Raw genomic sequence first — 230,686 nt, 5'->3', positions numbered from 1 at the left:
GATGTTTATTTTTATGTTTTTTCAATCTGCTCTTTTTTATGGTTTTACTGCATTAGTACCATTATTTTTGGGAAGTAGAGGGATAAACCTTAACCAGATATTTGCTTTTACTTTTGTAGTTTACTCAGGATTTTTAATTGGCAGTATTTTTAATATCTTTGTAATAGACAAGATTGAAAGAAAATATGGCTTAATCATATCTATTATTGCTGTAGGGATATTTGGAGTCATGTTTGCATTCTCAGGAAATATTTATTTAGCATTGTTTATGGGCTTTCTTACAACTTTCTCTCTTTGGAATATGTCGAATTTTTATCATCAATATAATGCAGAAATTTTTCCAACCCATATTAGGGCAAGTGCTACAGGAACCTCTTATGCGTTAAGCAGATTAAGCTCTGCAATTTTACCCACATTTATTGGAACGGTTATTTATAAAGAATATGGCATAGGTGGAGCTTTTTTAGTTTTATGGTTTTTTATAATAATTCTTGTTTTAGATCTATATTTCCTTGGGCCAAAGAGTACTGGTAGAAAACTAGAGGAAATTAAATAAGCCTTTAAGTGAAAAAATATATAAAGTCCTTCAATAGATCCAAAGTAAATTTGAGATTTGAAGGGCTTTATGCTTTTATATTTCTTTATTGAGATTTTCGTATTTTTTATATTTAATCAGTTCATATAATTTTTGTCTTGTTTGCATTTTGGGAATTAGATCCTGTTGAGTGCCATCTCTAAAGATATTTTCAAATCCTTCTAAGACAGCCTTGTTTGAAAGCCTTAGGGCGGTTACTGGAAAGATTACAAATTTGTACCCAAATTCCTTAAATTTTTGAATGCTGATATAGGGTGTCCTCTTAGATTTTTCCATGTGGCTACAGAACGCAAACCTGGAATCATATCGCTTGGATGAAGAGGCTCCTCACATTAATAGTCGAAAGTTATTTATTCATTTCAGAAAAATACTTATATATTGACACATACCTGAAGACAGCATGCTGCAATTTGCTAAAGGGGAGCATTATAAAGAAGGTTATGACGATGCTTAAATGAATTATTAATAAAATAGGCATAAATATTGTAGATCTGAAAAGTAAAACTAGAAAACCAGTTAGAACGGACAGAAATAATATCGTTATAAAATTAATATCCATTGCATTTGTATTTTCGTTATAGGGTATCCTGTCCATTTTAGTTCTTAAATATAGCAGTCCAGTTAGTCCTAAAAGCAATAATGCTCCGCCAATAGTGCCAAATACTACTGGCAAGCTGGTAAAAGTATATGGTGGAGAAGTGTTTAAAATATGACTCATAAATGCAGCTATTAAAGTAGATATGAACATTATTTTGAATCCAAACAATACAAATTGGTGGTAAATCCTTCTTGAAAGGCTGTATTCTTCATTCGGATAATTGCAACCAAAGCCTCCTCCATCAAGGAATTCTAATAAAATTACGCTCTTTAATGATCTAATATGGATAAAGAGTTTAAGGAAATCACCTTTCTTTATACCAATGTAATCGCAATAGTCAATAAAGTTTTTTATGTAGATGGTTAATGATATGACGAATGGAATAAGCATTGTGATAATTAAAAAGTTTTCAGGTAAAATACTATAAAATGAAGCGTTTTGTTCAACGAGACCTATTAATCTCAATTTCTTTGTATAGATTATTGACGAAATGGTATAAAAAAGAAACGAGACTATAAAGATAGCAATACTGAAAAAATGCGGTTTTTCAATAATCTCTCTTAAGAAGCTTGAACTTTTATGTTTTTTATAGGTTTCTAATCTGAGCGTTCCAAAAATTTTTGGAATATTTATATCAAAAGTATGGGGTGGAGCGAATTGGCATGCGTAGTAGCATCCCCTACAGTCGTGACAAAGATTCGCCAGATAGATTATGTCATTGTCAGAAAAGGTTCTTCTCAATTCTATTGCTTTGAAAACAGGGCAAATGTTTTCGCAATATCTACAAGCGTTGCAAATATTTAGTGAAAATCTTGCATCCTCAAAATTTTTATCGAACATTTGCAGCCTCTCTCCCAGCTGTAATACCAAAAACAGTACCAATAGTCAAACCTGTTCCTGCCATATATCCCTTGCTCAATATATTTCCAGACATAATTTCTCCTGCAGCAAAAACGTTTTCAAAAGGCTCGCCGTTAGTTTTCAAAACCTGTGCGTTTTTGTTCACTTTAACAGAAAAATAGGTAAAGGTAATGCCAGGTTTTAATGGATATGCATAAAATGGTGGATTATCAATTGGAAGTGCCCAATGGCTCTTGGGTGGCTCTAAATTAATAGTTTTGCAATCATCCAAAATAGATGGATCGAATTTTCCTAATGATAAATGATTATTATAATTTGCTATAGTTTCTATTAATTTGTATGAATTAAGACCTAGTTTTCTAGAAAGTTCTTCTAGAGAGTGGGCACTAAATGCAGGAAAAGCGGAAGGCATAAAAAGATTTAATACTTTAGAATCAAAAATTGCATATCCAATCTGATCAGGTTGGTTAATTAATATATGTCCCCAAATTGCATATCTTTTTGGCCAAATGTCTTCTCCTTCATCGTAGAACCTTTCAGAATTTTTATTTACAACTATACCAAAGGGTATACAGTCTAACCTGGTTACTATACCACCATCAAATTTGGGTGCTCTTGCGTCCAATGCTAACATATGAGCATTTTTTGGATCTCCAATGGGCATTGCATCGTTTTCTATTAAAACTTTGAAAATATTTCCCTCATCATATGGTGTGCCTCTAATTATTATATTTTTTGCTTTGTCTCCCCAAATTTTTTTTAGTTGTTCCATATTACTCTGAAATCCGCCACATGCAAGCACCACGCTCTTTGCGGTAATTTCATGAAGGCTATGTTTGTAGTTAACCACAACAGAATAGAATTTTTCGTTTTTAAACTTCAAATCGACTACAAATGCATTGTAGATAATTTTTACACCTATTTTTTTACAATATTGATAATAATTATTGACAAGCGATTTCCCCCCACCACTAAAGAATGCAACGCTGTTTGATAAATGAAGTGCGCCTTTTATTGTTGGTTGGAATTTGCATCCGTGATTTTGCATCCAGAGAATAATATCTTGAGATTTTTCTACAAAAAATCTTGCTAATTCTTTGTTTGTTTCGCCCTTTGTTACATCGAGCAAATCATTATAAAAATTCTCTGCTGTATATGAACCAAGAGTGTATCTATTAGGTTTATCGTGTGCATATCTTATATCTCTTGTATGGCGGCTATTTCCTCCTCTATAAAATATTGGGGATCTTTCTAATAATAAAACCTTTGCGCCGTTTTCTTTTGCGCTCATTGCAGCGCAAAGGCCTGCATTTCCGCCTCCTACAACTATAACGTCGAAATCCATAACAACAAACTAATGTAATTCAATATCTTTTGTCTCCTTTGATAGTAAAGCTGAAAGCATAACAAGAACTTCTCCAAATATTATAAAAGCACTCCACATAATAGGGAAGTTAGGATATGTTATTTTAGTAAAAAATAATAGAATGGCTGTTCCCCAATTTCCGAATATAAAGCCAAAGTTAAAAGAGATGCCTACAGCGGTGCTTCTAATGTGTGTAGAAAATCTTTCAGATAAGTAAGTGGGTGTGACTCCATATAGTCCAGCAGAAAAAAAACCTAATATGCTTGCAAATACAGCACAATATGTAAAGTTAGTTGTTTTTGAGATGATTTGAGTTGCAAACAATGAAATTATGATTGCTATTAATGAAAATGTTATGACAGTTCTTCTTCTACCGATATAATCACTTACAAAACCTGAAGAAAGATATCCAATTACTGCTGCAGTTAGTGCTATTATTACAACATAAAGAGTTTGTGGAAAAACAAACTGTTTTCCTAATGCTAAAACAGTAGGGAAAAATCCAAGAGTTAGGCCATATATCCAGGACATTCCTACCATGAAAAGAATTCCTGTAAGAACTTCTTTCAATGTTGTCCCACTTTTTAAAATTTCAATTAAAGGCATTTTCTTAGTTTTGCCTTCTTCTTTTGCTTTTTCCCATCTTACTGATTCTATCATTCTGTATCTTACAACAAGAAGTGCAACTACCGTTAAGACTATAGAAGACCAAAACATCCATCTCCAGCCATAATTTGCAAAGCTCTCTTTTGGAATTGCGTAGTGTAAAAATAAAAATAATATTGCAGCAATCAAAAATCCTACCGCATATCCTGCCTGGATTGCTCCTCCCCAACGGCCTCTCTTATTTTTTTCTGCTGATTCTACTATTATAACTGCACTATTGCTGTATTCTCCGCCTGCAAATATTCCTGTAAGTATTCTTAAAAATGTCAATAAAATTGGAGCCCAAACTCCTATACTATGATAATTTGGTAAAAATCCAGTAACAAAGACAGAAATTCCTAAACCAGCTACTGCAGCAAATATTGCTTTTCTTCTGCCAATTTTGTCGCCAAGAATACCAAACAAAATGCCACCTAAAGGTCTACAAACAAGAGTAATAGTATAAATACTCCAGACCCCAATAATAGCAAATGCTGATTCCTTTGGGAAAAACTGAGGTGCAAGAATAGGTATTAACAAGAACATCATGCTTAGATCAAAACCGTCCACCATCCAACCAATAAATGCGCCTGGATAGACATCCCAAGGATTAATCTTTTTTTGATTAGCTTCCATTTACCCCTTTACCTCCCTTTAATAAAATTTTTAAAGATAATTAGATATTTATATATTTTAGGTTATATCCTTTTGATGCTCAATAGATTTTTTAAATCTTTTAATTGTGACTTTAACTTTAAATTAACTTAATAATAACATCTTTTTAACATGTAATTAATAAACTATATATCAAAGATATGACCATAATATTAATTTTAAGGATCAAGTTAATTTCTAATTTTTTAGTCAAAATTTTTAAAAATTTTAGGAGGGAAATTTTATGGAAATTAGCCGTAGAGAAGCAATTAAGGTTTTTGGTGCTACGCTTGCTACGCTTTTAATTAATCCATCAGTTTATGCTAATCAGATCGACCAAGTAGGAGAGACAATAAAATTTGAAAAAACTGATAAACCTGGAATAGTTTTTATTGTTGGTGATGGCATGCCTATATCAACTTTGACAGCTCTAAACAGTTTAAGAAGCAACGTGGGAAAAACTACTACTTTTTATAAAAAGTTTGGAGATCCAGATAATACAATCACCTATATGGGTACGGAATCACTAACAAGCGTAGTTACCGACTCTGCGCCTGCCAGTGCTGCGTGGGCGACAGGATCGAAGGGTGCAAACCATTTTCTAAGCGTTTTACCGAATGGTCAAGTGCTTAGAACAATAGGGGAACTTGCAAAAGAAAATGGTTATGAGGTTGGATTTGTTACTACAACGCGTGTTACTCATGCTACTCCAGCTGCATGGTATTCTCACAACAAAGATAGAGACGATGAGGCTAATATTGCTTTGGATGCTCTAGTTTTGAAACCTGATGTGCTTATGGGTGGTGGTTTAAAATACTTTAGCAAAGAGGTAAATCCAAAGTTGAAGAGCGACACTTTGTCTGATTTCAAAAAAGAAGGATATCAAATATTTACCACAAAAGATCAATTAAAAAATATAGACTATAGTAAGACAATTTTAGGACTTTTCAACAAATCACACATTGATTATTACCTTGATAGACTAAATGATAAAAATCTTGACAGTCAACCTTCTCTTGCTCTTATGAGCGCAGTTGCTCTCAAGAAGCTTCAACAATCAAAAAAGGGCTTTGTTTTACAGATTGAAGCTGGTAGAATTGATCATGCGAATCATGCAAATGACGCATATGGGGCTATGATGGATACAGCAGAGCTTGATCAAGTTTTAGATGTTGTTGATCAATATATTAAAAATAATCCAAAAACACTTGTTATTGTAACAAGTGATCATGGAACAGGCGGTTTTAACGTATTTGGAACTGGAGCAGATTATAATGACTCTACTGAGGCATTTTTAAAGTATAAGCAGGTAAAAGCAAGCATACCTTACATTGCTAAGAAAATTGACAATAAAAGTCCTAAAGAAGTTCAAGATATAGTTGAATATTATACAGGTTTTTATATAGATCCAGATGAAGCACAAATGATTATAGATTCAAGAAGTCCTGAATATAACGGTGTTACTGGAAATTATCTATATCGTGCTTACGAATCGTGTGCTCTTGGGGCTGTGCTTGCAAAATGTGCATATCAGGTATCAGAAGATGGAGATCAAAAAGGAAAAGCCTTGCTTCGTAGGGGTAATATTTATTTTGTTTCAACAACTCACACTGGTGAGGATCAGGTTGTGATGGCTTATGGTTATCGCTCTAGAGAACTCTTGCCATCAAGAAGGATTGAGAATACTGAACTTTATAACGTTATGTTGTCTTTTTTGAACATCAAAAGCTATAAAAACCCTACAATGTCAAAAGAAGAAGCAAGGTCTTATTTGCAAGCATACTATAAAGAATACTCATATGAAAAAATGGCAAGAAGTTTAAAACTACACGTTGTATAAATTGAAAATTAGGTGTTAAGCCTATATCTTAACTTTAATTTTCTATAACTAAGCCAGCGAAGTTTTTGCTGGCTTAGTTTTTTGAACTATTAAATTTATTAAAGAATGTCATATTTATTTAATTTTTTGATAATTTTATTGCTAAAAAATTTAAGAAAGAGGGGTTACACATGGACAGAAGAGATTTTTTTAAATTAATTGCAATCTTAGGGGCTTCGACCTTTGTGACAAAGGATTTAATATGGCCCCAAGATGAGAGCTTTGCTTCTACAAAAAGTATTAGCTTTAAAGATTGTTTGACGATGACTCCAGAAGAAATGGCTAAAAATTCAAATTTAGTTCAAAAATGCTGGAATTTTAATTTAGAACTTATTGATAAAGTTAAAGATTTAGAATTGAAAAACAAGCTAAAACAGGCATGGTTAAATCCTGTACCAACTTTTTACTATGACTACAACTCAAGCGAATTAGAAAAAATTAAAAATTTAATTATAGACAGAGGATTTGTAGAAAAAACCTGGGATTTTCCTAAGCCAATTAAAGAGTATTCCTCTTTAGCTTCTCCTGGAAGTGGGTATGAATCTCATCATTCTTATCCTGGTGGTCTTGTGGTTCATGTTGCTGAAAATTTGGGCAATGCAAAAGGGATCATAAAGAATTATGAATGGTGCTTTAAGGAAGGACTAGATAACGATGTAGTTATAGCTGCACAAGTTCTTCACGATCTTGAAAAGCCCTGGGTTTTTCAATGGTTAGATGAAGGTTCTTCCAGGCCAGAACTTCAATTCTGTAAGACTGGTGAACACCATATCTATAGTATTGCTGAAGCTATAAAGAGAGGTTTTGAGCCTAAAGTTGTAATTGCACAGGCTTGCGCTCATGAGCATCCTGGTAGTCATGAAGGAGAAAAGTTAGTGGCTACATGGATTCTTGCTGGATCAATTCTTGCAGGTATAGATCCTGTTAAGAATGGTTTTTTGGATTATGATAATGATGGTAATTTTACTCTTCCTAAACCATTTTATCCAGAATGGTTTATTACTCATCTTGGGGATCATGACTATGTTTTAACAGTATTTGCAGCCAAGTCTTCTATTAAACATCTTAGTGAAGTTGCTGTTTCTACTTATAACATTGAACCAAAAGGCAAAGAATTTAATATTTTAAGAAATTATTTATTTAGTGAAATTGGTCAAATGGGATTTTATTTTAATTATGTTAAAAGCGGCAAAGATAATATAAAAAAACTTATTACTAATATTGTGTCTGTTTGACTTCAATTAATATATCTAATTTTTAGCACTTGTAGTACAATCTAATTAAGTGAAATTGCTTTTAGATACAAATTTTTGTTAAAAGGAGGTGTAAATAATGAAACCTATTTTTTTTAGTTCGGCACAAAGCTACGAACCTCAAAAGGATTGGAAGCGCACAAGTCTTTGCAACGAAGAATCCATATCAATAGAACATTTTGTAAAGCCTCCACATCATTCTTCTCCAGAACACTTTCATCCTAGCGCTCAAATTTTAGTTGTGTTAAAGGGTAAAATGTCTGTAAAAAACCAGGATGGCGAAGTTGTACTATCGGAAAATGATTGCGTTTATATAGAACCAAACGAAATACACACTGTTGTAAACGTATTAGATGAACCTTCAATAGGCCTTGATATTTTTGTTCCTGGCAGAGATTTTAGCTTTTGGCTTAATAAATTATAGATTTTAAAAAATTATTGAAATTACAATATTCTAAGTTAACAACATAGGTTGATTATTTGTATTATTAACTTCTTTTGTGGCCCCTCCTTATTTAAGTTAATGCATACTTAAATTAGATATTTCTTAAAAATTTGTATCACAGAAAAAATTCCATCGTTTGACAAAGTGAAAATAATATTGTTACAATATTCAAACAATTCTAACAATTTAAAAGGAGGAGAAAGATGTCCACAAATCACAATGGGGAGTTTTTTTATCCTTCTGAGGAGTTAAAATCCAAATTACATGTAAAAAACTATGATGAGATTTATCAGTATGCGGCAGAACATCCTGAATCGTTTTGGTCTGTAATTGCCTCAGAATTGAGTTGGTTTAAGCCCTGGGACAAAGTTTTGGAATGGGAGTATCCATTTGCAAGATGGTTTGTAGGTGGTAAAACCAATATTGCCTATAACGCGCTTGACAGACATGTAAACACCTGGAGAAGGAACAAATTGGCTCTCATATGGGAAGGAGAAAATGCCGAAGTAAGAACTTACACTTATCTTCAATTGCAGAGAGAAGTAAATAGGTTTGCTAACGTCTTAAAGGCTATGGGAGTTCAAAAGGGAGACAGGGTAAGCATATATTTGCCCAGGATTCCAGAACAGATGATTGCAATGCTTGCTGCTGCGAAAATTGGTGCTATTCATACTCTAGTTTATGCTGGTTTTAGCGTTGAGGCTTTGAGAGATAGAATCAACGATGCGGAATCTAAGATAGTAGTTACTGCTGATGGAGGATTTTATAACGGGAAAGTAGTGCCGCTAAAAAATATTGTCGATGAAGCAGTTTCTAAATGTCCGAGCATAATCTCTGTAATTGTGGTTAAGAGGACTGGTGCTGATGTGGACATGACTCCTGGAAGGGATTTGTGGTACCATGAATTAATGGCTTTGCCCATTGCTTCTCCAAAATGTGATGCAGAAGAAATGGATGCTACCGATCCTTTGTTTATACTGTATACATCAGGAACTACAGGAAAGCCAAAAGGGGTAGTTCATTCACACGGTGGATATATGGTAGGGACGTATATAACTACCAAGTGGGTTTTTGATATGAAAGAAGAGGATACACATTGGTGCACTGCTGATTCAGGATGGGTTACGGGGCACAGCTATGTAGTATATGGTCCTCTTCTCAACGGAGCTACAACTGTAATGTATGAAGGTGCACCAACTTACCCGCTGCCTGATAGATGGTGGTCTATAGTAGAAAGACATAACGTAACTATTTTTTATACTGCTCCTACTGCTATCAGGAGCCTCATGAGATATGGCTCTTCATGGGTAAATAGAAGAGATCTATCTACTTTGAGAATATTAGGTAGTGTAGGAGAGCCAATAAATCCTGAAGCATGGCTTTGGTTTTACAAAATAATAGGTCAGGAAAGGTGTCCAATAATGGATACTTGGTGGCAAACTGAGACCGGAATGCATATTATTACTCCTTTGCCTTGCACTCCGTTAAAGCCTGGATCAGCATCTAAACCATTTCCTGGTATTGTAGTAGACGTAGTAGATGAAGAAGGGGAAAGCGTGAAACCGGGCGAAGAAGGCTTTCTTGTCATTAAAACTCCATGGCCTGCCATGCTCCAAACAGTTTACAAAGATCCGGAAAGATATAAGCAACAATATTGGAGCAGATTTCCTGGAGTTTATTTTGCTGGAGACTCAGCTAAAAAAGACGAAGATGGCTACATATGGATTATTGGTAGGGTAGACGACGTAATAAAGGTTGCGGGATACAGGTTAGGTACTGCAGAAATAGAAAGTGCTTTGGTTTCCCATCCTGCTGTAGCTGAAGCTGCAGCTATAGGAAAACCTGACCCATTGAAAGGTAATATTATAAAAGTTTTTGTTATATTAAAGTTTGGTTATGAACCCTCAGAGAAGCTTGCTCAAGAATTGAAAAATCACGTAGGACATGAATTAGGTCCTATTGCAAAGCCAGCAGAGATTCAATTTGTGGAATCGTTGCCCAAAACAAGATCGGGCAAGATTATGAGAAGAGTTCTACGTGCTCAAGAGTTAGGTCAACCAGTTGGAGATCTGTCTACGTTAGAGGAATAAATTTAAAAAATATTTAATCGTTTTATAGAAAAGAAAGTCTAAAAGGCTTTCTTTTCTTTTTCTTTTTTAGTTTTTTGATTTTTAATTGGAGTTGTATTATAATTTAAAAAAATTTTGAGAGGTGGTTTTTGAATATAAGCGAAAAATGTCCTCTTTTTGCCATAAATAGAATTGTAGAAAATGATTTTCATACTTTGTGCGTTGAAGATGTATTGTTTTCTGGTAAGTCAAAGTTTCAGAAGGTTTTTATAGTAAAAAACCCCATATTTGGCAAGATTTTAATTTTAGATGACAAAATACAAAGTGCTCAGATCGATGAATTTATTTATCATGAAGCGCTTGTCCATCCTGCTATGGTTGTGCATCCTGAACCAAAGAAAGTGGCAATACTTGGAGGTGGAGAAGGAGCTACCTTAAGGGAAGTTTTAAAACACCCTTGTGTTAAGAGGGTTGACATGATTGAGCTAGACGATCTCGTAGTTGATATTAGCAAAAAATACTTACAAGAATGGTGCAGCGATTCCTTTGAGGATCAAAGAACGAATCTGATAATACAAGATGCAAAGAAGTATATTCTTGAACTGGATAGTGGTATACACTATGACGTAATAATAGTAGACTTAACTGATCCATTAGACGATAGCCCTGCAAAATTTTTGTTTACAAAGGAATTTATGAGCGTTTTAAAAAAAAGACTTTCAGAAAAGGGCATTTTAATCTATCAAGCTGCTTCAATTACTCCTTTTTTCGATAATGCCCATATAGCAGTAAATCATACTGCTAGTGAAGTTTTTAAAATTGTGAATTCATATAGCGCTCATGTACAATCTTTTGATGAAACATGGGGTTTTGTTTGGGCATCGGATTATTTTAGTCCTTTTGACGATCTTGATAAAATTGATAAAATCTTACTTGATAGAAATGTTGAGACGAGATTTTACGATAAAGAGACACATGTACACTGCTTTTCTTTGCCGAAATACCTTAGGAATCATTTAAAGGAGAAGAAAATTATTTTAAGCGATTCTTCGCCGCTACCAAAAAAGTTGATTAGGAGTTTAATTTAATGAAAAAAAGAGCAGTAATATTGGTTCTGGGTGAAGATAAAGTCGGTATTGTTTATAATATTGCGAAAGTTTTATATGAAAATAACATAAACATTGAAGATATAACCCAAAAGGTTCTTGATACTAAAATTTTTACTATGACAATGTTGGTAGATATGTCAAAATCTGAAATTTCTATGTCAGATTTGAGAAGAGAGCTTGAAAACGTTTCAAGACAGATCGATGTAAGAATTGATCTGCACCATGAAGACTTATTTTATTCTATGCATAGGATATAAGTAATGTTTAATTCAAATTTAAGTATAGATGAAATTTTAGAAACTTCGGAAATGCTATATGATCAAATGCTTGATATTAGAACGTTGACTTTGGGGATAAGTTTGCTAAACCCGGAGTTAAATTTAAAATCTACTAGTCAAATATGTAATTTTTTATCTGATTTGGGTAAAAAATTTGTTTCTGCAGCAAAAGAAGTAGAGGAAGAACTAGGGGTCAGTATTGTAAATAAAAGAATTAGTATAACTCCGATTACAGTTGCCCTTCCTAGAAGTGAGCCTGAATTTTACGTCGAATTAGCAAAAGAGATGGATCAAGCTCTGAAGGAAATAAATATTGATTTTTTGGGTGGTTTTTCAGCTTTTATAACTAAGGGCATGTCACCTCAAGATAAGGTTCTTTTTTCAGCTCTTCCAAAGATCTTATCATCTACTGAAAGAATTTGTGCTTCATGTGAAGCTGGAAACAGTAAATATGGTATTAACGTGTCATCAATTAAAGAGGTTTCTATAATGCTTAAAGAGACTTCATTGGCAACAAGCGAAAGAGATGGTGTTGGTTGTACTAAATTTGTAGTTTTTGCAAATGCTGTAAACGATAATCCTTTTATGGCGGGGGCTTTCCATGGTATAGGAGAAATCAATCATTCTATAAATGTTGGGATTTCAGGTCCTGGTGTGATTGAAAGCGTTGTAAAAAGAAATGAGAATTCTGATCTTTTGGAATTAGCAGAACATATCAAAAGGGCATCCTTTAAAATAACGAGATTAGGAGAATTGGTGGGAAAAAAGACTGCTAAGATTTTAAACATTAGATTTGGATCTGTTGATCTCTCTCTTGCTCCTACTCCAAGAGAAAATGATAGCGTAGCAAAGGTTTTGGAAGCTATTGGAGTGCCTATTGTAGGATTTCCCGGTACAACAGGTGCCCTTGCTATGTTAACAGATGCTGTTAAAAAGGGAGGTGCTATGGCATCTTCAAGAGTGGGAGGCTTAAGTGGAGCATTTATACCTGTAAGCGAAGATCTGGGAATGATAGATGCTGTTAAAAAGGGTTCTTTGTGTATAGAAAAATTAGAAGCCATGACCGCTGTTTGTTCTGTTGGTCTTGATATGATTGCTGTTCCGGGGACTACTAGCGTAGACACAATATCTTCTATAATTTTAGATGAGCTTTCTATAGGAGTTTTCACAAATAAGACTACTGGAGTGAGAATTATTCCTGTTCCAGGCAAAAAAGAAAATGATATGGCTTATTTCGGAGGTTTACTAGGCTATACTCCTATTTTATCAATAAAGAATGCTAAAAAATCAAAGCTTATTGAGCGTGGTGGCATAATACCAGCTCCAATAACATCTTTGAGAAATTAGATGAAAAGTGGATTTGTAATTTTTGTTGGCAAAACAAATGTCGGGAAAACATCCCTAATAAATTGTTTGTTAGGTGAAAAAATTGGTATTGTTTCAGACAAACCACAAACTACAAGATTTAGGACTTCTTTTATAGAAAGTACTGAAGAGTATCAAATAATTTATGTGGATTCTCCAGGAGTTCACAATGTGAAAAATTTGCTTCATGAAAGGTTGAACAAGAAAATTTTTGATTCACTTGACTCTTTTGAGATTATAGTACACGTAGTTAATCCAACAACAGTTTTTGATGATTTTGATATTGAGATCCAAAAGAAGATATTCAATAAAAGACCGAGATATTTGGTTGTAAATAAAATAGATCTGGTTGACGTTTCAAATTTAAATTTTGATAAATCAATCACGAGCTTTTATGATCGGTTTTTTTATACTTCTACTAGAAAATTTATTGGTATAAACGATCTTAAAAATGCTATTATTAGTGACTTAAGTGATGGACCTATGTGGTACCCAAAAGACATGAGAACTGATATGTCAAAAGAGATGCTTGTTTCAGAGATAATTAGAGAAAAGGTGCTAAACCTAGTAAGACAGGAAGTTCCTCATGGCGTATACGTTTTGATTGAGAAAATAAATGAAAAACAGAATTTAATTTACATTGAAGCCAATATTATTGTAGAAAAAGAATCTCACAAGCCGATTTTGATTGGGCATAAGGGTTCTATGATTAAGAATATTGGAATAGAATCTAGATTGGAAATTGAAAAAATTTTTGGCAAAAAATGTGTATTAAAGCTTTTTGTGAGCATAGAGAAAAATTGGCGGAACAAAGACTCTTTTTTAAGAAGGGTTGGCTTATGGTAATACTACTTACAAATGACGATGGAATTCGTTCATATGGAATAAGGGATCTATCTAAAATTTTATCCAAAAGACATGAAATTTATGTGGTAGCTCCAGAAAGAGAAAGATCTGCAGCTAGTCACTCGCTTACTCTTCACAAACCTCTTAGGGCTAAAGAAGTTGAAATTTATGGTGCAAGAGGAGCATGGGAAACAAATGGAACTCCTAGTGATTGTGTAAAACTTGCTATGTATGCACTTTTACCAAGGAAACCAGATTTGTTAATTTCTGGAATTAACAGAGGTGCAAATCTAGGAACCGACGTTCTATATTCGGGAACAGTAGCTGCTGCTATGGAAGGAGCTTTTTTAGGCATTCCGTCTATAGCTGTCTCACATGTAAGCTTTGAGAGGAAAAAGGACTATATAAACTCTTCAAATTTGACTTTAAAGTTTATAAACATAATTGAAAAGATTCTTGAACCTGGGATTATCTTTAATGTCAACATTCCTGACTGTTTAGAAAATGAGATAAAGGGTTTTAAACTTGTCTCTTTACAATTAAGAAACTATAAAAACTTAATTGAAACAAGAGTAGATCCAAAAGGCGAAAAGTACTACTGGCTTTATGGAATTCCAGATGAAACTATTTCAGATCATGATTCTGATATAAGTGCCATTAAAAAGAATTATGTATCTATTACGCCACTTCATTGGGATCTTACTAATTCAATTTTATTGGAAAGGATAAAGAAAATGGGCATCTTTTAAAATCTTTAAAATTGTTATACAATTTATCTAGAATATTAAGAATAGTTTGAAAAATAAAAAAAGGGGGTGAATGTCCTGGAAGAGCTTTTGTTTAAGATTAGAAAATTTGGATATTTTCTAAATACTTCAACTTCTATCGATTTTTTTACTATTGCTGCCTTTTTATCAGAAATGCTTGAAAGTTCAATTTATATAATTAGTAAGAATGGAAGCTTGTCTGGATATGCGATATTGCCAGGTTTTGAATGTCAGGCAAGAGATGAACTTATTATTAAAGCAAATAGAATGCCCGAATATCTTAACTCGAAGATGCTTTTATCTTCCGAACCTGTTATTAATCAAATACAAAAGGGAAGTGATTGCATCTTTCTTAATGGAGTTTCGTGTATGTATTGTAATAAATTTTATACGTGGATACCTGTTGTATCTCATACTGAAAGATTAGGAACTTTGCTTGCTTCAAGGTTTGCAAAGGAATTTTCTACAGAAGATATAATTATTCTTGAGCATGCATCTGCAGTAATTGGTATGGAAAAGATAAGGCTTTCAAGCAAGGAAAGGGAAGAAGAAGTTAGGAAAAAGACGACAGTTCAAGTAGCGCTAGCTTCTCTTTCTTTATCTGAAAGAGAAGCTGTAGAATCAGTTATGTCTGAACTAAAAGATCAAAATGAAGGAGTTCTCGTAACTAGTAAAATTGCAAAAAATTCAGGCATTACGAGATCGGTTATAGTTAATGCTCTTAAGAAAATCGAGAGCGCTGGAGTTATAGACGTTCATTCGCTTGGGATGCGAGGTACCTATATAAAAGTAGTAAATAATTATCTTAGAGAGGAGTTGAACAGTGGAGTTAAGCATACTCACATTCGAGAAATACTTAAAAAAAGTTTGTTATCTTAGCTTACTTTCATTTATTTTACTTATTTTTAACGTTAATTTTGCTTTTGCACAAAGCACAAATATGCCAGATAAAGTAACTCAAATAGAAGTTGCTTTATATGGCTCTATTTCTAGTGGATCCTTAACTGATAGGATTTCTAATTTGGAATATACAATTTGGGGGCAAAGGGATTATTCAGATTCTTTGGACGACAGGTTAAACAGAATTTATAATGCTGTTTTTGAATCTACAGATCAAAAAGCTGGTATAGCCCTTGACGTGAATGCTCTTGAATACGCTTATTCAAAAGAAGTAAGTTCTGGACCTATCCTCGATAGAATTTCTAACCTTGAAAAGAAAATTTATGGCACTATATATGACTCATACAGCTTGATGGACAGATTAAACAGACTAAATAATACTTTACTGGGTGGTAAGGTAAATCAGGTTAACGTTTCTGTAGATGCAGGTAAGCTTATAAGATTTAGGATTCTAAAAACAATAAGTAGTAAAGATAGTGTAGCAGGAGATATAGTACCCTTAGCTGTAGACGAAAACGTCACCGAAAAGGGTGCGATAATTATACCGAAAGGTTCTTACGGCGAATTAAGGATTGTAGAAGCTGAAAGAGCAAAGCATTATCTTGGCTCAGATGGAAAACTCCAGATTGAGTTTAGATTTGTAACGTGCGCTGACGGAATTAATAGGCCTTTGGTTATCTCTAAGGAAGCAATAGAAAAAAATAAGAGTCTACCCTTGACTGTAGGAGTGTCTACTGCAGGACTTATCATACTTGGACCTGTGGGTTTGATTACCGGATTTTTTGTTCCTGGAAGAGATGTTGAAATTCAAAAGGATACCCTTTTTTATGCAAGCTTGAAAAACGATTCTCAAATTTGGGGATTTTTGCCAGGTAACAAAAACGTAAATGCAAATCAATAATGTTTTAAACATATTATTTAAAAAGAGGGACAAAGAAAATTTGTCCAGGGAAGAAATTAATTTCTTTATAAAATCTGTAAAGGATAATACTGTTGATGACTCTCAAATTGCTGCATTTCTTATGGCTTGTTTTATAAATGGCCTGAATGATGAAGAGACACTTTTTCTAACCCAGGCACTTGCAAGTTCTGGGAGTGTGCTGTCCTGGGGTGAGGCTTTGAGTGTAGATAAACATAGCACTGGTGGCGTCGGAGACAAAACTACTATTGCACTGTTGCCAGTACTTTGTGCTTATGGTTTTCTTGTTCCTAAAATGGCTGGTAGAAGGCTTAGCCATACTGGTGGCACAATAGAAAAAATAGAGCTGATCCCCGGTTATAATGTAAATTTGTCAATTTCGGATTTTGTTAGACAGGTTGAACGAATTGGAATAGGGTTAATTTCTCAAACTAAAGAAATAGCTCCAGCAGAGGGTGTTTTTTATAAGATTAGAAATCATACAGGCACAGTTGAATCAAGCCAATTAATTCTAAGTAGCATAGCAAGCAAAAAGTTAGCTATGGGTTCTAACTTTATAATTTTTGATATTAAGTCAGGTAATGGTTCATTATTTTCGAGTTATATTGAATCTTTGGAGTTTGCAAAAAATATTTGTGACGTGATGAGAAAATTTAACAAAAAGGTATCATATATTATCTCAGACATGAGCCAACCATTGGGTAAATGTGTAGGTAATAGGCTTGAACTCTGGGAAGCATTAAGTTTTTTACACAATAGAAAACCATATCCTCTTGACAAGCTAATATTTAATATATTTTCTAATTCATACAAGGCTTACTTTGGATTAACACCTGAAGAAAAAATTAAAAAAATTTATGACAAACTTTTTGAAGAAGGTAAAACTGTTCAAAAGGCTATTGAATGGATAAAAAATCAGGGAGGCGATCCTAAATACGTTGAAAATCCTAATTATTTGTTGAATGGCCTTGATAAGATTGAGGTTCTAGCAGCTGAAACTGGTTATGTTCAAAACATGAACGTGAAGAAAATTGGTTGGTTAGGTCATTATTTGTCTGATAATGTTGATGGAGGAATTGTTTTTAATGTTTCAATAGGTGATAGGATTGAAAAAAAAGATGTTCTGGCGAATATTTATGCAAGAGATATTAGCAAGATAAAAGACATTAGCCTTGCTAGTTATATAGATATTAAGGACTTTGTCTGTGAAAAGAAAGAGTTAATATTGGATTCAAAGATTTTATGAAAAAAGGGCTTATTTTTACTCACAACAATTCAGATTTTGATGGAATTGCTTCGGCTTTTATGTTGCAAAAGATCTTTAATGCAAAAGTAGTAATGCCTGAAAGAGTTGAATTTCAGGTTGAAGCTTTTTTACACTTATACGAGTACATATTTCCTTTTGTTAAGTTTGAAGATGTTAATTTCGAAGAAATAGATTTTTTGGTTTTTGCAGACACATCAAGTCCTCAAAGAATAGGATCCTTTTATGGATCATTGCCGAAAGATAAAGAATTAGAGGTGTATATTTTCGATCATCATACTCTTGGATATTTTCCTCCTAATTTTAGAATTATGAGATATCCAGATACTAGCGTAGGTTCATCTGTAACTCTGGTTTGGGAAGAAATAAAAAAAAGAGGCATAAAATATTCTGAGATAGAAGCTACTCTAATGCTTTTGGGCGTTTATGAAGATACAGGCAGACTATTGTATACTTCTACTACTTATAGGGATGCAAGTGCAGTTGCAGATCTGATAAAAAATGGTGCAAACTTAATGGTGGTATCTAGATTTTTGGAATCTGGAATGAACCCATATCAGAGACAATTGCTTGAGTTCTTTTTAGATAATAGTTCAAAGGATTTTTATAATGGAGTTGAATACGTTTTGACGTATGCTGAATTAGATACAGAAGTTGAAGATGCAGCTCTAGTAGTTCATAAACTTAGGGATCTAATAGAATGTGAAAACGTGTTTGCAGTCCTTAAAGTAAAGGACACAATACACTTAATAGCACGAGGATTGGGTGATTATTTAAATGTCAGAAAGGTCCTGGAAAATTTTGGTGGTGGAGGACATAATGAGGCTGCTGCTGCTACTTTTAGGCTGAAAGAAGATTTTTCTGACTTTTTAGATAGGCTTAGAAGCGCTATTCAAAAGGAATGTAAGCCTAAAGTAAGAGTTAAAGATGTGATGACTTCTCCTGTTAGGGTACTTTCTCCTGAAACATCTGTTGAAGAGGCTAGAAAGATTTTGTTAAGGTATGGTCATTCTGGCGTTCCAATTTTAAAGGGTGATGAAATAGTGGGTGTTCTCTCTAGAAAGGACATTGATAAGGCTACCCAGCACAGACTAGGACAAATAGAAGTACAAAAGATAATGTCGAGGAACGTAATTACGATTAATCAAGATGCATCTCTCGATGAGGCACAAAAGCTGATGATTGAAAAAGAAATAGGCAGACTACCTGTAGTAAATGAAAAAAATAAGTTAGTTGGTCTTATAACAAGAACAGATATTTTAAGAGTCTGGCATGGTATAAACATAAAAAAAACTAAAGAACTCTCAACTAAAAGAGTTATCTTGGATTTGAATATTAGATTGGATCAAAAGATAAGAGATTATTTAGAAATTGTTTCTGACGTTTCTGATAAACTTTCTTTGAAATCATTTTTAGTAGGCGGGTGTGTGAGAGATCTACTGTTGAACATACACTCTAATGATATGGATATAGTTGTAGAAGGGGATGCGATAAAACTTGCCCAGGAGGTTAATAAATATATTAATGGTGAATTTTTTTCTTATGAAAAGTTTAGAACAGCAACCATAAAGAATAAAGAAATAAAATTTGACTTTGCTTCTGCAAGAACAGAATTTTATAGTTGCCCTGCTGCAAAACCACTGATAGAGTATTCAGACTTACATAACGATATGTATAGAAGGGATTTTTCTATCAATACTCTTGCAATTTCTTTGAATAGCGATTCTTATGGTAAAATGATCGACTTTTTTGGTGGATATGAGGACATAAAACTTAAAAGAATTAGAGTTTTGCATCCTTTAAGTTATGTAGAAGATCCCACCAGGATTATAAGAGCTATAAGATTTGAATTTCAACTTGGATTTAAGATTGATAAAGCAGACGAGGAACTTATTAAAAATGCTATGGAATTAAAACTTTTTAATGTAATATCTTTTGATGTCTTAAAGGAAGAATTAAAATTGATGTTCTCACATGGATCTTGCCCAGGTTTAATTATAATGCGCATGAAAGAATTAAATGTTTTTAAACTGATCCATCCTAAAGTGTCTTTTAATTTTAGTCTAGATAGACTTAGAGAATATTTTGCTTGTCTTAAATCTGAGGGTTTTGGGAGCTATTTGAAGGAGTGGTGGTTTTTATGTATCTTACCAATAATATATAATATACTTAAGTCTGAGGATAGATTTTTCAAGAGAAAGTGGAAATTTACAAAAAAAGAGGTTTTGTATATTGAAAAGTTAAAGAAATTTTTATTAAAGTTTTCGAGGAAAAGGAATCAAAATATTTTTAAAGACTTTGAACTTTTTGAAACGTTAGAGGGAATTCCTGTTGAGATTATTTGCTTTTTAAAAATTTTAGAGGAAAAACCTTTAAATGACTATGTTATATGGTTTGAAAAAAATAGAGGTGTTTTCAAGCCTTTGATTACAGGAGAAGAACTTTCAAATAGGAGCGATATTAGACCAGCTTTTATTGGCGAGATACTTAGAAATTTAAAGAAAGAGAGGTTTTTGGGCAATATTAGTACATATGAAGATGAATTAAAATTTGTAAATAAATTTATATCTGAAAAGGGTTGAGGTGATCTATGTTTGATATTGTTGGGTTGGTTTTAGCTATACCCGCTGTAATCATAGCATTAACTGTTCATGAATTTGCTCATGCGTATACTGCTTATAAATATGGTGACTATACGCCAAAAGCCAATGGGAGATTGACACTCAATCCTTTAGCTCATATTGATCCGTTAGGTTTTATAGCTTTACTACTTATTAAATTTGGTTGGGCTAAACCAGTGCCTGTTAATTATATTATTTTATCGAGGAAAAAGGGCGCAATAGAGATGACTGCTTTAGCGGGTTCTTTGGCTAACTTTGGGACGGCTTTAGTTGCTGCTAGAATTTTAGTTGTTTTTTATCAATTTATTTCTGTTTACGATCCTCTTGTAGCCTTTTTTCAGTTACTTATTTTCTTAAATATAAGTTTGGGAGTTTTCAATTTGATACCAATACCCCCTCTTGACGGTTATACAGTTTTTAGGAAGTTTTTTCCATATGAGTTAAGACGTACGATTGAGATGTATGAATATTATGGACAATTTGTGCTTATAATCTTTCTTTTGCTTGGTGGAGCGAATATTTTGATACCAATAGTGCAATTTATATTTAATTTAATGGTTTTTGCATAAACTTGAAGAAGTTCTTTCTTGATGTAAGGAGATTTATTTATACCCTTTTTTGTATTTTCAAAGAACCATCTTACGATATTATCTTAGAGGAATTAAACGAGAAAGAGATTAATTTGTTTTTTTCTATGCCCAAAGAAGATAGGATTCATTCTCTTCTTTTGTTAAAGGATTATAAGCCTGATACTAATGATGAAGAATTAATTTATACCCAAAAAAGAGTTATAATTTTTCATGATATTGGAAAAAAATTTGAAAAACCTTCTCTAATAAGAAGAGTTTTTAAGTCTTTAAGCTTTACCTTTTTTAAAAAAGACAGTTCATATTTTGATCACGCTTTGATAGGCTCAAATATATTAAAAACGGAAGGATTTTCTGATGAAGTAGTAAATATGGTCAGAAAGCATCACACTAAATCAGAAGATGTAATGTTTTTAAAAAAGTTGGAAGGATAGAAGAGGAGGTTTTATTTTGAAAGAAGCAATTTTTAGTGGTATGAGACCTACAGGAAGTTTGCACATAGGTCATTATTTGGGAGTTTTAGAGAACTGGAAAATTTTGCAGGAAAATTATAAATGTTTTTTTGGTATTGTGGACTGGCATGCTTTGACTACGAAATGGCAAGATTCAGCTGATCTAAAGGCTTATATTGAAGAAATGCTTGCAGAATGGTTATCTTGTGGAATTGATCCAAAAAAGTCTACTATTATATTGCAGTCTTTGGTTCCTGAGCACGTTCATTTGCATATGGTACTTTCGATGTTAACTCCTGTTTCGTGGCTTGAGAGAAACCCTACAGTAAAAGAACAGGCAAGAGAACTGGGCATTGAGGAACAGCTTACATATGGACATCTTGGATATCCAGTTTTGATGGCGGCTGATATATTGATTTATAAATCAAAAAAGGTACCTGTTGGTATAGACCAAGTTCCGCATCTTGAGATGACAAGAGAAATTGCAAGAAGATTTAACTTTCATTATAAGGAAATATTCCCTGAACCAGAAGCCTTATTGGCTGAATTTCCAAAATTATTAGGTGTAGATGGCAGAAAGATGAGCAAATCTTACAATAATGCTATATACTTAAAAGATGATGAAAAGAGCGTAAACGAAAAAGTAGCTTCGATGATTACAGACCCAGAAAGAATCAAAAAAACTGATCCAGGGCATCCTGACGTTTGTAATGTTTTTTCTTATTATGGAGTTTTGTTTAAATCAGAACTTTTTCAAGTAAGAGAAAGATGCGAAAAGGCTCAGATTGGCTGTGTAGATTGTAAGAAACAGCTAGCAAAGAAAATAAATGAGATATTAGAACCAATAAGAAGCCAAAGAAATTATTATTTATCACATAAAGATATGCTTTGGGATATATTGAAGTCAGGATCTAACAGCGCATCTAGTTATTGCAAAAACACAATTAGAGAAGTTTACGAAGCTATGAAATTAAATTACCCAATATAAAATGCTAATTGATAGTGTTAACGTTTCATATTTAGATGAATTGCTGTGTCAAGTGGAGAGAATTAGACAAATTGTAGAAGAAAAAAATTTTGAAAATCCATACCAAATTATCAATGAGATTAGAAATATCTTTGAGGGATTGGATAACATATTCTATGAAAAGGATAGAGCGAATAATGACTTATTAAAACTTAATAATACTAAAGATAGTTGCTGGAATTGGATTTCAGGCTGGCTTTCGTCAATGAGAGCCTCTTGTCCAGTGCCAAGAAAACAAAATTCAAATGAGATTTTTTATAAGCCTGAAATTTTGAAAAGGGCTATGCTTAGATTTATTGATAAATCAAAGGGTTACAAAGTAAGAAAATATATCCCATTAAGCTTTTTTGTTGATTCTGTTAAGTTTTTGATAAATAAGGGGTTTAGCCAATTTGATCTATTTTTGCTAAAATTTGAAGATAGGGTGGGATATTTTTTGGCATTCCTTGAACTTTACAAAAATAATATAATAGAGTTAAAACAGAAAAAAAATTTTATTATTTTCAAAAGTGAAAGACTTTAAGAATATTATTGAAGCAATTATTTTTCAAAATGTAAAGCCTATTAAGTTAGAGAATATTTCAAAAACTTTGGGGATAGAACCAGAAAAGGTTAAAAATTTAATAAATCAGTTAAATGATGAATATAAAGACAGAAGTTTTAAAATATACAGTAATTCAAAGGGATATTTTTTTGGTATCAAACCGGAGTTTAAAGAGTTTGTTTTGAGTGAGAAAGACAATAAAAGATTATCAAAATCTATGTTGGAGGTTTTAGCTATAATTGCATACAACCAACCAATAAGTGCAAGTGGTGTATCGAAAATAAGAGGTTTAAGAAGTGAAAAGCAGGTGATGAAACTTTTCGAAAACGGTTTCATTAAAATTCTATCTTTTAACAATGCTCCCATCAAGCAACCTCTTTTCGGGGTAAGCACAAAGTTTTTTGACTTTTTTGGCTTGAGTTCTTTAGACGAATTACCGCCTATTGAAGATTTAAATTTGAGGAGCTAAAGATGAATAATAATTCTGAGTTTCCAAAATTGTTTAGAGAAATAAGAGAGCAAAAAGGCGTGTCCATTGAAGAGCTAGCTGAACAAACTAAGATATTTTCTTACTATTTAAAAATGTTTGAAGAGGGAAAAAAAGAAAAGTTTCCACCCTATCCTATTTCTAAAGGTTATTTAAAAGCTGTTGCTAGAGAGCTTGATGTCGATCCAAATATAATTTTAAAGTCCTTTGATGAGTTTGTTCAAGAGAAAAAAGAAATTGCTGCTCAAGAAACTGTTTCGATCTCAAAAGAAAAAAGAGAAAAAATAATAAAGGAAAGAAATATTAAATCTATTAAATACATAGTAGTATTTATTTTAATTATTGCAATTTTTTCTCTTTCAATATATTTGGTTCATCAAATGATTGCTAAGAGAAACTTTGTAGCAAATAAGGTACCAAATAATGCTGTTACCCAAGAAAAATCTAATAATATAGAGAAGGCTAACAATGTCATTAGTTCCCAAAAGACTATTTATTTGAAATTTATTGGAAAGTCTTGGGTACTTGTCAAAGATAAGGATAAGGTTTTGTTTGAAGGTATTATTAATCCAGGAGAAGAAAAGACTTTTACAACTAGTGGTATTCTTAATATAACTCTAGGCAATGCAGGAGGGGTCGAAATTTCAAAAGACGGCAAAAGTTGGGTTAAAGCTGGTAATGTAGGAGAAGTTGTAGAACTGACCGAATGATTAAAACTAGATATATATTGCCAGTTTCTTTAGGTTGTCCAAAAAATGAGGTGGATTTACAGTATTTATTGGGCAAATTTGAAACTTATAATTGTTTTTTAACTTTTGATCTGAACGTGGCTGATTATGTTCTTATAAACACTTGCTCTTTTATTAGAAAGGCAAAACAGGAAGCAATTTCGACTATATTAGATTTAATTGAAAATAAAAAAAATTTCAAATACAAAATTATAGTAGGTGGCTGTTTAGTTTCTTTATATAAGGAATCACTAATTGAACTTTTTCCAGAAGTTAATGCTTTTTTGGAACCAGGAAAATCTTTTGGTAAAGAAATATTTGAGTATTTGGATAAAAACGAGATTTACAATAATTTTGAGAATGAATTTTGTAACGATAATGAAAATAGAAGATTTTTTATAGAAAGGCCATATGAATATCTTAAAATTGCTGATGGTTGTTCTAGAAAGTGTTCTTATTGTCTTATCCCAAAAATAAGAGGTCCATATTATAGCTATGACAGAAAATTTTTGCTAGAACAGGCTAAAGATCTTGCTCTAAAAGGGAAAAGAGAGATCATACTTGTTGCTCAAGACGTTACTTATTATGGCTTGGATAGAAAGGACTCTTTATTTAAATTGTTAGAAGGACTTGAAGCTATTGAAGAAATCAAATGGATAAGGCTAATGTATCTTTATCCAGATTTGTTAAATAAAGATATAATTAAATTTGTTTCTGAATCTAGGAAAGTATTACCTTATTTTGATATCCCTATGCAACATGCAAGCGAAAAAGTTTTGAGATATATGAGAAGAAATCCTGATAGCGAAAAATTTCTGAGGCTGATAGATAGTATTAGAGAAAATATTCCTGACTCTGTAATAAGATCTACTTTTATTGTAGGGCATCCTGGAGAAGATGAGAAGGAATTTGATAAGTTAGTTAATTTTTTAGAAAAAATCAAACTTAATTGGGCCGGGTTTTTCTCATATTCAAGGGAAGAAGATACCCTTTCTTATTCTATGGATAATCAAGTTAAGTATGTGGAAAAGAAAAATAGACTAAAAATTATACAAAGTATTCAACAAAATATTACATTAAAATGGCGTCAATCATTGGTAGGAAAAAGTTTTGAAGTGTTAGTAGAAAACGATCTTAACAAGTATAATGTTGGCAGAAGTTTTATGGAAGCACCAGATATTGATTCCTTTATAAGGTTTAGAGGTAGTGAAAAAGTAGAAATTGGAGATTTTGTCAGGATATTAATTACAAAAAATAAAGGCTTCAAATTAGAAGGGGAGTTAATAGAGTGAAGGTTGCTCTCTTATGTATAGGTTCTGAATTAACTGTTGGCGCAATTTCTGAAACTAACTCTAATATTCTTTCTTCAAAACTTGAAAAATATGGGCATGAAATAGAAACCATAATTATTGTTCCAGATGATCTTGCTGTAATATCGGCTCAAATTCAATATCTTTGTGAACACTATGATTATATTTTTGTATCTGGTGGTTTAGGAAATACGTTTGACGATATTACCAGAGAAGCTGTGTCTAATTTTACAAAATTGCCTCTTAAAAAAAATCTTGATTTGCCAGAGAAGATGGCTTATACGATTTCAGATGCACAAGTTTTTTCAAATAAAGTTGGCTTAGCACCGGGCATGATAGTTGATTTTAACGATAAGAAGATAATACTTCTTCCTGGAGTCCCTGCAGAATTTGATTATTTGCTTGATGAGATTTTGGAAAAGTTGTTTTTAGAAAAAATAAGTAATTTGTATGTATATTTTTATCACTTACTTCTTAGATTTGAGAGATCTGTTGAAAAAGAACTGCCGGATGAATTACTAAATGACTATGAAGTTTTTTTGACTATATTAGGCTTAGATAGTGAAGTATTGCTTATTCTAAGAACTGACTCTGAGAAGAAAGCTAAATATTGGGACAAAAGGTTGAGGAAAATTTTTAAAGATTGCCTTTACTATGCTGGTACGACGCGGTCAAATTTTGAAACAGAGATTTGCAAAATTCTTAAAATGAAAGGTCAGACTTTAAGCGTTGCAGAATCTTGTACTGGAGGTCTGCTTTCATCAAGGTTAGCTGTAATACCTGGGGTTAGTAGTGTTTATTTGGGAACTATTGTTACTTATAGTATTGATTCAAAAAAGAAATTGTGTGGCTTTTCTGGAAATACAGTTTCGCCTGAGGCAGCCCTCTCTATCGCTAAAGCTTCAAAAGATTTTTTTGATAGCGATTGGGCTATTGGAGTAGTTTGTTATGCTGGGCCTGAGGGAGATAATGTCGGCCAATCGTATATATCAATAGTTGGAGATAAAACTTACTCTTTTGAAAAGGCTTTTAAGGGAGGTAGAAACTTTATTTTAAAAAGAGTATCTTCTTTTGCTTTGGCAAACTTTTTGGAGGTAATTAGCAAAAGGTGAGACTGTTTATTGCTTACAAGATTCACAATAAAGATGCCAAAGATATTTATCTTAACGTAATGAATTGTGAAGCGTTTAAAAAACATAAAATTGTTGACTCCAAAAACTATCACATTACTTTTAAGTTTTTAGGAGAAACAAAATTAGATATTCAATTAATTTCAGAAAGACTTTTGGAATCGCTCTATAACGTAAAAAGGTTTAGCTTTTTTTTCTCAAATGAGATTGGATATATGCCATCAAGGCATAACCCGAAGCTTGCTTATTTGAAAATATATGAAAAGGATAGTAAATTTGAAGAAGTTTTTAGAAATGTTGACCTAGGTATGAGCAATTTAGGATTTGAAATGGAGAAAAGAGAGTTTAAACCTCATCTTACATTAGTTAGATTTAGAGAAGCCTTGTTAGATGATGACATTTTCCCGATTTATTTTAAAGGAAAGAGTAGAACTGAATCAATCATGGATAAGGTTAGTTTATTTCAGAGTATTTTGATGCCTGATGGACCTATCTACAAGGAGGTGTTCTCGGTTAAGCTATGAACGAAAAAGAAATGAGCCTTATTGAACATCTCAACGATTTAAGGAAAACTCTAATAATAGGTTTAGGCTCGTGGTTTGTTGGAATAATAATAGCTTGGTTTTTTAAAGACAAAGTTTTGACCTACATTAGTTCAAGTCTTCCTAAAGGTACTCTCGTTTATTTTTCACCACTTGAAATGTTTACTACTGATTTGAAATTATCTATGATATTAGGATTTATAATTATGTCGCCCATTATTTTTTATAGCATATGGTGGTTTCTTGCACCTGGACTTTATGAAAATGAACAAAAATTTGTAAAGAGATGGATGCCTGTAATGGTCATTCTTTTCTTTATAGGAACACTCTTTTCATCTAAAATAATTTTGCCATTTGTTTTAAATTTTTTTATTTTCCATTCTACGAGTTATGCGGTTGCTAAGCTTTCAATAGCAAAGTTTATATCTTTTTATTTTTTAACAATAGTTTTTTTTGGACTTATGTTTCAATTGCCACTAGTTTTATCTTTATTGATATTGCTAAATATTGTTTCTTATCCAACATTAAAGAAATTAAGGAAGTTTTTTTATATTTTAATCTTCTTGTTTATAGGCTTTATTAGTCCTCCTGATTTATTTTCACAAGGTATTATGTTTATTCCTTTAATGCTACTCTTTGAAATTGGTATGTTTATTTCATCAAAATTGAAGCCTATGAAATTTTAGACTATGGATAGAAGAAAATATCCATTTCCTATTCTTGCTGTTAGCGGTCTATTGATAAGAGATAATAAGATACTTCTGGTAAAAAGAAAGAGCCCTCCCTCGATTGGACGTTGGTCTTTGCCAGGTGGGGTCGTAGAAAAGGGTGAAAAGTTAAACGACGCTATAAAAAGAGAATTTTTCGAAGAAACATCTCTTAGTGTTGAAGTTGTTAAATTACTGACGGTTTATGAAAAAATTGATCTTCAAGAAGATAAAATAGGTTATCATTATGTAATATTATTGTTCTTATTAAGCCTTAAAGGTGGATCTTTAAAGGCGAATGACGATGCTCAGGAAGCGTGTTTTTTCTCAAAAAATGAGATACTAAAGCTTAATTTGACTGATGGTTTAATAGATGTATTGAACAGCGCTCTTGAAAAGATTTAGTCTTCTATTTTTGGTAATATCCTGATCATAGCCTTAAAGGTATTTAGCAAGTGTTTGTCCATAGCTTTCTTTGCGGAAGATGGATCTTTTTTCTTCATAGCGTCTAATATTTCCGTATGTTCTCGCAAAACTTGTTCGTAGTCCCATGATTTTGTTAAAGCTTTTATTCCGGATAAGTTCATAACGTCTCTGATATCTTCTAAAAATCTTACTACATATCTATTTTTGGTTAGTTCTGCAATAGTGCTGTGAAATTCTCTATCTAGATCTACGAAACCTACATAATTTTTCTTGGATATTCTTTTTCTTGCATTAATTATTATTTTTTCAAGTTTGGAAAAATCTATATCTGACTTTACTCTTGCTAATTTTTCTGCTGAGAAGCTTTCTAAAAGTCTTCTTATTTCAAAAATTTCTTTCAAATCAAACCTGTTTAAACTGCCAATTAATATGCCTTCTCTAGGAATTACAGTTACCAGTCCTTCTTTTTCTAATTTCAAAATAGCTTCTCTAATAGGAGTTCTGCTCATATTAAATCTTTCAGCGAGTCCTCTTTCTGTTTCTAATTCTCCTACTTTTATTTTTCCAAGAAATATATGTTTTTTTAATTTTTCGTAAGCTTCATCGGAAAGAAGATGTTTTCTTCTTTTATAGCTCTTTGGCATACTAACTGGTCCTCCACAGGATTTTATTTTTGGTTTAAAATGATTATAACATGATTAGAAAATTTAAAAAGAAAAAAACAGTTAATTTAAAACAATTCGCAAGAGATATTTCAGACCAATTAAAAAATAAGACTGATAATCCCTTTTTGGAATCTAAAATTATTTTATCACATTTTTTAGAAATTGATATAAAAGATTTGTATTTATTTGACAACATAGAAATTGATATGGATAAGATAAATTCAATTTATGAGGCAATTGAATTAAGGTTAAAAAATAAACCACTTGAATATATAATTGGATATAAACCCTTTAGACTTTTAAAATTAAAAGTAAATGAAGATGTATTAATACCAAGAAATGAAACGGAAGAAATAATTGATATAATAAAAAAGTTCTTTCCTCGAGCGAAAACTTTTTTAGATATTGGAACTGGTTCAGGTGCAATTGCATTATCATTAGTAAGAGAAATTGAGAATTCTTTTTGCGTTGCAACTGATATATCTGAGAGAGCTCTAATGGTTGCCAAAGAAAACGCAAAGGAAAATAATTTGGAAAATAAAGTTTCTTTTGAGCTTGCTGATCTTTTTCCTTTAGAAAAGAAAATGTTTGACGTTATTGTTTCTAATCCTCCATATATTGACATTAGCAATACAAAGCTTTCATTAATTAGTAAGGAGATTTATTTTGAACCAAAAATTGCACTTTTTGCAGAAAATAAAGGTTTATACTTTTATGAAAAAATCTTATCAAAAGCTAAGGATTTTCTTCTTTTTGATGGTGGTTTAGTATTTGAAGTGGGTTTCAATCAAGCAAAGGAAGTTGTTGAAATAGGAGAAGCCAACAACTTTAGTTGCTTTAGTTTAAAAGATTTGTATGGAGTTGAGCGCTTTGTTGTATGTAGAGCTAAAATGATAAAATAGACATATGTTTACTTGTAAATTAGAGAATAGAATATTAATTCAAAAATTTTATTTAACTTTAGGGGGTTAATCCTTGTATAGAGTTGAGGTTTGGTTTAAAGAAGGAGTTTTTGATGCTGAAGCAGAAAGCGTTCTTAGACAAATTGTTTCAATTGGTGTAGAAAGTGTTCACGATGTTAAAATTGCAAGAGTTTACAATATTGAAGGAGATTTCAATCAAAATGAAATAGAAGACATTGCAAAGAATTTATTAATTGATCCAGTAGTTGAAACGTATTTTTTGGGAAAGCAAGAAAGAAAAGGAGAAGATGTAGAAATAACATTTAATCCTGGAGTTATGGACCCAGCTGAAGAACCCATAAAAAGAGGTATTAGGACTTTAGGTTACAACAGCATAAAAGCTTGTAGAACGTCTAAAAGATATATCTTCACTGGTGAGTCGATATCAAAAAAGGATATTAATAAGATCTGCGAAAAAGTCTTAATGAATAAACTAATCCAACACGTTGTAAAAGGCAAAGAAAAGATCTTATTAGATTTACCATCCTTTAAGTTTAAAAAAATTATTATTCCTATAAGGAACTTAACAGATCAAGAATTAAAACAGTTGTCTATCAAGAGAGGCTTAAGTCTTGATTTGAACGAAATGAAAATTATTAAAAATTATTTTATAAAAGAAGATAGAGATCCAACTGATGTTGAACTAGAAACTATTGCCCAAAGTTGGTCTGAGCATTGCATACATAAAACTTTTAAATCTGAGGTTGAATTTGAAGGTAAGATACTTCCTTCAATGTTTTCTTTAATTAAAGATGCTACCAATAAACTGAAAGTTAAAAAGCCATATTTGGTTTCAGTTTTTGATGACAACTCTGGCGTCATAAGTTTTAACGACGATTGGTGCTTGTGTTTTAAAGTAGAAACTCATAATCACCCTTCTGCTTTAGAACCATATGGAGGTGCCGCTACAGGTATTGGCGGTGTAGTTAGGGATATTATGGGTACGGGACTATCCGCTAAACCTATTGCAAATACTGATGTTTTTTGTTTTGGTAATATTGATGTGTCACAGGAAGAATTACCGAAGGGAACGCTGCATCCAAAAAGAATTTTGGAAGGAGTTTTTAGAGGCGTTAGGGACTACGGAAACAGAATAGGTGTTCCAACTGTAAATGGTGCAGTTTTGTTTCATGATGATTATCTAGGAAATCCTTTAGTTTTTTGTGGCTCTGTAGGAATTGTTCCAAAAAAGTTTGCTCTTAAGGGAAGACAAGAACCTGGCGATTTGATTCTTTTGGTTGGTGGCAGAACAGGTAGGGATGGAATTCATGGTGTAAATTTTGCATCGGTAGAGCTTTCGGAAGAATCTGAAGTAGTTTCTTCTGGAGCAGTACAAATTGGCGACCCTTTTACTGAAAAGAAACTTATAGATACGATACTAAAAGTACGTGATATGGGTTACATAAAAAGAATTACTGACTGTGGTGGTGGTGGACTTTCTAGTGCAGTGGGAGAAATGGGAGAGGAAACTGGAGTAGAAGTGTATTTAGATAAAGTTCCTTTGAAATATCAAGGTCTAAATTACTTTGAAATATGGATATCAGAATCTCAAGAGAGAATGGTCCTGGCTATAGCTGAAAAGGATAAGGATAAAGTATTAAAAATTTTTGAATCTGAAGACGTTGAAGCAACAGTGATTGGAAAATTTACTAATGATAAAAGGCTAAAGCTTTATTATGAAAACTTTGAGGTATCAAATATCTCTAATGATTTCTTGTTTAATGGCTGGAAAGAAGCTAGTGAGAAAATTTTGGCACAAAGACCCACTTTGGTTTCTCAGACTAATGATTATAATGAAAATATCACAGATTTTTCTGAAGCTTTACATAAAATATTATCTTCATACAACATTTGTTCTAAAGAAAAGTTTATATCTGGCTATGACTTTGAGGTTCAAGGAATGAGCGTAATAAAACCTTTAATTGGGTTATATAGAGATGGTCCTTCTGACGCTGCTGTTTTGAGGCCTTTTTGGGATGACAAAAGAGGTTTTGCAATTTCAAATGGAATTAATCCTTTTTATGGTTTGAAAGATCCTTACTGGATGAGTGCATCTGCTATAGAAGAAGCTCTTAGACAGCTTGTTTGTGTTGGAGCTGATATAACACAGGCTGCTATTTTAGATAATTTTGCCTGGGGATCACCTAAAAAACCAGAAAACGTGTGGAGTCTTTATGAATCGGTAAAAGCCTGTCATGATTTTTCTTTAGAATTTGAAGTTCCGTTTATATCAGGTAAGGATAGCCTATACAACGAGTTTACTTATCATGAAAGAGTTATATCTGTGCCCCCAACCTTGTTGATATCTGCTATTGCTATTGTTAAGGATGTAGAAAAGACTATAACGTCTGACTTTAAAGGTCCTGGCAACATGGTATATCTTTTGGGTAAAACTTATAACGAATTGGGTGGCTCACAGTTTATGAAAGTAATGTTTGGTTCTAACGATGGTAATGTTCCAAAAGTTTATGCAAAGGATTCTATGTCACTAATGAAAAGGCTTTCAAAGGCTATTGAACTTGGCTTGGTAGATTCATGTCACGATCTCTCTGATGGAGGTTTGGCAGTTTGTATTTCTGAGATGAGCTTCTCTGGCAATTTTGGTGTAAGAATTCAATTGAAGGATGTCGTTTGTGGCGAATCAATAAACAAAGATGAAATTATTTTGTTTTCTGAGTCAAATGGAAGATTTTTGGTAGAAGTTAAGCCAGAGAATCAAGAAAAATTTGAAAGGGTTATGGAAGATTCTACATATTCTATAATTGGAAAAACATGTGAAGAACCTTATCTTACAATAAAAGGTTTGTCAGGAGAGACCATAGTTAAAGAAAACATATATGCGTTAAAAGAATCCTGGAGAAGTCCTCTCTTGCCAGACTATTTAAAGAAAAAAACTCCTCACTCTTTTAGTAAAAAATCTTTTCCAATTCCAAATATAGTTTTGAACAAAAAACCAAAAGCTTTGGTGTTAAAAGCTTCTGGTGCAAACTGTGATTCAGAAACAGTTCTTGCACTTGAAAACAGTGGTGCTGAGGTTGACTCATTTCACATCAATAGAATTATTAAGAAAGAGGTAAAATTTGCTGATTATAGAATTCTGGTTTTACCAGGTGGCTTTACATATGGAGATTATATTTCAGCAGGAAAGATAATGGCTGTAGAATTTTCAAAAATTTTTAATGACGTTGTTAAAAGTAATGACAAAATGCTTATTGTTGGAATTTGTAATGGTTTTCAAGTTCTTGTAAAAACTGGGATTTTACCTGGATTAGAAGAGGGCAACTTTAAGCAAAACGTTACTTTGACTTATAATACTTCTGGAGAATTTCAATGCGAGTGGGTGAATATAAAAGTTTTAGATAATAGATGTATTTTTGTACCCAAGGAGTTTTCTGAGATTGAATTGCCAATAGCGCATGCTGAAGGAAGATTTTATGCAAAATCAGACGTTTTAGAAAAGATTTTCAAAAACAAACAGGTAGTTTTTGCTTATGATAAATACAATCCAAATGACTCAAAGGAAAATATTGCTGGTATTACCGATAAGAGTGGCAGAATATTAGGGCTTATGCCTCATCCAGAAAGAAATTTTATATTAACTCATCATCCATATAAAATTAACAGAAACTATGGCTCTTTACTTTTTAATAAGTTAGTAAGCGTGGCTAATGAAATTTAAGCTTTTTTCGTGTTGCCGTTTTTAAAGAATTTATTGTAAATATGAATGAATTCTTCGTAAGAAGGTCCAAAGATAACAATTAAGATTGCTGGTAAAAATGGAGGTATAGCCCATATCCAATATACAGGCCACAAAATTATAGTTGCTATAATAAATAATATTAAATAATACGTTATATGAGCTCTTGTTACTTTTTGCCTTCTCATCCTTTTCATATCATAAGATTATACAATAAAAATTTATTGGAGGTTAAAAATTGCTTAAAAAGGTTTTGATATTGTTTTTGCTATTAAGTTTTGCTTTTTCGACATTTAATTTGGAAATTGCCTTTTCAAAAGCTGGTGGTGGCAAAAGTTTCGGTACTACAGGAACGCATAGTTATTCAGCAGGAAATAAATATGTTTCTCCAAATTTAAATACACCTAAAACTACTCCTACTGTTAATCCGAACAGCAATCAAAGTCAACCCTCTTTTCTTAGAAATTTTTTGAGCGGTTTTGCAGGTGCTCTGGCTTCAATTGCACTGTTTTCAATTTTGGGTAGTTTGTTTGGTTTTAGTGGGCCAAATGGCTCTCTTGCTGGCTTTTTTCTGATAATAATTATTGCTTTTTTATTGATATATTTGGTTAACTCTTTTGCAAAAAGAAGATTTGAACGTGATAAAAATTATAATGTGGATTCTTTGAATAAAGAGCAATATAACACATCTAGTATTTATAATGATAGTTTTCAAGGAGTAAAGCTGGGATCTATTCAAGCAAAAATGGACGTAGATAGAGGATTAAAAGAGATAGAAAGAGCTTTCCCTTCCTTTTCTGAGGAAGATTTGAGATCTAAAATTAAAGAAATATTTGTGAATATTCAGAAAGCCTGGTCGGAGAAAAATTTTACTATGCTAAGAAATTTAACTACTAATGAGATGTTTTTAAATTTTCAGAAACAAATTGAAGAACTTAACAAGAACGGTATTACCAATTTTGTAGAAAATATATCAGTTAAAAGAATGGATTTAGTAGATGCATGGATGGAAGATGAGAAAATATATGTAACTTATAAAATTGAGGCTACAATGACGGATTATGATGTGGATGTGAACGATAACATTCTCAGAGGAAATAAAGATAAATTAATTGATTTCCAAGAACTCTGGAGTTTTGTCTCAAAAGACTCAATAAAGTGGGAACTCTCAGCTATAAATCAATTGTAATATTAATTTTATTACACTAGATTATTAAAAAACTTTATTGCATCTATTTTTAATTTATTTTATAATAAAACTTTGTCGGGGCGTAGCGCAGGGGTAGCGCACTCCTTTGGGGTGGGAGAGGTCGGTGGTTCAAGTCCACTCGCCCCGACCATATTTTAGAAAAAAAGGATCTAAGATATTTTCTAATTGTTAAATATGGATCTTTTAAAAATATTCGCATTTATAATGTTTTTGTGTTAGAATACTTAATATATTCATTAGAAAGGTGGGGTTATTTTGATAAATAGATACTTATCCTTTATAGCGTTTATAATATTAAGTGCTTTTATATTGACTGGAATTTCATATTCAAAGGGAGGAGTGCCTACTGTAGGTAATAATAATCCAGGGAAGTTTGAAATTTTTGAAAAGAATAGCAATCATGGCCAGGAAATTAAAGATATAAACATGGAAAAAAATCAAGAAAAAAAAGAAATCCAAAATGAATATAAAAACGAAATTCAGGAGAAAAACGAAATTAAAAATAGTGGTGGCTCAGAAGAAGAGACTATAAACGAGCAAAATCAGATTGAACAATTAAAGCAGGAGAAAAAGGATATTAATAAAGAATATACTAATGAACTTAAGGCAAATGGCAAAGAAAATAAACAGTAATTCTAATCATGCTTAACTATGTCAATTCATGATGCAATTTTATTTGCTCGTATTGAAAATAAAGTTAGATGTCTTGTTTGTCCAAGACTTTGTACTTTGTCGGAGGGAGAAACTGGCTACTGTGGTGTAAGAAAGAATTTATCAGGAGAATTAAAAACTCTAATTTATTCTATTGTTTCCTCTGCCGCTGTAGATCCTATTGAAAAAAAACCACTTTTTCATTTTTTCCCGGGAAGTAGGGTTTTTTCTGTTGGCACGTTTGGTTGCAACTTTAGGTGCTTAGGATGCCAAAATTGGCAGATAGCCTGTTCTGAGCCAATTGGTGGAGAAGAAATATCTCCTGAATATCTTTTGGAATTAGCAAAAAGATATTCGTGTAGAGGTGTAGCATGGACTTACAATGAGCCAACTATCTGGATAGAATACGTTTTAGATTCTGCAAAGATAATTAAAAAAAATGGTCTTTATACTGTAATGGTCACTAATGGTTATATTACGTTAAAAGCTCTTGATACTATAGCAGAGTATATTGATGCATACAGAGTTGATCTGAAAGGTATAAGGGGAAAATACTATCGAGAAGCTGCTAATGTAGAAGATATAAAGCCAATTTTACTTGCTATAAAAGCTGCCAAGTTTAAGTATAATTGTCATATAGAAATAGTTACTAACGTAGTACCTGGCTACAACGATTCTTCTGAAGAAATATTTGAGACAGCAAGTTGGATCAAGGACGAGTTAGGAGAAGATACTCCATGGCATATTACAAGATTTTTTCCTCAATATGAACTTTCAGGTTTGATACCAACCCCTGTAGAAAAATTAAATGAGGCTTATAAAATAGCTAAAAGGGTAGGATTAAATTTTGTTTATACTGGCAATCTATCTGGGGGAAAGGAAAATACATATTGTCCAACATGTGGCGAGCTATTAATTGAAAGAAAAGGATACGAAATAGTACAAAACAAGCTGAAAAATAATCTATGTCCAAAATGCGGGACAAAGATTAATATAAAGGGCATAGATTATGTTTAAAGATAGGCTTGAAGCTGCACAGCTTCTTTCTAAAAAGATTAAAGATACTTTACCCGATATTACAGACGTTATTGTTTTGGCTATACCAAGAGGTGGAATTGTAATAGGCGCTCAGGTTGCTAAATTTTTTGGGTGGGATTTAGATATCACAATACCTAGAAAACTGGGTGCACCTGGAAATCCCGAGCTAGCTATTGGGGCAATAGGCGAACATGGCGGCTTAGTGATAAACGAAAGGGCATACAAGCTCTTGGGAATTGAAAAGGATTATCTCGATAAAGTAATAGAGAGAGAAAAAAGAGAAATTGAAAGAAGAAGCAATCTTTATAGAACAAAGAGATTCGATTACAAGGGTAAAAATCTTATTATTGTTGATGATGGGATAGCTACAGGTTCCACAGTTATTGCAAGCATAAGAGGATTGAGAACTTTTGAACCAAAATCAATTATTGTTGCAGTCCCAGTTTTGCCTTATGAAACAATTGATCTAATAAAAAAAGAGGCTGATATTCTAATTTATTTAATGGCACCAAAAGAGTTTTGGGCTGTTGGTCAATTTTATGCAGATTTCGGAGAGGTAAAGGATGAAGAAGTAATAAAAATTTTAAAGGAATTTTCTAAAGATATTAAAGAACGATAGAGTTAAAATAATTGAAGAAATTAAAATGAAAAGCTTTTCTTCTTTTGATGATATTTTTGAATAAAGCGTTTTATATCTCTTAATTTTAAAATCATAAAACAAAACTCCTGCTTTATTAGCGGGTAAAATTTCCATAATATCACCATTTGAGTTAATAAATGCAGATGGCCCGGTATTTGCTGCTCTAATTATTGGTATTCCGAATTCGATGGCTCTAAATCTTGATATGTTCAGATGTTCTATGGGTTCAATTGTATTTTTAAACCATCCATCATTAGAAGCTACTACTAATAGGTTTATTTTACTATTTTTTAACCTTTTGTAAATAAGATTAGGAAGAGTGTCCTCAAAACATATTAGAAAACCTATGTAAAGATCCCTATATTCAAAGGATTTAGGATTTTTACCTTCCTTAAAGTTGCCAAGTTGAGGCAAAAATTTATCTAGAAAACTAAGACTTTTTGGTATTGGATTAAATTCTCCAAAGGGTACAAGATGTTCCTTTTCATAAACTAGTCTTTTTTCATTTTTATTGAGAAAATATATGGAATTGTAATATGAATCATCTTTGCAGTAGATAGAACCTATTAAAGAAGGCTGATTTGGTGTTATTATGCTCTCTTTATTCAAACAAGTTCTAAATATAACTTCGGGAGTTACTATTAGGCTGTTTGGGTATTGTTTTGCCTGGTCAAATAAATCTATATATTGTTTGTTAATAAGTTTTTCATAATTTTCGTTGTATAAAAAAATTGGTCTGAAATTTCCTTGTAAGATAGTAAATTCTTGATTTTTGGTGTCGTGGTAGTTTGAATATAAAAAATTAATAGCAGTTCCTGCTATGATAAGAAAACTCAATAAATAAAGTGCTTTTGAAATATTTTTTTTGCTTGAAAAAAGCATATTGATGTAAAAGATTAAAAAAGTTAGTCCTGTAACTCCAATAAGACTTGCAATGTACATAAAAGGCGTATCTACTAGAAAATATCCGGGAGTTTCTAATCCAAAGGCAAATGTACCAGAGTTTCTTAATATTTCTGAAGAAGTTAAAAAAATAGGTAATGAAATAGTGTATAATTTTCTAGGTATGTTCTTTTCAATTTTTTTCCAAACTATAATTGGTAAAAACCAAAAAAGAGATAGATATAAGGACATTAAAACAATAATATGTATTCCAAATATTGAGAACCATGTAGTACTTATTAGAAAGTATAAAAAAAAATTAAAATATAAAAGAAAAGAATTTTTCTTATTAAGTTCTAAGTTTCTTATGATATAAAAAAGAGGTGATAAAAAAAAGAAAATTAAGATATTATTATCAAAGTAATGTAAGGTTGTTGCTGCAAAAATTGTTGTCAAAATAGTTAAAAGCCAGAAATTTTTTTTTGTTATATCAACAAACAAGGAGGTGAGCCTTATGAACTTAAGGTTGCTGTGGTCAGGATTTTGTTCTCTCATATTTTTTATTATAGGGTATTCAGTTGTAAAAATGTCGCTTTTTGATTCTATTTTTCCCTGGCAAGAGAAGTCAATAGGCACTTTGTCATTTTTTTTTATTCCCCTTTTACTTGCACTTATAGGTTTTTTACTTGCTTTTGTCTTTTGGAACAAGCTCTTTAGTTATTTGAAGCTTCTTTTAAATAAAATTACTTCTTTTTCTCTTTTCGATATCTTTATACCTGTACTCGGACTCTTGTTAGGCTTAATTATCTCTTTACTTATAACTTGGCCACTTTCTTTTTTACCATTGATAGGAGTGATAAAACTTATTCCGCTCTTATTTAACCTTGTTCTAGGGTTTTTAGGAGTTTATTTGGCATTAAAGAAAAAAAGAGATATAGAAAATGCTTTTAAGCTGTTTTCTAAATTTTATCAAAAAGCTTCTTCTTTAATTCTTGGTATGAGCGACAGACAACATGTAAAAGAAGGTGTTCATCTAGATGGAAATTCTAAAATAATTGATACAAGCGTAATTATTGATGGTAGAATTCAAGACATATGGCGAACTGGTTTTTTGGAAGGGAAGATAATTATACCTTCTTTTGTAATTAAAGAGGTTCAACAGTTATCTGATTCTACTGATCCCATGAAAAGAGCGCGGGGGAAGAGGGCTTTAGAAATTTTAAATTCTTTCAAAGAGGAGGCAAAGGATTCTATTATTATAGAAGAGATCGATTATAAAGGGTTAAATGGCGTGGATGAAAAACTGATAAAGTATGCTCAGGGCGTACCAAATTCAAGTATCATTACAAACGATTATAATTTAAACCAGGTTGCATCTTTAATGAATATAAAGGTTTTAAATATTAACGATTTGGCGAATGCAGTGAAGGCAGTAGTGCTTCCTGGAGAAGAAATTTCTATTCAAATAGTTAGGGAAGGAAAGACTCCAGGTCAAGGAGTGGGATATTTGGATGATGGAACAATGGTTGTAATAGAAGATGGAAAAAATTATATAAATTCTCAAGTTAATATTACAATAACAAGTGTGTTGCAAACATCATCTGGAAGAATTGTATTTGGGAGAATTCTTTCTTGAGTATTTGGGCTGTGATAGTAGCTGCAGGTAAGGGTGAGAGATTTGGTTCTTACAAACCTTTGGTAAAGATAGGCGATAAATATATGCTTGAGTATTCTGTTGAAACTATTTCAAAAAATAGTAAAATAGAAGGAATCGTAGTTGTTTGTCTATCTAATTATATCCAGACTGTTAGAGAACTCTTAAAGAAATATGATCTGGTTAAATATGTCGTCCCTGGTGGGAAACTTAGACAAGATAGTGTGAGAAAGGGTTTATTGAAGGTCCCTGAGAGTGTTGAATTTATTTTGGTTCATGACGCTGCAAGACCGTTTGTAAGCGCTGATATTATTGAAAGATCAATAGATGCTGCCATCCAAAATGGCTCTTGTGTAGTATGTGTTGGTGTAAATGATACTGTCAAGAGAGTAGAAGATGGTTTTATAAAAGAAACTCTTGATAGAGATTCTATCTTCTTAGCACAAACTCCTCAAATCTTTAGAAGAAAAGAACTGCTTGAAGCATTTGAGAATGCTGCCTCAAAGCGTCTAATCTTTACTGATGAATCTTCTTTAATGGAATTTTATGGTATAAGGCCATTTGTTGTATTGGGAGATAAATCTAATATAAAAGTTACGTATCCTAACGATCTAGAATTGGTTAAAAATTTTATAAATAGCAACGTTGATTTTAAAAATTTATCTGAAAGAGTTTATGAAGATGAAAAGATAAGAAGGATGCAAAATTATTTTATAGGTATAGGAGAGGACATTCATCCATTTGATAAAGAGAGACCTTTGTATCTTGGAGGAGTACTTATACCCTTTGAAAAAGGCCTAAAAGGGCACTCTGATGCTGACGTATTGCTGCATGCACTAATTGACGCTCTTTTAGGAGCAGCTGGTTTGGATGATATTGGGACTTTGTTTCCCGACACCGATCCGAAATATCATGGTATTTCAAGTTTGACTTTGCTTCAGAAAGTTTCAACGCTTGTTTATGCTAGAGGCTTTAAGATTCAGAATATAGACATGATAGTGTTTGCTGAGAAGCCTAAAATCAGTCCATTTAAACATGAAATAATTTCTGTTATTTCAAATGCGCTAAATATTGATAAAATAAAAGTTAATCTCAAGGGGAAAACATCTGAAGGTTTAGGATTTTTAGGTAGAGAAGAAGGTATACTTGCTAAAGCTGTTGTTCTTTTGAAAAAAGAGGAGAATTGATGATGATAATTGTTTGCATTTTGATACTGGTTGCAATTTTGGTATTATCTTTCTTTGCAGTTCTGGAAATTAGATTCAGAAGGCTTCCAGAAACTTCTGTACAGTTAAGTTTCGATTCAACTAAAGTGGATTTTTTCAATGACGAAAAATATTATTATTTGCCATTTTCAATTGATAACGTATCGGAAATTATAGCTATCGTACACGAAGTAAGTTGTATTTTATTAGAACCGAAAACAAGAGTTTTGGATGTAGTATCGGTGGGTTATCCAGTAGAAAATTATTTTAAAACTTCTTTGCTACCTCCAAAGAGCGGAGTGCCTATATTGGTTTTGTTGCCGAAGGAATTCCTTCAAGAAGGAAAATTGCAGTTTCATATAAAATATTCTGGCAGAAGAGATATGTCAATGCATTTGTCAAAATTTCACTTTAATTTTTCTAACAATCTTTTAAGGGGAGCAGTTGTTTATGAGAAATCGTATACCAATTAAAACTCATATTTTAGGGCCAGAGGATAATATTGTTGACGTAATAAAAAAATATGCCGAAGATAAGATAGATAAAGATACAATTGTAGTAATTGCAGAAAGTCCGCTTGCTATTACTCAGGGCCGTTTTTACTATCCTGATTATATTAAAATAGGTTACTTTGCCAAGAGACTGTGCCTTTTTTTTCCACAGATAGGTAGTTTGGCATCTCCCTTTGCAATGCAGCTTCTAATTAATGAGGTAGGACTTTTTAGAGTTTTGATCTCCTTTATAATAGGTTCGCTACTTAAGGTTTTTGGCAAAAAGGGAATATTTTATAAATTGTGTGGCAAACAGTCTGCTCTAATAGATGATACTGCGGGTACTATTCAACCGTATGACAAAGTTATTGTAATGGGACCAAGGGATCCAGACAAAACTGCAGAAGAAATAAGTCAATTTCTAGGCGGTGTGAGAGTTGCTATAGTTGATGCGAACGATCTTGGGGTAGCATGGGTGGTGGGCTGTTCAAAAGGCGTTGATCCTAGGGAAATTGAGGATATGATGAAAGATAATCCTGCTGGTAATGCAGATGAACAAACACCAATAGTTCTAATAAAGTAAGAATTTATTTTATCTTTTTTGCGAAGATAAGATATCCTGTGTGGCCGATCATAATATCTTCAGGTCTAAGTCTGTTTGGATTTATTTTATATTTTCTGTGAAAGATTTCTACTATTTCATCAACCAAAAAGTTGTTTGATTCCAGTTCATTTATTGACTGATTTACTTGGTTTGTAGTTGGTACTATCAAGCCAAAATTTCCACCTCCTTTAAGAGCCTTATTTGCTTTTTCAAAATAAAACCATGGCTCTTTTAAGTCCATAAAGAAGGAATCAAAAAAATTTTCATAATTTGAGTTGATGAAATCTTCATTCACAAAGGTTATATTTTGAAGTTTGCTAAATTTCTCAATATTTTTTCTTGCATTATTTAAAAAATCTAAATTTTTTTCAAATGTTATTACTCTTCCTTTTTCTGAAACTAATTCTGAAAAAATTAGTGTCAGAGATCCAGAACCAGTGCCTGCCTCGCCCACTACTTTGCCATTCCTTATATCCAGTTTTAAGATTATATATCCAGCTTCTTTTGGGTATACTATTTGAGTTTGTCTTTTGATTCCATACATTATGTAGTCATGTATGGTAGGTTTAAAAATATGATATTTTAGTCCATCTGAAGCAGTAATAACCTCCCCTTCTTCTAAGTTGATGGTGTCTTCTGGATTAATATATCCACCTTGTAGTTGAATTTTTTGTTTGCTGTTAAACTGAAAAATCTTTTTGAACCCCTTTTTGTTTGTTGCTTCAAGTAGTTCTTCTTCGTTAATGTCCATTTTTCACCTTCTATATTTTGATTTTATCTTACACAGGAAGCACATGTCGTCATTATAAGTTTGATAGTGACAGATTTTGCATTCTTTTGGTTCTTCTATAGTTTTCTTAAAGATATTGTTCTTAATATTTTCTATGTATTGTAAATAAAAAAAGGATTTTGTACCAGGCATATATTTATCAATTTCATTTAATATATTTTTGAAAAATACAGATTTAGCTTCCTTAGAATAAGGACATCTCTCAACAACGTATTCAATTTTGGAAACTTTTGCAAAAAAGCTCATTTCTTCATCTGTTATGCGAATCAAGGGCTTCACTTTTTTAGGCATAAATTGATTGCCTTCTAATATTGGGCCTTGTTTCTTTAGATATTCAACGTGCCAATGCAATAGGTTGCCAAGTAAAAAAGCCGTCTCGTCATCAAGATTGTGGCCAGTAACAATTGTGTTGTAAGAATTCCTACTTGCATAGGTAGAAAGTATGTATCGCTTTATTTTGCCGCAAAAGGAACAAATGGGCTTTTTATATATTTTTAATGCCTTGAAAAAATCTATGTCTAAATAATTGTTTGCTTCAATATATATTGGTTTTTCGTCTAATTTTTTTGCACAACTTTTAACTATTTCTAAAGACTTTTCTGAATATTCACCAAAGGGCATTATTATGTGAAGAGCTTTTACGTTAAATCCAAGTCCTTTTAAGATAAACCAGAGCCCAAGACTGTCTTTGCCTCCTGAAACAGCAAGCAGCAAGGTATCTTCTTTTTTAAACATATTGAAATGTTTTATGACCCTTTGTGTTTGGTAAATGATATGTTCTTTGAAATGCTCTTCGCAGAGCTTAAGGTTGTGTCTAGGAAGATTTATTACTGCGTCTTTTTTACATACTGTACATTTCATGTGGTATTGTGTTTTTATAATATTTTCCTCCTTATTTATTAAAACTTATTATTGTATATTATTTTAACAATAATTTATGACGTAGTTAGTAAGCTATGGGGAATATTCTTAATTTTAGTTAACTTTTAAAAATTCTGAAAATAATATACTAATTTTCATTTTTATGAATAAAGTATGTTTTCTTTGAACTTTATAAAAAGCGATTATTTAGATAAATATTTAAATCTGTTTCTTGCTAGTTTAGATTATAATATATATTTATGTGGTTTTTTATTTATAAAAGTTTTTAAGTTCTTTCTAAATTTTTAAGGAAGGGTCTATTTTTTAAAATGTCTATTTTTGGACTCTTAAACTTATTTGTAGTTTATATTGTGTGGAGCAGTACTTATCTTGCCATAAGAATAGCTGTAACAGGTGGTTTTGAGCCTTTTACTCTTGGAGCAGTAAGATTATTTTGTGCTGCACTGATCTTGTTTTCAATTCTTTTGGTAAGAAAAATGAATCTGAGATTGAACTTCTATGAATTTAAAGTGATATTTTCTACCAGTATGTTGATGTGGGTTTTTGGAAACGGATTGATTATGTGGGCTGAACAAAATGCAGCTTCTGGTTTGACGGCTTTGATCTTAGGAGTTACACCTATATTAGCATCATTTTTGGACTCAATTTTTACAAAAAAGATGCCTTCATTAATGTCAATAATATCTTTGTTGCTCGGATTTGTTGGAGTATTTTGTTTATTTATTCCTAAAATATCTAATTTTTCTTTTATCGACATATTTTCTTACTTTTTGGTATTTCTTTCTGCTCTGTGCTGGGCGTGTGGTGCAATAATTCAGAGAAATTTTACTTTAGATATGTCTGTTTTAACAGTTAGTTTTTATCAAAATGTATTTGCATCATTAGGTTTTTTTCTTTTAAGCCTGGTTTTTCACGAAAGCTATAGTTTACCAGGTTTAAATGCAATTTTTGCATGTGCATATTTAGTAGTGTTTGGTTCTGTACTGGCATTTACTGCTTATATAAATGCCGTAAAGCTTTTGCCTATAAATATATCTATGACCTATGCATACGTTAATCCTGTCCTTGCTTTATTTTTGGGGCACGTTATCTTAAATGAGGAGATAAATAATTATACAATTATAGGTGCAATATTAATAATTCTTGGGATACTTGGAGTTTTTAAAGATCAAATTAGTAATAAAAAGTGAAAATATTGTGTTAATTAGATATTTTATAAGTTCCATGCTTTTAACGTATGTTCTATAGTGGAATAAGAGGCTAAAAGATTTTTTTCAGCGTTATAAGACAGAAAATCTATTGATGAATGGTGAGCAAAAATAGGTTCTATATCTAAGAAATCTTCCAGTGTATGAATTCTGATTGATCCATCCAGATGAGAGGTAAAGAAAGATTTTTCATCTTTAAACAATATAAAAGTAATAGAACTAGATTTGTTATCTTCTTCTTTTATAAGTTCTCCTTCAAGCGAAAATATTTGTAATGTACCATCAATATAACCTACTACAATTTTTGATGAATCCGGAGAGTAAGAGAAATATGTTATAAAGGGTTCATCTTTTTTTTCAGGAATTGTTATTTCCTTTCCCTCCTTCAAAAACCAGATGGAGAGTTGATTTTTGTCATTTAGATACAAAACTGATTCTGAATTTGGAGAGAAAGCAAAGCTTTTAAAACAAAAATTTTTGTTTGGGAAAGTTCCAAGCTTTGTACCCTCAATAGTAGACCACAGATCCGTGTCTAAACTATATTTATTTTTTGATATGAAAAATAACTTGTCATAACTAAATGTTAGCTTGCTAATTGGTTCAGAGTTATTACTTATGCACCAGAGATTTTTTTCTTCATTAAATAACCACAATTCAATGGTTCCATCTTCAAAGCCTACAAGGAGAAAACTTTCGTCTATCGACAAATTAATCGAAGATATTATTGAACCTTCATATGACTTTAATTCTTTGATAATTTGATTTTTTTCAGTATCGTAAACTTTTATCTCAGAATTAAAATGGCCAGTAACTAATTTAGAAAAATCAAAACTATTACAGAAAGTTACTATAGGTTCTAATGGCTTTATTTGAAACAAAGCGTTAAGATTTGTTAAAGATATCTTTTCTAATTGATTATTGCCCTTTAATATGAATAAAATCTCGCAATCTTTTGATATATTAAATTGCTTTGAATTAAAGTCAAAATTAAATTCTATTGTTGGTTTATTAAGTTCTGGATTTCCTAATTCTTGTGAATCAGTTCTATTATATATAGATATGTTTCTAAAATGTGAGATAAACAACTTGTTAAAATTTTTATTATATGCTAAAGGTAAGCCATCAAATCTTTTTTCAGAAACAACTTTTAGATCGGTTAAGTTAACTTGCTTTAAAAATAAGTCTAGAGAACCGGTAAGTAAAGTATTATCGTCTAATAGTTCTAACATTGTTATTTCTGAATCGTGAATTTTGTTACTATTTATTACTTTATTATTTTCTATTAAATAGAGATAACCGTCTTCAGAAGCTGTAATAAAAGCTTTTTCGGTATTTAAAAGAGCAAAGTTTGAAATCCATGAGTTGTTTAACTTCTGAATTAATTCAATTTCTTTATTGGCTAAGTCAATTCTAAATAGATTGCCATCTATTGTAGATACTAAAACAAACTTGTTGTTGTTAAAAAAGTCTAGTTTATATATGCTATTACTAAGGTTAAATTTTTCTACAACTTCCATATCCTTAATTTTTATGATCAAAATAGTTCCATCTTCTAAACCAGCAGCTATTAATTTGCTACCAGTTGAAAATTTTAAGGAATTTATCCATGAGGCATGGTCAATAATTGAACTAATTAAATATCCAGTCTTAAGCGAAAATATCTTTATTTCTCCATCATATCCTCCAGCAGCCAGCAAATTGCCGTCATCAGATATAGAAAGAGCTTTTATCCAGGAACTAGAGATATCGATCTTTATAAAATCTTGGGTTTTTGAATTGAAGATGTAAATATAGTTCGATCTTTCAGAACAAGCTATGATATCTGAGTTTTTTGAAAAATCAAAAGCAAAATCTTTATAATCTTTTAAAAATATCTTATGGCTGTAACTTTCAATATTGTTGTTGTAGTTTCTTATTCCCTTTAGAAAATTTTCAGGACTTCTCTCGTATAGCATCATATATATACTTAAGTTGTCTACAAAGTTTAAGCTTTTCTCGTTATAGGGAAATAAAGAGGCTTTGAAAGGGATTTTTTTGCTAAAGATTAATTTACTAGTTTTTGTTTCTAATATTTTTATGAATCCATCTGTGTTTGATGCATAAAAAAGCAATTCATCTTTACTGCACTTTATTGAATCTATCCAATTTTGAAATACCTTTATTACACTTGTCTGAAAATAGTTGTTCAAATTATAAATAATTATTGTTCCGTCATTGAAACCTGCAATTAGCTTTAGATTCTTGCTAGCAAAACAGATAGATGTAGGCCACAAAGGAGATGTATCAATTGTTTTTATTGGTTTTTTGGAATCAAGAGCCCAGATTTTTATAGTCGAATCGTACCCACCGGATGCAATCAAGCTATCATCTGGTGAAAATGCTAGCGAAGAAATTCTATTTTGGTGTCCTTCAAATTTAGTGATGAGTTTTCTTTCTTGAACAGACCAAAGAATAATGTTATTGTCTCTACTTCCTGAAAGAAGGTATTTTCCGTCGTGGGAGAAAGCAAGCGCAATTATCCAATCTTCATGACCACTCAAGCTATCTAAGGGTTTTTCTTTAAAAATATTCCACAAAAGAATATTAGAATTAAAACCGCCTGAAGCAAAGTGGATCCCGTCAGGAGAAAATGCAGTGATAAATATCCAATCTTTTCTTTTTCTTAGTTTGTCAATAAGATTACCTGTAAGAATTGGAAAATTTCCTTCAGTAAAGTTTGACTGAGGGATATCGATTTTTTGTTCAAAAATAAAATTTATTGTTTTTTTGTTCACCGATTTTAATTAAGTTTTTTTATAGATAATTCATTATACATTAAACTCTTATTTTAATTGAAATGTTAATATTTTTATATTTAAGGACTGTTATAATAATTATAAAATAAAATATGTAAAAATTTACTCAAAAGGGGGAAATATGCTTAGAAAAACTAAAATAATATGCACTTTGGGGCCTAGCACAGACGATCCTGAAATTTTATATAAATTTGTTGAAAACGGAATGGATGTCGCTAGGTTTAATTTTTCTCATGGAGATTATGAGGATCATTTTAGAAGAATCCAAATGGTAAGAGAGGCTTCAAAAAAGCTAAAAAAGGAAGTAGCCTTGATGCTAGATACCAAGGGTCCTGAAATCAGAGTTGGTAAGTTTAAAAGTGGATCTGTACAGCTTAGAAAAGGGCAAAAATTTACTTTAACTGCTGAAGAAATTGAGGGAAATGAAGGAATTGTTTCTGTTACTTATCCTGATCTGGTAAAAAAAGTAAAAAAGAATAACGTAATAGTTTTATCAGATGGATTGATTTCGTTACTTGTTGATGGTGCTGATGATAAAAATATCTATACTACAGTAATGAATAATGGGATTTTAAAAGACCATAAAAGAGTAGCTGTGCCCGGAATTTTTTTGGACATGAATTTTTTGTCCGAAAAGGACATAAACGATATAAAATTTGGAATTGAAAACGAAATGGACTTTATTGCTGCTTCCTTTGTCCAAAATGCGTCAAATATATTAGAGATTAGAAGAGTTTTAGAAGAAAATGATTCGAATATGGATATTATTGCAAAAATAGAGAATAGATTTGGGATTGAAAACATCGATGAAATTCTTAAAGTTGCTGATGGTATTATGGTGGCAAGAGGCGATATGGGAATTGAGATACCAAATGAAGATGTTCCATTAATTCAAAAGGAGTTAATCAAAAAAGCTAACAAGGTTGGAAAACCAGTAATAACTGCTACGCAAATGCTTGAATCAATGATAAACAATCCTCATCCTACTAGAGCCGAAGCAAGCGATGTAGCAAACGCTATTCTGGATGGTACAGATGCAGTGATGCTTAGTGGTGAAACAGCTGCTGGAAACTATCCTTTGGAAGCAATGGAAATGATGACAAGAATTGCATTAAAAACCGAAATGTCATTAGATTACAAGGCAATATTTTTGTCAAAGGGTCTGAACCAGAAGACTACTACTGATGCTATTAGCCATGCTACAGTCCAAATTTCTCATGAGCTTGATGCTGCCGCGATTGTAAGCATTACTCAAAGCGGATATACTGCTAAGATGGTTTCAAAATATAGACCAAATGCTTTTATTGTGGGCGTTTCTCCTGACATTAGGATGGTTAGAAAGATGAAGTTAGTTTGGGGGGTTTATCCTATAAAATGTGAAAAAACTAACAACATTGAAGAAATGGTTTTGGAGGCAATTAGCAAGTCTAGTGCTTCTAATTTAATTAAAGAGGGCGATTTGATAGTAATTACTGCAGGCGTACCATTGGGTACTACAGGTACTACAAATATGATAAGAGTTCATTTGGTTGGCAATATTATCCTGAGAGGAATTGGTGTTGGACATAGTTCATATACAGGGACAGTTTGTGTTGCTAGTACTTTGAAGGATTTTAAAGAAAAGATGAAAGCTGGGTGCATTGTAGTTGCAAAAAGTATTGATGAAGAGTTAGCTAAATATACTACAGAAGCTGGGGCGCTAATAGTGGAAGAAGGAGGGCTTACTTCAAATGCTGTAATACTTGGAATAAATTTTGGTATTCCTGTTGTAATCGGTGTAGAAGGAGCTGTTGAGCTTCTAAAAGATGGCCTAGTAGTTACAGTTGATGCAGAGAAGGGATTAATTTATCAAGGAGAAATAAACGTTAGATAGTTTTGACGTTTTGTGCTAAAATAATATAGAAGGTTTTGAAAATTATGTTATTAAAATAAGTTATTTTTAAATTACCCTGGTTCTGCCAGGGTATTTTTCTGAGAAAGTGGGTGTCGATATGAAAAATTATGACGTAATAATTGTAGGTGCTGGTCCTGCTGGAATATTTGCTGCATTAGAGCTTACTAAAAGGCTTGAGAACAGCTCTATTTTAATAATTGAGAAGGGACACGATATATCCAAAAGACATTGCCCTATGAGGGATAGAAAAACTCAGTGCTTGAATTGTTCACCTTGTGCGCTAATGAGCGGTTGGGGTGGTGCAGGTGCGTTTAGCGATGGAAAGCTTACCCTGTCTACTGATATTGGTGGGAATCTTGCTGATATTGTAGGTGAGGAAAAATTGAGTAGCTTAGTTTCGTATGTGGACAAAATATGGGTAGATTTTGGAGGGACACAGCAGGTTTTCTCTCCTAATCAGGAAGAAGAAATGGAGCTAAAAAAGAGATCTATACTGGCTGATTTGAAATACATCCCTTTTAGGGTGAGACACTTAGGGACTGATAAATCACCAATTATATTACAAAATATGAAAGAGGAACTTGAAAAGAAGATAGACATACTTACTTCATCTACTGTGGACGAAATAATTGTAAAAGATAATAAAGTAAAGGGCGTTAAAGTGTCTGATGGAACAGTTTATAAGAGCAAGTACGTTATTGTATCACCTGGTCGTGACGGCGCTGATTGGATTTTTAATGAGGCCAAAAGGTTGGGGATTGAAGTTCAAAACAATCCAGTTGATATCGGTGTAAGAGTAGAGGTTCCTGCTACCATTATGGAGCAACTAACAAAGATAACATATGAAATAAAATTAGTCTATTACTCAAAGTTATTTGAAGATAAGGTAAGGACCTTTTGTATGAATCCTTATGGAGAAGTAGTAAGTGAACAAAGCGACGGCGTAATTACTGTAAACGGCCACAGTTATGCAGATAGAAAGACTGAAAACACAAACTTTGCTTTGCTTGTAAGTAAATCCTTTACAGAACCATTTAAAGAACCTATTTCTTACGGTAAATATATTGCAAGACTTGCAAATCTTTTAGGTGGGGGCGTTTTGGTACAAAGGCTGGGGGATCTTTTGGAAGGTAGAAGATCTACAAAAGAAAGGCTTCTAAAATCAGTAGTTGTGCCTACTTTAAAGGGTGCTACCCCTGGAGATATAAGTTTAGTCTTGCCTTATAGGCATCTTAAAAGCATTATAGAGATGTTGCAAGCATTAGATAAACTTGCACCGGGTGTCTATTCTCGTTATACTTTACTTTATGCTGTTGAAGTTAAGTACTATTCTTCAAGGCTAAAATTGGACTCTAATTTGATGACCCCTATTGAAGGATTGTATGGAGCAGGAGACGGAGTAGGGGTAACAAGAGGGCTAATTCAAGCTTCGGCATCAGGGGTTTTAGCTGCAAATAGCATTATTAACAAGATAAAAAACTACAATTAAAGGAGGATAACGATGTCAGATAAAGCTCAAGAAAAGAGTGCAAGTATTATGGAACCTGTAATCTTGCCCAATGTAAAAAAAGTTATAGCGATATTAAGCGGTAAGGGCGGAGTAGGAAAGAGCACGGTTACTTCACTGTTAGCTTGCGAGTTTGCAAGAAGAAACTTTAAGGTGGGAATTCTTGATGCTGATGTAACTGGACCTAGTATACCAAAGCTTTTTGGAGTTAATAAAAAATTAGAGGTAAAAAACGATAAATTGCAACCAGCTACCACGAAATTGGGTATAAAAGTGGTATCACTTAATTTGCTTTTGCCCTCAGAAGACGATCCCGTAATATGGCGTGGTCCAATGCTTTCAAAGGTTATAAAGGAATTTTGGGAACAGGTTGATTGGGGAGAATTAGACTATCTATTTATAGACTTGCCACCTGGAACCTCTGATGTTGTGATTACAGTCTTTCAATCAATTCCAGTTGAAGGCGCTATTGTAGTTACTACTCCGCAAGATCTAGCATCTTTAATAGTTAAAAAGAGCATGAAGATGGTAAAAAGAGTAAAAAATGGAAAACTTTTAGGAATTGTGGAGAATATGAGCTACTTTGTTTGCCCTGATAATCAAAAAGAATATTATATATTTGGAGCTTCTAAGGTTGAGAAAATTGCTATGGAATATGGAATAGAAGTTTTGGCAAAAGTGCCAATTGACCCAATAATGGTTCAAATGGCTGATGAGGGCAAGATAGAGGAATATACAAAAAACATATTTTCACATGTAAAGTTTTAATTTTCTTTTTCAAATTTTGAAAGGAGAAAAGTTATGATAGGTTTTACCAAGCTTATTTGTGGAAAGGCTACTGTCTCAGACGTGATAAAAGAAAGAGATAAAGGGAGCTCTGCAAAGGACCCAAAGCTTCTTCAATTCACTACTGAAAATAGACCTCTTGTAGTATGGAATGTCACGAAAGCTTGCAATCTAAAGTGTAAACATTGTTATATAAATGCAGGAGAAAAGGCTTCAAATGAACTTTCCACAGAGGAAGCAAGAGCCCTAATAGATGATCTCTCAACTTTGGGTACTCCTGTACTCTTATTTTCTGGTGGAGAGCCGCTATTAAGGGAAGATATATTTGAATTGGCAGAGTATGCTTTTTCAAAAAATATTAGACCAGTTCTTTCTTCTAATGGAACTCTCATAACAGAAGATGTTGCTAAGAAACTTAAAGATAGTCACTTTCAGTATGTAGGCATTAGTTTGGATGGTTTAGAAAAGGTTCACGATGGGTTTAGAGGAGTGGAGGGTGCTTTTAGAAAATCTATTGAGGGTATAAAAAACTGTTTAAAAATTGGGCTTAAGTCAGGAGTTAGGTTTACTGTAAACAAGATGAACTTTCAAGATTTACCTGCTGTTCTTGATTTTGTGGCAGAAAATAATATTCCGAGATTTTGTATGTATCATTTGGTTTATTCTGGAAGAGGCAAAGATATGCTTGATCTTGACTTGACTAAAGAACAGAACGTAGAGCTTTTTAATATGCTTGTTAAAAAGACTATTGAGTTTGATAAAAAAGGCATGGACCTGGAGATACTTACTACAGACAACCACGCAGATGGTATTGCGCTTTATCTATACCTTACATCAAATAATCCTGACAAAGCTGACGAAATAAAAGAGCTATTGAAGATGCACGGTGGATGTTCGGCGGGAACAAAATTTGCAAATATTGATAATGAGGGCAACGTTCATCCATGCCAGTTTTGGCTTCACTATAATCTTGGAAATATAAGAGAAAGACCATTTTCACAGATCTGGACAGATGAAAATGAACCTCTTTTAAAAAAACTTCGAAACAAAGAGAGATATTTAAAAGGCATATGTGGTGAGTGTAAATATAACTATCTTTGTGGTGGTTGCAGAATTAGAGCTGAGGTGGTTCATGGCGATATTATGCAAGAAGATCCTGCATGTTATATAGATAAATTAGAATTTTGATTTTTAATTTATTTATTTGAAAGGGGAATTTTTATGTTTCCTATGTATAGGGCGAGACGAATAAGACGAGATGGCATAAGAGAAATATTGAATAATTCGTTAGTAGAACCAAAAAAACTTATGCTCCCAATATTTGTGATACCAGGATCTGGCAAGACTGAAGAGATAGTTAGTATGCCTGGAGTATACAGATACACTGTGGACAAGGTTTTAGATTTTGTAGAAGAGGTAGTACAATTCGGTATAAAATCTATAATATTTTTTGGGGTTTCTGAAATAAAAGATTCTATTGGGAGCTGGGCATTTAACAGTGAAGGAGAAGTTCAAAAAGCCATTCGACTTGTGAAAAAAGAATTTCCTGATATGGTGGTGGCTGCAGACACGTGTTTATGCGAGTATACCGATCATGGACATTGTGGTATAGTAAAGGACGGCGAAATCTTAAACGATGAAACTCTAAAAGTCCTTAACGATGTTGCAATCTCTTACGCCGAAAGCGGTGCAGATATAATTGCTCCTTCTGGTATGATGGACGGGATGGTTTTGTCCATTAGAAATGCGCTGGACAACAAGGGATTTTATAACACGATTATAATGAGCTATTCTGCTAAATACTCTTCTTGTTTTTACGGTCCTTTCAGAGACGCTGCTGACTCTGCCCCAAAATTTGGTAATAGAAAAACTCATCAAATGAGCCCGTTTTTTGGTTATAATGAAGCTATAAAGGAAGCTCTTATAGATGTAGAGGAATGTGCTGATATCTTGATGGTAAAGCCGGGCCTTGCCTATCTTGACGTATTAAAAGCTGTTAAAGATGTTGTTCTTTTGCCGGTTGCAGTGTACAACGTGAGTGGCGAATATTCTATGGTAAAGGCTGCAAGCATAAACGGCTGGTTAGATGAAATGAGTACTGTTTCAGAAATTTTCTATGCTTTTCTGAGAGCTGGAGCTGATATTATTATTTCTTATCACTCTTTGGATTACGCAAAGTGGCTAACCAAAAATGGTAAGTGATTTAATCAGCGCTTTTAAGAAGGGAGATATAAATTGAAGCCCGATAACAATCAACCTATTTTGTGTTCCTGGAATACCACACAAGAGTGCAACTTAAAGTGCGTCCACTGCTACCGAGATGCAGGTGAAAGAAAGTATAACGAGCTTGCTACTAAAGAAGGAAAATCGTTACTTGATGAGATAAAAAAAGCAGGATTTAAGATTATGGTGTTTAGCGGCGGAGAACCCCTTTTGAGGAAGGATATATTTGAATTAACAAGATATGCAAGTAGCATTGGACTGAGACCTGTTTTTGGGACTAATGGAACTCTTATTGATAAAGAAGTAGCTTTGAAACTAAAGGATGCAGGTGCTGCAAGAATTAGTATTAGTTTGGACAGTCTGAACCAATCAGAACACGATAAGTTTAGAGGCACAGAGGGAGCATGGTCTAGGGCTGTAAGCGCTATGAAGATACTCAAAGAAATTAATCTTTCGTTTCAAATAAACACTACTGTAACCAAAAGAAACATTAATGAAATTTTAGATATTACAGATTTTGCTGTTGAAATTGGCGCTGATGCGCATCATATTTTCTTTTTGGTGCCTACTGGCAGGGCTGTGGATATTGAAATAGAAAGTTTAAATGCCCAAGACTACGAAGATCTTTTGAAAAAGGTGCTTTTAAAGTCTAGGAGTGTGAATATAGAACTAAAGCCTACTTGTGCTCCGCAATACATGAGAATTGCAAAAACTTTGGGAATTGAAACCAGGTTTACAAAAGGTTGTCTTGCTGGCACTGGATATTGCTCGATAACTCCTGAGGGTGATGTGTGGCCCTGTCCGTACATGCCCATAAAGGTAGGAAACGTAAAACTTGAGAAGTTTTCTGACATTTGGAGAGATGCTCCTTTGTTTAAAGAGCTAAGAGAGGGCAATCTTAAAGGATCTTGTGGAAAATGTGTATACAAAGAAATTTGTGGAGGTTGTAGAGCAAGAGCTCTCTTTTATAACAAAGACTATTTAGGAGAAGAACCCTGGTGTCTAATGAGAAGAAAATAAAGCTAACTGAGGTGGAAGAGGCTCTTTTAGAAAAAATTCAACACAATTTTCCTATTGTAGAAAAGCCTTTTGACGAGTTGGGCGCCCAATTGGGAATTAGTCCAGAAATGACGATAGAACTACTTAAGAAGTTGAAGTCAGAAGGCATAATCAGGTTGATAGGTGGCGTATTTGATCCAAGAAAATTAGGCTTTAAAGGAACTCTAATAGGATTAAAAGTTGACAAAAATCACATTGACAGAATAGTAGAGAAGATTAATGAATGTCATGGCGTTTCTCATAACTATCTTAGAGATCATGAATATAACCTTTGGTTTACCTTGATAATGCCGTCCAAAGAAGAAATTAATGCTTTTATCGAGGAGCTAAGAAAAGAAGACGGGGTAATAAGTTTGATAGAGCTTCCTGCTAAAAGAATTTTTAAAATTGATGTAAGGTTTAAAATTAAAGATTAAAAAATAAAAAGTTATTAAGGACAAGTTTATCTATGAAGAATTTTTTTGACGAAAGTGACCTTGAGAAATTTCCTAATTCTACTGATGCTACCTATATACCTGTTGTATCGTGTGGAGACCTTTCTGGAATTGGACTAATTTCTCTAATTAAGTATTTGGTAAAAAATAAAGATAAAAAAATTATACTCTTTACTAGCAAGGCCTTTTTTGATGAACTGTGTGATTATATGGATTATGATGTTGATATTCCTATTTTTGATAGCTCTAAAGGTTATGGAATTGTAGATATTAACTGTAATTTTGGTTTAGAGGTTCTTGGCAAGCCAAATGATAAAGTCGGAAAGTTCTCATATCAGTGTTTTGTGGAATCTTTAGAGTTTGTAGAAGATAAAAGTTCAAAATTTTATTTGACTTTGCCAGTCAATAAATATTTGATATCAAAATCTACTGGCAAAAAATTTTTAGGGCATACTGCCTTTCTTGAAGAGAGGTATTCAAGAGACATTAGCATGAACTTCTTTGACGGATTATATCTTTTGAATCTTCTTTCCCATCATATACCAATTAAAGATGTTCCAGACCAGATTACCTTTGAAAGGCTAACTTGTTCTCTTCAATCTATAATATACCTTGCAAATATATTTGGTATAAAGCCATTAAAGATTGCTATTTTGGGTCTCAACCCTCATGCAGGTGAAGGTGGAAGCATTGGTAGCGAAGAAGAGCTAGTCATAAAGCCATTTATAGAATATGTGAGATCAAACTATCCATATGTTGAGTTTTTTGGCCCTCTTTCGCCTGATTCAGCATATTTTAGCTTAAAAGAACTTGATATAAAGATTGTAATATCTCTTTATCACGATCAATTCTTGTCAATCATGAAAGCTTTGTCTTTTCCAAGGATAATTGAGATAAATACAGGATTGCCATTTTTAAGATGCACTTTGGCTCACGGAGTGGGGTATTCTATTGCAAAGACTCCTCAAATGGTAGATGAGGAGGGGTTAAAGCTGGTATTTGATTTTTATGAAAAACTCATTTGTTTTACTAACAATAATTCATAAAATATTTATTAAATAATGAAAAACCTTGCGCCTCTAAAAAGATACGGTCAAAATTTTTTAGTGGATCAAAATATTTCAAAAAAGATAATTGAATCAGCGCTTATCGAGAAAGAAGACCTTATATTAGAAATTGGGCCTGGGAAGGGGGCGCTCACAAAGTATCTTGTAAAACTTCCGAATGATTATTTTGGGATAGAAGTGGACAGAGGTTTGTATGATCTTTTGTGTAAAGAATTTGAAAAAGATCTGGCTTTATGTGGGAAAAAAATTATATTAGCTGACGTTCTTGAAACTGATCTGGGATTTATAGAAAAAAAGGTAAACGTGATTTCAAACTTGCCTTACAATATTGCATCTTTAATAATTGTAAAAATGATAAAAGAGAATATATATTTGAAGAGTATGACTTTAATGATTCAAAAGGAAATGTCCCAAAGGCTTTTTGCCATGCCAGGAGCTAAAGAATATGGGAGATTGAGCGTTTTAGTTCAAAATTTTTTCGAGGGAAGCATAATTTTTGAAGTTAAAGAGAGTTGCTTTTATCCAAAACCAAAGGTAAGATCTGTAGTAATAAGATTAATTCCAAAAAGTGATTTTTACGAAAAGAGATTGTACTTTATAGACTTTGAAAATTTCTTGAAGAGGGTATTTTCTCAGCCAAGAAAAATTATAAAAAATGTATTAACTGAAAAGTATATTAGAATATTTTCAGAGACAAATACAGACCTCCTACATTTAAGACCTGAACAAATAGATCCTGAGACATACTGGAGGATTTTTAGACTCTCAAAAGAAAGAACTCTTTAGAAATTAATTTCCATAACAAGGGGGGCGTGATCGGATGGTTTTGGTGTTCTTCTTTTTCTAAGGGACAGGTCAACTTCTACATTTTTTACTTTATTTATAAGAGGTTTGGTTACCAAAATATAATCTATTCTCATGCCCTTGTTTTTCCATATGTCGCCTCCAATATAGTTAAACCATGTAAAACCCGGATCGTTGGGGTGTAGGTGTCTGTATGTGTCTATGAAACCGTAATTTAGAAGTTCTCTTAAAGCTTTCCTTTCTTCTGGCATCGTGCCGATAGTGTCCTTTAAGATTTGTGGGTCATATACATCAAAATCTGTCAAAGCTACATTAAAGTCTCCGAGCATAATTATGGGATCGTTTGGAGTAAAGTTCTCTTTGAGAAAAGCAAGTAATTTTTTATAAAAATCTAATTTATAATAAAACTTGTCTGTACCCCTAAGGTCGCCGTGAGGGAAGTATATGTTCATAAGAATAAAGTTTTCAAACTTTACAAAAAGAGATCTTTTCTGATTTACAGTGTCTTGAAATTCGTTTTCAAAATGACTTGAATCAAGTTTTGTGCAAACTGCTACTCCATTGTATGATTTTTCTCCTGATACCAGACACTTGTAATCTGGAAATGCAAGGTTTGGAAAAAGATCCGGAGTACACTTTATCTCCTGGAGAGCTATTATTTCTGGGTTGTGTTTTTCTATAAGTAAGTTTACAATATCAGTCCTACTTCTTATAGAATTTACATTAAAAGTAGTTATAATCAAATTTAGACTCCTTTTAAAGAATAGAGGATTTTATGAAAAAATATATTATAGACGTTCAATTGCCAAATATAAATAAGAGACTAAGCTATTATATCAAATCTGAGAAGGATGTTGAATCAGGGTCTCTTGTAGATGTGCCTGTAGGTGAAAAAAACTATTTAGGCATTGTTGAGTCTTCGAAAGAAGTTTTGGGAGAGGAGAATTTATCCGAATTTAAATTTGTTAACTCAATTTATGAGAAAAAATTTTTCAATGATGACCTATACAGGTTATATAAATTCGTCTGTGAATATTATTTTGTTAGTCCCAGCAATGCTCTTAGTCTTTTTCCTTCTTTTAATATAAAGTTATTATCAAAAAATAAAGTAAAAATATCAAAAAAAGGACAAGAAGTCTTAGAATGCTCTTTGTTAATTCCAGATGACCTAAAGTTTTTATTAGAGCAGTTAAATAAGAGAGAATATGACCTTTCATATATAAAAGGTAAGTACAAAGATACTTTTAGATACGCTCTATCTGAGAAACTGATAGATATAGTTAGTGAAACTACTGCGAAAAATGATAGGGCTAATCTTGATCTGTGTGAAGATGCTAATGAGATTAAAGAATGCAAAAACTTAACAATTTTAAACGATGAACAAGATAAAGCTTTTAGGTATTTCAGGAGACATCTAAATAAATACAGTGAACTTTCTTTGGTAGGAACTACAGGGAGCGGAAAAACTGAGGTTTATCTAAAGCTTATTATGGAAGTTTTGAAAAATGGGAAGAATACAGTGCTTCTTTTGCCAGAAATTACTCTTGCTACGCACTTTGTAGATATATTGGAAAAAAGATTTTCTAGCCATGTATATGTTTGGCACAGTCAATTGGGCAGGTCTGAAAGAAACAGACTTTTGAGCGTTATCCCAAATCTGACGGGGAAGATATTTATTGGGCCAAGGTCTTTGATCTTTCTTCCTATAAACGATATAGGTCTAATTGTAGTAGACGAAGAGCAAAGCGAGAACTATAAGCAAGACGACTTTATAAGATACGATGCAAGAATTCTTGCTAGAAAAAGGGCAGAGTATAATAATTGCCCAGTTTTGTACGTGAGCGCTACTCCGAGTGTAGATTTAGGAAAAAGAATTCTTAATGGAGAAGTTTTTTCTTATTTTTTGTCCAAAAGGTTTGGAGATTTTAGCTTGCCAAAAATAAATATTGTTAAAAAAAAGAGTTTTTACGGCTCATTTAGCGAAGAATTTATAAACTCTTTGAAAGAAGTAAAAGAAAAGAAGGAACAAGCTGTTGTTTTTGTGCCAAGAAGGGGGTTTTATCCGTTTGTGAGTTGTGCTGACTGCGGAGAGTTAGTAAAGTGCAAAAATTGTGATGTGCCGATGTGCGTTCATGTTATAAACGGCAAAAGAGTGTATGTATGTCACCATTGTGGATATAGGCTCACCACGGATCCTGTGTGCAAAAAGTGTTCAGGTTTGAATTTCAAACAATATGGAGCTGGCTCCCAGAGGATTGCCGAAGAGTTAAAGAATCTCTTCCCTGATGCAAATGTAGCAAGAATTGACTCTGATAGCGTAAATACCTACTCGAAGCTAAAAGCTGTTCTTAAAGATATAGCAGATGGTAAGATAGACTTCTTGGTTGGCACTCAGATAATTACAAAGGGTTTAAACTTTCCGAAAATAAACTTTGTGGGCATACCCTTTCTGGAACCTTTAACTTCTATACCAGATTTTAGGTCATTTGAAAAGCTATATCAATTGCTAGTTCAGGTAACGGGCAGGGCAGGGAGATATTCTGTGGATGGAAAGGTAGTAATTCAGGCGAGCGATGAACAGGTATCTATTATTCGTAAGTATACGACGATAAGCTATTGGGATTTTTTGCTAGAAGAATTGGAATTAAGAAAGGAAATGTTTTGTCCTCCCTTTAGCTACGAAGTTATATTTAGATGGAATGGAAAATTGACAGAGGTAAAGGACGAGGCGAAAAAATTTAGAGAAATTTTAAAAGAAATATACATCCTATTTGACAATAGGGACATAAAAGTAACTGGACCAAAGTTTTGTCCAATTTTAAGACTGCATGGAAATTATAGGATGTATTCTTTGATCAGATTCAAGGATGAGGCTACAAGAAAAGATTTTCTTGAAATATTGCTGAAGAGATATTCTCCTAAGGATAAAAAAATATTTATTGTAGACGTAGATCCACTGTATTATTTTTAGGATTAAAATGATCTATTTTGGAGTTCAAATAATTTTTTAGCTACGTCTTTATAAAGACCTTCAGATAACCTCAAATACTTAATAATATATAATTTTTATCTTAATCTAAAGCTTTTAACTTGATATACCAATGTATTAAAAAGGGAAGACTGAGATATTCTGAGTTTATAATAATTATAAGAAAGCGAAAAAAAGCGAAAAGATAAATATGATTAAGTTAGTATTATCTATTTTAAAAGTTACGAATTATATTTTTACATTAATATAGTTTATAATTAAATTTAATTTTATTTAAATAACTAAAGAGGAGGTTTTTATGAACAAGCCTACTTTTGAAGAATTGCTAGAACAGAACAAAGAACTTTTAAAAAGATTGGAAGTTCTTGAAAAAGAAAACGAAGCATACAAATTAGATAATGAAAAGTTGCATAATTATATACAAAATATAAAAAATGATTTAAATTGTTTTGATTTTCTTTCTAAAGATTTAATTAGCATAATTTCAAATTTACATCATTCACTATCATCAGCTCAAGCAAGTAATTACTTGGTTTTAAATAGATTGGAAGTGTTTAAAAAAGAATTAGAGGCCATAATTAGATCAGTGTCTGAAATGAATAGCGGTATTACAAATTTAGTTAATTCTATAGAAGATATTAATAAGATTCAATCAGAAGTTGATAAAACTTTGGATAATGGAGCTTCAAAATTGAACGAAACTTTAGATAACGTTAACTTATCGGTTAAATCAATTGAAGATGCTGTTAAGACTAGCCATGAATTAAGAGAGAATATGGGATCTATAGGTCAAATTGTAAAGGTTATTATGGATATAACAGAACAAACTAATTTGCTTGCTTTAAATGCAGCAATAGAAGCTGCTCGTGCTGGTGAATCTGGTAGAGGATTTACTGTTGTTGCTGATGAGGTTAGGAAGTTGGCAAGTAAAACTTCTAAATCTGCTGAAAGTATTAAATCGGTTGTAGATAATACTATTAAAAAAGCTGAAGATTCTACGCAAAAGATAAAGATAGCTGAAAAAGTTATAACAAAGAACATTAAATACGTTGAAGATCTAAAAGACAATTTCGATCTCATGCAAAGAAAAATTAAAGAATTATCAGATCTTATTACAACACAGAGTGCTGCAACAGAAGAACAATCTGCAATATCAGAAAATATAGTTTCAAATATCAAAAATCTATCTTTAACTATGAAAAAAATAGAAGAAACTGAAAATTCTAACCTTGAAAAACTTCCTAATTCAATAAAGATTGCTGAAAAAGCTTTTGAGGATATTAAAAATATTAAGTCGGAAGTTTATATTGATATATATGAAAGAATAATAGATCATTCGAATTTTATGCTAAATATAATCGATTTAGTTTCTGGAAAAAAAGCTTTTCATGTAATAGATCATACTCAATGTAAATTTGGAAAATGGTATTATGATTCTAAAACAAAGGATTTTATAGAAAAATGTGCACAGAGTTCTTCTCCAAATATTAAAAAAGTTTATACTAATATTGAAAAGCCACATGAAATTTATCATAAAATGGGTTTAGAAGCAGAACAGTTTTATAAAAATAATAAAGAAGAAGAGCTTTTTAGTAAGATCTCTGATCTAGTAAATTATTCTTCTGAAATAGCAAAAAAACTATCTGAATTAGCTGAAAATGCTAAAAATTGTTAAAAATTTTATTTTTAAAAATATATAATTACTTTTTTAACAAAATTTAACAAAAATTTGTTACTACTTACTAAATACAAGGAATATCAAATTTGATTCTAATAGTTAAATATTATAGAATGTTTTTATTTATTGATCTTATTGATAATTATATATGTTATCATTTCAAACTATACTCTTTAAATTTTGCTGTTTGTAGAAAAATGAAATTTTTATTTAATTAGGAGTAATTTGTATGAGTTTAGATTTTTTTGAAGCAATATTACGCTCTTCTTTATTTGGCGTTTATATAAACCAGGGAGAAGATGGTAGGATAGTTTTTGCAAATAAACGTATTGCTGAAATTTTAGGGTATGATAGCCCAGATGAACTTATAGGAAAGAGCGTTTTAGACATTGTTGGGGATATTAAGGATGAAATAAGGGTAAATTTGAAAAGACGTACAATGGGAGAAGTTTTTGCTGTAGAGCACTCTCAACACTTTCTTTTATCAAAGTCAAACACATTAGTTCCTGTATCCGCATTTGTTTACACTATTGAGTACGAAAACAAACCATCTGGGTTGGTTCTTATTTTAGATAAAAGTAAAGAAAAGTCATACGAAAAGCTTTTTTTCACTCTAAGCCAAATAAATCAACTAATAGTAAGAATAGACGATGAACAAGAGTTGCTTAAGAAAGCTTGTGATGTAATAGTCGATGAGGTAGGTTTTCTATATTCTTCGATAGGCTATATAGATGAAAATTTGCTTTTTAAACAAATTTATACGAAAGCTAAAATAAAAGAATTGGAAGAATCTGTGAGAAATCTGACAATCGGTATAGATGAACAAACTCCATATGGCAGGGGCTCAGTATCAAAAGCTTACCACACAAAGAAGGTAAGCCTAATACCAGATGCGGCAAAGCTAAAAGATACTTCATACTGGCATGATTTTTATAATGCTTATAATATATGTTCGACTTGTTCAATACCTATTCTCAGTAAAGGTGAAGTAAAATATATTTTACTAATCAATGATACAATGCCCTCTTTTGATCGAGATCATTTATATCTTTTAGAAGAGCTTCAGTTAGATTTATCTTTTGCGTTGGAAAAGATTGAATCCCAGAAAAATATGCTTGTCTTAAACCAGGCTATCTCTGTGTCTCACGAGTGGGCGGTAATCACAGATAGAAATGGCACTATAATAGACGCAAACAAAGCAGTGTCTGATATTTCAGGCTATTCAAAAGAAGAGCTCATTGGCAAAAACCCAAGAATATTTAAGTCAGGTTATCATGATAAAGCTTTTTATGAAAAACTTTGGAAAAAGATCTTGTCAGGAGAGTCTTGTACCTGTAGGTTTGTAAACAAGGCAAAAGATGGCTCAATTTTTTATCTTGATTCAATATTAATACCAGTTATGCATGACGGTGAGGTTTATCGCTTTGTTGATTTATCAATAAACGTTACAAAGCTTGTAGAGTATGAAAATCAATTAGAGCTGAGGTCAAAGATTTATAACACACTTTATAAAATTATCAGCTTATCTCTTCAGGTGAAGACTAAAGATGAGTTTTTAGAATTATTGCCACGCCTTTTAGTAGAAAATCTTGATATGCCATTGGCTTATATAATTTTAAAAAACAATGAAAACTTTGAAATTAAATATTCTTCGGCTAAAGAGACAAGATATCAGTTTTTAGATTGGGCAAAAACTGCAGTCCAACTATTTATAAACAATCAATTTATAAACAATCAAGGCGCACATTCAGACGACCCACTAATAAGGAGTCTAACTAAAAAGGGCGCATATTTATTGGATGACATTTGCTCACAAGATATTTGCCCATTTAAGAAATTTGTTTGTTCTTATGGATTTAATTCGTGTTTTGCGCTAAGCATATCCTTTAAGGAGAATATTATTGGCTCTCTTGTCTTGGTTTTTGAAAAAGGAATGCTTTTCAATGATGAGATATTTAATTTATTCGAGGTTATTCAGCAGCAAATTGAATTTATCTTGAATAAACTGGAAGATGAAAAGTTCTCAAAGATAACCATTAGCGCACTGAACTCTGGTTTTGAGTTTGTTATTGTTACAGATAGTAATTTTAATATTGTATATGTTAATAACAAGACTCTTGATATTTCTGGATATTCAAGAGAAGAGATTATAGGTAAGCATCACTCAATATTTTCCTCCAAAACCCACACAAAAGAGTTTTCAAAAAAATTTTACAAAATTCTGAAATCTGGAAATACTTATTCAGGATTAATTAAATACAGAATTAAAAATGACATATTAAAGGATTTTTACGTTAATATAACGCCCTTTTTTGAGGGTTCAAATATTACGCATTATATAGCAGTAGGCAAAGAAATTGGAAATGATGACGATCTTTTAAAAGAGTTATATAGATTGGCTAATTATGACGATATAACTGGCCTATTTAATTTAAATTCTTTCAAAAAAGAATTAGAGAAATTTTTGGAAAGGGCTAAAGCTGAAAGCCAAATAGGCGCAGTGGCCGTAATAAATCCAATAAACTTTAAAAGAATAAACGAAGCCTTTGGCTTTTCAGTTGGCGACAATGTGCTAAAACAGATAGCTCAAAGGCTAAAAGACAATCTAAAGACATACGATGTGATTGCAAGGTTGGAGTCTGACAGATTTGGCATTCTGCTAAAAGATCTGAGGGCAGAAAAAGATATACTTATAGTAGCTTCAAAGATATTGAGTAAGATTATAAAACCCTATGAGATTTTGAATCAAAATGTTTTTCTTTCATTTAACATTGGATTGAGTCTTTTTCCAAAAGATGCTAATATTCCTGAGGATTTACTAAATAAAGCTCTGATTGCACTTAGAGATGCCAAAGAAAAGGGAGAAAATCAGGTTGGCTTTTTTAGAAAAGAATTAGAAATAGAGGTCACAAAAGCTTTAATGCTAAAGTCAGATTTAGAGCTTGCAATAGCCAACAAAAAATTTGTCGCCTTCTATCAGCCATATGTAGATAAGGATAGAAAAATCGTAGGTGCAGAGGCTCTAATGCGATGGGTTAAAAATGGCAAAATAATATTGCCAATGGATTTTATAGAGCACTTAGAGAAGACGTCTTACATAATAGATGCAGAGAATCAACTCATAGAAAACGTACTTGATGACTTACAATCTTTTAAAAGAACTATTCCCGTATCGATCAATCTTTCTTCACAAAGCTTGATGCAAAGGAACTTGAGGGATGATTTGATTTCTAAGCTGGAATTTCATCATCTGCCAATGGATTTATTAAAAATAGAGATAGTTGAGAGAACTTTTATAAATAACTTTGAACATATTTCGGATCTTATTAGAGAGTTAAAAAAATATGGCATATATTTTTCTTTGGATGACTTTGGCACTGGATTTTCTTCCCTGTATTACCTGTCAATGCTTGACATTGAGACGCTAAAGATAGATATATCTTTCATAAGAGGTATAGAAAACTCTAAAACACGAAATATCATAAATTCTATTATCTTTCTTGCTCACTCACTAAATATAAAAACAATTGCAGAGGGAGTAGAAACTATAGAGCAGTTTGAGATCCTAAAATCTATGAATTGTGATTATTTTCAGGGATATTTTTTCCATAGACCTATGCCAAGAGATGATTTTGGTAAAATTTTAGGAAATATTTAAAGGTTATAAATAAATTTTTGGAGGCTTTAAGTTGGAGAATAGATTAGATTTCAAAATTGACTTGAGAAAAAAGAGTTTTTTGAGACAGCTTTTTGAGAAATCTATTAATGAGATATATATTTTCCATCCAAAGAGTTTAAAATTTTTTGCTGTAAATCAGGCTGCCAGGAAGAACTTAGGATTTTCACCTGAAGAACTTAGCAATATGACCCCAGTTGACTTGAAGCCAGAGATGAGCGTGGATCGCTTTAAGAGGCTGCTTGAACCCTTGATAAAGGGTGAAAAAGGGAGTATTTCTTTTCAAACTAAGCATCGCCGAAAAGACGGCACTCTTTATCCTGTAGAGGTGAACTTGCAGCTTATTAGCTACAGGGGCAAAAACCTATGCATTGCCTTTATCTCTGACATTACAGAAAGAGTTCTAATAGAAGATGAGATGCAAGAGGCCCAACTAAAATTTGATGTGGTCATTAACTCAGTTTGGGATGCTATTGTAATAATCGACGATCAAGATAGAGTAACTTTTTGGAATAAAGCTGCAGAAAAGCTCTTTGGCTATTCTTGGGAAGAAGTTATTTGGAAGAAATTGGATCAATTTCTCGTTCCTGGTAGTTATTATAAGCCTCATATTGAGACGATAAAGCATAACTTTTTAGAAGGAAAAGGAAATTCCTTAGATAGGGTAGTAGAAATGAAAGTAAGAAATAAGGATGGAAGAGAGGTCTTTATAGAAGTTTCCTTATCAATTTTTAATTTTAAGGATAATTGGTATAGCGTTGGAATTGCAAGAGATATTGGTGAAAGAAAAAAGTTGGAAGAAGAAAACAAGATAAAGGAAGAGAGACTCAGATTGATGCTGGAGGGCTTGCCTACCCCCGCCTGGCTGATTACAAAGGATAGAAAAATTCTTGCACAAAACAAGATGGCTGAAAAGTTATTTTATACTAAGGTTAATGGCTATTGTTGGGAAGAAATTCACAAAAATAAGTATATACAGAAAACAAATAAAGATGTATATGAAAATATAGGCGTGCCTTTGCCTGACACAAAGTGCTATTTTTGTAAAGCTGATGATGCACTTTCAAGAAATGAATCGATAAACATTGAAGTGGAGCTTGAAGACAAAATATGGGATACCTGGTGGATACCCTTAGGAGGCGATATTTACCTTCATTATGCCAATGACGTTACTAAGTATAAAAATATTGAAAAAGAACTTTATCTTCTATCAATTACGGATCCTTTGACTGGAGCATATAACCGTCGATACTTTCTTGAGAGATTAGATGAAGAAATAGAGAGGTCAAGGAGGACGGGTTCTAAATTTTCTGTAATAATGCTCGATATTGACAATTTCAAGGGCATAAACGACAAGTTTGGTCACAATGCAGGGGATTTAGTTTTAAAAAGTTTATCTGAGACGATAAAAGATAGAATAAGAAAAATTGATATATTTGCACGCTGGGGCGGCGAGGAATTTGTAATATTGCTCCCCGAAACTACTCCAGAAAGGGCTTTAATTTTAGCAGAAGAACTTAGAATTAGATTGAATAATCTAAAAATTGAGGGCATTAAGGGCTTTACTGTAAGTTTAGGTATTGCAGGATTTCGTAAAGAAGACGATATTGACTCGTTGATAGAAAGAGCCGATAATCTGATGTATGAGGCTAAAGCCGTTGGAAAAAATTGCGTACGTTATGAAGAGTCAGGTTGATTTTAGATGTAAAATTTGACAGAGGGGGTTGAGCTAATAGTTAAAAAGATTTTTCTTATTAGTTTTTTTGTGGCATTTTTAATATTTTTGCTTCCGCTTCTATTTTTCAATGGAAGTGATAGAGAGTATTTGAACGCGGCAAATTCATTTTTTGATAAGAAAGAATATTTCAAGGCTATATCTTTTTATAATTTGGCTATTGAGTCCAATCCAAAACTGGTTGACGCATATTTTAATAGGGCAAACACATACTTCAAATTGCACGAATACGACAAGGCAGTTCAAGATTTTTCAAAAGTAATTGAACTGAACCCAAAAAACGCTGAGGCATATGAGGGTAGAGGTTTGTCGTATTATAAGTTGGCAAAAATTGATCTTGCAATAAAAGATTATCTGAAAGCAATAGAACTAAACCCAAAAAATGCAAGCTATTATAATAATCTTGGGGTTAGTTATTATGATTTGCATGAATTTGATAAAGCAGTTATTCAATATACTAAAGCAATAGATATCGATCGCACAATGTCTGTAGCATATTTTAATAGGGCAAATGCATATTATGCTTTAAGCGATTATACGAGCGCTCAAAAGGATTTTGATAGGGCAAAAAATCTTGATAATAAAAATTAAATTATGCAGATTTCATTATAAACAGCCGCTAAACTTTTTCAGCGGCTGTTTATAAGTTTTTTAACCAACTTTTTTGGGAGTTAATTTTTCTTCTACAAATTTTCCGTCAATTTCAAGGGTGCCATTTTGTGCAAATAATGCTGTATCAAACATAACATCGAGCATAATAGTTTCCATTATAGCTCTTAGGCCTCTTGCACCTGTATTTCTCTTTATTGCTTCCTTTACTATATAATCAAGCGATTCTTCGGTAAAGTTCAAAGTTATGTTATCCATTTCTAAGAGTTTTTTGTACTGTTTTAGAATTGCATTTTTAGGTTCAGTGAGTATTTTCTTAAGTAATACTTCATCAAGGGGACTTAGGACTGCAATAATGGGCAACCTGCCAACAAGTTCGGGAATAAGACCAAAATGAATTAGGTCTTCTGGAAGTATATTTTCTTGCAAAATTTTCCATTTCTCTTCTTCTTCCTTAATCTCTCTATCAATTTTGCTTTTTGATATAAAACCTATGTTTTTTTTGCCAATTCTCGAATACACCTTTTCTTCAATCTTTTCGAAAGAACCGCCACAAATAAAGAGTATATTTTCGGTATTGATTTGTATAAACTCTTGTTGAGGATGTTTTCTTCCTCCTTGGGGTGGGACGTTTGCTATTGTGCCTTCAAGAATCTTTAATAATGCCTGTTGAACTCCTTCGCCTGATACATCTCTTGTTATTGACGTGTTTTCAGATTTTCTGCCAATCTTATCTATTTCATCTATGTACACAATTCCCTTTTCAGCAGCATGTATATCGTAGTTTGCCGCTTGAATTAACCTTAGGAGAACATTTTCAACGTCTTCGCCTACATAACCTGCTTCTGTTAGGGTAGTGGCATCTGCAATGGCAAATGGAACGTTTAGTATTTTTGCAAGGGTTTGTGCTAAAAGGGTTTTTCCAGTCCCAGTTGGACCAATTAACAAGACATTGCTTTTTAAAATTTCTACATCGTTATCGCTTTTGTCTTGCATTATTCTTTTATAGTGGTTATATACTGCTACCGACAGAACTTTTTTTACGTTTTCTTGTCCAATTACGTATTCTGAAAGTTTTGCAAATATCTCTTTTGGTTTTAGATTGTTTATAGTGCTATTATAATTTTCAAGAATTCTTTCTCTTTCTTCTCTTTCCAGTATCTTATTTGCAATTTTTATACAATCACTGCAAATTAAAGCTCCATTTTTTCCCGAGAAGAACTTTTCTACCTCTTTAGAACTTCTGCCGCAAAAGGAACATCTTTGTAAATTATCGTTATCCATATTATTTTTTACTCTCTCTTTTCCAGAATTTCATCAACTATGCCATACTCTTTAGCCTGCTTAGCATCCATATAGAAATCTCTTTCTGTATCGTTTTTGATTTTTGTGATATTTTTCCCAGTATGCTTAGCTAGTATTTGATTTAGAGTATCCTTGACTTTTAATATCTCTTTAGCCTGAATAGCAATGTCTGTGGCCTGTCCTTCAGCTCCGCCCAAAGGTTGGTGTATAAGTACTCTCGAGTTGGGCAAGCAATATCTTTTGCCCCTTTCACCTGCAGCAAGAATTACTGCAGCCATACTTGCAGCCTGACCAAAGCATATTGTGTTGACTGGTGATTTTACGTATTGCATAGTGTCATAGATAGCAAGCCCTGCAGTTACAATTCCTCCAGGGCTATTTATATAAAGATAGATGTCTCTATTGGGATCGTCTGCCTCTAAAAAGAGCATTTGGGCTACTACAAGATTTGCTACGTCTTCGTTTATTGCAGTTCCTAAGAATATTATTCTGTCATTTAGAAGTTTCGAATATATATCGTAAACTCTTTCTCCATGAGAAGTTCTTTCGGTAACTGTAGGTATAAGAATACCACTTGAAATGTCCATTTATTTATCCACCATCCTTTAATTTTTTTAACTATTTTTTTCGCTTTCTAAGCTTTCAGCACCTTGTTTAGTTTCCTCAGAGTTTTGTTTCGTATCATCTCTTTCTTCTCTTTCAACACACATTGTTAAAAGTGCTGAAAAAACTCTTTCTCTTCTTACATCTGCAATTAATTGCCCCCATGTTCTTTTATCATTTTTTAGATCCTGAATCCACTTATTAAGATCTGCTTCTCCTAAATCCTTTCTGTACGCTCTAAGTCTTTGTTCTATTTCTGCATCTTCAACTACTATACCCAAATCTTTAGAAATTTTTTCAATTATCAATAAATCTTCTATTGATTTCTTTACTGTCATATCTGCAAATTTAGAAAATTCATCCTTACCGCTATTTAATGCGTTTATTTCTTCCTTTGAAACCTGTCTACTTTTTATTCTCTTCTCTAAATCATTAATATATTGTTGCTTTTCTAATTGGAGGGCTGTTTCTGGAATGTAAATTTTGCTTATCTCTCTTATTTTTTCCAAAATTTCATTTTTTTGATTTTCAATTTCTTGTTGGAGTTTGTTCATAAGAAGTATACTTTTTTGCTGTTCTTTTAATTCCTCAAGGCTTTCTACTTGAAAATTTGCCTGAAGGTCTATGTCAGACCAATTTGATAACTCTTTTCTTCGTATTGAGTCTACTTTTGCTTTTACATGGGCACGTTTGGACTCTAATTCAATATCACACTCTACTTCGTCGCCAACTTTTTTCCCTAACAAGGCATCTCTAAGAGGTTTAAGTCTGTCTTTTATATCAGGATTTATAGAGATAGCTGATTTTCCAGTATATTCTTTTACTTCTTCGTTGTTTTCATCCCTTGTTTCCATAGTTATTTCTACGACATCCTTTAATTGGATTTCACCATCTTCTACATTATTCCACTTGGCGAAACTTTGAAGAATCAAGTTTAATTGATTTTCTATCTCTTCGTCAGAAACAGACACCTCATTAGCCTTAATCTTTATTGATCTATAATCTCCCAATTCTGGATCAGGCCAGTATTCAAACACCATCTTAAATCTATACTCTTTATCTTTCTGAATTTCTGATTCATCTTCTTTGAAAATGTTATAAAGATTTTCATCACCTTGTTCATCTCTTATTTTGTTGAACGTTTTTCTTAATAAAACTTCTTTTAAGTTTTCTATGATATCTTCATCGCGTATCACCTTTTCTAGTATGTTTCTTGGCACTTTTCCTCTTCTAAAGCCTGCGATGTTTGTTCTGCTAGCAATTAGATTAAATGTTTGATTCCATTCGTTTTCAATTTCTTCCTTTGGAAATATAACGTCAAATTCAACCTTTGTGGATGATTCATATGTTTTTGAATAATTCAATTTTATATCCTCCTAAAAATTAATTTTTGAAATTTTATATTTCGATTATACCTTCAAAAACCAAAGTAGCGGTTGCTGTCATGAAAACATTGTTTGTTTCATATTCTATATGAAGAATTCCACCTGGTAAATGAATGTTCACATTCCCATTCGTAAAGCCATTTAACTTTGCAGCAACAGCTGTCGCACATGCTCCAGTGCCACAAGCTAAAGTCTCTCCTACTCCTCTTTCCCAAACTCTTAACTCTATATCGCTTTTAGAAATAACTCTTGCAAATTCAACATTTGTTTTTTTTGGAAACCACGCTGAATGTTCTACTTCAGGCGCAATGCCTTCAATTGGGAAATTCTTTATATCATAATCCATAAAAATTACACAGTGAGGATTGCCCATTGAAACGCATGTTACGTTTAAAAAGGTTTTATCGTTGATCTGAATTCTTTGATTTATAACTGAATCTTTTCCTTCGAAACCTAATATTGGTATTGATTCTGGCTTTAAATTTGGAGTACCCATATTTACTCTTATTAGTGAATTTTTGTCATCGGATCTTATAATTTCTGGAACGATAATGCCTGCAAGCGTTTCTACTTCTATTTTATCTTTATTAACTATATTCATATCCTTTGCCAATTTAGCAAAGCATCTAATTCCATTTCCGCACATTTCTGCTTCGCTACCATCTGCATTAAAGATTCTCATCTTCAAATCTGCTTTCTCGGATGGTAGCATAAGAATTAAGCCGTCCGAGCCTATTCCAAAATGTCTATCACACAATTTTTTAGAAATTTCTAAAGGATTGTTTGATTCTACGTATTTAGATTCTTCTGGCAAAAGCATAACAAAATCATTGCCTGTTCCATGCATTTTGTAAAACTTCACTAATAAAGTTCCTCCTTAATTTTTTTTATCAAGTGATTTGCACTAATATTATAATCTATGTTTTCAATCCATTCTGCATTCATTTTTCTAAACCATGTCATTTGACGTTTTGCAAAATTTCTTGTGTTCTTTTTTATAAGTTCAATTGCTTCGTTTAAAGGCAAATTGTTTACTAAATAATCAATTATCTCCTTATAGCCATAAGTTTGAAACGCTTTGGTGCTAATATCATATTTATCGATAAGAAATTTTACTTCGTCAATAAGGTTGTTTTGAATCATTAGGTCGACTCTTTTATTGATTCTTTCATAAAGCAATTCTCTCTCTATACTAAGACCAAAGACTTTATATTCGTACTTGTTTTCTGAATTCTTTGCTGCTTGAGAAAAGGTCAAGCCTGAAACCTCATACACTTCTAAAGCCCTAACTATTCTTATTTTATCAGTTGGGGAAATTGTTTTTGCATAATCTGGATCTATTTCTGTAAGCCTTTGATATAGATGTTCAAAACCTTTTTCTAGTCCTATTGATATGAGCCTATTTCTTATCTTTCTATCTTTGGTTCCACATGCAAAATTGTACCCTTCTATTAAGCCTTTTAAGTATAGAGCGGTTCCTCCGACGATTAAAGGAATTTTCGACCTTTTAATAATATCTTCAATTAGCTCTAAAGCCTTTGTCTGGAAAATAAATGCGTTAAATTCTTCATCCGGATATATTATATCAATTAGATAATGGGGAACGGCTTTCATTTCTTCTTTGGTAGGTTTTGCAGTGCCGATATCCATATATTTATAAACCTGTCTCGAATCGGCAGAAATTATCTCTATTGGTAGTTTTTGTGCTATTTCAATAGAAACGTTTGTTTTTCCGGTGCAGGTTTGTCCTAGTAGAATAAAGACTTTGTTCACAATTTTTATTCTATTACTGCAAGAATGGCTTTGTTAGGTAAAATAAGGTAAGAATTGCCCTCATAATTTATTTCGAATCCCATATCTTTGGCGAATATTACTTGATCTCCTACTTTGACTTTTATTTCTGTGGAATCACCAATTGCTATTACAAGTCCTTCTTTGGGGCTTTCTTTAACCGTTTCTGGTATAAGGATTCCTGATGAAGTCCTATCGCTTGGACTCATCACTCTAACAAGTACCATATTATCTAGTGGTCTAATTGTCAATTTTGCTCAATATCCTTTCTATTTCATTAAATTCAGAATAGTATTTATTATTAAATTTTAATATTGGCAAAGTTTCAGTGCCAATTTTTTTAAAAATTTCTTTAACTTCATCTTTTTCTAAATTAGAACAATATATATTATAAATTGAAATAATCTCTATATCTAGATTCCTTTCTTTTATATATTTTTCCAATATTTGACAATACTTATTTCCGGGAAATGTGTATAATATAGGTTTATTTATCATAATTCTCACTGACAATCATAGTCCCAACTCCTTCTGGAGTAAGTACCTCAAGTAAAAGCGAATGAGGTTCTCTTCCATCAATGATGTGAACGGCTTCTACTCCAGCTTCAATGGCCTCTTTTGCAGAAAGAGTTTTTGGTATCATGCCTTTTGATAGGATTCCTTCTTCTATGAGACTATCTATCTGAGTTGTTTTGATTTTGGAAATAACTGAAGATGGATCGTCTTTGTTTAACAATATTCCTGGCACGTCTGTAAGATATAAAAGCCTTTTTGCCTTGAGGGAAATTGCAATCTTTCCGGCGACGAAATCTGCGTTTATATTCAAAGACGAGCCGTCTTCGTCATAGGCTATTGGGGACATTACAGGAACATAATTTGAATTTACAAGTGCTGTGAGTAGGGAAGGATTTATGTCTACTATTTCTCCCACAAAGCCATATTGTTCAGATTTTTTCTTTGCCACTATGGTACCTCCATCTTTACCACATATACCAACTGCCCTTCCTCCGTAACCCTGAATTTTTGCAACTATATTTTTGTTAACTTTTCCAGATAGGATCATTTCAGTTATCTCCATAGTTTTTGAATCAGTAACTCTTAGACCTTCTATAAATTTTGTTTCTATATTAAGAATTTTTTGCCATCTTGAAATCTCAGGTCCTCCACCATGAATAAGCACGATCTTTACGCCGAGGTAACTAAGAAGTACAATATCCTGAAATAGCGCATCGTTTACGTCTTCTACTTCTAAAATTGAGCCTCCATATTTAATTACAATTACCTGATTGTTAAATTGCTTAAAATAGGGCAGCGCATCAATAATTATTTTTGCTTGCAATTTTTTGTCAAACAATTTACACCTCACGTTGAATATTCTGAATTTAACTTAACATAATCAAATGTCAAATCACAACCATAGAAAGTAAAATCTTTATTGCCAACATTATTATGGATCTCTATTATAACTCTTTCACTATTTGAGATTTTTTTGCTAAGGCTTGTTTTGTCAAAATTAATGGGCTTTTTGTTATACACCTCAGTGTCAAAAATTTTAATTGAAACAGAATCTTCACTAATTAGATTAGTGTTTCCGGCAGCACAGATAATTCTACCCCAGTTGGGGTCTGAACCAAAAAAGGCACACTTAACAAGTGTTGATTTTGCAATATTTGATGCTACCTTTTTTGCATCTTCTTCGCTTGCAAAACCCGTCGCTTTAACTTCTAAGACTTTTGTAGAACCTTCTCCATCTCTTACCATATCGTTTGCTAATTTTATACAGCAGCGATTTAAAGCGCTTTCAAAATCTATAATTAGTTTGTCTTTTCTATTGATTATCTTGTTTTTGGGATAAAGCATGTCAGTCATAAAGAAGACAGAATCGTTAGTAGAGGTATCTGAGTCAACTGATATGGCGTTAAAGCTTTTGTTTACACAGTTAATAAATACCTCTTCAAGAATTTTTTCGTCAGCATTTATATTTGTAGTGATAAAAACAAGCATTGTAGCAAGATTGGGACATATCATTCCACAACCTTTTGCATATGCTCTTATGTGGATTTCATCGCCTTCTTCTGAGGATATTGTCTCAAAGTATTCCTTTTCGAATCTGTCTGTTGTCATAATAGATTCAATAAAATCTTTGTGATTGTTGTATTTTAAATTGTTTACTAGTTCAGGGATCTTACTAATAATTTTTTCCTTGTCCAATCTTACACCAATTATACCTGTGGACGCCAAAAGTACTTCATCTTCACTAACTCCAATTAGTTCTGAAAACCTTTTTGAGATTTCAATAGCATCATTATAACCGTCAATTCCTGTTGCTGCGTTTGCGTTCCCCGAATTGACAAGTATTGCTCTTATATATTTATTTTTTTTGAGTCTTTCTTTTGAAATTTTTACTGGAGCTGCTGCAATGCTGTTTTGAGTAAACACAGCAAAGGTAAGCGCCCTTTTTTTACAAAGAATAGCTCCAAGATCTTTTTTGCCTGATAATTTTAGACCGCAACTTAACCCTGCAAAATTGAAGTTTTCTGGAAAGTTTGACAATTTATATTACCTCCGGAATATTAGTCAATGATAATTCTTCAGGAAAACCAAAAATTATATTAAGATTTTGAACAGCTTGACCTGATGCGCCTTTTATTAAATTGTCAATTGCACTAAAAATTTTTATTGTATTATTTGAAGTTTTACATATATTAATTGCGCAAAGGTTACTTGATCTTACCATCGCAGTAGTTGGCAGTTCGTTTTCAAGTATTTGAACAAATTTTTCATCTTTGTATCTTTCATAATATAGCCTTTTTAGTTTTTCTTCTTCTGGTAAATCTTCTTTAAAAAAAACGTAAATTGTTGAAAGAATACCTCTTTGCATTGGAATAAGATGGGGTGTAAAAATTAATTCTGGAGCATCTTTTGAAATTAGCCTTATTTGGTCGTTCATTTCTGGCTGATGTCTGTGAAATTTTGCACCATAGGGCCTTACGCTTTCATTTACTTCGCAAAAGAGAAATTCTTTGGATAACTTTCTGCCAGCACCGCTTACGCCCGACTTTGAATCGGCGATTATGTTTTCTATACTCCCTTTAAAGCGATCTATTATTGGATAGAGTCCTAAAAGAATGCTAGTAGGATAACAGCCAGGGTTGCCTATTATTTTAGCCTTTTTGATCTTTTCTCTGTTTATTTCTGGTAAACCATAAACGGAACTTGTTAATATTTCTGGGCAATTGTGTTTGATGCCATATGTTTTCTCGTAGATTTCTTTGTCTTTGAATCTAAAATCTGCTCCAAGATCAATAATAACGATATTATTGTTATACTCTATTAGTTTTGTAACAAACTTAGATGTTTCACCAGCTGGCAAGGCGACAAAACATGCATCTAAATCCCTCGCTATTTCTGGATCTGAAGTCTTAAGCACCATATCAGTGTTAAAGGAAGGAAAGAGTTTTTTATAACTTTCACCGCTGTAAGAGTGAGAAGATAGATATTTTAAATCTACATAAGGATGATTTGATAATATTCTGAAAATATTTAATCCAGCATATCCAGTTGCACCAAATATACCAACTTTAACTTTGTTCATATATCCTCCTTGAAAAGTTATTAGAGAGAACTAATATATTCTGTTTTTATAGATGATTATAATAAATTTTCGAATGAATCAAAGTAGAAGAATTGTGAAGTTATGCTTTTTATTTCATCTTCTTCAACTTTTAACCAAACGTTTTTGATGCCAATATTTCTAGCTTGGATTAAATTTTCTTCGAGATCGTCTATAAAAACGCTCTTTTCTGGATCGAATTCAATTTGTCTTTTTAACTTTTTCCAAAAATCAATATGCTCTTTTGGATATCCTAAGTCAAAACAGGTTATTATTTTATCAATTTGTTTTTTTATGTTAACTTTTTTAAGCTTAATGTTAATTGTTTTTTTATGCGCATTGGTTAAAATAAAAATTCTTTTATTATTTTTCTTTGCATATGAAAAAAATTGATAAACGCCTTTTGATGGTTTTATTAAATCTGAAATAGATTGCGTGAGCTTTTCAATGTCAAGGTTTAACTTTGAGGACCAAAAATCTATATCAGACCAACAAAGTTGCCCCTTATAAGAGTTATATAGATAGTAGAGTCTTTCTTTAGATTCTTCTATTGTCAGGTTATTTTTAATTGAATACTGAAGAGGGACGTATTCAGCCCAAAAATATCGATCAAACTCTTTGTGAACGATCGTACCATCAAAGTCTAAAAAAATATTTTCAATGTCGTTATTAATAATCTTTTTATGCATGAATATTTTCCAAATCTTTGCTAAGAATCATCTCAGCAATTGTTTTTTTGAATTTATAATTTATAGGCTTATTTGCCTTTTTTCTAAAATCAAGTTCTATTTTGCTTAAACTTTTAAAAAAGTTTGTTCTGTCTAATACATATGGAAATTCCAAAAATTTTGAGGCTATAACTTCACAACCTTTATAAAAGTCAACTCTTCCATTGGGGAAAACGAGTTTTGACGGCACACCGTGAATTCTACATATCATTGGTCTATATTGATAGATCATACAAAGCCCATCTTTGTTAGCAGGACACATCATTTTAAATTTTCCTCTTTCATTATAATTCTCTTTCGAGAGCAAGTAACTTTTGGAATTTTCTACAATCATCAACCTTGTGCTTTCGTCAAGTTTTAACAGGCCATATTGCAACATAAACTCTTCAACAAACGTAAAGTGATAAAATAAAGTGGTGCAACAATTTGAAGTGCAGCCAAAACAGCTAAAGTTATAATATTGCCCGACTCTTTCGAATTCGTTTTCAATTTCTTTATAAAGCTTTTCTATGCTTTCTATGACACTTTTCATTTTAGTTTTTTAATTGCCTCATCGATTAAATTATCTAAATTTTTTTCTCTAAAAAAGCCGTCTATGAAATAAGGAAAATTAAAATTAATGGAATTATTTTTAAATTTTACAATATATGTTAGTGAATTTTTAAATTCGGTTTCTATTGAAGCTATAACAGCGTATCCTATAGTTTCTTTGTCTTTGGATTCAAAGATCTTAAGAAAGTTTTCTTTATGAAATTCTACGTCTTCCAGTGCTTTTTTCCCAACTTTTGCTACAGCCCAAAGAATTGGCTTTTTAAGGAGGTCTTCGTCAAGGGCGTTCATTGCTATTGAAAGATATGGATCTTTTAAAGATGGAATGTTGCTAATTATTTGTGCTATAGCTGGTGCAGAACTCCATCCTATTCCTCCTGATTCATCATTAAGTGACCATAGCAGAGTCCTTATAAACACTCTTACCTTTTCTTCGTTCTCATCCCATAAATATTTCATGTATAATCCAACGGCTTCTACGGCTCTATATCTTATTAAGATGTCTGGGTCGTACAACCTTGACTTTAAAAAAGACCAAAATCGCCTTTCTTTGTTGCACAGGAAGACGATTTCTTCATAATTTCTATTTTTTAAGAGTTCTAAAATTGTTTCCATACATATTATTGTTAATATATAAAAAATATTTTAACATAGTTAATAGAATTTGATGTTTTTTGCAGATTAAGGAGGTATTTTATGATCAGAAAGGCAGTTTTTCCTGTCGCAGGGATGGGAACAAGGTTTTTGCCAGCTACCAAAGCGTCTCCCAAGGAAATGTTACCATTAGTAGACAGACCCCTAATTCAGTATGTCGTGGAAGAAGTTCTGGAATCAGGAATAAAATATATGATATTTGTTACGGGTAGGAACAAAAGACCTATTGAAGACTATTTTGATGCTTCATGGGAACTAGAATATATATTGAAAGATAAAGATAAATCTAGTTTATTAGCTGATGTAGACAAAATTCGTGATGATGCCGAGTTTATCTATGTTAGACAGCCAAGGCCATTAGGACTAGGGCACGCAGTACTTATGTCTTCTGCAGTAATAGATAACGAACCCTTTGCTGTAGTTCTTGGCGATGACATTATAAATTCTGAAATTCCTGCTATGAAACAGCTAATTAAAGTTTATGAGAGATATCATAGTCCAGTCTTAGCCCTTGAGAGAGTACCAGAAGAGGAGGTCAGCAGTTATGGGATAGCTCTTGCAAAGCCAATTCCAGATGATGATGGAGTGCTAAAAATTACCGATCTTATTGAGAAGCCTGAGATCCATGAGTCTCCTTCAAACTATGCTGTGATTGGTAGATATATACTTGTGCCTGAGATTTTTGATATTTTGCGAGAAACAAAACCAGGTAGGGGCGGCGAGATTCAGCTAACTGATGCACTTAGGACTCTTTGTGAAAGGAGATTGGTTTTAGGAGTAGAGGTTAAAGGTAAAAGATATGACTGTGGCTCAAAGATTGGATATTTAAAAGCCACAGTCGATTTTGCACTTCAACATCCAGAGTTTAAAGATGAGATGAAAAATCATTTGTTAGAAATTTGTAAAGATTTATAAATTTTTAAGAACTTCGTTAGCAAACTCTCTTGTGCCTATCGTGTTTTTCATTTTAAGATCGGCAGTTCCTATTCCCATTTCCAAGGTTTTCTCTACAGCATTTTCAAGATCAAACGCAATATCATTTCTCTCAAAACTTAATCTTAGCATCAAAGCAATTGAGAAAATAGTAGCTATAGGATTTGCCATATTTTTACCTGCTATAGAAGGGGCAGAACCGTGGACAGGTTCGTATAAAAATGGCTTATTGTCACCTATACTTGCTGATGGCAAAAGCCCAAGCGATCCCACGAGCGCAGCTGCTTCATCGCTAAGAATATCTCCAAATAGATTTTCTGTAATTATTACATCGAATTGGTTAGGATTGTATATCATTTGAAGAGCAGCATTATCAACATATAGGTGGTCTAACTTTACTTCTGGATAAGATTTTGATAGGTTTTCTACCACTTCTCGCCATAGTCTTGAGTTTTCAAGAACGTTTGCCTTGTCAACGGAGGTCAAACTTTTCTTTCTGGACATTGCAAGATCAAATCCTATTTTTGCAAATTTTTCAATTGTAGTTGAACTGTAGCTCATGGTATTTATAGCTACCTTTGAACCATCGGGTTGGGTATAGATTCCACGAGGCTCGCCAAAATAAAGACCCTCAGTAAGCTCTCTTAAAATTATTATATCAAGACCTTTGTCTACAGTCTCACATTTTAAACATGAAAGATGTGTTAAGTGTTTAGAAAGTTTAATAGGTCTAATATTACAAAAAACGTTTAGACTCTTTCTTAATTTTAGCAATCCAGCTTCGGGTCTAAGATTTGGAGGATTATTGTCCCATTTTGGACCTCCAACAGCTATCAAAAAGACAGCATCAGATTTTTTACACTCTTTTAAAGTATCTGGCGGTAGAGGATCTCCAAAGGAATCAATTGCCTTGCCACCTATTGGTAGCTCGTTTAATTCAAAAGAAAATCCATATTTTTCTTCAATTTTATCTCTAAAAAGTTTAACTACTTCTTTTAGATCCTGGCCGATTCCATCTCCGGGCAAGAATGCAACTTTATACATCTTCTACACCTCTTTCAGACGATTTTTGGTAAAGTTAAAGAGACCACCTATTTGAACGAGATTTAATAAGAATTCTGGATATGGATCAAATTTATATGTCTTGTTTTTGGTCTTGTTTAAAAGTATTCCTTCTGAAGCGTTTATGGATAACATGTCGCCTTCTTCTATTGAACTCAAGTTCTCACTAGTTACGAAAATTGGTAGACCAACATTAATAGCGTTTCTAAAAAAGATCCTTGCAAAGGAATTGGCAATAACTGCACTAATTCCTGCACCCTTTATAGCTAAAGGGGCGTGTTCTCTTGATGAGCCACACCCAAAATTATTTCCAGCAACTATTATGTCTCCTTTGTTCATCTCGTTTACAAAGTTTGGCCTTAAATCTTTGAACAGGTTTTTTCCAAGTTCAACTTCATTAGTTTCTGCTAGATATCTTGCAGCTATTATTAGATCGGTATCTATATTGTTACCAAAAACTCTTGCAGCGCCTTCTAAAATCATATTACATTACCTCCTCTGGTGAAGTGATATATCCAGTTATTGCGGATGCTGCAGCAACAGCAGGGGATGCTAGAATTACCTTACTTTTTGGATGTCCCATTCTGCCAATAAAATTTCTGTTAGTAGTTGAAACGCAGACTTCATCTTCAGCAAGAATACCCATATGGCCGCCTAAACACGGACCACAGGTTGGGGTAGAGACTGCTGCCCCAGCTATAATAAATTTCTCTATCAAACCCTCTCTTAAAGCTTCAAGATAGACCTTTGGACTCCCTGGTAACACAATTACTCTAAGACCATCTTTTACCTTCTTGTTTGTTAAAATTTCTGCTGCAACTCTTAAATCCGAGATCCTACCGTTTGTGCAAGAACCTATAACCACCTGGTCAACATAAGTTTTTTCTAATTTGCTTACGTTGATAGTGTTATCTGGAGAGAAGGGAAGTGAAACAGTATAATCAAGGTCGCTTAAATCTATTGTGATACTCTTTTCGTAATTCGCGTCCTTGTCTGCTTCTACGTAATTTGATGCATCTATGCCCAAACTTTTTAGATATTTTTCCGTTACTTCATCATAATTAAATATGCCGGCTTTACCTCCACACTCAATTGCCATGTTTGAAATGGTAAATCTGTCATCTATGGAAAGATTTCTTAACCCCTCCCCACAAAACTCAAGAGCAAAATAGTTTGCGCCTTCTACGCCAATTCTTCCTATCAAGTGAAGTACTACATCCTTTCCGCTAATCCATTTCTTTTGTTTACCTCTTATTTCTACTCGAAATGATGGTGGCACTCTAAACCACGTATCTCCCGTTGCCATTGCCATACCAGCATCAGTTGAGCCTACTCCTGTAGAAAATGCATTCAACGCGCCATAAGTGCAAGTGTGAGAATCTGCTCCAATTATTAAATAGCCTGGTTGAGCCAAACCTAGCTCAGGAATCATGACGTGTTCTATTCCTACATGGCCAGGTTCGTAGAAATGCCTTATATTTTGGTTTTTTGCAAAATTTCTTAACATCTTTACGTTTTGGGCTGATTTAATGTCTTTGTTTGGCGTAAAGTGATCACAAATTATTACTATTTTATCTTTATCAAAAACTTTAATGTCTCCTAATTTTTGAAACTCCATAACGCTTAATGGACCTGTGATGTCATTTACAAGAACTATATCTAGCTTTGCAAGAATATAGTCGCCTGCTTTTACATCTTTTTTTGAGTGTTTGGAAAAAATTTTTTCCGCAATAGTTTTTCCCATTTTTGACTCCCTTCTGAAATGTGCTTTTTTAATTTTCACTTTTATTATAAAATGAAAAAAATAAATTAAATAGGGGAGAAATATGCCATTTGAAAAAATAGAAACGGGTATTGAAGGCTTAATAATTATAAAATCAAAAAAATTTTTTGATAATAGGGGCTATTTTCAAGAGATTTTCAAAGATTCTGATTTTAAAGAAATGGGAATTGAATTAGATTTTAGTCAAGATAATTTGTCCTTTTCTAAAAAAGGTGTAATACGAGGACTTCATTATCAAAAGGCCCCTTATGGTCAAGCAAAACTTGTAAAGTGTGTTTATGGAAGCATATTCGATGCTGTAGTTGATGTTAGAAGGGATTCTAAAACATTTGGCAAATATTTTACAGTTATATTGCACGACAGTGATGATTATCTTCTTTTCGTACCTGATGGCTTTTTGCATGGTTTTTGTGTATTAAGCGATTTTGCGCTTGTGCTTTACAAAACTTCTTCTGAATATTCGCCTAAAAATTCTAGTGGAGTAATATATAACGATCAATTTTTATCTATACCGTGGCCTGTTGAAAACCCAATTATTTCTCCACAGGATGCGGGATTAAAGTCATTTAAAGAAGAGTTTTTAGAGTAGTTTTAATTATTATTTTACATAAATTGTAATATAATATTTGTTAATAAATATAATTTTTAGGAGGATTCGAATGGCACAAGCAAAAGCTACAAAAGAGCAATTGTTTGAAATGCTGAACAAGGCTATTGCCAGAGAGATCCAGGTTAGCATCCAGTATATGTGGCAGCATATACAATTAGTTGGTTTTAAGGGTAAAATTATAGGCGAAGATTTAAAAAAGATTTCGATTAAGGAAATGAAGCACGCTGAGGATATTGCAGAGCATCTTTTTAAACTTGGTGGGATACCAACAACTAAGCCAAATAATATTGAGGTAGGATCTTCTCTGAAAGAAATGCTTGAGCTTGATATCAAAGCTGAAAATGAAGCTATTGAACTCTATAAAGAAATAATTAATTTTGCAAAGAAGCAAGATGATTTAGCAACCAGAAGACTTTTTGAAAAGATCTTGTTGGAAGAGATGGAACATCTCCAGACATTTGAAAATTATCTTTTAGACTAATAACAAACTTAAGTTATTAAGGGAGCAAAGAGTTGCTCCCTTTTTTTGTTTCTTTATAGTTAATAAAATCGTATTCTATTTAGAACTTGTAAATGTAACTTATTTAAAGTATAAATAGAATAAAGGTGATTATATGAGGTGCTTTCTAATATATGGACTCAGATCTAATTTTAAGGATAAAATCGGGAGACCAGAATGCTTTTAGAGACTTATACAATAAGTATAGCAGTTTTATATATACTCTTTCTTATAGATTATCCGGTTCTGCTGAAGAGGCAAAGGATCTCGTGCAGGAATTTTTTATTAAGTTCTACAATAATGTAGACAAATTTGATATCAACTATCCTTTTATACCGTGGTCTAAGAGAGTGCTGACTAATTTATATATAGATAAAAAAAGAACAAAAAAAGAATTTACATCATTTGAGGATTTGACTTCAGAAGATGATGAAAGAAGTTTTGATCCTATAGATGGCTCTTTGTTGCCTGAGGAGGTAATTATAAGATATGAAAATAAAGAAGCTGTTGAAAGGGCGCTTTTAAAACTTCCTGAAATTTATAGGGTTGCTATAGTTTTATTTTATCAGGAAGAATTGAGTATAAAGGAAATTTCGAATATTTTATCAATTGATGAGGGAACTGTTAAAATGAGAATTTCTAGAGGCAGGAAAAGACTTTATAAGGAGTTGTCTACGTATGAGCTGTGATGAATGTAAGAAACTTATAGAGCTCGAAGAGCTTGGAATAATTACATCTAAACAGCTACTTGAATTGGAGGCTCATGTAAAAAATTGCCCACGATGCTCTTATTTGAGGCAAAGATCTAAACAACTTACATATTCGCTTAGGAATTTACCAATTATGAACGCTCCAGACGATCTTTTTTCATTGATTGTATATAGGATAGAAAAACAAGCTTTTATAAAGAATTTTATTTTCTTTTTTGCTTTTATGTCTTTTGTTCTTTTAATTGGTTCAATATTTTTAAACAATATAGATTATTCTATATTTTCAATAGATATTGAAGAGAGCGTGTTCTATATTTTTGAAGTTTTTTGGGAGATTTTCTATAACAACATCTCTTTAGTCTACCTCTTGATAGGAAGTTTTTTGGCTTTTATTATCTTTTCTGTTTATAAAAAAAGAAAGGAACTTTTAAGTTGAAAAAAGGATTATTCTTATTTTTTGCTTTTTTAACATTATATTTTTTGTCTTTCAATTTTGTTTTTGCTCAGGATCAAAAACTTATGTTATCCCAGGTTAGACAAGGCTTTGGGCATTTACCTAAAGAGGAGCAAAACTTAAAAAAAGACTTTGTAAAAAAAGAGATTAACATTGGACAAGATCAAGCAATAAATGGTGATTTTATCGTTCATGATGCGATACTGACTGTTAGTGGCAGGATAAATGGTGATTTAATCGCTTACAGATCTGACGTAATTTTGAAAGATTCTGCAGTAATAACTGGGAAGGTAATTATTCATAATGGATCACTTAAAAAAGAGAGTGGTGCAAAAACTGGGGATATTTTAGAAATATCATCAAAAAGGACTCCACCTCCTTTTTTGAATGTAAAGCCCATATTTGGCAAGAATTTTGAAGGGGGAGTGGTACTTGATTTTAGAACACTTATAAACAGTTTTGAGGCTAAGATATTTTTTTCAGTTCTGATATTTCTTATGTGCTTTATTTATTTCTTGTTTTTTAAAAGAGTTGTAATTGAAAAATACAACTACGTTTACAAATTTTCATTAAAGGCAATATGTTTTTCGCTTTTTATATTCTTGTCAATTCCGAGTATTTTTTGGTTTTCTAGAGAAGAACCAATTCTTGCTATAATCTTTTTGGCTATAATGTCGGTTTTAAGTGTGCCAGGCATAACGTTTTTTACCTTTTCAATTTTTAAGAATCTATTTCATCTAGTTTTAAAAAAAGATGTTCCTTACTTGCTTTATGTTTTATTTTCATGTTTATTTTTGTCACTAACAATATTAATTTTTAGTGGGAGTTTGTTTTACTTGATTTGGCTATCGCTTGGACTTTCTTATAGTATCTTGCTTTACAAGAATTCTTAAAAATTTGATATTTTTTAATATTTGTTTTATATTGTTAAATGAGCGAACTTACGAACTTATAATGTAAGGAAGGGGAGATTAGTTTGTTTGGGACAAAAGAGGAAATTACAAAAAATCTTGAAGCCAATGGGTTATTGATTAATGGAAAACTTACGCTAAATAAAGATAGGCTTAGAGAAAATGTGATTGATGATCTTATTAAGACAGCTGTTTTCACACAGGATTCTCAAATAAAAAATTATTGCTACTTTCTGATTAGAGAATTTGCAAATATGATGGATATTGTCTCTTCTTCAATCCATGATCTATATATGGCTAAGGGGAGAGGCGAAGGACTTGAATTTACTGTTCCTGCAATAAATATTAGATGTCTAACCTATGACTTTGCAAGGAGAATTTTTAAGGTTGCAATTGAGAGAAACACAACTGCTATTATATTTGAGATAGCAAAATCTGAGATAGAATACACTTTTCAAAGACCTTTAGAGTATATTTCTTGCGTTTTAGCTGCAGCTATTAAAGAAGGGTATCGGGGGCCAGTATTTGTTCAAGGAGATCACTTTCAATTTAGTTCCAAAAATTATTTTTCAAATCCAGAGTTAGAATTAGATAATATTAAAAAACTTACAAAAGAGGCTATAGAAGCTGGATTTTACAATATAGATATTGATCCGTCTACACTGGTAGATTATACAAAGCCAACTTTGGTTGAACAGCAGTATCATAATTATATTAATACTGCAAAAATGACTGATTTTATAAGATCTATTCAACCAGAAGGGATAAACGTTTCTGTAGGCGCTGAAATTGGACATATAGGTGGTAAGAATTCTACTGTAGAAGAATTTGAAGCATTTATGAACGCATATTTGGATAACTTAAAATCTAGCCCGGGGATCTCAAAAATTAGTGTTCAAACTGGAACAGCTCACGGTGGAATTCCTCTCCCTGATGGAACTGTAGCAAGTGTTAAGTTAGACTTTAACGTTTTGGACTCTATAGGGAAGTGTGCCAGGGAAAAATATCATATAGCTGGAGCTGTTCAACACGGTGCCTCAACCTTGCCAGATGAACTATTTAATAATTTTCCTAAACACAAAACTGCAGAGATTCATCTTGCGACTGGTTTTCAAAACATAATGTTTGATTTTGCACCTGAAGAGTTTAGAGAAGAAAATTTTAAATTTATTGAAGAGAATTTCAAATCAGAGTGGAAAGAAAACATGACAAGAGAGCAATTCATTTATAAAACAAGGAAAAAGGTTTTTGGACCATTAAAGGAAAAATGGTGGAATTTGTCAGATGCTGATAAAAATAAAATATTGGATGTTTTGGAGAAAAAGATTGAATTTCTATTTTCACAATTGAACGTTTTTGATACCAAATCTTATACTGACAAATATATTAAATTAGTAAAAATAGGATATAAAGAGAACAATGATTTGAGCCATAAAAACGTAGATTTTAGAGCTTTGAAATTCGAAGAGGGGGCTGACTGATTTTGGCCAGAATAGGCATTGATCTTAATCGTTTTATTTTGGAAGAGGAAAGACAATTTCCCCAAGCTACGGGGTCTCTTAGTTTAGCGTTGATGTCTATTGAAAATGCAACAAAAATAATATCTTCAAGAATAAGAAAAGCTGGTCTTTCTGATATCTTAGGCAAGATAGGAAAGGTCAACGTGCAAGGCGAAGAAGTTCAAAAATTGGATCAACTTTCTAATAACTGGTTGATTGAGCATCTTTCTGATTCAGGCGAATTCTATGCTCTTGCTTCGGAAGAAGTTGATGATGCCATATTTCCAGAGAAAGGGAAGAATGGCAAGTACGTAATTGCTCTGGACCCATTGGATGGTTCATCAAATATTGACGTAAACGTAAACGTAGGAACAATATTTTCTATATACAGGAAATATTGTGATGGGGTAGAAAACTTTTTCCAGGAGGGATACAAACAGGTTGCTGCAGGATATGTAGTGTATGGTTCTTCAACAATGCTTATGTACACAACTAAAAACGGCACTCACGGGTTTACTCTGGACCCTTCGGTGGGTTCATATCTTTTGTCTCATCCTTATTTAAAAATGCCTTCAAGAGGGAAGATATATTCCATTAACGAGGGTTATTCTCAACGATGGGACGAACCGCTCAAAAAGTATATTGATAACTTGAAATCAAAGAATTATTCAGCTAGATACATAGGTTCAATGGTTGCTGACGTTCACAGAACATTGTTAAAAGGTGGTATTTTTGCTTATCCGGGAGACAAAAAAAATCCACAAGGCAAATTAAGACTCCTTTATGAGGCAGCACCCATGAGTTTGTTAATAGAGCAAGCCGGTGGCAGGGCTACTGATGGAGTTAATGAGATATTGAGCATAAAAGCTACTAGTCTACACCAGAGGACGCCTGTTTTTATGGGTAGTAAAGAGGATATAGACGAACTTATGGACTATATGAGAGGATAAACTATTTAAACTTAGAGAACAACATAATTTGTTGTCCTCTAAGATACTATAGAAATACCCCTTGAATCGCTTAGAAACTTTTCAAGACCTATATCGGTTAATGGATGTTTTACAAGTTGTTTCAGTGTTTTAAATGGCACAGTTGCTATGTGGGCTCCTAGTTTTGCAGCCTCTACAACGTGCAAGGGATGTCTTACACTTGCTGCAATTATTTTTGATTTCGAATTAGTAGTTTTTAAGATTTCAGATATTGATTTTACGAGTTTCATGCCATCGTAAGAAATGTCATCTAATCTGCCTATAAAAGGACTTATATAAGCTGCACCAACTAAAGATGCTAAAATTGCCTGGGACTCTGAAAATATAAGAGTCATATTAACAGGAACGTTTTCTTTTGACAACACTTTTGTGGCTTTTAGACCATCTTCAGTAATGGGAATTTTTACTACGATGTTTTCAGATATCTTAGATATTTTTAGCCCTTCTGATACCATGTCTTTATAATTTGTTGAAACAACTTCTGCACTGACTGGACCGTTTACGATGCTACAAATTTTTTTTAAGTGTTCTATTGGAGCTGTTGGATTAGCTTTTGCAAGTAGAGAAGGATTAGTAGTTACGCCTGAAATTATACCAAGTTCTACGCCTTCTTCTATTTCTTCTATTTTTGCAGTATCTAAATATAATTCCAAATTTCTACACCCCTTAAAAATTTTTTAATTATTATAAATTAATTATTTATAAAAATCTATAAAGCGAATTGCTTCATCAAAAATCTAAATGAAATACAATCGTTGCCTCAAATAAAAAATCTAAATGAAAATAATAAGCCTCTTAGAATAGTAGTTACTATAACTCTGGAGGCTAGAAATGGGGTTAACGATGAAGGAAAGAAAATCAGTGGTGAGTGAAATTGCAAAAAGATATAAAAAAGCAAGCAAGAAACAAAAAGGCATTATTTTAGATGAGTTAATAGCTTTGACTGGATACAATCGTAGTTATGCATCTTTTCTTTTAAGCAGTCATGAGAAGATAGTAAGGATGAATAACAGAGTTTTAAAAGTAGATTTAACGATGAAGAAAAAGAAAAAGAAAAGCAAATATTATGATGATGATGTAAAAAAGGCGTTAATTAAGGTATGGGACGTTTTAGATTGTCCATGTGGCAAAAAGGTTAAAACCTGTTCTTCCTGACATAATATATAAACTTAAAGAGTTTAAAGAAATACAAATTGAAAGGGATGTAGAAGAAAAACTCTTTAAGATAAGCGCATCTACTATAGACAGAATACTTTCAGAATACAAAAGAATGAATAAACCAAAGGGAAAGACATATACAAAACCAGGCAGCCTTCTTAAAAGTCAGATTCCTATAAGGACATTTTCAGAATGGGACGAAAGTATACCTGGATATTTAGAAATAGACCTTGTAGGTCATGAAGGAGGAGATCTAAGAGGAGAATTTATCCAAACTCTAACTGCAGTTGACATTTGCACCGGTTGGATAGAAATAGATGCTTTAAGAAATAAAGCTCAAAGGTGGGTTTTTGAATCAATAGATGAAATAAAGAAACGCTTGCCTTTTAAACTCTTTGGAATTGATTCTGATAATGGAGCAGAGTTTATAAATCATCAACTTCATCGTTATTGTGTTGAAAATAATATAACGTTCACAAGGTCAAGAAAATATAGAAAAAACGATAATTGCTATGTTGAACAGAAAAACTACTCTGTAGTAAGAAAATATGTTGGTTATTTTAGATATGATAGAGAAGTTGAGCTAATAACTTTAAAAAGGCTTTATGAAAGCCTAAGGCTATATATAAACTTTTTTCAGCCTATAATGAAACAAATCTCAAAAGAAAGAATTGGAAGTAAAGTTACAAAAAAATACGATAAAGCAAGAACTCCTTATCAAAGAATATTAGAAAATCCTGGTGTAGAAAAAATAGATAAAGAAAAGCTAATAGAACAGTATACAAAATTAAATCCAGCTGAACTTCAAAGAGAAATAGTAAAACTTCAAAAAAATTACTAGAAGATATATCCATAAAGGAAGAAGTAAGAAACTCTATTAAAAAAATTAGCAAAAACAAAGATAAAATATGTTATGGTTATGTTTAGAATTTTAAGTGAGGCAACGAATACAACTTCCTTTAGGTTTTTAAATGAGGCAACACGTAAAGGCTAAATTTGAGGTTTTATTAAAAATTGGTAATCATAATTAATTTTAATAGTAACAAGGATAGTAATATTCAAGTGATATAATAAAGTTTAGCTTTAAAAATTATTGGGAGGTTATTATGCAATTTTTATTTGGGCCTGTGCCCTCAAGAAGGCTTGGGTTAAGCCTTGGAATAAATATTATTCCACATAAAGTATGCAATTTTAATTGCGTTTATTGTGAAGTAGGAAAAACTACAAATCTTATTAACGATAGGCGATCCTTTTATAATCCAGAAGAGATTGAAAGAGATTTTAGAGAAAATTATAAAAAAATGGGCAAATTTGATTTTGTTACCTTTTCGGGTAGTGGGGAGCCAACGCTAAATAAAGATATTGGCAGGCTTGTTAGATACGTCAAAAGTTTTAATCTTGCTAAAATTGCAGTGCTTACCAATGGGAGTCTTTTAAACCTAACTGATGTACAGGAAGATCTAATGGATGCTGATGTGGTTATACCTAGCCTTGATGCGGCGAATCAAGAATCATTCAAAAAAATTAATAGAGCACATGGAAGCTTAAAAATTGATGAAATTATTAACGGTATAAAAGAATTTAGAGATAAGTTTAGGGGCGAAATCTGGTTGGAATCACTTTTTGTAAAAGATTTTAATGATAGTAAAAAGGATATTGAAGATTTGAAAAGAGCAGTAAAGCTTATAAACCCTCACAAGTTTCAGATTGGAACTATAGATAGACCTCCTGCTGAGGAAAGCATAAAAAAGTTAACAAACGATGAACTTATGCAAATTTATTCTGAGTTAAGAGATCTAAATGCTGAACTTATAAAGCCATTTAGAGACAAAAATATGGATTTTCAAGATTTTCTTGAGTTATCTATTGCAAAGATGGTGAGCATTAGGCCATGTTCGAAAGAAGAACTCATGGACGTGTTTGGGGCTAGTAACGAAGATATTACAAGGATATTAAATAAACTTTTTGAAGAGGGTAAAATTAGCCAAAAGATTTATGATGGAAAGGCTTTTATTGTAAAAGAATGATTTATATGACTTTTGAATATCTTAATTCGTGGAGGTTAGCATGCCTGATTTAAAGAATATCTTATTTATGAAAAGAAAAAATGCATGGTTTAAGACAGATAGAGAAAGTATTTTTAACTTTGCACAAGGTTATAAAAATTTTTTAAAAAAATGTAAGACAGAGAGAGAAACTGTAAAATTTGTAAATGAGTATTTTTTAAATAACAAGAAAGACAGAGAATTTATCATAATTAATAGAAATAAAAGTGTAGCTCTAATAAGGCTTTCAGAAGGTTTTGGTATGAGAATGATTGCCAGCCATATTGATGCACCAAGAATTGACTTAAAACAAAATCCTTTATTTGAAGACAGTGGTTTGGGTTTGTTTCACACTCATTACTATGGTGGAATAAAAAAATATCAGTGGCTAAACATCCCAATCTCTTTGCACGTTTTTCTAGTTAAATCAGATAAAGAGATTTTAGAAATTAACATTGGCGAAGAACCTGATGATCCTATATTTGTAATACCTGATCTTTTGCCACATCTGTCAAAAAAGGTTATTGATGAAAAGGTTACAAAAGAAGCATTTGATGCCAATAAATTAAATATAATTTGTGGATCTATACCATTTTCAGAGGAAGAAAAGGATCAGATAAAGTTAAACGTATTAAATTATCTCTATGAAAAGTATAAGATTGTGGAAGAGGATTTTGTAAGTGCTGAAATACAAGCTGTGCCAGCCTTTGAGCCTCGCGATATAGGCTTTGATAAGAGTTTGATTGGAGCATATGGACAGGATGATAGAATATGCGCATATGCATCCCTAATGGCTTTTTTTGATGTTGGTATTTCTGACAAAACTCAGGTACTGCTTATGGTTGATAAGGAAGAGATTGGTTCTGAAGGCAATACCTCTGCTCAGTCAAGTTTTGTATACGATATAGCCATAGAAATTTTAAAAAGAAAGGGGATAGAGCCAACCTTTGCAAACATCTTAAATTTCTTTAAGAGTTCTCAGTGTCTATCTGCTGATGTTAGCGCAGCTGTTAACCCAATGTATAAAGACGTTCATGAAGCTGACAATGCAGCTTACATAAACAATGGGGTTGTTATAACAAAATTTACAGGGCACGGTGGAAAATATTACTCAAATGATGCTAATACCGAGTTTGTTGCTGAAGTAAGGGAAGCCTTTAATAAAGATGGCGTAATTTGGCAGATTGCAGAGCTTGGCAAGGTAGATGAAGGTGGAGGTGGGACAATCGCAAAGTATATCTCGAAACATAACATTGAAACACTTGATTGTGGTCCTGCTTTGATTTCTATGCATTCTCCGCTTGAAATAGCTTCAAAAGCTGATTTGTATGAAACCTATAAGGCTTATAAATCTTTTTTGATAATGAAGTGATTTAAACCCTAAAGTTTGATGCTTGTAAAAAATATTTATCGAATATATCTTTGACAGAGTTACTCAACTTTAGGTAGTAGCTTAATATATCAATTGTTTCGTTGTACTTTATCATCTTTTTCAAGATTGATAGTTCATCTTCAGTTAAAAGTATGTTGTTAGTATTACCGCGTAAAAATTTTAAGGCGAAAAGTATTTTGTTATAAAAGTTAAACGCTTCTTTAAGTATGCTATGCTCTTTAGGAGACCAAGGGGCAAAGTTATCCATATTTTTGAGTATTTGCCATGGATCGGATATTCTAAGAGGTTTGTAATCTTTGGCTAGAGGAAGTCTATAAACTTGTAGCAAAAAGTCAATGTCCATTAGACTACCTGGACCAAGCTTAATATCCATTTTTGGGTCAATGTCTTGATTAATTCTTTCTTGAATCACTCTATTTCTTATCTTAATAAGATCCTCTAATTCTTCTTTAGTGAAAGCTTTATAACAAAATTCTCTTGTTAAAATAATCAAAGATTTTGCAAGGTTAAAATTTCCGCATATAAATTTTAATTTAGAATAGGCTATTTTCTCCCATGGCTCTAGATACTTTTCATAATAAGACCTGTATGCTGAGAGACTTCTTATAACTTCTCCGTTTTCTCCTTCAGGTCTAAGTCTTAGGTCAAAGTAAAGTGGAAAACTTGTGTTGTCGTTAGTCTTTAAGAAGTTGATTACTGCTTTTTGAGAATCTTTGTGAAGAGTGTAAAGATCCAGATCTGAAATGAGGTCTGAGTGAACGAACAGCACATCTAAATCTGAAGTTATAGTCAGCCTTCCTGTTGCAAAATTTCCAAGAGCCAACAAAGCTACTTCATTTTTATATTTTTCTTGTATGTTTTGATTGAAACAAAACTCACACAACTTTTGTCCGAGGTATGTGAGCTCCTTCTGAACCCAAGTCTCACTTCTTACCCTTGTAAGATAACTTTGTGAAAGGTTTAATATTTCTCTAAAAATTGAATTTGTAATATTTTGTGGATTAAAACTGATGTTCTTTTCTTTTATGCTTTCGAAGTCTAATTCTTTTGTTTCTATCAAATAATCTAAAAATTCTGGTTCGTTGACAACTTTGTCTAATAAATAAGGACCAAAATTTGAAAAAGAAAGAATTAATTTTTTTAGATATTCGTTATCCATGAATAGCTGAAAGAATGTATCTTTTCCCTTCATATTGGAGAGAAAGAGAGAAAAATTTTTTAGTGTGTAATCAGGATGGTTGGTTTTGCATATTTCTAAAAGTAGTTCTTCAAGTTGATATGATAAAGTTTCCTGAAACTTTGTGTTTCCAATTTTTAGCAGCATTAGATATCTTGATGATTCGGTTAAATCTGAGAAATGATTTAAATCTTTAGGTATTTCTTGATTAAAGTCTTCTAATAATTGTTTTACATCTTCTAAATCCTTTTCTTCTAGTTCAATTACTTGAGATATTCCCTTTTTTATTTTTTTCCTATTAATCCAAGAAACTTTGTTGAAGTATTTTTCAAATACAGATCTTATATTTTTTTTGTGTTCTATAACTTTTTCTAGTAAATCTTTTTCGTTGGGATAACCCATAAGCTTACTAATAATGTTAGTTTGTTCGGGATCGCTGCTAAGTTCATGTATGATTTGATTGTTGTATATCATCAGAAGATGTTCTATCTTTCTTAAAAAGATGTAGCCCTCATATAAGACGTGAAACTCATCTGAACTAATAAGGTTAAGTTTGGATAATCTTTCTAAAACTTTTATTGTGTTAACTTCTTGTAATTCTGGATAAATATAACCGTAAAGAACCTGGAATAATTGACATAAGAATTCTACATCTCTGATAGCACCAGGAGATCTTTTTAATTCATTTGAATTATTTGAAAATTGATTTTCTATTCTTTCTTTTATTTGAAATATGCTATCTATTCTCTTTTCTAATGGGAAGTTTGGGTAGATTATCTTGTTAAGGGACTTTAAAATCTCCTTACCCAAATTGATATTGCCTGCTACTGGTCTAAATTTTATTAATGATTGCCACTCCCAGGGATCTGCCCACCTTTTCCAATATTCAATAGATGCATTTTTCTTAGGAAGTAAGGCTCCATCAGGGCCTTCAGGTCTTAAGTTTAGATCCACATGAAAGAAAAAGCCTTCTTGTGTGAAGTCGGAAAGAACTTTTATATAAAATCTAGCTAGTTTGTTTGATAATTTCAGATCTTCATAATCAATTTCTTGGGGCGATATGAAAACTAGATCTACATCTGAGCAATAGTTTATCTCTCTTCCTCCAAGCTTTCCACCAGCAAAAACTGTAAAAAGGGGTATTTTTTTACCAAGTCTTTCTTCAAGATGTTTTTTGCAAACACTTAAAACTTCTCTTAAAAGTGCTTCATACAAGGCGCTTAGCTGTAAGGTAGAATTTTTTAAATCAAGATTTCCTTGTATTTCTCTTGTTGCTATTCTAAGATGTTCCCTTAACTTTAACCTTTTAAGGGCATTTATTTTATTTTCGAATCCCTTAAATATATCAGTTGCTCTTTTTGCTTCAAGGATATAGTCATCCAAATTGAGATTTAATTCAAAATTTACAGAACTAAGAAGATCTAAATAGTTTGGGTGCTGCAAAAGTATCTTGGTCAGATAAATGCTTGAAGAAAGTATTGTAAATAATCTATAGGCAAAGAGAGGTCTCTTTATAAGATCGCTACACAAAAAATATGGCGAGGGGGAATGCTCTAAAATTTTTAAAAAATTACTTTTTGTAAATTCTACATCAGTGATCTTAAGATTGTGTTTTTCTATGATTGAATAGAAAAATGAATCGGGATTGATATTAAGGGTGGTTGATCTTAAGTTCATCTAGTGGCTTTGTATTTGATATTTTCTCAAAATATACGCTTGCTTTATCAAATTTAAAATAATAATCTATTTTTTTCTTTATTAGTTCTATGTCAAACGTATCATAAATGTATACTCTTTTTGATTTATTAATTAAGCTATCTTTTGAGATCAAATTTAGCGCTTCACTAGAAATTCTTTCACATGGATCCAATATAATTATTTCGTTGGAAAACCTTTTTGAAGCAACTTCTTTTATCTGGCTTTTAATTAAAGGATAATGTGTGCAACCTAATAAAATACCTATTGGTTCACTAGCATTTATATCTATTTGAAGATATCTATTTAAAAGGTCTTCTATTTCAAGAGATGGATTCATAAATTCTATAGCATCGACAAGCTTTGGACAAGCAACCGGATATACATTGTAATCACATGCAGAAAGGGCATTTTCAAAGATTTTACTTTCAATTGTAACCTTTGTTGCAAGAATTATAAGATTTTTGTGATGAAAGGTTTCTTTTACAAAGTTTATTGTAGGTTCTATTGTGCCAATTATTGGAATTTTGGTTTTTTGTTTTAGTTTGTTTAATACTGTGGAAGAGGATGTATTACATGCACTTATAATCAGTTCGCAACCTTTATTTTCGAGGAAAGAAATAATATTTCCTACTATGAGTTCTAACTCTTCTATATCTTTGTTCCCGTATGGTACATTTATGGTGTCAGCGACATAAAATATGTCGCCTATTAGCGGTGAATTGCTATTTATAATAGAGTTTAAGATGTTTACTCCACCCAACCCCGAGTCAAAAATACCTATTTTCAAGATAAAACCTCCAGTTAATTTAAAAGCAATATTTATATTATTTTATCACTTTTATTATGGTAGTAGTATTTTTTTATATAACTTTTAATGAAGTAATTTAAGTTTAAAAATTTTTATTTTCATAAATTTTCCAAAAGTGTTCTCTGTCCCCCTTTTGTTTTTTGCTTTCATACATTGCTATATCAATAAATCTTAAGATGTTATCGGGAGTTGCAGAGTCATTCTTTTGGTATAGATATACTCCCATGCTTACACCAACCTGAGCAGTAATATTTTCTGTTATCTTAATAGGAGAACTAATAGCTTCGTCTATTTTTGCGAAAATCCTTTCTAAATGCTTTGGGTTTTTAATAGACTCTAAAAGAATTACAAATTCATCACCGCCCAGTCTAGCAACAAAGTCAACTTTCCTAAGCTTGGCTGTTAGACGCTGTCCTATTGTTTTTAGAACAATATCGCCAATTTCATGTCCATAGTTATCATTTATAGGTTTAAAGTCATCCAGATCTATCATACAAACTGCTAGAATATAATCGTGTCTTTTGGCACGTTCTATCGCCTTTGTAAGCTCCAAACTCAAATAACGTCTATTTGGCAACTTTGTAAGATTATCGTGAAGCGCTTGGAAATAGAGTTTTTCTTTTAGCAGATATAGACTTGTAGTGTCGATTGCGCTCCAGAGGATTGCCTTTTCTTTATTTGGAAGTTCGATTAAAGAACTTGTTGCTTCGAGCCAAACAGTAGAGTTATCCTTTCTTTTAAAGCTTTGTTCAATAGTTATTTCCTCATTTGGTTTTCTAAAGAGTTTTTTAATAAATTTTTTGCATTTTTGAATTGATTTTTCGTCTTTATGAATAAGATTTATATTTTTGTTTACAAGTTCTTCCCTTTCATATAAAAGCATTTTGCATATAGTTGGATTAGCATCAAGTATAGTGAAGTTCTTATCTATAATCAAAATGCCTGCTGCATTTTTTTCAAACAAAATTTTATGATAGGCAAGTGAATGTTTTAGCTTCTCTTGAACCTCTTTTAATTCTCTTTCTGCAATTTTTTGTTCTGTTACATCCCTTGCTGCTCCTAGTATTGCAGTTACTTCTCCTTTATCATTTTTTTTAGGGACTTTTATAACATCAAGATATAAATATTTTCCAGCTACATTTCCATATTCTTCAAATCTTCCTCGTTTCTTTGTAGCAAGTACTATTGAATCAGAGTCCATGCACAACTCTCCAAAAGTATGAAAGTTTGGATCATCTGATTTTTGTTCTCTTATCCTTTGTGCAAAGTAAAGGTCAGTTTTACCTATAGGTTCGTTTGTGTTTTTTGCATGAAGGAGTTTGTTACAGATTGCTTTATTTGCAAGAAGATATCTTTTTTGTGTATCCTTTAGCCATATCATGTCTGGTACCAGGTCTATAATTTCTCTCAAAAAATTCTTTTCTTCTTTTAGTTCATTTTCTCTTTCTTTGGATTGAGTTATATTTATTAAATAAATCAAGTACATGCTATCTTTGTCTAATGATACCCAGTTCAATTGCCAGTATTCATTCTTAAAATATAACTCCTTAAGTAAATATTTTTTAAAATTATGTTTTATATTGGATAAGCAAAAGTAACATTGCATAGTTGGTAAAATTTGTCCCTTTTCAAAAGATTTTCTTTGTTCTTTTGGAAGAAAATTTGCGTTCCATAATTCATGCCAACAATATCCGCCTATTTTTGAACCAAATAAAGCAAAAGCGCTCTTGTTTTGCAAAATAATTTTGTGGTTTTTATCTATAAGTAAAATAGGTATATGTAAGTTGTCGATTAATTCTTTAAACGCATCAAATTTATTTTCTAAACTTATATCATTATTTTCTGCCATTTTCCCTTCTTAAGCAAAGAAAAATTAGATAAAGCATCAAAATTTCGCAAGTTATTATTTCTTAAATAAAAATTGGATTAAGCGTACACATTTTTCCCTTTTTTGTCAAGTTTACGAATTGCGTCTGTTAACGGACACTGATTTCACTCCTTAAGAAGACGCTAATTTTGTCACTATGATGGGAGAGATATTTTTGAGTGTTAAGGAATCACGCAGAGTTTTTGTAATTGAACAAGCAATTGAAGGCAATATCACTAATAGACAGGCAGCTGAAGTTTTAGGCTTAAGTAAACGTCAAATTATACGTTGATGTTTCATCCAAGCGGATGCAGTTTGTTTTCATATGCAGCAATGTATTGAGAAACACTTAAAGGCTTATCTCATATTCAATGGGAAGGAAATCAGAAAAACTCATGATATTGCGGAGTTGATTTCTAGCTGTTCAGAGATAGACGAATCTTTTAATATTCTTCTTAGACCAGATATTGTTAAACTTACTGATTATGCAGTGGAAATAAGATAATGACTAAGCTGTACTTGCAAAATATCATAGATTATATTTCTATTGAAAACTTGCCGATAAAGTGGCAAGGATTTGATTTTGCTCGGTTTTCAAATGATAAAACGCTTTTTGATTTTCAACGTGACGCCTTAAAGAATGCAATAAAAGCAATGTATTTATATTTTAAAGACAAAGGAGCTGATAAAAACGAACTATTTAATCATTATAAATTAAACGGATTTGAAGAGAATTTTGATTATGATTTAAAGAAAAAGCAAGACAGTAAGACAATAAAGTATTTTTTGGAATATTCTAAAGATTACCCGGTAATTGATAATAAAATCTCATTTGCTCATTTTATCAATCGGATGAGTTTTTGGATGGCAACTGGTTCAGGAAAAACGCTGATTGTAGTAAAATTGATTGAGATTTTAGGAAAACTCATTGCCAAAAAAGAATTGCCAAAGGGAGATATTCTTTTTCTGACGCATCGTGATGATCTTTTGGACCAATTTAAAGAACACGCTGAAGAGTTTAACAGTAACAATTTTGATACATTGGTTTGATAATTTTGACGATTTTGAAAACAAATTAAGTAAATTTTGTGATTAATAGTGTTATGGCTTTGCAAATGAGCAAATGATTGTTAGAAAGAAAACTAATCATTAAATTTGGTGGAGGCGGTGGGAATCGAACCCACGTCCACAAAGCAATGCAAAAACCCTCTACGAGCGTAGTCCAGAGTTTTTAGTTTCGCCTTCTTGACCCGCTCTGGACACGGTTCTTGAAGGCTAAGACCTGTTATTTAGAAGAAAAGCCCAGGTCAAACTTTTCTTCTTCCTCTCTAACTTAAAATTGTATGCCGAGAGGAAGCACACAAAGTGTTACATCTACTCCGAAGAGTAGATTAAGCTGCTAAAGCTAAGCTATTATTGTTGGCAGTTATTTTTTTGGCGCTTTTTTACGAGGCCAACGCCACCTCGGCTCGCAAGCTTTTGCATAAATCTCTATGTCGAAACCTGTCGCCCCCATAACTATATTATACTATATGGATCAAAATTAAGTATGTTAAATTTTCTTGATAGCTTATTGCCTTAACAACATAATTAAATCTTTTAGACTTAAAAAACACGTGCTTGTATTATGATATATTATATTTAGGCTATTTCTAATTCTTGAGAGGAGCAGACTTAAAAATGGTTGAAGAAAATAATATTGATATGTTTGAAAAATTCAAAAAGTGGGCAGTGGTGGGGGCAAGCCCTAAAAAAGAAAAGTATGGGTATAAAGTTTTTAAAACCCTTGTTGGAAGGGGTTTTGCTGTATATCCAGTGCATGTAGCTGCCAAAGAAATCGATGGATTTAAGGTTTATCCTAATATCTCTTCTTTGCCAGAAGTGCCAGAAGCAGTTGTATTAATAATTCCTCCAGATAAAACTCTTCCTGTCTTAAAAGATATGGTTAGGTTAAATATTCGAAACGTTTGGTTTCAACCAGGTTCAGAATCTGATGAGGCAATAGAGTTTTGTAAAAAAAATAATATAAATTTTGTTGCAAGAGCTTGTATTATGATGGATGTTTCGCCAGAGAGCTTTAGGTTTGAAGTCTAAAATTATTGATTTTTTAATATTTTTTATAGATAAAATTCCAGACAGATTAAGTAGCACTTTTGCTTCGATCTGTGGCAGACTAATGTTTTTTTTGTTACCAAGGTCAAGAGAGCTTATCTTAAAAAATTTGTCTTTGGTGTTTCCTGATTGGTCGGATGAAAAAAAAAGAGATTTAGCTGTAAAAAATTTGTCTCACTATGTTCTAAATTTAATAGAATTAGTAAAAGCAAGAAATAAGGAAATTACAGAAATAATGAAAAATGTTGAAGTGATAGGATTAGAAAACTTTTCTGAAGTGCTTAGAGAAAAAAAATCCTTTGTGGTTGCATCAGCTCATATAGGTAACTGGGAACTTTTAGCTACTATGTCAATAGGGCTTAAAATTCCTATTGCAATAGTAGTAAAAGAACAGGTAAGAGATGTTATTGATAGATTGTTCTCTTTTCTGAGGTTGACAAAAGGGATAATTCTGGTGGAAAAGGAGAACTCTTTGAGAGAGGGTCTAAAAATACTTAAAACAGGCAAATTATTTGCTTTATTGTCCGATCAGGATGCGGGGAAAAACGGTATTTTTATAGATTTTTTTGGAATTAAGGCTTCAACATATCCAGGAGCCGCATACTTTGCATACAGAGGAAATGTGAGCATGTTTACTGCCTTTACTTTTAGGAAAGAAAACAATAAACACTGTTTAATAATTGAGCCTGAGATAAAAATTGATAGGTCTTTGCCCAGAGACGAATGGATTTTGCTTGCAATGACAGAGGTAGTTAGAAGAACTGAACGGATGATAAGACTTCATCCTGAACAATGGCTTTGGTGCCAAAAGAGATTTAAGACTTTACCTAATAAGGAGGTAAATAAAGAACTTTATGGCTAATAGACCAGGAAAAAGGAACCCATGGCTAATTTTGCCTGGTGTGGGTGTTGGAGATATAAGGTTAGGAATGAGCCCTATTGAGGTCAATAAAATTTTGGATACAGAGCCATCAAGTAGCAAATCCTTTGATTATGAAAATAGATTTTTTAAAATTGAGGGTTTTGAACACGCTAATTTGGAGATGTATTACGAAAAAATTTTAGATGATTGGGTTTTAGATTTAATAAATATCTATGCTTTTCCAGTTATGTTTTTGAGTAAATTTTATGTTACAAAAGAGGGAATTAGTTTGGGGGATCACATTGAACGAGTTTTAAATATTTTTGGTATGCCAAACATTTCCGACAATCATCCCGATAGTTCTCCAATTGCCGAGGTTTATGCAAGGTATGACAATGAAGGCATTGCTTTTTCTACTGATGATGCACTTATAGTTCACGTAGGTATTTATAGATCATCTAGATAATTTGTTAAATGAACCTGTTTAACAAGGGGATTTTAATTGTATTTTAATTTTATTGATATAATTTAAGATATCATTTATAGTGATGGTGGGTATATAATATTAAGTATATATTTATTTTATTGATGTTTTTAATTTTTTTGCTATCTTCTTTTTCTTCGATGGGGTATCCAGAAGAAAAAGGAAGTAGATGTGCTCTTGTTTTGATATTAGCAGACTATTATGGTCCAAAAGATAACTTTTTAAAAGAAGTTAAAAGTGCGGTAAAGAATGATAGTTTCTTTAACAGATTTGGGGAAGTAAAATTTGTAGATCCAAGGGAGGCAAAAATGCATGTGACTGTAAGCAGGAACGTTAAAGTGGATGAATTTAGCCAAAAGGTTCTTCTTGACAGGTCACATGGTCCCTTAGATGAAAGAGTTGTTAAGAATATATTAGATAAGTACAACGCGCCTAATCTCTATGTTTTCTCCTTTTTTGATACAAATCCTGTGAGCCCTACGGGTTTAAGACCAATAAATCCTTTAAGATATATGTATATTATTACAGATAGAATGAAAAGGCTTTCTCAGGGGTGGGTAGAAGTGGATGCATGGTTTGAAGTATACAATAAAGATGGAAAATTAATTTATCCTGAAGGTGAGGAACAACTTCCTTCAAAAAGAGATTTGGAGGGGGCTATAGTTTCTTATAACGATCTGTATGATGGAATAACTGGCAAGAGAATGTGGCCAATTTGGCCTGATGCAAAACCTTTTAAAATATATTTTAATTCTGATCAAAGTTCTGAAGTAAATACTTTAATAAGAGAGCTCGCATTTCAATGAAATATTTCAATATAGTTTTTTTCTTTCTATGTGCGGTGATTTTTGCCTGTAGTATTGCTAAGGCTGAAGAACTTCTTACTGTTCAAAACGTTTTCTTTAAGTCTTCTCAAGACAACAATGCAGTTGTATTTGTTCAGATTCAGGGCGAGCCTAAGTATAGCTATTTTAGGTTGGACGATGGAAGGATAGTTCTTAATATAGAAAACTCTAAAATTATTAAAAAAGGAGCTATTATTCCAGCTTCAAGTTCAGGTGTTGTAAGTGAGATCCATTTTGCCCAGAATACTCCTGATATGGTAAGGATAGTTGTAGGTAGCAATGTTAAAGCACCATATAATATTACAAAAATTAATGGTGGGATACTTATAAGCGTAGGAAGTTCTACTCCTTTAATAAGTCTTGTAAATGGTATAACAAGCGAGTTACAAAATGTAGTTCCTTACAATTATACTCCAGAAAAAAATCAACTTGCAAGTAATCAAACTTCTCAAGTAAATTCAAGTGTATCAAGTAGTTCTATTAACACGTTAAATGTTAAAAATTCCAAAATTATAGTAATCGATCCAGGTCATGGAGGATCTGATCCTGGATGTGTGGCAAATGGCGTTCAAGAAAAGATTGCAACGTTAGGAGTTGCTCTACACCTAAAGCCTATACTTGAAAAAATGGGGTTTAAGGTTATAATGACTAGAGAAACTGATAGAGATGTGTGGGGTAGACCAAATATGCCAGGTTTTGATGCTGATGAGTCTGAACTACAAGCAAGGGTAAATATAGCAAATGAAAATGGAGCAGCTCTATTTTTGAGCATTCATTTTAATGCATGTGCTGATCCATCAATACATGGAACTCAAGTTTATTACTATACTCCACAGAGCTTTAGATATGCAAGTATAATGATTAATGATATTGCAAAGGTAAATCCTGTGTATACCGATAAACCAATTAGAAGGCCATTTTGGGTAATAAAATATACTACGATGCCATCAATTTTAATTGAAACTGATTTTATTACCAATCCTTCAGTAGCTGCACAGGTTTATAATCCAGCATATCAAGAAAAAATAGCGCAGGCTATTGCACAAGGGATCTATGATTCTTACAAGGAGATATATCAATGAAGAAATTTATAGCTTTAGTTTTTATAATTGGTTTGTTCTTTTTGGCTGGTTGCAATGAGAACCAGAATAATAATATTCAACAAAGTGTGAATAATTCCAGTACGAGCACTTCTCAACAATCTGTGACTTCTGTCAATCATAACCAAAGATATGAGGCTATGATATATTGGGAACAAGAAGGTAAAATTGTTCCCGTAAGAAAGCAGGTTGGAACAATTTCTGAATTAGTTGATACTCTTTTTAAAGGTCCTTCAGAAGACGAAAGAAAGAGCGGATATTTTTCTGAATTGCCAAATGTAACTCCTAATAAGGTAATTTTGGAGGGAGATAAAGTTTTACTTGATTTGCCAGCATCATTTTATGAGGCAAGGGGCTCTTTTAGAGTTAGTAATATACTAAAACAAATTGTTTATACTTGTGAAAGTTTTCCAGGGGTAAAAAAGGTTGTATTTTTAAAGGATGGTAATCCTATTTCTGTGTTCCCAGGTGAAGGTTTTGTCTTGGCTCCTTATGTAGATAAGAATTCTATTAGAGGTCAAGACAAACAATAGTGTTTGTTAGTTCTTGATAGTTACATATGTTTTTTCCTAAGTGACTATTCAAAGAGTAGAGAAGTTTATTTTTAATTAATTTTTGCTATTTCCAATGCTTTTGGTTTTGGAACTAAGTGCTTCTTAATAAAAATTTGTCTATTTTTTTTCTAAGCTTTGGTGTTAAAATTTAACCTATGAAGAACCTATTTTCTAATTTTTTGTTTTTAATTTTAATAATAATATGGTCTTATACAGCAATTGTTACTAAGGTTGCTTTGCTATATATTGATCCTTTTGAACTTTCTTTGCTCCGAACTCTTATTGGAGCTATGTTTTTATTTGTTATTGTTCTTTCTTTAAAAAAATTAACAATGCCAAAAAATATATGGTTAATTATTATATTAGGTTTTTTGCAAAACTCTTTGTTAATGATCTTTTATAATGTAGCTCTAGTTCAAGGCGGGGCTGGAAAGGTAGTCCTTCTTATTTATTCTATGCCATTTTGGACCATTCTTTTCTCTGTGATGTTTTTAAAAGAAAAGTTGTCTATCTTACAAAAGATATCCTTTGTTTTAGCTTTAATAGGACTCATTTTTATTTTACAGCTGTGGACCTCAAATTCTAATCTTTTGAGTTATGTTGCTGCCTTGTTAGGAGGGCTGTCATGGGCTGCAGCAAATATTGTTGCTGTTTTTATATGGAGGAGTAAAGAAAAGATAGATGGCATTACTCTTTCTTTCTGGCAGATGTTATTTGGTTTCTTAGGTGTTTTCTTCTTTTCTTTTTTTGTTAAAATATCAAAACCAATAGAAGTTAATTTAACACTTGTTCTTGCTTTATTTTTTATTGGGGTTTTGGCAACTGGTTTTGCATGGTTCTTGTGGCTTTATCTTCTAAAAAATATCTCTCCTTCGGTGTTAGGATTGACTTCTTTGCTTGTTCCAATTTTTTCAATCTTAGAAGCTTGGTACCATCTTGGGGAAGTTCCTGGAAAATATGAAATTATAGGAATATTTCTCATATTAGCAGCGTTAGTGCTAATTTATTTAAATTCTTTAATAAAAATTAGAAGAACAAGAGTCTAATTTGGTTAGGTTTGTTTAAAAGATGATTTTTAATTTAAAAATAGATAAATTAGGTAAATTCTTAAAGTTATGATAGGATTTTGATATAAAAATAAAAAAGGGGGTTACAATATGCCTGATTTTGGCACACCATTTGCAGGACTTGCTAATAGAAGCAAGATTACACACGAGGAACTTGTAAGAGCTATACGTTTTATGGTAGCTGCAGAGTATGAAGCAATACAATTATACACGCAGTTAGCTGAATCTACAGATAACAAATTGGCTAGAGATGTTCTTATAGACATAGCAAACGAAGAAAGAGTGCATGCAGGAGAATTTTTAAGACTTTTGAAAGAACTATCTCCAGATGAAGAAAAATTTTATGATGAGGGGGCAAAAGAAGTAGAAGAGATAATTGAAAAGAACAAGTAGGTTAAGTACAGCAAAATTTTATCAATTCGATTTATTGACACTAATCTAATTTTAATTATAATTTAATCTAATTCAAATCTATTAAAAGATGGGGTGGGGGTCTAACTTTTTTAAAGAGGGAGGTGAATTTTAGATTAGTTTAGTTTTTTAGTTTTTACGTAAGGAGGAGATGAGTTGAGGAAATTTTCATTATTTTTTGCTTTATTATTCGTTTTTTTGTTAACTTCATCTGCATTTGCAGGACCATTCTCGGATGTACCGGCTAATTCTTGGGCATACAAGGCAGTGCAAGACTTAGCGGCAAAAGGACTGGTTATAGGCTATGGAGATGGCACTTTCAGAGGTGAAAGACTTGCCACCCGTTATGAGATGGCAATGGTAGTTGCAAGAATGCTCGATATGTATGAAAAGGGTCAAAATGCACAGGATCAAAAGATAGAGCTAAACGCTAACGACATAGCAACTCTTATGAAACTAGCTGATGAGTTTAAGTCAGAACTAGCATCGCTAAACGTCAGAGTTGCAGCGCTTGAGAAAAAAGCAGCTCTTGATACTGTGAACTTTACTGGGGATGCAAGGTTTAGGCTTGCCTATCGAAAGCAAACTTTCTATGCACTTGATGAGCCATACAAAGTAGTTTCTTTGGGGTATACAACTCAAAATCTACCTGGTACTACAATTAACGGATCTTACGTTTTGCCTGTTGTCAACGGTCTATATCCAAATGGCGCTCAAACTGTAAAGCCATTAGATAAAGAAGATACTTTTATGCGCTACTATATAAGATTAAACGTTAATGCGCCAGTTGCAGACAACATATCTTATACTGCTAGACTTTCAATGGAGAAAAACGCAGGTAAAAATGGGACAGGTGATCTATCAAGTCCATTTGGAAATCCAAATACTGGAGCTATTACTTCTGGATACAATGATAATGACAATAGACTATTTGTAGAGAGATCGTTTATAACCTGGAATCTAAATCCATATCCAGTAACCTTTTTGCTTGGTAGACTGCCTACTATGGTTGATAGTCAATACTTCAATAAATTCTTTCTTGATTCAGAGACTGAAGGGGCAATCGTAAGGTTTGACCTAAATAACTTCTTGCCACAGTCGAATCTTTCACTTGCCTGGGTTAAGTTTTTTGATGATGGCTTGATTACTGCAGAGAATGAAACATACGGTTTAAAGGACAGAGATGCTTATATTGCGAGCTTTAAGTCTAAGATTTTTAATGCTATAGGCTTAGAAGCAGATTATGGCACAATGCCTAAATTTACTTACTTTTCTAATAATGTAACGTCTACTTCGGCTTCTAATCCTCAATATGGAAAATATAACTGGTGGACAATTCAATCTGATTTCAACTTTTACGGAGTTAATTTCTGGGCTGGATATCAGGGCACAAGCGTAGATATGCCTGCTGGCATTAACGGTCCTTCATCCAACTACACTTATTATGGAATGAATTCTGTAAATGGCGGGGCTTGGAGAATTGGAGCGCTATACAAGCTTCCTGTGGGTTATCTGTGGGGAGATTTTTATTTCGGAAACAACAAGTGGTATAACCCTGTAGCATTTTTCTACTCTAGCTCTGATACCTCCTGGAAGGATTTCTATCAGGTATGGTATATATTGCCTATAGCAAAGAATACTACTTTGAAGTTTAACTATGAATATTGGAAGGGCAAGAAGCCTTATGCTACAGATGTAGCAAACCAAGTATATTATACTTTTAACCCGATGCAGCTTGATACCGATCAAAGATATTATATTCAGATGGATGTAAGCTTCTAAAAAGATATGGGCGCAAGAAATTGCGCCCATTAAATACATTTTAAACTTTTATTTTACTTTGTCTCCCAGAATGCCTCCCCATTCTACAACTGTAAAACCATTTCTTGTTGGTTTCTCTAAAACAGGCGTCTGTATGTTGATGGGATTGTCAAGAGGACTGAAGTATAAAATTACTCTTATTACAGTATCTGGATTAGGAGTTACTTCTAACTTTAGGTTGTTTTCAATAAATTCTTTTGATACCGGGCTTATTAGATAGTAGTTAGCTCTTTTTAGATTCTTTAGCCAATATTCTTTAAATTGAGCAGCCTCTTTCTTATTTAAACCTAAGATTGGCAGAAATTTGTCGAAAAACAAACTAAGATCGTTATAGCTTACAATCCAACCTTCGCTTGGCGTGAAGCTATCATTTAGAGTAGCTTCGTAAAAGAGATAGTCATATTTTTTATCTATTTTGCCATTCTTTGTAACGTTTACAGTCCACTTCCCCTTATAGTCAGGAATTGTTTTTGTAATCGTGCCGTTCGGGTCTATTGACACAGTAATTGTGCTATCTGCGGTAGGATAAAGATATATTGCAGGTTTTTTTACTACTGTGTGTTCAATTGGTCTCCAATTTTCGGATTTTATGTTTTCTATTTTTTCAAGATCTGAGATTAATTTGCCATCGCTAACGTATTTCTCATTGAGGCCATTTGTAAGGAAATCTTTTAATTCATCTTTAGTTTTAAATATGCATTCGAAACTTTCTCCTACAAGAGATGATAAATCTTTATTCCTTAAATCTGGATACTGTTCGACGAGAGTTTTAAATATTGAGTTTTCCGGCGTTTCTTTAAAACCCCTAAATAAGGTTAAAGTGCCCTTTACATAATATTTGGCTTCTTCTGGGATTTGATGCCCTAGGAACCACGGTGTAATATTATCTCCTGAATTATTGGCTTCTATAGTAAACTTGCTTTCCTCTATATTTAGTCCGTACTCAGTTTCAGATTTGGTAAATTTCACGTAATCAGATTTATCAATAGAGGTCAAAACACAATTAATGTCATTTTGTCCGCACTCAATACTTGCATATGATACTGATGCAAAAGACACTGAGAATAGAAAAATCAAAAAAATACTAAAAACAGGGAAAAATTTTAATAATTTCATAAAGTAACCTCCCAATTTATTGCGGATTTAATATCTTTCCTAAAAATAACAACGTTTTTGTTTTGTTATCCATTATCGCGAAAACAAAAGGACGGTCTGCTATAAAATTTTTTACTGGAAAAGGATTAAAGGCTGTTGTAGTAAATCCCACAGATGTAGATGCAGCAGCTTCTGTGCCAGTCTCGTTCACATCTATGTATGCTTTGTGGATAACGTCAGAAATGTAGAGATTCTGAGACTTACTTATACCAGAGAAATCAGCACTTGTGGTAAAAGCTGACTTTATTCCTAAATCGATTAGTTGCTTAGTTAGATCTGATGAAAAAATGAATTTAAATTTGGGAATTTTTATATTTAACTCCTCAGGTTTCATACTTCTCAATAATGATCTAAACTCTTCATCACTTAAATTTTTTATGAAGTTGTCTATGTCTTTTTCTGGCAAAATTATTATTAATGAAAGACTATTTCCTTCATAGTTTAACTGCAACAACTTTACTGATTGATTTTCGCAGTAAAAAAAGGCTCCGTTTTGCTGCATAAAAGTTGTTTTTACTGGTTTATCTGGTTCAACATAGAAATTTAGTTCTGAATCTTCTTTGGGATCAAATGCCCTTTCCCAATTGCCCTTAAAATATATTGCGTTGGTTATAATCATGCGAGTATTACTGCTTATACTACTTGGACTTAACAAATTTTTTATAAGGCCGTTTGTGTTTTGTTCTATCCATGAGTTTATTGTGTCTGAGCTATTTTTTGGATTGTTTTTGAAGTCTAAGCTTTCAACGTGGGAATCAAATAAGGTGGTGGCACTGTTCAAAAAATCTTCCTCTGGTTGGAAACCATTGTCAAGCCATAGAGCATTTGCAATATTAAACTTATTTGATCCAATCGAGGCGCTTTTTATTATATCTTTATAAGACTGATGGAACTGTTCAAGAGACAAATTGTTGTTTAGAACTTTGTCAAATTCATCCTTAGTTGTTCCGCCTGCTCCCAAAGATGCTATAGAAAGAGCTGTATATATACTGAAAGGCGAGAAGACTATATTTTTATCAGAATTTAATTCTTTAAAAATATTAAAGGCAAAGGTATTGCTATTTTCTGAAAGACTTGAAAGCTCGTCTATAGCATAAGCGCTTGATCGAATAGTCATTACAAGTAAAAGGACCAATAAAAAATAGAGAAATTTCAAAACACACCACCCCTTTTTGATTTATTTAAATTTAGTATATCACAATTATGAAGGATTAAATTTTAGGCTTTAAAGACGTGATAAATTGGTTGAATTTTGTGATACACAATATTCATATTTTTACTAAATTACAGAATAAAAATTATCCTTCAAATCAAAGTACAAACCATTTTTTAGCATGCTGCCTTTATTTGTCAAAATTTTTACTACTTCCATAGCTTGAATTGATGCAGCTACTGCTACAGTAGGTGAAATTGTTCCTTTATATTCTTCTGTCCCCTTATTTTTCTTAAAGTCAATTATCTCGTCCTCAGGGAAGAAAACCCTTACCTCTCCAGAGGTCATTGAAACTGCTGCGTGTACCACCGGTATGCCAAGGCTTTTGGCTATTTTAAACAAAAGTAATCTAGAATTGTTGTTGTCGAGTGCGTCTACTGCGACGTTTGATCCCTTTAATATTTCTATTGCATTTTTTTCTGTGAATTCAGTATCAAAAGAATCTATTATTACTTCTTTGTTAATGTTTTTTGCTCTGATTTTTGCTATCTCTACCTTTTGTCTGCCAAGGGAATTCATATCCGAAAGAATTTGTCTATTTAAGTTTGATTCCTCAAAAACGTCTTTGTCTACAATTTTTATATGACCTACTCCTAATCTAACAAGGTGTTCGAGTACAAAGCCCCCAAGACCGCCCATTCCAATAATAGAGACTGTAGATTGAAAGAGTTTTGTTTGATCTTCTTCTCCAAGTGTCATGATATTTTTTTCAAATTGTTTTGAAATCACTGTATACTCCTTAAATTTTAAATATTCATATCTTATATGTTATATTTAAAATTGCTTTTAATCAATTTTGCTGAGGGTGATAGATTGAAATTCGATAGGGTGTTTTTTTCTTTATTAATACCATATGTTCTTTTGTTCATTTTTGGAAATATGTTTAAATTTGAGTTTTTTTTGCTGATAATGCCAATCTTTCTTGGTGCACTTGTGGGATACGTTACTAATGTTGTTGCAGTATGGATGATATTTAATCCGAAGAAAAAGAGATTTGGTTATCAGGGGATAGTGCCAAAATCAAAATTAGAAATAAGTGAAAGGCTCTCAAGTGTAGTTGAAAAAGAGTTAATAAATCACGATTCTATTATGAACATGCTTGAAAATAAATCTGAGAGAGTAAAAAAATCACTGGTAGATTTTCTATATTCTTTACTGAACAATGATTTTGGAACTGCGAAGGATTGCTTTAAGGATAAATCTTCAAGATTTAGATCTATGTTTGTAAGATTGTATGAAAAAAATTTAAGCATTATAGTGCTTTTCATTGATTCTATTATTTTAAAGATATTGTCCAATCCATTAAATAAACTTGTTAATTTAGAAAAAATAAGAACTGAAATAATAACTTCGAGAAATAATATAAAAGAAAAATTTGATACTCTTTTGGCTGAAAAAACTTTAGCTGACATATTTGGTAATGAAAACCTTGATTTAATTTGTAATAAGATAAAGCAGTACCTGCAAAGTGACTTTCAGGAAGTGCTTTATTCAAGGTTATCAGAAATGAGTTTAAACGAAATAATACCCAGTTCAAAGTTAATAGTAAATTTTATTATTAATTGGTTATATACAAAATTAAGTGATGATGAGTTTGTAGAGAAAATAGCATCTTTTATAGAAGAAGAAATCAGAGCTTCCAAAAAAGGTATTGTAGAAGAGGCTTTGTTTTTCTATACAAATGTTTTTGCTCCTAATTATATTTCTGATAAGATCAAAAAATTTGTTGCTACACTAAGAGATGAGATAAGTTCTAACGAAGTTATTATTGAGGGTATAGAATTAAGCGTAAATGAATTGATGAGAAAAAAAATAAACGAAATTATAACAGCTGATAGCTTTTTTAATTCTTATGGTAAGGTATTTACATTTTTTGAACCAAATATTGATGATTTAAAGCTTAAAATATATAATCTTAAAATTTTAGATTACTTTAATTATGATGTTTTTGAAAAAGTTTTATTCGGTTTGCTAAATTATCTTTATGAGAATAAAGAAAAAATTTATTTTAAAAATTTGTATCTTGCTAAAAGAGAAAATTTTAAGATCTGGCTTTATGAAATTTTGGGCTCTGATAAAGCAAATAAAAAAGTTAATGCAATTGTTGAATATTTCCTTTCAAGAAGGATCGGCAATATTGTCCTTTTTTTTGAGAATATGGGGTTGGATATTGAGCTAATTTTAAAAGACATAATTGACAGGTTATATGTATATATTAAGGATTGGATATCCCTTTTGATATCTCATGTAGATGTAAAGTTAATAGTGAAGGAAAAAATAGACAGTTTTTCAGTAGAGGAGATGGAAAGGCTCGTTTTTGGCATAATGGACAAAGAATTTAGAATAATAGAACTATTAGGAGTTCCGATAGGAGCTTTGCTGGGTATTATTCAGGTAGTAATGAGTCTTTTTAAATAATTATCCATATCTTTCTTCAAGCCAGGGATCGCCTCTCATATGGTATCCTCTTTCTTCCCAGAATCCTGGTGTATCATGTTCAACTAGTTCTATTGATTCTACGTATTTGGCACTCTTCCATGCATATAACTTAGGTATTACTATTCTTAAAGGATAGCCATGTGATTTTGGGATTGGCATCGAATTCATTTCCCATGCAAAGATAGAATCTTCTTCTAAAAGATATTTCAAAGGGAAATTGGTAGCATATCCTTCCCGACAATGAACTAAAACATACTTTGCACTTTCTTTTGGTTTACAAATCTTTGCGAGTTCTTTTGTTTGAACTCCTTTCCATATCACGTTTTTTACGCTCCATCCGGTAACGCAGTGAAAATCGGCAGTTAGTTCTATTGGTTCTAATTTTTTAAGATCGTCAAAGCTAATTATTAATTCGTTTTCTACCATGCCAAATATTTTTAATCTAAAAGATGTAAGATCTATTTCGGGAACGCTTTTTATGTCGTATATAATTGGTTTTTCAACCCACCTTTGACCTGGAGGAAGCCTGTCTAGCCTATTTATGTCTGAACTTATAATTTTTTTCACAATTTATCTCCCTGTAATATATTTAATCTTTGTAATTATTATAATATCAATTTGTTTAATACAAAAAATTGTTTTGTAAATAAAAAATTCTTATATTACTTCATTTGCAATTGGGATTGAAAAGGTTGATAATATTTATATAAATAAATTTTTTTGTTAACAAATAATAATTTTTAGTTTATAATATTTTTTGTATTTTAAATCTAAGGAGGGATGATGATGCCAACTTACGTTTATAAGTGCAAAGGTTGTGGAAATAAATTTGAGCTAAATCGTTCGATCAATGATGAATCGGAAGTTTTATGCCCTGAGTGTGGCAGTCCTTCCGAAAAGATTTTTGTGCCTGTACCTATAGTATTTAAAGGCTCTGGTTTTTATGTGACAGATTCGGCTAATTCGAAAAACAGTGCAGGCAAATCCTCATCCAATGGTGAAGGGTCTCTCTCAATAGAAGGCGCAAAGTGCCCAGTTGCAAAAAAATAGATAGAGAGAAATTCGTCGGGGCGTAGCGCAGAGGGAGCGCGCCTGCTTCGGGAGTAGGAGGTCGGAGGTTCAAATCCTCTCGCCCCGACCATAAAGTATAAAAATTTTAAATTAATATATTTTGGCAATTTTAAAGGGAGATAAGTGAACTGATATCTAAAGTTTTTTGTAAAATTCTTAATTTTTTAGGTTTTATTTTAAATTTTGAGGGGATATATTCGATTTCAGAATGGGTATTTTATGTCTAATTTAAAAGTAATTTTTTCTGATGTAGTTCTTGAAAACCCTTTTATAGCACCTTCTGGGGTATTTGGTTTGGGATATGATGTAAGCAGTGATTATGAACTTAAAAAATTTGGTGCCTTTACTTTAAAAACTGCTACTACAAAAAAAAGGGAAGGAAATATACTACCAAGAATAGTTGAAACTCCCGCAGGAATGCTAAACTCCATTGGGCTTCAAAATCCTGGTATAGATGAATATTTAAAACTTTTTCCCACTATAAAAAATTTTTTCTTAGATTGTCCATTAATATTTAGTATATCTGGTGAAACAGTTGATGACTTTGAATACCTGGCAAATAGAGTAACTGAAATAGAAAATGATGTTATTGCTCTTGAATTGAACCTTTCCTGTCCAAATTTAAAAAGCGCTGGCGTCACTTTTTCCTCTAATGTAAAGGATTCAGTTAAAGTTTGCAAAAAGGTAAGAAAAGTGTGGAAAAAGGCTTTGATTGCAAAATTGTCTCCGCTATCTAATTTTAAAGAAATGGGAGTTTCACTGGAGGGTGAGGGAATAGATATTTTTTGTGCAATTAATACTTTACCTGGAATGAGAATTGATATAAATAGAAAAAAACCATTTTTAGGCAATATACACGGTGGCTTATCTGGTCCGGCTCTTTTACCTACTTCTCTTAAATGTGTATGGGACTTGAGAAGAGCTACGAAGTTACCGATTATTGGCGTTGGGGGTGTATATTCTGTTGAATCTGCTATAGAAATGTTTATGGCAGGAGCAAATTATATTGGAATTGGTTCTAGCTTTTATAACAATCCGGATTTGTTGGACGAGATCTCTATTGGTATTAGAAAGTTTTTATTAGAAAATGGCTTGAAAGGAGTAGAAGAGATTGTTTCTCTTGCTCACAAAACTAATTAGCAGAGAAAGGTTGTTGAAAAAATTTGAACAACAAAGGGGGATGTGGTAAGTTTTGAGGGTTGTTGCCCAAAGAGTGCTAAGTGCAAGTGTCAGTGTAAGCGAAAAGAATTTATATTCGTCGATAAACAAGGGTCTAGTTTTGTTAATAAATTTTGAAAAAGAAGATAAAGAAGAAGAAATCTCTCTTTTTTGTGAAAAAATATGTAAATTAAGGCTTTTTCAATCTGAAAGGATGCCTTTGGATCTTTCCCTTCTTGATATAAAAGGCGAGCTTTTGATTGTCCCTCAATTTACGTTACTTGCCAATACCTCAAAAGGTTTAAGGCCTAGTTTTGAGAGATCTGAGAAGCCAAACAGAGCAAACGAACTATTTGAATATATGTTTAATGTTTTAAAAGAAAAAACTGTTGTAAAAAAAGGATTTTTTGGAGAACATATGCAGGTTTCTCTTGTAAACGATGGCCCTGTAACACTTATTTTTGATACAAGGATGAACTTATGAAATTACTTCTTGCTACTAATAATAAAAATAAAATAAAAGAAATTGTTAACGTTTTGTCCAAATATAACTTTGACTTTGTATTGCCTTCAGAAATAAATTGCCTTATTGATCCAGAAGAAACGGGTTCTACGTTTTGTGAAAATGCCTTGATAAAAGCTAGAGCGTTTTATGAGGCTACCAATATTGCCTCATTAGCTGATGATTCTGGCCTTGAAGTTGATGCACTGGACAAAAAACCAGGTGTCTTGTCATCAAGGTTTTTTGGCGATGTAACAGATTTGGAAAAATGTATGGGCATATTAAAACTTCTTGGGAATTTGCCATTTGAAAAGAGGTCTGCAAGATTTAGGGCTTGTTTTATTCTTTACGAGAATAAAATTATTTGTCAGGCAGAAGGAGTTTGTGAGGGACATATTGGGTTTGAACCGAAGGGTGAAAATGGTTTTGGCTATGACCCAATTTTTATTCCTTTAGGCTATGAGAAAAGTATGGCTGAACTTTCACTTGAAGAAAAAGAAAAGATAAGTCATAGAGGCAGAGCACTTAGAGAATTAAGTGAAAACTTAAAACAAATCTTAAGAAAATAGGAAGGTGAAACGATGGAGAATTTAAAATCGACACCGCTTGAGGCTGAACACATTAAGCTAAAAGCAAAAATGGCACCCTTTGGGGGATGGAATATGCCAATCCAATATGAGAGTATAATTGAAGAACATATGCAATGTAGAAAAAGTGCTGCGCTTTTTGACACTTGTCATATGGGCGAATTTTATTTTAAAGGTGATCTGGCAAATACAAATATTGAAATGGCTTTTTCTTTTAAAATTGGCACAATTAATGTAGGAAAGTGCAGGTATGGTTTAATTTTGAATGAAAAAGGGGGAATTGTAGACGATTGTATTGTTTACAGATTAAGCGCTGATGAACTTATGATGGTAGTAAATGCTGGTACAAAGGATAATGATTTTAACGTTATTAAAAGTGTTTTAAAGGGCAACTTTATTTTTGAAGATAGATCAGAAACTACCTCAAAGCTTGATGTTCAGGGCCCTCTTTCAAGAGAACTGTTAAGAAAATATTTTCCAGGGATTATAGATGAGTTAAAATATTTTTCTTTTACTAAAACCAGCCTTATGAATCAAGAAGTGATACTTTCAAGAACTGGATATACGGGAGAACTAGGCTTTGAGATATATATGCCGTCAACTATTTGTGTTGATGTTTGGAACGATTTACTTAAAGATGAAAGAATAAAGCCTGCTGGGCTTGGTGCAAGAGATTTGCTAAGACTTGAAATGGGTTACCCTTTGTATGGTAGTGATCTTGATGAAGACACTACACCATTAGAGGCTGATCTCTCTTATTTCGTTCACCTTGATAAAGATTTTGTAGGCAAAGAAGCGCTTTTGAAACAAAAAGAGACTGAGTTAGAAAAAATAAGAGTAGGTTTTGTCTGTGATAGCAGAAGGGCTCCAAGACATGGTTATAAGATTTTTGCAGATGGTATGGATATTGGATATGTGACTAGTGGAGGCTTTTCCCCATCGCTAGGAAAGGGAATTGGTATGGGCTATGTAAAACCTCAATATAGTAGTGAGAATACAATTTTAGAATTGTCTCAAGATAGAGTAATAATTAAAGCTGTAGTTGAAAAAATACCGTTTTATAAAGATGGATCTCTTAGAAAATAAAATAAAAATATTACTTTAAAAGGAGGAATATCTGTGTCAAGATATTATTCAAAAGATCACGAGTGGTTAGAAATAGATGGCAATGTAGGAACGATTGGAATTACAGATTATGCTCAACATCAGCTAGGAGATATTACTTATGTTGAATTGCCAGAAGTTGGCACTGAAATTAAGCAATTTAGTATATTCTGTACTATTGAGTCTGTGAAAGCTGCTAGTGATGTGTATGCTCCTGTAAGTGGAGAAATAATTGAAGTGAATAGTAAATTGGAAAATGAACCTGAAATTATAAACAAGAGTCCAGAAGAAGAAGGTTGGATAGCAAAGGTTAAGGTTTCTGACCCTAGCGAGCTTAATAATCTTATGGACAAGGCATCATATGAAAACTATATTAAGGAGCTGGACTAAAAATGAATTTTTGTCCACATACACAAGAAGACATAAAGGAAATGTGTTCTGTTTGTAATGTAAATGAAGTTGATGATTTGTTTAAAGATCTTCCTGTCGAAGAAATTAATTTTAAAAAATTGGGTAAAGGAATTTCTGAACATGAAGGATACAATCATATTTTAGATCTGGCCAAAAAAAATAATTTAATATCATATCACTTTATTGGTGCGGGTCTATACGATCACATAATTCCAAGTGTGGTTGATTTTGTTGCATCAAGATCTGAGTTCTATACTGCATATACTCCTTACCAACCAGAATGTTCTCAGGGAACTCTACAAGCGCTGTTTGAGTATCAGACTGCTATTTGTAATTTAACTGACCTTGAGGTGACAAATGCCTCTCTCTACGATGGCGGAACTGCTCTTGCAGAAGCTGTTTTAATGTCGCTTAGAATCACTAGAAGAGAAAAGATAATAATGGACAAAAGCGTTAACCCAATATACAGAAATATAGTCAAGACGTATTTAAAATTTTTGCCATATGAATTAATCGAAGTTGAAACAAATGGGATTGAACCAGATTTTGATAAGATAAAATTTATGCTTGATTCTGACGTGGCTTGTTTTGTTTTTCAAAACCCAACTTTTTATGGAAGCGTTCATGATTGGACTGAGCTTGTCAACTTTGCCCATGAAAAGGGAATTTTGGCAGTATCAAGCGTATATCCTATTTCTTTAGGAATTGTTAAAACGCCTGGCCAGATGGGAGTAGATATTGCAACTGGTGAAGGACAATCACTTGGAAATCCGCTTTCGTTTGGAGGACCATATTTTGGTTTTTTGGTAACCAAAAAGGCATACATTAGAAATATGCCTGGTAGGATTGTGGGCGAAACATTGGATAGAAATAATAAAAAAGCCTACGTTTTAACTCTCCAAGCTAGAGAGCAACACATAAAAAGACATCGTGCGACCTCTAATATATGCTCTAATGAAGGACTATGTGCTTTGAGGGCTCTGGTTTATCTGTGTTCTCTTGGGAAAAACGGCTTGAAAGAATTAGCTCAAATAAATTTTAGTAAAAGCGAATATATGAAGAAAAAGTTGATAGAATTAGGTTTAAACATAAAGAACAATGCAACTACTTTTAATGAATTTGTTGTCGAATTTAATAAGCCTGCTAAAGAGATTTTTTTAGCACTATTATCAAAGAATATTGCTTTTGGGGTTCCACTATACCTGTTTGGTGGTTCAGAAAAAGACATTTTGATAAACATAACTGAAAAGATGTCAAAAGAAAAGATTGATAACGTATGCTCTATTTTGGAGGCCATGTTATGAAATTAATATTTGAGGAGTCGAAGAGCGGTAGAAAGTCTTTTAACTTGCCTGAATCAGACGTAAATTTGAAAGATTTTCCAGGTGAGCTTTCTCGATCAGAACTTAATTTGCCTGAGGTATCAGAACTAGATCTTATAAGACATTTTATCAATCTTTCCAGATTGAATTTTTCTGTGGATACTCAATTTTATCCATTGGGTTCTTGTACGATGAAGTATAACCCAAAAATTTTAGAAAAAGCTGCAAATATCCCTGAATTTTTAAATCTTCACCCATTTTTGTCTATATTGCCAGATAGTATTGATAGGTGTAAGGGTGCTCTTGAACTTATTTCAGACTTCCAAGACATTTTGTGTGAGATAACAGGAATGGACTATGCTACTATTAATCCAATGGCTGGAGCTCACGGTGAGCTAACTGGAATTATGATTATCTCTAGCTATCACAAATCAAGAAATTCAAAGAGAACCAAAGTTATTGTACCCGATTCTTCCCACGGCACAAATCCTGCAAGTGCATCTATGGTAGGCTATGAGGTAGTTACAATACCTTCAAATAGTGAAGGGGAAATGGATGTAGATGAGCTAAAAAAACATCTTGATACTGATGTGGCCGCAGTAATGATGACATGCCCTAATACTTTGGGTTTATTTGAGAAGAACATAAAAGAGATTTCTGATTTAGCTCATTCTGTTGGAGCATTAATGTACTATGATGGTGCAAACCTCAATGCAATAATGGGAAAGGTCAGGCCGGGTGACTTGGGGTTTGACGTTATACACGTTAACGTGCACAAGACTTTTGGCACTCCACATGGCGGCGGAGGCCCTGGAGCTGGCCCGGTAGGAGTTAAGAAATTTCTTGAAGATTTTCTTCCTATTCCTAGGGTAAAAAGAGAAGGTGACTCTCTAGTAGTCGTATCGAACTCAGATAAATCTATTGGTCACATTTCGTCATTTTTTGGAAACTTTGCTGTTATTTTAAAGGCATATTTATACATTAAACTTCTTGGAACTGAGGGTATTAAATATTCTGCAGAAATGGCAGTCTTGAATGCAAATTATGTAATGAATAGACTTAAGGGTTATTTAAAGCTTCCATACGATAGAACTTGCATGCATGAGTGCGTGTTTTCTCTTTCTGAAATGGCAAAAAAGGGTGCAAGCGCTCTTGACTTTGCAAAGTTTCTTATAGATAGAGGGTTTCATCCTCCTACGATATATTTTCCTTTGATAGTAAAGGAAGCTTTTATGATTGAACCAACTGAAACAGAATCGAAAGAAACTCTTGATAAATTTATAGGTGCTATTATTGATGCGGTTAAATTAGCAGAGCAAAATCCTGTAGCTTTTAAAGAACTTCCCAAAACAACTGTTATTTCAAGACCAGACGAAACAAAAGCTGCTAAAGATTTAGTTGTTAAAGCTTAAAATATTATGAATTTTGGAATAAGCTGTATAATATTGAATAATTTAATAAAAAAGTATGATTTATATATCTTAAATATTTAAGAAGGAAGGGACTTAGATTGTCTTGTAAGAGGTTTAGATTTATAGTTTCGTCTCCATTAAGTGGTGATTATAATATGGCTATTGACGAAGCTTTATATTTAACCTTCTTAAAGAAAAGAGAACCTGTAATAAGATTTTATTTTTGGCATCCTTCAGTTTTATCAGTGGGGAGATTTCAAAAAATATCTGATATTAACAAGGTTTTTTTGTCTCACGAGGAAGGTTTTTTTGTTAGAAGGTTGACGGGGGGGAATGCTTTGTACCATCATGAAGAAATTTCATACTCTATTGTTTGTTCTCAAGAACATTTGGGCAATTTGTCTGTAGTTGACTCTTACAAAAAATTGACTTCTTTTGTGTTGGACTTCTATAATTCTTTAAATCTAAATGCCAAATGGGCATGTGAGTGTGAAAATGCTGATTCGGAGAAAAACCCAATATTGTGTTATCAGGGTAAGGAAAAGTATGATATTTTAATAGATGGCCAAAAGGTTGGGGGGAATGCACAAAAGCGCTCTCACGATGTAATATTCCAACATGGTTCTATCCCAGTAAAGAGTAGAAGAAATCTTTCTAAGCCTTATGAGCATGGAAATTCGCTTCAAGATTGGGTTCAAGATATATCTTATGAGAGCGCACTCAAAGGTCTTGCAACGTTTTTTAGTAAGGAAATGAAAGTTGATTTAGATTTTTGTGAACCAACAAAAGAGGAAATTAGGCTTGCTTCTTTTTTGAGAGAGAAAAAATATTTATCTGAAAGTTGGAATAGGGATGGTATTGAAAAAGAAACCTGCGTGGCTTCATAAGAAAGTTTGTCAAAAGACGGAGAACTATACAAGAGTTTTACTAAAAGATTTGGAGTTAAACACTGTTTGCGAAGAAGCAAGGTGTCCTAATATATCAGAGTGTTTTAGTAATAGACATGCTACTTTTCTAATAATGGGTGATGTATGTACGAGATCTTGTGAATTTTGTAATGTAAAGAAAGCTAAGGATAAAAATTTACTAAAACCTTTAGATCCGTATGAGCCAGAAAGAGTAGCTCAAGCTGTAGAAAGACTGAATCTTTCTCATGTAGTAATCACATCCCCTACTAGGGATGACATTTTTGATGGCGGAGCACTTCACTTTGCAAACACTATAAAAGCTATTAGAAATCTTAATCCAAATGTTACTATCGAAGTTTTAGTGCCTGATTTCAAGGGTGATACTGATTCAATTAAAACAGTAATTGGGTTAAATCCTGAGATTTTTGGTCACAATCTGGAAACTGTTCCAAGACTTTATGCTATTAGGAAAGGGGCTTCATTTGAGAGATCCCTATATGTTTTAGAAAGTGTTAAAAAATTATCTCAAAATGTCTTTACAAAAACTGGGATAATGCTTGGCTTGGGAGAAACGATGGACGAATTAAAGGAAGTTTTTGAAAGGCTTATTAAAATTAACTGTGATTTTATTAGTATAGGGCAATATTTAAGACCAAGTTTGAAGAATGTCGAGGTTTATGAATACGTTCATCCAGACAAATTTGAAGAAATAGGAGAAATTGCACGAAACTTTGGTTTTAAACATGTTGAAAGTGCTCCATATGTAAGAAGCTCATATAACGCACAAAAATATTTATCTTGTGGGAGAAGTTGAGGTTGGAAAATAAATTTGATGCGATTATTCTTGGTGCTGGACCAGCAGGCTATGAATGTGCGCTTTATTTAGGAGAAAGAGGAAAAAGTGTATGTTTGGTAGATAAATCTGAAGAAAATATTGGCGGTACATGTTTAAATGAAGGATGTATTCCTGTAAAGTCGCTAGTTGAAAGCGCTCATTTGGTACAAAGAATGAAAGAATACAAAGATGTTTTCAATGTTGACTTCAGAATAGAGTATTCTAATGCAGTGAAGCTTTTAGAGGATCAGAAATCTCAATTGAGACAGGGAATAATTTCAAGACTGAAAAGGTCAAAAGTTAATATGATCTTTGGTAAGGGGATGCTGGTAACTAATAATGCAGTAAGGGTTGACGGTGTTGATTATTTTGCTGATAGCATTGTTTTAGCAACAGGCTCATATCCAAAAAGTCTTTCAACTTTGAATATCGATGAAAATAAAATTATTTCAAGTAGCGGTCTTTTAAAGTTGAAAAACTTGCCAAAAGACATTCTTGTTGTTGGAGGAGGATATGTAGGTTGTGAGTTTGCGTCGTTACTAAATTATTTTGGATCAAACGTAACAATTGTGGAATTTTTACCTAAGATAATGGGAGTAGAAGATGATGAGGTTTCTCGCACTCTTCTGAGAGAATTTAAAAAGAGAAATATATCTGTAAATACTGATTCAGAGATTGTAAATGTTCAAAACAAAGATGAAAAGATATTGGTTAATTTTAAAAATAGAAAAAGTAATTTAGTTAAAGAGGCTCTTGTGGATATTATATTAGTTTCTGTAGGAAGAGGACCTAATACAAAGGATCTGAATTTGGAGGCTATTAATGCAAAAACCGAAAGGGATTACATAATTACAGAGAATGATTTTAGCATAAATAACAGTAACGTATATGCAGTAGGAGATATTATAAAAACTCCAATGCTAGCCAATGTAGCTACTAGAGAAGGAATATTTGTTGCAAAAAAAATACTTGGCGAAACTGAGTGTGTTAATTATGAACTTTTGCCAAGGGTGGTATTTACAGATCCTGGTGTAGGTTGTATTGGATTAACAGAAGAAGACCTGAAATCAAAAGGAATTTCTTATAAAACATACAGGGCATTTTTTAAAGGCAATGGAAAAGCACTTATTATGGGTCAAAATTCAGGCTTTTTTAAGGTCCTTACTTCTGAAGATGAGATTATACTTGGTGCCATGTTTATAGGTCCTATGGCATACGAGTTAGTTCATATTATGGCTATTGCAATGCAAAGTAAAGCAAATGTAACTGAGCTAAAGAACATAATTTATGCTCACCCAACGCTTTCTGAGATAATTTTTAGCGCTTTAGTGTAGTTTTAAAAGTGTTTAATATATCTAAATTGGGAAAATACAAATAAATATAATTTAGTGTAATATAAGTAAGTTTTATTAAAAATAGTTGTTTTTTTTATCAAAGTGGGTTGTAAAATATAAAGTAAGTTATGTAAATTTTTATAAAAATGCTATTTATTCTTATTTTCTTTAATTTATTTTTATATATGTCTCAAAAAAGGGAGTGAAATGAATGGGGAAGCTTAGAAGGAGGGACTTCTTAAAGCTTACGTTTGCTGGCGCTACAGCAATGGTAATGGACGGCAATATTGCTGTGCCTGCACAGGCTTCTGTAAAACCCTTCAAGTTAAAAGACACTAAAGTAAGTCCTTCAGTATGTATTTACTGTGGTGTAGGATGTGGACTTCTTGTTTATGCAAAAGATGGTAAAGTAGTAAACATTGAAGGCGATCCTGACAATCCTAACAACGAAGGCGGACTTTGTGCAAAAGGTGCAACGTCTTTCTACGTTTATTCCAATCCTCTGAGATTGAAGAAACCTATGTATAGAGCACCTGGTTCTGATAAATGGGAAGAAAAGAGCTGGGACTGGACTATTAATGAGGTAGCAAAAAGAATCCTGAAAACAAGGAATGAAACCTTTGTTAAGGAAGTGGGGGGAGTTCCAGTAAACAGAACCGAAGGTCTTGTTCAGCTTGGAGGGGCATCCCATGATACTGATGAATGTTATCTATTGTCTAAATTTGCAAGATCGCTTGGGATAGTTTATCTTGAACATCAGGCACGTATATGACACTCTTCCACAGTGACCAGTTTGGGTCCAAGTTTTGGAAGAGGTGCAATGACAAATCCTTTAACTGATGTAAGAAATTCAGATGTAATTATGATTTGTGGGGGAAATCCTGCTGAAAATCACCCTGCTATAGCAAGATATATTAATATGTGCAAGGATTCAGGTGGGATAGTTATTTCTGTAGATCCAAGGTTTACGAGAACTTCTTCGCTTTCTGATATATATTCGCCAATAAGACCAGGAACAGATATCGTATTTTTTGGTGGTTTAATCAACTATATAATTCAAAACAAAAAATATCAGGAAATTTATCTTAAGAATTATACTAATGCCTCATGGTTGTTGAATCCTGAATTTGACTTCAAAGATGGCCATTTTTCTGGATGGGATGAGGCAAAAAAGATGTACAATTATGCAACCTGGGGATTTCAAACAGGACCAGATAAAAAAGTCTTGAAAGACATGACACTCCAAGATCCAAATTGTGTGTTTCAAAGACTGGCAAAGCACTACTCAAGATATACGCCAGAAGTAGTCGAGAATGTTACTGGAATGAAAAAAGAAACTTTTCTAAAGATTGCTGAAGTTTATTCTTCCACAGGAGCACCAGATAAGTCAGGATGCTTAATTTATGCTATGGGTCTTACTCAACACACTGTGGGAACGCAGAACATCAGAGCCTTTTGTATAATTCAGCTTCTGTTAGGAAATATGGGTATGGCTGGTGGCGGGGTAAACGCTATGAGGGGTGAGGCAAATGTTCAGGGTTCTACTGATATGGGCCTTTTGTTCCATACCCTTCCAGGTTACTTGCCATCACCAAACGACAAATTGCATCCAAATCTTCAGGAATTTATTAAAAAATCTATTGCTCCTGATAGTTATTGGGTTAATGCTCCGAAGTTTATTATAAGCATGCTTAAGGCATGGTTTGGTGATGCAGCTACAAAAGAAAATGATTTCGGGTATAATTGGCTGCCAAAGTGGTCTAAGCCTGCTTCATGGATGCACATATGGGACAATTTATACAAAAAAGAAGGAATTAAGGGAATGATGATTTGGGGTCAAAACCCATTGGTATCCAGCCCATTTGCTGAAAAAACGGGTAAGGCTCTTGAAAATCTAGAATGGTTAATGGTTGCAGATTTGTTTGAGACTGAGACTGCTAATTTCTGGAAAAGACCACATGCAGATCCAAAGAGTATTAAAACGGAAGTATTTTTATTGCCTGTAGCTTCAATGGTAGAGAAAGACGGTTCAGCTACAAATACCTCCAGATGGCTTCAGATGAGATACAAGGCAGTTGAGCCTCTATATGAGTGTAGGGAAGATTCTGTAATATTGCACGATCTGATATATAAGATAAAAGAGTTAGTAAAAGCAGATCCGTCAACGCCAAATCCAGAAGCAATACTGAATTTAACGTGGAACTATGGTGGTCATAACCACAGCGCTGATGAGGTATTTAAAGAAATTAATGGGTTTGAAGTAGCAACTAAAAAACAAGTTCCGGGCTTTGCAGCGCTAAAAGACGATGGTTCTACAACGAGTGGTTGTTGGATATACTCTGGAATGTATCCGCCTGCTGGGAACCTTGCGAAAAGAAGAAAGCCAGAAAAAACAGGGTTGGGACTTAATCCTGAATGGGGTTGGGCATGGCCTGTGAACAGAAGAATTTTATATAATAGAGCAGGATGTGATCTAGAAGGCAACCCATGGAATCCAGAAAAATATGTAATAAAGTGGGATTCGTCACAGAAAAAATGGGTTGGAAGAGATGTACCTGATTTCTTGCCCACAAAAGCTCCCACAGATCCAGGAGGTACTTTGCCTTTTATCATGCTAACTGGCGGGCAGGGCAGACTATTTGTGCCAGGCGGACTGGTAAAAGATGGGCCATTCCCTGAACACTATGAGCCAATTGAATCCCCTGTTGAAAATAAAGTAAACCCTGTTCAAAACAATCCAATTGCTTTGATATTCAAATCAAATATAGACAAATACGCTCCACTTCACGATCCAAAATATCCATACATTTGTACTACTTATAGAGTTGCAGAACATTATCAATCTGGTGCAATAACAAGAAAAATACCTGTAACTGTAGAAGAAATGCCACAAGTATTTGCTGAGATTGATCCAGAGCTTGCTAAAGAGCTGGGAATTAAAGATGGCGACGATGTAGAATTGGAATCTATAAGGGGAAAAGTTAAGGCAAAAGCATGTGTCACTACTAGAGTTCAGCCTATGGTAATCAACGGCAAAAAATATCATGTAGTTGGAATCCCATGGAACTGGGGCTTTGTTGGTATAGACCCAGATAGTGGTAAAGACGAATCTTATGCTGCGAATCTTGTAACAGAGAATGTTGGCGATCCGACTAGCCTCATTCCAGAATCAAAAGCTTTGATGATTAACTTGAGGAGGGCCTAAAATGGAAAGAGTGGCCTATATGTATGATTCTTCTAAGTGCATGGGTTGTAGAGGATGTCAAAGTATTTGTAAAGAATGGAACGATCAAGAGACTGTTCCTACGACGTTTAAGGGGGTATATACCAATCCGCCCAGCCTGAATCCTGATACGAGGATGATTATAAAATTTTATGACAACTTTACTCCAGATCCAAATTTTAACTTTTTGAAATATCAGTGTTTTCATTGCGGAGATCCTGCATGTGTAAAGGTATGTCCAAGCGGAGCTCTTTTCCAAGCGGAAAACGGAATAGTAGCATTTGACGAAAATAAGTGCATTGCTTGTGGTTATTGTCACAGTGCATGTCCCTTTGGAATTCCTCAAATTGGCAAGGTAATAAACAAATGTGACATGTGTTATTCAAGAGTAATGGAAGGCTCTGAGTCTGATAAGACTTCTATTCCAGCATGTGTAAAAAGCTGCCCTGCAGGTGCACTTACTTTTGGAAAGAGAAGTGATTTGGTTGAGCAAGGTAAGAAAAGAGTTGAGGTTCTGAAAAAGAAAGGCTATACGGAAGCCAATCTTTATGGAGAAAATATACTTGGAGGGCTCGGAGTTCTTGCTATACTAAAATATTCTCCTGAAAAATATGGTCTTCCAAAAGAACCTGTGTTTCCTAATGATATTGGCTTGTGGAAAGGGATATTGCATCCTTTGGGAGTAATAATGCTAGGAGGCGCAGCTGGCCTTGTTGTGCTTCATAGGGCGCTCAACCTGGGGAAAAAGGGAGGTGAACAGTAGTGGCTGCAAATAAGATTGAGAAGCACAAAAAGAATACAAGGATTTTTCACTGGCTGCACCTTATAACTTTTATAATCATGTTATGGACAGGATTTTCCTTGTTTTATCCATGGACTAATGTGCTAGGCATGACATTTGGAAGTCTTAGAAACGCAGCCTTTATTCACAAATATCTTGGATGGTTTTATGTAATTCTTCCAATAATTTATGTTTCTTGGAACTTTAAACTGTTTTCCAATTTCTTTAAAACAATTAGTACGTTTACGCCTGAGGATAAGAAATGGCTCTCTATATTGGGCGGTTATTTGCATCCTATAATAAAGGCTGATGAAGTCCCACCTCAGGGGAAATACAATGCAGGACAAAAGCTTTTAGGGTGGATAATAATAGTGTTTTCAATTTTGCTTGGTTTAACAGGATTGATAATGTTCTATTATGCGTCTTTCCCTGGACTACTTGTTCGAATAGCTATAATGATTCACGTATTTTGTGGCACATTCTTGGGGGCTGCAGTAATAGTTCATTTTTACCTTGCTGCGATCAATCCTACTTCGAACAAAGAACTGGGGACAATGCTTGGAAGCGGCATGATAGATGAAGATTATGTGAAGCATCACAATGCTCTGTGGTATGAGGAGTTGAAAAAATAGTAAACTTTTAAAAATTAAGTAGATTAAGTGTTAAATAGAAGTAAATAAAATTTAATTTGAGTGCAAAGTCTAATTTGACTTTGCACTCAAATCTTGTTAACGTTTAATAATAGCAGAATAATTATGAACTGATAATTTTGTTTTTAAAAATTTGTCTAAGTTAGTCAAATTACTGGAGGTTATGGATGAATTTAACAAAATTTGTTGAAAAGTATCCAATATTAGAGTCTGTGGTCGAATTTTGGGATAAATACTATTCCTGTAGGGAAAGTTTGTTGACCAAAATAATTGACTTTATACCTGAAGAAAGCATTGATACAGAAGAATTTAAAAAAGTATTTGACGAAGGAAGGTCTTATTTAGAATTATTTAAATTAAAAATGTACAAAAAGGATTTAAATTTTTTGGCGAAAATTGTAAAGGATGATTTTGGAATTAAGGAAAAAGTACGTTTTGATGAAAAAAGTTTGACAATATTTGATAAATTGAATTTATCTGAGGATAAAATTGGTTTTGTAAAGCTACTAGTTTATTCTTCTATCTATTCTTATATTGGTGAAATACTTTCGAAAAGATGTAACCTTGCAAAATGGTATGAGCCAGTTTGTCCTGTTTGTGGTTCAAGTGCTGGCATAGGCTTTATTGAGGGAGACGGGAAAAAAAGTTTGGTGTGTTCTACCTGTTATACGAGATGGGGACACAGGAGGACAGTTTGCCCTCTATGTGCTGATGAAGAACAAAAGTCTATGAGATATTATAGCGCAGATGAGCTTCCTGGATGGAGAGTAGAGGTTTGTGAAGCTTGTGGGATGTATTTAAAGGTTCTTGACTTAAGGGAGAAAAATGAGGATACACACCTTTATCCCTTGCTTTATCTATCCAGCTGGAATTTAGACATATCGATGAAAGATATGGATTTTAGGCCTTCATGGTTTAAGATTTTTTACGCCGCTTCTTGGATTAGCAAATAATATTTATTATTAATAATAAGTCTTTTTTATAATATTTTATTGTAAAATTACTTATAAATGTTCAATTTGTAAAAAACTCCTGATTTTCATAACGATGGTATAAAAATATTTTATTTATATAAGCATTTATAAGCATTTTTTTAAAATATTTAAATTTGATAATGATTATTTTACCAATTTAATATGTTATTATAAACTTGATAGTGTTTTGAAATTAAAAAATATATTCACTATCAAGGGAGTGAAATGAATGGGGAAATTTAATCGAAGGGATTTTCTTAAGTTTTCCTTTGTTAGTGCTTCAATGATGGTATTAGATGGTAATGTAGCTGTACCAAAATTAGCGCACGCAAGTATACCTTTTAAGCTAAAGGATACCAAGGTTACTAATTCTGTGTGCATTTATTGTGGGGTTGGGTGTGGACTGTTGGTATATTCCAAAGGTGGTAAAGTGGTAAACATAGAAGGTGATCCAGATAATCCAAATAGCGAAGGCGGGCTTTGTGCAAAGGGTTCTACCTGTTTTAGTATTTACGATAGCCCATTGAGGTTGAAAAAACCAATGTATAGGGCTCCTGGTTCTGACAAGTGGGAAGAGAAAAGCTGGGATTGGACTATTTCTGAGCTTGTCAAAAGAATCAAAAAAACCAGAGATAGTTCGTTTGTAAAGACGTCAAACGGAGTAACAGTAAATAGAACTGAGGGGCTTGCGATGCTTGGAGGAGCAGCTCACGGCACTGATGAATGTTATCTGTTTGCTAAATTTGCTAGAGCATTAGGCATTGTATATCTTGAACATCAGGCAAGAATCTGCCACTCTTCTACTGTTACAGCATTAGGCCCTAGTTTTGGGAGAGGGGCAATGACAAATTCGCTAATAGATGTGAAAAATTCTGATGTAATAATGATTTGTGGTGGAAATCCTGCAGAAAATCATCCAGGCAGCGCGCGATATATTAATATGTGTAAAGAACGTGGTGGGAAAGTCATTTCTGTAGATCCAAGATTTACTAGAACTTCTGCACTTTCAAATATCTATGCGCAAATAAGGCCTGGAACTGATATTGCCTTTTTCGGGGGTTTGATAAACTATATTCTTCAGAATAATAAATATCAAGAAACTTATGTAAAGCACTACACAAATGCTTCATATCTTTTAAAACCTGAATATGATTTTAAGGATGGATACTTTTCAGGATGGGATATAAAAAGTAAAACCTATAATTATGCAAGCTGGGCCTACCAAACTGGACCTGATAATAAGCCACTAAGGGATATGACCCTTAAAGATCCAAACTGTGTTTTTCAAAAAATGAAAGTACATTATTCTAGATATACTCCTGAAGTTGTGGAGAAGGTTACAGGCATAAACAAAGAAACATTTCTTGAAATAGCTAAGTTGTATAGCTCCACTGGTGCGCCTGATAAATCTGGCACATTGATGTATGCAATGGGTTTAACTCAGCACACAATTGGTACACAAAACATTAGAGCTTTTTGTATTATTCAACTTTTATTAGGTAACATAGGTATGGCTGGTGGTGGTGTAAATGCTATGAGGGGTGAGACTAACGTTCAAGGCTCAACGGATATGGCTCTTTTGTATAATTCTTTACCCGGATATCTAGCAGCTCCCAATGAAAAACTTCATCCAAATTTTAAAGAATATCTAAAAAAGATTACACTTCCTGATTGTTATTGGTCTAATGCACCAAAATTTGTCGTCAGCATGCTTAAAGCATGGTTTGGGGATGCGGCAACAAAAGAAAACGATTTTGGATATGATTGGCTTCCAAAGTGGTCCAAACCTGCTTCCTGGATGTATATTTGGGATAATTTGTATAAAAATGAGGGGATAAAGGGAATGATGATCTGGGGACAAAATCCTCTGGTATCAAGTCCGCTTGGAGATAAAACTGGCAAAGCTTTGGAAAATCTTGAGTGGCTTATGGTTGCAGATCTTTTTGAAACTGAGACTGCAAATTTCTGGAAAAGGCCGGGCGCAAATCCAAAAGGCATAAAGACTGAAGTTTTTATGTTGCCAGTTTCATCCTTTGTTGAGAAGGATGGCTCAGCTACTAATACTTCCAGATGGCTTCAGATGAGGTATAAGGCAATAGAACCTATGTATGAATCAAAAGAAGATATGGTTATATTGGATAAGCTAGTGGTTGGTTTAAAAAAACAGTTTAAAGATGATCCTTCTACTCCTTCACCTGAAGGCATGCTTAACTTAACATGGGGTTATGGTGGAGATAAATATGATATCGATTCTGTTTTAAAAGAGATTAATGGGTTTGAGGTAAGTACAAAAAAGCAGTTAGTTAGTTTTGCAGCTCTCAAAGACGACGGTTCTACGGCATGTGGCTGTTGGATATATTCTGGTGTGTATCCTCCTGCTGGAAATCTGGCTGCAAGAAGAAAGCCTGAAAAAGAGGGAATAGGGCTTAATTCTGAGTGGGCATGGTCTTGGCCTGTAAATAGAAGAATTCTTTACAATAGAGCTAGCTGTGATCTTGAAGGCAAACCTTGGAATCCAAAACTAACTGTTATAAAATGGGATGCTGCTCAAAAAAAATGGACTGGTCCAGATGTGCCAGATTTTCTTCCAACAAAGGCGCCGGATGCTCCTGGTGGTGATGCTCCTTTCATAATGATACCAGAAGGTGGAGGAAGACTCTTTGTGCCATCAGGTCTGGTTAAGGATGGTCCTTTCCCAGAACACTATGAGCCTATTGAAGCTCCTGTGAAAAATCTTTTAAGTCCTGTACAAAATAATCCTGTAGCTATAATTTTCAAATCAGATATTGATAAATACGCTCCTTTAAACGATCCGAAATATCCATATATATGTACTACATATAGATTGACTGAACACTATCAAAGTGGATCTATAACTAGAAAAATTCCAATTTTGGTTGAAGAAATGCCACAAGTATTTGCTGAAATAGATCCTGAATTAGCAAAAGAACTTGGAATTAAAAACGGAGACAAAGTAGAGCTTGAATCTATTAGGGGCAAAGTAAAGGCTCAAGCTTGTGTAACGTCTAGGTTGCAGCCTGTGATAATTGACGGCAAAAAGTTTCATATAGTAGGTATACCGTGGCATTGGGGGTTTGTAGGAATCGATCCTGATAGCGGTAAAAATGAAATTTTTTCAGCTAATCTTATGACTGAAAATGTTGGAGATCCAACTTCTGAGATTCAGGAATCAAAAGCTTTGATGATTAACTTGAGGAGGGCCTAAGATGGAAAGAGTGGCCTATATGTTTGATTCTTCTAAATGCATGGGTTGTAGAGGGTGCCAGTCTGTTTGTAAACAATGGAACGATCAGAAAACCGATCCAACTACTTTTACAGGTTTTTATACCAATCCACCAAGCCTGAATCCGCATACGCGTATGATCATAAATTTTTATGATGATTTCACAGAAAAACAGAACTTTAACTTTTTAAAGTATCAATGTTTTCATTGTGGAGAGCCTGCCTGTGTAAAAGCCTGCCCAAGTGGAGCTCTTTTTCAGGCAGAGAATGGGATAGTTGCCTTTGACGTGAACAAATGTATAGCATGTGGTTATTGTCACAGTGCATGTCCCTTTGGAATTCCTCAAATTGGTAAGGTAATAAATAAATGCGATATGTGTTATTCAAGAGTTATTGATGGCAGTAAGTCTGACGAGACTTCTACTCCTGCATGTGTGAAGGCATGCTTAGGTGGTGCACTTTATTTTGGAAAAAGAGATGATCTTGTAAAACAAGGTAAAGAAAGAGTAGAGGTCTTGAAAAAAGAAGGGTTTACAGAAGCAAATCTTTATGGAGAAAACATACTAGGAGGGCTAGGAGTATTATCTATACTTAAATATGAGCCCGAAAAATATGGATTGCCGAAAAATCCAGTTTTTCCAGCAAATACTCTCATTTGGAAAAATATTATGCACCCACTGGGGTTGGTCATGTTAGGCGGTGCTGCTGGACTTGTGTTTCTCCACAGGCTTATACAGGCAGGAAATAAAGGAGGCGATCAGTAATGGCAAAGAGGATGATTGAAAAACATAAAAAAGCTACCCGAATATTTCATTGGTTACATCTTATAACCTTTATAACCATGTTGTGGACTGGGTTGTCATTGTTTTATCCTCCAATGAACGTTATGAGTCTACCTTTTGGAAGTCTCAGAAATGCTGCTTTTGTTCATAAATATCTTGGTTTTTTCTATCTTTTGCTGCCTCTTTTGTATGCAATATTTAACTTCAAATTATTTTCAGGTTTTATGAAATTAATTAGTACTTTCACTCCTGAAGACAAAAAATGGATGAAGGTTTTTGGGGGATATCTTTCTCCAATTATAAAGGCAAAAGAAATACCCCCACAGGGCAAGATTAATGCAGGCCAAAAACTTTTAGGTTGGATAATAATTATATTTTCCTTATGTCTTGGACTTACAGGTTCGATGATGTTCTTTTATGCATCTTTTCCAGGATATTTAATACAAGTAGCAATTATTGTCCACGTTTTTTGCGGCACTTTTTTGGGGTCAGCAATTATTGTCCACTTTTATCTCGGAGCAATTAATCCTAGTTCTAGAAAAGAACTTGGTACAATGCTTGGGAATGGAATGATTGATGAAGAGTACGTAATGAAGCATAATGCTTTGTGGTATGAAGAGCTAAAGAAGCAATAAATAATTTTGAAATAAAAATTAAAACTTCTGGGGTTTTGATATTAAAAATCTCAGAAGTTTTTTATGAGTAAATGGCTCTTATAGGATCTACTTCTGCAGCTTTTTTTGCTGGTATTGTTCCAAATAATACTCCCATTAAAAATGCTATAAATATTAAGGGAATTAAGATGTTAAATGGAACTACAAAAGGCATTTTTGTAAACAAAGTTATTATAAAAGTTATTAGCAAACCTATTAATATACCACAAATTGTTCCAGAACCAGAAAGTATTGCTGCTTCAATAAAAAATTGTGTGAGAATATCCTGTTTTGTAGCACCAAATGATTTTCTAACACCTATTTCTTTGGTTCGTTCTTTTACTGCGACAAGTAAAACAGCAGCAATTCCTAACCCGCCAATGAAGACTGCTATCATGGCCAGTGCCACAGTAAGGTTATCAAGTGTCTGAGTAGATTTCGTTTGAGCTGCAATTATGTCGCTTTGGTCCTGAACGGTAAAATCGTTTTGTTGGTCGTCTGTAAGTTTGTGATTTTTTCTGAGAATCCTAATTACTTCGTCTTTATATGAACTCATAAGATATTCTTGTGGTGCGCTAATGTAAATATTATTAATATATGTAACGTTAAGAACCCTATCTAAAGCTGTATCAAGTGGGATGATTATCTGATTGTCTTCATCTTGTCCGCCAATATCAATTCCTACAGGGTCTTGTATTCCTATAACTCTAAAAGGGATATTGTTTATGAAAATTGTTGCATTAAGAAGCTGTTCTGGTATTGCATTTAGATTTTGTATTACTGTTCTACCAATTATCGCTACTCTTTCACGAAGCCTATTCTCTCTGGAAGTAAATTCTCTTCCCATACTTACTGTATATCCTCTTACGCTAAACAGACTTGGAGTTGCACCTATAATAGTAGTTTGTGCGCTGTAATCAGAGAATTTTACTGTAAATGTTTTTTGTTGTGTTGCTGCAATTTTTGCATTTGGTAGATCCTTTTTTAGAATTGTATAGTCCAGGGGAGTAAGAGTGGTTACGTTTCCGACCTGATGTGGTCTATTTCCCATTATTTTGAGCTGTCCTGCTGTAACTACTATCATATTGCTGCCCATACTCTTTATCTGTTCAATTGTTTTCTCTTTTACTCCAGAACTTATACTTGCAATTATGACTGTAGCGCTTATACCGATTAAAAAACCTAAAATAGCAAGTATAGACTTTCTTTTTCTTCTAGAGATGCTTCTTAAAGCCTGTGAAAAGTTAATAAAGAAATTGTTCATCTTTGTAAGACCACTGCTGGATCATATGAACTAGCTTTTATTGCTGGTTGAATTCCAGCAATTAATGCTATTATTGTAGATACGCTAAATGCGACAAGAAACAGCAATGGACTAATTGAAACGTGAATTCCTGTGAAATGTTCCATTATTACTCCCAGTAAAGCCCCTAAGGTTGCTCCAAAAACTGAACCAATAATGCTGATCACAAATATTTCAAGGAAAACTTGTGTTACAATAAGTGATTTTGTAGCCCCAAACGCTCTTCTAAGAGCAATCTCTTTTTCTCTTTCAGAAATAGATGCCTGCATTATATTTGAAACAACAACAGAGCCTATAACTATTGCAACTATTGTTGAAACAACGAGAAAAATATTTAAAGTTGAATTTATTCTGTTTAAGAATTCCATTACTTGATCAGGAGTTATGATTGTAAAGTCATCTGGAAGACCTGATGCAGTAAGTTTGTGATTGTATCTTAGGATTGTACTAATTTCTCCTGCTACAACGTTAATATTAGTGCCTGGTGCAAATTTTATTCTCATCATTGTTATATATGTTTGGTTTAGCATTCTTTTTAACATAGTGTTAAGTGGAATTACAATTCTATTGTCTCTATCCATACCATTTGGTGTAGTGCCAAGTGAACTTAATACTCCAATTACTGTAAATGGTGTAGTGCCAATTCTGATAAGCTTACCAAGTGGATTTTCTCCTTGAAATAACTGCTTTGCAACTGTAGTTCCGATTACAGCTACCCTTGACATGGAAGCATTTTCTCTTTCGGTAAAAAATCTTCCTTCAGCTACGTTCCAATCCCATGCGGTAGTGAATGATGGTGTTGCACCTGAGATATTAGTATCTATGTTTTGTGCTCCATATTTTGCATTCATATTGCTGTTTGCTTCGGGATCTATTGCTACAATGCCACTTATTTGATCCTTTATTGAGCGAACATCGTCTAATGTCATAGTTGTAGATCTTTGGAAAGGCTGTCCTGGTTGTCTTCTGCCACCTGCAAAAACTATTATAGAAGTTGGGCCAAATTGCTGAAGAGTTTCGTTTACAAGCTGCCTTGCACCTAGGCTTATTGATGTTACTAAAGTAATTACAAGAATACAAAGAGATATTCCAGAGATCATAATGAAAACCTTCAAGCCTTGTTTTAAGTTTATTTTAATTGCTGAAGAAAGAATTTTTATAATCATGTATTAATCACATACATCTTTTGTAATTCTTCCTGAGCAGATTTGGGATTTTTCACAATATCTTCTTTAAGCACTTTGCCAAAGCTAAGGGTAATTACCTTTTTTGTAAAAAGTGCAATTTCAGGTGAGTGGGTGACCATCAATATTGTTATGCCTTCTTCATTAAGCTTTTGGAAGACAGACAATATTTCCATGCCAGATTGTGGATCAAGGTTACCTGTTGGTTCATCGGCAAGAATTAACTTAGGACTATTGATAAGAGACCTTGCTATAGCAACTCTTTGTTGTTGACCACCTGATAGCTCAGATGGATAAAAATTTAATCTTTCTCCTAAACCTACTGTTTCAAGATATTTTTTAGCCCTATCCTTGATGTCTGGTGGAGGATTTTTTGCATAGACAGAAGGAAGCAAGACATTTTCAATTGCCGTAAGATCGGGCAAAAGATGGAATTGTTGGAATATAAAGCCTATATATTGATTTCTTAAATGAGCTAGTTCGTTATCTGATAGTTTTGAGACCTCCTTGTTATCCAGAAAGTATTTTCCACCTGTGGGTCTATCCAATAACCCTATTATGTTCATTAGAGTTGTTTTTCCACTTCCGGATGGTGCCATAATAGAAGCAAATTCACCCTTGTTGATGACAAAGCTTATACCTCTTAAAACAACAGTTTCAAGAGTGCCGGATTTATAAACCTTCTGTATGTTTTCTAATTCTATAATTTTTTCGCTCATTTTATCTTTTTTAGTAAGCTTTCTGGAATATCTCCGACAATCACTTTATCTCCTTCTTTTAGGCCGCTGGTTATCTCAGTGTAATCTAGATCTGAAATGCCAGTTTTAACTACTCTTTTTTCAAAAACTCCTGGGCTTGTTTCTACAAAAACCACTGTTTGATTACCAAATGTTTTTAGAGCAAGATTTGGTACTGCTAATACATCTTTCTTTTCTTGAACTTTTATATTTACGTTTGCAGTCATCCCTGGCCTCAAAAGATGTTCAGGATTTGAATCAATTTTTATTACCGTTGTATAGTAAACAACGTTACTTACCACAGTTGAAGTTGGATATATTGCTGCAACAGTTCCTGTAAACGTTTTGTCAGGATAAGCAAGAACTGTAAATGTAGCAGGCATTCCCACCTTTACTTTTCCAATATCTGTTTCGTCAACTGAGGCATCTACTTCGAGCTTATCAAGGTCATCAATTGTTACAAAGTTTGGGGCGTTCAATCCGGATACTACTGTTTCTCCCTGGTGTGTAGTAACTGCTGAAACCATTCCGCTTATTGGAGCTGTAATTGTACAGTATTCAAGGTTTACCTGTGCGGTATTGACAGCTGCCTTAGCGGCATCAACGGCACCCTTTTGGGCTAAATAGTTAGCTTTTGCATTGTCATATTTATCTTTTGAAATAAGCCCTTCTTCAAATAATTTGGCATATCTTTCATAGGTTACCTTTGCATAATTATAGTTACTTAGGGCTGCTTGATAATTCGACTTAGCTTGTTCAAGAGCAGCTATTTGTGGTCTTGGGTCAATTTCAGCCAAAACCTCTCCTGCCTGAACTACGCTTCCTACCTGTACGTTTAGTTTTATTACTTGTCCTGTAATTCTAGCTCCTACGTTAATTTGAGCGCCAACTTGTGGATTGATAGTACCAGTTGAATTTACCACTTCTGTAATAGTCCTTTTTGTTACTTGTGCCGTTTTAACTTCTTGTTGTAATTTTTTCATATTGTTTATATATGTGTTATAACCGTACAATACAATTGCAAGAATTATTATTAAGGCGGCAGTTATAGCTATTACTTTTTTCTTTTTAAAGAACTTTAACATTTCTCCTCCTTATGCAATAATTTGTTTCCTAAGATTAGTAATTTTCAATATTAAAAAATTTTACACCCAGGTCTCTCTCAAGGGCAGCGAGACTAAGGTAGTAATTGTATTCATTTATAATTCTTTGATTTTTTGCTGAAATATAATTATTTCTAGCTGTTGTAAGATCAATTATAGAATTTAATCCCTCTCTATATTGAGCTTCGTTTACTCTTAGGTTCTCAAGAGCGCTTTTTACAGCTGCGTCAGAAAGCTCAAATGTAGAATAAGCGTTGTTTAGGTTCAAGATATCTGTCCACACGGCTAGTTTTATAGAATCCTCCAAATTATCCTTTGTTTTTATCAAAGAATTAAGAATATCCTGTTCCTGTCTGATTTTTGAAAGGTTTTGTCCGCCGTTGTAAAAAGTTATTGTTGCTGTAATGCCGTAAAACCATGAATAATTTTCGGGTGGAAACTTGGTGTCGCTTCTTGAATAGTCGCCAACAAGATTAATTTTAGGATATAGAGAACTTTTAAGATTTTTTAGGGTATATCTTGCAGCATCAATACCTTCTATAGCTGCCGCAATATCTGGTCTATTTTTTATTGCAATAGAAAAAATCTGATCTGCAAAGTTTGATGCTATAGCTTTAGGAGGAGTTTCATATGCTGTTTTGGATATTGTAAAGCTTTTTCTAGGATCGTAACCTAATACATTTGCTAAATTTGCAAGACTTACGTTAATTTGATTTTTAGCATTTAAAAGCGAAATCTTTGCGTTTTGAACCTCAACTTCTGCTGAGAGAACGTCTGATCTGGCAACTAAACCTACATCAAATTCCGATTGAGTATATTTTAAGATTAAATTAGCAAGATCTAAACCTTCTTTCGCGGTGTCATAAAGTTGTTCAGCAGATAAGACATTTAAATAGCTTTGTTTTACTTGGTATTCTATTTGCCTCAATGTGTCAAGATATTGTTTTTCGCTTTGCTTATATGAATGATAGGCGCTTTGAATGTATGAATTTGTTGCTCCAAAATCATAAAGAAGCTGATTTGCATCTAAGGAGTAAGAAAAATTATCCTTTGAGCCATAAGATGCATTATTTGTTGACATTGCTCTAATCCTTTCGTAGCTAAGAGATCCTGTAATATTTGGCAATCTATAACCTAATGCTTGGATATACGTTTCCTTTGCAGATTGCATCTGATAGTATTGTGCTTGAAGGGTCTTGTTGTTTTCCTTTGCAATTTTGAGCGCATCTTCAAGCGTTAAAACGTTTGTTTCGTTTGAGTCAGCTGCGTAGGCTGCTTGTACTTGTAAAGGTGGTAAAAAGTTGTAACTTACTAAAGATATCAACAATAGTAAAAAGATAAACATGATCCTTTTGATATATTTATTTTCCTTTGTTCTTGATGTCATTTATATTAACCTGTATTTATACAAGAAATTTCTTTCTTTGTTGAGATAAAGCTCTTCTAATCCCTTTACCACATGATATGATGTGTGAATTACAGGTGTGATAAGTTTATTTTTTACTCCTCTGTGATAGAGCTCTCCTAAAGTAAATTCTAGTTCTGTTTTCTTTTGTCTTAAAATGTCAACAGACATCGATACCCTTAAATCCTTTAAGTTTTTTGTTTCGAGTTGTTTCGCTTTACCGTTCAATATCTCTGTGGCCTCGTCTTCACTAAGTGAAGTGGTTAAACTAATTACTTCAAGTCCTTTCATATCAAAAAGTTTTATTCCTTCGCTTTCTGCAATAACTTTTCCTTCCTTTAATGCATCCAGAAAGACTTTACAAAGGCTATTTGAACTCCATATCATATGATATGGAAGCAAAGTCAAACAACCTACTGCTGCGCCTGCACTGTAAAATACAAGTTTGTTCCACACAAGACCGTATGGGTCACTTTCAATGTTTGCTGGGAAGTTGATGTCAGCAAAAGTTTGAGATAAGTCTTCAAGAAATTTTGTGGATGAGTTTGTTTTTTCGTATAACGAAAGCCATATAGAGCCAGGAGAAGTATAATTGACAACCCCTTTATCTGTAAAAGTTGCGCCTATGGTACACGCTGAAGAGATGGCCCTATCTTTGCCTATAAAATTTATCAGTTCTTCTTCCTTTTTTATACCGTTTTGAAAAGAAAGCGCATAAGAGATATTTGTTCTTACACTTTCGAGAGCGTCGTAATAGTCTTTTGTGGCAAAAGATTTTACGACAGTAATTAATAGATCAAACTTTTCATTTTCAATTGATTTTGGGTTGCTAAATGCTCTAACGTTTTTATAATTTTTTGTGCCGTGCGGTGTTAGAACTTTTATTCCATTGTTGTTTATAAAGTCTACATTTTTACTAAATCCAAAAAGCTGAACTTCATGCTCTTCTGATAGATATGCTGCAAATAGCATTCCTAAAGCTCCAGTTCCAGCAATCAAAATTTTCATTATTATCACCTCTTCAAAAGAATACGTGAAAATGAAAGCATAAGTAACAAGGTTATTCTATCATTTTAATTTATTTTTGATTTAAAATAATATTTAATAATTAAGTAAGTAGTTAAATCTGTAAACGAAAAATAATAAAAAATTCTATTTTTTCGGGAGGTTAAAAGATGAAAATTGAATACTTTGGACATTCCTGTTTCGTATGTGAGACAAAAGCTGGCACAAGATTTATGTTTGATCCCTTTAATGAAAAAGTTGGATATCCTTTGCCTTCTGTGCCAGTTGATGTAGTTTTTACATCTCACGATCATTTTGATCACAATGCGGTTAACGTTGTTAAAGGAAATCCGAAAGTATTTAAGGATGCTGGCAAATTTGAATTCAAAGATCTTTCTATTGAAGGTCATATATTTAACCATGACGACAATGCAGGTAAGGAGAGAGGTAAGGTAGTTGCTTTTAAAATAACTGCTGACGGAGTAAGTCTTGCTCACATGGGCGATTTAGGGGAAGTTCCATCGAAGGGTTCTTTGAAGCCATATGAAAGCCTTGATTTGCTTTTGATTCCTGTAGGTGGGTTTTATACAATTGGACCAGATGAGGTGTTGAAGATTGTAGATATGATTAATCCAAAACAAATTGTTCCAATGCACTATAAATTGACTGGAAATGAATTTCCAATTAAAACGTTAAATGAATTTTTAGCAGCATGGAAATATGGTGTAAATAGGATTAACTCATGTAAATATGAGATAACACCTGGAAACAAAGAAAAAGAGTTGGTTGTTATGAAAGCAGTTTTTGAAAAATAAACTATTTTTCATCGCCCCATAATTTTTGTATTCTCTCTTTTATTTTCTTTTCAAAGCCTACATCTGAAGGGTAGTAAAATTTCTTATTTTCGGATAGATACCTTTGTCTCACAAAGTGATCTGGAAAGTCGTGAGGATAAAGGTATCTATTTTTTAAATCTTCTGTATGAATATTTTTGAGGTGTTCTGGTATTTTTAATATTTCTTCATCTTGAATGGATTTTTTTGCGTTATTTAGCGCTATATATGCGGTGTTACTTTTTGGCGCACACGCGAGATATACTGTGGCATGGGCAAGGTTTATTTCTGCTTCTGGGAGACCTACAAAGTTTACTGCATCGAGTGTGGATACAGCAATTGTTATAGCATATGGATCGGCCATGCCTATATCTTCTGATGCAAGAATTATAAGCCTTCGAGCTATAAACCTTGGATCTTCTCCTGAGTTTAGCATCAAAGCAAGATAGTAAATAGCAGCATCAGGATCGCTACCCCTTATAGATTTTATAAAGGCAGAAATTGTATCATAGTGTTGATCGCTAGATTTGTCGAACAAAAGCTTTTTTTCAATTATTCCATCTAAGGCATCTTTTGATAGCCTTATTGTATCTTCTTCTGAAGATTCTACGATTAGTTCAATAATGTTTAATAAATATCTTGCGTCCTTTTGTGCAAGGTTGATTATTAATTCTTTTGTTTGCATATCGAAAATAATTTCTTTATTTTTATACCTCTTATAATAATTTATTGCTCTATCAAATAACTTACTAAGGTCCTCTTTATTAAGAGGGTGAAGTGTAAGTAACAGCGATCTTGAAAGTAATGGTTTAATTATATAGAAAAAAGGATTTTCGACAGTAGCTCCTACGAATCTGATAGTATTATCCTCTAAAACAGGAAGCAGAGCATCTTGTTGAGCTTTGTTCCATCGGTGAACCTCGTCCACAAAAAGTAAGGTTTCTATGCCTCTTTTTTTGTCATCTATTGCTTTTTCTATAATCTTTCTTAGTTCTGGTACTCCACTTAGTACTGCATTTAAGATTTCAAAATTAGCTTTTGAATAAGAGGCAATTATTTTTGCAAGGGTAGTTTTCCCTACTCCGGGTGGTCCATATAAAATTACACTTCTTAATTTTGCGTTTACAATACTTTTATAGATAGTACCATCTTTCCTTAATAGGTGACTTTGTCCCAGGAATTCATCTAAGTTTTTGGGACGAATAGCTTGAGACAAAGAAATTTCACTTTCAAATAAGTTTTTCATATTTTTATTTTATCAAAACAAAGTTATAATTTGCTTAATATTTTATTTATCTTTTAATGGAGGTAGTTATGCAATTAATTTATATAAACGATCGCTTAGGGTATATAAAATCCAATGTAAACATAGGTTTTTTGTTAAATGAAAAAAAGGAAGCTATATTGATTGATGCAGGAATTGATGACGATAATGCAAAAAAAGCATTCAAAATACTAGACGCTGAGAAAATTATTCCCAAAAAAATAATTATTACTCACGCTCATGCCGATCACTTTGGAGGTGCTTCATGGTTTGTAAAACATCTTAATACTGAAGTGCTTTCAACTCTTCCTGCTAAATCTATACTGGAATATCCATTGATGGAACCCATATATCTTTTTTGTGGCGCCAATCCTCCTAAAATCCTTCATCAAAAATTCTTTCTTGGTAAGAAAATTAATGTTGACAAAATTGTTGATCACGGCAAGATAAGCTTTGAAAACATAAATTTTGAAATTGTTGAGCTGCCTGGTCATTCATTTGGACAAATTGGTATTTTATTTGAAAACTATCTTTTCTCTGCTGACTCTTTTATCTCTTATGAATTTTTAGCTAAGCACAAAATACCACTTAACTCGGACATAAAAGGAACTTTACAAACTCTTAATTTCTTAAAAAATTCTAAATTCAAGGGAATAATACCTTCGCATGGTGACCTTTTTGAAAACTATCTTGACGTTCTTAATGAAAATGAAAGAATTATTAATCAAATTTTAGAGTTTATTTTAGACATTTGTTTCAAAGAAGTATCTGAAATAGAGCTCCTAAATCTTATATACGATAAGTTTAATATAACAATAAAGGATATGGCTACGAATGTATTGATGAGACTCTCTATTTTGGCATATATAAGTTATCTACTTGATGAAAATTTGCTAAGAGTAGAATTTGTAAATAACCAGCAGTTTTTTGTAAGAGTTTCATAAATTTTTATTTAATAAACTTAATAATAATATTTGACAAACTTATAACAAAATGATATTTTTGTGAAAACTTTTATTTATTTCGGAGAGGAAGAAAGGTGGAGAAAGATATTCAGGAAAAAGTATGTAAAGCGCTTAAAAGTTCAGAATGCGTGTTTTTTGATCTGTCTTCCTTAGTAATATGCGTGATAGATGAAAGTTTTAATATAATCGGAAAAAGTAAAAAATTTTCTTCTTTTTTTGGACATCATTCTATAAATCTGGATAATAGTTTTTTTGGTAAAGATGGCGATAACATTATTAAAAGATTAATTGAACAATTCGAAAAAAAGATAAATACTATTTCTCTTGTATTTACAAAAAGATTAAATCATGAATTTAGGCATATTCTATTAATTTCGGATTTAGTAAAAGTTGATGAAAATTTTTATAGATTTTGTGTTTTTCAAGATTTGTCAAATATATATCAACAAAATGAAAAGTTAAAATATTTAAGTTTTCACGATGAATTGACGGGACTTTACAATAGAAACTATTTTGAAAATGAAATAAAAAAGTATAGTGATGGGAGAATGGACCCGATAGGCGTATTTGTATTTGACGTAGACGGTATGAAGTTAATCAACGATTCTTTGGGTCATCATGCTGGAGATAAGGCATTGCAAGGAATAGCTAAGATACTTAGGAAGGCTTTTCGTAAGAGCGATATAGTTTGTAGGGTAGGAGGAGATGAGTTTGCAATACTTATTCCTCATGCAAATATTAATTTGATGGAAAATTTGATACAGAGAATTAAATCAGTTTACTTAGATTTAAAGGATAGAATTAGTGTTCCTTTGTATTTTAGTATGGGCTATTCTGTTGGAAATGCAAGAGAAGAAGAATTTGAAAGTATCTTTAAAAGAGCTGATATATCAATGTATTCAAATAAATTTTCTAAAAGAAACGAGTCATACGAGAAAATTTTAAAGAGTATACAGTAAATAATTATTTAATGAGAAAATAATATTATAATATCATCAGCTTGACTCTTTTTGTTTTATGATATAATATTTCAATATTCGAAGGGCGGTTAGTTCAGTGGTTGGAACGCTTGCTTGACATGCAAGAGGTCGTAGGTTCGATTCCTACACCGCCCACCATTCAAAGTGCCCCCATTAGTCAGCTTTTTTCAATATCTTTAAATCCTCATGCAATAAACTTTTAATTAAATTTGTGGTATATTTAATTATCTATCAATAATACAATCTGGAGGTCTTGATGTCTCAAATTATTTGTTATCTAGACAACGATAAACTTGTTGATTTCAGAGACTATAGAGAAGGAGAATCTTTAAAACCTGTTACCGATAAAGATAAAGAATCTTTGGATGTTTTAAGACATTCTGCAGCCCACCTTTTGGCTCAAGCTGTAAAAGAACTTTTTCCTGAAACAAAGCTTGCAATTGGTCCCTCTATAGAAAACGGTTTTTATTATGACATATATAGAAAAGAACCCTTTACGCCTGAAGACCTTGAGATAATAGAAAAAAAGATGAAAGAAATAGCCCAAAGAGATCTTGAGATTACAAAGATGTGTCTTAAGAAAGAAGATGCAATTAAATTATTTTCCGATCTTAAAGAAGATTATAAATTAGAGCTGATAAAAGATATTCCTGATGATGACGTGTGCATATACAAACAGGGAAATTTTATAGATCTATGTAGAGGACCTCATCTTTCTTCTACCGGTCAGATAAAACATTTTAAATTGCTAAATGTAGCTGGAGCATATTGGAGGGGTGACGAAAAAAGGGAGATGCTCCAGAGAATATATGGAACTGCTTTTTGGACAGAAGAAGACTTAAAAAATCATCTTAATTGGTTGGAGGAAGTATATAAAAGAGATCACAGGAAATTAGGTAAAGAACTAGATCTTTATAGCATGGCTGATGAAGTAGGAGCTGGTCTTATCCTGTGGCATCCCAATGGGGGAGTTATTAGAACTATTATTGAAGACTATTTAAGGAAGGAACACGTTAAAAGGGGTTATGAGATAGTTTATACTCCTCATATGATGAATTTAAAGATCTGGAAGATTTCAGGGCATTTTGATTTTTACAAAGAAAATATGTACATATTTGAAAATGATGGGCAGGAATATGCAGTAAAGCCTATGAATTGTCCTGGTCATATGATGATATACAACTCTAAAACTAGAAGCTATAGAGATTTGCCTATAAGATTTTTTGAACTTGGAACGGTGTATAGGTTTGAGAGATCAGGAGCGTTGCATGGCCTTTTGAGAGTTAGAGGTTTTACTCAGGATGATGCTCACATATTCTGTACGAATGAACAGCTTCAGGATGAAATAATAGGGGTTCTCAACTTTGCAAAGGATATGATGGAGCTTTTTGGATTTAAATATGTAGTTTCTGTGGGTACCAGACCTGATGGCTCGATAGGTACAGATGAGCAGTGGAATCTTGCAACAAATTCATTGATTAGTGCTCTTAAACAAAAAAATATTGAATTCGAGATAATTGATGGAGATGGTGCGTTTTACGGGCCAAAGATTCAAGTAGAACTAATAGATGCGCTTGGGCGAAAGTGGACTGGTCCTACTATTCAGGTAGATTTTGCGCTTCCAGAGAGGTTTAATCTTGAATATGCCGATAAGGATGGTACTAAAAAAAGGCCTGTGATGATTCACAGAACGGTAGTTGGAAGTATGGAAAGATTCCTTGGTGCGCTAATAGAAAACTATGCGGGTGTGTTCCCAGCTTGGCTCTCTCCTATACAAATAATAATTATTCCTGTTAAGGAAGACTCAGAACTCTTAGAATATTCTTCTGAAGTTGAAAAGAAGCTGTCTAAAGAAGATTATAGGGTTAAAGTTGATAAAAGAAACGAAACCTTAAAGTACAGAATAAGGGATGCAGAGTTAAACAGGATTCCATATATATTGGTGATAGGGAAAAAGGAACTTGATGAAAAGTTAATATCGCTTAGGACAAGGGGTATGAAAGACGAAGGACAAATGAGCATAGAAGAATTTTTAAAGAGATTATCACTGGAAGCAAGGATTCCTTCTGGTAAATAATATAAAAATGATTTATAGAGGAAAAGTATTGAGCTTCAATAACGAATATGGATAATAATATTATTTTATCCATTATCAATAATCTTTCGGGGGTATTGTTTACTTCTAAATTTATCTTTAAAAATAGAAGTCTAATAATAGATAGCTTAAATTTTTTTGATAACTCTAAGGACAAAGCTATAGGTGGATTTAGTGACAAAAGATTAGTTGAGAATAATCTTTTTGTTGAAAACATATTTCCAGATGATAGAGATGAACTTATTGAGAAAATCTTATCCATGGGTGCCGGAGAAAGTCTCAAGTATGAATTTCGTTTTAAGACTAGTGAGGAAAATTATATATGGCTTAGACTTAATATAACAGTTGTGGCTAAAGATGAAAAATCTGTTGAGATAAGTGGTCTAGTAGAGCCAATATCGAAAGAGAAAAATCTTGATACAATTTTATACACAATAAAAGAGATAAATAGGCTTGCTATAAAAATAGATAGAGAAGATGAACTTCTTCAGGCTTTGTGCGATTTATTAGTCGATAAACTCGGCTACGCCGGCGCATTTCTTGGTTATATAGATTCTAACAAACTTTTTAGATTGAAGTTTTTTGCAAAGAATATCCCTGAAGTCCTAGTTGACAACTTTAAAAAGGTTACTATTTCGGTTGATGAAAAAATTCCTGAAGGTAGAGGAACAGTGGGCAATGCTTATAGATCAGGAAATATTTTTCTGATCTCTGACACTTTAAAATCTGAATTAATGAGTCCATGGGCAATATATCATAAAAAATTTGGAATTCGTTCTGCTTGTTCTATTCCGCTTTTTAAAGGTAATAAAGTTGAATTTATATTGATAATATACTCAAGGACACCAGATCTATTCAGCGAAGAATATATGGGAATTCTTGATGAAATAAAGGTTGACATTTCTTTTGCTCTAGAAAAAATTGATAAAGAGAGAAATATAAAGCTACTTAGTGAGGCGATGGAAGAATCTCCGGAATGGTTTTTAATAGCGGATGAAACTGGAACAATCCTGCACGTAAATAAGGCTGTTGAAAAAATTTCTGGTTATAGTGCAGATGAGATTATAGGAAACAAACTGTCGATGTTTATTTCTGATTTTTATCCAGAAAATCTTTACAACGAGCTGATTGATAAGATTTCTAAGGGAGAAAGATGTGAGTGCGAAGTTGTAAGGCAATCTAAAGATAAAAGTGTATTTTACTTAGATACTATTTTTATTCCAGTTTTCTTTGATAACAAAGTTTATAGATTTGTGGAACTTTCAAGAGATATTACCAAAGAAAAGCTCCAGCAAGAAAAGATATCAGAGTTGACAAGATTATATGTGACCCTTTCAGATATAAATCAACTTATTGTTAGAGCCGACTCTATTAGGGATTTATATCAGATGATGAATGAAATATTGGTAAAGGATGCTGGTTTTTCAATTGTTTACTTTACTGTAATTGATGATGAGAATAAATTAAAACTCTATAATTTCTACTATCAAGAAGATGATTTTAGCACTCAATATAGGGACTTTTTAAAGTTTATTGAAGAAAGTTATAAAGAAGAGTTTTATGTTTTGATAGAAAAAGGTTTTGTTAGCGCTCTTTCAATAAAAAATAAAGAAATTTCTTATTATAATGACTTAATAACTTCATCAAAGACTGAAGAAATTAAGGAAAGGTTTAAAGGTTTTATCTTTCTGAATGCCTGTGCAGCAATACCAATTTTTAAAAATAATAAAGTTATTGGTTCAATAGTTTGTTGTTCTGCTAAAAAGGATTTTTTTACTCCAGATATAATAAAGCTTTTAAATGAAATAGGTAGCGACATAAGTTTTGCTTTAGGTAAAATTGAAATGGAAAGATTTAACGCTATGACTTCTACGGCTCTTAATTCTGGAAGCGATTTTGTGATGATTACAGACAAGAACTTTAAAATAGTTTATGTAAACGACAATACCGAAAAAATATTTGGATATGCCAGGGATGAACTTATAGGAAAGCACCATTCAATCATATCTTCAAGATCTCAGAGTCTGGGGTTTGCGAGAAGATTTTATAGAACTATTAGAAGTGGACAAAAGTTTTCTGATTTTTTTGTCTACAGATCTAAAGATGGCGAAAAGATTTACAGTTATACAACAATTACGCCTTTTTTGATTAGAGGCGAAGTAAGGTTTTATGTAGCAGTAGGTAAAGACATCACACAGGCAAAATCACTTGAGGATAGTTTGCAAAGGCTAAAGGATTACGATCCCTTAACGGGGTTATTAAACAGAAACAAATTTATTGAAAATGCTGATGAATTTCTCAGTATTGCAAAATATGAAAAAAAACTCGCAAGCGTATGCATAATAAACCCGATTGGTTTTTCTTCAATAAATCAAGCCTATGGATTTTATACAGGGGATTTAATTTTGTGTGAGATAGCTAATAGAATTAGAAAAACAATAAGAGAGTACGATCTAATAGGAAAATTAGAATCAGATATGTTTGTTATTCTGTTAGAAGATATTGCAACTTTAGAAGATGTTTTGAACATAATTTCAAAACTTAATTTGGTTCTTGAAAAACCTTATGATACCCCAAAGAAAAAAGAGATTTTAGTATCTTTTAACTTCGGAGTTAGCTTTTTCCCAAATGATGGTGAAAATGCACAACTTCTTGTTGAAAGAGCTAATATTGGGTTGGGCAGTATTAAAAGTAATAAAGACAAAAGGATAGGATTTTATAAGAAGGATTTTGAACAAAGTGCAAGGATAAAACTTGATCTAAAGTCTAAATTAGAAAAAGCTATTATTAATAAAGAATTTATTCTTTATTATCAGCCTATATTTTCAATAAAGGATAAAAGTATTGTTGGAGCAGAAGCTTTGCTGAGGTGGAAGAGCGATGGGCAGATAATTTTGCCTATGAATTTTATTCCTGTTTTAGAAGAAATGGGTCGAATAATGGATGTTGAAAAGTTTGTGGTTGACAGCGTTTGTAGTAAATTAAAAGATTGGGAGAAAAAAGAAAAAAAGATGATACCAATTTCAGTGAACCTATCCGAAAGAAGTTTTAAAGATGAAAGTTTTAGGCGATATGTAATTTATACTATTAGAAAGTATGGAATTCACAGAGGGATGTTTTCTGTTGAACTTGTTGAAAGAACGTTTGTTGAAGATTTTGAACGCTGCTTAATTATACTGAAGAAGTTTAGCAGAGAAGGTGTTTTCATATATTTGGATGATTTTGGTACTGGTTTTTCTTCATTTAATTATCTTTACAAACTTAAGTTCGACTCATTAAAAATTGACAAATCATTTTTAAGCAATATAGAAAAGGATATAAGAGCAAAATCAATTGTTGAGAGTATTATATTCTTAAACAAAAGGCTTAATTTAAAAACTGTTGCTGAAGGGGTGGAGACTTTAGATCAGCTAAAAATATTAGAAGAATTAGGGTGCGAATACGTTCAAGGATTTCTCTTGGCAAAACCTATGCCCGAGGAAGAATTCGAAGAGTTAATAAGGACTACATAAAAATGGTGCCGAGGGTGGGACTCGAACCCACACATCCGTGAGGATACTGGATTTTGAGTCCAGCGCGTCTGCCAATTTCACCACCTCGGCATAGATGATAGAGAAAATATATAACAAAAAATTTGAAAAGTCAAACGTATTTCCAGCCGTCAATTACTAGCTGATATTTCCCTAATGACTTTTTAAGTTTAATCGTCAAGTTTCGATTGTATTGAACGTCTTTAGGAAGATATACAGTTATCCCATCTATTTTTGTAGCTTCAAACTTTGATGGTTCTCTTGGTATACCCACTTTAACAGATGGAGGAAATTTGATATCTCCTACACAAGTTCCAATTGTAGGATAGTCGTCAAAATAAATCGTATTCCCATTTCTAGCAATATATGATTTTGCATCATCGTTAATATGTATAGCCATAGTCATTTTTACCTCATTTTATATTTTATTATTGATGGTGCCGAAGGTGGGATTTGAACCCACACGAGGTTATACCTCACTACGCCCTGAACGTAGCGCGTCTGCCGTTTCGCCACTTCGGCTATATTTTTAAATTACAATATTTACAAAATACTGTCAAATATTTTAATTTTAGATTAAATATATTGACTAGATTTTAAGTAGTTTATACTAAAATTTAAAGGAAGTTTTTTCAAAATGAAAGTTTTTTTGGGCTTTAAACGTTGATTTTTTGTGATAAACTTTTTGCTAATGTGTTTAATGTTGTTGTAAAATTTTTGAATTTCAAAATCAAATTGAGATTTAGTGTGAAATGTATTTATTTATGTTAATATAATATAAATATAATATTTTTTTGACAATTTAATATGCGTGATATTTACAAAACAATTTTTGTGGTTTAAAATTTAAGAAACTGACTGATTGGTCATAGTATGGAGATATATGAGTATAGAAGATAAAATCTTAAAAGTTTCACTTGAGTATTTTTCCCAAAAAGGATATTCTCAAGTCAGAATAAGTGATATTGCTAAAGAAGCAGATATAGGGAAGGGTACAGTATATCTGTACTTTAATTCCAAAAGAGATTTGTTTTACTCGACTATAGAGTATGCCTTTAGAAAATTGTCAGAAATACTTTGGTCAGATAAAGATTTTAAGAGCATACTGAGCCTGAGAGCTTTTGTATATGATTATTTTGATAACTGGGAGCTTGCAAGTAAATTGGGCAGTTTAGTCTTGGATGGCCTTTCGCTTGGTGACAAGACTTTCTATAGTGAGCTAAGGAGCATGAGGGATAAGTATATAATAGAAGACCTAGATAAGATTGTAAGAAATCTTACAAAGGCAAATATAATTAGGGAAATTAATGAAAGGGTGATTTCGCTGTTTATATGGGGAAATCTTGTATTTTTTACAACTTTAGTCTTGAAAGGGGAAGAGATCAAATTGGACAAGAAGGAAATATGGCAAATGATTTTTTCAGGTTTGACTTCGGGGTTGATTAAATGAGAATAAAAATTACTTATTTTACTTTATTTGTTTTATTTTTTGTTTTCGTATCTCTTCCTGGCGTTGCACAATCAAAAGAAGAAGTTTTGGAATATAAACCTACTAATCCTCAAGAATTAAGCTTAACACTTGACAAAGCAATAGAACTTGCAAAAAACTATAGTCCTTTGTTAAAAATGGATAGAGAAAAAATTGGAAATGCAAGGATGCAGGCGCACGAAGTGTCTGGTTACCTTGTTCCCCATCTAAATTGGCAATCAACCTATACTGAGTTAAAAAGTGCTCCTGCCATTATGGTTCCAGGAATAGGCAAGGTTCCGACAGGTTATAAAACTACTTATGATCATAGGGCTGTTTTAACATATGAGTTTGACGTCTGGAGGAAAATTTGGGAACAAAGATCTGCTGCGTGGCTAAACGTAAGAGAAGCTGAGGAAAATTATAGAAGTGCAGTTCAAGATTTGACATATCAGGTTACAAAAGCCTACTTTCAATGTTTGCAAGCAGAAGACAACGTAGCCTCTCAAGAAGCAGATCTAAAGCAGATTGAAGAACAACTAAGGGTTACTCAAGCTATGTATAATGCTGGAACAGCGGCTAAAATAGATGTATTACGAGTTCAGGTAGCTTTAGCTCAAATAAAGCAAAATTTGCTTGATGCTAAAAACCAAAGAGATCTAGCTTATTCTTCTTTAAATAACCTTATAGGATATCCAATGAATACAAAATTAATTCTAGCAAAGGATCAGGATGTGCCTAACATAACTGGCAGTGTGGACGATTTAACAGCAAAGGCCGTTTCTTTTAGACCTGATCTTAGGGCTGCAAGGTTTGCTGCAGAGGCTGCAAAGAAGCTTATATGGGTAGCAAAGACCAAAAGACTTCCTGATTTTACTGTTACCGCATATAAAGAATGGGTAGATAATCACTTTTTCCCCAATAATCAGGATTGGGGTGCAGTGGTAGAGATGACTATACCAATTTATAATGGCGGCGTTATTAGAAGTCAAATCCAACAGGCAATAATAGCGTATAGAACACAAGAAGACTATGAAAAACAAATTTTCGATCAAGTTAAGCTGGATGTGAAACAAGCAATTCTAAACCTTTTGTCTGCAAAACAAAGAATTGATACTATTGCTCAATCTGTATCAGAAGCTGAGGAAAGCTTGAGATTAGCAAGAGTTAGATATCAAGCAGGTGTAAACACTATTTCAGAGGTGTTGGATGCAGAGGCTCAACTTTCAACTTCTCAAACTCAATATGCTCAAGCCAAATTCGACTATCAGGTTGCAAAGGCAGCTTTGTATAAGGCAATTGGATTAGATTAGATATGTTAAAAAATATGTTAAAAAATATTTCTAAAAGAAAAGTTTTAATAGCATCTTTGGTTATTGGCATTCTTATAGTTTTAGGCTTAACCCTTAGCCTTCTCAACAAGAGGAATACACCTGTAAGCCAAATGCCAGTAGTTAAGGCAATGAAAGTTATAGTAAGGGACACTGACGTGTATCAGGATTATGTAGGGCAGGTAGAAGCTGTAAACGACGTTCAAATCAGAGCCAAAGTTTCCGGTAATATAGTTGCAAAGTATATAAAGGGCGGTGAAGTAGTTAAGAAAGGTCAACCTCTATTTCAAATTGATAAAAGAACCTATGAAGCCGCTGTTCTTCAGGCAAAAGCACAGTTGGCACAGGCAATTGCAAATTATGAGAATGCAAAGCTTGATGCTGATAGATATAAAATTCTTGCTGCTCAGGATGCTGTTCCTCAACAGACTTCAGATACTGCCACATCAATTGCCAAGCAAGATTATCAAATCGTGGAAGCAATGAGAGCAAATCTGAAGCAGGCTGAAGATAATTTGAGTGATACGTTAATTGTTGCACCTTTTAGTGGTAAGCTGGGTGTAGGAGATGATTTGAGCTTAGGCGCGTTTGTTACTGCCGGTCAGACTGTGTTGTGTACTTTGTCATCACCTGATCCGATGTATGTATTGTTCAGTATTTCCGAAAATGATTATCTAAATATGATTAAAAATGGCATTGATCCAATTAATAGCGATGTAGGAAAAAATGTTAAACTTGTGCTTTCTGATGGAACAACCTATAAGTATCCTGGGAAAATAACTGAAATAAATAGAGGACTTACTCAGAATACAGGTACCCTTTCAATAAAAGCGCTTTTCCCAAATCCTGATAATATTCTTGTTCCCGGTATGTTTGCCAAGGTAGTTCTTTTGGAGGGACATTTGAAAAATGCTATTCTTGTGCCACAGATGGCAGTTCAGCAAATTCTAGATAAAACTTTTGTCACTATCGTTGACAGTAATAACAAGGCACAAATGATCCCTGTAAAAATGGGACCGAGAATAGGCTCTCTCTGGGTTGTAGAAGAGGGACTCAAGCCTGGCGACAACGTTATTGTTGAAGGGTTCCAGAAGGCTCCTACTGGAACTACTGTTAAGGTCATAGAGGTTACTCCTGAGTCTTTGGGTATAAAGTAATTTATGGCACAATTTTTTATTAAAAACCCAATTTTTGCGATTGTAGTTTCGTTAATAATAGTTCTGGTTGGGCTTCTTGCAATGGTAAATTTGCCAATTGCAGTTTATCCTCAAATTACTCCCCCCCAGGTTAACGTTATAGCAAGTTATCCTGCTGCAAATGCTCAAACAGTAGAACAAACAGTTGCACAGCAGATGGAAGACCAGGTAAATGGTGTTGAGGGCATGGTCTCTATGCTATCCACAAGCACTGATGCTGGGAGTTATACCTTGCAAGTTCAATTCGAGCTTGGTAAAGACCCGGATATAGCTACCGTGCAAACTCAAAATAGAGTAGGTCAGGCATCTCCCCTATTGCCGCCTGAAGTAGTTCAATACGGAATCAATGTAATGAAAGTTACACCTCAAAATGCTCTTGTTTTTTCGCTTTATTCTCCCAAAGGAACATATGATTCTACTTTTCTAGCGAACTATGGGAATATCAATATAGTTCAGCAATTACAAAGGGTAAAGGGTGTTGGTCAGGTAATGATGTATGGATCGCCCTTTGGAATGAGAATTTGGTTAAATCCCGAAAAAATGGCTCAATTAGGTATAACTACAACGGACGTTTATAACGCAATAAAGGAGCAAAACGTTCAAGCAGCATCAGGTACTATAGGTCAAATGCCAATACCTGCTGATCAGACGTTTCAATATATTACTAGGGTAAAGGGTAGATTAAGTACTCCTCAAGAATTTGAAAATATTATAGTAAGAGCTAATCCTGATGGTTCCATTGTGAGGTTGGGGGATATTGCTCGAGTTAACTTAGGTGGTAGATTCTATGTTTATAACTCAACTATGAATGGGTATAATGCGGCATCTTTTGGAGTGCAGCTAACTCCTGATGCAGATGCTTTGAAAACTGTAGATCAGTGTAAGGCAATTATACAAAATGCTTCAAAAAACTTTCCTCCTGATATGAAGTATGAAATTATAGTAGACAATACGCTTTTTATAAGAGAGTCATTGAAAGAGGTCTTAATAACTTTATTTGAAGCTTTGCTTTTGGTTATGGTAGTAATTTTTGTCTTTTTGCATTCTTGGAAAGCGACTCTTATTCCAATGCTTGCTGTGCCAGTATCGTTGATAGGTACCTTCTCTACATTTCTTGTATTTGGCTTTTCTATAAACACACTTACACTTTTTGCTATGGTTTTGGCAATTGGTTTAGTAGTTGACGATGCAATTGTTGTTATTGAGGCGGTTGAACATCATATTAGATATGATAATATGACTCCATTTGAAGCTGCACAAAGAGCTATGAAAGAAGTTTCTGCTGCAATAGTGGCAATTGCTTTTGTTTTGGCTTCTGTTTTTATACCTGTTGCGTTTTTTGGGGGAACCATGGGAGTTTTATATAAGCAATTTGCATTGACTATAACTGTTTCAATGATACTTTCTGTTGTTGTAGCACTTTCTCTTACACCTACGTTGTGTGCAAGGATACTCACACCTTACGATCCAAACAAACACAAAGGCTTGCTTGCTAAGTTTTTTGACAAATTTAATGAGGTCTTCGAAAAAATTATTTCTAAATACTCTCAAATAGTTTATAAATTGGTAAGAAAAGCCAAATGGGGCTTGATATTTATTTTACTACTAACTGCTGTTACATTTTTTATTGTTTCCAAGCTTCCAACTTCTTTTGTTCCAGATGAGGATCAGGGTTATCTTATTGCAGCAATTTCACTGCCGGAAGGCACAAGTTTGAACGTCACTTCTAATGAAATAAATGAGATAGGTCAAGTAATTAGACAAATTCCCGGCGTCTATGCTGTTACATGTGTCAACGGCATAAACTTTTTGACTTTTGCTGCTGATTCAAGTACGGGAATTATTTTCATAAGACTTAAACCCTGGGATGAAAGAACAACACAACAGTTATCTGCACAAAGCATTTTAAGACAAATATTTATTAAGTCTCAACAATTTCCTAATGCAACAGTTTTGCCACTGCTGCCCTCCTCTTTACCTGGAATTGGGACAAGAGGTGGTTTTACTATAATGCTTGAGGATAGAGGCGGAGAAGCAAGTTTTCAAGAAATGGATAATATTTCTAAAGAATTTATTAATGAAGCAAAAAAGATGCCTGCAATTGGAACAATTTATTCAACGTTTAATGCAAATACGCCTGGCTATACCTATAACATTGATAGAGACAAAGTAAAAAAGTTAGGTATCCCTCTTACTGATGTTTTCAATACAATGCAAACTTTTTATGGAGGTCTTGAGGTTAACGATATAAATCTGTATGGAAAGACTTATAAAGTAACCATGCAAGCCTTGCCTCAATTTAGGACTAATCCCGATGATATAAAATTTTTTTATGTGAGAAATTCCGAGGGTAAAATGATACCTTTAAGTACTCTTGCAACTGCAAAACTTACAGATGCTCCATCGGTAATACAAAGATTTGATGATTATAGGGCAATTCAAATTGGTGGCAATCCCGCTCCCGGCTATAGCTCAGGTCAGGCTATGCAAGCTTTGGTTGAGGTGGCTCATAAAGTTTTGCCTCCAACTTTCTCTTATGATTGGGCAGATTTAAGCTTGGAGGAACAAAAATCTGGCCAAAAAGCTCCTATTCTTTTTGCCTTATCTTTAATTTTTGCATTTTTGTGTCTTGCGGCTTTGTATGAGAGTTGGTTTGTTCCTATAAGTGTAATATTGTCGGTACCCACTGCGATGTTTGGTGCAACTTTCTTCCAATACATAAGGCATCTTAATAATAACGTGTATATGCAAATTGGACTTGTAATGCTCATTGGTCTTGCTGCCAAAAATGCAATTTTGATAATCCAGTTTTCAAGGCTGAGAGAAGAGGCTGGAATGAGCCAGATTGAGGCTATTGTAGAAGCTGCAAAGGTAAGGTTAAGGCCAATTCTTATGACCTCTTTTGCTTTTATTTTTGGTTGTTTACCCCTAGCAATTGCATCTGGTGCAGGTTCTGGTGCAAGAATTGCTATGGGTACTTCTGTAGTAGGCGGCATGCTAACTGGTACTTTTATAGGTGTGTTTATAATTCCAGTCTTATATATAGCTGTGGAAAAGGTAGCTTATAAGATCTTCAGAAGAAAATAGATTTTAGTTATAATTTCAAAGTAATATTAAATTTAGTAATAATTTAGAGGGAGATGTAGAATTTTGGCTTTTTTAGAATTTACTTTTAGAAATAATATTGGCTCTTTTCCAGTAATACATGAAGTTTTTGAAATATTTAGAGTAAAAGATAACAATTTTGTACGATTTCCAAATTACAGGGTTTTGCAGCTTTCAAGTATTGATGATGATTTGGAAAGTATAAAGGTCTCGCCCTTTTTTTCAATACTTTTTGGTTCAGGAAAAACTTTTATTTCAAAGGGAATAAAATTTGATGTCAAGGAAGTAAGTTTTTACAATATGTCAAGGAATTTATTTTCCTTAAGGGATATTTTAGAAAATATTGATTTGTGCACATTTTATTATAGAGATCTTTCTATGAACTTAAAAGATTTTCTTTCTAAACTCGATTCGGATTTTTTTATCGAAAAACACATTGACGTTCGTTGTTTGTATCTCTTTGATCTCTCTGAAAGTTTATTTTCTCCTTTGCAGAAGGAAGAAATAATTTTTGAAAATAAATTGGGCAATTTTAGGTTTGAATGTAAATTTAATAATTTATTCAGGTAGATAAAAGATGGATTTTTCTCAACTTCCTTCTATATCCTATATTCTTGAGGAAATAAAAAAAAGCGATATTAATGTCCCCCATGACTTGTGTGTATTGATCAGTCAAAGAGAAGTTGAAAGAGCAAGAGAAGATATTAAAAGCGGTAAAGAAATTAAGAGAGATAAGATTATAGAAAATGTAAAGATAAGGTTAAATTTTTTTAATAAATCTGTTTTAAGAAAGGTTATTAATGCTACAGGGATTATTGTGCATACCAATCTTGGCAGGTCTCCTATAAGTGATCTGGTTGCTAAAGAAGTGGTAGAAATAGCTACTAATTATTCTAATCTTGAATACGATCTTTTCAATAACAAAAGAGGAAGAAGAGATTCGTTAATTAGAGAAATACTTATGGCTCTTACTGGTTCTGAAGATGCAACGGTTGTAAATAATAATGCTGCGGCTGTTTATATAGTTTTAAATACTCTTCTTAATAGAAAAGAAGTATTAATATCTAGATCTGAACTTATAGAAATTGGAGGTTCTTTCAGAATTCCAGATGTTATAACCTCTTCTGGTGCAATTCTTAAGGAAGTAGGAACAACTAATAAAACTCATTTGAGAGATTATGAAAACAACATTAGCGAATTAACGGGAGCAATTATGAAAGCTCATCAAAGCAATTTTTATCAGGAAGGATTTGTTAAAAGCGTAGAAATTGATGAATTATCATCTCTTGCAAAGAAAAAAAACTTATTGCTTTTTGAAGACTTAGGGAGTGGTTGTCTAGTTGATTTAAGAAAATACGGCTTAAATTACGAACCGACTGTGCAGGAAAGCATTCAAAAAGGGGTAGATATTGTAAGTTTTTCTGGAGACAAGCTTCTAGGAGCAGGGCAATGTGGAATAATTTTAGGTAAAAATGAACTAATTGAGAAAATTAGAAAAAATCCTCTAATGAGAGTTCTGAGAGTTGATAAAATGACTTTATGTGCGCTTGAGGGGACATTAAGACTTTATCTGGAAAAAAGGCACGAAGAAATACCTGTTTATAGAATGCTTTCAAAAACAATTAACGAAATGATGCAAGATGCAAAATATATTCTGAACAACGTTAACAACAAAAATCTTGCCTTAGAAGTTCTTGAAAGTGAGGGAAGATTAGGAGGAGGGTCTACCCCTAGAAGTTCTTTTAAGACTATAGGCCTTGGTATTAAGCATAACATTTTATCTACAAAAGATGTGGAAACTTTTTTGTCAAGAAGGAATACCCCTATAGTAGGCAGGGTATTAAATGACTATTATTTTCTGGATATGAAAACAGTATATTCTAAAGACCTTGATATTATTTTACAGGCTTTAAATGAGATGTAATGTCGGTACTTTAGCCTCTATGTGATCTCAACAGCATAAGGGTCATTTTAAAGTTGATAATCATAAATTTAATTAATTGCCAAAAGAAGAAAGTTCTCAAGAATTTTGTAAACCATAAAGGTTTTGATGCAAAAAACGCTTGCTCATAAGGCTTTCTATTTTCTACCATCTTAAACACCTCGCTATTCAGGGATTATATACCAAAATGGGTTTAGCTTTGCCTTGTATATGAAGGCATAATGTAAAAGAAGTTTAATCCAGTGCCCAGCTAGACCTATATCACCAAAGGTAAAGTTAAGGTCTCTACCATATTCAGGAAACCTTTTGAAGTCTGGAACAATGGGATAGACAATAATTGATACGGCTGTTCCAGAAAAAAGACCAGTTCCTGTAGAGGCTACACATGCAGCACCTAATTTTGCCATACTTGCAGTATGTAGGGGCCTATCTTTTCCTTTTAACAGGTTGGATATACTTTGTGCTACGGCCTTTCCCATCATTGCTGAAGGCATTCCAGTTCTGGGAGCTGTGGGAGAAATTGTTGTTTTATTAGGACTTTGCATTGGTTTGCTAATTGGATGAGGTGGTGCAAAGGCAATTCCTATTGCAAAAATATTTTTATATGTTGGGTTTTGAAGGGTTTTGGGCCAATCTTCTGCATCCCATTCCGAATATGGTTTAGGATTATAGTTTCCATCTACTTTCATAAATCCATTAGGTAAAAACAAAGAACTGGTTATATCTTCTTCCTTTTTATTAAAAGCTTTTAGTCCTACACCAGCAAAAGGTGGTATTAACATTGCGAAATCAAATTCTTGCTCGTGGAATGTGCCATCAAGGGTTTCATATTTTATCTTATTTTTTCCAACTTCTAGTGGATGAGCCCTTTTAATCCAAAAAATCTCTCTTTCGGCAAAAAGTGATTCTGTAAAAGTTTTGCTGTGAGCAATATAACCACCATATTTCAAATGCAGACCGCCCATTCCGAAATCACCGAGTTCGTATTCATTGGTCATGTAAATTATTTTTGCTCTATCTCTAACCTTTTCTCTTTTTAGTTTTGATTCTACATTAAAAAGGTATTCGAAAGCTGCTCCCTGACATGTAGCCATTCCATGTCCAACTCCTATAACGATGGTTTTGTTTTTTCCATTTTTCATATCTTTAATTAAAGAGCTAAGGTTTTCCCACGCTTGAACAGCGTGTGAAGCAGAACATATTGACTGAGAGTTCCTGGAAGGACCTAAGCCTTCTGTAGCATCAAAATTTAGTTTTGGACCAGTTGCGTTTATTAAATAATCATATTCAATATTTTTTTCTTCTTTAGAATTCATATCTTCTACTACCACAAATGGGGAGGAAATATATTTGTTCCCTTCTGGATAAATTTTGGTTGCTTTTGCATTAACAAAATCTATACCTGCTTTTTTATAAATTGGCTCTAAATCAAATAACACCTGTTCGGGTTTCATATCACCTACCCCTACCCATACATTGGAGGGAATCCAATTATATTTTTTCGTTGGGGATACTACAATAATTTGGTGTTCTTTACTTAAATATTTTCTTAAAAAACACGAAGCGGTGTGCCCAGATATTCCAGCTCCCAGAACTACAATTTTTGACATTTAAGGATCCCACCTTTAAAAAAAAAATATTTATAATATTATATATTAAAAATTAAGTTTTGATTATAAAAATAATTATTATGATTTGTTTATAGTTTATATTTATTTTACAAGAACTTTCCAAAAATAAACTGTAAATAAAAATGCAGCTAAAAGGGCAAACCAATAGTTAAAAATTCCAAAAGGTACTAAGAGGGTTAGTAAAAACCAATGTATTATTATGTTTGTGTTATTTTTGAATATATTATTAACATATAATTTTCGAATTATTACAATTAAGCCAGAGAGAGACCATCCGTAAAGGGCTAAATAGCCATGTATTTGGAGCAAAAAGCTTTTTAAAACCTGATAACTTTGGGTATCAGGATAAGAAAATTGTAAGTATATCATTAAAACTCCTGTAATAGAAGTTATAGTTAAAAACAATAAACCAGATAACAAAAATTTTTTATTTTCTAAATATTGAGAATTTTTTATAAATAAATAAAATGTAAAAAATATATATATTATTAATATACTAGCGCAAACTAATTCTCCAATAACTATTTTAAAAATTATGAACACGAAAAATATAATAACACCAAGATTAACCAACCAGAAACCAACTTCTTTTTGTAACCTAAGGCTCGTAGTGCTGTTACTATCTATCAGATTGTAAATAATTGAAAAAATTATTAAAGATAACGGAAAAGAAAAACCTAAATAAAAATAATTTAATGGCAATATATCTGGAGATATTATTTTAATAAAATAATTATTTAAAATTGTTAATTGGGCAAGGAAAATTCCGATCGAAAGACAAAGTATGGAAGCAAGATGAAATTTTTTGCCAACGCTGACTTTATAATCAAAGAAAGCATTGGGAAATATGCCAAAATATTTGATTCTTACTCTTTCAACTATAACAATTAAGAGAATTCCAGAAATTAATGAAATCGTATAAAGATTTAAAAATGCGCTCAAAGCGTAAATAAAAGATGTGATTAAATAAAGCCAGGTGCTTTTTGAAAAGTTAATTTCTTTCTTTGTAAACCATAATATTGTGGTTCCTCCAGCAATTAAATTGAAGAAAAATATGTGAAGTCTTTGAATTTGAAAAGAAGTTGAAGATGCCCAGATAAGTAAATCTTTCTGATTAGGAAAAATTGAGCCTGCGAAACCAAGAATAAAACCGATAGAAATAATAGAAAAAATTGTTAATTTTTCGTAATTAGTCAATTTATCCTCTAAATTGTTTATTGTATGGTCAATTTTAACACAAAAATTAATTAAATTTATTAGATCAAGTCCAATTTTTTCTGTAAATTAGCCCTCTGACATAATTACGGCTTGTTTCAAAATTATAAATCTTACCTATGCCAATATTCATCCATATCAAAGTACTTATTACCAGTAGACCACGATTCATCTTGCTCCATAAAAATCTGACTAGCTTTGTTCTGATTCACTAAGGTAATATTATATATTTAGTTATCGTCCCCTCCGATATTTTTTTTGTTTAGCTAACTTATATTCTATCAGAGGACGATGGCCTTCTATTTTTCTTTATTGATAATCATTTCACTTTTACAGAAAATTCTGTACGTTACTAAACTGAACTACTATCAGAAACTCAAAAGTGTTTCTAATGAAGCTTGAGCATACAACTCTTTATGTTAAATAACCACCCCAAAATTCTTGATAATATGAATCTAAGGGTGGTTATTTGATTCTATATAATCAAAATTTTAATTATTACATTGATGTTCCTTTATTACTTCAGCATGCGTTCTTTCTTCCCACAATTCAAGGTTGTGAGATTTACGGTAATCGTTAATAGCTTTGTGTATAGCTTCCTCGGCCAAAACACTGCAATGCATTTTTATAGGCGGCAAACCATCCAACGCTTCAGCAACAGCTTTGTTTGTAATTTTCCAAGCCTCTTCAAGAGTTTTACCTTTTATCAATTCACTTGCAATACTTGAAGAAGCAATTGCTGATGCACAACCATAAGTTTCATATTTTACGTCCTCAATTATATTGTCTTTGACCTTTATGTACACTTTCATAATGTCACCACATCTAGGATTGCCAACCTCACCAATTCCATCAGCATCAGAGATAATACCTACATTTCTTGGATTTCTAAAATGATCCATTACCTTTTCGCTGTACATGATATTTTTTCCTCCTTCCTAACAATTTCACTCCATATAGGAGACATAGCCCTTCTTTTTTCTATAATTTTTGGCAATATTTCTAAAACATAATCCACATCTTCTTCTGTGGTATTCAAACCTAGGGTTAACCTTATTGAACCATGTGCTAACTCATGAGATAACCCAATCGAAAGAAGAACATGTGAAGGCTCTAGAGAACCCGATGCGCAAGCACTTCCTGTAGAAACAAATACTCCTGCATCGTCTAAATCAAAAAGCAGCGTTTCGCCTTCAACACCAAGAAAACTAATATTCACGTTGTTAGGCAATCTTAAATTTCCTGTTGGACCATTTAGTTTTGTATTTGAAACCTTATTTAAAATGCCATCAATCAATTTATCTCTTAAAGCAGTTAGGCGCTTAATCTCAAAATTTTGTTCGCTTTGTGCAATTTCAATAGCCTTGCCCAAACCAACAATTCCTGGCACATTTTCTGTGCTTGCCCTTTTCCCCTTTTCTTGAGCTCCGCCATGAATAAGATTTTCTATTTTTACTCCTTTTTTTACATAAAGAACCCCTACACCCTTTGGGCCATAAAACTTGTGACCAGACATAGACAATAAATCTATATTCATCGATTCAACGTCTATTGGTAAATGTCCCACCACCTGAACCGCGTCAGTATGAAAGTAAACCCCCTTTTCTTTGCATAATTTTCCAATTTCAGATATAGGCTCAATAGTGCCAATCTCATTGTTAGCAAACATTATGGAAACGAGAATAGTTTTATCCGTAATGGCATTTCTCAAATCTTCTAATTTTATAAAACCATCAGAGTCTACAGGCAAATAAGTTACAGTAAAGCCATTTTTTTCCAAAAATTTAGCAGCATTTAATACAGCATGATGTTCAATTTGAGATGTTATAATATGATTTCCCTTATCTTTATTGGCAAAAGCTATTCCCTTGATTGCCCAATTGTCGCTTTCAGAACCTCCTGAAGTGAAATAAATTTCTTCCTCCTTAGAATTTATAACACTAGCAACCCTTTGTCTGGCCAACTTAATTGCCTTCTTAGAATCTTCAGCAAAAGAATATAAGGATGAAGGATTAGAATAATAGTCCTTAAAATAAGGTAATATCTCATCTAAAACTTCTTGTCTTACAAAGGTAGTAGCTGCATAATCCATATAAATAGATTTTTTCATCTTAATTCCTCCTTAATGCTTATTTTAAAAAGTTTGCTTAATTTCTATTTTTCAAAATAGTTTACTAATTTACTCAACTTTTATTGTATAAAAATTTATCATTTTAGTCAACTATTAAATTTTTAAACTTGATTTATCAGCTTTTAAAATTTTCCCCTCTTTTATTAACAAAACGTAATCGCAATACTTTAAATTCTCAAGCCTATGAGTAGCATAAAGAATAGTCTTATCTTCAAATTTTTTCATAATTCTTTCAAAAATCTTATCTTGAGTATCTTTGTCAATAGCAGAAGTAGCTTCATCAAAAATAAACACGTCAGCATCTGTAAGCAGCGCACGTGCAAGAGATATTCTTTGTTTCTCACCTTCAGACAACTTTGCGCCCTTTTCCCCAACTTGTGTATCCAAATGATCTGGCAAATTTCTTACAAAACTGTCCAAACAAACAATTTCCAAGATCTCATCTAAGTCATATCTTGTCCCACTTTTATTCGAATAGTTTATATTTTCAAAAATAGTTCCATTGAATATTATTGGCCTTTGAGTTACCAGGCAAATATTCTCTCTAAGAGATTTTATCTTTATGTCCTTAATATTAAGGTTGTTGATTAATATTTCTCCAATCGAAGGTTCAATAATTCTAACTATTAAAGATGCAATTGTAGTTTTTCCAGATCCAGATTTGCCCAGCAAAGCAACTTTTTCATGACGAAGGATTTTAAAATTAGCGTTATTAATTATATATTTTTTTGAATCGAAGGAAAAATAAACGTTTTTAAATTCAATGTTTTCTATAGAGTTATCCTTTATTACTTTTCTGCCATCTACAATTATTTCTTTTTCGTTTAATAAAGATAAAATTCTTTTAATTCCAGATTGTGATTCGTAATACAAGCTAATACTCTGTGAAATATTATTAATAGGTCCATATAAAGATTCTAAATAAGAAATAAAAATTATTAAATCTCCTATTGTTAACTCACTATTCAAAACCTGCCTAACTCCAATCCAAAGTATTAAAGAAGTTCCAAGAGCAATCAAAACGTTAACTACCCATGCATGAATTGTTTCAAAAAGGTTAAGTTGAAGATTGGATTTTAAGGCTTCACGACCTGTAACTTCTAGTTTTTTATGCTCTATATCCTCCATATTAAAGAGTCTAATAACAAAAATATTATTTAAATAATTTTCAATTGCAGAAAGCAATCTACTTTCCTTTTCTCTTAAATTATTTGAGATTTTATAAATACTTTTATTCAGGAAAGAAATAGAAATAAACAAAAATGGAATGGTTAATAAGAAAACAAACAATAATTTTTTATTAATTTGGAATATTACTATAAATATTCCAATAAGAAGTATAGTAGAAGAAAAAAGCGGAAACATTATTTTCGTTGCAACAATTTGGATAGCTTGAGTATCATTTATAGCTCTGTATATAAGATCTCCAACAGATTTTTTATTAAAGTAAGACATTTGAACTTTCTGCAGTTTTCGAAAAACATCAATTCTAATATCGTTCAGTATTTTATTACCAAAAGACATTTTAGTTATATTGTTTGCTAATACAAAAGCCCCTAATAAAAAGTATATTAAAACAAATGCTATACAAAGAGCAAAAAGTTGAAAATCAATAGGAAGATGATCTATATGGAAAAGGGGAAGGTTTTTCTCTTCTACAATATAATCAAATATATACTTTATAGGCCATGGTTTAAGAAGTTGAAATACTTGAATAATAACAATTTGAAGAAATATAAAAAAAATAATCTTTTTATATCTAAGAAAATATTTAGAGACTTCTATCATCTATCTTAAGTAGGGTATACTATAAACAGGCGTGTCAGGAGATATCTCATTGATGACTTTATCTAACAACTTATTTTTTCGTTCAGAATCTAACCATGCCCATTGGCCATTAGGATTTATTTCTAAAAAGTAATATTTATTATTATTGTACAAAAAATCAAACCTACCAAAGTGAAGTTTCAAATCCATCATAAAAGAAAAAATAGAATTTCTCATATAATCAGGAAGTTTGTGTTCAGCCCACATATCAGTAGTAACATCAACCGATAACTCTCTCCAGTCAATAGTTTTATCAAGAAAAACAGTCCTATCAAGCTCAAAAGCAAAAATCTCATCTCTTACAAAAACAACTGTAATATCCTTTTGAGAATGAATATATTCCTGAACAAACCATGGACAACTAATATCCAACTCTTCCTGTTTTACTTTTGTAGCAAAAATAACTGATCCATCATCAAAAATTGGTTCTGATGTTAAGCTTTTAATAATCACTTCACCCTTTGTACTTAATAACTTATCAATACCATATCTAAAAATAAATTTAGGCACATTAAAATATTTTTTTGCACATCTTAGCTGAACAAATTTTCCTACTCTATAGTCCACAAGGGGCTCGACCAAAACGATCTTCTCTTCAGACCAGAGAAGGTTAATCATTTCTCTCATCACATACCAGACTTCTTTCTCGTAATATATTTCTTCAGTCGGTAAATTTTCTTCAGGAAAGATATCCTTCACTTTTAGAGGTTTTCTATATAATACCTTTTTTATTTCTTTATTTGTAATGCTTCTCCCTGTAGGATCTTCAATTCTAAATGAATTTTCATCTATAAAAATTTTATAATCCTTATAAATATCAGTATTAAATCTAAAAACTTTATCTGACCCAATATAATAAACCAAAAGATCTACTGTTGTATCATATGTGGTAGAAAATATAAATAACAACTAGATCCCCTTTCTTAAAAAAGTCCACGTCAGCTAAGTTGACGTGGACCAAGGTTAGTTAAGAATCTGCTTCAGTAGATTTAGACTCTCCATCAAACATAGTTGAACTTTTCATGCTGTACTTAATTAACTTAAGATCTTTTCCAATCCAACGTCTTTGCATGCTGTGATCGTAGGAACCAGTTTCAGTTAATAGTTCCTCTTTTGAAATAGAAATCTTTGCTCTTGCCAAATCTTTTTCCCTTAACATCCCACAACCTCCTTAAATTTAGATTATTCTAATTAATATTAGTATTATACCATAAATAACATTTTTATATTAAGCACACATAACCCAAGCCTCTTTACCTGAAAAATAATGCGGTACAGAATATCTGTTACCATTGTAGCTTATTAGACAATCTAAAGTTACTTTTCTTGATTCAAGAAATGATGATAAAAATAACTCTTTTTCAGGCAAGAAATTAAAAGTTCTCTATTTCAAAGAACTGATTAGGGACTCCCTTAATAGTGCTGTGATAAAGATTATTAAATTCCTCTTGAAATCTCTTCAGCTTAAAATAAAAATCTTCAAACGAATCAAAAATTATTATTTTTGATAAGGTTGTGCTCAATAAAGTCAAATGGTTTTTCTGCTTTTCCTTTCATATTGCATTTGTTCACCAAGAGATGTTTCATATGGTTCGTATGTTTTTGTAGAAATATCCTTTTAACTCTTTGAAATGTTCATTAATGTAACGGTAAACAGCTATGTTAGAGCCATTGTAGCCTTTAGATCTCAGGTTAGATATGATTGCAGATACTCGTTGTCTTTTAAAGACAAAAGCCTCTTTGATAAACTCATGAAATGGTTCAAGTTCCTTGTAAACCATCTTTTCCCGCTCATAGGAAGGATAGGTTTCACTCTTAAGAGCCCTTTTTACAGTATTGCGAGATACTCCCAGAATCTTTGCAATCTTTCTTGTTCCCATACTTGGATTACGTTTCTTCAGATTAATTATTGTTACCCAGTCTTCCATCCTTAACACCTCACAGATAAAGGCTTTCAAGCTCAAGTTGACTGGACAACTGTTAGAAGTGGAAAGAAGCCAATCTATGCTTTTGTTATGGTTTTATCCTATTCAAGAGCAGCTTTTGTTTACTTTACAGACAACATGTGGCAGGACACATTCCAATCCTGCCACATAAAAGCGTTTGACTACTTTGGCGGGATACCAAAGACTATACTCTATGATAACCTAAAATCTGTAGTAATTCAAAGAGATAAATATGGGCAAAATGAACATGGCTTTAACAACAAATTTTTTGATTTTTCCAAAGGTCTATTTATACCAAAACTATGTAAGCCCTACAGAGCTAAAACCAAGGGAAAGGTTGAAAGATTCAATCTATATCTAAAAAATAACTTTTATAAACCATTGAAGGCAAAGCTAAAGAATACGCCAATAGATATAACACCAGATCTCTTAAATGCCTATATATTTTCCTGGCTTACCAGTGCAAATAACAGGATTCATGCAACAACAAACAAAAAACCCTTTGATATGTTAAAAGAGGAACTAAGTTATTTAAGTAAAGTACCAAATAATCTATTTGTAAGTGAAAAAGATAGTAATAAAAATAATATTAAAGATAGTAATAAAAACAGTAAGAAAGAAGTTTACATGGACAAAAGCTTTCATCCTTACTACACAAACCTTTCTGAGTATGAAAAGCTCTTAATAGGAGAAGACAACTATGCTTAATTCAAGGATAGAAGAATACTGCATAAATCTAAAATTAAAGGGCATATTAGAAAACTATAGTTTTCTTGCAGATAAAGCAGCTAAAGAGAGTTTATCCTTTGCTGAATTCCTTTGTCTTCTGCTTGAAGCTGAATATGAAGCAAGAAATCAAAGAGCAAAACAGACTATGCTGAAGTTTGCAGGTTTTCCAAAGATAAAAACTATAGACACCTTTGATTTTTCATCTTCATCAGTTGATAAAACACTGATAAATGAAGTTCTATCAATGAGGTTTATTGATGAGACAAAAAACATTCTCCTTATTGGGCCTCCTGGTGTAGGAAAAACTCATCTTGCTGTAGCTATAGGTTATGCTGCTACACAGAAGAGGATAAAGACAAAGTTCGTAACAATGGCTGATTTGATTATACAAATAGATACTGCACTATCTCAAAATAGACTGGAGCAATACATAAAGAAGTCTATAAATTTTACAGGGCTGCTTATTATTGATGAGTTTGGATACTTTAAGCTCAATGAGAAACAATCAAACCTACTGTTTCAGATAGTTAACAAGAAATATGAGACGGGCTCTATATTAATAACCACAAATCTTTCTTTTATCAGATGGAAAGAGATTTTCAACAATGATGAAGGCTTAACTACAGCTATACTAGATAGACTTATTCATCACAGTTATATCATAAACATCAAGGGAGATAGTTATAGACTAAGACAGAAGAGAAAGGCAGGATTAATTGACTTTAGTTCACAGGAAATTAACAGCTAAAAGTGGTGCAGTTTTGAGCCGCGTAATGGTGCATTTTAGGATTGCACTTGACACATATAAACACAGGAAAAGATTTCAAAGAAGTATAAAAGGTTTAATTTAGACATAGCTTTTAGATTTCAGACAAAGACCAGTTCAGCCCAGGTGTATTATCTACTGGAGCACAAATCAGAGACGGGAAGCTTTAGTAATATCCAGATACTCTCATATATGCTTGCAATATGGGAAGAGGATATGAAAAACAAAAGGCCAATAGAGCCAATTATTCCAGTAGTTTTCTATCACGGAAAAACAAATTGGGACAAACCTATAGATTTTTCAGATCTATTTGAAGAAAAATATATCTATAAAGATTATCTGCCTGCTTTTAAGTATATCCTGATAGACACAAATAAAATTGAAGAAGAGAGATTTCGCCTTAACATAAATAACAAATGTCTTCTAAGCGCATTATTGCTGTTTAAATTCATATTTTTAGGCAAAGACTTAAATAAATATTCTGAGATACTCTATATCGTAAAAGATTTAGATTTAGACAAGTTTTTGATATACTTGATGTATATTACAACTGTAAATGACCTGGAAGAAGAAGAAATAAAAACTATATTAGACTCTACTGTAGGAGGTGATAAGATGGCACCTGTAATTGAGAAGTGGATAGAAAAAGGAAGAGAAGAGGGCATTAAAAAAGGTAAGGAAGAGGGACTATTAGAAGGTATGGAGAAAGGTATGGAGAAAGGTAAAATAGAGGGTATGATTATTGAAGCCCAGGATTTACTTTTAGATGCCATTGAAGCCAAATTTGATAAAGTCCCAAGAGATATAAAACTAATGGTGAAAAAAACAAAAGATAGGGAAAGGTTAAGAAAAATACTTAAAGCCACTATCAAGGTTCAAAACTTAGATGAAATAAGGGAGATGTTCTAAATTAATATCTGAATTAATATCTGACCTAAAAAATAACTCTTCTATTCTACACATTAGAAATCATTCTTTCTATACTTTCTCAATTATAAATATTATGTTATTTTGAGTGTACTTTAATTTTCATGATCAGCTAAGTTTATATTTGTAGGTTTTACTTTTGTTAGCTATAACAAAAAATATTACAAAAAATTTCTAAAAGATTCAAAAAGGAGGCGCCAATATGGATTTAAGAACTACTATTTTAGCCGAAAATAGCGTAGTGCTTCCATTTGACATTATTGGGGAACATGGTTTTAGCGCTTTTGTAGAAACCCCTAACTTCAACTTTTTATTTGATACTGGACAAGGCAAGGCATTGTTAAATAATTCGATTGCTTTAAAAAAAGATTTAAGCAGTGTAAAGTTTTTGTATATATCTCATGGGCATTACGATCATGTAGGTGGTATTGTAGACCTTTTAAAATTTAAAGCCCCAATTGAAACATACTCACATCCAGACATATTTTCTAATAGATATTGGTCAATTGGCAATACAAGAAGGTATATAGGTATTCCGTTTAGTCAATTTTATCTTGAAAGTCTGGGCGTTAAATTTAATTTTCATAAAGAATTTACAGAGATAGAAAAAGGTATTTTTTCATCTGGAGAAGTTGAACGTAAAACAAAATTTGAGAAAATTGATAAAGAAATGAAAGTTGTAAACGCCAATGGCGATTTGGTCCAAGATGAGATTTGGGATGATTTTTCTTTAGCTATAGAAACGCCAAAAGGTCTTGTGGTTCTATTGGGTTGTGCTCACGCTGGCATAATAAATATTCTAAATCACTTTATAAATAAAACAGGTAAAAAAGAAATATATGCTGTAATAGGAGGAACCCACTTAGGCTTTGCTTCACAAGAGCAGATTAATAGTGTCCTTGAAGTAATAGAAAAATACAATATACAGAAATTGGGTGCCTCTCATTGCACGGGCATGGAAGTTGGAGCAAAATTGTATAACAAGCTCAAAGATAGATTTTTCTTTGCAAGCGCTGGTAGCGTATTTGAAATATAAAAACTTTTGTAAAAATTGGTAATTTATAGTATCACTAGCAGTTAAAATGTGAATTTACAGAATATATAATCTAATTGGATATTCTGTACGTTATTGAACAATAATGTTTATTTGCTATGAATAAATTAATGTGTATATAATATTTTACAAAAGTATTACAATATAACATATGAGCGGTGGTTGGTATGTGAATGCAAACGATATAGTTTTTTGGTCTGAAAAGGAGCCTCGAAGAGCACAAGAGGAATTACCTTTGTTGGTAAAAAACCTGATTTATGCAAGTATTGATCCAAAATATATTCGATATATGCGCTTTCCGTCTAGAGACAGTATTTCATTAATGGGATTTGATGGTATTTTAGAAGTTGCGAAAGGTAATAGTTTTGTTCCTGAAGGAAAATCTTTTTGGGAAATTGGGACTAACAAGAATCCAGAGCAAAAAGCAGATGAAGATTATAAAAAAAGATCAGAAGAAGATCTGCATGATAAAGATAGAGCGAATTCTACTTTTGTTTTTGTTACTAACCGCATATTTAATAAAAAGATTAATTGGGAAGAAGAAAAGAAGAAGGAAAAAAAGTGGAAAGATGTAAGATGTTTAGATGCTGTTGATTTGGCAGAATGGCTTCATCAATGTTTGGCTGTTCACAGATGGTTATCAAGACGATTAAATAAACGTCCAGAAAATGCGTTTGATATATGGCAAGTATGGGATGAATTGAGCATTACAACAAAATATTCGTTAACTCCAGATTTTTTTATAGCTGGAAGATTTGAATATGAAAGAAATTTAATAGAAAGTTTAAAGTCAGAGCCACAATTAATAAAAATATTTGGTATGTCAAAGGATGAAGCATATGCTTTTGCTATAGCATCTATATCAAAAGTTGAAGAGTTATCTTCACGAGTTCTCATAATAAAGGATTCTAATGAATGGACTTATGCAGTTGAAAGCAAAAATTTCTTGATTTTAATTCCTTTTTTCGATGATCTTGTAAATATGGAGTTGGCAGTTTCTAAAGGGCACTGGGTTATAAAACCTGAATCAAATCCAAATAGAAAATTTCAAAGCAATGGCATTGAATTTGAACTCCCAAGACCAAATAGAGGTAGTTTAATTGACGCACTTATTGAAATGGGAATTTATAAGGAAAATGCTGAAGAATTGGTTTCTAATGCCAAAGGATTTTTAATGCCTCTTTGGCGTTTGCTTAAAGAAGTTAAAAAACCTGAATGGGCTAAATCTGATGATTATTCTCTTATTACAGCTTTATTAATTGGAGCTTGGGATGAAGGGAACGATTGGGATAGACAAGAGGTAGAAGAATTATTTGGAGCGTCTTATAAGGATCTTGAAAAAAGTTTACATAAGTGGTCAATAGAAGATGACCCGCCTGTAAGAAAATTTGGAACGCAATGGCAGGTAGTATCCCGTTTTGATATGTGGAAATTGCTTTCCCCATATATTGATACTAAAATAATTGAGAAATTTGGGGAAATTGCTGTTGAAATTTTAAAAGAGACAGATTCACAACGGGTTTTCCTTCATTCTAATATGTTAAGGAAAAATATTGCAGAGATGTTAGTGATGTTATCAGTCTATACAGATACTGTCCTAAAAAATATTGGTACTTATTTAATTGAAGACAGAGTTTCAAATTGGATAGAAAAAATATTAAAAGATTCCACATTTTTAACATGGTATTCTTTATCAAGTTTGCTCTTATACTTTGCAGAAGCATCTCCAGATATTTTTCTTAAAATGATAGAAAATAAACTGAAGGGAGATGATAATACATTTATAGAAGAATTGTTTGATGAAAGAGAGGATTTTACTAGTGTTAGTTTATATGAAGGGCTCCTTTGGGCATTGGAAGTATTATCCTGGAACAAAGACTATGTAGCTCGAGTTGTTCTTATATTGGAAAGACTTTCAAGATTAGATCCTGACGATAAGGTAGATAATAAATCCTTTGAAAGTCTAAGAATGATTTTTTTAGGATCCTATCCTCAAACCAAGCTAACAGTGGAAGAGAAATTAGATCTTCTTGATTTGCTTTTAAAAAAAGAACCAGAAATAACGTGGAGATTGCTTTTGTCATTATTTCCAAAACCTACGTTAGAAATTCCGACAAAATTACAAAAACCATCCTTTAGAGATTGGGCTAAGGATTGGAAACCTACAGTAAGTAACAATGACTATTCATATTATATTTCTGGAATTGCTAATCGCATTTGGAAGTTTGCAAATGAAAATGATGGAGAATATATAGCAGATCTTATAGAAAATTTAGAGTTTTTTACAGAAAGTACCATCTTAGATTTAATCGAAAAGTTATATAAAAACATAGATGAAATGCTGTTTGAAAACAAAACAATGATTTATGAAAGTTTATTTAAATTAGTTTGTAAACAAAAAAGAGATAATGGTTCGGTACGGGTATTTCCTAAAGAAATTATTAAAATATTTGATGATCTCATAAATAAATTAGTTTATAATAATCCTATTCTTAAAAATAAAATTCTTTTCGAGAAATATGAATATGAACTTATATGTGAACCTGATATTGATATAACAATGTATCAGGATATTATTGAAAATAAAAGAAAACTAGCATTACAGGAGATTTGGGATAGAAAAGGGTTTGAGGGAATACAAGAGCTTATTAAAATGATTGATATTCGTGGAAATACAAGACTTAAATGGAAAATGACTGAGCCTGAAAAAATTAATTCAAGTTATATAATTGGGCAATTATTGACTAAATTATCGTTTTTTAATCAAATTGAAGATAAAGTTCTTCAATGGCTTGACTCTGAAGATAAAAAATTTAGCGATATTGCAAAAGCTTTTGTTTTTGCAAATTATAAACAAATTTCAAATTATTTACTGAGTACTTATGAAAAATATAAAGATTCTTGGAACAATGATAAGTGGCTAAAGTTTTGTCTTTGCCTTCCGCCAGAGCCGGAAGTTTTAGCGTTTATGCAAAATTTGCAAAAAGATATTGAAGACAATTATTGGAAAGTAACGAACTGTTACTACCAATTTAGCAGTTCAAAAGAAGATATAGAAAGCTGTATAAAAAAATTAATAAAAAGCGAGAGGCCTATAGACGCCTTAGATGTTATAGCTTACTATCTATATATAAATCTAAAATGCAGTTTTAATCAAGATTTTCTTGCGAAAATTCTTGAACAAGTAGCGAAAAAAAATTTTGAGTTAATACAATTTGGTCGAATCAATGGGGCTAACATAGAAATAATTTTTAATTATCTTCAGAAAAGCTCTGAAATCAGTCCGGAAAGATTAATATACCTTGAAAGTTCTTATATTTCTTACTTTACAAAATTCAAAACCAATTTAAAAATCAAGCCAATAGCTTTAATACAAAAAATTTTAAGTGACCCAGAGTTTTTTGTTTATTTAATTTTAATAAATAGAACTAAATATGATACTACAATTAAAGAAAATCGTTTAGGTCTATCTGACGATCAAATGAAAAATTTTGCAAAAAATATACCTTCTTTATTTAATTTAATAGAAGAATTACCTGGTCAGACTGGAGAAAATATTGATGAGGATAAGCTTATTAATTGGGTGAAGCGTGCAAGAGATATGTGTAAGCAAGAAAATATTCTAAGTTTTTGTGATTCTATAATAGGGAGTATTTTGTCCAATGCTTCTTTCGATGAAGATGGTTACTGGCCTCACAAAGCTGTTAGAGAAATATTAGAAGAGGTTGAAAGTGCTGATCTTGAAGATAGCATTGCTGTTACGATTTTCAACAAAAGGGCTAATGTTTTAAAACCTTTAGGTACAAGTGATGAAAGAGAGCGTGATAGGTTTAAACTTTCTGCTAGTGAATTTAAAATCAAATATCCGAGAACAGCGGTGTTATTGGATAGAATAATAAGTGATAGTGAGAGGTATACAAAATTTGGAAATAATTTAAAGACGAATTTAGATTTTTTTACGTAGGAATTTAAACATATTATCAAATATTATTTAAGTAACTTCTTCGACTAAGTCCAATCTTATGAAAATTTTTACATGTAATATTAACCTCAAATTCTTTTAGATACAGTTAAGCTATTCTGAAATTTATAAACTGAAATTGATTATTTTAGATTATGCAACTTAAATTTCTTATTGACAATGGTTCATTTGTCCGGTTCAAATTTTCTTCTGTATTGCCAATATTGATCCATTTAAAGAAAAATTTGTACATTACTTATTTAGAAAATATCCTGTTAAATTTATGTTTGATTATAATATTAATAATATTATTAATTATGAATCGCTTGATAGGCTTATTTTATGTAAAGTTTCTGTTAGAGTTTTGTTAATATTGATTAAATTATTATCAGTAAGTTTTCTATTGTGCTCAACATAATAATATTCATTATTAAATAAAAAGGTTGAGATATATCTATTGTTATATTTCATGTTAATATTAGTTTTTTTGGTTGTATTGTTAAATTTCTTAAGGATTTCAAAAGGAAGAGGAGGCCACATTGATTTCTTTTTGAATTTATATTTATCAGTAAAATAATTAAATAATGAGCCTAATCTTAGAATCTTATTATTACATGCCTTTACTATTGAGATACAAATGATAGCATCTTTTGACAGTAAGTGTGATTGAGCCATAATTTCATCTATTTTGTGAGAATCAATATAACTACTGTATAATACATCAAATACAGCTTTGTTTTTTTCTTTGGTAATAAAGTAATTATAATTCTCTTGATAGATGTTTGTTTTTTTATAATCGTCGATTACACTCTGCCCAATATATTCGTCTATGAATTTGTCGCTATAGGGTATGGTCATTGAAACAAAGCAACGATATAATATTTCTTCATCCTTCAGTAAAACAGGAAGTGGATCTATTGCTAATCGCATAACCGCCACAACGCCTATACACTTTTTCAGATGGTCTTCGAAGTTCTTTATAAAAATATCTTGAGATTTATGTAAATTGATAGGTTGATTTCTTGATACATAAAAATACTTGAAACTTTGTTTATGTACACATTTATTTAACTTCAGATGCAACTTTTTAATTTTTTCAAAAAAGTTGGCCATTTTATCTGACATATCTTTAAAAACATTATCGTTTTTCAACAAATCTTTTTTTATGTAGCTTAACATAGGGAATCTTTCTTCTTTTTTCCACTTATCAAAAAATTTTTTCCTTTCTTTATCTGGTATATCTACTAAAAATATTATAGTTGTAGACAACTCAATAGCTGACCTAAGAGAATAATAAGCACAATCAAAGTATCCTTGCTCAAATAACACAATTGAATTTATTAGTAGCTGTATAGATTCTTGTAAAAAAGCGTTAAGTATTTGTATAGATTTTAACGAAGAAGTATTTGTATCATTTTCTGTAGTATTAAAATCTATTATTCGTTCTGATATGGTATATCTTAAATTTGTCAGGTCTAAATAGAATTTTTCTTTATTTAGAAGGGTTACAGGACGTATATATTCTTTTTTTTGTTCTTCAATATATGAATTGTTCATTTTTTACCTCCTTTTTTACCTCCTGCCTTTTTTTGATTTCATTAAATTTATCAAAAAACTCATAATTTTAGTGCTCTCTAAATTTTTAATATTAAGTCATTTACTACTTTTTCAGCAAATTAGTTTATTTAAATTATTAAAGTCAAGTATATTCTAATTCTAATATTTTACACTGTCCGTTAACAGTTAACACCCTTAAGGCGTGTTGCCTCATTTAAAAACCTAAAGGAAGTTGTATTCGTTGCCTCACTTAAAATTCTAAACATAACCATAACATATTTTATCTTTGTTTTTGCTAATTTTTTTAATAGAGTTTCTTACTTCTTCCTTTATGGATATATCTTCTAGTAATTTTTTTTGAAGTTTTACTATTTCTCTTTGAAGTTCAGCTGGATTTAATTTTGTATACTGTTCTATTAGTCTTTTCTTTATCTATTTTTTCTACACCAGGATTTTCTAATATTCTTTGATAAGGAGTTCTTGCTTTATCGTATTTTTTTGTAACTTTACTTCCAATTCTTTCTTTTGAGATTTGTTTCATTACAGGCTGAAAAAAGTTTATATATAGCCTTAGGCTTTCATAAAGCCTTTTTAAAGTTATTAGCTCAACTTCTCTATCATATCTAAAATAACCAACATATTTTCTTACTACAGAGTAGTTTTTCTGTTCAACATAGCAATTATCGTTTTTTCTATATTTTCTTGACCTTGTGAACGTTATATTATTTTCAACACAATAGCGATGAGGTTGATGATTTATAAACTCTGCTCCATTATCAGAATCAATTCCAAAGAGTTTAAAAGGCAAGCGTTTCTTTATTTCATCTATTGATTCAAAAACCCACCTTTGAGCTTTATTTCTTAAAGCATCTATTTCTATCCAACCGGTGCAAATGTCAACTGCAGTCAGAGTTTGGATAAATTCTCCTCTTAGATCTCCTCCTTCATGACCTACAAGGTCTATTTCTAAATATCCAGGTATACTTTCGTCCCATTCTGAAAATGTCCTTATAGGAATCTGACTTTTAAGAAGGCTGCCTGGTTTTGTATATGTCTTTCCCTTTGGTTTATTCATTCTTTTGTATTCTGAAAGTATTCTGTCTATAGTAGATGCGCTTATCTTAAAGAGTTTTTTCTTCTACATCCCTTTCAATTTGTATTTCTTTAAACTCTTTAAGTTTATATATTATTTCAGGAAGAACAGGTTTTAACCTTTTTGCCACATGGACAATCTAAAACGTCCCATACCTTAATTAACGCCTTTTTTACATCATCATCATAATATTTGCTTTTCTTTTTCTTTTTCTTCATCGTTAAATCTACTTTTAAAACTCTGTTATTCATCCTTACTATCTTCTCATGACTGCTTAAAAGAAAAGATGCATAACTACGATTGTATCCAGTCAAAGCTATTAACTCATCTAAAATTATGCCTTTTTGTTTCTTGCTTGCTTTTTTATATCTTTTTGCAATTTCACTCACCACTGATTTTCTTTCCTTCATCGTTAACCCCATTTCTAGCCTCCAGAGTTATAGTAACTACTATTCTAAGAGGCTTATTATTTTCATTTAGATTTTTTATTTGAGGCAACGATTGTATTTCGTTTAGATTTTTGATGAAGCAATTCGGAAGGTTGCAAAAAAACTCTAAGTCCTTTATAATAAATGCAGTGGGCCTGTGGCGCAGTTGGGAGCGCGCCTCAATGGCATTGAGGAGGTCAGGGGTTCGAATCCCCTCAGGTCCACCATATGGAGGCTATTTTATTATGAATAGGACTGAATATGAATTATATTTTAAGACAATAGGTTCGAAAGGATTCAGGGTAGTTTATTGGGACAAAGAGACTTCAGATTACGGTGTAGGTGATTGTAAATTCACCATAAACTTCAAGAAAAATCCATCAGATTTATTCATAAAAGAACAAAACTTAAGAAAAATAATAGAAGAAAATTTTGAAGAAATTCTGGATATTGAAGGAAACCCTGAGGAAATATGCAGTGTATTTGGTTTTAGTAAAGAAATTGATAATTTTAAAGCCATAAAAAAACAAATTTTATTGTGTATAGCTGAATTTTTGATGAATGTCAGGAAAGAAAGACAAAAAAAGGAAGTTCAATCCCACTATGATCTTGGCAATGACTTTTTCTCTTTGTGGTTGGACGATACGATGACTTATTCGTGTGCCTATTTCAAAGATCCAAATATGAGTTTGCGCGATGCACAAATAGAGAAGATAAATCATACCCTAAAAAAATTAAATTTAAAAAAAGACGAAAGACTTCTTGATATAGGAAGTGGCTGGGGGCTTCTAATAGTAAAGGCTGCGCAGGATTACGGCGTAAAATCTATGGGAATAACATTAAGCGAAGAGCAATTTAAAGCTACTAAAGACCTTATAAAAAGATTGGGGCTTGAAGATAGAGTACAAGTGAGACTGATGAACTATCTTGATCTTGATGAAAATCAATTGCAATTTGATAAGATAGTCAGCGTGGGAATGTTTGAGCATGTTGGAAAAGAAAATTTAGAGAAGTATTTTGATAAAGTTAATAAACTTCTTGTTAATAAGGGTCTATCCCTATTGCATACAATAAATTTACCCGAAGTTTCTGAAGAAGATTCTTTTAGCGCATGGCTAAAGAAGTATATATTTCCAGGTGGTTATATCCCAGAATTAAAGGAATTGATTAGTATTTTACCTAAATATGATTTTCACCTTATGCATCTTGAAAGTCTGAGAATGAACTATGCTTTGACATTAGATAAATGGTATGAAAATTTTTCTTCTCACACTAAAGAGATTGAGGAAAAATTTGGAAGACAATTTGCTCGTCGTTGGGGGTTTTATCTGAAAGGTTGTGCAAACGCTTTCAGAACATCGGGTCTTGATGTGCATCAACTTCTCTTTTCAAAGGGTTTAAATAACGATATGCCTTTGACTTTTGAATATATTTATAAATAATTTTAGTATATATTTTTTTAAAAAAACACAAAATTTTTCTTGCTGTTAGTAATTGTTATTAATTTAAAATTATTAATTTAGAGCAGTTTTTTGACATTGATAATAATCTTTAGTATAATACAGCTTTAAAAATGATTATTATTCTTTAGGAGAATTAAAGTGGACAATGAACTAGACTGGAAATGTAAAAGATGCGCTAGTTTGCCTGTTATAAGTAATGAAGAAGGAACAGTTATGTTTCACTGTGATGTGGATCTATTACAAAATAAACTTTATAATACTCTTAGTAAAATGGGTTTAGAACCAATAAAAGATGGTGAAACTTTAATAATTGAAACGAAAAATTTTAGACAGTTTTTAGAGATTTTTTCTACACAACCGTATTCAGATATTGAACAAGAAGGTATTCATGTTTTATTTCTAAAAAAAGGCGAAGCTTTAAAATTTGCTGCTTTGTCAAACACTAAAACTCTTAAAAAATGGCTTTTTCTATTAAACAACTCAGATTTTATAAATATATTTGAAAACAAATCATTAACTACATACTTTCAGCCTATTCTGGAACTAAATAATATGCAAATAAAGGCTTATGAATGCTTAACAAGAGGCGTTAAGGCTGACGGAAGTCTTATGCCGCCAAATCTACTTTTTAAACTTGCAATAGAAAATGATCTTTTGTTCTTTCTTGATAGATTGTGCAGAGAAAATGCTATAAAGACTGCTGCGGTTAAAAACATTAATTGCGATTTATTTATTAACTTTGTTCCTACTTCAATATACGTTCCTCAAACATGTCTGCAAACAACCTTATATTGGGCTCAACAATTTGATTTTAATCCTTCTTCAATAGTTTTTGAAGTAGTAGAAGCTTATAAGGTAGAAGATTTAAAACATTTAAAGTCTATACTTGATTTCTATAGAGAGAAAGGCTTTAAAACAGCCCTTGATGATTTGGGCAGTGGTAGTGCAAACCTTTCAACATTGGTTCAACTTGGAACTGATATTATTAAAATAGACATTGAAATCATAAGAAATATCCATAATGACAGTTTAAAGCAATCAATATTTGAAGCACTTGTAAATATTGCTCAAAAAAATAATATTGTAGTTCTTGCAGAAGGCGTTGAAACCTATGAAGAACTGGAGTATGTAAAGGGTCATGGAGCTAAGCTTGCTCAAGGATTCCTTTTTTCAAAACCACTCCCAGAACCGATTAGAGAGATTAAGATATAAAAAATTAAATCTGTCTCAAGATTTATAATATGAATTTTTTTTACTTGAGATGCTCTTAAGTTTGCTCTCTATTTCAGGCGAGACAGCATTAAACTATTTCTTAACTATAATTTATGGAAACGTATTTTATTATAATTACAATCTCTTATTAATAACCAATTTAAAGAACTTGTCTTGTGCATAATTAAGTCATTTTACATCCTCTAAAAATTTAGCCAAACCATGTTATCTTCATTAATTAATTCAAAACAATATAACATAATTCAGATCAAATCGCTTTATTTTTATAAGTTTATAAACTTCTGAGTTTACTTTTTCAAAAGATTAATTAGAAAATCGGATTTATTTTTAGACTTTTTTAAGACAATATTATATTATATTGTATTAAATTCAAATTTTTAGGGGTTAAAGACGGAAATAAGGTGTGTGGATATGAGTAATTTTATTACAAACTCAGGCGAGAGTTCTCTAAAAAGTAGAATATCGACATTGGTAAAAAATAGCGCTGAACTAAAATTTCTTGTTGGATTTTTTTACTTTTCTGGTTTAAAAGAGTTATATGAAAGCATTAGAGGGAATCAAGATGTAATTTTAAATGTGCTTGTAGGACTAAATGTAGATATATCGAACTTTGGATTAATAGAATACGCACAAAATAGAGGCAATCTTTCAAAGAGAGAAATTGTTGATAAATATTTATATTCGCTTAAAAAGTCTATTAATACAGAGCTTTTTGACACGAAAGAATTTTATAATCAGTCAAATTTTTTTGTAAACTTAATAAAATCTGGTAGGCTAAATATAAGAAAAACACTTGAGCCAAATCACGCAAAACTTTATTTGTTTAAATTAAAGGATGAAGTTGGTAGATCTAGGCTTTTTATTACAGGAAGTAGCAACCTCACTAGTTCAGGACTTTCCAGACAACAAGAATTTAACGTGGAAATTTCTGACTATGGATTTGATGAAGCAGAAGATTATTTTAATAAGTTATGGGAGTCTTCTGTGGAGATCAGTGAAAAGGATGAGTATAAATATAGTCTAATTAATACCCTTGAGAAAGAGACTCTAATAAGAAAAATTACACCTTTTGAGGCATATGCTCTAGTTTTGAAAAGCTATTTAGATGTCTTCAAAGGAAAAGATATTGATCAAAGATTGATGGAAATATTTGATGAAAATGGATATAAACCTTATTCATATCAACTTGACGCTATTAAGCAGGCTTTAGGAATCATAGAGCAAAGCAACGGGGTATTAATTGCTGATGTAGTAGGTTTGGGAAAAACTGTGATTGCATGTGCTCTAGGATATATGTTGAAACTTAGGGGCATTGTAATAGCACCGCCTGGTATTATAGGAGATAAGAAAAAAAGTTCAGGTTGGTGGAAGTATTTGGAAGACTTTGGCTTGACAAAATTAGGATGGCAGCCATACTCATCAGGAGATCTAAAAACCGTTCTGGATGTGGTTTCAAGAACAAAGGATATTGAAGTAGTGATAGTTGATGAGGCGCATAGATTTAGAAACCAGAATACCAAGGATTACGAACTCTTAAAAAATATATGTATAGGAAAAAAAGTTATCCTTTTGACTGCTACACCTTTTAACAATAAACCATCGGATATCTTTTCTCTTTTAAAGTTATTTGTTATACCAAAAAAATCAAGCATTACATTAACAGATAACATAGAAATGAAATTTGATTTGTTTTCAAAACAATTTGAAATGCTTTCTTATATAAAAAAATATCTTAATTCTTCTGATTCAAAAAAAAGAGATAAGGCAATTTTTTATAACAAGATTTTATTTGGAACAGATAGAATAGATGTCAGAAAGGTAGATTTTCTTGTTCATTCAATAGCCAAAGAGATCAAGGACGTAATAGAGCCTATTATTATCCGTAGAAATAGATTGGATCTTGCTGAAAATCCAAATTATAGCAGTGAAGTAGGTAAGCTTTCAAATATAAGAGATCCAGAAGAGTGGTTTTTCGAGCTTACTCCAGATCAATCTGAATTTTATGATAAGGTTATAAAAGACTATTTTGCCTTGCCTGAAGATGGTGGCAAGTTTAGGGGGGCTATATATAAACCATTTTGGTACGAGAAAGGAATCTTGTTAGAAGATCTTGAAAAAGGCTTTACGAAGGAAGAAAACTTTCAATATTTTCAGCAAATGAACTTATATGATTTTATGAGAAGGCTTTTAGTAAAAAGATTTGAGAGCTCCTTTGGCGCCTTTGAACAGAGCATAAAAAACTTTAAGAAGATTACTGAGGATGTATTGAAGTTTATAGAAAAGACAGGAAGATATATCTTGGACAGAGATCTACTTGAAAAAATCTACAATAAAGATATTGATGAAATAGAAGAATACTTGACCAAATACGCGAAGAGGTTGGAAAAAGAAGAACACTCTACAAACGACAAGATATATGTTTTGAAAGAATTTAAATTAAAAGATAAATTTATTCAGGACATTAAAGACGATTTAAATCTCTTTGATAATATCTTAAAAGAGTTAGCTGAATTGAATATGGTAGCAGACGATCCAAAAATAAAAACATTGATAAATAATTTGAAGGAAGTTTTAAATAAAACTTCAAATGGCAAGGAGCCAAAAAGAAAAGCAGTAATATTCACAGAGTATCTGGACACAGTTAAATATCTAAAGGATATTTTGAACAAAACTTTTAATAACAGAGTTCTTGTTGTTGAAGGTCTTTTAAGCGCAAGTAAATTAAGAGACATTATAGAGAATTTTGATGCATCGTATAGTGAACAAAAGGATAACTATGATATACTTCTTACCACCGATATGGTTTCTGAAGGATTTAATCTGAATAGGGCGGGGATAGTAGTCAACTACGATATACCCTGGAATCCTGTGAGGGTAATTCAAAGGGTGGGGAGAATCAATAGAATATCCAAAAAGGTTTTTGATGAAATATATATTGCGAATTTCTTTCCGACACAAAAAGGATCCGATCTTGTAAGATCAAGAGATATTGCGTCGAATAAGATGTTTATGATTCACAAGGCGCTAGGTGAAGACTCTAAGATATTTGACGTTGATGAAGAGCCTACTGCTTCCAATCTCTATAAGAAAATACAACAAAACCCTGATGAAATAGAAAAAGAAAGCTTTTATACCAAAGTTTTTAGAGAATTTGAAGAATTAAAGAAAGAATATCCTGATATAGTAGAAGTATTAGATAGCTTCCCAAACAGAGTAAAGGTTGCCAAATATGGTAAAAAAGACGAAATGTTTGTGGTAATAAAAAAGGGTAAAATTTTTGTAAACCACAAAACTTATGATAGTGACAGTACAGAAGAAGTAAAGTCATTAGAAGACATAATAAATAACATTAGATCAAAAAAAGATGATGTTAGCTTAGAGCTTAGCGACAGATTTTGGGATGAGTACATAAGTCTAAGAGATTATGAAGGAAAAATTGACAAACGTTCTAAAAATAACTCACAAAGTCTTGAAACTAAAGCCTATAATCTTTTAAAGAGTTTCCAGAAAAATGACAAATTGCTATCTCACAAAGAATTTATAAATACTCTTATTGAAGATATTGTTGAGTATGGGACTTTATCAGAATACACACTAAGAAGACTGGTAAACATGGAAAGGATAAAAAACGAAGAATATATTAGCAAAGGGCTTTTAGATCTTAAAAGAGAAATGGGTGTTGATTATTTAAAGAGAGAAAAAGAAAGACTAAAAAACCTCAATAAAGAGGTAATTATTGCAATAGAAAACAAAAGAGGGGATAAACAGTGAGTCAAATTATAGATGAGTTGATAAATAATTTTTCAGATGAGATGCTTATAAATCTTTTAGAAATTAATTCTTCATTTAAACCTGAAAAGAAAGAACTTTATTATGAAGGGTATGATAGATTTAAAAACTTAAGGTATCTTGGGAGCATAGAATTTGAGGATATGAATAGATTGGGGCTCTTTTCAATAAAAGTAAACAAAGAGCTTAACGAAAGGTCTGGCAAAAAGGAACAATATAAGTTGGGCAAGCAGATTATAGAAGATCATAACCTTGATCTCGCTATCTTTGCCTTTTATGACGAACAGGGCAGTTTTAGATTATCTTTAATATACAAAGAATATGCGGGAACGAAAAGTAGATTAAGCTCTTACAAAAGATTTACATTTTACGTGAACAAAAAGCTTACAAACAAGACCTTTAAAGATCAGATAGGAAAGTGCAATTTTAGCTCGTTTGAGGAGATAAAGAGTGCATTTTCTGTAGAGCCAGTAACAAAGGCCTTTTATGATGAGATTCAGACTTGGTATTTCAACGCTATGGACAAGATCTATTTTCCGGAGGACTTCAAGTTTTCTGATAATCTGGAAAAAGACAAAGAAATAAGAAATTCTACGTCTTTAATAAGACTAATAACCAGGGTTATATTTATCTGGTTTCTAAAAGAGAAGTTTTTGGTGCCTGAAATTCTTTTTTCGGAAAAAGAGTTAAAGAATATTGTTAAAGACTTTTTAAAAAATAAAAGTTCAAACAACTATTACAACGCTATCTTGCAAAATCTATTCTTTGCAACGCTAAATTGCGAGCCCTCTCAAAGAGATTTTACTAAAAATGAGGGTTTTTTGATAAATAGATCAGATTACGGAGTGAAAACATTATATAGATATCCGGACAAGTTTCTTATAGGTAAGGACGAAGTACTGAAACTATTTAGCACTGTTCCATTTTTAAATGGCGGCTTATTTGATTGTCTGGACAAAGAAAATGAAGATAAAAAGGTAATATATTTGGACGGATTTTCCAGAAATAAAGATAAACAAGCAAAGATACCTGATTATCTTTTCTTTCAACCTGAAGAAGTGAAAATAGACATCTCAAATTATATACAGGGTGGCAATAAAAAGAGTACAAGAGGGCTTTTTGACATATTGAAAAGTTACAACTTTACTATAGATGAAAATACTCCGTTCGATCAGGAGATAGCGCTTGACCCTGAACTTCTGGGAAAGGTATTCGAAAACCTTTTGGCAGCATATAACCCTGAGACCTCTACTACTGCAAGGAAGGCGACAGGAAGCTATTATACTCCAAGAGAGATAGTGGACTATATGGTAGAAGAGAGCCTTTTTCATCACTTTTTAAATATCTTAGGCTTATCTGATGAGAATACTGAAAAACTTAGAAACCTTCTTTCGTATTCTTCTGAAGGGAATCCTTTTAACGAGAGTGATACGAATAGATTGATAGATTCTATATTTAACCTAAAGGTATTAGATCCTGCCTGTGGATCTGGTGCATTTCCTATGGGGATATTGCACAGACTTACATTTATTTTGGGCAAGCTAGATCCTGATAACAAATATTGGTATGACCTGGTGTATAACAGGGCTGTAAACGAATCTGAAGAGATTTCTAATAATATGGATGAATCTGAAAAAGAGATAATGTTAAAAGAACTAAACGAATCTTTTGATAAGAGTTTTGCCGATCCTGACTATGCAAGAAAGCTATATCTTATAGAAAACTGCATATATGGAGTAGATATTCAGCCCATTGCCATTCAGATATCAAAATTAAGATTTTTTATATCTCTTGTAATAGATCAGAAAGTAGATAAAAATAGACCAAATTCAGGCATAAAAGCCCTGCCTAACCTTGAAACAAAGTTTATAGCTGCAAATTCGCTTATTGGCATAAATAAGCCTCAAAATCTTTTATATACAGACGATATAGAAAAGATAGAGGAAGAATTAAAAAAACTTAGACATAGGATGTTTAGAACCCATACAAGAACTGCAAAGATGAGACTTCAAGATAAATATAAAAAATTGAGAAAACAGCTATTAGATGAACTTAAAAGAAATAATTTTTCTATTGAAGATTCTGAAAAAATAGCTAATTTTGATATCTTTGATCAAAACTCAAGCGCTGATTGGTTTGACCCTGAGTGGATGTTTGGCGTAATAGATGGCTTTGACATTGTAATTGGAAACCCGCCGTATGGAGTTAATGTTTCTAAGATTGATCTTTCAAAATACAAGTATAGCGATTCAAAGAATAATTCAGCATCTCTTTTCATTGAATTTAGCTTTAAGATAATCAAAAGTAACGGTGTTGTAACTTACATAGTTCCAAAATCTTTAGCCTATTCTGATGGCTGGTCGAAAACAAGAGAATTTTTGATAATTAAAAATAGATTAAATTCAATAATTGATGTTAGCAAAGCATTTGAACACGTTAAGCTCGAACAGGTAATAATTTGTTATTCAAAATTTCAACAAAAACAATACAATATTTTAACAGGTGAGGGCTGGTTCGATTGCATAAAAAAAACAGGAGAAATTGAAAGCTCCTTCGCTTTAAGTTTAGATATTTTACCTATTTATATCAATAACGCTAAGAAGAATATTTTAGAAAAAATCAAAGATAAAACTTTATTGCTTGGACAAATTTCTGAAACATGTAGAGGGATGCCTTTTCAGAAAAAAATTAATGAATATGGAATCCCGATCTTGAGAGGAAGAAATATTGGAAAATATTCTATTTATGGAAACCTTGATTTTATTGCGATTTCAAAAGATGAATTGAGCAGACCAAAACTAAAAAAACTTTTAGAAAAAACACCTAAAATTTTGTCTCAAAATATTGTGGCTCATATAATGAATCCTGTAGATAAGGTGCTTATTATGGCTACCATTGATTTTGATGGAAATCTAACTTTAGATACGGTAATGAATACATATATTAAAGATGAATTTAAAAATATTTTTTCATATAGTTATATTTTAGGAATCTTGAATTCTAAATTATCAGAATGGTTTTACTACTGGTTTGTTTATAATAGAGCCATAAGAACTATGCATTTTGATAAATATTACATTGGCAAACTTCCGATAAAACAAATTGATAAATCAAATCAAAATATTGTTTCTGAAATAGAATCAAAGGTTGAAGATATTCTTAATATTAAACAAAAAGATAGTGGTTCAGATACATCTCAACTTAAAAATGAAATAGATAATCTTGTTTATCGATTATATGATTTAAAAGAAGAAGAAATAGAAATCATTGAAAAGGGGACTTCATAATGGGGACAAATGAAATTTCTGAAGAAAAGAGCTTAAATATAATTTACAATGCATTTTTGTTTGGCTTTTTTACTGATTTTCTAAAATCAAGTGAGGATTTGCCAGATTCAAGTTTAAAAGATTTTTGCCGTTTAGAGTCTTTGTTCTGGCTAAATGATTTCGATGAATATTTCGAATATATAAAAGAATTAAGTTCTAAAGATGCAAGTATAGGATATTTACTTGAGTTTAATTTTAAACTTTTTACTCTTAACTTGATTCCAAAAATTTATGTAGAAAAAATTAAGAAGAGCGATAACTACGAATATCAAAAGGAATTTAAAAGTCTTTTGCCTGAATTTTATCGTATTTTAGAAAAGCCACTAGATAAAGACATCTCTACTTTTTGTTTAAAAGTTTTACTTGATATTTTTTGTTATATATTGGGTATTGCTAAAAATCTATTTAGCATAAAAGAAATCCCATTTTCAGAATATATAAAACTAAAAACAAATATTTTTACAAAAGTTCAGCAGATAGAATCAGAATTTCAAAATCAAAACTTTGATTCAGAAGAATATAGAATCTGGCAAGCTCTTATTTACAAAGGAATAGCTGATGTTTACTCTTATTACGATGAGTTTTCACATATGGAAAGGTTATACTATGAAAAATCTTTGTCGGTTAGAGAGAATATTTTTGCTTTATTAGATCTGGTTGATTATATTTACAGCGATGATGATAAATATGAGGCATGGAATTATCTTAAAAATTTTGAGAAATATTTTAATTATGAAAAAGTTTTAAATGAAACTAAATATCTTATCTATTTCGATACAAAAGCGCAATTTTCAGAATATCAAAGCAAGCAAGAGTTAAAGGATAACTATCTAAAAGCTATCAGATTAATTGAGAAGATGAAATATAAAACAATTTCTGAAAGTTATTTTTACTATAATTTGGGACTATCTTTAGAGGACGAAAAAGATTATTTAAGAAGTGAAGAGAATTTCAATAAGGCATTAGAAATACTAAAAAATGCTTGTCAAATACCTGATCTAAGTTATAAATCAAATACAAAAAATAGGAAAAATTTAATTTATTTTTTATATGATTTCGAAGACTATCTATATGAGTTATGCTTATGCCAAATTAACTTAAATAAATTGGAAGATTACGAAGAGACTCTTGGCAATATGGAAAACATTAAAAATGAATTGAGCTCTCAGGGCTATCAGGAAGAAAAAGCTGATATTTCTTATGATATAACTCTTTTAAAAGTAAAAAATTTTGAAAATAATTTAGAAAAAGATAAAAAAGGATATAAAGAATTAATTGAAATAATAGAAAAATGCTTAGTAGAAAATAAAGTTCTTCTTTCAAATGAGCAAAAGGCAAAATTAAAAGTAAGACTTGCTATAGTATATCTAGAAAATGATAGCTTAGATAAGTATAATGAATTGATAAAAAAAGCCATTGATTTAGATCCAGACAATAAGGCTGTATTAAAAATTATAGGAATGAAAAATCAACAAAAAACTAAGTTTTTATCAAATGAGCATTGGTGGGAAATAGCCAAAAGCTTTTCAATTCCAGTTGTTATTTTTATACTAATATTTGCTATTGTATGTTTGTCAGAAAATTATTTTGTCCCTGAATTGCCTGGCTTAATTTATACTTTATTTATCGTAATTGTAATAGTTTATTGTTTGCTGCCAGTAATTACATTTATTTATCCGATTATTTCAAGGATATCTATAAGTAACGTTGCAATAGATTTTGCTGATATTCCTCACAAGGATAGAAAATCTGATTTTCATTAAATGAACCAAATCAATAACCAAAATTCAATCTATTCCAATCGCTAAATAAGTTTATAATATTTTCTTAGCAAAAAAATAAATTTGAAGGGAAGATTGCTATGAAAGATAGAGTGAAGGTGATTTGGACTATTACTGATGAGGCTCCATATCTTGCTACATTTTCCTTGCTTCCGATTGTAAAGAAATTTTTTGATGTGTCGGATATCGAGATAGATATAAAGGATATCTCCCTTTCGTCAAGGATATTGGCCAATTTTTCTGACTTTTTAACCCAAGATCAAAGAGTCTCTGACGATCTCTCTATTCTCGGTGAACTTGTAAACAAGCCAGATACCATTCTCATAAAGCTGCCAAATATAAGCGCTTCTCTTCCACAATTGAAGGATGCCATAAAAGAGTTGCAGGCAAAAGGTTTTAACATTCCAGATTATCCAGATGAGCTAAAATCAGCTCAAGACGAGAAAATAAGGGAAAGATATTCTAAGATCTTAGGCAGTGCTGTGAATCCAGTGCTAAGGCAAGGGAACAACATCCGTGCTGTTCCAAGGTCAATTAAAGAAACTGCCAAAAAGTTTCCTGATTTGATGGGGCTTCCTTTGAAGGAGTGGAATCCCTCTTCTAAGACTCACGTTTCTCACATGACTGATGGAGATTTTTATGGCCATGAAAGATCAATAACACTTACTAAAGACACCAGAGTAAGAATAGAGTTTATAGATAAAAACAACAATATCACAATTTTTAAAGATTTAGATTTATTAAAGGGAGAAATATTTGACGGCTCATTTATAAGCATAAAGGCTTTATCTAATTTCTATGAGAATCAAATAAGGGATGCGAAGAAAGAGGGCATTTTGTGGTCACTGCATCTTAAGGCTACAATGATGAAGGTTTCTGATCCAGTTCTATTCGGCTATGCTATCAGGGCGTATTTTAAGGATGTGTTCGCTAAACATCAAGATACTTTTAATAGTTTAGGAGTAAATCCAAACAACGGCTTAAGCGATCTCTTTTCAAAATTAGAAAATTTATCTGATGATAAGAAAGTTGAGATAAAAAAGGACATAGAAGCTACTTATGAAAAAAATCCAGGTTTGTATATGGTTGATTCAAATAAAGGGATTACAAATCTTCATATGCCAAATCTTGTCCTGATAGATGCCTCAATTCCTACTATAATCAGAGATGGGGGGAAAGCCTGGGGACCAGATGGAAAGCTTCACGACGTGAAGATAGTTATTCCTGATAGGTCTTATGCTACTATCTATTCGGCTATAGTTGAGGATTGTAAGAAAAACGGCGCTTTTGATAGAACTACTATGGGGACCGTTATAGATGTAGGATTGATTGCAATGAAAGCTGAAGAATATGGATCCCATGATAAGACCTTTCTTGCGCCAGATGATGGAACTTTTAGGGTAGTTGATGTTGAAAACGGTCAAATTCTTATGGAGCACTCGGTTGAGAAAGGGGATATATGGAGAGGTTGCCAGGTAAAAGATGTTGCTATTAAAAACTGGATTCAAATTGCCATAGAGGAAACTAAAAAAAATAATATTCCTGCTATATTCTGGCTGGATGAAAATAGGCCTCACGATAGAGAGGAGATTAAAAAGATAAGAGAATATTTGAAAACTTACGATCTTAGAGATCTAGATATAAAAATAATGAGACCTTCAGATGCCATGAAAGCTACATTGGAGTTGATTAGAAGAGGTCAAGATGTAATTGCAGTAACTGGAAATATATTAAGAGATTATCTTTCTGATCTTTTTCCTATATTAGAAGTAGGAACTAGCGCAAAGGTCTTTTCTATAATTCCTCTTCTTTCAGGTGGTCGAATGTTTGAAACTGGAGCAGGAGGTAGTGCTCCAAAGCATGTAGAACAATTCATTAACCAAAATCACTTGAGATGGGATTCAATTGCAGAATTTGTGGCCATTTCTCAGAGTCTAAAGTTTATTTTTGATAAGTATAATTACAAAAAAGCTTTCATTTTAGCAAATGCTTGTGAAGGTGCAATATCTGATATCCTTTCAAATAAAAAGTGGCCATCGAGAAAGGTTGGTGAAATTGATAACAGGGGAGAACACTATTATTTCATGAAATATTGGGCCAATCATCTTTCAAGTCAGCAAGAAGATATTGATATAAAAGAAAAATTTCTAAAAGTAAAGGATGAACTTGATAAAAATGAAGACAAAATTAATGAAGAACTCTTGAGCGTTCAGGGTAAAAAAGTTGACATAAAGGGTTATTACAAACCAGAAGAGGATATTGTAGAAAGGTTAATGCGTCCAAGCAAGATTTTAAACAGTATAGTGAATATGATATAGAAATTTTACTGATGATGGCCGCTAAAATTGCCCAAAGTCTTCTTTGAACAACTATTTAGCGGCCTAATCTTGCATTTCCTATTTTTCTGATAAAAATTTCTTTTCTAACTCTCTAATTTCAGGGAGGCCTATTAACTTATTAAACTCTTGAAATGGGAAAATCTTGTCCTGCAAGTTTTTGTTTGTACCATCTTTATAAAGTTGATTAAGTATTTCATAGAGAGCTTTTGCTGCTGCATAAATAGTTAGTACAGGAACACTTACTCTTGAAAATCCCATATCTTCAAGTTCTTTAAAGCTAAGAAGTGGAGTTCTTCCTCCATCGAGCATGTTTACACTTATTCTAATGCCTTTTGGGACAAGCTCATTTGCATACATTTTTAGTTCTTCTATAGATTCTGGAGCTTCCAGAAATATCAAATCAGCTCCTGCTTCCCAATAAAGCTTTGCTCTTCTAATAGCTTCTTTTGGCCCATATTTTTGTCTTGCATCAGTCCTAGCATTAATCACAAAGTTTTTATCCTTTTTTGCCCAAAATGCAGCTTCAATCTTTTTTACCATTTCTTCAGCTGGGATTACATCTTTACCTTCCATATGGCCACATCTTTTTGGCCATACTTGATCTTCAAGGTTTATTCCAGCTGCACCTGCTTGTTCGAATTCCTGGACTGTCCGAATGACGTTTAGAGAATTTCCATAGCCTGTATCTGCATCTGCCATTACTGGAATATTTACGGCATTACAGATGTTGTGGGTATGACGCAAAATTTCGTCAAAACTTAAAAGGCCTATATCTGGTTTTCCGAGTAAACTTGCGCTAAACCCATATCCAGACATCTGTACAGCTTTGAAGCCAGCGAGTTCTACCATCTTTGCAGAAAGACAATCGTAGGCACCAGGCATTACCAGAATTTCCTTTGCTTTTATTAAATCTAAAAGTACCTTTGCTTTAGACATTTTTTTAGCTCCTTATTTAAGAATTATTAAGATTATATCTATATATCTTAAATACCTTCTAGTATTATATTAAAAATATCTTTTATAATTAATTAACAGAAAATTGAAAGGACGTGAAAAATTTGGCCAAAACTATGGTTCAAAAGATCTTTGAGAGAAAGACTGAAAGCGATGTAAGCCCTGGGATGATGATAATTGTTCCTGTAGATCTTGTTTATGTTCAAGATGGCACAGGACCCCTATCTTTTAGACAGTTTGAAAAGCTTGAAAAGAAAAGCCTTGCATTTCCAGAAAATACTGCTATTTTTTTGGACCATGCTGCTCCTTCTCCAAGAAAGGAGTTATCAAACGATCATATATATTTGAGAACAATGGCTTCAAAATTAGGTTGTAAACTATACGATATCGGAGATGGTGTTTGTCATCAGATTGCAATAGAATCTCTTGTAAGACCATTTGACATAGTTGTTGGAGCAGATTCTCACACCTGCACAGGTGGTGCACTTGGTGCCTTTGCAACTGGTATGGGTTCTACCGATATAGCAGTTTCTATGGGCCTTGGAAAGAATTGGTTTAGAATTCCTGAGAGTATACTCATAAAGCTTACTGGCAAGATGCCTAAATATATTACTGGAAAGGATATTATCATATCCATTGTAAAGCACTTTGGATCAAACGGTGCCAGTTATCAAGCGCTTGAATTTTCGGGAGATGTAGAAAATATTCCAATTCATGATAGGTTAACGATATCAAATATGGCAATTGAGTGTGGAGCTAAGGTAGGGATATTTCCTTCTGATGAAGTTACAAGAGAATTTCTTGAAAAAAATAACAGATTTGAAGACTTCAAAGAGTTAAATCCTGATTTGGATGCAGAATATATTGATAGACTGGAATTTAAACTTGAAGAGATTGAGCCAATGGTTAGTGTACCGCATTATGTACACACTGCAAGAAGAGCAAAGAACCTGAAAGATATAAAAATTAATCAGGTCTTTCTTGGCTCATGTACAAATGGTAGGCTTGAGGATCTAAGGATGGCTGCAAAATTATTAAGAGGAAAAAAAGTTGCAAAGGGCGTAAGGTTAATTGTAGTTCCAGCATCTAGAAAGGTATATCTGGATGCACTAAAAGAAGGAATTATCGAAATTCTTGTAGATGCAGGAGCAAGTATAATGGCACCAGGGTGTGGGCCCTGTGTGGGTGTTCACGAAGGTATTTTAGGAGACAACGAAGTGGCGCTTGCTACGTCAAATAGAAATTTCCATGGAAGGATGGGCAATCCTGATTCGTATATATATCTTTCTTCACCTCTTACAGCGGCAGCTTCTGCGATTACAGGATATATTACCGATCCAAGAGAATTTGATATATAGATTTAAGAACAAATTAATTAATTATTAGGAGGATTAAAAATTGACAATATCTGGGAGAGTTATAAAGGTTTCAGACAACATATCTACAGATCATATAATTCCAGGAAGATATTTTCACTTAAGATCAGATCTAGAAAAATTATCTGAACATGCCCTGGAAGATGTGGTAGAAAACTTTCACGAGAAAGCAAAGGGTGGAGTAATACTCGTGGGAGGAAGCAATTTTGGAATTGGCTCGTCAAGAGAACATGCCCCAATAGTTCTTAAAATGAGTGGTGTAAAGGCAGTGGTAGCCAAATCCTTTGCCAGAATATTTTTTAGAAATGCTATCAATATTGGACTTCCAGTGATTATGGTTGATACGTCAAAGATTTTAGAAGGTGATGAAATAACAATAGATCTAGAAAAAGGTGTTTTGAGAGAAAAAAGGAATAGCTACAAGTTGAATTTTCCTCCTCTTGATATCAGAATCCAATCAATAATAGATGAAGGCGGAATTGTTAATTATATAAAAAAGCATGGCGACATTTCTTTTGAAGTGTAAAAAATCTAATGGATTAGTTTAAAACCAGGGTGTGCGGTAGATTTTTATATCAAATAAAGAAAAGTTAAAAAAAAATTTGGTAATATTTGGACTTATAATTTTTCTGATTTCTTTGTTCAAAGGTTTGTAACATTATTCAAAAGTTTTTTTAATCCAATGCATAAAATATATAGATAGCATAACTAAACTTTTAGTAATATAATTTTGTATAAATAACTTGTAAAATCATTAAATATTATTTTGTTTGAAAGGGGAAGTTATGTCACAAAGTTCTCGTCTAGAACCTGTAGTAAACAGGGCTTTTTGCAAGGGGTGCGGCATATGTATAGAGTTTTGCCCGGCAAACATACTTGAATTTGATGAGCAGAGAAAATGTAGAGTAACTGAGCCTGAGAAGTGCATAAATTGCTATCAGTGTGAGTTGAGATGTCCAGATTTTGCAATAGAACTTGTTGAAAAAGGTGAAAAGAAATGAGCGCAAAACTAATTCAAGGTAATGAGGCAGTGGTTTACGGAGCAATTAAAGGGGGGTTAAGATTTTTTGCAGGATATCCAATTACTCCTTCTACAGAGATAGCTGAGATGTGTGCAAGAGATTTGCCAAAGGTTGGAGGAGTTTTTATCCAAATGGAGGATGAGATATCTTCCATAGCAGCCTGTATTGGTGCATCATTGGGCGGGTTTAGAGCTATGAGCGCAACTAGCGGTCCTGGATTTTCTCTTATGCAAGAAAATATTGGCTACGCAATAATGGCGGAGGTACCAGTTGTAATTGTAAATGTCCAGAGAATGGGACCAAGTACAGGAATAGCGACAGCACCATCTCAATCTGATTACATGCAGGTAAGATGGGGAACACATGGAGATCATCCAATGGTTTCGTTTGCACCATTCTCTGTTGAAGAATGTTTTACTGAGGTTATACGTGCAATTTATTGGTCAGAAAAAATCTCGTCGGTAGTGGTTTTGCTTCTTGATGAGGTAGTAGCTCATATGAGAGAGGGAATAGACATTGATAACATTAAAAATATTGTTGAAGTTCCCGAAAGAGGGCCATTTCCTGATGAAAAAGAGAGTTTTCGTCCTTATAAGGTAAACAAAGATAAGGGTGCAAAATTGCCACCTCTTGGAACAGGCTATAGATTCAACGTTACGGGTCTGGTTCACGATGAGTTGGGTTTTCCTGTAGAAGATCCTGAAAAAACAGAATTTTTGATTAAAAGATTGCACAATAAAATAGATGCAGTTGAAGATGAGATAATTTCTTATGATGAAAGGTTTATAGATGACGCTGAAGTAATAGTCATTTCTTATGGTTCAGTTGCTAGGTCGAGCCTGCGCGCTGTGAGAGAACTCAGAAAAAATAACGTTAAGGTCGGTTTTTTCAGGCCTATTACAGTGTGGCCATTTCCTTCAAAGAGAGTTAGGGAATTGTCAAAGAATGTTAAAAATATAGTTGTGGCAGAAATGAGTATGGGTCAGATGGTGCTTGAGGTAAAGAGGTCGGTTCTAGAAAATTGTAATGTAACTTTGATTCAAGGTATAAAGGGAGAGCTCATTGCTCCTGATATCATATATAACACTGTAAATGAGGTGATCTCAAAGTGATTGGAGAGTTGGTTAAAAAATATCTAAGAATGGATAGATTACCTCATATGTGGTGTCCTGGTTGTGGACATGGTATTGCTCTTGGTGCGCTCCTTAGGGCTTTTGATAGGGTAAATATTGATAAAGATAAGACAGTAATATTTTCTGGTATCGGTTGTGCTTCAAGAGTGGTAGGATACTTGGATTTTAGTACTGTTCATACTACACATGGCAGAGCTCTAGCTTTTGCAACAGGATTAAGACTTGTAAGAGATGATGTAAAGGTCATTGTAATAATGGGAGATGGAGATGCTCTGGCTATTGGCGGAAATCACTTTATTCATGCTTGTCGAAGGAATATAGATATAACTGCAATTGTTTTGAATAATCAAATATATGGCATGACAGGAGGACAAAGTTCTCCTACAACTCCTCAATCCAGACTCTCAACTACAACACCGTATGGAAATTTTGCAAGGGCATTTGACTTTTGTAATTTAGCTATTGGTGCAGGAGCCACTTATGTGGCAAGAGCTACTGCGTATCATGCCTCACTTATGACTGAACTTTATGCGAACGCTATAAAACATCACGGCTTTTCTTTTGTTGAAACCTTTACGCAGTGTCCAGTGAATTATGGGAGGAGAAATAAATTTCCCGATCCTGCTTCGATGCTCAAATATATGAAAGATATCTCTGTGCCATTTAAAGTGGCCCAGAATATGGGAAGTGATGAATTACAGGGAAAGATTGTGATAGGCGAGCTAATAAAGGAAAAAGAAGACGTAGAATTAAATGAAGTAGTTAGAGAACGTATAATGAAATTTAGAGGAGGTGCCCAGTGACAAAGGAATTAAGATTTGCGGGAACTGGGGGTCAGGGTTTGATACTTGCTGCTATTATATATGCTGAAGCTGCACTTAATGAAGGGCATAGAGTTTTGCAAAGTCAATCATATGGCCCTGAATCAAGAGGTGGAGCAAGTAAGGCAGACTGTATTATTTCTGATACAGAAATAGATTATCCAAAAGTATATCTAGCTGATTTTTTACTTGCCATGTCACAAAAGGCCTATGATAAATATAAGAGTGATGTCAAAAAGGGTGCTGTTATATTATTTGATTCTACTTATGTTGAAGCTGAAAAAAGAGAAGAAAATGTTGTTTATTTCAGTGCTCCAATATCAAAAACTGTAAGAGATAAAATAGGAAAAGAGCTGGCTTCAAACATAGCTGCCCTTGGAACCATTTCTGTTGTATATCCATTAATTAGCGAAGAAACTTTATTAAATGCTATTTTAAATAGAGTGCCAAAAGCAACAATAGAGTTAAACAAAAGTGCGTTTGATATAGGAAAGCAACTGGGAAAGGAGATCTTGGAAGCTAAAGGTTCTATAGAATTTGTATTTTAAATAAGAGGTGAATTCATGAGACTTTTTGAATATCAGGCCAAAAGTATTTTAAGTGAATATTTAAACGTACCAAAGGGAGTTATTATCGACAAGGAGAATGTGGACCAAGTTGTTACAAAATTAAATTTCCCATGCGTTCTGAAGGCACAAGTAAAGGTTGGAGGCAGGGGAAAAGCTGGGGGGGTTCTAAAGGTAAAGGATTCCAATGAATTAAAAAACGCTCTTGAAAAACTTTTTTCTATGGAAATCAAAGGCGAAAAGGTTAACAGGATTCTTGCAGAAGAACTAATAGACATTGATAGGGAACTTTATTTTAGCGTTATTTTTTACAGACCTTCGAGAAGATATATGATGGTTTTTTGTAAAGAGGGCGGCGTTGATATAGAGCAGCTTGCTGAAGCAAAACCTGATGCAATTAATAAAGTGAAAGTTGACCCAATTATTGGTATAAAGGATTTTATGATAAGAAACTTGATAAAAGATTTTGAACTTTATAACATATTGAATCAATTTGTAAAAAGTGCATACAAAATTTTTGTTGAAAAAGACCTTGTAATGCTTGAAATAAACCCTCTTGTTATTACAAAGAACAAGGAAGTAATATGTGCTGATGCAAAAGTTGAGTTCGATGATAATGCTCTTTATAAACATCCTGAATTTGAGGCCTTTCTCGAACAATCTGAAATAGAAGCAAGAAAATTAGGCTTTTCATTTGTACCATTGGAAGGTGATATTGGAATTTTAGGAAACGGTGCGGGGTTAGTTTTGGCTACTATTGATTCTGTAACTAGAGCAGGTGGAAAGTGTGCTAACTTTTTAGATATTGGAGGCGGAGCGAAAGCCGAAAGGGTTAAGAGCGCGCTAAAATTTCTAGTAGAACAAAAGAAGCTTAAAGGTATCCTAATAAACGTATTTGGTGGGATTACAAGAGCTGATGAGGTTGCAAAGGGTTTGTTAGAATTCGAAGAAGAGCAGAAATTAAATCTTCCAGTAGTAGTAAGACTTTCTGGAACCAAAGCTGAAGAAGGATTAGAAATGCTTAAGGAAAGATTCGAAATAGTTTCATCTTTAAGAGATGGCGCTAAAAAGATAGTAGAGTTAGTTAATCAATAAATCGTTTTGTTGGAGGTGTAAAATTGAGCATTCTTTTAGATAAAAGAAGCAAAATTCTTGTGCAGGGCATTACAGGTAGAGAAGGTTCTTTTCATACAGAACAAATGTTAAATTACCCAAGCAAAGTGGTAGCAGGAGTTACTCCGAAAAAAGGTGGGACTCTATTTTTAGATAAAGTACCAATATTTGACTCTGTTGAAGAAGCTGTAAAAGAGACTGGTGCTAATGTTAGTGTAATATTTGTACCACCCTTTGCATGTCAGGACGCTATATTTGAAGCAATATTTGCAAAAATAAAGTTGATAATATGTATTACAGAAGGTGTAAGCTTACATGAAATGGCTGATGTATATAGTTTTCTAAAAACAAAAAAAGATATAAGACTAATTGGCCCTAATTGTCCAGGAGTGATAGTTCCAGGCGTATGCAAAGCAGGGATTATGCCTGCAAATGCTTTTATGCCAGGCCCTGTAGGGATAGTGTCAAGATCGGGTACGCTAACTTATGAAATTTCATATTTACTTACCTCCAATGGGATTGGTCAGTCCACTGTAGTTGGGATTGGTGGAGATCCTGTTATTGGCACTACATTTAAAGATGTACTTATGCTTTTTGAAAGAGATTCCCAGACAGAATTAGTATTTTTGATTGGAGAAATTGGTGGTACTGATGAAGAAGATGCATGTGAATTTATTAGAGAAATGACAAAACCTGTTGTTGCCTTCATTTCTGGTGCAAGTGCGCCTGAAGGCAAAAGAATGGGACATGCCGGTGCAATTGTTTATGGAAAGATGGGTAGTGTCCAGAGTAAGATTGAAGCGTTTAGATCTGCTGGAGTGATAGTTGCAGAAAGTATTGACGATCTTTTGAACATTGCAAAAAAATCCCTGGGAGTAGTAAGAACCTCAAGGGAATCAAAACAACACTTATTCGAATATTATATTTCGCAAATTGAAGGAAGGGATTTTAGCGGTAGATTTTAATTAGCATATTCTCGGCAAATTTTCGCCTATTGGCATATCCAAAAATCTTTTTCCGCCTATCTTTGTGTTAAGAATAACTCTTCCAGGTACTTGCTTGGTTGCTGTGCCTATTATATTAGAGTCCTTTCCAAGTGGATGGGATCTTAGCATGTTTAGCAAATCTTCGCCAATATTTGGAGAACACGCTATGAGCATCTTCCCTTCACAGGTTATAGTAAACGGGTCAAGACCTAAGGGATCAAGAAGGCCATATATTTCATCTTTTATAGGAACTTTTTCCTCATCTATTTCAATGCAAATATTTGAAGATGAGGCGAACTCGTTTAAAACTGTTGAAAGGCCTCCTCTTGTGGGGTCTCTCATTGCGTGTATTTCGTTTTGAAATCTTTCTACTGCGGGCAAAATAAGCTTGTCCAGACAGGCGCAGTCGCTCTCTATATTTGACTTTAGAGGAAAATCTTCTCTTGCTAGCATAATAGCACAGCCGTGATCGGCAATAGTTCCTGTAATAATGAAAATATCGCCTTCTTTAATGTTTCTAGAGTTAATTGATAAAGAAGATTTTTTTTGTCCTACACCAGATACGCTTAAATAAACTCCGTCACCCTGTCCCTTTGGAACTACTTTTGTGTCTCCTGCGACAACTTTTACGTTACATTCATCTGATGCTTTTTTGATTTCATTAGCAAGCTCTTTAATTAGATTAATCTCAACTCCTTCTTCTATTATCCATCCCAGAGTTAAATAAAGAGGTTTTGAACCCATAGCTACGAGGTCATTGATAGTGCCATATATAGCAAGTAGCGAGAGATTTCCGCCAGGGAAAAAGATCGGCTTTACTAAATGAACATCTGTACAGAAGGTAAGTTCATTTTCCTTGCCTGAAAAATCTAAAACTGCAGCGTCATCAAACTTTAAAGGCTTTTCTAGGTATATTGAGAAAACATTTTCAATTAATTCTGAAGTAAGTCTTCCACCTGCTCCGTGTGCAAGCGTAATTATATCCGACATTAATTTCCTCCCACATCAATGTTTTAGTGTTAAAAGATATTTTTTATAATTTTCCATATTTGTAATGAGCAGCACATGATCCTTCAGTAGACACCATGCATGGACCTACTGGTTTTATAGGGGTGCAGACTTTCCCAAACAGAGGGCATTCATATGGTTCTATTAATCCCTGCAGAACTTCCCCACATCTGCAGCCTGGAGGATCTGGACTTTTTTTACTTTTAAGACCAAATTTTGTTTTGGCACAAAACTTTTTATATTCACCTCTAAGTCCCAGTCCACTATTCGGTATAGTTCCCATACCTCTCCACTCAGCGTCTTCGGTAACAAATACTTCGTTTATAAAGTTCATAGCATTAATATTTCCCTCGTCTTTTACTGCTCTATGGTAGTTATTTACCACCTTTGGTTGATTGTCTTTTTGCATTTTTAGGAGTTCTAATATAGCAGAAAGTATGTCAACTGGTTCAAACCCGGCTATTACTCCACCCTTATTAAATTTTCTCAAGACATCCTTATAAGGTTTAGTTCCAATTACGGTACTTACGTGACCGGGATAAATAAAGCCGTCGATTTTTGGATTGGTAGATAAAAGGGCATCTAGTGCTGGAGGTACAATTTTGTGAAATGATAGTACGCTAAAATTATGTATATTTTGCTCTTTTGCCTTTTTTATGGTGGCTGCTACTGTTGGAGCTGTTGTTTCAAAGCCTATTCCCAGGAAAATTACCTCAGTTTCAGGGTGGTCGGCAGCATATTTCAAAGCGTCTAAAGGTCCATAAACGACCTCAACGTGCTTGCCTTCAGATCTTGCCTGGGCCAAGTTTGACTTTGAGCCAGGGACTTTTAGCATATCGCCAAAAGTTGTTATACAGATATTTGGGATCGAAGCTGCTAAAATAGCAAGGTCACAATCACCTTGTGACGTTACGCAAACTGGGCAGCCCGGCCCTGAGATGTGTTTGATGTTTTTTGGAAGAAGAGACCTAATTCCTGATCTTAAGATGCTTACTGTATGTGTTCCGCAAACTTCCATAAAAGTATATGGAAAATCAAATTCTTTTATTTGGGCGAGTATTTTTTGCGATATTTCTGGAGACTTAAATTCATCAAGCCAATTCAATGCTTTTTTCCTCGACTAATTTTGGTTCTTTTTTTTCAAAAGATAACTCTTCAAGTTCTTTCCATAATTTTAAGGCTTCAAGTGCTGATTCTTCATCAAGAACTTCCATTGCAAAACCTGCATGTACCAGTACGTAATCTCCCACTTTAACTTCTGGCAAAAAAGCTGTACAAGCTTTGGTTTCTGTCCCCATATAGTCGACAGTGGCCATGTCGTTTTCAATCGATTTGACTTTCATTGGAACAGCTAGACACATAGCGCCCTCCTAAAAAAATACTTATATACGTTTTGTAAATAACTGTTATTATTTTACTACAAATTTAATTGTATTAATTCAAAAGTAACATTTTGCATTGTTGTATAATTATTTAATCAAATAGTCAAAGGGGTGTATTATGAAAGCTGAAGAGTGGATAGAACTGGAACACATGGTTCATTTGCAAACTTATAAAAGATATCCTGTAGTTTTAGCAAGCGGTGAGGGAGTATATCTAAAAGATATTGAGGATAGGAAATATCTTGATTTTATTGGTGGTATATCAGTATGTTCACTTGGTCACTCCCATCCAGAAATTGCAGAGATTCTCCATAAACAAGCTCATACTTTGATTCATGCGAGCAATTTATTCTATCACCCAAATCAGATTCTTCTTGCAAAGAAGTTAGTAGACATTTCCGGCTTGGGGAAGGTATTTTTTTGTAATTCCGGAGCAGAAGCAAATGAAGGTGCTCTGAAAATAGCTAGAGCTTATCACTTTTCCAAAGGCAATCCTGAAAAGAATAAATTTCTTGCCTTTGAAGGGTCATTTCATGGTAGAACTTTTGGTGCTCTCTCTGTAACAGGTCAAGAAAAATATCAAGAACCATTTAGACCGCTTGTTCCCGGAGTGGTATTTGGCCCTATGAACGACTTGGATAAGTTTTTAGATATATTAGAAAATGAAGAGAATTTAGCGGCTATAATAATGGAAACTATGCCAGTTGAGGGTATGGGAGTTTTCGTTTTACCGAAAAAATTCTTGAAGAGAGTCAGAGAAATATGTGATCAAAGAGATATTTTGCTTATCTTAGATGAAGTACAAGCAGGTATAGCTAGAACTGGGAAGATGTTTTGTTATGAACACTATGAGATAACACCTGACATTGTAAGTCTTGCAAAGGGATTGGGAACAGGTGTTCCTATAGGTGCAGTATTAGCGAAGGATAGTGTGGCGTCGCATTTGAAGCATGGACAACACGCCACTACTTTTGGTGGATCTCCTTTGATCTGCTCTGTAGGCCTAAAGGTTTTTGAGATTATAGAGAGAGATAAAATTGTTGAACATGTAGCAAAATTAGGAAAGTTGGCTGATGAAGTTTTTGATAAATGGTTGAAAGAGGGATTATTAAAAGATTATAGGGGTATGGGTCTTCTTTGGGGAATTGATCCGGTAAAGAAGACTGAAGAAGTTTTCAATAGAGCATTTGAATTGGGACTACTTGTTAATATGTTAGGGACTAATACTTTAAGAATTGCTCCACCTTTGATTATTTCAAATGAGGAATTTGAAAAAGGCTTAAATATACTTGAATTAGCTTTAAAATAATTATAAATAAATAATAAATAAAAAACACACCCTCTTCTTATCCTCTTTGAGGGTGTGTTTTGTTATCTTTAAAATTTAAATTAGAAAATTTCCGATAATCTCTTAATTCCGACTTCTATCATATCGTTTTGAGCGTTAGAAAAGTTCAATCTCATCGTGCTTTCTCCGCCTCCATTAGCATAGAAACAAAATCCTGGAACATATGCTACGTTTTTTTCAATAGCTTTGGTAAATAATTCTTTAGTATTGTACTTTTCCTGCAATTGTGCCCAGATAAAAAGGCCGCCCTCAGGTTTAGTCCAATCAGATCCCTCTGGAAAATATTTTGCTATAGCATCTAACATCAATTTACATCTTTCGCCATAAATCTTCTTAATTTTTGGGATCTGGGTTTCAAGAATGTTGTTTCTACACAACTCATAAACTACCATGTGAATAAAAGGACTTGAACAAAGATCTGTACCTTGCTTTGCCTCAACTAACTTTATCATTATACTATCTGGTGCTACTATCCAACCAATTCTTACGCCAGGAGATAAAATTTTTGAAAATGTCCCTAAATAAATGACGTTTTCGTTTGTATCAAATGATTTTATTGGACTAAGGCTTTCTCCTGTATATCTCAAATCGCCATAAGGATCGTCTTCAATTATTAAAGCGCCTGTTTTATTAGCAACCTCTATCACTTCTTTTCTTCTATCAAGTGACAGCGTGACCCCTGCTGGGTTGTGAAAGTTTGGTAAAAGATAAACAAATTTTGGGTTGTATTTGTTTATCTTTTCTTCTAGCAAATTTGTTAATGTGCCATTTTTATCTATTGGTATGGTAGCAAATTTTGTTTCATAAGCTGTAAATGCCTGTATTGCTCCAAGATATGACGGTTCTTCTAAAAGTATATAATCACCAGGATCGCACATTACCTTTGCTATTAGGTCAAGTGCCTGCTGAGATCCGTTGGTAAGAAGTATATTTTTTACACTACATTTTATGCCCTTTTTTGAAAGATATGAGGCTAAAAATTCTCTTAGAGGAGGATATCCTTCGGTAATGGTATACTGCAAGGCTTGTATTCCGTTATCTTTAAGAACTTTGTTTGATGCTTCTCTAAATTCTTCAACAGGAAATGTTTCTGGACCAGGCAAACCGCCTGCAAAGGATATTAAATCCTTCTTGGCTGTAAGCTTTAATAGTTCTCTTACGACAGAACTTTCAAATAAATTTGTTCTTTTTGCCATTCTTTCAGTCCACATTTAAAAACCTCCACTTGTTTATTTGGTATTTCTTTATACTCCATAGTAATAGTCAAATTAATAAACGCATGATTTTATTATATTAGAAATTTTGTAAAAAGGTAATTTTTTTGTAATTAATATAACTTATTGCAGTTATATAAAAATGCTTTATATATTTCAGAAAGTATAAGTAGAAATTTTGAAGAAAAAATATGTTGACAAACTATATATAGTGTGTAAAACTATATATAGTTAATTGTGCTTATTTTTAAAATTAAGAAAGAAGGGGTTAAAAGATGAAATGTCCATATTGTGATTCAAACGAATCTAAAGTTATAGACACTCGATTTGTAGAAGAAAGTGGGGTTATAAGAAGGAAGAGGGAATGTCTTTCTTGTGGAAAGAGATTTATTACTCATGAAATTTACGAAGAAGGTTCGAAAAAAGATATAAATAACAATTCTGATGAAACTGTGATATTTTCTCCTGAATATGTAAAGAAAAGAGATGGCAGAGTTGTTCCTTTTGATATTTTTAGAATTGAAAGGGCAATAGCGAAAGCTTTTAAAGCTGTTGGAGAACACCTGGGAGCAGAAAAAGAATTAGCCGCCAGAGTTTCTAAGAAGCTCTATCGTCAATATAAAGAACAAGAAGTAGTAGATATAGAAAGGATTCAAGACGTTGTTGAAGAGGTTTTGATAGAGAATGGTTTTGCAAAAGTTGCAAAGGCTTATATTCTTTATAGAAGAAAGAGACAAGAAGCTAGGGAAAATCTTTCTTGTGCTGTAGATATAGAACACATAATTCAAGATTATCTTCACCAGGAAGATTGGAGAACAAATGAGAACTCTAATACTACATACTCGTATCCAGGGTTAGTTCTTCACGCAGCAGGATCTGTCATGGCACACTATACTTTGAATCGTATTTATCCGGATGAGGTAAAAGATGCTCATGTAAACGCAGATATGCATATTCACGATTTGTCTTATGGTATTACAGCTTATTGCGCAGGATGGTCTTTGGAAGATCTTCTAAGAGAAGGTTTTGGTGGTGTCCCTGGCAAAGTTGCAGCAGGTCCAGCAAAACACCTTTCAGCTCTTACTGGACAAATGGTTAATTTTCTTGGCACAATGCAGATGGAATTTGCAGGCGCACAGGCCTTTAATTCTGTGGATACCTTTCTTGCACCATTTGTAAGGGCTGATGGTTTGGATTATAAAAATGTAAAGCAGATAATTCAGCAAATGGTTTTTGCAATGAACGTGCCTTCTAGATGGGGGTCTCAACCTCCTTTTATTAACTTTACTTTTGACTGGACTGTTCCTGAAGACATGAAGGACAGACCTGTTATAATAGGGGGGAAAGAATGCCCTGAATATGGTACTTACGGCGATTATCAGAAAGAAATGGACATGATAAATAGAGCATATATAGAAGTAATGCTGGAAGGCGATTACGATGGTAGAATATTTTCATTCCCAATTCCTACATACAACATTACTAGCAATTTTCCATGGGAAAGCGAAAATACTGATCTTTTGTTTGATTTGACAGCAAAATATGGTGTTCCATACTTTCAGAATTTTATAAACTCTGATCTTAAACCTTCTGATATCAGAAGCATGTGTTGCAGACTACAATTAGATCTAAAAGAGCTCAGAAAAAGGTGTGGTGGGCTTTTTGGATCTGGAGATAAAACTGGATCAATTGGTGTAGTAACTATCAATTTGCCAAGGATTGGATATCTTTCTAAGAGCGAAAGCGAATTTTTTGCAAGGCTTGACAAGATTATGAACCTTGCTAAAACTTCTCTTGAAATAAAGAGAAAGGTAGTAGAAAGAAATCTTAAAAATGGTTTGTTGCCTTATACTAAAAGATATTTAGGATCATTTTCCAATCACTTTTCTACAATTGGTCTTGTAGGGATGAACGAAGCTTGCTTAAATTTTTTGGGAACATCTATTGCTACCGAAAAGGGGAAAAGTTTTGCTGTCAAAGTTCTAAAGCATATGAGAGAAAAATTGGCTAGTTATCAAGAAGAAACTGGTAATTTATATAACTTAGAAGCTACTCCTGCAGAAGGAACGTCTTATAGACTTGCAAGACACGACAAAAAGAGATATCCAGATATTATTACATCTGGAGAAAGCGAACCATATTATACGAATTCAACTCATTTGCCTGTAAATTATACAGAAGATCCATTTGAGGTAATGGATCATCAGGAAGAACTACAAAAGCTTTATACAGGCGGCACAGTTATTCATGCTTTTTTGCCAGAATCTCCTACTCCTGAGGCTGCGAAACAGTTTATAAAAAAGGCATTTGAAAATTATTCCTTCCCCTACCTTACGCTTACGCCTACTTTTTCTATATGTCCATCTCATGGATATATTGCGGGAGAACACTTTACGTGTCCAAAGTGCAATCAAGAAACAGAAGTATATTCAAGGGTAGTAGGGTATTATAGACCTGTAAGGATGTGGAATAAGGGCAAGAAAGAAGAATTTAGAAATAGAGTAGAGTATGATATTAACAAATATTCTATTCATAGATTGGTAGTTAGATAAATTTGTTTAAAGGGTGGATTAAACTCTCTTTTATAGATTATCCTGACAAGCTCTCTACTGTTCTTTTTACTGAAAGATGCAATTTTAGATGTCCATATTGCCATAATTTTGATCTCGTTTTGCCCAACAATTTAGAAACTATTAATATTGATGAAATTTTAAGTTTTCTTGAGAAAAGAAGAAAAAAATTAGATGCAGTGGTCATATCTGGTGGAGAACCACTTCTACATGGCAAAGAGTTGGAGGATTTTATAAAAAAAGTCAGGGAAATGGGCTTTTTAATTAAAATTGATACAAATGGCTCTTTCCCTGAAAAGGTTTTTGATTGGGATAGAAGGGGTTTGGTAGATCTTTGGGCGGTTGATTTTAAGGTACCATTTGAAAGATATGACTTGGTACAGGGAGATGGAGAGAAGGCAAAAGCTACCATTCGTTATCTTTTAGAAAAAAATACTACTTCAGCTTATGAACTTCGTACTACGATTTTTCCAAGGTTTCATAGTATTGAAGTCTTAACAAAAATGCTTTTCGAAATTGAAGGAGCTAATTTGTGGTATTGGCAAAATTTTAGAAATGATAGAACGCTTGATGAGAGTGCAGCTTTGGTTGAGCCTTATAGCAAGGATATATTGAAAGAATGGAAAAGTAGATTAGAAGTATTTAAAAAGGTGGGAAAGATTATAATTAGATAGATTTTATTAAAACAATTCAGGGCTTAGTACCCCTGAATTGTTTATTTTGGAACGCCGTTTATTGCATATGTCCAGGAAGGAATTTTGAATGTAGATGATGGAATTTCTGTGCCAACAGAGATGTCAGTAATTATCACAGTTGTATCTCCTTTGGGGGACTGAATGTATATTTTTCTTATCCATGAGGTATAGTCTTCTACCCAGACAGTAAAATTTAAGTTTTCTCTACTAAACGTGTAAACGTGACATGGACCAATACTTAAAGTGTCAGTTCCATCTGGTGTTGCAAATGATGCAATTTGACTCCCTTCTGTGGGGAAGAATAGATAATTAAAAGTTCTGTTGGCATATTTTTCAAGGTCTTCTCTTGACATTACGTATGCTATATGAAGGAGATGAGAATTGAAAAAGTACTGATTATCTGCCACATTTACTACAGCACTTCCGTCTCCAATAATAAATGGCCCATCAACTCTAACCTTGTCTTTGGTTGCCCACACCTGAAAGGTGCCATTTATTCTATATCCTGAAATTTGTAAAACAAAGGTCTGGGGTGGGATAGAGTCAAGCACAGAAACGACTCTCTCTACATCAGCATACGAGCTGTTTCCTGACGATAATATAATAGTTAAAATAAACAATATGAAAAAGATTTTTAAAAATTTCATTTTTCCTCCTGAAATTTTAATGTAGGGCAAATTAAAGGGTAAGGCTTCTAAAATTTATATTGTCGTTCCACATTCTATTGAAATAGTCTTCACACTTTTTTGCGAAAGCCGGATCCTTAACAACTACAAACATTTCATCATTAGTTTCTGTTGCAGATTTTGTATAATTGTAGCTTCCTGTAGTGGCTATAGAATCGTCTATTATGCTCATTTTTAAATGCATAAGTCCAGTATGGATATTTACTTTAACAGGAATTTTATCAATTAACAAGGTATTTATGGCGTGTTTCATTACATTATTATCTGATTGTTCCCTGTCAACTATCACCCTTACTTCAATACCTCTTTTTTTAGCATTAGTTAATGCTTTTAAAATTTCTGGTTGTGTAAAGCTATATATTGCTACATCGATCTTTTTCTTTGCATTTTTGTAAAGATTAACTAAAACTGGTACAGGATTTTCATTTTCTCTTGGAAAAAACAATTCAACTGATTTTGGACTTATTTCTTCTGTTGTAGATTGTGCTGACGTATTGATGTTTTCTTTTGTTACAGTATTGTTACAACCTGATAAAATAAATACAAAAAGTAAAGGGAATAAAATGATCGCTAATTTTTTCATCTTTTCTCCTAAAATTTATATATAAATTTTTTGCTAAGTTTTAAATTATAATATTTTATTATATTTTTTGCTAATTAAAGAAAAATTAGACTTTTTTTAGCTTTTTTGGAGGCAGTTATTTATGGACTTTGTTGTAGTTATTATTTGCGGGGCTGTGTTTGGTAGCTTTTTAAACATGCTTATTTATAGACTTCCTAGAGAACAATCAATACTAAGCCCACCGTCTCGATGTCCTAAGTGTGGCAGTTTCCTAAAGTGGTATATGAATATTCCTATTTTGTCATATATATTTTTAGGTGGAAAGTGCTTTTATTGTAAGGAAACTATACCAATAAGATATCTAATAGTAGAAATTTTAGAAGTTATGATTTTCTTAGTATGTTATTTAGATTGGGGATTTAGTTTGGAATTTCTTTTACATGCCTGGTTTTTTACAGCCTCACTCGGAATATTTTTTACAGATCTTGAAACTCTTTTGATTCCAGATTCTTTTTCTTTGTTATCTTTGATTCCTGCTATAGGAATTGCTGCTCTTCGAGGTAACCTTGTAGAATCACTTGCTGTTGCTGCTGGCGTATTTTTACTTTTCTATGGAGTTTCTATAATTACAAATGGTGGAATGGGTGGAGGAGATACAAAGTATTCCGCGTCAATGTCTTGTTTTTTAGGCGTATTTCATTCTTTATTCGGTTTGTTTACGGCGTTTTTGCTTGGCAGCGTAATTGGCATCATTTTTAGAATTCTTGGCATTATTAAAAGAGGTGAACCTATACCATTTGGTCCATTTTTAGTTTTGGGTTGTTTGTTTTCGTATGGTTTTGGAGATTATTTCATTCGTTTATATCTTTCTTTATTTTAGAGCTTATTGGGGTCGAGCCAGTAATTTGCAATACCAATACAAAATTTTACAGAAAAGTGAGCTATTATGGGGGCTGTGATAGTATTTGTATAATTGTACAAAAGACCAAAACAAAGTCCTAAGAATGCTAGGTACATTGCATTTGCCATGCCCTTGTTAGTCCACTCTGACATATGAAACAATCCAAATACTAAGGCAGCAAAAGGAACGTCGAAAAGTATTTGTAAAAGTCCTCTAAAAAAAATTTCTTCACAGAATGAAGATAGCATTGCAAGATAGAAAATTTCAAGTGCCCCAATATCTTTAAATACAAAGGATTGTATTTGGTTCCCCATATCCTTAATGAAGTCGAATTTTCTGCTAAGAAAGTATGTAAGAATAAAAAGAGAACCCCCAATAGTTGTAGAAATAAAAATTACTGTTTTGGTAGTGCTAAAATAAATTGGATGATCAAGAAATCTGAGAGCAAGAATTGCAACTATTGCAAACATTAGTTCGCTAACAGTTAATAGGAGAATCTTTAATTCTTCTGATTTTTCTATGTCATTGTGATCCATAACAAGATTATATTTTACTATTAATGAATCTAACTGTGAACATAAAAATTATCCTTTTACTGTAAGTTTTTTATTTCAAAAATAATTAATATGCTCCTTCTCTTTTGACTACGACTACTAAAGTTTTAAATAATATTTCTAAATCAAGCCAAACAGACCAATTTAAAATATACCATACATCAATATTTAACCTTTCATTAAAATTAAGTTCACTTCTGCCAGAGATTTGCCACAGACCTGTAATGCCAGGAACTGTAAGAAGTATTGTTTCCTTATAGTCTTGCATTTCGTAAACTTCAGAAAACAAATATGGTCTTGGTCCTACAAGGCTCATCTCACCTTTGATGACATTTAAAATTTGAGGAAGTTCATCAAGAGAAGTTTTTCTAAGAAATCTGCCAAATTTTGTAACTCTTGGGTCAAATCCCTTAATCTTTTTGAATTTTTGCCACTCTAATTTTTTTTCTGGATATCTATTAAGATAATCGTTTAATATCTCGTCAGAATTTAATACCATTGATCTAAATTTTATACACTTGAAAGGTTTGCCGTGCTTTCCAACGCGGTCTTGAATAAAAAATATTGGTCCATTTGAATCTCTTTTGATCAATATTGCTATTATAATTATAATAGGTATAATTAACCACGAAGAAGCTAGACACAACGTTAAATCAAATATTCTTTTTACAATCTGGCTAGTTTTGGATTTTAAATTGTTTTTTATACTAATTAAAAACAATCTTTGATCAAAAAGAGTTAATAATTCAGAATTTAAAAGTGCAACGCCTTTGAAATCTGGAACTACTATGACCTTGTTTACTAATAATTGCACCTTGCCAACAAGTTTTGAAGATGATTGAGCATCAAGTGATGGAATGGCTATTATAATAGTAGAAATTTTCAATTTCTTCACAAATTTTTTAAAGTGATTAATGCTACCAAAGACTTTATAGTTTTTGCCGCATATTTCTAGCAAATTTCCCCATTTATTTCTATCATCATCTAAAAAGCCTACAAGATAATATCCTAGATATTTGTCTCTTATTAAGCCAGAGGCGCTGTCTTTTGCAGTTTTTCCTGCTCCCAAAAATAGTATTCTTTCTTTAAATAAGTCAAAGTTGAATAAAGTTAATTTCACTACTAACCTTATTAAAGGGAACAAAAATAGGCTAATTAGCCAAAAAAGTATAAGTACGCCTCTTGAAACTTCATCAAGAAGTTTTCCCAAAGATACCATGGCAAATATCAAAACTGAATTTAGTGTAAGAATCTTAATTAAGCTTGAGGCCTCAATCCAGAAGGGTAGTCTTTTTGTATATAGGTTTGTAGTCCATATAAGAACTATTGTTATGGTAGGCATCCACCACATTTTTATGAAAGAAGATAATGGGAATGACATGGGAACAAGTTTTCCAGGCAAAAGATAAAAAAGTATATATCTGATTTCGTAAGCTAAAAATAAACTTAAATAAAAAGAAAAAAGATCTGTAAATATTAAAATTAATATCAATATAAGATTGCTTTTAAAAATTTTCATAAGAATATTATAAACCGTACATGAAATAATCATAAATTTTAAAAGTTATATAGCATTTGATCTAGCAAAAATAACTGGAATACCAATGTTATACAATTCTGAACTTTTAAATAATTTAAATTATGCAATTCTATAAATTTGGTTATAAAATATATTAAATAAGTTTTTGGAGGGATTTATGCAGACTGTTTTATGGGATGAAAAATTTAGTGCTATAGTTGAAAAAGGTTCTTTTGATGATTTTAAAAGGAGAGCTGAAGCGGTATCTTCTGAAGTTTATCTCACAAATTTAAAGGATGCGAAAAAAATTTTCTATGAGATCTTTAAAAGAGAAAACGCCAAAAATATTATTGCCTTTAAATCAGAATTAATTGATAACCTCGAAATTGATAAGATTTCAAAAGATATGAACATAAATTTATTTTTCGAAGGTGGAAAGAAAGAGGCAAGCATTGCTGATATTGGTATTTCTGAAATGGAATGCGCTTTAGCCGAAACTGGGTCTGTCATAGAGTGGTCATATCCAGTATGGAAGAGACTGGTTTCTGCAATGCCAAACGTTCATATAGCCCTTGTAAGATCAGGCAGAATCGTAAAGGATTTTGAAACGCTTTTTGAAATCCTTAAGGAAAAGTTTGAAAGTGGTCATATAAGCTTCATAACAGGGCCTAGCAGGACTGCAGATATTGAAAGGGTTTTAACTATTGGCGTGCATGGTCCAAGCAAGTTAGTGGTGATTTTTGTTGAGGAGGAAATGTAATGATTACCAAAGAATTAAAAATTAAAATAAAGGATAAATTAAAAGACACTGTCCAAAGAAAAAATTTGGGAACTTTTTCTGAAGTGTATCCAGCAGCACGCGAAAAGGCTTTTGAGGGATATGACATTGAAGATTTACGTGAACAAGTTGCAAATATTAAAAAGAATGTTGTTAAAAATTTAGATAAATTAGCTGATCAATTTCAAAGAGAAGCAGAGAAAAGAGGCGCTATATTTTATCGTGCAAAAACTGACAAAGATGTTATTGATTATATTATAAAACTTTGCAAAGAAAAAGATGTCAAGTTGGTTGTAAAGAGTAAATCTATGGTGTCTGAAGAAGTAGAACTTAACGAAGCTTTTAAAAAAGAAGGAATAGAGTCTCAAGAGACTGATTTAGGGGAGTGGATAATTCAGATTGCTGGACATAAACCCTCACATATGGTTATGCCCGCTATACACCTGAATAGACAACAAGTAGCCGATTATTTTTCTAGAGAATTAGGGAAAGATATAGAGCCTGATATACCATTTTTGGTCCATACGGCTAGAGTACAGCTTAGAGAAAAATTTTTGAAAGCTGATATGGGCATATCAGGAGCAAACATTGCGGTGGCAGAAAATGGTTCTTTGTTTATAGTTACTAATGAGGGAAACGGAAGGCTTACTGCTACTTTGCCAAGAATTCATGTGATATTGGTTGGTTATGAGAAATTAGTAGAAAAGATGACAGATGCTATACCTATTTTGAGAGTTTTGCCCAGAAATGCTACAGCTCAAGTTCTAACAAGCTATGTAAACTTGATTTCTGGTCCATCAGAAGCAATAGTAGAAAATCCTGACGGATCTTTTTCAGTGCAAAAGAAAGAACTACATATAGTTTTGGTAGATCACGGAAGGCTTGAGATGGCAAAAGACCCTGTATTCAAAGAACTTTATCAGTGCATAAGGTGTGCTGCTTGTACGAACGTATGTCCTGTATATGCGCTTTTGGGCGGTCATGTGTACGGTCATGTTTATAGTGGTGGAATTGGAGCTTTGCTCAATTCATTTATTGGCAGCAAAAATACTGCAGATCAGATTCAAGAGCTTTGTCTTACTTGTGGCAGATGTACTGAAGTTTGTGCGGGAAAGATAAATATTCCTGAGCTCATAGTAGAGATGAGAAAAAGGAGTGTGAAAAAGGCAGGTTTGCCTGTACTGCCCAAGGTAGTATTTCAGAATATAATGTCAAATAGACAGCTTTTCCATAGCATGTTAAGAATGGCAAGTCTTGCCCAAAAACCTTTTAAGAACGGGGCATTTATTAGAAACTTACCTATGTTTTTGTCAGGATATACAAAGGATAGATCTTTGCCAGCTATTGTAGAAGTACCTTTTAGAGAAAGGTTTAAGAGTTTAAAATTAAAAAAAGAAACAAAAAAGCAAAAGATTGCATTTTTTAGTGGTTGTTTAATTGATTTTGCATATCCAGAAATTGGTGAAGCTGTGGTTGAAAGCCTAAATTGTGTTGGCTTTAAAGTGAACTTTCCTCAGGAACAGACGTGTTGTGGTACGCCTATGTTTTTAATGGGTGATCTTGAAAGTGCAAAAAAGGTTGCTATGCAAAATCTTGATGCTATGCAAAAAGAAAATCCAGATTTTATAGTTTTGGCCTGTCCAACTGGCGTAGAGATGTGGGAAAGATATCCTGAGTTGATGAAAGATAACCAAAGATACTATGAACTTGCTGTAAAGTTTAGCAAGAGAATAAAGGAGTATACATCATATATCAATGAGCTATGTGAGAAAAAAGAATTAAAATTAAAATCCTTAAAAGGAAAAGGACTTGTAACATATCATGATTCCTGTCATCTAAAAAGAGTTTTAGGTATTTTTGAAGAGCCAAGAAATATAATAAAGAGAACTGGTATAGACTTTGTGGAGATGAAACACTGCGATCAGTGCTGCGGCATGGCTGGCTCATATTCAGTAAAATTTCCAGAAATTTCAGGAGAATTAGCTGATCAGAAGCATAAGGATATAATGGAATCAAAAGCAGATATAGTTCTAGCAGGATGTCCGGCCTGTGTACTTCAAATTAAAGGTTTGATTGATAAAAAAGGCGGAAATGTTAAAGTAAAGCACATTGCTGAGTTAATAAAAGAAGCTCTTGAACAAAATAAATAAAAAATAATAAATAATAGTAATATAACTAAATGGATGGCATTTTTCTAAGTGCTGTCCATTTTTTATTTTATACTAGCATAGTTATTAAAATAACTAATAACATTTGCATTTTTTATAGTTTTATGCTAATATTGTTTTGGTCAACTTTGAGGGAGGTACTATATGAGGACGAGGGCTAAGATTTTAATTTTTTTATTTGCATTTTTAATGATTTTTTCGAGTATATCCTTTGCTGCAGAACTAAATTCAAAAGACTTACAATGGGAACCAAAATGGTATAGACCTAAAATATTACCTTCAGTAGAATTGGCAAGGTCTGTTCTTGCAAACTTAATGGCATCTCAAAAGTTTTCTACTTGGTTAGGATATAATCCTTCAAAAATAGATGTTGATAAGTACGGTTTAAGAATTTTTGGAACTTATGAAAAACTAAGCGAGACTGTCATCATAAATCTTGCTGATCTTAAAGCGACATATCTTTACTATCTACCTAATCTTGATAGAGTTTATAAATGGTGTGTTGTAATTGTGCCACACAATCTAAATGCAAATATTCAATACCTTAGAGCTCTTGACTTAGAGACTTCACAAAATCTTATTGATGTACTAGATACAATGGCTATTGCAGCGGGCTCAAATCTTTATAGTTCTTCGGGTATTATTTTCTATACTGATGATAAAGAAATAGAAAAATTAAAAAAGGATATTGGTTGGAATGAGGGTTACGGAGCATTTGTTAAATTAGTAGAAGCTAATTCTCCCGCTGATGTATCTGGATTTAAGCCTGGTGATGTAATAGTTGAATTAAACGGTGAAAGGGTAAAGGATAATAGCTTTACTATGGATATCCAAAAGGTTTTAGAAGGTAAAGAGAGTGTACAATTTGATGTTAAGGTTTATAGAAACAAAGCTTTTCAAAATCTTTCTCTTACTGTGCCAAATTTTAATTACGGAAAAGATAAGTTGCTTCTTAGCTTGAATCAACAAAGTTCACAGATCCCAGCAAATAAGGTAAATCTTGGAATTCATGTAAAGCCGGATACATATACATCTGGATCCAATGTAAACTATGTTGGTTTGAAAGTTTTAAAATTAGATCCAAATGGATTAGCTGAAGAGTCTGGGATTAAAGTAGGAGATATAATTTTAGAGATCAATGACAAACCAGTTAGAGATACGGCTTCTATGGCAAGTATTATCTCAAATGAGATCCCTGTTAAGTTTAAAGTCTTAAGAAACGGCGAAATTCTTACGCTTGATGCTGCACAGAGCTTTTAGAAATATTGTGTTAAAATCATATTAAATGGGCAAGAAGATTAATGAAAAAATTTATAGATGGGATGAAATAAATTCTGATCAAGAAATACTAATCAGAAAGATGCTTTATGCTGATCCAGGAGATATCTTATCTAAATATAGTGAAGGCATTTTAAAAGATGTTTTTTTGAGAAATATTCATCGATTTAAAAGGAAAAATAGGAGCTTTTGGAAATTAATTTTAGGAGTATCAGACGATGAAGTTGACAAGGCAACAGCTAAGTGCTTTAGAAGTAGTTCTGAGTTATGGGATAGATGAGGGTTTTTATCTGACAGGAGGGACTGCTCTTACAATAAAGTATAATCACAGGCATTCTGAAGATTTTGTTTTTTTTACCATTCCAGGTTTTAATTTTGATGTTTTCAAACTTTCAAAAAAAAATTGACAGGCTAAACCGTATGTTGGTTGGAAAACATTAAAGATATTGCAATTTTTGAAGTTTTTAAAGTTAAATTTTATTTTTTTGAATTTCCTTATCCATTAATTAAAAAATTAAATTATGATAAGAATTTAAAAATTTCACTTGCTTCAGATGAAGATATAGCATGTATGAAAGCATTGGCGATTACACAAAGAGAGGAAGCAAAAAAGATTTTTTTGATTTATGGTATCTAATGAAGAAAAATTTTTGGGATCTATTTACCTTAAGAGAGTTTTTAAGAATAAAGTATAAAAATTTCAATTTTGGTATTTTTTTAAAGGCTTTAACATATTTTGAAGACGCTGATAAAGAAAATTTTGTTGACATTGATCCAAAATGGTATGCCATAAAAGATTTTTTTAAAACAAGCGTAAAAAACAAAAACTGGATGAAACTCTAAATTAAAATTGAACCTCTTTCTTTAAACCTTTTGATAATTATTTCCGATCTAACATTTTTTACTCCATCTAGTGCTTTTAAGCTTTCTATGAATTGTCCAGCAAGGATTTGGTCTTCAAAAAGAGCATGAACGTGTAAGTGTGGGAATGAGCTCATTTGGTATATATTGGTTATTTCTTCTCTCTTTAATAATTCTTCAACTACTTGATTGATTCTGAGCCAGTCTGCTTCAATCTCAAAATACATTGATATATTTTTTCCAGCTTTTAGAGGATTTATTATTATGGTAAATTTATCTATTATCCCGTTTTCTATAAGCTTATTTACTCTCTCCCTAACTGCTGCTCTGGTAAGATTTATCATCCTGCCAAGTTCTGCATTACTTAGTCGCCCGTTTTCCGAGAGATATTTTAAGATCTGCCTATCTACTTCGTCTAAATTTTTGAAATGCATCTTCACTCCTTAGTTTATAATCTTATTTGATTGAAATTATTCTAACAGAAATTTTGTTCTAATTAACTAATCTTTTTTATTTTCTCTTACAAAGTAAAATAAATTTATTTGTATTGACTACAATGTATAAAATATTTTATACTTATGTTATAAGTCAATTAAAGGCGGTGTGTTAATATTCTTGTTTATTTAATTTTATTTGTGGTTTCTTTTTTGGCAGGAATCCAAAATGCTCTTGCTGGTGGGGGTTCTTTTTTAACGCTTCCTACTCTTATGTTTACTGGCTTAAATGCAAGAGCTGCAAATATTACATCAACTATAGCGCTTTTTCCTGGTCAAATTACAACAGGACTTGCTGGCAAAAAACACGTTTCTGATTTGCCCCGTGTCTCATTTAAAGTTTTGTTTTTAATTAGTTTGATTGGAGGTATTATTGGCGCATTTTTGTTGATTAAAACACCAGTTAAGGTTTTTGAGTATCTTGTGCCATGGCTGGTTCTTTTTGCTACGCTTGTATTTGTTTGGGGAAGTTATTTCAGGAAAAATACTGAATCAGGTTCTTATATTTCTCCAATAAAAACAATTTTTTCACAATTTATAATAGCAATTTATGGGGGTTATTTCGGAGGGGGGATTGGTATTTTGATGCTTGCTGCTCTTACTCTTTCAGGTCTTCCTGTAAGAAATGCAGGCGCTACAAAGAACGTTTTAGCTGCTGTAATGAATGCATCAGCGGTGGCAGTCTTTCTCTTTTCAAAGGATATTGCTTGGACTCAGGCGTTAGTAGCATCTGTTGGCGCAATTATTGGAGGACAAGTCGGGGCGTATGTTCTACACAAGGTAAATGAAAAAATACTTAGAGCGTTTATTATAATTCTGGGATTTGCTCTTGCAATAGGTTTATTTCTAAAAACCTAGAATTATATATATTTCAGTTTTTTGGTACCATACAAAAACTTTCAATTTCTAGATTATCAACCAAACTGTTTAGTTTAAATGCGCGTTTTTTAAGCTTTTCTAAATCTTTGTAAAGAATTTTTTCATTAGGCAATTCACTTATTAGTTTTTCAGTTATTTTGTGTAAAGCTACATGATTGGTCTCAATGTCCTTAAATATCTTAAAGTTTTTATATTTTTCAATGTTAGAGTAGTACCACTTTCCAAATGCACAATTTTTGTAATCTTTCAAAACATATAGATTCTCTCCAAATTTTTTTTCTTGAACAATGCTTTCAATTCTTTTGATAAATCTATAAATTTCATATTTAGCCCTTATTAGATCAAAGTCCATTGTTTTTGTGCTCTTTCTTAAAAAGTCTAAAAGAGTATTGTCTAACTTAAAGTTTTTTATAAAGGAAATAAAGTTTTTCAAAGGTATAGGTTTTGACAAAAAATAACCCTGTAAGAAATGGCAGTTTAAGTGGTTGAAGGCAAAAAATAAGAATTCGTTTTCAATTCCTTCTGCGGTGATATCAAAGTTTAAGCTATTTAACATATTAATTATTGAAGAAACGAGTGTTGCGAGTTTGTAATCCTTCTCGTAATTTAATACAAAGCTTGAATCTATCTTGATGTTTTTAAAATTAAAACGGTTTAAATATGACAAAGACGAGTATCCTGTTCCAAAGTCATCCATATTGAAATATATTCCAATTTTTCCAAGTTCTTCAATGTATTTTTTGGTTCGTTCTACATTTGAGAGGGCTATTGATTCAGTGATTTCAAACCTATAATGATTTGGGTTAATATTTTTTTTATAAAATATCTTTTTAAAATTTTCCAAGAAGTTATCTGACAAAAATGTTTTGCTGGTGAGATTGGCTGATATGGACATGTTTATGTTATGATCTTGAAGGGTTTTTAGATCGTTTAGGCTTTTCTCTATAACGTAGTAGTCAATTTTTTCTATTAAGTCGGACTCTTCGGCAAAAGGTATAAAGGCATAAGGCGATAAAATGCCCCTCTCATTGTGTCTCCACCTAATAAGAGCTTCGGCGTGGTTTATAGATTTGGAACTTATTTCGAAAATAGGCTGATAAAATAATTCAAATTCAAATCTTTCTATAGCTTGAGTTATTTCAGTATGAAGGTGTAGCTTATTTTCAAATTCTTTCTGAATTGATTCGCTATAGAAAACGCACTGACCCTTTCCAATCTGCTTTGCTTTTACGCATGATGCTTGAGCAAAACTAATTATTGAATCTGGCTTGTTTGAATCCACAGGATACATGGAAACGCCGATACAGCCAGATAGCTTAACTTTATTGGAATTAATATTGAACTCTTTATTTTTTATTTTAATATTAAGTTCTTTTATATAATCTGTTGCGTTTTCAGATGTTTTGTTAAGTGAAATTATTGCAAATTCGTCAGAACCAAAATAGCACACATAATCTTCCTTCTTACAAACATCTTGCTCTAAGAATTGTCCAAAATCCTTTAATAAAAGATCGCCATTTTCTATTCCATAAAGCGTATTTAAATATGCAAAGTTGTCTAAATCAATATAAACCACTATAAAGTTGTTTTTATTTGTTGCAAGTTCATTTAATTTATCATAAAAACCCTTTGTATTTAAAAGTCCTGTTTTTGAATCGTGAAACATAAGATATTTAATTTTTTTATCTTTATCTTCTATGTCTGAAATATCTATAAAGAAACTTGTATAATAAATTATTTTGCCCTCATTGTCTTTTATTATGCTAATTGTTATGATTTCTGGATATATAGTTCCATCTTTCCTTTTATTGTATATTTTTCCACTAAAGAAACCATCTTTTTTTAATTTCTTCCACATATCTGAGTAAAATTCCTTTGAGTGCATATCTGATTTTAGTATTGAGGGGTTCTGACCAATTGTTTCTTCTCGGGAATAACCGGTGATTTTGGTAAAGGCAGGATTGGTATAAATGATTTTATTATCTGAGTCGGTTATTACAATGCCTTGAATAGATCTGCTTAATACGTCTTCCAAAAGAAATTTTTCTTTCATATTTTCTATTATGCTTAAGACAACGCCAAATGTGCTGGCAAGATTGGACAATATTTCTATCTTTCTAGTGGTAAAAAAGCCTATTTCGTCAGAATATATGCTCAAAATCCCTGAGATTTTATCATTTGGTAAGATTGGAAATACTGTAACTGAATTAAGGTTATACTCCCTAGCTTTTTCATATGCATATTCGAATCTTTTGTCTAGTAAGAGATTATTAACTATTAAAGGTTTTTTTCTTTAATTACGTTCAATAATGTCTGGAGCATTTTCTTTTTATAGTCAGCGTCCTGGTTTATGTATTCAGAAGCTGGGCCATATGGCTTGGAAAATAAAATATCGTTGTCTTTGATTAATCCGAGCCAGATAAGCCTAAGTTTGAAATCCTTTGCAATTATTTCTAAGAGTTTATCAATTAAAACCTCTGGTTTGTCAATATTTTGCAAAAAAATTTCGTTCGTTTTAGAAACTATTTCAAAAAAATTATCTTTTTGGGTCATAATATGATGATTATATTTAAATTTTTAATCAAATGTCAAATAATTTTATTTTATAATTTTAAAATACATCAAGGTTATAATAAATGCGCCTATTATGTATGCTATATACCAGTGGATGCTTGAGTTCATAATAGTCTTTGAGAAGAAAGAGCTTATCTTGTTAGAAAGCTTTGTGATAAATGAGTAAAATGTCTCTATTAAGTCTATACTGTAAACATAGGCTGTATCGCCTTCTCTTATTTCTTTAGTTTGATTGAGAGGCTTTAGGAGAGATTCTACTATAAATGAATAGGCGCCTATTTTAAACGATTCAGTGCTCAAAACCTCTAATCCTCCAACCCACGGTGACACCCTTTTTACATCTTTTTCCTTGCTCTTTAATTTCCAAAGAGCTACGAAAAATATAAAAATCATAATTGCGAATATTGTTGGAGACAAGACTCCAAAAATTGGCCTGCTTGATACTATCAAAAGAGGCTTCGGGACCGCCAAAAGGCCATCTAAGAATGTAGGATATCCGAGACAAATTACAATCAAAGGCGATATAAATCCTAAGGCGATAACCAGAAATATCAGGATAGCTTCAGAAATTTTCATCGTCAGCGATTCAATATTTATCACTTCTTTAGTTTTTGTTCCAAGTGCGCTAAATCCTATTAATTTTTTCATACCAAATGAGCTAAGACCTATTGCAAGAGTAATTAAAATTGCAGAAAAGGTTACGATTAATTTTAAAGATAAATCATCAATCTTGTAAGATTGGAAGAAGGTTTCGAGTAACATCCAATCGGATACAAAGCCTATCAGGGGAGGGAAGGCGCTTAGAGAAAGACCTGCGATAATTATGCCTAAGCCAGTTATCTTGCTTACATATTTGAAAACTCCTCCTACATTGTCAATTAGCTCTTCTGAAAAAGCCTCTTTTGCATGTCCTATTGAGAGAAAAAGAGCTGTCTTGGAAAACGAGTGTGAAATTATTATAAATAATGCAGTAAGCATGGCAAATTGCGATAGGTACTGAAGACTTTGTGTGTTTGCAGTTAAGTAAGCTATGCCTAAGCTTGCAAGTATCATGGAATTGTTCTCTATGGTAGAGTAAGCTGGCAATTTTTTAAGGCTCCTGGATCTAGCCGCCTGGAGTGCTCCCCAAAGAGCGCTAACAGAACCTAATAAAATGCTTATGATTGAAAATATTTCTATGTTTGGGTTTAAAGCAAATATTCTAAATATGCCATAAGTTCCTATTAGGGTAACTGGTACAGAAAGTATTGCAGCTACGTTTGAAGGAGATTTCGAGTATGTGGAGCTTATCCAGACGTGAAAGGGGATTATGTCCATTTTTATTATGAATGCTAGATAAGCAAAGCTCATAAATACAATATTGCCTACAGCATTCGCTATGATAAAGCTCCCAGTCTGAGCCCAAAGTGCGCCAAATGCAATAAAAAGAGCTATAGATGATGCTTCGCTAAATGCAAGAAAGCTAAATGCCTCTTTATATGTATTTTTTCTCTCAAGAATGCTAAAAAATATTGCTATGGTCATACATTCGAATGAAATCAAAAAGGTTATTGCATCTTGAGCTGTCAAGATAAAAAACATTGCAAGCATTGAAATATTTATAAAGAGTGCCATCTTCTTGCTAAATAGTTTGTTAAAGTCTATCGAATAAAATGCGATTATCCCAAAAGAGATAAAGGCTATTATCAAAAAGATTGAAGATGTCTTATCGATTCCAAGCCTCAACGATATATCTGGAAATAGCACAAGATTTAGAATATTTAGGGATCTTTCAAACCTCAATATGCCAACTGTTATTGAAAAAACAGATCCAAGCACAGCAAAAATGCAGCTTAATTTATTCTTAAAAAAAGAAATTATTCCAAGCAAAAAACAAACAACACTTAATGTATAAAATATCATTTTTTCTCATCACCTTTCATGAAGGCTAATATGTAGGAAAGCATTTCATCTCTTGAGACATCACCCTTAATATGGCCTATTACATTGGGTATATCGAAATTGTCAAAACTAAGGCCCAGGTCGTTGTTCTCAGTTAACAGTACGCCAAATGGTTCTGGCATTTGATTTATAGCTTCTAGCATTAGGGGGACCATTTTTTCAGTTGGCCTGCCTAAAACGATCAAAAGATCGGCCTCCCTTGGTGTTTGAGTAAAAAATATGCCAAGCCTGTGTAAATTGTATTTTGGCGACAAAAGCGCAAATATTTCAAAGTTTAAGGCATTATCATTTCCTACATCTATGCAAAATATGTGGATAGACCTCTTAAAAATATTTTTTATATATAGTTGCTTGAGATTTAATTTTGAAATATTTAATTTTTTTTCAGTATATTTTTTTGTTAAACCATAAATTGGCCAGAACAATTTTTTCCTCCTTGATATTTTTTATCTTGCACAGTCACAGAAAAATGCCCCAAAAGAATCGACTATAAAAGGAAAGTCTGTAAATATCTGTCCTACCAATGCCTTTTGGATAGCCCTAAATAGAAAGGTGGATGGTGTACTGATATATACATAGTCAATCTTTTGATCTTTGATCTCTACATAGTATGTTATCGTTCCACTTGCCGATTCACTTTGACCGATTCCTGAGTCTCTCTTTTGAGAAGTCTTTAGAGATTTTGGGCTTTCTGGTTGAGTTTCTTGAAGTAATTCTATCGATTCTTCTATGATTTCCAAAGACTGACTAACTTCTTTGGCTCTTACTATCATTCTGGCAAGCGAGTCTCCCTCTTCTTCCAATATGGGTTTGAAATTTTTTGTGGTTTTGCTAAATTCTCTAATATCAAGACTGTAATTCATCGCTTTAAGCGCTGGCCCATCAAAGCCAATGTTATAAAAATCTTCTATTGTTAGAATTCCTGTATTGTGAAGTCTGTCTAAATAATTTCTGCTGTCTAAACTGAAATTGTATATTTTCTTAAATTCATTTACTACTTTTTTTAGCTCTTCTAAGTAATTTAGGAAAAGCTCTTTCGGAAAATCTTTGACCTCTCCAACCCTCTTTATCTTCTTTAAGAAGGTGGAGTTAAAGTATTTTGAGTTTAAAGAAATGCATCTTTCGAACAAGTATAATAGATGAGAAGAATAAACTTTTTGGGCTGCTGATATAGAGAGCTTTGCAATAACATAAATATGATTATAAATTCTCTCTATTTCTAAGAATATTACCCTTAGAAGCTTTGAATAGTCGCTTAGCTCTATACCAAGGGCCTCTTCTATTGCCTGAGTAAATGCTACAGAGTGAGAAAATGCAAAGTTTGAGCAAACTGACTCTGCAAGAGGTATGGCCTCATCAAAAGATCGACCAACCATAAGATTTTCAATCTTTCGTGATTTATAGGTTTGGTCTATGTTTACTGCAAGCATTCTTTCACCATAAGTTTTAAGATGGTAGATTGAGCACTCCTGATTGGCTCCTGCTAAAGGACCTAGCCTGAAATTAAATACCTCTTCTGATGCAATGTTAGAATCTGTGTAAACATAATCTCTATCTCTAAGCCAGTCATAATACTTAAAGTCTGTTTTTTGAGATAGATCAACAAGCCCTATAAATGTGCCAGAGGATACAAGTAATTTTTCTGTATTATCTGAAGATATTATCCCTAAAAGTCTTTTCATTTTATTATTCCTCCAAGAAAGCTGTATAAAAATGGAATTGCAATCAAGAATAACAGGGACAAAGAAATACTTATCATAGGAATGTATACGAATTTGCTTTCAATAAAAGGTTTTTTGTCAGACTCACTGAACACCATGGATATGACTTTGTTGTTAATAAAGAGAAACGCAATGCACAAAAACGCAAACAGCACCGCTCCTGTGATATAGCCATATATTTGGATTACCTTTGATAGTATTATCAGCTCCCCCACAAAGGTAGCAAATGGTGGAGCTCCTGTCACAGCAAGAGAACCGAAGAAGAAGAATAAGCCTGTTTTTGGCATAAGGTTTATCATATTTTTTACATCTTCAATTTTTTTAGTTTTAAATCTGTGAAGTATGTTGCCAGTCAGCATAAAGGTTCCTGACTTTGCAAGGGCATGGGAGAAGATTAGAATTATAGCTCCAAAGAGACCAAAAGTTCCAAGGCTGATGCCAATCAAGGACATGCCCATATTTTCAATTGAAGAATAAGCAAACAGTCTCTTGTAAATTGTTTGTGAGCCTGCAATGATAGCTGCTGTAGCCACGCTAAGAAATCCTAAAGAAAATGCAAAGAGGCTAAGGTAGTAATTTGGAAATATTTCAAATATTCTAATCAAAGGATAAAGGGAGACTGGCAAGAGTACTGCAGAAAATATAGCGCTCACTGGTGCTGGAGCCTTTCCGTGAGCGTCAGGAAGCCATGTGTACATTGGGAAGATGCCCGCCTTAGTGCCGTATCCAATGATTGACAAGAGAGAGCCCAATAAAAATATGCTATCAGTTGGGTGGAGTTGCAATAAGCTAAATATGGATAGTGTTTTCTCGCTAGAGTATATAAATAGGGTAGCTATAAGAGATATTATTAAGCCAACTGACACAATTATTATATATCTGTATGCTGCCTCGACTGCAATTGAGTCGTTTTGGGTAGATACTAGGAGAGCGCTAGTAAAGGTTGTGGCTTCAATTCCTACCCAAATTAAGCCAAGGTTGTTCAATACAACTGATGCAAATAGAGCTGAGACGAAGATATTCAATAAACTAAAATACTGATGAACTTTTATCAGTTTGTTTTCAATGTGATTGATATATTCTATGGAAAAAATTACAACGCTTAAATATACAATTGATATCATTAGAGAGAATACCTTGGAAAGATTGTCAACGTATAGGTAGTTGTTTTGTACAGTTGGCTCCCAAAATCCTACAATGACTGATAATATACAAAGCACAGAGGACGCAATAGAAATGGTTTTTGCAAATCTTTTAAATGCAAAAAAGCCAATAATTGATGCAATAAAAGAAATTAGACAGGGTAGTAGATAAATAAATTCAAAATTAATCATCCGTATAGCTCCTCCTCATTGTCTATATTTTCCTTTCTGAGCCTCATTATTATGGAGCTAACCAAGACAATTCCCAATATATCGAGTACTATGCCTGCCTCTACTATGAAAGGGAGTCCACTGAAGATATATCCAAAAAGAAAGATAGAGTTCTCCATTACCAAATATCCAATCAACTGATTGTACGCATTTGACTTTGAAATAATCAGAAAAGCACCTTGTAGCATGAGGGTGATGGGGATAGATTCCAGAACTGAGCCAGAATTTGACAGAGCTATTGAATATAGCCCATAACTAAAAAGCGCAAGACAGATAGAAATGATGATCGAAAGGCTCACGCCAAGTGGATTTTTCGACTCTCTAACTCTCCAAATATCCTTTTTAATCGTTTTTAAAAGATATCGAGGGATAAAAATGGCTCTGGTTAAGATGGTTAAAATTGCAAGAATTATTAAAGTAGGCTCTCTATTTATAATGCCTATGGCAAGAAGAAAAATCCCCAATATCCATGAAGAAAGATCAAAGGTTTTTATTGTAGTGGAAATATAAGATTGCCACTGCATAAAAACTATCAGTATTATCTGTATAAATCCAACCAGTATAAATATATTATTTTGCATTTTCTACCTCACATTTTCGTGATATAAAAGACTATCATTGCAATAAGTGCAAAGGCGAAGCCTACCGATATGAAATCAAATATTTTCATCAATCTATACTTTGAAAGGGTAGTGTTTATAAGGGCGAAGATAAAGATTAGAATTAACATCTTGAAAAAGTTAATGAACATGTATATAAGAACATTTAATATATTCATTTGCATTGGCACAAAGAATGGGAATGTGAACACGTTTATAAACACGTTCATTAACAAGAAGGCTTTTATATAGCTTCCCCATTTATTTAGAGCAAGCTCTTTCCCTGAATATTCAAGATTTAGAGATTGATCTATCATGCCAAGCTCGTTGCTAGAATCAGATTCAATAGGCAAGCTACCTGTCTCGATGATCAGAAGAAAAAAGAATGCCGCTGCAATAAAGATATGTGTTAGTGAAAAGTACCACAAATTAGATGTTTGGAGTATGTTGTTAATTACATAAGGATTATTCGTTCCAGATATTACTCCGAACATTATAAATATGAGTAATAATATAGGTTCTGTGAAGACCCCAATTGATGATGCTCTGGATGCACCAAGAATAGAATAATTGTTTCTTGTGTCAAGGGCTGCTATCTTTTTTAATGTAGATGCTGCTGCGAAAATTAACCCACCTCCTATAAAGTCAACCACTGGACCGAAAGTAAGAGGAAAGGCAGTAATGATAGGCAATACAAGAGTCAATAATAGATACATTGCAAAGGTTAGATATGGCGTGATCTCGAAAAGGACCGATGTGGTGATAGGATATGTACTTTGTTTTTTGAAAAATTTAAAGAGGTTGTAATACTCTTGAAAGATTGATGGACCAATTTTTGATTCTATTCTTTCTTCAACCTTTCTGAGTATGCCTATTGCAAGGGGAGCAAGGGTTACAACGTAAATTAATTGGACAAAAGATAGGGCTAAGAGCTCAAAATCTTTACTAAGCATAATTTTTGCCTTTTTGACAAGTGAAAGTCATTGGCGTTTCAACTCCTTAACAAAATATACTAGGAGTCATCAGCCATCTATGGGGCATTACGGTGAACTCCATCACCGATATTTTTTTATAACACAAAAGAAACTTTGTTGTCAATATAAATTGAAAAAATGAAATTTTAATACTTTTGTTATAAAATTTAATATATAAATAAGTTTTGGAGGTGAATGTTGTGAATATTGGTTTTATAGGACTTGGAATTATGGGTTCTGGAATGGCAAACAATTTATTAAAGTCAGGATTTAATATGTATGTCTTTAACCGTACAAGAGAAAAGGCAAAAGAATTAGAAGATAATGGGGCTAAATTTTGCAGCACTCCAAAAGAACTTGCTGAAAAGAGCGACTTAATTTTCATGATGTTAACCGATGTGAGAGCGTGTAGGGCTGTGAGTGAAGATAAGGATGGATTTTTAGAAAGCTTAAGCAAAGGTAAGGTTGTAGTGAATTTTAGTACAGTTCATCCAAATTATTCTTTGGAGCTACGCGAAATGGTTAAAGAAAAGGAGGCTATGTTTTTGGAATCTCCTGTTTTAGGAAGCAAGATTCCTGCGCAGAAAGGTGAACTTGTAATTCTTTCTGCTGGTGATAAAGAGGCTTTTGAAATTTGTACAGATGCTTTTGAAAAGATCTCAAAGAAAGCGATGTATCTGGGCGATGTTCCGAAGGCATCCTATGTGAAGGTCGTGAACAACGAGGCTTTTGCTACTTCTTTGACAGCTTATCTTGAAGGCTTAGCCTTCGCTAAGAAAATAGGCCTTGACCCAGAGATGGTATTTAACATATTAAATTCTGGTGCTCTCTCAAATCCTTATTTTGAATTTAAAGTTAAGAAAGTATTGAATGATGACTTTGAAACTCATTTCTCTTTTGAAAATATGAAAAAGGATTTGGGTTATGCTCTTAGCGTTGCGGACGAGTTTAAATGCTATTGCCCTACTTTGGCCGCAGTTAATGAAATTTTTAAAAAGGGTTTAAATAAGCATGCAAAAGAAGATATGAGCGCTGTTTATAAGATTTTTGATGAATAACCCCTCCCTCCCCTTGACACCTCCCTTTACCCTTGTTTATAATATTTACCCGTTGTTCTTGAACCTTGAGAGATTAACTTTTGGGAAGTAGATTTTAACTTTGTTTTAACGACCTTTTAACTTTCATTTAAGGTAATTAAAAACCCTTATGTCAAGGGACACTGATTTTGTCACTACAAAAGTAAATTAATGAGACACTGATTTTGTCACCCCTCTTTCATCAACTAATGATGAATTGTCATTGCTATTTGAATTTGAATTAGAACTTGAATTAGAATTTGAATTAGGTCTTTTAAACTTGTTGATAACCATATGACGCCAGGGGTGGTCTGCAGCAGGTATATAAGGTTTTTTGGTTGAAGTGTTTTTAGAGCCATTCTTTACTTTTTCTTTAGGTGGTATGAGTAATTCTTGTAGTAAGTAATATTTATCAGCGTATAATGCGCTGAATGATCCATCTAGATGAGTTAGAACTTTTACTGTACTTTTAGGAGTTAAAGGTATTACCTTGCCATTAGAATCTACTAATTGATAAATATGACCCAGGTAAGATATATAAGAGCCGTGAGATGCCTTGCGTTCTTGATGCCATGATAGAATCTCTTCTAGTTTGTCTAATGAAGGGCAAGGGCTATAAGTTAACTTGGGGTTATCTGGAACAACAGCGAACCTTTGATTAAACCTTTTAATAAAGTCTGGTAGAAATTCATTTGCTGCTTCAATAGTAGATATACCTGCCATACGCAGTTCAATTGTTAGTCTCTTTTGTAATGTGCCCCAAAGACGTTCAATACGTCCTTTGGCCTGTGGAGAACGAGCGGGTATATGTCTAATCCCTAATTCTGAAATAGCTCTGCCAAACTGAGTTAAGGGAACAGTTTGCCCAGATAATTCTTCTGAAATTGATAACTTATCCTCTTTAGGTGAAAAGAAAATGGTATGACGATCACTGTATATGCTTTTAGGTATTCCAAAGTTCTGTGCTACTTGTTGAATAAGTTTTAAGTAACCAAAAAGACATTCATGAAGTTCAAAATGTAATCCCTGAACCTTACTAGTAGCATCATCAATAGAACCGTGCAAAGAAAGCATTGGTCCTCTATCTTCAAGCCATTCAAAAGGACTGGCGTCTATTTGAGAAAGTAGACCTTCCTGAGGTAAACGTTTACGTGACCTCTTAAGCTTAGATGACCTGTGCGTATGACTTAATGGAATATTATTTTTCTTTAAGATACGATTTACTGTCTTGGATGAAACATCTATGTTATAAAACTCTTCAAGTATTTCAGCTATTTGCTGACAACTGGCATTGTGAAGACTATCCTGAGCTAATTTAACAATCCTTTCTCTAGTTTCTTTAGGTATTCTCTGTTTTGATTCTCTGCCTCTATTTTTGTGAACCAGACCAGTAACGCCTTCTGTTTTCACCCTCTCCTTCAAACGAATAATTTGACGTTTACTTAAGCCTAAAACTTCAGCTGCCTGTCTAT

208 protein-coding genes, 6 tRNA genes, 1 other RNA gene, 2 pseudogenes and 1 riboswitch (2 of these 218 cut by a window edge) are annotated in these 230,686 nt (G+C 32.8%); of the genes and pseudogenes, 139 read left to right on the top strand and 78 right to left on the bottom strand.

Annotated elements, in window-relative coordinates:
- On the top strand, nt 1-556 hold the 3' end of the coding sequence (locus tag THENA_RS06485) for an MFS transporter (RefSeq protein WP_013756603.1). 827 nt of this gene lie to the left of the window's left edge; only the last 556 of its 1,383 coding nucleotides appear in the window; its start codon lies beyond the left edge, outside the window; its stop codon occupies nt 554-556.
- Between the two features lie 75 nt (nt 557-631).
- Here THENA_RS06485 and THENA_RS06480 read toward each other — a convergent pair whose 3' ends face one another.
- From THENA_RS06480 to THENA_RS06465, 4 genes are all read right to left on the bottom strand, one after another.
- Nucleotides 632-871: a hypothetical protein gene (locus THENA_RS06480; RefSeq protein ID WP_052296065.1), complete on the bottom strand. Its 240-nt coding sequence runs from the start codon at nt 869-871 to the stop codon at nt 632-634.
- Nucleotides 872-941: 70 nt separating this feature from the next.
- Nucleotides 942-2,033 (bottom strand): tricarballylate utilization 4Fe-4S protein TcuB, encoded by a 1,092-nt coding sequence (gene tcuB, locus THENA_RS06475; RefSeq protein ID WP_013756602.1) that lies wholly within the window; start codon nt 2,031-2,033, stop codon nt 942-944.
- Nucleotides 2,023-3,399, bottom strand: coding sequence for an FAD-dependent tricarballylate dehydrogenase TcuA (gene tcuA / locus THENA_RS06470; RefSeq protein WP_013756601.1), 1,377 nt, complete (start codon nt 3,397-3,399; stop codon nt 2,023-2,025). Before tcuA ends, tcuB begins: the two co-directional genes overlap by 11 nt.
- 9 nt (nt 3,400-3,408) lie before the next feature.
- Nucleotides 3,409-4,701: an MFS transporter gene (locus THENA_RS06465; protein ID WP_013756600.1), complete on the bottom strand. Its 1,293-nt coding sequence runs from the start codon at nt 4,699-4,701 to the stop codon at nt 3,409-3,411.
- Between the two features lie 262 nt (nt 4,702-4,963).
- On the opposite strand from THENA_RS06465, the gene THENA_RS09700 reads away from it, so the two are divergent.
- From THENA_RS09700 to THENA_RS06345, 24 genes are all read left to right on the top strand, one after another.
- Entirely contained in the window at nt 4,964-6,559 is a 1,596-nt protein-coding gene (locus THENA_RS09700; protein WP_013756599.1) for an alkaline phosphatase, read from the top strand.
- A gap of 170 nt (nt 6,560-6,729) precedes the next feature.
- Nucleotides 6,730-7,833: a hypothetical protein gene (locus THENA_RS06455; protein ID WP_013756598.1), complete on the top strand. Its 1,104-nt coding sequence runs from the start codon at nt 6,730-6,732 to the stop codon at nt 7,831-7,833.
- Nucleotides 7,834-7,930: 97 nt separating this feature from the next.
- Nucleotides 7,931-8,275, top strand: a complete 345-nt coding sequence (locus THENA_RS06450) for a cupin domain-containing protein (protein ID WP_013756597.1) — start codon at nt 7,931-7,933, stop codon at nt 8,273-8,275.
- 224 nt (nt 8,276-8,499) lie between these two features.
- Nucleotides 8,500-10,386, top strand: coding sequence for an acetate--CoA ligase (gene acs, locus THENA_RS06445; RefSeq protein ID WP_013756596.1), 1,887 nt, complete (start codon nt 8,500-8,502; stop codon nt 10,384-10,386).
- A 128-nt stretch (nt 10,387-10,514) separates the two neighbouring features.
- The gene (speE, locus tag THENA_RS06440) at nt 10,515-11,453 is read left to right on the top strand and encodes a polyamine aminopropyltransferase (protein ID WP_013756595.1); all 939 of its coding nucleotides are present in this window, start codon (nt 10,515-10,517) and stop codon (nt 11,451-11,453) included.
- Nucleotides 11,453-11,731, top strand: coding sequence for an ACT domain-containing protein (locus tag THENA_RS06435; protein WP_013756594.1), 279 nt, complete (start codon nt 11,453-11,455; stop codon nt 11,729-11,731). Before speE ends, THENA_RS06435 begins: the two co-directional genes overlap by 1 nt.
- A 3-nt stretch (nt 11,732-11,734) precedes the next feature.
- Complete coding sequence (locus THENA_RS06430; protein WP_013756593.1) at nt 11,735-13,099, top strand: PFL family protein; 1,365 nt, start codon at nt 11,735-11,737, stop codon at nt 13,097-13,099.
- On the top strand, nt 13,100-13,963 hold the full coding sequence (gene era, locus THENA_RS06425) for a GTPase Era (protein WP_013756592.1): 864 nt from the start codon (nt 13,100-13,102) through the stop codon (nt 13,961-13,963).
- On the top strand, nt 13,957-14,712 hold the full coding sequence (surE, locus tag THENA_RS06420) for a 5'/3'-nucleotidase SurE (protein ID WP_013756591.1): 756 nt from the start codon (nt 13,957-13,959) through the stop codon (nt 14,710-14,712). The genes era and surE overlap by 7 nt, the downstream gene beginning before the upstream one ends.
- 87 nt (nt 14,713-14,799) lie before the next feature.
- Nucleotides 14,800-15,609 (top strand): GTP-sensing pleiotropic transcriptional regulator CodY, encoded by an 810-nt coding sequence (codY, locus tag THENA_RS06415; protein ID WP_052296064.1) that lies wholly within the window; start codon nt 14,800-14,802, stop codon nt 15,607-15,609.
- Complete coding sequence (locus THENA_RS06410) at nt 15,554-16,531, top strand: hypothetical protein (protein ID WP_013756589.1); 978 nt, start codon at nt 15,554-15,556, stop codon at nt 16,529-16,531. Before codY ends, THENA_RS06410 begins: the two co-directional genes overlap by 56 nt.
- Complete coding sequence (locus tag THENA_RS06405) at nt 16,518-17,795, top strand: thymidine phosphorylase (RefSeq protein WP_013756588.1); 1,278 nt, start codon at nt 16,518-16,520, stop codon at nt 17,793-17,795. Before THENA_RS06410 ends, THENA_RS06405 begins: the two co-directional genes overlap by 14 nt.
- Nucleotides 17,792-20,395 (top strand): CBS domain-containing protein, encoded by a 2,604-nt coding sequence (locus THENA_RS06400; RefSeq protein ID WP_013756587.1) that lies wholly within the window; start codon nt 17,792-17,794, stop codon nt 20,393-20,395. The genes THENA_RS06405 and THENA_RS06400 overlap by 4 nt, the downstream gene beginning before the upstream one ends.
- Nucleotides 20,396-20,403: 8 nt before the next feature.
- Complete coding sequence (locus THENA_RS06395) at nt 20,404-21,003, top strand: site-2 protease family protein (protein ID WP_013756586.1); 600 nt, start codon at nt 20,404-20,406, stop codon at nt 21,001-21,003.
- Nucleotides 21,004-21,005: 2 nt separating this feature from the next.
- Nucleotides 21,006-21,455, top strand: coding sequence for an HD domain-containing protein (locus tag THENA_RS06390; protein WP_013756585.1), 450 nt, complete (start codon nt 21,006-21,008; stop codon nt 21,453-21,455).
- Nucleotides 21,456-21,471: 16 nt separating this feature from the next.
- A complete protein-coding gene (trpS, locus tag THENA_RS06385) occupies nt 21,472-22,461 on the top strand; it encodes a tryptophan--tRNA ligase (protein ID WP_013756584.1) in 990 nt (329 codons plus the stop codon).
- Between the two features lies 1 nt (nt 22,462).
- Entirely contained in the window at nt 22,463-23,023 is a 561-nt protein-coding gene (locus tag THENA_RS06380; RefSeq protein ID WP_013756583.1) for a chromosome segregation and condensation protein ScpA, read from the top strand.
- A complete protein-coding gene (gene scpB / locus THENA_RS06375) occupies nt 23,010-23,513 on the top strand; it encodes an SMC-Scp complex subunit ScpB (protein WP_013756582.1) in 504 nt (167 codons plus the stop codon). Before THENA_RS06380 ends, scpB begins: the two co-directional genes overlap by 14 nt.
- A gap of 2 nt (nt 23,514-23,515) precedes the next feature.
- Nucleotides 23,516-24,241, top strand: a complete 726-nt coding sequence (locus THENA_RS06370) for a helix-turn-helix domain-containing protein (RefSeq protein ID WP_013756581.1) — start codon at nt 23,516-23,518, stop codon at nt 24,239-24,241.
- Complete coding sequence (gene rimO / locus THENA_RS06365) at nt 24,238-25,551, top strand: 30S ribosomal protein S12 methylthiotransferase RimO (RefSeq protein WP_013756580.1); 1,314 nt, start codon at nt 24,238-24,240, stop codon at nt 25,549-25,551. The genes THENA_RS06370 and rimO overlap by 4 nt, the downstream gene beginning before the upstream one ends.
- Complete coding sequence (locus THENA_RS06360; protein ID WP_013756579.1) at nt 25,548-26,681, top strand: CinA family protein; 1,134 nt, start codon at nt 25,548-25,550, stop codon at nt 26,679-26,681. Before rimO ends, THENA_RS06360 begins: the two co-directional genes overlap by 4 nt.
- Nucleotides 26,678-27,223: an RNA 2',3'-cyclic phosphodiesterase gene (gene thpR, locus THENA_RS06355; RefSeq protein WP_013756578.1), complete on the top strand. Its 546-nt coding sequence runs from the start codon at nt 26,678-26,680 to the stop codon at nt 27,221-27,223. The genes THENA_RS06360 and thpR overlap by 4 nt, the downstream gene beginning before the upstream one ends.
- Entirely contained in the window at nt 27,220-27,927 is a 708-nt protein-coding gene (tatC, locus tag THENA_RS06350; protein ID WP_013756577.1) for a twin-arginine translocase subunit TatC, read from the top strand. The genes thpR and tatC overlap by 4 nt, the downstream gene beginning before the upstream one ends.
- 3 nt (nt 27,928-27,930) lie before the next feature.
- Nucleotides 27,931-28,353, top strand: coding sequence for an NUDIX hydrolase (locus tag THENA_RS06345; protein ID WP_013756576.1), 423 nt, complete (start codon nt 27,931-27,933; stop codon nt 28,351-28,353).
- Here THENA_RS06345 and THENA_RS06340 read toward each other — a convergent pair.
- Entirely contained in the window at nt 28,350-29,018 is a 669-nt protein-coding gene (locus tag THENA_RS06340; RefSeq protein ID WP_013756575.1) for a GntR family transcriptional regulator, read from the bottom strand. The two genes, THENA_RS06345 and THENA_RS06340, sit on opposite strands and share 4 nt — an antisense overlap.
- 50 nt (nt 29,019-29,068) lie before the next feature.
- On the opposite strand from THENA_RS06340, the gene prmC reads away from it, so the two are divergent.
- Nucleotides 29,069-29,941 carry a peptide chain release factor N(5)-glutamine methyltransferase gene (gene prmC, locus THENA_RS06335; protein ID WP_013756574.1) on the top strand — a complete coding sequence of 291 codons (873 nt, stop codon included), beginning with the start codon at nt 29,069-29,071 and terminating at the stop codon, nt 29,939-29,941.
- A gap of 73 nt (nt 29,942-30,014) precedes the next feature.
- Nucleotides 30,015-33,680 carry a phosphoribosylformylglycinamidine synthase subunit PurL gene (purL, locus tag THENA_RS06330; protein ID WP_013756573.1) on the top strand — a complete coding sequence of 1,222 codons (3,666 nt, stop codon included), beginning with the start codon at nt 30,015-30,017 and terminating at the stop codon, nt 33,678-33,680.
- Here purL and THENA_RS06325 read toward each other — a convergent pair.
- Complete coding sequence (locus THENA_RS06325; RefSeq protein ID WP_041437965.1) at nt 33,677-33,886, bottom strand: hypothetical protein; 210 nt, start codon at nt 33,884-33,886, stop codon at nt 33,677-33,679. The two genes, purL and THENA_RS06325, sit on opposite strands and share 4 nt — an antisense overlap.
- 50 nt (nt 33,887-33,936) lie before the next feature.
- On the opposite strand from THENA_RS06325, the gene THENA_RS06320 reads away from it, so the two are divergent.
- The 5 genes from THENA_RS06320 to THENA_RS06300 all read left to right on the top strand — a co-directional run bounded on the left by THENA_RS06320 (nt 33,937) and on the right by THENA_RS06300 (nt 37,216).
- A complete protein-coding gene (locus THENA_RS06320; protein ID WP_013756572.1) occupies nt 33,937-34,887 on the top strand; it encodes a Tim44 domain-containing protein in 951 nt (316 codons plus the stop codon).
- A gap of 76 nt (nt 34,888-34,963) precedes the next feature.
- A tRNA-Pro gene (locus THENA_RS06315) sits at nt 34,964-35,038 on the top strand.
- Nucleotides 35,039-35,163: 125 nt separating this feature from the next.
- On the top strand, nt 35,164-35,541 hold the full coding sequence (locus THENA_RS06310; protein ID WP_013756571.1) for a hypothetical protein: 378 nt from the start codon (nt 35,164-35,166) through the stop codon (nt 35,539-35,541).
- Between the two features lie 18 nt (nt 35,542-35,559).
- Complete coding sequence (amrS, locus tag THENA_RS06305; RefSeq protein ID WP_013756570.1) at nt 35,560-36,576, top strand: AmmeMemoRadiSam system radical SAM enzyme; 1,017 nt, start codon at nt 35,560-35,562, stop codon at nt 36,574-36,576.
- Nucleotides 36,569-37,216, top strand: coding sequence for a phosphoribosyltransferase (locus THENA_RS06300; protein WP_013756569.1), 648 nt, complete (start codon nt 36,569-36,571; stop codon nt 37,214-37,216). The genes amrS and THENA_RS06300 overlap by 8 nt, the downstream gene beginning before the upstream one ends.
- Here the strand turns inward: THENA_RS06300 and lnt are convergent.
- Nucleotides 37,181-38,674, bottom strand: coding sequence for an apolipoprotein N-acyltransferase (lnt, locus tag THENA_RS06295; RefSeq protein ID WP_154645331.1), 1,494 nt, complete (start codon nt 38,672-38,674; stop codon nt 37,181-37,183). The genes THENA_RS06300 and lnt overlap by 36 nt on opposite strands.
- Here lnt and THENA_RS06290 point away from each other — a divergent pair.
- The 4 genes from THENA_RS06290 to THENA_RS06275 are packed head-to-tail and all read left to right on the top strand — an operon-like array spanning nt 38,634 to nt 42,052.
- Complete coding sequence (locus THENA_RS06290; protein WP_013756567.1) at nt 38,634-39,755, top strand: PIN/TRAM domain-containing protein; 1,122 nt, start codon at nt 38,634-38,636, stop codon at nt 39,753-39,755. The two genes, lnt and THENA_RS06290, sit on opposite strands and share 41 nt — an antisense overlap.
- The gene (ispD, locus tag THENA_RS10215; RefSeq protein WP_013756566.1) at nt 39,752-40,960 is read left to right on the top strand and encodes a 2-C-methyl-D-erythritol 4-phosphate cytidylyltransferase; all 1,209 of its coding nucleotides are present in this window, start codon (nt 39,752-39,754) and stop codon (nt 40,958-40,960) included. Before THENA_RS06290 ends, ispD begins: the two co-directional genes overlap by 4 nt.
- A complete protein-coding gene (locus THENA_RS06280; RefSeq protein ID WP_013756565.1) occupies nt 40,960-41,451 on the top strand; it encodes a hypothetical protein in 492 nt (163 codons plus the stop codon). Before ispD ends, THENA_RS06280 begins: the two co-directional genes overlap by 1 nt.
- A complete protein-coding gene (locus THENA_RS06275; protein ID WP_013756564.1) occupies nt 41,429-42,052 on the top strand; it encodes a coenzyme F420-0:L-glutamate ligase in 624 nt (207 codons plus the stop codon). The genes THENA_RS06280 and THENA_RS06275 overlap by 23 nt, the downstream gene beginning before the upstream one ends.
- Nucleotides 42,053-42,056: 4 nt before the next feature.
- On the opposite strand, the gene THENA_RS06270 is transcribed toward THENA_RS06275, so the two are convergent.
- The 3 genes and pseudogenes from THENA_RS06270 to THENA_RS10260 form a co-directional block, all read right to left on the bottom strand.
- A complete protein-coding gene (locus THENA_RS06270) occupies nt 42,057-42,824 on the bottom strand; it encodes a tRNA (adenine-N1)-methyltransferase (RefSeq protein WP_013756563.1) in 768 nt (255 codons plus the stop codon).
- Nucleotides 42,825-42,827: 3 nt separating this feature from the next.
- Nucleotides 42,828-43,598 (bottom strand): ATP-binding protein, encoded by a 771-nt coding sequence (locus THENA_RS06265; RefSeq protein WP_169309423.1) that lies wholly within the window; start codon nt 43,596-43,598, stop codon nt 42,828-42,830.
- Nucleotides 43,599-43,655: 57 nt separating this feature from the next.
- A pseudogene (locus tag THENA_RS10260) lies at nt 43,656-43,724 on the bottom strand (hypothetical protein); the annotation flags it as partial.
- 329 nt (nt 43,725-44,053) lie between these two features.
- On the opposite strand from THENA_RS10260, the gene THENA_RS06260 reads away from it, so the two are divergent.
- Nucleotides 44,054-44,935, top strand: a complete 882-nt coding sequence (locus THENA_RS06260; protein WP_013756561.1) for a DMT family transporter — start codon at nt 44,054-44,056, stop codon at nt 44,933-44,935.
- Between the two features lie 23 nt (nt 44,936-44,958).
- Here the strand turns inward: THENA_RS06260 and THENA_RS06255 are convergent, their stop codons facing one another.
- Nucleotides 44,959-47,727 (bottom strand): WD40 repeat domain-containing protein, encoded by a 2,769-nt coding sequence (locus THENA_RS06255; RefSeq protein WP_013756560.1) that lies wholly within the window; start codon nt 47,725-47,727, stop codon nt 44,959-44,961.
- A gap of 142 nt (nt 47,728-47,869) precedes the next feature.
- Here THENA_RS06255 and pyk point away from each other — a divergent pair, with 142 nt between their 5' ends.
- The 9 genes from pyk to rsmA all read left to right on the top strand — a co-directional run bounded on the left by pyk (nt 47,870) and on the right by rsmA (nt 57,504).
- Nucleotides 47,870-49,621 carry a pyruvate kinase gene (gene pyk, locus THENA_RS06250; RefSeq protein ID WP_013756559.1) on the top strand — a complete coding sequence of 584 codons (1,752 nt, stop codon included), beginning with the start codon at nt 47,870-47,872 and terminating at the stop codon, nt 49,619-49,621.
- A 118-nt stretch (nt 49,622-49,739) separates the two neighbouring features.
- The gene (locus THENA_RS06245) at nt 49,740-51,131 is read left to right on the top strand and encodes an NAD(P)/FAD-dependent oxidoreductase (protein WP_013756558.1); all 1,392 of its coding nucleotides are present in this window, start codon (nt 49,740-49,742) and stop codon (nt 51,129-51,131) included.
- Between the two features lie 12 nt (nt 51,132-51,143).
- Nucleotides 51,144-51,917, top strand: coding sequence for an Mrp/NBP35 family ATP-binding protein (locus THENA_RS06240; RefSeq protein ID WP_013756557.1), 774 nt, complete (start codon nt 51,144-51,146; stop codon nt 51,915-51,917).
- Between the two features lie 33 nt (nt 51,918-51,950).
- Entirely contained in the window at nt 51,951-53,123 is a 1,173-nt protein-coding gene (locus THENA_RS06235) for a radical SAM/SPASM domain-containing protein (protein ID WP_013756556.1), read from the top strand.
- 33 nt (nt 53,124-53,156) lie between these two features.
- A complete protein-coding gene (gene hemB / locus THENA_RS06230; RefSeq protein WP_013756555.1) occupies nt 53,157-54,137 on the top strand; it encodes a porphobilinogen synthase in 981 nt (326 codons plus the stop codon).
- Nucleotides 54,138-54,194: 57 nt separating this feature from the next.
- Nucleotides 54,195-55,178: a putative heme d1 biosynthesis radical SAM protein NirJ2 gene (nirJ2, locus tag THENA_RS06225; protein ID WP_041438510.1), complete on the top strand. Its 984-nt coding sequence runs from the start codon at nt 54,195-54,197 to the stop codon at nt 55,176-55,178.
- Nucleotides 55,157-55,633 carry a siroheme decarboxylase subunit alpha gene (gene ahbA / locus THENA_RS06220; protein WP_013756553.1) on the top strand — a complete coding sequence of 159 codons (477 nt, stop codon included), beginning with the start codon at nt 55,157-55,159 and terminating at the stop codon, nt 55,631-55,633. The genes nirJ2 and ahbA overlap by 22 nt, the downstream gene beginning before the upstream one ends.
- Nucleotides 55,634-55,665: 32 nt before the next feature.
- Complete coding sequence (locus tag THENA_RS06215; RefSeq protein WP_013756552.1) at nt 55,666-56,697, top strand: PdxA family dehydrogenase; 1,032 nt, start codon at nt 55,666-55,668, stop codon at nt 56,695-56,697.
- Nucleotides 56,698-56,712: 15 nt separating this feature from the next.
- Nucleotides 56,713-57,504, top strand: a complete 792-nt coding sequence (gene rsmA, locus THENA_RS06210; protein ID WP_013756551.1) for a 16S rRNA (adenine(1518)-N(6)/adenine(1519)-N(6))-dimethyltransferase RsmA — start codon at nt 56,713-56,715, stop codon at nt 57,502-57,504.
- Here the strand turns inward: rsmA and xth are convergent.
- On the bottom strand, nt 57,501-58,265 hold the full coding sequence (gene xth, locus THENA_RS06205) for an exodeoxyribonuclease III (RefSeq protein ID WP_013756550.1): 765 nt from the start codon (nt 58,263-58,265) through the stop codon (nt 57,501-57,503). The genes rsmA and xth overlap by 4 nt on opposite strands.
- Before the next feature lie 32 nt (nt 58,266-58,297).
- Between xth and priA the strand changes: the two genes are divergently transcribed.
- From priA to THENA_RS06175, 5 genes are all read left to right on the top strand, one after another.
- Nucleotides 58,298-60,493: a replication restart helicase PriA gene (gene priA / locus THENA_RS06200; protein WP_013756549.1), complete on the top strand. Its 2,196-nt coding sequence runs from the start codon at nt 58,298-58,300 to the stop codon at nt 60,491-60,493.
- Between the two features lie 316 nt (nt 60,494-60,809).
- Nucleotides 60,810-62,186, top strand: coding sequence for a methyl-accepting chemotaxis protein (locus THENA_RS09695; protein WP_013756548.1), 1,377 nt, complete (start codon nt 60,810-60,812; stop codon nt 62,184-62,186).
- A gap of 232 nt (nt 62,187-62,418) precedes the next feature.
- Nucleotides 62,419-65,847, top strand: a complete 3,429-nt coding sequence (locus THENA_RS06185) for an EAL domain-containing protein (protein ID WP_013756547.1) — start codon at nt 62,419-62,421, stop codon at nt 65,845-65,847.
- 31 nt (nt 65,848-65,878) lie between these two features.
- A complete protein-coding gene (locus tag THENA_RS09690) occupies nt 65,879-67,561 on the top strand; it encodes a sensor domain-containing diguanylate cyclase (protein WP_013756546.1) in 1,683 nt (560 codons plus the stop codon).
- 15 nt (nt 67,562-67,576) lie between these two features.
- Nucleotides 67,577-68,191: a tetratricopeptide repeat protein gene (locus THENA_RS06175; protein WP_013756545.1), complete on the top strand. Its 615-nt coding sequence runs from the start codon at nt 67,577-67,579 to the stop codon at nt 68,189-68,191.
- A 60-nt stretch (nt 68,192-68,251) separates the two neighbouring features.
- On the opposite strand, the gene clpX is transcribed toward THENA_RS06175, so the two are convergent.
- From clpX to THENA_RS06110, 13 genes are read right to left on the bottom strand one after another with little or no spacing between them, the layout of a single operon-like run.
- Nucleotides 68,252-69,493 (bottom strand): ATP-dependent Clp protease ATP-binding subunit ClpX, encoded by a 1,242-nt coding sequence (gene clpX, locus THENA_RS06170; RefSeq protein ID WP_013756544.1) that lies wholly within the window; start codon nt 69,491-69,493, stop codon nt 68,252-68,254.
- Between the two features lie 8 nt (nt 69,494-69,501).
- Entirely contained in the window at nt 69,502-70,101 is a 600-nt protein-coding gene (gene clpP / locus THENA_RS06165; RefSeq protein WP_013756543.1) for an ATP-dependent Clp endopeptidase proteolytic subunit ClpP, read from the bottom strand.
- A gap of 27 nt (nt 70,102-70,128) precedes the next feature.
- Entirely contained in the window at nt 70,129-71,481 is a 1,353-nt protein-coding gene (gene tig, locus THENA_RS06160; RefSeq protein ID WP_013756542.1) for a trigger factor, read from the bottom strand.
- A gap of 34 nt (nt 71,482-71,515) precedes the next feature.
- Nucleotides 71,516-72,364 carry a diaminopimelate epimerase gene (dapF, locus tag THENA_RS06155; protein WP_013756541.1) on the bottom strand — a complete coding sequence of 283 codons (849 nt, stop codon included), beginning with the start codon at nt 72,362-72,364 and terminating at the stop codon, nt 71,516-71,518.
- Nucleotides 72,364-73,275, bottom strand: coding sequence for a tRNA (adenosine(37)-N6)-dimethylallyltransferase MiaA (gene miaA / locus THENA_RS06150; RefSeq protein ID WP_013756540.1), 912 nt, complete (start codon nt 73,273-73,275; stop codon nt 72,364-72,366). The genes dapF and miaA overlap by 1 nt, the downstream gene beginning before the upstream one ends.
- A 5-nt stretch (nt 73,276-73,280) precedes the next feature.
- The gene (locus THENA_RS06145) at nt 73,281-73,544 is read right to left on the bottom strand and encodes a co-chaperone GroES (protein WP_013756539.1); all 264 of its coding nucleotides are present in this window, start codon (nt 73,542-73,544) and stop codon (nt 73,281-73,283) included.
- Complete coding sequence (locus tag THENA_RS06140; RefSeq protein WP_041437960.1) at nt 73,534-73,791, bottom strand: glutathione S-transferase N-terminal domain-containing protein; 258 nt, start codon at nt 73,789-73,791, stop codon at nt 73,534-73,536. Before THENA_RS06140 ends, THENA_RS06145 begins: the two co-directional genes overlap by 11 nt.
- Complete coding sequence (gene argB / locus THENA_RS06135; protein WP_013756537.1) at nt 73,781-74,647, bottom strand: acetylglutamate kinase; 867 nt, start codon at nt 74,645-74,647, stop codon at nt 73,781-73,783. Before argB ends, THENA_RS06140 begins: the two co-directional genes overlap by 11 nt.
- A gap of 8 nt (nt 74,648-74,655) precedes the next feature.
- A complete protein-coding gene (argJ, locus tag THENA_RS06130) occupies nt 74,656-75,846 on the bottom strand; it encodes a bifunctional glutamate N-acetyltransferase/amino-acid acetyltransferase ArgJ (protein WP_013756536.1) in 1,191 nt (396 codons plus the stop codon).
- 1 nt (nt 75,847) lies between these two features.
- Nucleotides 75,848-76,888 (bottom strand): N-acetyl-gamma-glutamyl-phosphate reductase, encoded by a 1,041-nt coding sequence (gene argC, locus THENA_RS06125; protein ID WP_013756535.1) that lies wholly within the window; start codon nt 76,886-76,888, stop codon nt 75,848-75,850.
- 56 nt (nt 76,889-76,944) lie between these two features.
- A complete protein-coding gene (locus THENA_RS06120) occupies nt 76,945-77,595 on the bottom strand; it encodes an HAD-IA family hydrolase (protein WP_013756534.1) in 651 nt (216 codons plus the stop codon).
- Nucleotides 77,588-78,166 carry a YkgJ family cysteine cluster protein gene (locus THENA_RS06115; RefSeq protein WP_013756533.1) on the bottom strand — a complete coding sequence of 193 codons (579 nt, stop codon included), beginning with the start codon at nt 78,164-78,166 and terminating at the stop codon, nt 77,588-77,590. Before THENA_RS06115 ends, THENA_RS06120 begins: the two co-directional genes overlap by 8 nt.
- Nucleotides 78,163-78,798, bottom strand: a complete 636-nt coding sequence (locus tag THENA_RS06110) for a DVU0298 family protein (protein ID WP_013756532.1) — start codon at nt 78,796-78,798, stop codon at nt 78,163-78,165. The genes THENA_RS06115 and THENA_RS06110 overlap by 4 nt, the downstream gene beginning before the upstream one ends.
- 81 nt (nt 78,799-78,879) lie before the next feature.
- Between THENA_RS06110 and galU the strand changes: the two genes are divergently transcribed.
- A complete protein-coding gene (galU, locus tag THENA_RS06105; RefSeq protein ID WP_013756531.1) occupies nt 78,880-79,752 on the top strand; it encodes a UTP--glucose-1-phosphate uridylyltransferase GalU in 873 nt (290 codons plus the stop codon).
- On the opposite strand, the gene leuB is transcribed toward galU, so the two are convergent.
- The 3 genes from leuB to leuC are packed head-to-tail and all read right to left on the bottom strand — an operon-like array spanning nt 79,747 to nt 82,576.
- On the bottom strand, nt 79,747-80,814 hold the full coding sequence (gene leuB, locus THENA_RS06100; protein WP_013756530.1) for a 3-isopropylmalate dehydrogenase: 1,068 nt from the start codon (nt 80,812-80,814) through the stop codon (nt 79,747-79,749). The two genes, galU and leuB, sit on opposite strands and share 6 nt — an antisense overlap.
- A gap of 3 nt (nt 80,815-80,817) precedes the next feature.
- The gene (locus THENA_RS06095; RefSeq protein WP_013756529.1) at nt 80,818-81,315 is read right to left on the bottom strand and encodes a 3-isopropylmalate dehydratase small subunit; all 498 of its coding nucleotides are present in this window, start codon (nt 81,313-81,315) and stop codon (nt 80,818-80,820) included.
- Between the two features lies 1 nt (nt 81,316).
- Nucleotides 81,317-82,576, bottom strand: a complete 1,260-nt coding sequence (gene leuC / locus THENA_RS06090) for a 3-isopropylmalate dehydratase large subunit (RefSeq protein WP_013756528.1) — start codon at nt 82,574-82,576, stop codon at nt 81,317-81,319.
- A gap of 82 nt (nt 82,577-82,658) precedes the next feature.
- Here leuC and rfbC point away from each other — a divergent pair, with 82 nt between their 5' ends.
- From rfbC to fbp, 7 genes are all read left to right on the top strand, one after another.
- Nucleotides 82,659-83,204, top strand: a complete 546-nt coding sequence (gene rfbC, locus THENA_RS06085) for a dTDP-4-dehydrorhamnose 3,5-epimerase (protein ID WP_013756527.1) — start codon at nt 82,659-82,661, stop codon at nt 83,202-83,204.
- A 70-nt stretch (nt 83,205-83,274) separates the two neighbouring features.
- The gene (locus THENA_RS06080; RefSeq protein WP_013756526.1) at nt 83,275-83,706 is read left to right on the top strand and encodes a ferritin-like domain-containing protein; all 432 of its coding nucleotides are present in this window, start codon (nt 83,275-83,277) and stop codon (nt 83,704-83,706) included.
- A 152-nt stretch (nt 83,707-83,858) separates the two neighbouring features.
- Nucleotides 83,859-84,413, top strand: coding sequence for an RNA polymerase sigma factor (locus THENA_RS06075; RefSeq protein ID WP_013756525.1), 555 nt, complete (start codon nt 83,859-83,861; stop codon nt 84,411-84,413).
- Entirely contained in the window at nt 84,403-84,870 is a 468-nt protein-coding gene (locus THENA_RS06070; RefSeq protein WP_013756524.1) for an anti-sigma factor, read from the top strand. Before THENA_RS06075 ends, THENA_RS06070 begins: the two co-directional genes overlap by 11 nt.
- 83 nt (nt 84,871-84,953) lie before the next feature.
- Nucleotides 84,954-85,781, top strand: coding sequence for a bactofilin family protein (locus THENA_RS06065; protein WP_154645328.1), 828 nt, complete (start codon nt 84,954-84,956; stop codon nt 85,779-85,781).
- Between the two features lie 83 nt (nt 85,782-85,864).
- Nucleotides 85,865-87,280 carry a class II fructose-bisphosphate aldolase gene (locus THENA_RS06060; RefSeq protein ID WP_013756522.1) on the top strand — a complete coding sequence of 472 codons (1,416 nt, stop codon included), beginning with the start codon at nt 85,865-85,867 and terminating at the stop codon, nt 87,278-87,280.
- Between the two features lie 2 nt (nt 87,281-87,282).
- Nucleotides 87,283-88,248, top strand: a complete 966-nt coding sequence (fbp, locus tag THENA_RS06055; RefSeq protein WP_013756521.1) for a class 1 fructose-bisphosphatase — start codon at nt 87,283-87,285, stop codon at nt 88,246-88,248.
- 38 nt (nt 88,249-88,286) lie between these two features.
- Here fbp and fsa read toward each other — a convergent pair whose 3' ends face one another.
- On the bottom strand, nt 88,287-88,940 hold the full coding sequence (gene fsa, locus THENA_RS06050; RefSeq protein WP_013756520.1) for a fructose-6-phosphate aldolase: 654 nt from the start codon (nt 88,938-88,940) through the stop codon (nt 88,287-88,289).
- A gap of 178 nt (nt 88,941-89,118) precedes the next feature.
- Here fsa and THENA_RS10110 point away from each other — a divergent pair, with 178 nt between their 5' ends.
- From THENA_RS10110 to THENA_RS06030, 4 genes are all read left to right on the top strand, one after another.
- The gene (locus tag THENA_RS10110; RefSeq protein WP_041437950.1) at nt 89,119-89,442 is read left to right on the top strand and encodes a hypothetical protein; all 324 of its coding nucleotides are present in this window, start codon (nt 89,119-89,121) and stop codon (nt 89,440-89,442) included.
- Nucleotides 89,411-90,286, top strand: coding sequence for a DDE-type integrase/transposase/recombinase (locus THENA_RS06040; RefSeq protein ID WP_083816156.1), 876 nt, complete (start codon nt 89,411-89,413; stop codon nt 90,284-90,286). Before THENA_RS10110 ends, THENA_RS06040 begins: the two co-directional genes overlap by 32 nt.
- 265 nt (nt 90,287-90,551) lie before the next feature.
- The gene (locus THENA_RS06035; protein WP_013756519.1) at nt 90,552-91,472 is read left to right on the top strand and encodes a radical SAM protein; all 921 of its coding nucleotides are present in this window, start codon (nt 90,552-90,554) and stop codon (nt 91,470-91,472) included.
- A 40-nt stretch (nt 91,473-91,512) separates the two neighbouring features.
- Nucleotides 91,513-92,862, top strand: a complete 1,350-nt coding sequence (locus THENA_RS06030) for an aminopeptidase (protein ID WP_013756518.1) — start codon at nt 91,513-91,515, stop codon at nt 92,860-92,862.
- A gap of 1 nt (nt 92,863) precedes the next feature.
- Here the strand turns inward: THENA_RS06030 and THENA_RS06025 are convergent, their stop codons facing one another.
- The 3 genes from THENA_RS06025 to THENA_RS06015 all read right to left on the bottom strand — a co-directional run bounded on the left by THENA_RS06025 (nt 92,864) and on the right by THENA_RS06015 (nt 98,415).
- The gene (locus tag THENA_RS06025; RefSeq protein WP_013756517.1) at nt 92,864-95,737 is read right to left on the bottom strand and encodes a [protein-PII] uridylyltransferase family protein; all 2,874 of its coding nucleotides are present in this window, start codon (nt 95,735-95,737) and stop codon (nt 92,864-92,866) included.
- Entirely contained in the window at nt 95,712-96,545 is an 834-nt protein-coding gene (murI, locus tag THENA_RS06020) for a glutamate racemase (protein ID WP_013756516.1), read from the bottom strand. The genes THENA_RS06025 and murI overlap by 26 nt, the downstream gene beginning before the upstream one ends.
- A gap of 103 nt (nt 96,546-96,648) precedes the next feature.
- Complete coding sequence (locus THENA_RS06015) at nt 96,649-98,415, bottom strand: diguanylate cyclase domain-containing protein (protein WP_013756515.1); 1,767 nt, start codon at nt 98,413-98,415, stop codon at nt 96,649-96,651.
- A gap of 175 nt (nt 98,416-98,590) precedes the next feature.
- Between THENA_RS06015 and THENA_RS10190 the strand changes: the two genes are divergently transcribed.
- From THENA_RS10190 to THENA_RS06005, 3 genes are read left to right on the top strand one after another with little or no spacing between them, the layout of a single operon-like run.
- The gene (locus THENA_RS10190) at nt 98,591-98,725 is read left to right on the top strand and encodes a hypothetical protein (RefSeq protein WP_281054578.1); all 135 of its coding nucleotides are present in this window, start codon (nt 98,591-98,593) and stop codon (nt 98,723-98,725) included.
- A gap of 6 nt (nt 98,726-98,731) precedes the next feature.
- A complete protein-coding gene (locus THENA_RS09685) occupies nt 98,732-98,938 on the top strand; it encodes a HEPN domain-containing protein (protein WP_281054588.1) in 207 nt (68 codons plus the stop codon).
- Nucleotides 98,938-99,483: a DEAD/DEAH box helicase family protein gene (locus tag THENA_RS06005; RefSeq protein ID WP_013756513.1), complete on the top strand. Its 546-nt coding sequence runs from the start codon at nt 98,938-98,940 to the stop codon at nt 99,481-99,483. Before THENA_RS09685 ends, THENA_RS06005 begins: the two co-directional genes overlap by 1 nt.
- 106 nt (nt 99,484-99,589) lie before the next feature.
- Here the strand turns inward: THENA_RS06005 and ssrA are convergent.
- Nucleotides 99,590-99,947: a transfer-messenger RNA gene (ssrA, locus tag THENA_RS09820) on the bottom strand.
- A gap of 166 nt (nt 99,948-100,113) precedes the next feature.
- Here ssrA and THENA_RS06000 point away from each other — a divergent pair.
- The 9 genes from THENA_RS06000 to THENA_RS05960 all read left to right on the top strand — a co-directional run bounded on the left by THENA_RS06000 (nt 100,114) and on the right by THENA_RS05960 (nt 107,650).
- Nucleotides 100,114-100,527 (top strand): CoA-binding protein, encoded by a 414-nt coding sequence (locus THENA_RS06000; protein WP_013756512.1) that lies wholly within the window; start codon nt 100,114-100,116, stop codon nt 100,525-100,527.
- Nucleotides 100,517-101,407: a lysophospholipid acyltransferase family protein gene (locus THENA_RS05995; protein ID WP_041437958.1), complete on the top strand. Its 891-nt coding sequence runs from the start codon at nt 100,517-100,519 to the stop codon at nt 101,405-101,407. Before THENA_RS06000 ends, THENA_RS05995 begins: the two co-directional genes overlap by 11 nt.
- Complete coding sequence (locus tag THENA_RS05990; RefSeq protein ID WP_013756510.1) at nt 101,400-101,873, top strand: hypothetical protein; 474 nt, start codon at nt 101,400-101,402, stop codon at nt 101,871-101,873. The genes THENA_RS05995 and THENA_RS05990 overlap by 8 nt, the downstream gene beginning before the upstream one ends.
- Nucleotides 101,874-101,995: 122 nt before the next feature.
- Nucleotides 101,996-102,697, top strand: a complete 702-nt coding sequence (locus THENA_RS05985) for a hypothetical protein (protein WP_013756509.1) — start codon at nt 101,996-101,998, stop codon at nt 102,695-102,697.
- Nucleotides 102,694-103,818, top strand: coding sequence for an N-acetylmuramoyl-L-alanine amidase (locus tag THENA_RS09680; RefSeq protein WP_013756508.1), 1,125 nt, complete (start codon nt 102,694-102,696; stop codon nt 103,816-103,818). The genes THENA_RS05985 and THENA_RS09680 overlap by 4 nt, the downstream gene beginning before the upstream one ends.
- On the top strand, nt 103,815-104,369 hold the full coding sequence (locus THENA_RS05975; RefSeq protein ID WP_013756507.1) for a GerMN domain-containing protein: 555 nt from the start codon (nt 103,815-103,817) through the stop codon (nt 104,367-104,369). The genes THENA_RS09680 and THENA_RS05975 overlap by 4 nt, the downstream gene beginning before the upstream one ends.
- A gap of 176 nt (nt 104,370-104,545) precedes the next feature.
- Nucleotides 104,546-105,436: a DMT family transporter gene (locus THENA_RS05970; protein ID WP_013756506.1), complete on the top strand. Its 891-nt coding sequence runs from the start codon at nt 104,546-104,548 to the stop codon at nt 105,434-105,436.
- Between the two features lie 111 nt (nt 105,437-105,547).
- Entirely contained in the window at nt 105,548-105,850 is a 303-nt protein-coding gene (locus THENA_RS05965; protein ID WP_013756505.1) for a ferritin family protein, read from the top strand.
- 174 nt (nt 105,851-106,024) lie between these two features.
- Nucleotides 106,025-107,650, top strand: a complete 1,626-nt coding sequence (locus tag THENA_RS05960) for a DUF3373 family protein (RefSeq protein WP_013756504.1) — start codon at nt 106,025-106,027, stop codon at nt 107,648-107,650.
- 48 nt (nt 107,651-107,698) lie between these two features.
- Here the strand turns inward: THENA_RS05960 and THENA_RS09675 are convergent, their stop codons facing one another.
- From THENA_RS09675 to THENA_RS05945, 3 genes are all read right to left on the bottom strand, one after another.
- Complete coding sequence (locus THENA_RS09675) at nt 107,699-108,805, bottom strand: hypothetical protein (protein ID WP_013756503.1); 1,107 nt, start codon at nt 108,803-108,805, stop codon at nt 107,699-107,701.
- A 16-nt stretch (nt 108,806-108,821) separates the two neighbouring features.
- Nucleotides 108,822-110,000, bottom strand: a complete 1,179-nt coding sequence (locus tag THENA_RS05950) for a serpin family protein (protein ID WP_013756502.1) — start codon at nt 109,998-110,000, stop codon at nt 108,822-108,824.
- Between the two features lie 123 nt (nt 110,001-110,123).
- Nucleotides 110,124-110,786: a HesA/MoeB/ThiF family protein gene (locus THENA_RS05945; RefSeq protein ID WP_013756501.1), complete on the bottom strand. Its 663-nt coding sequence runs from the start codon at nt 110,784-110,786 to the stop codon at nt 110,124-110,126.
- 84 nt (nt 110,787-110,870) lie between these two features.
- Between THENA_RS05945 and THENA_RS05940 the strand changes: the two genes are divergently transcribed.
- Entirely contained in the window at nt 110,871-112,475 is a 1,605-nt protein-coding gene (locus THENA_RS05940) for a DUF445 family protein (RefSeq protein WP_041437957.1), read from the top strand.
- Here THENA_RS05940 and THENA_RS05935 read toward each other — a convergent pair whose 3' ends face one another.
- A complete protein-coding gene (locus tag THENA_RS05935) occupies nt 112,476-113,063 on the bottom strand; it encodes a sulfite oxidase-like oxidoreductase (protein WP_013756499.1) in 588 nt (195 codons plus the stop codon).
- A gap of 216 nt (nt 113,064-113,279) precedes the next feature.
- On the opposite strand from THENA_RS05935, the gene THENA_RS05930 reads away from it, so the two are divergent.
- The 19 genes from THENA_RS05930 (at nt 113,280) to THENA_RS05835 (ending at nt 133,428) form a co-directional block, all read left to right on the top strand.
- Nucleotides 113,280-113,546 (top strand): FmdB family zinc ribbon protein, encoded by a 267-nt coding sequence (locus tag THENA_RS05930; RefSeq protein ID WP_169309422.1) that lies wholly within the window; start codon nt 113,280-113,282, stop codon nt 113,544-113,546.
- Nucleotides 113,547-113,562: 16 nt separating this feature from the next.
- Nucleotides 113,563-113,637: transfer RNA gene (locus THENA_RS05925), tRNA-Pro, on the top strand.
- A gap of 149 nt (nt 113,638-113,786) precedes the next feature.
- Entirely contained in the window at nt 113,787-114,707 is a 921-nt protein-coding gene (locus THENA_RS05920; protein ID WP_013756497.1) for a dihydroorotate dehydrogenase, read from the top strand.
- A 52-nt stretch (nt 114,708-114,759) separates the two neighbouring features.
- Nucleotides 114,760-115,209 (top strand): D-aminoacyl-tRNA deacylase, encoded by a 450-nt coding sequence (gene dtd, locus THENA_RS05915; RefSeq protein ID WP_013756496.1) that lies wholly within the window; start codon nt 114,760-114,762, stop codon nt 115,207-115,209.
- Complete coding sequence (gene rdgB / locus THENA_RS05910; RefSeq protein WP_013756495.1) at nt 115,206-115,796, top strand: RdgB/HAM1 family non-canonical purine NTP pyrophosphatase; 591 nt, start codon at nt 115,206-115,208, stop codon at nt 115,794-115,796. The genes dtd and rdgB overlap by 4 nt, the downstream gene beginning before the upstream one ends.
- A 12-nt stretch (nt 115,797-115,808) precedes the next feature.
- On the top strand, nt 115,809-116,900 hold the full coding sequence (gcvT, locus tag THENA_RS05905) for a glycine cleavage system aminomethyltransferase GcvT (protein ID WP_013756494.1): 1,092 nt from the start codon (nt 115,809-115,811) through the stop codon (nt 116,898-116,900).
- A gap of 33 nt (nt 116,901-116,933) precedes the next feature.
- A complete protein-coding gene (gene gcvH / locus THENA_RS05900; RefSeq protein WP_013756493.1) occupies nt 116,934-117,308 on the top strand; it encodes a glycine cleavage system protein GcvH in 375 nt (124 codons plus the stop codon).
- Between the two features lie 2 nt (nt 117,309-117,310).
- Nucleotides 117,311-118,633: an aminomethyl-transferring glycine dehydrogenase subunit GcvPA gene (gene gcvPA, locus THENA_RS05895; protein ID WP_013756492.1), complete on the top strand. Its 1,323-nt coding sequence runs from the start codon at nt 117,311-117,313 to the stop codon at nt 118,631-118,633.
- Nucleotides 118,630-120,063: an aminomethyl-transferring glycine dehydrogenase subunit GcvPB gene (gcvPB, locus tag THENA_RS05890; RefSeq protein WP_013756491.1), complete on the top strand. Its 1,434-nt coding sequence runs from the start codon at nt 118,630-118,632 to the stop codon at nt 120,061-120,063. The genes gcvPA and gcvPB overlap by 4 nt, the downstream gene beginning before the upstream one ends.
- Nucleotides 120,064-120,161: 98 nt before the next feature.
- On the top strand, nt 120,162-120,950 hold the full coding sequence (locus tag THENA_RS05885; protein ID WP_013756490.1) for a lipoate--protein ligase family protein: 789 nt from the start codon (nt 120,162-120,164) through the stop codon (nt 120,948-120,950).
- Nucleotides 120,916-121,785 carry a lipoyl synthase gene (gene lipA, locus THENA_RS05880; protein ID WP_013756489.1) on the top strand — a complete coding sequence of 290 codons (870 nt, stop codon included), beginning with the start codon at nt 120,916-120,918 and terminating at the stop codon, nt 121,783-121,785. The genes THENA_RS05885 and lipA overlap by 35 nt, the downstream gene beginning before the upstream one ends.
- 2 nt (nt 121,786-121,787) lie before the next feature.
- The gene (gene lpdA, locus THENA_RS05875; RefSeq protein WP_013756488.1) at nt 121,788-123,140 is read left to right on the top strand and encodes a dihydrolipoyl dehydrogenase; all 1,353 of its coding nucleotides are present in this window, start codon (nt 121,788-121,790) and stop codon (nt 123,138-123,140) included.
- A gap of 211 nt (nt 123,141-123,351) precedes the next feature.
- On the top strand, nt 123,352-126,345 hold the full coding sequence (fdnG, locus tag THENA_RS05865; protein ID WP_083816153.1) for a formate dehydrogenase-N subunit alpha: 2,994 nt from the start codon (nt 123,352-123,354) through the stop codon (nt 126,343-126,345).
- Between the two features lies 1 nt (nt 126,346).
- On the top strand, nt 126,347-127,126 hold the full coding sequence (locus THENA_RS05860) for a 4Fe-4S dicluster domain-containing protein (RefSeq protein WP_013756485.1): 780 nt from the start codon (nt 126,347-126,349) through the stop codon (nt 127,124-127,126).
- Entirely contained in the window at nt 127,126-127,776 is a 651-nt protein-coding gene (locus THENA_RS05855) for a formate dehydrogenase subunit gamma (protein WP_013756484.1), read from the top strand. Before THENA_RS05860 ends, THENA_RS05855 begins: the two co-directional genes overlap by 1 nt.
- A 185-nt stretch (nt 127,777-127,961) precedes the next feature.
- Nucleotides 127,962-128,747 carry a formate dehydrogenase accessory protein FdhE gene (locus tag THENA_RS05850; RefSeq protein WP_013756483.1) on the top strand — a complete coding sequence of 262 codons (786 nt, stop codon included), beginning with the start codon at nt 127,962-127,964 and terminating at the stop codon, nt 128,745-128,747.
- A gap of 250 nt (nt 128,748-128,997) precedes the next feature.
- Complete coding sequence (fdnG, locus tag THENA_RS05845) at nt 128,998-131,994, top strand: formate dehydrogenase-N subunit alpha (RefSeq protein ID WP_013756482.1); 2,997 nt, start codon at nt 128,998-129,000, stop codon at nt 131,992-131,994.
- 1 nt (nt 131,995) lies between these two features.
- Nucleotides 131,996-132,775 carry a 4Fe-4S dicluster domain-containing protein gene (locus THENA_RS05840; RefSeq protein ID WP_013756481.1) on the top strand — a complete coding sequence of 260 codons (780 nt, stop codon included), beginning with the start codon at nt 131,996-131,998 and terminating at the stop codon, nt 132,773-132,775.
- Nucleotides 132,775-133,428, top strand: coding sequence for a formate dehydrogenase subunit gamma (locus tag THENA_RS05835; protein WP_013756480.1), 654 nt, complete (start codon nt 132,775-132,777; stop codon nt 133,426-133,428). Before THENA_RS05840 ends, THENA_RS05835 begins: the two co-directional genes overlap by 1 nt.
- 61 nt (nt 133,429-133,489) lie before the next feature.
- On the opposite strand, the gene THENA_RS05830 is transcribed toward THENA_RS05835, so the two are convergent.
- From THENA_RS05830 to THENA_RS05805, 6 genes are read right to left on the bottom strand one after another with little or no spacing between them, the layout of a single operon-like run.
- Nucleotides 133,490-134,710: an ABC transporter permease gene (locus THENA_RS05830; RefSeq protein WP_013756479.1), complete on the bottom strand. Its 1,221-nt coding sequence runs from the start codon at nt 134,708-134,710 to the stop codon at nt 133,490-133,492.
- The gene (locus THENA_RS05825) at nt 134,707-135,915 is read right to left on the bottom strand and encodes an ABC transporter permease (protein WP_013756478.1); all 1,209 of its coding nucleotides are present in this window, start codon (nt 135,913-135,915) and stop codon (nt 134,707-134,709) included. The genes THENA_RS05830 and THENA_RS05825 overlap by 4 nt, the downstream gene beginning before the upstream one ends.
- Nucleotides 135,912-136,652 carry an ABC transporter ATP-binding protein gene (locus THENA_RS05820; protein ID WP_013756477.1) on the bottom strand — a complete coding sequence of 247 codons (741 nt, stop codon included), beginning with the start codon at nt 136,650-136,652 and terminating at the stop codon, nt 135,912-135,914. Before THENA_RS05820 ends, THENA_RS05825 begins: the two co-directional genes overlap by 4 nt.
- Nucleotides 136,649-137,755, bottom strand: coding sequence for an efflux RND transporter periplasmic adaptor subunit (locus tag THENA_RS05815; protein ID WP_013756476.1), 1,107 nt, complete (start codon nt 137,753-137,755; stop codon nt 136,649-136,651). The genes THENA_RS05820 and THENA_RS05815 overlap by 4 nt, the downstream gene beginning before the upstream one ends.
- Before the next feature lie 34 nt (nt 137,756-137,789).
- Nucleotides 137,790-139,160 carry a TolC family protein gene (locus tag THENA_RS05810; protein ID WP_013756475.1) on the bottom strand — a complete coding sequence of 457 codons (1,371 nt, stop codon included), beginning with the start codon at nt 139,158-139,160 and terminating at the stop codon, nt 137,790-137,792.
- The gene (locus THENA_RS05805) at nt 139,161-140,186 is read right to left on the bottom strand and encodes a ketopantoate reductase family protein (protein ID WP_013756474.1); all 1,026 of its coding nucleotides are present in this window, start codon (nt 140,184-140,186) and stop codon (nt 139,161-139,163) included. It abuts the gene before it with no gap.
- 167 nt (nt 140,187-140,353) lie between these two features.
- On the opposite strand from THENA_RS05805, the gene THENA_RS05800 reads away from it, so the two are divergent.
- Nucleotides 140,354-140,998, top strand: a complete 645-nt coding sequence (locus THENA_RS05800) for an MBL fold metallo-hydrolase (protein WP_013756473.1) — start codon at nt 140,354-140,356, stop codon at nt 140,996-140,998.
- 1 nt (nt 140,999) lies between these two features.
- Here the strand turns inward: THENA_RS05800 and THENA_RS05795 are convergent, their stop codons facing one another.
- On the bottom strand, nt 141,000-142,262 hold the full coding sequence (locus THENA_RS05795; RefSeq protein ID WP_013756472.1) for a replication-associated recombination protein A: 1,263 nt from the start codon (nt 142,260-142,262) through the stop codon (nt 141,000-141,002).
- Between the two features lie 68 nt (nt 142,263-142,330).
- Here THENA_RS05795 and THENA_RS05790 point away from each other — a divergent pair, with 68 nt between their 5' ends.
- From THENA_RS05790 to THENA_RS05770, 5 genes are all read left to right on the top strand, one after another.
- Nucleotides 142,331-143,224 (top strand): MBL fold metallo-hydrolase, encoded by an 894-nt coding sequence (locus tag THENA_RS05790; protein WP_013756471.1) that lies wholly within the window; start codon nt 142,331-142,333, stop codon nt 143,222-143,224.
- A gap of 95 nt (nt 143,225-143,319) precedes the next feature.
- Nucleotides 143,320-144,204 carry a GGDEF domain-containing protein gene (locus tag THENA_RS09670; protein WP_013756470.1) on the top strand — a complete coding sequence of 295 codons (885 nt, stop codon included), beginning with the start codon at nt 143,320-143,322 and terminating at the stop codon, nt 144,202-144,204.
- Between the two features lie 83 nt (nt 144,205-144,287).
- Nucleotides 144,288-144,363 (top strand) — tRNA-Val (locus THENA_RS05780).
- 118 nt (nt 144,364-144,481) lie between these two features.
- Nucleotides 144,482-146,302: a threonine--tRNA ligase gene (gene thrS / locus THENA_RS05775; RefSeq protein ID WP_013756469.1), complete on the top strand. Its 1,821-nt coding sequence runs from the start codon at nt 144,482-144,484 to the stop codon at nt 146,300-146,302.
- A gap of 47 nt (nt 146,303-146,349) precedes the next feature.
- Nucleotides 146,350-149,832 (top strand): EAL domain-containing protein, encoded by a 3,483-nt coding sequence (locus tag THENA_RS05770; protein ID WP_013756468.1) that lies wholly within the window; start codon nt 146,350-146,352, stop codon nt 149,830-149,832.
- 3 nt (nt 149,833-149,835) lie between these two features.
- Here the strand turns inward: THENA_RS05770 and THENA_RS05765 are convergent.
- The 3 genes from THENA_RS05765 to THENA_RS05755 all read right to left on the bottom strand — a co-directional run bounded on the left by THENA_RS05765 (nt 149,836) and on the right by THENA_RS05755 (nt 150,372).
- Nucleotides 149,836-149,922 (bottom strand) — tRNA-Leu (locus THENA_RS05765).
- A gap of 40 nt (nt 149,923-149,962) precedes the next feature.
- Nucleotides 149,963-150,256 carry a CC/Se motif family (seleno)protein gene (locus tag THENA_RS05760; RefSeq protein WP_013756467.1) on the bottom strand — a complete coding sequence of 98 codons (294 nt, stop codon included), beginning with the start codon at nt 150,254-150,256 and terminating at the stop codon, nt 149,963-149,965.
- A 29-nt stretch (nt 150,257-150,285) separates the two neighbouring features.
- Nucleotides 150,286-150,372: transfer RNA gene (locus tag THENA_RS05755), tRNA-Leu, on the bottom strand.
- A gap of 361 nt (nt 150,373-150,733) precedes the next feature.
- Between THENA_RS05755 and THENA_RS05750 the strand changes: the two genes are divergently transcribed.
- From THENA_RS05750 to selA, 6 genes are all read left to right on the top strand, one after another.
- Complete coding sequence (locus THENA_RS05750; RefSeq protein ID WP_013756466.1) at nt 150,734-151,300, top strand: TetR/AcrR family transcriptional regulator; 567 nt, start codon at nt 150,734-150,736, stop codon at nt 151,298-151,300.
- A complete protein-coding gene (locus THENA_RS05745) occupies nt 151,297-152,631 on the top strand; it encodes a TolC family protein (protein ID WP_013756465.1) in 1,335 nt (444 codons plus the stop codon). Before THENA_RS05750 ends, THENA_RS05745 begins: the two co-directional genes overlap by 4 nt.
- A 2-nt stretch (nt 152,632-152,633) precedes the next feature.
- A complete protein-coding gene (locus THENA_RS05740) occupies nt 152,634-153,806 on the top strand; it encodes an efflux RND transporter periplasmic adaptor subunit (protein ID WP_013756464.1) in 1,173 nt (390 codons plus the stop codon).
- 3 nt (nt 153,807-153,809) lie between these two features.
- A complete protein-coding gene (locus THENA_RS05735; RefSeq protein WP_013756463.1) occupies nt 153,810-156,932 on the top strand; it encodes an efflux RND transporter permease subunit in 3,123 nt (1,040 codons plus the stop codon).
- A gap of 63 nt (nt 156,933-156,995) precedes the next feature.
- Entirely contained in the window at nt 156,996-157,520 is a 525-nt protein-coding gene (locus THENA_RS05730) for a hypothetical protein (RefSeq protein WP_013756462.1), read from the top strand.
- Between the two features lie 7 nt (nt 157,521-157,527).
- Nucleotides 157,528-158,874 (top strand): L-seryl-tRNA(Sec) selenium transferase, encoded by a 1,347-nt coding sequence (gene selA / locus THENA_RS05725; RefSeq protein ID WP_013756461.1) that lies wholly within the window; start codon nt 157,528-157,530, stop codon nt 158,872-158,874.
- Between the two features lie 182 nt (nt 158,875-159,056).
- Here selA and THENA_RS05720 read toward each other — a convergent pair whose 3' ends face one another.
- The 9 genes from THENA_RS05720 to THENA_RS05685 all read right to left on the bottom strand — a co-directional run bounded on the left by THENA_RS05720 (nt 159,057) and on the right by THENA_RS05685 (nt 167,624).
- Nucleotides 159,057-160,502 carry an NAD(P)/FAD-dependent oxidoreductase gene (locus tag THENA_RS05720; RefSeq protein WP_013756459.1) on the bottom strand — a complete coding sequence of 482 codons (1,446 nt, stop codon included), beginning with the start codon at nt 160,500-160,502 and terminating at the stop codon, nt 159,057-159,059.
- 102 nt (nt 160,503-160,604) lie between these two features.
- Nucleotides 160,605-161,720 carry a hypothetical protein gene (locus THENA_RS05715; protein ID WP_013756458.1) on the bottom strand — a complete coding sequence of 372 codons (1,116 nt, stop codon included), beginning with the start codon at nt 161,718-161,720 and terminating at the stop codon, nt 160,605-160,607.
- A gap of 509 nt (nt 161,721-162,229) precedes the next feature.
- On the bottom strand, nt 162,230-162,658 hold the full coding sequence (nifU, locus tag THENA_RS05710; protein ID WP_013756457.1) for a Fe-S cluster assembly scaffold protein NifU: 429 nt from the start codon (nt 162,656-162,658) through the stop codon (nt 162,230-162,232).
- Complete coding sequence (gene nifS / locus THENA_RS05705) at nt 162,640-163,848, bottom strand: cysteine desulfurase NifS (RefSeq protein WP_013756456.1); 1,209 nt, start codon at nt 163,846-163,848, stop codon at nt 162,640-162,642. The genes nifU and nifS overlap by 19 nt, the downstream gene beginning before the upstream one ends.
- 114 nt (nt 163,849-163,962) lie before the next feature.
- Nucleotides 163,963-165,657 (bottom strand): ABC transporter ATP-binding protein, encoded by a 1,695-nt coding sequence (locus THENA_RS05700; RefSeq protein WP_013756455.1) that lies wholly within the window; start codon nt 165,655-165,657, stop codon nt 163,963-163,965.
- Nucleotides 165,658-166,605: a hypothetical protein gene (locus THENA_RS05695; RefSeq protein WP_013756454.1), complete on the bottom strand. Its 948-nt coding sequence runs from the start codon at nt 166,603-166,605 to the stop codon at nt 165,658-165,660.
- Nucleotides 166,606-166,663: 58 nt separating this feature from the next.
- The gene (locus THENA_RS05690) at nt 166,664-166,855 is read right to left on the bottom strand and encodes a hypothetical protein (protein WP_013756453.1); all 192 of its coding nucleotides are present in this window, start codon (nt 166,853-166,855) and stop codon (nt 166,664-166,666) included.
- A 69-nt stretch (nt 166,856-166,924) separates the two neighbouring features.
- The gene (locus THENA_RS10015) at nt 166,925-167,065 is read right to left on the bottom strand and encodes a Mu transposase domain-containing protein (protein WP_169309421.1); all 141 of its coding nucleotides are present in this window, start codon (nt 167,063-167,065) and stop codon (nt 166,925-166,927) included.
- 214 nt (nt 167,066-167,279) lie between these two features.
- On the bottom strand, nt 167,280-167,624 hold the full coding sequence (locus THENA_RS05685) for a hypothetical protein (protein ID WP_041437953.1): 345 nt from the start codon (nt 167,622-167,624) through the stop codon (nt 167,280-167,282).
- Between the two features lie 24 nt (nt 167,625-167,648).
- On the opposite strand from THENA_RS05685, the pseudogene THENA_RS05680 reads away from it, so the two are divergent.
- From THENA_RS05680 to THENA_RS05660, 5 genes and pseudogenes are all read left to right on the top strand, one after another.
- A pseudogene (locus THENA_RS05680) lies at nt 167,649-168,350 on the top strand (DDE-type integrase/transposase/recombinase); the annotation flags it as partial.
- Nucleotides 168,343-169,119: an IS21-like element helper ATPase IstB gene (istB, locus tag THENA_RS05675; RefSeq protein ID WP_013755463.1), complete on the top strand. Its 777-nt coding sequence runs from the start codon at nt 168,343-168,345 to the stop codon at nt 169,117-169,119. The pseudogene THENA_RS05680 and the gene istB, both read left to right, overlap by 8 nt.
- A gap of 72 nt (nt 169,120-169,191) precedes the next feature.
- Nucleotides 169,192-170,046, top strand: a complete 855-nt coding sequence (locus THENA_RS05670; protein ID WP_083816151.1) for an Rpn family recombination-promoting nuclease/putative transposase — start codon at nt 169,192-169,194, stop codon at nt 170,044-170,046.
- Nucleotides 170,047-170,266: 220 nt separating this feature from the next.
- Nucleotides 170,267-171,100 (top strand): MBL fold metallo-hydrolase, encoded by an 834-nt coding sequence (locus THENA_RS05665; RefSeq protein ID WP_013756452.1) that lies wholly within the window; start codon nt 170,267-170,269, stop codon nt 171,098-171,100.
- A 169-nt stretch (nt 171,101-171,269) separates the two neighbouring features.
- Entirely contained in the window at nt 171,270-175,082 is a 3,813-nt protein-coding gene (locus THENA_RS05660; RefSeq protein WP_013756451.1) for a hypothetical protein, read from the top strand.
- A gap of 312 nt (nt 175,083-175,394) precedes the next feature.
- Here THENA_RS05660 and THENA_RS05655 read toward each other — a convergent pair whose 3' ends face one another.
- The 3 genes from THENA_RS05655 to THENA_RS10100 form a co-directional block, all read right to left on the bottom strand.
- Complete coding sequence (locus tag THENA_RS05655; protein ID WP_013756450.1) at nt 175,395-176,636, bottom strand: hypothetical protein; 1,242 nt, start codon at nt 176,634-176,636, stop codon at nt 175,395-175,397.
- Between the two features lie 385 nt (nt 176,637-177,021).
- Nucleotides 177,022-177,711 (bottom strand): integrase catalytic domain-containing protein, encoded by a 690-nt coding sequence (locus THENA_RS10105; protein ID WP_083816150.1) that lies wholly within the window; start codon nt 177,709-177,711, stop codon nt 177,022-177,024.
- A gap of 116 nt (nt 177,712-177,827) precedes the next feature.
- Complete coding sequence (locus THENA_RS10100) at nt 177,828-178,151, bottom strand: hypothetical protein (RefSeq protein ID WP_041437950.1); 324 nt, start codon at nt 178,149-178,151, stop codon at nt 177,828-177,830.
- A 157-nt stretch (nt 178,152-178,308) separates the two neighbouring features.
- Here THENA_RS10100 and THENA_RS05640 point away from each other — a divergent pair.
- From THENA_RS05640 to THENA_RS05610, 7 genes are all read left to right on the top strand, one after another.
- Nucleotides 178,309-178,384, top strand: a tRNA-Ala gene (locus THENA_RS05640).
- Between the two features lie 18 nt (nt 178,385-178,402).
- The gene (locus tag THENA_RS05635) at nt 178,403-179,599 is read left to right on the top strand and encodes an SAM-dependent methyltransferase (protein WP_013756449.1); all 1,197 of its coding nucleotides are present in this window, start codon (nt 178,403-178,405) and stop codon (nt 179,597-179,599) included.
- Between the two features lie 159 nt (nt 179,600-179,758).
- The gene (locus THENA_RS05630; protein ID WP_013756448.1) at nt 179,759-180,832 is read left to right on the top strand and encodes an EAL domain-containing protein; all 1,074 of its coding nucleotides are present in this window, start codon (nt 179,759-179,761) and stop codon (nt 180,830-180,832) included.
- A gap of 432 nt (nt 180,833-181,264) precedes the next feature.
- Nucleotides 181,265-184,624 (top strand): helicase-related protein, encoded by a 3,360-nt coding sequence (locus THENA_RS05625; RefSeq protein ID WP_013756447.1) that lies wholly within the window; start codon nt 181,265-181,267, stop codon nt 184,622-184,624.
- Complete coding sequence (locus tag THENA_RS05620) at nt 184,621-187,929, top strand: Eco57I restriction-modification methylase domain-containing protein (protein ID WP_013756446.1); 3,309 nt, start codon at nt 184,621-184,623, stop codon at nt 187,927-187,929. The genes THENA_RS05625 and THENA_RS05620 overlap by 4 nt, the downstream gene beginning before the upstream one ends.
- Complete coding sequence (locus THENA_RS05615; RefSeq protein ID WP_013756445.1) at nt 187,929-189,731, top strand: hypothetical protein; 1,803 nt, start codon at nt 187,929-187,931, stop codon at nt 189,729-189,731. The genes THENA_RS05620 and THENA_RS05615 overlap by 1 nt, the downstream gene beginning before the upstream one ends.
- Nucleotides 189,732-189,829: 98 nt before the next feature.
- Nucleotides 189,830-192,067: an NADP-dependent isocitrate dehydrogenase gene (locus THENA_RS05610; RefSeq protein ID WP_013756444.1), complete on the top strand. Its 2,238-nt coding sequence runs from the start codon at nt 189,830-189,832 to the stop codon at nt 192,065-192,067.
- A gap of 78 nt (nt 192,068-192,145) precedes the next feature.
- Here the strand turns inward: THENA_RS05610 and THENA_RS05605 are convergent, their stop codons facing one another.
- Complete coding sequence (locus THENA_RS05605; protein ID WP_013756443.1) at nt 192,146-193,024, bottom strand: isocitrate lyase/PEP mutase family protein; 879 nt, start codon at nt 193,022-193,024, stop codon at nt 192,146-192,148.
- 122 nt (nt 193,025-193,146) lie between these two features.
- Here THENA_RS05605 and THENA_RS05600 point away from each other — a divergent pair, with 122 nt between their 5' ends.
- The 8 genes from THENA_RS05600 to sucD all read left to right on the top strand — a co-directional run bounded on the left by THENA_RS05600 (nt 193,147) and on the right by sucD (nt 200,038).
- Nucleotides 193,147-194,400, top strand: a complete 1,254-nt coding sequence (locus THENA_RS05600; RefSeq protein ID WP_041437949.1) for a 3-isopropylmalate dehydratase large subunit — start codon at nt 193,147-193,149, stop codon at nt 194,398-194,400.
- Nucleotides 194,401-194,440: 40 nt separating this feature from the next.
- Nucleotides 194,441-194,944, top strand: a complete 504-nt coding sequence (locus THENA_RS05595) for a LeuD/DmdB family oxidoreductase small subunit (protein ID WP_013756441.1) — start codon at nt 194,441-194,443, stop codon at nt 194,942-194,944.
- 259 nt (nt 194,945-195,203) lie between these two features.
- On the top strand, nt 195,204-195,419 hold the full coding sequence (locus THENA_RS05590) for a 4Fe-4S binding protein (protein WP_013756440.1): 216 nt from the start codon (nt 195,204-195,206) through the stop codon (nt 195,417-195,419).
- Nucleotides 195,416-196,552 (top strand): 2-oxoacid:acceptor oxidoreductase subunit alpha, encoded by a 1,137-nt coding sequence (locus THENA_RS05585; RefSeq protein WP_013756439.1) that lies wholly within the window; start codon nt 195,416-195,418, stop codon nt 196,550-196,552. Before THENA_RS05590 ends, THENA_RS05585 begins: the two co-directional genes overlap by 4 nt.
- A gap of 29 nt (nt 196,553-196,581) precedes the next feature.
- Nucleotides 196,582-197,376, top strand: a complete 795-nt coding sequence (locus THENA_RS05580) for a thiamine pyrophosphate-dependent enzyme (protein WP_041438473.1) — start codon at nt 196,582-196,584, stop codon at nt 197,374-197,376.
- On the top strand, nt 197,373-197,942 hold the full coding sequence (locus tag THENA_RS05575) for a 2-oxoacid:acceptor oxidoreductase family protein (protein WP_013756437.1): 570 nt from the start codon (nt 197,373-197,375) through the stop codon (nt 197,940-197,942). Before THENA_RS05580 ends, THENA_RS05575 begins: the two co-directional genes overlap by 4 nt.
- 15 nt (nt 197,943-197,957) lie before the next feature.
- Nucleotides 197,958-199,055: an ADP-forming succinate--CoA ligase subunit beta gene (sucC, locus tag THENA_RS05570; protein ID WP_013756436.1), complete on the top strand. Its 1,098-nt coding sequence runs from the start codon at nt 197,958-197,960 to the stop codon at nt 199,053-199,055.
- A 23-nt stretch (nt 199,056-199,078) separates the two neighbouring features.
- On the top strand, nt 199,079-200,038 hold the full coding sequence (gene sucD, locus THENA_RS05565; RefSeq protein WP_013756435.1) for a succinate--CoA ligase subunit alpha: 960 nt from the start codon (nt 199,079-199,081) through the stop codon (nt 200,036-200,038).
- On the opposite strand, the gene hypE is transcribed toward sucD, so the two are convergent.
- From hypE to THENA_RS05550, 3 genes are read right to left on the bottom strand one after another with little or no spacing between them, the layout of a single operon-like run.
- Nucleotides 200,039-201,049, bottom strand: a complete 1,011-nt coding sequence (gene hypE, locus THENA_RS05560) for a hydrogenase expression/formation protein HypE (RefSeq protein ID WP_013756434.1) — start codon at nt 201,047-201,049, stop codon at nt 200,039-200,041. It lies immediately after the preceding gene.
- A gap of 43 nt (nt 201,050-201,092) precedes the next feature.
- Nucleotides 201,093-202,172 carry a hydrogenase formation protein HypD gene (hypD, locus tag THENA_RS05555; protein WP_013756433.1) on the bottom strand — a complete coding sequence of 360 codons (1,080 nt, stop codon included), beginning with the start codon at nt 202,170-202,172 and terminating at the stop codon, nt 201,093-201,095.
- Nucleotides 202,159-202,428: a HypC/HybG/HupF family hydrogenase formation chaperone gene (locus THENA_RS05550; protein WP_013756432.1), complete on the bottom strand. Its 270-nt coding sequence runs from the start codon at nt 202,426-202,428 to the stop codon at nt 202,159-202,161. Before THENA_RS05550 ends, hypD begins: the two co-directional genes overlap by 14 nt.
- Nucleotides 202,429-202,567: 139 nt before the next feature.
- Between THENA_RS05550 and THENA_RS05545 the strand changes: the two genes are divergently transcribed.
- A complete protein-coding gene (locus THENA_RS05545) occupies nt 202,568-203,758 on the top strand; it encodes an aspartate aminotransferase family protein (RefSeq protein ID WP_013756431.1) in 1,191 nt (396 codons plus the stop codon).
- Between the two features lie 80 nt (nt 203,759-203,838).
- On the opposite strand, the gene THENA_RS05540 is transcribed toward THENA_RS05545, so the two are convergent.
- Nucleotides 203,839-205,008, bottom strand: a complete 1,170-nt coding sequence (locus THENA_RS05540) for an aminotransferase-like domain-containing protein (RefSeq protein ID WP_013756430.1) — start codon at nt 205,006-205,008, stop codon at nt 203,839-203,841.
- Nucleotides 205,009-205,286: 278 nt separating this feature from the next.
- Between THENA_RS05540 and THENA_RS05535 the strand changes: the two genes are divergently transcribed.
- Entirely contained in the window at nt 205,287-207,563 is a 2,277-nt protein-coding gene (locus tag THENA_RS05535; protein WP_013756429.1) for a ribonucleoside triphosphate reductase, read from the top strand.
- Between the two features lie 2 nt (nt 207,564-207,565).
- Nucleotides 207,566-208,255, top strand: coding sequence for an anaerobic ribonucleoside-triphosphate reductase activating protein (locus THENA_RS05530; RefSeq protein ID WP_013756428.1), 690 nt, complete (start codon nt 207,566-207,568; stop codon nt 208,253-208,255).
- 41 nt (nt 208,256-208,296) lie between these two features.
- Here the strand turns inward: THENA_RS05530 and THENA_RS05525 are convergent, their stop codons facing one another.
- Complete coding sequence (locus THENA_RS05525; RefSeq protein ID WP_013756427.1) at nt 208,297-208,923, bottom strand: hypothetical protein; 627 nt, start codon at nt 208,921-208,923, stop codon at nt 208,297-208,299.
- A 31-nt stretch (nt 208,924-208,954) separates the two neighbouring features.
- A complete protein-coding gene (locus THENA_RS05520; protein ID WP_013756426.1) occupies nt 208,955-209,545 on the bottom strand; it encodes a phospholipase D-like domain-containing protein in 591 nt (196 codons plus the stop codon).
- A gap of 121 nt (nt 209,546-209,666) precedes the next feature.
- Here THENA_RS05520 and THENA_RS05515 point away from each other — a divergent pair, with 121 nt between their 5' ends.
- The gene (locus THENA_RS05515) at nt 209,667-210,404 is read left to right on the top strand and encodes a prepilin peptidase (protein ID WP_013756425.1); all 738 of its coding nucleotides are present in this window, start codon (nt 209,667-209,669) and stop codon (nt 210,402-210,404) included.
- Here THENA_RS05515 and THENA_RS05510 read toward each other — a convergent pair.
- Both THENA_RS05510 and wbaP read right to left on the bottom strand, forming a co-directional pair.
- The gene (locus THENA_RS05510; protein WP_013756424.1) at nt 210,401-210,961 is read right to left on the bottom strand and encodes a CPBP family intramembrane glutamic endopeptidase; all 561 of its coding nucleotides are present in this window, start codon (nt 210,959-210,961) and stop codon (nt 210,401-210,403) included. The genes THENA_RS05515 and THENA_RS05510 overlap by 4 nt on opposite strands.
- Before the next feature lie 85 nt (nt 210,962-211,046).
- Complete coding sequence (gene wbaP, locus THENA_RS05505; protein ID WP_041437947.1) at nt 211,047-212,498, bottom strand: undecaprenyl-phosphate galactose phosphotransferase WbaP; 1,452 nt, start codon at nt 212,496-212,498, stop codon at nt 211,047-211,049.
- 178 nt (nt 212,499-212,676) lie between these two features.
- Between wbaP and THENA_RS05500 the strand changes: the two genes are divergently transcribed.
- From THENA_RS05500 to THENA_RS10025, 6 genes are all read left to right on the top strand, one after another.
- Nucleotides 212,677-213,258, top strand: coding sequence for a LutC/YkgG family protein (locus tag THENA_RS05500; RefSeq protein ID WP_013756422.1), 582 nt, complete (start codon nt 212,677-212,679; stop codon nt 213,256-213,258).
- On the top strand, nt 213,258-215,426 hold the full coding sequence (gene ldhH, locus THENA_RS05495; protein ID WP_013756421.1) for an L-lactate dehydrogenase (quinone) large subunit LdhH: 2,169 nt from the start codon (nt 213,258-213,260) through the stop codon (nt 215,424-215,426). Before THENA_RS05500 ends, ldhH begins: the two co-directional genes overlap by 1 nt.
- A gap of 162 nt (nt 215,427-215,588) precedes the next feature.
- A complete protein-coding gene (locus tag THENA_RS05490; RefSeq protein WP_013756420.1) occupies nt 215,589-216,704 on the top strand; it encodes a PDZ domain-containing protein in 1,116 nt (371 codons plus the stop codon).
- 25 nt (nt 216,705-216,729) lie between these two features.
- Nucleotides 216,730-217,002, top strand: a complete 273-nt coding sequence (locus THENA_RS05485; RefSeq protein ID WP_013756419.1) for a hypothetical protein — start codon at nt 216,730-216,732, stop codon at nt 217,000-217,002.
- Nucleotides 216,941-217,129, top strand: coding sequence for a nucleotidyl transferase AbiEii/AbiGii toxin family protein (locus THENA_RS10030; protein ID WP_218914874.1), 189 nt, complete (start codon nt 216,941-216,943; stop codon nt 217,127-217,129). Before THENA_RS05485 ends, THENA_RS10030 begins: the two co-directional genes overlap by 62 nt.
- A gap of 160 nt (nt 217,130-217,289) precedes the next feature.
- Nucleotides 217,290-217,565, top strand: coding sequence for a hypothetical protein (locus THENA_RS10025; RefSeq protein WP_218914873.1), 276 nt, complete (start codon nt 217,290-217,292; stop codon nt 217,563-217,565).
- On the opposite strand, the gene THENA_RS05475 is transcribed toward THENA_RS10025, so the two are convergent.
- Nucleotides 217,562-218,017 (bottom strand): Lrp/AsnC family transcriptional regulator, encoded by a 456-nt coding sequence (locus THENA_RS05475; protein WP_013756418.1) that lies wholly within the window; start codon nt 218,015-218,017, stop codon nt 217,562-217,564. The two genes, THENA_RS10025 and THENA_RS05475, sit on opposite strands and share 4 nt — an antisense overlap.
- Before the next feature lie 201 nt (nt 218,018-218,218).
- On the opposite strand from THENA_RS05475, the gene THENA_RS05470 reads away from it, so the two are divergent.
- Complete coding sequence (locus tag THENA_RS05470) at nt 218,219-218,935, top strand: sulfite exporter TauE/SafE family protein (protein WP_013756417.1); 717 nt, start codon at nt 218,219-218,221, stop codon at nt 218,933-218,935.
- A gap of 13 nt (nt 218,936-218,948) precedes the next feature.
- On the opposite strand, the gene THENA_RS05465 is transcribed toward THENA_RS05470, so the two are convergent.
- The 8 genes from THENA_RS05465 to THENA_RS05430 all read right to left on the bottom strand — a co-directional run bounded on the left by THENA_RS05465 (nt 218,949) and on the right by THENA_RS05430 (nt 228,117).
- The gene (locus THENA_RS05465) at nt 218,949-221,114 is read right to left on the bottom strand and encodes an EAL domain-containing protein (protein ID WP_013756416.1); all 2,166 of its coding nucleotides are present in this window, start codon (nt 221,112-221,114) and stop codon (nt 218,949-218,951) included.
- Between the two features lie 119 nt (nt 221,115-221,233).
- The gene (locus THENA_RS05460) at nt 221,234-221,509 is read right to left on the bottom strand and encodes a hypothetical protein (RefSeq protein ID WP_041437945.1); all 276 of its coding nucleotides are present in this window, start codon (nt 221,507-221,509) and stop codon (nt 221,234-221,236) included.
- Between the two features lie 45 nt (nt 221,510-221,554).
- A complete protein-coding gene (locus THENA_RS05455) occupies nt 221,555-223,432 on the bottom strand; it encodes a proton-conducting transporter transmembrane domain-containing protein (protein ID WP_013756415.1) in 1,878 nt (625 codons plus the stop codon).
- Nucleotides 223,429-223,896, bottom strand: a complete 468-nt coding sequence (locus THENA_RS05450) for an NADH ubiquinone dehydrogenase (protein WP_013756414.1) — start codon at nt 223,894-223,896, stop codon at nt 223,429-223,431. The genes THENA_RS05455 and THENA_RS05450 overlap by 4 nt, the downstream gene beginning before the upstream one ends.
- Before the next feature lie 21 nt (nt 223,897-223,917).
- Nucleotides 223,918-225,153: a hydrogenase large subunit gene (locus THENA_RS05445; protein ID WP_013756413.1), complete on the bottom strand. Its 1,236-nt coding sequence runs from the start codon at nt 225,151-225,153 to the stop codon at nt 223,918-223,920.
- On the bottom strand, nt 225,150-226,526 hold the full coding sequence (locus THENA_RS05440; protein ID WP_013756412.1) for a proton-conducting transporter transmembrane domain-containing protein: 1,377 nt from the start codon (nt 226,524-226,526) through the stop codon (nt 225,150-225,152). The genes THENA_RS05445 and THENA_RS05440 overlap by 4 nt, the downstream gene beginning before the upstream one ends.
- Nucleotides 226,523-227,146, bottom strand: coding sequence for a hydrogenase 4 membrane component (E)-like protein (locus tag THENA_RS05435; protein ID WP_013756411.1), 624 nt, complete (start codon nt 227,144-227,146; stop codon nt 226,523-226,525). Before THENA_RS05435 ends, THENA_RS05440 begins: the two co-directional genes overlap by 4 nt.
- A gap of 8 nt (nt 227,147-227,154) precedes the next feature.
- Nucleotides 227,155-228,117 carry a respiratory chain complex I subunit 1 family protein gene (locus THENA_RS05430; protein WP_013756410.1) on the bottom strand — a complete coding sequence of 321 codons (963 nt, stop codon included), beginning with the start codon at nt 228,115-228,117 and terminating at the stop codon, nt 227,155-227,157.
- Nucleotides 228,118-228,170: 53 nt separating this feature from the next.
- A riboswitch (Fluoride riboswitch) is annotated at nt 228,171-228,233 on the bottom strand.
- A 105-nt stretch (nt 228,234-228,338) separates the two neighbouring features.
- Between THENA_RS05430 and THENA_RS05425 the strand changes: the two genes are divergently transcribed.
- Nucleotides 228,339-229,196 carry an NAD(P)-dependent oxidoreductase gene (locus THENA_RS05425; protein ID WP_013756409.1) on the top strand — a complete coding sequence of 286 codons (858 nt, stop codon included), beginning with the start codon at nt 228,339-228,341 and terminating at the stop codon, nt 229,194-229,196.
- A 186-nt stretch (nt 229,197-229,382) separates the two neighbouring features.
- On the opposite strand, the gene THENA_RS05420 is transcribed toward THENA_RS05425, so the two are convergent.
- Nucleotides 229,383-230,686, bottom strand: the 3' portion of a protein-coding gene (locus tag THENA_RS05420) for an ISNCY family transposase (RefSeq protein ID WP_154645285.1). 82 nt of this gene lie beyond the right edge of the window; 1,304 of the gene's 1,386 nt are visible here — the last part of the coding sequence; the start codon falls outside the window, past its right edge; it ends in the stop codon at nt 229,383-229,385.

The organism is Thermodesulfobium narugense DSM 14796 (assembly GCF_000212395.1).
Classification (GTDB): domain Bacteria; phylum Thermodesulfobiota; class Thermodesulfobiia; order Thermodesulfobiales; family Thermodesulfobiaceae; genus Thermodesulfobium; species Thermodesulfobium narugense.
The sequence above is the reverse complement of the archived record's forward strand: the minus strand, read 5'-3'. Positions and strand labels throughout refer to the sequence as shown.

What these genes read in the sequence shown, in the direction of transcription:
- THENA_RS06480 (WP_052296065.1), bottom strand. Translation starts at nt 871, where the DNA reads ATGGAAAAATCTAAGAGGACACCCTATATCAGCATTCAAAAATTTAAG.
- tcuB (WP_013756602.1), bottom strand. Translation starts at nt 2,033, where the DNA reads ATGTTCGATAAAAATTTTGAGGATGCAAGATTTTCACTAAATATTTGC.
- tcuA (WP_013756601.1), bottom strand. Translation starts at nt 3,399, where the DNA reads ATGGATTTCGACGTTATAGTTGTAGGAGGCGGAAATGCAGGCCTTTGC.
- THENA_RS06465 (WP_013756600.1), bottom strand. Translation starts at nt 4,701, where the DNA reads ATGGAAGCTAATCAAAAAAAGATTAATCCTTGGGATGTCTATCCAGGC.
- THENA_RS09700 (WP_013756599.1), top strand. Translation starts at nt 4,964, where the DNA reads ATGGAAATTAGCCGTAGAGAAGCAATTAAGGTTTTTGGTGCTACGCTT.
- THENA_RS06455 (WP_013756598.1), top strand. Translation starts at nt 6,730, where the DNA reads ATGGACAGAAGAGATTTTTTTAAATTAATTGCAATCTTAGGGGCTTCG.
- THENA_RS06450 (WP_013756597.1), top strand. Translation starts at nt 7,931, where the DNA reads ATGAAACCTATTTTTTTTAGTTCGGCACAAAGCTACGAACCTCAAAAG.
- acs (WP_013756596.1), top strand. Translation starts at nt 8,500, where the DNA reads ATGTCCACAAATCACAATGGGGAGTTTTTTTATCCTTCTGAGGAGTTA.
- THENA_RS06435 (WP_013756594.1), top strand. Translation starts at nt 11,453, where the DNA reads ATGAAAAAAAGAGCAGTAATATTGGTTCTGGGTGAAGATAAAGTCGGT.
- THENA_RS06430 (WP_013756593.1), top strand. Translation starts at nt 11,735, where the DNA reads ATGTTTAATTCAAATTTAAGTATAGATGAAATTTTAGAAACTTCGGAA.
- era (WP_013756592.1), top strand. Translation starts at nt 13,100, where the DNA reads ATGAAAAGTGGATTTGTAATTTTTGTTGGCAAAACAAATGTCGGGAAA.
- surE (WP_013756591.1), top strand. Translation starts at nt 13,957, where the DNA reads ATGGTAATACTACTTACAAATGACGATGGAATTCGTTCATATGGAATA.
- THENA_RS06405 (WP_013756588.1), top strand. Translation starts at nt 16,518, where the DNA reads ATGCAAATCAATAATGTTTTAAACATATTATTTAAAAAGAGGGACAAA.
- THENA_RS06400 (WP_013756587.1), top strand. Translation starts at nt 17,792, where the DNA reads ATGAAAAAAGGGCTTATTTTTACTCACAACAATTCAGATTTTGATGGA.
- THENA_RS06395 (WP_013756586.1), top strand. Translation starts at nt 20,404, where the DNA reads ATGTTTGATATTGTTGGGTTGGTTTTAGCTATACCCGCTGTAATCATA.
- THENA_RS06380 (WP_013756583.1), top strand. Translation starts at nt 22,463, where the DNA reads ATGCTAATTGATAGTGTTAACGTTTCATATTTAGATGAATTGCTGTGT.
- THENA_RS06370 (WP_013756581.1), top strand. Translation starts at nt 23,516, where the DNA reads ATGAATAATAATTCTGAGTTTCCAAAATTGTTTAGAGAAATAAGAGAG.
- rimO (WP_013756580.1), top strand. Translation starts at nt 24,238, where the DNA reads ATGATTAAAACTAGATATATATTGCCAGTTTCTTTAGGTTGTCCAAAA.
- tatC (WP_013756577.1), top strand. Translation starts at nt 27,220, where the DNA reads ATGAACGAAAAAGAAATGAGCCTTATTGAACATCTCAACGATTTAAGG.
- THENA_RS06345 (WP_013756576.1), top strand. Translation starts at nt 27,931, where the DNA reads ATGGATAGAAGAAAATATCCATTTCCTATTCTTGCTGTTAGCGGTCTA.
- THENA_RS06340 (WP_013756575.1), bottom strand. Translation starts at nt 29,018, where the DNA reads ATGCCAAAGAGCTATAAAAGAAGAAAACATCTTCTTTCCGATGAAGCT.
- prmC (WP_013756574.1), top strand. Translation starts at nt 29,069, where the DNA reads ATGATTAGAAAATTTAAAAAGAAAAAAACAGTTAATTTAAAACAATTC.
- THENA_RS06325 (WP_041437965.1), bottom strand. Translation starts at nt 33,886, where the DNA reads ATGAGAAGGCAAAAAGTAACAAGAGCTCATATAACGTATTATTTAATA.
- amrS (WP_013756570.1), top strand. Translation starts at nt 35,560, where the DNA reads ATGTCAATTCATGATGCAATTTTATTTGCTCGTATTGAAAATAAAGTT.
- THENA_RS06300 (WP_013756569.1), top strand. Translation starts at nt 36,569, where the DNA reads ATGTTTAAAGATAGGCTTGAAGCTGCACAGCTTCTTTCTAAAAAGATT.
- THENA_RS06290 (WP_013756567.1), top strand. Translation starts at nt 38,634, where the DNA reads ATGAACTTAAGGTTGCTGTGGTCAGGATTTTGTTCTCTCATATTTTTT.
- lnt (WP_154645331.1), bottom strand. Translation starts at nt 38,674, where the DNA reads ATGAGAGAACAAAATCCTGACCACAGCAACCTTAAGTTCATAAGGCTC.
- THENA_RS06280 (WP_013756565.1), top strand. Translation starts at nt 40,960, where the DNA reads ATGATGATAATTGTTTGCATTTTGATACTGGTTGCAATTTTGGTATTA.
- THENA_RS06275 (WP_013756564.1), top strand. Translation starts at nt 41,429, where the DNA reads ATGAGAAATCGTATACCAATTAAAACTCATATTTTAGGGCCAGAGGAT.
- THENA_RS06270 (WP_013756563.1), bottom strand. Translation starts at nt 42,824, where the DNA reads ATGGACATTAACGAAGAAGAACTACTTGAAGCAACAAACAAAAAGGGG.
- THENA_RS06265 (WP_169309423.1), bottom strand. Translation starts at nt 43,598, where the DNA reads ATGTTTAAAAAAGAAGATACCTTGCTGCTTGCTGTTTCAGGAGGCAAA.
- THENA_RS06260 (WP_013756561.1), top strand. Translation starts at nt 44,054, where the DNA reads ATGTCTATTTTTGGACTCTTAAACTTATTTGTAGTTTATATTGTGTGG.
- pyk (WP_013756559.1), top strand. Translation starts at nt 47,870, where the DNA reads ATGCTTAGAAAAACTAAAATAATATGCACTTTGGGGCCTAGCACAGAC.
- THENA_RS06245 (WP_013756558.1), top strand. Translation starts at nt 49,740, where the DNA reads ATGAAAAATTATGACGTAATAATTGTAGGTGCTGGTCCTGCTGGAATA.
- THENA_RS06240 (WP_013756557.1), top strand. Translation starts at nt 51,144, where the DNA reads ATGTCAGATAAAGCTCAAGAAAAGAGTGCAAGTATTATGGAACCTGTA.
- THENA_RS06235 (WP_013756556.1), top strand. Translation starts at nt 51,951, where the DNA reads ATGATAGGTTTTACCAAGCTTATTTGTGGAAAGGCTACTGTCTCAGAC.
- hemB (WP_013756555.1), top strand. Translation starts at nt 53,157, where the DNA reads ATGTTTCCTATGTATAGGGCGAGACGAATAAGACGAGATGGCATAAGA.
- THENA_RS06215 (WP_013756552.1), top strand. Translation starts at nt 55,666, where the DNA reads ATGAAGAATTTTTTTGACGAAAGTGACCTTGAGAAATTTCCTAATTCT.
- rsmA (WP_013756551.1), top strand. Translation starts at nt 56,713, where the DNA reads ATGAAAAACCTTGCGCCTCTAAAAAGATACGGTCAAAATTTTTTAGTG.
- priA (WP_013756549.1), top strand. Translation starts at nt 58,298, where the DNA reads ATGAAAAAATATATTATAGACGTTCAATTGCCAAATATAAATAAGAGA.
- THENA_RS09695 (WP_013756548.1), top strand. Translation starts at nt 60,810, where the DNA reads ATGAACAAGCCTACTTTTGAAGAATTGCTAGAACAGAACAAAGAACTT.
- THENA_RS06185 (WP_013756547.1), top strand. Translation starts at nt 62,419, where the DNA reads ATGAGTTTAGATTTTTTTGAAGCAATATTACGCTCTTCTTTATTTGGC.
- clpX (WP_013756544.1), bottom strand. Translation starts at nt 69,493, where the DNA reads ATGGATAACGATAATTTACAAAGATGTTCCTTTTGCGGCAGAAGTTCT.
- clpP (WP_013756543.1), bottom strand. Translation starts at nt 70,101, where the DNA reads ATGGACATTTCAAGTGGTATTCTTATACCTACAGTTACCGAAAGAACT.
- THENA_RS06140 (WP_041437960.1), bottom strand. Translation starts at nt 73,791, where the DNA reads ATGATAAATAAACCTATATTATACACATTTCCCGGAAATAAGTATTGT.
- argC (WP_013756535.1), bottom strand. Translation starts at nt 76,888, where the DNA reads ATGAACAAAGTTAAAGTTGGTATATTTGGTGCAACTGGATATGCTGGA.
- THENA_RS06120 (WP_013756534.1), bottom strand. Translation starts at nt 77,595, where the DNA reads ATGCATAAAAAGATTATTAATAACGACATTGAAAATATTTTTTTAGAC.
- THENA_RS06115 (WP_013756533.1), bottom strand. Translation starts at nt 78,166, where the DNA reads ATGAAAAGTGTCATAGAAAGCATAGAAAAGCTTTATAAAGAAATTGAA.
- THENA_RS06110 (WP_013756532.1), bottom strand. Translation starts at nt 78,798, where the DNA reads ATGGAAACAATTTTAGAACTCTTAAAAAATAGAAATTATGAAGAAATC.
- galU (WP_013756531.1), top strand. Translation starts at nt 78,880, where the DNA reads ATGATCAGAAAGGCAGTTTTTCCTGTCGCAGGGATGGGAACAAGGTTT.
- leuB (WP_013756530.1), bottom strand. Translation starts at nt 80,814, where the DNA reads ATGTATAAAGTTGCATTCTTGCCCGGAGATGGAATCGGCCAGGATCTA.
- THENA_RS06095 (WP_013756529.1), bottom strand. Translation starts at nt 81,315, where the DNA reads ATGATTTTAGAAGGCGCTGCAAGAGTTTTTGGTAACAATATAGATACC.
- leuC (WP_013756528.1), bottom strand. Translation starts at nt 82,576, where the DNA reads ATGGGAAAAACTATTGCGGAAAAAATTTTTTCCAAACACTCAAAAAAA.
- rfbC (WP_013756527.1), top strand. Translation starts at nt 82,659, where the DNA reads ATGCCATTTGAAAAAATAGAAACGGGTATTGAAGGCTTAATAATTATA.
- THENA_RS06080 (WP_013756526.1), top strand. Translation starts at nt 83,275, where the DNA reads ATGGCACAAGCAAAAGCTACAAAAGAGCAATTGTTTGAAATGCTGAAC.
- THENA_RS06075 (WP_013756525.1), top strand. Translation starts at nt 83,859, where the DNA reads ATGGACTCAGATCTAATTTTAAGGATAAAATCGGGAGACCAGAATGCT.
- THENA_RS06070 (WP_013756524.1), top strand. Translation starts at nt 84,403, where the DNA reads ATGAGCTGTGATGAATGTAAGAAACTTATAGAGCTCGAAGAGCTTGGA.
- THENA_RS06065 (WP_154645328.1), top strand. Translation starts at nt 84,954, where the DNA reads ATGTTATCCCAGGTTAGACAAGGCTTTGGGCATTTACCTAAAGAGGAG.
- THENA_RS10110 (WP_041437950.1), top strand. Translation starts at nt 89,119, where the DNA reads ATGGGGTTAACGATGAAGGAAAGAAAATCAGTGGTGAGTGAAATTGCA.
- THENA_RS06035 (WP_013756519.1), top strand. Translation starts at nt 90,552, where the DNA reads ATGCAATTTTTATTTGGGCCTGTGCCCTCAAGAAGGCTTGGGTTAAGC.
- THENA_RS06030 (WP_013756518.1), top strand. Translation starts at nt 91,513, where the DNA reads ATGCCTGATTTAAAGAATATCTTATTTATGAAAAGAAAAAATGCATGG.
- THENA_RS06025 (WP_013756517.1), bottom strand. Translation starts at nt 95,737, where the DNA reads ATGAACTTAAGATCAACCACCCTTAATATCAATCCCGATTCATTTTTC.
- THENA_RS06015 (WP_013756515.1), bottom strand. Translation starts at nt 98,415, where the DNA reads ATGGCAGAAAATAATGATATAAGTTTAGAAAATAAATTTGATGCGTTT.
- THENA_RS10190 (WP_281054578.1), top strand. Translation starts at nt 98,591, where the DNA reads ATGATGGGAGAGATATTTTTGAGTGTTAAGGAATCACGCAGAGTTTTT.
- THENA_RS06005 (WP_013756513.1), top strand. Translation starts at nt 98,938, where the DNA reads ATGACTAAGCTGTACTTGCAAAATATCATAGATTATATTTCTATTGAA.
- THENA_RS06000 (WP_013756512.1), top strand. Translation starts at nt 100,114, where the DNA reads ATGGTTGAAGAAAATAATATTGATATGTTTGAAAAATTCAAAAAGTGG.
- THENA_RS05990 (WP_013756510.1), top strand. Translation starts at nt 101,400, where the DNA reads ATGGCTAATAGACCAGGAAAAAGGAACCCATGGCTAATTTTGCCTGGT.
- THENA_RS05985 (WP_013756509.1), top strand. Translation starts at nt 101,996, where the DNA reads ATGTTTTTAATTTTTTTGCTATCTTCTTTTTCTTCGATGGGGTATCCA.
- THENA_RS09680 (WP_013756508.1), top strand. Translation starts at nt 102,694, where the DNA reads ATGAAATATTTCAATATAGTTTTTTTCTTTCTATGTGCGGTGATTTTT.
- THENA_RS05975 (WP_013756507.1), top strand. Translation starts at nt 103,815, where the DNA reads ATGAAGAAATTTATAGCTTTAGTTTTTATAATTGGTTTGTTCTTTTTG.
- THENA_RS05970 (WP_013756506.1), top strand. Translation starts at nt 104,546, where the DNA reads ATGAAGAACCTATTTTCTAATTTTTTGTTTTTAATTTTAATAATAATA.
- THENA_RS05965 (WP_013756505.1), top strand. Translation starts at nt 105,548, where the DNA reads ATGCCTGATTTTGGCACACCATTTGCAGGACTTGCTAATAGAAGCAAG.
- THENA_RS09675 (WP_013756503.1), bottom strand. Translation starts at nt 108,805, where the DNA reads ATGAAATTATTAAAATTTTTCCCTGTTTTTAGTATTTTTTTGATTTTT.
- THENA_RS05930 (WP_169309422.1), top strand. Translation starts at nt 113,280, where the DNA reads ATGATGCCAACTTACGTTTATAAGTGCAAAGGTTGTGGAAATAAATTT.
- THENA_RS05920 (WP_013756497.1), top strand. Translation starts at nt 113,787, where the DNA reads ATGTCTAATTTAAAAGTAATTTTTTCTGATGTAGTTCTTGAAAACCCT.
- rdgB (WP_013756495.1), top strand. Translation starts at nt 115,206, where the DNA reads ATGAAATTACTTCTTGCTACTAATAATAAAAATAAAATAAAAGAAATT.
- gcvT (WP_013756494.1), top strand. Translation starts at nt 115,809, where the DNA reads ATGGAGAATTTAAAATCGACACCGCTTGAGGCTGAACACATTAAGCTA.
- gcvPA (WP_013756492.1), top strand. Translation starts at nt 117,311, where the DNA reads ATGAATTTTTGTCCACATACACAAGAAGACATAAAGGAAATGTGTTCT.
- gcvPB (WP_013756491.1), top strand. Translation starts at nt 118,630, where the DNA reads ATGAAATTAATATTTGAGGAGTCGAAGAGCGGTAGAAAGTCTTTTAAC.
- lipA (WP_013756489.1), top strand. Translation starts at nt 120,916, where the DNA reads ATGGTATTGAAAAAGAAACCTGCGTGGCTTCATAAGAAAGTTTGTCAA.
- THENA_RS05860 (WP_013756485.1), top strand. Translation starts at nt 126,347, where the DNA reads ATGGAAAGAGTGGCCTATATGTATGATTCTTCTAAGTGCATGGGTTGT.
- THENA_RS05850 (WP_013756483.1), top strand. Translation starts at nt 127,962, where the DNA reads ATGAATTTAACAAAATTTGTTGAAAAGTATCCAATATTAGAGTCTGTG.
- fdnG (WP_013756482.1), top strand. Translation starts at nt 128,998, where the DNA reads ATGGGGAAATTTAATCGAAGGGATTTTCTTAAGTTTTCCTTTGTTAGT.
- THENA_RS05840 (WP_013756481.1), top strand. Translation starts at nt 131,996, where the DNA reads ATGGAAAGAGTGGCCTATATGTTTGATTCTTCTAAATGCATGGGTTGT.
- THENA_RS05835 (WP_013756480.1), top strand. Translation starts at nt 132,775, where the DNA reads ATGGCAAAGAGGATGATTGAAAAACATAAAAAAGCTACCCGAATATTT.
- THENA_RS05830 (WP_013756479.1), bottom strand. Translation starts at nt 134,710, where the DNA reads ATGAACAATTTCTTTATTAACTTTTCACAGGCTTTAAGAAGCATCTCT.
- THENA_RS05825 (WP_013756478.1), bottom strand. Translation starts at nt 135,915, where the DNA reads ATGATTATAAAAATTCTTTCTTCAGCAATTAAAATAAACTTAAAACAA.
- THENA_RS05820 (WP_013756477.1), bottom strand. Translation starts at nt 136,652, where the DNA reads ATGAGCGAAAAAATTATAGAATTAGAAAACATACAGAAGGTTTATAAA.
- THENA_RS05815 (WP_013756476.1), bottom strand. Translation starts at nt 137,755, where the DNA reads ATGTTAAAGTTCTTTAAAAAGAAAAAAGTAATAGCTATAACTGCCGCC.
- THENA_RS05810 (WP_013756475.1), bottom strand. Translation starts at nt 139,160, where the DNA reads ATGACATCAAGAACAAAGGAAAATAAATATATCAAAAGGATCATGTTT.
- THENA_RS05805 (WP_013756474.1), bottom strand. Translation starts at nt 140,186, where the DNA reads ATGAAAATTTTGATTGCTGGAACTGGAGCTTTAGGAATGCTATTTGCA.
- THENA_RS05800 (WP_013756473.1), top strand. Translation starts at nt 140,354, where the DNA reads ATGAAAATTGAATACTTTGGACATTCCTGTTTCGTATGTGAGACAAAA.
- THENA_RS05795 (WP_013756472.1), bottom strand. Translation starts at nt 142,262, where the DNA reads ATGAAAAACTTATTTGAAAGTGAAATTTCTTTGTCTCAAGCTATTCGT.
- THENA_RS05790 (WP_013756471.1), top strand. Translation starts at nt 142,331, where the DNA reads ATGCAATTAATTTATATAAACGATCGCTTAGGGTATATAAAATCCAAT.
- thrS (WP_013756469.1), top strand. Translation starts at nt 144,482, where the DNA reads ATGTCTCAAATTATTTGTTATCTAGACAACGATAAACTTGTTGATTTC.
- THENA_RS05770 (WP_013756468.1), top strand. Translation starts at nt 146,350, where the DNA reads ATGGATAATAATATTATTTTATCCATTATCAATAATCTTTCGGGGGTA.
- THENA_RS05760 (WP_013756467.1), bottom strand. Translation starts at nt 150,256, where the DNA reads ATGACTATGGCTATACATATTAACGATGATGCAAAATCATATATTGCT.
- THENA_RS05750 (WP_013756466.1), top strand. Translation starts at nt 150,734, where the DNA reads ATGAGTATAGAAGATAAAATCTTAAAAGTTTCACTTGAGTATTTTTCC.
- THENA_RS05745 (WP_013756465.1), top strand. Translation starts at nt 151,297, where the DNA reads ATGAGAATAAAAATTACTTATTTTACTTTATTTGTTTTATTTTTTGTT.
- THENA_RS05740 (WP_013756464.1), top strand. Translation starts at nt 152,634, where the DNA reads ATGTTAAAAAATATGTTAAAAAATATTTCTAAAAGAAAAGTTTTAATA.
- THENA_RS05735 (WP_013756463.1), top strand. Translation starts at nt 153,810, where the DNA reads ATGGCACAATTTTTTATTAAAAACCCAATTTTTGCGATTGTAGTTTCG.
- selA (WP_013756461.1), top strand. Translation starts at nt 157,528, where the DNA reads ATGGATTTTTCTCAACTTCCTTCTATATCCTATATTCTTGAGGAAATA.
- THENA_RS05720 (WP_013756459.1), bottom strand. Translation starts at nt 160,502, where the DNA reads ATGTCAAAAATTGTAGTTCTGGGAGCTGGAATATCTGGGCACACCGCT.
- nifU (WP_013756457.1), bottom strand. Translation starts at nt 162,658, where the DNA reads ATGTACAGCGAAAAGGTAATGGATCATTTTAGAAATCCAAGAAATGTA.
- nifS (WP_013756456.1), bottom strand. Translation starts at nt 163,848, where the DNA reads ATGAAAAAATCTATTTATATGGATTATGCAGCTACTACCTTTGTAAGA.
- THENA_RS05700 (WP_013756455.1), bottom strand. Translation starts at nt 165,657, where the DNA reads ATGATAGAAGTCTCTAAATATTTTCTTAGATATAAAAAGATTATTTTT.
- THENA_RS05690 (WP_013756453.1), bottom strand. Translation starts at nt 166,855, where the DNA reads ATGTTAAGGGAAAAAGATTTGGCAAGAGCAAAGATTTCTATTTCAAAA.
- THENA_RS05685 (WP_041437953.1), bottom strand. Translation starts at nt 167,624, where the DNA reads ATGGAAGACTGGGTAACAATAATTAATCTGAAGAAACGTAATCCAAGT.
- istB (WP_013755463.1), top strand. Translation starts at nt 168,343, where the DNA reads ATGCTTAATTCAAGGATAGAAGAATACTGCATAAATCTAAAATTAAAG.
- THENA_RS05665 (WP_013756452.1), top strand. Translation starts at nt 170,267, where the DNA reads ATGGATTTAAGAACTACTATTTTAGCCGAAAATAGCGTAGTGCTTCCA.
- THENA_RS05660 (WP_013756451.1), top strand. Translation starts at nt 171,270, where the DNA reads ATGAGCGGTGGTTGGTATGTGAATGCAAACGATATAGTTTTTTGGTCT.
- THENA_RS05655 (WP_013756450.1), bottom strand. Translation starts at nt 176,636, where the DNA reads ATGAACAATTCATATATTGAAGAACAAAAAAAAGAATATATACGTCCT.
- THENA_RS10105 (WP_083816150.1), bottom strand. Translation starts at nt 177,711, where the DNA reads ATGAATAAACCAAAGGGAAAGACATATACAAAACCAGGCAGCCTTCTT.
- THENA_RS10100 (WP_041437950.1), bottom strand. Translation starts at nt 178,151, where the DNA reads ATGGGGTTAACGATGAAGGAAAGAAAATCAGTGGTGAGTGAAATTGCA.
- THENA_RS05635 (WP_013756449.1), top strand. Translation starts at nt 178,403, where the DNA reads ATGAATAGGACTGAATATGAATTATATTTTAAGACAATAGGTTCGAAA.
- THENA_RS05625 (WP_013756447.1), top strand. Translation starts at nt 181,265, where the DNA reads ATGAGTAATTTTATTACAAACTCAGGCGAGAGTTCTCTAAAAAGTAGA.
- THENA_RS05615 (WP_013756445.1), top strand. Translation starts at nt 187,929, where the DNA reads ATGGGGACAAATGAAATTTCTGAAGAAAAGAGCTTAAATATAATTTAC.
- THENA_RS05610 (WP_013756444.1), top strand. Translation starts at nt 189,830, where the DNA reads ATGAAAGATAGAGTGAAGGTGATTTGGACTATTACTGATGAGGCTCCA.
- THENA_RS05605 (WP_013756443.1), bottom strand. Translation starts at nt 193,024, where the DNA reads ATGTCTAAAGCAAAGGTACTTTTAGATTTAATAAAAGCAAAGGAAATT.
- THENA_RS05590 (WP_013756440.1), top strand. Translation starts at nt 195,204, where the DNA reads ATGTCACAAAGTTCTCGTCTAGAACCTGTAGTAAACAGGGCTTTTTGC.
- THENA_RS05585 (WP_013756439.1), top strand. Translation starts at nt 195,416, where the DNA reads ATGAGCGCAAAACTAATTCAAGGTAATGAGGCAGTGGTTTACGGAGCA.
- THENA_RS05580 (WP_041438473.1), top strand. Translation starts at nt 196,582, where the DNA reads ATGGATAGATTACCTCATATGTGGTGTCCTGGTTGTGGACATGGTATT.
- sucC (WP_013756436.1), top strand. Translation starts at nt 197,958, where the DNA reads ATGAGACTTTTTGAATATCAGGCCAAAAGTATTTTAAGTGAATATTTA.
- hypE (WP_013756434.1), bottom strand. Translation starts at nt 201,049, where the DNA reads ATGTCGGATATAATTACGCTTGCACACGGAGCAGGTGGAAGACTTACT.
- THENA_RS05550 (WP_013756432.1), bottom strand. Translation starts at nt 202,428, where the DNA reads ATGTGTCTAGCTGTTCCAATGAAAGTCAAATCGATTGAAAACGACATG.
- THENA_RS05545 (WP_013756431.1), top strand. Translation starts at nt 202,568, where the DNA reads ATGAAAGCTGAAGAGTGGATAGAACTGGAACACATGGTTCATTTGCAA.
- THENA_RS05540 (WP_013756430.1), bottom strand. Translation starts at nt 205,008, where the DNA reads ATGTGGACTGAAAGAATGGCAAAAAGAACAAATTTATTTGAAAGTTCT.
- THENA_RS05535 (WP_013756429.1), top strand. Translation starts at nt 205,287, where the DNA reads ATGAAATGTCCATATTGTGATTCAAACGAATCTAAAGTTATAGACACT.
- THENA_RS05525 (WP_013756427.1), bottom strand. Translation starts at nt 208,923, where the DNA reads ATGAAATTTTTAAAAATCTTTTTCATATTGTTTATTTTAACTATTATA.
- THENA_RS05520 (WP_013756426.1), bottom strand. Translation starts at nt 209,545, where the DNA reads ATGAAAAAATTAGCGATCATTTTATTCCCTTTACTTTTTGTATTTATT.
- THENA_RS05515 (WP_013756425.1), top strand. Translation starts at nt 209,667, where the DNA reads ATGGACTTTGTTGTAGTTATTATTTGCGGGGCTGTGTTTGGTAGCTTT.
- THENA_RS05510 (WP_013756424.1), bottom strand. Translation starts at nt 210,961, where the DNA reads ATGGATCACAATGACATAGAAAAATCAGAAGAATTAAAGATTCTCCTA.
- wbaP (WP_041437947.1), bottom strand. Translation starts at nt 212,498, where the DNA reads ATGAAAATTTTTAAAAGCAATCTTATATTGATATTAATTTTAATATTT.
- THENA_RS05500 (WP_013756422.1), top strand. Translation starts at nt 212,677, where the DNA reads ATGCAGACTGTTTTATGGGATGAAAAATTTAGTGCTATAGTTGAAAAA.
- ldhH (WP_013756421.1), top strand. Translation starts at nt 213,258, where the DNA reads ATGATTACCAAAGAATTAAAAATTAAAATAAAGGATAAATTAAAAGAC.
- THENA_RS05490 (WP_013756420.1), top strand. Translation starts at nt 215,589, where the DNA reads ATGAGGACGAGGGCTAAGATTTTAATTTTTTTATTTGCATTTTTAATG.
- THENA_RS05485 (WP_013756419.1), top strand. Translation starts at nt 216,730, where the DNA reads ATGGGCAAGAAGATTAATGAAAAAATTTATAGATGGGATGAAATAAAT.
- THENA_RS10030 (WP_218914874.1), top strand. Translation starts at nt 216,941, where the DNA reads ATGAAGTTGACAAGGCAACAGCTAAGTGCTTTAGAAGTAGTTCTGAGT.
- THENA_RS10025 (WP_218914873.1), top strand. Translation starts at nt 217,290, where the DNA reads ATGTATGAAAGCATTGGCGATTACACAAAGAGAGGAAGCAAAAAAGAT.
- THENA_RS05475 (WP_013756418.1), bottom strand. Translation starts at nt 218,017, where the DNA reads ATGCATTTCAAAAATTTAGACGAAGTAGATAGGCAGATCTTAAAATAT.
- THENA_RS05460 (WP_041437945.1), bottom strand. Translation starts at nt 221,509, where the DNA reads ATGACCCAAAAAGATAATTTTTTTGAAATAGTTTCTAAAACGAACGAA.
- THENA_RS05455 (WP_013756415.1), bottom strand. Translation starts at nt 223,432, where the DNA reads ATGATATTTTATACATTAAGTGTTGTTTGTTTTTTGCTTGGAATAATT.
- THENA_RS05445 (WP_013756413.1), bottom strand. Translation starts at nt 225,153, where the DNA reads ATGAAAAGACTTTTAGGGATAATATCTTCAGATAATACAGAAAAATTA.
- THENA_RS05440 (WP_013756412.1), bottom strand. Translation starts at nt 226,526, where the DNA reads ATGATTAATTTTGAATTTATTTATCTACTACCCTGTCTAATTTCTTTT.
- THENA_RS05435 (WP_013756411.1), bottom strand. Translation starts at nt 227,146, where the DNA reads ATGCAAAATAATATATTTATACTGGTTGGATTTATACAGATAATACTG.
- THENA_RS05430 (WP_013756410.1), bottom strand. Translation starts at nt 228,117, where the DNA reads ATGCTTAGTAAAGATTTTGAGCTCTTAGCCCTATCTTTTGTCCAATTA.